The organism is Qipengyuania algicida, from assembly GCF_009828025.1.
Taxonomy (GTDB): domain Bacteria; phylum Pseudomonadota; class Alphaproteobacteria; order Sphingomonadales; family Sphingomonadaceae; genus Qipengyuania; species Qipengyuania algicida.
In genome coordinates this window covers 1-230,686 of sequence record NZ_WTYA01000003.1, presented here as the reverse complement: position 1 = coordinate 230,686, position 230,686 = coordinate 1, and the positions used below count along the sequence as shown (strand labels likewise).

At 60.8% G+C, this 230,686-nt stretch carries 198 protein-coding genes, 4 tRNA genes and 3 pseudogenes (1 of these 205 cut by a window edge); 115 read left to right on the top strand and 90 right to left on the bottom strand.

From position 1 onward, the window contains the following. From hisS to metK, 6 genes are all read left to right on the top strand, one after another. A protein-coding gene (gene hisS, locus GRI58_RS05655; protein ID WP_160752594.1) for a histidine--tRNA ligase crosses the window boundary here: on the top strand, positions 1-1,108 show its 3' portion. Its footprint begins 116 nt before the window's first position; 1,108 of the gene's 1,224 nt are visible here — the last part of the coding sequence; its start codon lies beyond the left edge, outside the window; the stop codon is at positions 1,106-1,108. Then, on the top strand, positions 1,105-2,172 hold the full coding sequence (gene prfA, locus GRI58_RS05650; protein WP_160752593.1) for a peptide chain release factor 1: 1,068 nt from the start codon (positions 1,105-1,107) through the stop codon (positions 2,170-2,172). Before hisS ends, prfA begins: the two co-directional genes overlap by 4 nt. Then, a complete protein-coding gene (prmC, locus tag GRI58_RS05645; RefSeq protein ID WP_160752592.1) occupies positions 2,169-2,996 on the top strand; it encodes a peptide chain release factor N(5)-glutamine methyltransferase in 828 nt (275 codons plus the stop codon). Before prfA ends, prmC begins: the two co-directional genes overlap by 4 nt. A gap of 244 nt (positions 2,997-3,240) precedes the next feature. Then, positions 3,241-3,993 carry a DUF4167 domain-containing protein gene (locus tag GRI58_RS05640; protein WP_160752591.1) on the top strand — a complete coding sequence of 251 codons (753 nt, stop codon included), beginning with the start codon at positions 3,241-3,243 and terminating at the stop codon, positions 3,991-3,993. A 28-nt stretch (positions 3,994-4,021) separates the two neighbouring features. Next, the gene (gene lnt, locus GRI58_RS05635) at positions 4,022-5,650 is read left to right on the top strand and encodes an apolipoprotein N-acyltransferase (RefSeq protein ID WP_337190893.1); all 1,629 of its coding nucleotides are present in this window, start codon (positions 4,022-4,024) and stop codon (positions 5,648-5,650) included. 30 nt (positions 5,651-5,680) lie between these two features. Further along, positions 5,681-6,898 carry a methionine adenosyltransferase gene (metK, locus tag GRI58_RS05630; protein WP_160752590.1) on the top strand — a complete coding sequence of 406 codons (1,218 nt, stop codon included), beginning with the start codon at positions 5,681-5,683 and terminating at the stop codon, positions 6,896-6,898. Between the two features lie 90 nt (positions 6,899-6,988). Here metK and GRI58_RS05625 read toward each other — a convergent pair whose 3' ends face one another. From GRI58_RS05625 to GRI58_RS05610, 4 genes are all read right to left on the bottom strand, one after another. Next, the gene (locus GRI58_RS05625; protein WP_337190892.1) at positions 6,989-7,363 is read right to left on the bottom strand and encodes a hypothetical protein; all 375 of its coding nucleotides are present in this window, start codon (positions 7,361-7,363) and stop codon (positions 6,989-6,991) included. A gap of 122 nt (positions 7,364-7,485) precedes the next feature. Next, complete coding sequence (locus GRI58_RS05620; protein WP_160752673.1) at positions 7,486-8,025, bottom strand: GbsR/MarR family transcriptional regulator; 540 nt, start codon at positions 8,023-8,025, stop codon at positions 7,486-7,488. A gap of 98 nt (positions 8,026-8,123) precedes the next feature. Then, positions 8,124-9,269 (bottom strand): CaiB/BaiF CoA transferase family protein, encoded by a 1,146-nt coding sequence (locus GRI58_RS05615; protein WP_160752588.1) that lies wholly within the window; start codon positions 9,267-9,269, stop codon positions 8,124-8,126. Positions 9,270-9,307: 38 nt separating this feature from the next. Further along, the gene (locus tag GRI58_RS05610) at positions 9,308-9,976 is read right to left on the bottom strand and encodes a ferritin-like domain-containing protein (protein ID WP_160752587.1); all 669 of its coding nucleotides are present in this window, start codon (positions 9,974-9,976) and stop codon (positions 9,308-9,310) included. A 108-nt stretch (positions 9,977-10,084) separates the two neighbouring features. On the opposite strand from GRI58_RS05610, the gene GRI58_RS05605 reads away from it, so the two are divergent. Continuing rightward, the gene (locus tag GRI58_RS05605; RefSeq protein ID WP_160752586.1) at positions 10,085-10,771 is read left to right on the top strand and encodes a CDGSH iron-sulfur domain-containing protein; all 687 of its coding nucleotides are present in this window, start codon (positions 10,085-10,087) and stop codon (positions 10,769-10,771) included. Between the two features lie 15 nt (positions 10,772-10,786). Here GRI58_RS05605 and GRI58_RS05600 read toward each other — a convergent pair whose 3' ends face one another. The 4 genes from GRI58_RS05600 to GRI58_RS05585 are packed head-to-tail and all read right to left on the bottom strand — an operon-like array spanning position 10,787 to position 13,947. Next, entirely contained in the window at positions 10,787-11,443 is a 657-nt protein-coding gene (locus tag GRI58_RS05600; RefSeq protein ID WP_160752585.1) for a CoA transferase subunit B, read from the bottom strand. 1 nt (position 11,444) lies between these two features. Next, positions 11,445-12,413 (bottom strand): 5'-nucleotidase, lipoprotein e(P4) family, encoded by a 969-nt coding sequence (locus GRI58_RS05595; protein WP_160752584.1) that lies wholly within the window; start codon positions 12,411-12,413, stop codon positions 11,445-11,447. Continuing rightward, positions 12,410-13,222: an HAD family hydrolase gene (locus GRI58_RS05590; RefSeq protein ID WP_160752583.1), complete on the bottom strand. Its 813-nt coding sequence runs from the start codon at positions 13,220-13,222 to the stop codon at positions 12,410-12,412. Before GRI58_RS05590 ends, GRI58_RS05595 begins: the two co-directional genes overlap by 4 nt. 2 nt (positions 13,223-13,224) lie before the next feature. Beyond that, positions 13,225-13,947: a CoA transferase subunit A gene (locus tag GRI58_RS05585; protein WP_160752582.1), complete on the bottom strand. Its 723-nt coding sequence runs from the start codon at positions 13,945-13,947 to the stop codon at positions 13,225-13,227. A gap of 461 nt (positions 13,948-14,408) precedes the next feature. On the opposite strand from GRI58_RS05585, the gene GRI58_RS05580 reads away from it, so the two are divergent. After that, positions 14,409-16,715 carry a CDC48 family AAA ATPase gene (locus tag GRI58_RS05580; RefSeq protein ID WP_160752581.1) on the top strand — a complete coding sequence of 769 codons (2,307 nt, stop codon included), beginning with the start codon at positions 14,409-14,411 and terminating at the stop codon, positions 16,713-16,715. A gap of 103 nt (positions 16,716-16,818) precedes the next feature. Here GRI58_RS05580 and GRI58_RS05575 read toward each other — a convergent pair whose 3' ends face one another. The 8 genes from GRI58_RS05575 to GRI58_RS05540 form a co-directional block, all read right to left on the bottom strand. Beyond that, complete coding sequence (locus GRI58_RS05575) at positions 16,819-17,871, bottom strand: PEPxxWA-CTERM sorting domain-containing protein (protein WP_160752672.1); 1,053 nt, start codon at positions 17,869-17,871, stop codon at positions 16,819-16,821. A gap of 307 nt (positions 17,872-18,178) precedes the next feature. Further along, positions 18,179-18,694, bottom strand: a complete 516-nt coding sequence (locus GRI58_RS05570; protein ID WP_160752580.1) for a PEPxxWA-CTERM sorting domain-containing protein — start codon at positions 18,692-18,694, stop codon at positions 18,179-18,181. Positions 18,695-19,081: 387 nt separating this feature from the next. Continuing rightward, positions 19,082-20,164: a PLP-dependent cysteine synthase family protein gene (locus tag GRI58_RS05565; RefSeq protein WP_160752579.1), complete on the bottom strand. Its 1,083-nt coding sequence runs from the start codon at positions 20,162-20,164 to the stop codon at positions 19,082-19,084. A gap of 103 nt (positions 20,165-20,267) precedes the next feature. Next, positions 20,268-20,786 (bottom strand): single-stranded DNA-binding protein, encoded by a 519-nt coding sequence (gene ssb, locus GRI58_RS05560; RefSeq protein ID WP_160752578.1) that lies wholly within the window; start codon positions 20,784-20,786, stop codon positions 20,268-20,270. Positions 20,787-20,803: 17 nt separating this feature from the next. After that, positions 20,804-22,651, bottom strand: a complete 1,848-nt coding sequence (feoB, locus tag GRI58_RS05555) for a FeoB small GTPase domain-containing protein (protein ID WP_160752577.1) — start codon at positions 22,649-22,651, stop codon at positions 20,804-20,806. Further along, positions 22,648-22,887: a FeoA family protein gene (locus GRI58_RS05550; RefSeq protein ID WP_160752576.1), complete on the bottom strand. Its 240-nt coding sequence runs from the start codon at positions 22,885-22,887 to the stop codon at positions 22,648-22,650. The genes feoB and GRI58_RS05550 overlap by 4 nt, the downstream gene beginning before the upstream one ends. Before the next feature lie 79 nt (positions 22,888-22,966). Next, positions 22,967-23,632: a COQ9 family protein gene (locus GRI58_RS05545; RefSeq protein ID WP_237452117.1), complete on the bottom strand. Its 666-nt coding sequence runs from the start codon at positions 23,630-23,632 to the stop codon at positions 22,967-22,969. 4 nt (positions 23,633-23,636) lie between these two features. Next, positions 23,637-24,257 carry an ankyrin repeat domain-containing protein gene (locus tag GRI58_RS05540; RefSeq protein WP_337190891.1) on the bottom strand — a complete coding sequence of 207 codons (621 nt, stop codon included), beginning with the start codon at positions 24,255-24,257 and terminating at the stop codon, positions 23,637-23,639. 84 nt (positions 24,258-24,341) lie between these two features. Between GRI58_RS05540 and GRI58_RS05535 the strand changes: the two genes are divergently transcribed. The 12 genes from GRI58_RS05535 (at position 24,342) to GRI58_RS05480 (ending at position 33,835) form a co-directional block, all read left to right on the top strand. After that, positions 24,342-24,959: an SCO family protein gene (locus GRI58_RS05535; protein ID WP_160752574.1), complete on the top strand. Its 618-nt coding sequence runs from the start codon at positions 24,342-24,344 to the stop codon at positions 24,957-24,959. 7 nt (positions 24,960-24,966) lie between these two features. After that, positions 24,967-25,404 (top strand): YcgN family cysteine cluster protein, encoded by a 438-nt coding sequence (locus GRI58_RS05530; protein ID WP_160752573.1) that lies wholly within the window; start codon positions 24,967-24,969, stop codon positions 25,402-25,404. Between the two features lie 22 nt (positions 25,405-25,426). Continuing rightward, entirely contained in the window at positions 25,427-26,149 is a 723-nt protein-coding gene (locus GRI58_RS05525) for a M48 family metallopeptidase (RefSeq protein WP_160752572.1), read from the top strand. Positions 26,150-26,440: 291 nt separating this feature from the next. Then, the gene (locus tag GRI58_RS05520) at positions 26,441-26,647 is read left to right on the top strand and encodes a hypothetical protein (protein ID WP_160752571.1); all 207 of its coding nucleotides are present in this window, start codon (positions 26,441-26,443) and stop codon (positions 26,645-26,647) included. 123 nt (positions 26,648-26,770) lie between these two features. Continuing rightward, positions 26,771-27,061 carry an antitoxin Xre/MbcA/ParS toxin-binding domain-containing protein gene (locus tag GRI58_RS05515; RefSeq protein ID WP_160752570.1) on the top strand — a complete coding sequence of 97 codons (291 nt, stop codon included), beginning with the start codon at positions 26,771-26,773 and terminating at the stop codon, positions 27,059-27,061. 122 nt (positions 27,062-27,183) lie between these two features. Further along, complete coding sequence (locus tag GRI58_RS05510; RefSeq protein WP_160752569.1) at positions 27,184-27,480, top strand: hypothetical protein; 297 nt, start codon at positions 27,184-27,186, stop codon at positions 27,478-27,480. Between the two features lie 650 nt (positions 27,481-28,130). Further along, positions 28,131-28,682 (top strand): DUF4402 domain-containing protein, encoded by a 552-nt coding sequence (locus tag GRI58_RS05505; protein WP_160752568.1) that lies wholly within the window; start codon positions 28,131-28,133, stop codon positions 28,680-28,682. 61 nt (positions 28,683-28,743) lie between these two features. After that, positions 28,744-29,214, top strand: coding sequence for a hypothetical protein (locus GRI58_RS05500; RefSeq protein ID WP_160752567.1), 471 nt, complete (start codon positions 28,744-28,746; stop codon positions 29,212-29,214). Further along, on the top strand, positions 29,195-30,169 hold the full coding sequence (ribD, locus tag GRI58_RS05495; protein WP_237452116.1) for a bifunctional diaminohydroxyphosphoribosylaminopyrimidine deaminase/5-amino-6-(5-phosphoribosylamino)uracil reductase RibD: 975 nt from the start codon (positions 29,195-29,197) through the stop codon (positions 30,167-30,169). The genes GRI58_RS05500 and ribD overlap by 20 nt, the downstream gene beginning before the upstream one ends. Before the next feature lie 9 nt (positions 30,170-30,178). Continuing rightward, positions 30,179-30,796 (top strand): riboflavin synthase, encoded by a 618-nt coding sequence (locus GRI58_RS05490; RefSeq protein ID WP_160752566.1) that lies wholly within the window; start codon positions 30,179-30,181, stop codon positions 30,794-30,796. A gap of 44 nt (positions 30,797-30,840) precedes the next feature. Beyond that, on the top strand, positions 30,841-32,502 hold the full coding sequence (locus GRI58_RS05485; protein ID WP_160752565.1) for a M28 family metallopeptidase: 1,662 nt from the start codon (positions 30,841-30,843) through the stop codon (positions 32,500-32,502). A gap of 76 nt (positions 32,503-32,578) precedes the next feature. Continuing rightward, positions 32,579-33,835, top strand: coding sequence for an MFS transporter (locus GRI58_RS05480; RefSeq protein WP_160752564.1), 1,257 nt, complete (start codon positions 32,579-32,581; stop codon positions 33,833-33,835). Positions 33,836-34,116: 281 nt separating this feature from the next. Here the strand turns inward: GRI58_RS05480 and GRI58_RS05475 are convergent, their stop codons facing one another. From GRI58_RS05475 to GRI58_RS05465, 3 genes are all read right to left on the bottom strand, one after another. Next, positions 34,117-34,674 (bottom strand): GNAT family N-acetyltransferase, encoded by a 558-nt coding sequence (locus tag GRI58_RS05475; RefSeq protein WP_160752563.1) that lies wholly within the window; start codon positions 34,672-34,674, stop codon positions 34,117-34,119. Further along, positions 34,661-35,839 (bottom strand): amino acid aminotransferase, encoded by a 1,179-nt coding sequence (locus tag GRI58_RS05470; protein WP_160752562.1) that lies wholly within the window; start codon positions 35,837-35,839, stop codon positions 34,661-34,663. The genes GRI58_RS05475 and GRI58_RS05470 overlap by 14 nt, the downstream gene beginning before the upstream one ends. Positions 35,840-36,005: 166 nt before the next feature. Continuing rightward, positions 36,006-36,815, bottom strand: a complete 810-nt coding sequence (locus GRI58_RS05465; RefSeq protein WP_160752561.1) for a DUF1134 domain-containing protein — start codon at positions 36,813-36,815, stop codon at positions 36,006-36,008. A gap of 216 nt (positions 36,816-37,031) precedes the next feature. Between GRI58_RS05465 and GRI58_RS05460 the strand changes: the two genes are divergently transcribed. Both GRI58_RS05460 and GRI58_RS05455 read left to right on the top strand, forming a co-directional pair. Continuing rightward, positions 37,032-37,122, top strand: a tRNA-Ser gene (locus GRI58_RS05460). 134 nt (positions 37,123-37,256) lie between these two features. Continuing rightward, complete coding sequence (locus tag GRI58_RS05455; RefSeq protein WP_160752560.1) at positions 37,257-37,643, top strand: hypothetical protein; 387 nt, start codon at positions 37,257-37,259, stop codon at positions 37,641-37,643. Here the strand turns inward: GRI58_RS05455 and GRI58_RS15920 are convergent. After that, entirely contained in the window at positions 37,633-37,812 is a 180-nt protein-coding gene (locus GRI58_RS15920) for an HGGxSTG domain-containing protein (protein ID WP_419957030.1), read from the bottom strand. The genes GRI58_RS05455 and GRI58_RS15920 overlap by 11 nt on opposite strands. Next, on the bottom strand, positions 37,736-38,089 hold the full coding sequence (locus tag GRI58_RS05450; protein WP_160752559.1) for a hypothetical protein: 354 nt from the start codon (positions 38,087-38,089) through the stop codon (positions 37,736-37,738). The genes GRI58_RS15920 and GRI58_RS05450 overlap by 77 nt, the downstream gene beginning before the upstream one ends. Before the next feature lie 137 nt (positions 38,090-38,226). On the opposite strand from GRI58_RS05450, the gene GRI58_RS05445 reads away from it, so the two are divergent. Further along, on the top strand, positions 38,227-38,439 hold the full coding sequence (locus tag GRI58_RS05445; protein ID WP_160752558.1) for a hypothetical protein: 213 nt from the start codon (positions 38,227-38,229) through the stop codon (positions 38,437-38,439). Positions 38,440-38,631: 192 nt separating this feature from the next. Here the strand turns inward: GRI58_RS05445 and GRI58_RS05440 are convergent. The 6 genes and pseudogenes from GRI58_RS05440 to GRI58_RS05415 all read right to left on the bottom strand — a co-directional run. Next, positions 38,632-38,949, bottom strand: a pseudogene (locus GRI58_RS05440) (integrase core domain-containing protein); the annotation flags it as partial. Positions 38,950-39,107: 158 nt separating this feature from the next. Continuing rightward, positions 39,108-40,415, bottom strand: a complete 1,308-nt coding sequence (locus tag GRI58_RS05435; RefSeq protein WP_160752557.1) for an APC family permease — start codon at positions 40,413-40,415, stop codon at positions 39,108-39,110. Continuing rightward, the gene (locus GRI58_RS05430) at positions 40,412-41,689 is read right to left on the bottom strand and encodes an MFS transporter (RefSeq protein ID WP_160752556.1); all 1,278 of its coding nucleotides are present in this window, start codon (positions 41,687-41,689) and stop codon (positions 40,412-40,414) included. The genes GRI58_RS05435 and GRI58_RS05430 overlap by 4 nt, the downstream gene beginning before the upstream one ends. After that, positions 41,686-43,050 carry an MFS transporter gene (locus tag GRI58_RS05425; RefSeq protein ID WP_160752555.1) on the bottom strand — a complete coding sequence of 455 codons (1,365 nt, stop codon included), beginning with the start codon at positions 43,048-43,050 and terminating at the stop codon, positions 41,686-41,688. The genes GRI58_RS05430 and GRI58_RS05425 overlap by 4 nt, the downstream gene beginning before the upstream one ends. Positions 43,051-43,112: 62 nt before the next feature. Then, positions 43,113-44,426, bottom strand: coding sequence for an APC family permease (locus GRI58_RS05420; RefSeq protein ID WP_160752554.1), 1,314 nt, complete (start codon positions 44,424-44,426; stop codon positions 43,113-43,115). Positions 44,427-44,496: 70 nt separating this feature from the next. After that, a complete protein-coding gene (locus GRI58_RS05415; protein WP_160752553.1) occupies positions 44,497-44,961 on the bottom strand; it encodes a hypothetical protein in 465 nt (154 codons plus the stop codon). Positions 44,962-45,168: 207 nt separating this feature from the next. Here GRI58_RS05415 and GRI58_RS05410 point away from each other — a divergent pair, with 207 nt between their 5' ends. Next, the gene (locus GRI58_RS05410) at positions 45,169-46,812 is read left to right on the top strand and encodes a winged helix-turn-helix domain-containing protein (protein ID WP_160752552.1); all 1,644 of its coding nucleotides are present in this window, start codon (positions 45,169-45,171) and stop codon (positions 46,810-46,812) included. An 85-nt stretch (positions 46,813-46,897) separates the two neighbouring features. Here GRI58_RS05410 and GRI58_RS05405 read toward each other — a convergent pair whose 3' ends face one another. Beyond that, positions 46,898-47,122, bottom strand: a complete 225-nt coding sequence (locus GRI58_RS05405; protein ID WP_160752551.1) for a hypothetical protein — start codon at positions 47,120-47,122, stop codon at positions 46,898-46,900. A 193-nt stretch (positions 47,123-47,315) separates the two neighbouring features. Beyond that, the gene (locus tag GRI58_RS05400; protein WP_160752550.1) at positions 47,316-48,179 is read right to left on the bottom strand and encodes an IS110 family RNA-guided transposase; all 864 of its coding nucleotides are present in this window, start codon (positions 48,177-48,179) and stop codon (positions 47,316-47,318) included. 590 nt (positions 48,180-48,769) lie between these two features. Between GRI58_RS05400 and GRI58_RS05395 the strand changes: the two genes are divergently transcribed. After that, positions 48,770-49,477 carry an FCD domain-containing protein gene (locus tag GRI58_RS05395; RefSeq protein ID WP_160752549.1) on the top strand — a complete coding sequence of 236 codons (708 nt, stop codon included), beginning with the start codon at positions 48,770-48,772 and terminating at the stop codon, positions 49,475-49,477. 47 nt (positions 49,478-49,524) lie between these two features. Here the strand turns inward: GRI58_RS05395 and GRI58_RS05390 are convergent, their stop codons facing one another. After that, a complete protein-coding gene (locus GRI58_RS05390) occupies positions 49,525-51,324 on the bottom strand; it encodes a dihydroxy-acid dehydratase (protein ID WP_160752548.1) in 1,800 nt (599 codons plus the stop codon). Positions 51,325-51,337: 13 nt separating this feature from the next. After that, complete coding sequence (locus tag GRI58_RS05385) at positions 51,338-52,486, bottom strand: aldose epimerase family protein (RefSeq protein WP_160752547.1); 1,149 nt, start codon at positions 52,484-52,486, stop codon at positions 51,338-51,340. A gap of 174 nt (positions 52,487-52,660) precedes the next feature. Here GRI58_RS05385 and GRI58_RS05380 point away from each other — a divergent pair, with 174 nt between their 5' ends. The 5 genes from GRI58_RS05380 to GRI58_RS05360 are packed head-to-tail and all read left to right on the top strand — an operon-like array spanning position 52,661 to position 57,530. After that, complete coding sequence (locus GRI58_RS05380) at positions 52,661-53,980, top strand: sugar MFS transporter (RefSeq protein WP_160752546.1); 1,320 nt, start codon at positions 52,661-52,663, stop codon at positions 53,978-53,980. Then, positions 53,952-54,968, top strand: a complete 1,017-nt coding sequence (locus GRI58_RS05375) for a 2-dehydro-3-deoxygalactonokinase (protein ID WP_160752545.1) — start codon at positions 53,952-53,954, stop codon at positions 54,966-54,968. The genes GRI58_RS05380 and GRI58_RS05375 overlap by 29 nt, the downstream gene beginning before the upstream one ends. Then, complete coding sequence (locus GRI58_RS05370) at positions 54,965-55,600, top strand: 2-dehydro-3-deoxy-6-phosphogalactonate aldolase (protein WP_160752544.1); 636 nt, start codon at positions 54,965-54,967, stop codon at positions 55,598-55,600. The genes GRI58_RS05375 and GRI58_RS05370 overlap by 4 nt, the downstream gene beginning before the upstream one ends. Then, entirely contained in the window at positions 55,597-56,592 is a 996-nt protein-coding gene (gene araD1 / locus GRI58_RS05365) for an AraD1 family protein (protein WP_160752543.1), read from the top strand. Before GRI58_RS05370 ends, araD1 begins: the two co-directional genes overlap by 4 nt. Further along, the gene (locus GRI58_RS05360) at positions 56,589-57,530 is read left to right on the top strand and encodes a Gfo/Idh/MocA family oxidoreductase (RefSeq protein WP_160752542.1); all 942 of its coding nucleotides are present in this window, start codon (positions 56,589-56,591) and stop codon (positions 57,528-57,530) included. The genes araD1 and GRI58_RS05360 overlap by 4 nt, the downstream gene beginning before the upstream one ends. Here GRI58_RS05360 and GRI58_RS05355 read toward each other — a convergent pair whose 3' ends face one another. After that, positions 57,531-59,573, bottom strand: a complete 2,043-nt coding sequence (locus GRI58_RS05355) for an MGH1-like glycoside hydrolase domain-containing protein (protein WP_337190890.1) — start codon at positions 59,571-59,573, stop codon at positions 57,531-57,533. 471 nt (positions 59,574-60,044) lie between these two features. Here GRI58_RS05355 and GRI58_RS05350 point away from each other — a divergent pair, with 471 nt between their 5' ends. From GRI58_RS05350 to GRI58_RS05330, 5 genes are all read left to right on the top strand, one after another. Next, entirely contained in the window at positions 60,045-61,700 is a 1,656-nt protein-coding gene (locus tag GRI58_RS05350) for a glycoside hydrolase family 43 protein (protein WP_160752541.1), read from the top strand. Positions 61,701-61,805: 105 nt separating this feature from the next. After that, the gene (locus tag GRI58_RS05345; RefSeq protein WP_337190889.1) at positions 61,806-64,145 is read left to right on the top strand and encodes a glycoside hydrolase family 95 protein; all 2,340 of its coding nucleotides are present in this window, start codon (positions 61,806-61,808) and stop codon (positions 64,143-64,145) included. Between the two features lie 185 nt (positions 64,146-64,330). Beyond that, entirely contained in the window at positions 64,331-65,752 is a 1,422-nt protein-coding gene (locus tag GRI58_RS05340; RefSeq protein WP_160752540.1) for a sugar porter family MFS transporter, read from the top strand. 42 nt (positions 65,753-65,794) lie between these two features. Further along, complete coding sequence (locus GRI58_RS05335; RefSeq protein ID WP_160752539.1) at positions 65,795-67,321, top strand: tryptophan halogenase family protein; 1,527 nt, start codon at positions 65,795-65,797, stop codon at positions 67,319-67,321. Next, positions 67,318-68,778 (top strand): tryptophan 7-halogenase, encoded by a 1,461-nt coding sequence (locus GRI58_RS05330; protein WP_160752538.1) that lies wholly within the window; start codon positions 67,318-67,320, stop codon positions 68,776-68,778. The genes GRI58_RS05335 and GRI58_RS05330 overlap by 4 nt, the downstream gene beginning before the upstream one ends. Here GRI58_RS05330 and GRI58_RS05325 read toward each other — a convergent pair. The 3 genes from GRI58_RS05325 to GRI58_RS05315 are packed head-to-tail and all read right to left on the bottom strand — an operon-like array spanning position 68,759 to position 72,816. Next, positions 68,759-69,787, bottom strand: coding sequence for a cupin-like domain-containing protein (locus GRI58_RS05325; protein ID WP_337190888.1), 1,029 nt, complete (start codon positions 69,785-69,787; stop codon positions 68,759-68,761). The two genes, GRI58_RS05330 and GRI58_RS05325, sit on opposite strands and share 20 nt — an antisense overlap. Then, the gene (locus GRI58_RS05320) at positions 69,784-71,304 is read right to left on the bottom strand and encodes a tryptophan halogenase family protein (protein ID WP_160752537.1); all 1,521 of its coding nucleotides are present in this window, start codon (positions 71,302-71,304) and stop codon (positions 69,784-69,786) included. Before GRI58_RS05320 ends, GRI58_RS05325 begins: the two co-directional genes overlap by 4 nt. Before the next feature lie 9 nt (positions 71,305-71,313). Then, positions 71,314-72,816, bottom strand: a complete 1,503-nt coding sequence (locus GRI58_RS05315; protein WP_337190887.1) for a tryptophan halogenase family protein — start codon at positions 72,814-72,816, stop codon at positions 71,314-71,316. 175 nt (positions 72,817-72,991) lie between these two features. Between GRI58_RS05315 and GRI58_RS05310 the strand changes: the two genes are divergently transcribed. Next, a complete protein-coding gene (locus GRI58_RS05310; protein ID WP_160752535.1) occupies positions 72,992-76,408 on the top strand; it encodes a TonB-dependent receptor in 3,417 nt (1,138 codons plus the stop codon). Positions 76,409-76,527: 119 nt separating this feature from the next. On the opposite strand, the gene GRI58_RS05305 is transcribed toward GRI58_RS05310, so the two are convergent. From GRI58_RS05305 to GRI58_RS05295, 3 genes are read right to left on the bottom strand one after another with little or no spacing between them, the layout of a single operon-like run. Then, on the bottom strand, positions 76,528-77,727 hold the full coding sequence (locus GRI58_RS05305; protein WP_160752534.1) for an endo-1,4-beta-xylanase: 1,200 nt from the start codon (positions 77,725-77,727) through the stop codon (positions 76,528-76,530). Next, positions 77,727-80,108 carry a glycoside hydrolase family 3 N-terminal domain-containing protein gene (locus GRI58_RS05300; RefSeq protein WP_160752533.1) on the bottom strand — a complete coding sequence of 794 codons (2,382 nt, stop codon included), beginning with the start codon at positions 80,106-80,108 and terminating at the stop codon, positions 77,727-77,729. The genes GRI58_RS05305 and GRI58_RS05300 overlap by 1 nt, the downstream gene beginning before the upstream one ends. A 2-nt stretch (positions 80,109-80,110) precedes the next feature. Continuing rightward, positions 80,111-82,480, bottom strand: a complete 2,370-nt coding sequence (locus GRI58_RS05295; protein ID WP_419957029.1) for a glycoside hydrolase family 3 N-terminal domain-containing protein — start codon at positions 82,478-82,480, stop codon at positions 80,111-80,113. Positions 82,481-82,650: 170 nt separating this feature from the next. Between GRI58_RS05295 and GRI58_RS05290 the strand changes: the two genes are divergently transcribed. The 3 genes from GRI58_RS05290 to GRI58_RS05280 are packed head-to-tail and all read left to right on the top strand — an operon-like array spanning position 82,651 to position 87,620. Then, positions 82,651-84,684, top strand: a complete 2,034-nt coding sequence (locus tag GRI58_RS05290) for an alpha-glucuronidase family glycosyl hydrolase (RefSeq protein WP_237452114.1) — start codon at positions 82,651-82,653, stop codon at positions 84,682-84,684. A gap of 49 nt (positions 84,685-84,733) precedes the next feature. Further along, positions 84,734-85,840, top strand: coding sequence for a LacI family DNA-binding transcriptional regulator (locus GRI58_RS05285; protein ID WP_419957027.1), 1,107 nt, complete (start codon positions 84,734-84,736; stop codon positions 85,838-85,840). Continuing rightward, positions 85,833-87,620, top strand: coding sequence for an IlvD/Edd family dehydratase (locus GRI58_RS05280; protein ID WP_202386819.1), 1,788 nt, complete (start codon positions 85,833-85,835; stop codon positions 87,618-87,620). Before GRI58_RS05285 ends, GRI58_RS05280 begins: the two co-directional genes overlap by 8 nt. A 9-nt stretch (positions 87,621-87,629) precedes the next feature. Here GRI58_RS05280 and GRI58_RS05275 read toward each other — a convergent pair whose 3' ends face one another. The 9 genes from GRI58_RS05275 to GRI58_RS05235 all read right to left on the bottom strand — a co-directional run bounded on the left by GRI58_RS05275 (position 87,630) and on the right by GRI58_RS05235 (position 99,316). After that, on the bottom strand, positions 87,630-88,478 hold the full coding sequence (locus GRI58_RS05275) for an aldose epimerase family protein (protein ID WP_160752528.1): 849 nt from the start codon (positions 88,476-88,478) through the stop codon (positions 87,630-87,632). Further along, on the bottom strand, positions 88,475-89,821 hold the full coding sequence (locus GRI58_RS05270; protein WP_160752527.1) for a glycoside hydrolase 5 family protein: 1,347 nt from the start codon (positions 89,819-89,821) through the stop codon (positions 88,475-88,477). Before GRI58_RS05270 ends, GRI58_RS05275 begins: the two co-directional genes overlap by 4 nt. Then, entirely contained in the window at positions 89,818-91,722 is a 1,905-nt protein-coding gene (locus GRI58_RS05265) for an Ig-like domain-containing protein (protein ID WP_237452112.1), read from the bottom strand. The genes GRI58_RS05270 and GRI58_RS05265 overlap by 4 nt, the downstream gene beginning before the upstream one ends. Continuing rightward, entirely contained in the window at positions 91,719-92,603 is an 885-nt protein-coding gene (locus GRI58_RS05260) for an SMP-30/gluconolactonase/LRE family protein (protein WP_160752526.1), read from the bottom strand. The genes GRI58_RS05265 and GRI58_RS05260 overlap by 4 nt, the downstream gene beginning before the upstream one ends. After that, positions 92,594-93,379, bottom strand: a complete 786-nt coding sequence (xylB, locus tag GRI58_RS05255; protein WP_160752525.1) for a D-xylose 1-dehydrogenase — start codon at positions 93,377-93,379, stop codon at positions 92,594-92,596. Before xylB ends, GRI58_RS05260 begins: the two co-directional genes overlap by 10 nt. 23 nt (positions 93,380-93,402) lie before the next feature. Further along, positions 93,403-94,530: a fumarylacetoacetate hydrolase family protein gene (locus GRI58_RS05250; protein WP_202386818.1), complete on the bottom strand. Its 1,128-nt coding sequence runs from the start codon at positions 94,528-94,530 to the stop codon at positions 93,403-93,405. A 166-nt stretch (positions 94,531-94,696) separates the two neighbouring features. Next, on the bottom strand, positions 94,697-95,695 hold the full coding sequence (locus GRI58_RS05245) for a glycoside hydrolase family 5 protein (RefSeq protein ID WP_237452111.1): 999 nt from the start codon (positions 95,693-95,695) through the stop codon (positions 94,697-94,699). A gap of 74 nt (positions 95,696-95,769) precedes the next feature. Next, the gene (locus tag GRI58_RS05240; RefSeq protein WP_160752523.1) at positions 95,770-96,822 is read right to left on the bottom strand and encodes a cupin-like domain-containing protein; all 1,053 of its coding nucleotides are present in this window, start codon (positions 96,820-96,822) and stop codon (positions 95,770-95,772) included. Next, positions 96,794-99,316 (bottom strand): glycoside hydrolase family 3 protein, encoded by a 2,523-nt coding sequence (locus GRI58_RS05235; protein ID WP_337190886.1) that lies wholly within the window; start codon positions 99,314-99,316, stop codon positions 96,794-96,796. The genes GRI58_RS05240 and GRI58_RS05235 overlap by 29 nt, the downstream gene beginning before the upstream one ends. 109 nt (positions 99,317-99,425) lie before the next feature. Here GRI58_RS05235 and GRI58_RS05230 point away from each other — a divergent pair, with 109 nt between their 5' ends. From GRI58_RS05230 to GRI58_RS05220, 3 genes are all read left to right on the top strand, one after another. Then, positions 99,426-102,251 carry a glycoside hydrolase family 31 protein gene (locus GRI58_RS05230; protein ID WP_160752522.1) on the top strand — a complete coding sequence of 942 codons (2,826 nt, stop codon included), beginning with the start codon at positions 99,426-99,428 and terminating at the stop codon, positions 102,249-102,251. Between the two features lie 173 nt (positions 102,252-102,424). Continuing rightward, positions 102,425-103,990: an aldehyde dehydrogenase (NADP(+)) gene (locus GRI58_RS05225; RefSeq protein WP_160752663.1), complete on the top strand. Its 1,566-nt coding sequence runs from the start codon at positions 102,425-102,427 to the stop codon at positions 103,988-103,990. 251 nt (positions 103,991-104,241) lie between these two features. Beyond that, a complete protein-coding gene (locus GRI58_RS05220; RefSeq protein ID WP_160752521.1) occupies positions 104,242-105,789 on the top strand; it encodes an alpha-N-arabinofuranosidase in 1,548 nt (515 codons plus the stop codon). A gap of 12 nt (positions 105,790-105,801) precedes the next feature. Here GRI58_RS05220 and GRI58_RS05215 read toward each other — a convergent pair whose 3' ends face one another. Then, positions 105,802-107,712 (bottom strand): NPCBM/NEW2 domain-containing protein, encoded by a 1,911-nt coding sequence (locus tag GRI58_RS05215; RefSeq protein ID WP_160752520.1) that lies wholly within the window; start codon positions 107,710-107,712, stop codon positions 105,802-105,804. 3 nt (positions 107,713-107,715) lie between these two features. Beyond that, a complete protein-coding gene (locus GRI58_RS05210) occupies positions 107,716-108,849 on the bottom strand; it encodes an alpha/beta hydrolase (protein ID WP_337190885.1) in 1,134 nt (377 codons plus the stop codon). A gap of 248 nt (positions 108,850-109,097) precedes the next feature. Between GRI58_RS05210 and GRI58_RS05205 the strand changes: the two genes are divergently transcribed. After that, complete coding sequence (locus tag GRI58_RS05205; RefSeq protein WP_237452110.1) at positions 109,098-111,185, top strand: alpha-L-arabinofuranosidase C-terminal domain-containing protein; 2,088 nt, start codon at positions 109,098-109,100, stop codon at positions 111,183-111,185. Between the two features lie 91 nt (positions 111,186-111,276). On the opposite strand, the gene GRI58_RS05200 is transcribed toward GRI58_RS05205, so the two are convergent. Further along, entirely contained in the window at positions 111,277-112,305 is a 1,029-nt protein-coding gene (locus GRI58_RS05200; protein ID WP_160752519.1) for a cupin-like domain-containing protein, read from the bottom strand. Next, on the bottom strand, positions 112,302-112,988 hold the full coding sequence (locus GRI58_RS05195; RefSeq protein WP_160752518.1) for a SapC family protein: 687 nt from the start codon (positions 112,986-112,988) through the stop codon (positions 112,302-112,304). Before GRI58_RS05195 ends, GRI58_RS05200 begins: the two co-directional genes overlap by 4 nt. A 293-nt stretch (positions 112,989-113,281) precedes the next feature. Between GRI58_RS05195 and GRI58_RS05190 the strand changes: the two genes are divergently transcribed. The 3 genes from GRI58_RS05190 (at position 113,282) to GRI58_RS05180 (ending at position 120,656) form a co-directional block, all read left to right on the top strand. Then, positions 113,282-116,245, top strand: coding sequence for a TonB-dependent receptor (locus GRI58_RS05190; RefSeq protein ID WP_160752517.1), 2,964 nt, complete (start codon positions 113,282-113,284; stop codon positions 116,243-116,245). Between the two features lie 65 nt (positions 116,246-116,310). Beyond that, the gene (locus GRI58_RS05185; protein WP_160752516.1) at positions 116,311-117,852 is read left to right on the top strand and encodes a tryptophan halogenase family protein; all 1,542 of its coding nucleotides are present in this window, start codon (positions 116,311-116,313) and stop codon (positions 117,850-117,852) included. 149 nt (positions 117,853-118,001) lie between these two features. Beyond that, positions 118,002-120,656 (top strand): glycoside hydrolase family 3 C-terminal domain-containing protein, encoded by a 2,655-nt coding sequence (locus GRI58_RS05180; protein WP_160752660.1) that lies wholly within the window; start codon positions 118,002-118,004, stop codon positions 120,654-120,656. 54 nt (positions 120,657-120,710) lie between these two features. Here the strand turns inward: GRI58_RS05180 and GRI58_RS05175 are convergent, their stop codons facing one another. Continuing rightward, positions 120,711-121,802, bottom strand: coding sequence for an alpha/beta hydrolase (locus tag GRI58_RS05175; protein WP_160752515.1), 1,092 nt, complete (start codon positions 121,800-121,802; stop codon positions 120,711-120,713). 154 nt (positions 121,803-121,956) lie between these two features. Between GRI58_RS05175 and GRI58_RS05170 the strand changes: the two genes are divergently transcribed. Beyond that, complete coding sequence (locus GRI58_RS05170; protein WP_160752514.1) at positions 121,957-124,440, top strand: glycoside hydrolase family 9 protein; 2,484 nt, start codon at positions 121,957-121,959, stop codon at positions 124,438-124,440. 75 nt (positions 124,441-124,515) lie between these two features. Here the strand turns inward: GRI58_RS05170 and GRI58_RS05165 are convergent, their stop codons facing one another. Further along, entirely contained in the window at positions 124,516-125,442 is a 927-nt protein-coding gene (locus GRI58_RS05165; protein ID WP_237452126.1) for an alpha/beta hydrolase, read from the bottom strand. Positions 125,443-125,845: 403 nt separating this feature from the next. Next, positions 125,846-126,137: pseudogene (locus GRI58_RS15620) on the bottom strand (IS3 family transposase); the annotation flags it as partial. Between the two features lie 111 nt (positions 126,138-126,248). On the opposite strand from GRI58_RS15620, the gene GRI58_RS05160 reads away from it, so the two are divergent. Together GRI58_RS05160 and GRI58_RS15850 are read left to right on the top strand one after the other, a co-directional pair. Beyond that, a complete protein-coding gene (locus GRI58_RS05160; protein WP_160752513.1) occupies positions 126,249-126,566 on the top strand; it encodes a hypothetical protein in 318 nt (105 codons plus the stop codon). Between the two features lie 94 nt (positions 126,567-126,660). Next, a complete protein-coding gene (locus tag GRI58_RS15850; protein WP_160752512.1) occupies positions 126,661-127,284 on the top strand; it encodes a helix-turn-helix domain-containing protein in 624 nt (207 codons plus the stop codon). 48 nt (positions 127,285-127,332) lie between these two features. Here the strand turns inward: GRI58_RS15850 and ald are convergent, their stop codons facing one another. Next, a complete protein-coding gene (gene ald, locus GRI58_RS05150) occupies positions 127,333-128,454 on the bottom strand; it encodes an alanine dehydrogenase (protein ID WP_160752511.1) in 1,122 nt (373 codons plus the stop codon). Positions 128,455-128,583: 129 nt separating this feature from the next. On the opposite strand from ald, the gene GRI58_RS05145 reads away from it, so the two are divergent. After that, positions 128,584-129,045 (top strand): Lrp/AsnC family transcriptional regulator, encoded by a 462-nt coding sequence (locus tag GRI58_RS05145; protein ID WP_160752510.1) that lies wholly within the window; start codon positions 128,584-128,586, stop codon positions 129,043-129,045. 3 nt (positions 129,046-129,048) lie between these two features. Here GRI58_RS05145 and GRI58_RS05140 read toward each other — a convergent pair whose 3' ends face one another. The 3 genes from GRI58_RS05140 to GRI58_RS05130 form a co-directional block, all read right to left on the bottom strand. Beyond that, the gene (locus GRI58_RS05140; RefSeq protein WP_160752509.1) at positions 129,049-130,608 is read right to left on the bottom strand and encodes a DUF389 domain-containing protein; all 1,560 of its coding nucleotides are present in this window, start codon (positions 130,606-130,608) and stop codon (positions 129,049-129,051) included. Between the two features lie 9 nt (positions 130,609-130,617). Continuing rightward, a complete protein-coding gene (locus GRI58_RS05135) occupies positions 130,618-132,951 on the bottom strand; it encodes a DNA translocase FtsK (RefSeq protein ID WP_160752508.1) in 2,334 nt (777 codons plus the stop codon). A 78-nt stretch (positions 132,952-133,029) separates the two neighbouring features. Beyond that, complete coding sequence (locus GRI58_RS05130) at positions 133,030-133,590, bottom strand: thiamine phosphate synthase (protein WP_337190883.1); 561 nt, start codon at positions 133,588-133,590, stop codon at positions 133,030-133,032. A 23-nt stretch (positions 133,591-133,613) separates the two neighbouring features. Between GRI58_RS05130 and GRI58_RS05125 the strand changes: the two genes are divergently transcribed. After that, complete coding sequence (locus GRI58_RS05125; protein WP_160752506.1) at positions 133,614-134,273, top strand: YggS family pyridoxal phosphate-dependent enzyme; 660 nt, start codon at positions 133,614-133,616, stop codon at positions 134,271-134,273. 7 nt (positions 134,274-134,280) lie between these two features. Here GRI58_RS05125 and GRI58_RS05120 read toward each other — a convergent pair whose 3' ends face one another. Both GRI58_RS05120 and GRI58_RS05115 read right to left on the bottom strand, forming a co-directional pair. After that, positions 134,281-137,040, bottom strand: a complete 2,760-nt coding sequence (locus GRI58_RS05120) for a [protein-PII] uridylyltransferase (RefSeq protein WP_160752505.1) — start codon at positions 137,038-137,040, stop codon at positions 134,281-134,283. Further along, the gene (locus GRI58_RS05115; RefSeq protein ID WP_160752504.1) at positions 137,037-138,734 is read right to left on the bottom strand and encodes a class I adenylate-forming enzyme family protein; all 1,698 of its coding nucleotides are present in this window, start codon (positions 138,732-138,734) and stop codon (positions 137,037-137,039) included. The genes GRI58_RS05120 and GRI58_RS05115 overlap by 4 nt, the downstream gene beginning before the upstream one ends. A 170-nt stretch (positions 138,735-138,904) precedes the next feature. On the opposite strand from GRI58_RS05115, the gene lgt reads away from it, so the two are divergent. Next, positions 138,905-139,816 carry a prolipoprotein diacylglyceryl transferase gene (gene lgt / locus GRI58_RS05110; protein ID WP_160752503.1) on the top strand — a complete coding sequence of 304 codons (912 nt, stop codon included), beginning with the start codon at positions 138,905-138,907 and terminating at the stop codon, positions 139,814-139,816. A 16-nt stretch (positions 139,817-139,832) separates the two neighbouring features. Then, on the top strand, positions 139,833-140,918 hold the full coding sequence (locus GRI58_RS05105) for a class I SAM-dependent methyltransferase (protein WP_237452109.1): 1,086 nt from the start codon (positions 139,833-139,835) through the stop codon (positions 140,916-140,918). Here the strand turns inward: GRI58_RS05105 and GRI58_RS05100 are convergent. The 3 genes from GRI58_RS05100 to GRI58_RS15610 are packed head-to-tail and all read right to left on the bottom strand — an operon-like array spanning position 140,915 to position 143,735. Further along, on the bottom strand, positions 140,915-142,462 hold the full coding sequence (locus GRI58_RS05100) for an ABC transporter permease/substrate-binding protein (protein ID WP_160752502.1): 1,548 nt from the start codon (positions 142,460-142,462) through the stop codon (positions 140,915-140,917). The genes GRI58_RS05105 and GRI58_RS05100 overlap by 4 nt on opposite strands. Then, positions 142,459-143,226, bottom strand: coding sequence for an ABC transporter ATP-binding protein (locus tag GRI58_RS05095; protein ID WP_337190882.1), 768 nt, complete (start codon positions 143,224-143,226; stop codon positions 142,459-142,461). The genes GRI58_RS05100 and GRI58_RS05095 overlap by 4 nt, the downstream gene beginning before the upstream one ends. Then, on the bottom strand, positions 143,223-143,735 hold the full coding sequence (locus GRI58_RS15610) for a hypothetical protein (RefSeq protein ID WP_237452108.1): 513 nt from the start codon (positions 143,733-143,735) through the stop codon (positions 143,223-143,225). Before GRI58_RS15610 ends, GRI58_RS05095 begins: the two co-directional genes overlap by 4 nt. 122 nt (positions 143,736-143,857) lie before the next feature. Between GRI58_RS15610 and GRI58_RS05090 the strand changes: the two genes are divergently transcribed. After that, entirely contained in the window at positions 143,858-145,024 is a 1,167-nt protein-coding gene (locus GRI58_RS05090; RefSeq protein WP_160752500.1) for an isovaleryl-CoA dehydrogenase, read from the top strand. Continuing rightward, positions 145,021-145,323, top strand: coding sequence for an alkylphosphonate utilization protein (locus GRI58_RS05085; RefSeq protein WP_160752499.1), 303 nt, complete (start codon positions 145,021-145,023; stop codon positions 145,321-145,323). Before GRI58_RS05090 ends, GRI58_RS05085 begins: the two co-directional genes overlap by 4 nt. Here GRI58_RS05085 and GRI58_RS05080 read toward each other — a convergent pair. Further along, entirely contained in the window at positions 145,320-146,390 is a 1,071-nt protein-coding gene (locus GRI58_RS05080; RefSeq protein WP_160752498.1) for a hypothetical protein, read from the bottom strand. The genes GRI58_RS05085 and GRI58_RS05080 overlap by 4 nt on opposite strands. A gap of 69 nt (positions 146,391-146,459) precedes the next feature. Next, positions 146,460-147,224 carry an SDR family NAD(P)-dependent oxidoreductase gene (locus tag GRI58_RS05075; RefSeq protein WP_202386816.1) on the bottom strand — a complete coding sequence of 255 codons (765 nt, stop codon included), beginning with the start codon at positions 147,222-147,224 and terminating at the stop codon, positions 146,460-146,462. Positions 147,225-147,354: 130 nt separating this feature from the next. On the opposite strand from GRI58_RS05075, the gene GRI58_RS05070 reads away from it, so the two are divergent. Next, complete coding sequence (locus GRI58_RS05070; RefSeq protein ID WP_160752497.1) at positions 147,355-148,962, top strand: carboxyl transferase domain-containing protein; 1,608 nt, start codon at positions 147,355-147,357, stop codon at positions 148,960-148,962. A gap of 79 nt (positions 148,963-149,041) precedes the next feature. Next, on the top strand, positions 149,042-149,638 hold the full coding sequence (locus tag GRI58_RS05065) for a hypothetical protein (protein ID WP_202386815.1): 597 nt from the start codon (positions 149,042-149,044) through the stop codon (positions 149,636-149,638). 55 nt (positions 149,639-149,693) lie between these two features. On the opposite strand, the gene msrA is transcribed toward GRI58_RS05065, so the two are convergent. Continuing rightward, complete coding sequence (msrA, locus tag GRI58_RS05060; protein WP_160752496.1) at positions 149,694-150,233, bottom strand: peptide-methionine (S)-S-oxide reductase MsrA; 540 nt, start codon at positions 150,231-150,233, stop codon at positions 149,694-149,696. A 119-nt stretch (positions 150,234-150,352) separates the two neighbouring features. On the opposite strand from msrA, the gene aguB reads away from it, so the two are divergent. The 3 genes from aguB (at position 150,353) to GRI58_RS05045 (ending at position 151,815) form a co-directional block, all read left to right on the top strand. Further along, complete coding sequence (gene aguB / locus GRI58_RS05055) at positions 150,353-151,216, top strand: N-carbamoylputrescine amidase (protein WP_160752495.1); 864 nt, start codon at positions 150,353-150,355, stop codon at positions 151,214-151,216. Then, positions 151,201-151,707 carry a 2-amino-4-hydroxy-6-hydroxymethyldihydropteridine diphosphokinase gene (gene folK, locus GRI58_RS05050; RefSeq protein WP_160752494.1) on the top strand — a complete coding sequence of 169 codons (507 nt, stop codon included), beginning with the start codon at positions 151,201-151,203 and terminating at the stop codon, positions 151,705-151,707. Before aguB ends, folK begins: the two co-directional genes overlap by 16 nt. Before the next feature lie 32 nt (positions 151,708-151,739). Continuing rightward, a tRNA-Lys gene (locus GRI58_RS05045) sits at positions 151,740-151,815 on the top strand. Between the two features lie 10 nt (positions 151,816-151,825). Here the strand turns inward: GRI58_RS05045 and GRI58_RS05040 are convergent. Further along, entirely contained in the window at positions 151,826-152,473 is a 648-nt protein-coding gene (locus GRI58_RS05040) for a queuosine precursor transporter (RefSeq protein ID WP_160752656.1), read from the bottom strand. A 148-nt stretch (positions 152,474-152,621) separates the two neighbouring features. Here GRI58_RS05040 and GRI58_RS05035 point away from each other — a divergent pair, with 148 nt between their 5' ends. The 3 genes from GRI58_RS05035 (at position 152,622) to GRI58_RS05025 (ending at position 158,533) form a co-directional block, all read left to right on the top strand. After that, positions 152,622-153,929: a NupC/NupG family nucleoside CNT transporter gene (locus tag GRI58_RS05035; protein WP_160752493.1), complete on the top strand. Its 1,308-nt coding sequence runs from the start codon at positions 152,622-152,624 to the stop codon at positions 153,927-153,929. 9 nt (positions 153,930-153,938) lie between these two features. Next, positions 153,939-154,868: an isopenicillin N synthase family dioxygenase gene (locus GRI58_RS05030; RefSeq protein WP_160752492.1), complete on the top strand. Its 930-nt coding sequence runs from the start codon at positions 153,939-153,941 to the stop codon at positions 154,866-154,868. 242 nt (positions 154,869-155,110) lie between these two features. Beyond that, the gene (locus GRI58_RS05025; RefSeq protein ID WP_160752491.1) at positions 155,111-158,533 is read left to right on the top strand and encodes a TonB-dependent receptor; all 3,423 of its coding nucleotides are present in this window, start codon (positions 155,111-155,113) and stop codon (positions 158,531-158,533) included. Between the two features lie 70 nt (positions 158,534-158,603). On the opposite strand, the gene GRI58_RS05020 is transcribed toward GRI58_RS05025, so the two are convergent. After that, the gene (locus GRI58_RS05020; RefSeq protein ID WP_202386814.1) at positions 158,604-159,089 is read right to left on the bottom strand and encodes a response regulator; all 486 of its coding nucleotides are present in this window, start codon (positions 159,087-159,089) and stop codon (positions 158,604-158,606) included. Positions 159,090-159,158: 69 nt separating this feature from the next. Between GRI58_RS05020 and GRI58_RS05015 the strand changes: the two genes are divergently transcribed. From GRI58_RS05015 to GRI58_RS05005, 3 genes are read left to right on the top strand one after another with little or no spacing between them, the layout of a single operon-like run. Beyond that, entirely contained in the window at positions 159,159-159,893 is a 735-nt protein-coding gene (locus GRI58_RS05015; protein ID WP_160752489.1) for an energy transducer TonB, read from the top strand. 39 nt (positions 159,894-159,932) lie between these two features. Next, the gene (locus GRI58_RS05010; RefSeq protein ID WP_160752488.1) at positions 159,933-160,967 is read left to right on the top strand and encodes a mannose-1-phosphate guanylyltransferase; all 1,035 of its coding nucleotides are present in this window, start codon (positions 159,933-159,935) and stop codon (positions 160,965-160,967) included. Beyond that, positions 160,964-161,755 carry a class I mannose-6-phosphate isomerase gene (locus tag GRI58_RS05005; RefSeq protein ID WP_160752487.1) on the top strand — a complete coding sequence of 264 codons (792 nt, stop codon included), beginning with the start codon at positions 160,964-160,966 and terminating at the stop codon, positions 161,753-161,755. The genes GRI58_RS05010 and GRI58_RS05005 overlap by 4 nt, the downstream gene beginning before the upstream one ends. 9 nt (positions 161,756-161,764) lie before the next feature. On the opposite strand, the gene GRI58_RS05000 is transcribed toward GRI58_RS05005, so the two are convergent. The 7 genes from GRI58_RS05000 to GRI58_RS04970 all read right to left on the bottom strand — a co-directional run bounded on the left by GRI58_RS05000 (position 161,765) and on the right by GRI58_RS04970 (position 169,699). Beyond that, positions 161,765-164,335: an HWE histidine kinase domain-containing protein gene (locus GRI58_RS05000; protein WP_160752486.1), complete on the bottom strand. Its 2,571-nt coding sequence runs from the start codon at positions 164,333-164,335 to the stop codon at positions 161,765-161,767. Next, positions 164,332-165,057, bottom strand: coding sequence for a biliverdin-producing heme oxygenase (locus GRI58_RS04995; protein WP_160752485.1), 726 nt, complete (start codon positions 165,055-165,057; stop codon positions 164,332-164,334). Before GRI58_RS04995 ends, GRI58_RS05000 begins: the two co-directional genes overlap by 4 nt. A gap of 49 nt (positions 165,058-165,106) precedes the next feature. Next, on the bottom strand, positions 165,107-165,409 hold the full coding sequence (locus GRI58_RS04990) for a polyhydroxyalkanoic acid system family protein (protein WP_160752484.1): 303 nt from the start codon (positions 165,407-165,409) through the stop codon (positions 165,107-165,109). Continuing rightward, positions 165,409-166,170, bottom strand: coding sequence for a hypothetical protein (locus GRI58_RS04985; protein WP_160752483.1), 762 nt, complete (start codon positions 166,168-166,170; stop codon positions 165,409-165,411). The genes GRI58_RS04990 and GRI58_RS04985 overlap by 1 nt, the downstream gene beginning before the upstream one ends. 1 nt (position 166,171) lies before the next feature. Continuing rightward, a complete protein-coding gene (locus GRI58_RS04980) occupies positions 166,172-167,380 on the bottom strand; it encodes a toxic anion resistance protein (RefSeq protein WP_160752482.1) in 1,209 nt (402 codons plus the stop codon). A gap of 130 nt (positions 167,381-167,510) precedes the next feature. Beyond that, positions 167,511-167,882, bottom strand: coding sequence for a response regulator (locus GRI58_RS04975; protein ID WP_160752481.1), 372 nt, complete (start codon positions 167,880-167,882; stop codon positions 167,511-167,513). Positions 167,883-167,959: 77 nt separating this feature from the next. Continuing rightward, on the bottom strand, positions 167,960-169,699 hold the full coding sequence (locus GRI58_RS04970) for a fatty acyl-AMP ligase (RefSeq protein WP_160752480.1): 1,740 nt from the start codon (positions 169,697-169,699) through the stop codon (positions 167,960-167,962). Positions 169,700-169,828: 129 nt separating this feature from the next. Here GRI58_RS04970 and GRI58_RS04965 point away from each other — a divergent pair, with 129 nt between their 5' ends. The 3 genes from GRI58_RS04965 (at position 169,829) to GRI58_RS04955 (ending at position 171,509) form a co-directional block, all read left to right on the top strand. Next, positions 169,829-170,428, top strand: a complete 600-nt coding sequence (locus tag GRI58_RS04965; protein WP_160752479.1) for a regulatory protein RecX — start codon at positions 169,829-169,831, stop codon at positions 170,426-170,428. Positions 170,429-170,571: 143 nt separating this feature from the next. After that, positions 170,572-170,967: an NADH:ubiquinone oxidoreductase subunit NDUFA12 gene (locus GRI58_RS04960; protein WP_160752478.1), complete on the top strand. Its 396-nt coding sequence runs from the start codon at positions 170,572-170,574 to the stop codon at positions 170,965-170,967. 5 nt (positions 170,968-170,972) lie between these two features. Beyond that, complete coding sequence (locus GRI58_RS04955; RefSeq protein ID WP_160752477.1) at positions 170,973-171,509, top strand: DUF2155 domain-containing protein; 537 nt, start codon at positions 170,973-170,975, stop codon at positions 171,507-171,509. Here the strand turns inward: GRI58_RS04955 and aat are convergent. Next, positions 171,404-172,138: a leucyl/phenylalanyl-tRNA--protein transferase gene (gene aat, locus GRI58_RS04950; protein ID WP_160752476.1), complete on the bottom strand. Its 735-nt coding sequence runs from the start codon at positions 172,136-172,138 to the stop codon at positions 171,404-171,406. The genes GRI58_RS04955 and aat overlap by 106 nt on opposite strands. Positions 172,139-172,245: 107 nt before the next feature. On the opposite strand from aat, the gene GRI58_RS04945 reads away from it, so the two are divergent. The 6 genes from GRI58_RS04945 to GRI58_RS04925 all read left to right on the top strand — a co-directional run bounded on the left by GRI58_RS04945 (position 172,246) and on the right by GRI58_RS04925 (position 175,439). Continuing rightward, a tRNA-Trp gene (locus tag GRI58_RS04945) sits at positions 172,246-172,321 on the top strand. A gap of 87 nt (positions 172,322-172,408) precedes the next feature. Then, positions 172,409-173,611 carry a glycosyltransferase family 87 protein gene (locus tag GRI58_RS04940; protein ID WP_160752475.1) on the top strand — a complete coding sequence of 401 codons (1,203 nt, stop codon included), beginning with the start codon at positions 172,409-172,411 and terminating at the stop codon, positions 173,609-173,611. 9 nt (positions 173,612-173,620) lie between these two features. Further along, positions 173,621-173,770, top strand: coding sequence for a hypothetical protein (locus GRI58_RS15405; RefSeq protein WP_202386812.1), 150 nt, complete (start codon positions 173,621-173,623; stop codon positions 173,768-173,770). A gap of 225 nt (positions 173,771-173,995) precedes the next feature. Continuing rightward, positions 173,996-174,202 (top strand): preprotein translocase subunit SecE, encoded by a 207-nt coding sequence (secE, locus tag GRI58_RS04935; RefSeq protein WP_160752474.1) that lies wholly within the window; start codon positions 173,996-173,998, stop codon positions 174,200-174,202. 38 nt (positions 174,203-174,240) lie between these two features. After that, the gene (gene nusG, locus GRI58_RS04930) at positions 174,241-174,777 is read left to right on the top strand and encodes a transcription termination/antitermination protein NusG (protein WP_160752473.1); all 537 of its coding nucleotides are present in this window, start codon (positions 174,241-174,243) and stop codon (positions 174,775-174,777) included. Between the two features lie 305 nt (positions 174,778-175,082). After that, the gene (locus GRI58_RS04925; RefSeq protein WP_160752472.1) at positions 175,083-175,439 is read left to right on the top strand and encodes a TauD/TfdA family dioxygenase; all 357 of its coding nucleotides are present in this window, start codon (positions 175,083-175,085) and stop codon (positions 175,437-175,439) included. Between the two features lie 53 nt (positions 175,440-175,492). Here GRI58_RS04925 and GRI58_RS15915 read toward each other — a convergent pair whose 3' ends face one another. Then, positions 175,493-175,735 (bottom strand): magnesium chelatase subunit ChlI family protein, encoded by a 243-nt coding sequence (locus GRI58_RS15915; protein WP_419957026.1) that lies wholly within the window; start codon positions 175,733-175,735, stop codon positions 175,493-175,495. A 32-nt stretch (positions 175,736-175,767) separates the two neighbouring features. Next, positions 175,768-176,123: pseudogene (locus tag GRI58_RS15910) on the bottom strand (magnesium chelatase domain-containing protein); the annotation flags it as partial. A gap of 280 nt (positions 176,124-176,403) precedes the next feature. Here GRI58_RS15910 and rpmH point away from each other — a divergent pair. The 5 genes from rpmH to yihA all read left to right on the top strand — a co-directional run bounded on the left by rpmH (position 176,404) and on the right by yihA (position 179,762). Continuing rightward, the gene (gene rpmH / locus GRI58_RS04915; protein WP_119514694.1) at positions 176,404-176,538 is read left to right on the top strand and encodes a 50S ribosomal protein L34; all 135 of its coding nucleotides are present in this window, start codon (positions 176,404-176,406) and stop codon (positions 176,536-176,538) included. A gap of 136 nt (positions 176,539-176,674) precedes the next feature. After that, positions 176,675-177,028 carry a ribonuclease P protein component gene (gene rnpA / locus GRI58_RS04910; protein WP_202386811.1) on the top strand — a complete coding sequence of 118 codons (354 nt, stop codon included), beginning with the start codon at positions 176,675-176,677 and terminating at the stop codon, positions 177,026-177,028. Continuing rightward, positions 177,025-177,234 (top strand): membrane protein insertion efficiency factor YidD, encoded by a 210-nt coding sequence (gene yidD / locus GRI58_RS04905; RefSeq protein WP_160752470.1) that lies wholly within the window; start codon positions 177,025-177,027, stop codon positions 177,232-177,234. Before rnpA ends, yidD begins: the two co-directional genes overlap by 4 nt. A gap of 67 nt (positions 177,235-177,301) precedes the next feature. Beyond that, positions 177,302-179,092: a membrane protein insertase YidC gene (gene yidC / locus GRI58_RS04900; protein ID WP_160752469.1), complete on the top strand. Its 1,791-nt coding sequence runs from the start codon at positions 177,302-177,304 to the stop codon at positions 179,090-179,092. A 1-nt stretch (position 179,093) separates the two neighbouring features. Beyond that, positions 179,094-179,762 carry a ribosome biogenesis GTP-binding protein YihA/YsxC gene (yihA, locus tag GRI58_RS04895; RefSeq protein WP_160752468.1) on the top strand — a complete coding sequence of 223 codons (669 nt, stop codon included), beginning with the start codon at positions 179,094-179,096 and terminating at the stop codon, positions 179,760-179,762. 71 nt (positions 179,763-179,833) lie between these two features. Here the strand turns inward: yihA and GRI58_RS04890 are convergent, their stop codons facing one another. Both GRI58_RS04890 and GRI58_RS04885 read right to left on the bottom strand, forming a co-directional pair. Continuing rightward, entirely contained in the window at positions 179,834-180,580 is a 747-nt protein-coding gene (locus GRI58_RS04890) for a PEPxxWA-CTERM sorting domain-containing protein (protein WP_160752467.1), read from the bottom strand. 142 nt (positions 180,581-180,722) lie between these two features. Continuing rightward, positions 180,723-181,142 carry a VOC family protein gene (locus GRI58_RS04885; protein WP_160752466.1) on the bottom strand — a complete coding sequence of 140 codons (420 nt, stop codon included), beginning with the start codon at positions 181,140-181,142 and terminating at the stop codon, positions 180,723-180,725. A gap of 107 nt (positions 181,143-181,249) precedes the next feature. Between GRI58_RS04885 and GRI58_RS04880 the strand changes: the two genes are divergently transcribed. Together GRI58_RS04880 and GRI58_RS04875 are read left to right on the top strand one after the other, a co-directional pair. Beyond that, positions 181,250-181,918, top strand: coding sequence for a glutathione S-transferase family protein (locus GRI58_RS04880; RefSeq protein WP_160752465.1), 669 nt, complete (start codon positions 181,250-181,252; stop codon positions 181,916-181,918). Continuing rightward, positions 181,879-182,772, top strand: coding sequence for a S1/P1 nuclease (locus GRI58_RS04875; protein WP_160752464.1), 894 nt, complete (start codon positions 181,879-181,881; stop codon positions 182,770-182,772). The genes GRI58_RS04880 and GRI58_RS04875 overlap by 40 nt, the downstream gene beginning before the upstream one ends. On the opposite strand, the gene GRI58_RS04870 is transcribed toward GRI58_RS04875, so the two are convergent. Further along, positions 182,769-183,236 (bottom strand): cupin domain-containing protein, encoded by a 468-nt coding sequence (locus GRI58_RS04870; RefSeq protein ID WP_160752463.1) that lies wholly within the window; start codon positions 183,234-183,236, stop codon positions 182,769-182,771. The two genes, GRI58_RS04875 and GRI58_RS04870, sit on opposite strands and share 4 nt — an antisense overlap. 28 nt (positions 183,237-183,264) lie before the next feature. Between GRI58_RS04870 and dapE the strand changes: the two genes are divergently transcribed. From dapE to GRI58_RS04855, 3 genes are read left to right on the top strand one after another with little or no spacing between them, the layout of a single operon-like run. After that, positions 183,265-184,389: a succinyl-diaminopimelate desuccinylase gene (gene dapE, locus GRI58_RS04865; RefSeq protein ID WP_160752462.1), complete on the top strand. Its 1,125-nt coding sequence runs from the start codon at positions 183,265-183,267 to the stop codon at positions 184,387-184,389. Between the two features lie 21 nt (positions 184,390-184,410). Then, a complete protein-coding gene (locus GRI58_RS04860; RefSeq protein WP_160752461.1) occupies positions 184,411-185,649 on the top strand; it encodes a dicarboxylate/amino acid:cation symporter in 1,239 nt (412 codons plus the stop codon). A 1-nt stretch (position 185,650) separates the two neighbouring features. Next, positions 185,651-185,941, top strand: coding sequence for a hypothetical protein (locus GRI58_RS04855; RefSeq protein ID WP_160752460.1), 291 nt, complete (start codon positions 185,651-185,653; stop codon positions 185,939-185,941). Positions 185,942-186,017: 76 nt separating this feature from the next. Here GRI58_RS04855 and rplL read toward each other — a convergent pair whose 3' ends face one another. The 3 genes from rplL to GRI58_RS04840 all read right to left on the bottom strand — a co-directional run bounded on the left by rplL (position 186,018) and on the right by GRI58_RS04840 (position 187,578). After that, a complete protein-coding gene (gene rplL / locus GRI58_RS04850; RefSeq protein ID WP_160752459.1) occupies positions 186,018-186,395 on the bottom strand; it encodes a 50S ribosomal protein L7/L12 in 378 nt (125 codons plus the stop codon). An 86-nt stretch (positions 186,396-186,481) separates the two neighbouring features. Continuing rightward, positions 186,482-186,997: a 50S ribosomal protein L10 gene (gene rplJ / locus GRI58_RS04845; RefSeq protein WP_160752458.1), complete on the bottom strand. Its 516-nt coding sequence runs from the start codon at positions 186,995-186,997 to the stop codon at positions 186,482-186,484. A 350-nt stretch (positions 186,998-187,347) separates the two neighbouring features. Then, the gene (locus GRI58_RS04840) at positions 187,348-187,578 is read right to left on the bottom strand and encodes a hypothetical protein (protein WP_160752457.1); all 231 of its coding nucleotides are present in this window, start codon (positions 187,576-187,578) and stop codon (positions 187,348-187,350) included. Positions 187,579-188,017: 439 nt separating this feature from the next. Between GRI58_RS04840 and rpoB the strand changes: the two genes are divergently transcribed. From rpoB to GRI58_RS04805, 7 genes are all read left to right on the top strand, one after another. Further along, positions 188,018-192,187 carry a DNA-directed RNA polymerase subunit beta gene (gene rpoB / locus GRI58_RS04835; protein ID WP_160752655.1) on the top strand — a complete coding sequence of 1,390 codons (4,170 nt, stop codon included), beginning with the start codon at positions 188,018-188,020 and terminating at the stop codon, positions 192,185-192,187. 71 nt (positions 192,188-192,258) lie between these two features. Then, complete coding sequence (gene rpoC, locus GRI58_RS04830; RefSeq protein WP_160752456.1) at positions 192,259-196,602, top strand: DNA-directed RNA polymerase subunit beta'; 4,344 nt, start codon at positions 192,259-192,261, stop codon at positions 196,600-196,602. A 323-nt stretch (positions 196,603-196,925) separates the two neighbouring features. Next, positions 196,926-197,645: a DUF1194 domain-containing protein gene (locus GRI58_RS04825; protein WP_160752654.1), complete on the top strand. Its 720-nt coding sequence runs from the start codon at positions 196,926-196,928 to the stop codon at positions 197,643-197,645. 304 nt (positions 197,646-197,949) lie between these two features. After that, positions 197,950-200,256 carry a putative bifunctional diguanylate cyclase/phosphodiesterase gene (locus GRI58_RS04820; RefSeq protein WP_160752455.1) on the top strand — a complete coding sequence of 769 codons (2,307 nt, stop codon included), beginning with the start codon at positions 197,950-197,952 and terminating at the stop codon, positions 200,254-200,256. A gap of 72 nt (positions 200,257-200,328) precedes the next feature. Further along, entirely contained in the window at positions 200,329-201,687 is a 1,359-nt protein-coding gene (gltX, locus tag GRI58_RS04815; RefSeq protein WP_160752454.1) for a glutamate--tRNA ligase, read from the top strand. Then, positions 201,684-202,703 (top strand): arginase family protein, encoded by a 1,020-nt coding sequence (locus tag GRI58_RS04810; protein WP_160752453.1) that lies wholly within the window; start codon positions 201,684-201,686, stop codon positions 202,701-202,703. Before gltX ends, GRI58_RS04810 begins: the two co-directional genes overlap by 4 nt. Before the next feature lie 62 nt (positions 202,704-202,765). Then, entirely contained in the window at positions 202,766-202,924 is a 159-nt protein-coding gene (locus GRI58_RS04805; protein WP_160752452.1) for a hypothetical protein, read from the top strand. Positions 202,925-202,968: 44 nt separating this feature from the next. Here GRI58_RS04805 and GRI58_RS04800 read toward each other — a convergent pair whose 3' ends face one another. Beyond that, the gene (locus tag GRI58_RS04800; RefSeq protein WP_160752451.1) at positions 202,969-204,681 is read right to left on the bottom strand and encodes a thiamine pyrophosphate-dependent enzyme; all 1,713 of its coding nucleotides are present in this window, start codon (positions 204,679-204,681) and stop codon (positions 202,969-202,971) included. A 63-nt stretch (positions 204,682-204,744) separates the two neighbouring features. Beyond that, positions 204,745-206,199 (bottom strand): pyruvate kinase, encoded by a 1,455-nt coding sequence (gene pyk, locus GRI58_RS04795; protein ID WP_160752450.1) that lies wholly within the window; start codon positions 206,197-206,199, stop codon positions 204,745-204,747. 48 nt (positions 206,200-206,247) lie between these two features. Between pyk and GRI58_RS04790 the strand changes: the two genes are divergently transcribed. From GRI58_RS04790 to GRI58_RS04745, 10 genes are all read left to right on the top strand, one after another. Continuing rightward, on the top strand, positions 206,248-206,556 hold the full coding sequence (locus tag GRI58_RS04790) for a DUF1244 domain-containing protein (protein ID WP_160752449.1): 309 nt from the start codon (positions 206,248-206,250) through the stop codon (positions 206,554-206,556). A gap of 37 nt (positions 206,557-206,593) precedes the next feature. After that, positions 206,594-207,643 carry a hypothetical protein gene (locus tag GRI58_RS04785; RefSeq protein WP_160752448.1) on the top strand — a complete coding sequence of 350 codons (1,050 nt, stop codon included), beginning with the start codon at positions 206,594-206,596 and terminating at the stop codon, positions 207,641-207,643. Positions 207,644-207,792: 149 nt separating this feature from the next. Continuing rightward, a complete protein-coding gene (locus GRI58_RS04780; RefSeq protein ID WP_160752447.1) occupies positions 207,793-208,029 on the top strand; it encodes a DUF2312 domain-containing protein in 237 nt (78 codons plus the stop codon). 109 nt (positions 208,030-208,138) lie between these two features. Then, positions 208,139-209,017 (top strand): SDR family oxidoreductase, encoded by an 879-nt coding sequence (locus tag GRI58_RS04775; protein WP_160752446.1) that lies wholly within the window; start codon positions 208,139-208,141, stop codon positions 209,015-209,017. Between the two features lie 52 nt (positions 209,018-209,069). Further along, positions 209,070-209,417, top strand: coding sequence for a heavy metal-binding domain-containing protein (locus tag GRI58_RS04770; protein ID WP_202386810.1), 348 nt, complete (start codon positions 209,070-209,072; stop codon positions 209,415-209,417). 120 nt (positions 209,418-209,537) lie between these two features. After that, positions 209,538-210,281 carry a YebC/PmpR family DNA-binding transcriptional regulator gene (locus tag GRI58_RS04765; protein ID WP_160752445.1) on the top strand — a complete coding sequence of 248 codons (744 nt, stop codon included), beginning with the start codon at positions 209,538-209,540 and terminating at the stop codon, positions 210,279-210,281. An 89-nt stretch (positions 210,282-210,370) separates the two neighbouring features. Continuing rightward, complete coding sequence (gene ruvC, locus GRI58_RS04760) at positions 210,371-210,838, top strand: crossover junction endodeoxyribonuclease RuvC (protein WP_160752444.1); 468 nt, start codon at positions 210,371-210,373, stop codon at positions 210,836-210,838. Between the two features lie 135 nt (positions 210,839-210,973). Beyond that, positions 210,974-211,327, top strand: a complete 354-nt coding sequence (locus GRI58_RS04755) for an ArsC family reductase (protein WP_160752443.1) — start codon at positions 210,974-210,976, stop codon at positions 211,325-211,327. Next, positions 211,306-212,391, top strand: coding sequence for a glycerophosphodiester phosphodiesterase (locus tag GRI58_RS04750; RefSeq protein ID WP_160752442.1), 1,086 nt, complete (start codon positions 211,306-211,308; stop codon positions 212,389-212,391). Before GRI58_RS04755 ends, GRI58_RS04750 begins: the two co-directional genes overlap by 22 nt. Before the next feature lie 2 nt (positions 212,392-212,393). Then, a complete protein-coding gene (locus GRI58_RS04745; protein WP_160752441.1) occupies positions 212,394-213,566 on the top strand; it encodes an FAD-binding domain in 1,173 nt (390 codons plus the stop codon). Here GRI58_RS04745 and GRI58_RS04740 read toward each other — a convergent pair. Together GRI58_RS04740 and ubiG are read right to left on the bottom strand one after the other, a co-directional pair. Continuing rightward, the gene (locus tag GRI58_RS04740; protein ID WP_160752440.1) at positions 213,560-214,639 is read right to left on the bottom strand and encodes an AI-2E family transporter; all 1,080 of its coding nucleotides are present in this window, start codon (positions 214,637-214,639) and stop codon (positions 213,560-213,562) included. The genes GRI58_RS04745 and GRI58_RS04740 overlap by 7 nt on opposite strands. A gap of 6 nt (positions 214,640-214,645) precedes the next feature. Beyond that, positions 214,646-215,383 (bottom strand): bifunctional 2-polyprenyl-6-hydroxyphenol methylase/3-demethylubiquinol 3-O-methyltransferase UbiG, encoded by a 738-nt coding sequence (gene ubiG / locus GRI58_RS04735; protein WP_160752439.1) that lies wholly within the window; start codon positions 215,381-215,383, stop codon positions 214,646-214,648. A gap of 51 nt (positions 215,384-215,434) precedes the next feature. On the opposite strand from ubiG, the gene GRI58_RS04730 reads away from it, so the two are divergent. The 5 genes from GRI58_RS04730 (at position 215,435) to GRI58_RS04710 (ending at position 221,450) form a co-directional block, all read left to right on the top strand. Then, a complete protein-coding gene (locus GRI58_RS04730) occupies positions 215,435-216,730 on the top strand; it encodes an aspartate kinase (RefSeq protein ID WP_160752438.1) in 1,296 nt (431 codons plus the stop codon). A 60-nt stretch (positions 216,731-216,790) separates the two neighbouring features. Beyond that, on the top strand, positions 216,791-219,265 hold the full coding sequence (locus GRI58_RS04725) for a zinc-dependent metalloprotease (protein ID WP_202386808.1): 2,475 nt from the start codon (positions 216,791-216,793) through the stop codon (positions 219,263-219,265). A gap of 46 nt (positions 219,266-219,311) precedes the next feature. Continuing rightward, positions 219,312-220,322 (top strand): NAD(P)H-dependent flavin oxidoreductase, encoded by a 1,011-nt coding sequence (locus tag GRI58_RS04720; RefSeq protein ID WP_160752437.1) that lies wholly within the window; start codon positions 219,312-219,314, stop codon positions 220,320-220,322. A gap of 40 nt (positions 220,323-220,362) precedes the next feature. Next, a complete protein-coding gene (locus GRI58_RS04715) occupies positions 220,363-220,872 on the top strand; it encodes a hypothetical protein (RefSeq protein ID WP_160752436.1) in 510 nt (169 codons plus the stop codon). Between the two features lie 239 nt (positions 220,873-221,111). Then, positions 221,112-221,450, top strand: coding sequence for a hypothetical protein (locus GRI58_RS04710; RefSeq protein ID WP_160752435.1), 339 nt, complete (start codon positions 221,112-221,114; stop codon positions 221,448-221,450). 13 nt (positions 221,451-221,463) lie between these two features. On the opposite strand, the gene GRI58_RS04705 is transcribed toward GRI58_RS04710, so the two are convergent. Continuing rightward, entirely contained in the window at positions 221,464-223,602 is a 2,139-nt protein-coding gene (locus tag GRI58_RS04705) for a PQQ-dependent dehydrogenase, methanol/ethanol family (RefSeq protein WP_160752434.1), read from the bottom strand. Positions 223,603-223,750: 148 nt separating this feature from the next. On the opposite strand from GRI58_RS04705, the gene GRI58_RS04700 reads away from it, so the two are divergent. From GRI58_RS04700 to GRI58_RS04690, 3 genes are all read left to right on the top strand, one after another. Further along, positions 223,751-224,641, top strand: coding sequence for a dienelactone hydrolase family protein (locus tag GRI58_RS04700; RefSeq protein WP_160752433.1), 891 nt, complete (start codon positions 223,751-223,753; stop codon positions 224,639-224,641). Between the two features lie 74 nt (positions 224,642-224,715). After that, entirely contained in the window at positions 224,716-225,717 is a 1,002-nt protein-coding gene (locus GRI58_RS04695; RefSeq protein ID WP_160752432.1) for an SPFH domain-containing protein, read from the top strand. A gap of 13 nt (positions 225,718-225,730) precedes the next feature. Beyond that, positions 225,731-226,198 carry an NfeD family protein gene (locus GRI58_RS04690; RefSeq protein WP_337190880.1) on the top strand — a complete coding sequence of 156 codons (468 nt, stop codon included), beginning with the start codon at positions 225,731-225,733 and terminating at the stop codon, positions 226,196-226,198. A gap of 31 nt (positions 226,199-226,229) precedes the next feature. Here GRI58_RS04690 and GRI58_RS04685 read toward each other — a convergent pair whose 3' ends face one another. Further along, complete coding sequence (locus GRI58_RS04685) at positions 226,230-227,177, bottom strand: complex I NDUFA9 subunit family protein (protein ID WP_160752431.1); 948 nt, start codon at positions 227,175-227,177, stop codon at positions 226,230-226,232. Positions 227,178-227,362: 185 nt separating this feature from the next. Between GRI58_RS04685 and GRI58_RS04680 the strand changes: the two genes are divergently transcribed. The 5 genes from GRI58_RS04680 to GRI58_RS04660 all read left to right on the top strand — a co-directional run bounded on the left by GRI58_RS04680 (position 227,363) and on the right by GRI58_RS04660 (position 230,616). Beyond that, a tRNA-Leu gene (locus GRI58_RS04680) sits at positions 227,363-227,449 on the top strand. A 177-nt stretch (positions 227,450-227,626) separates the two neighbouring features. Further along, positions 227,627-228,826, top strand: coding sequence for a tyrosine-type recombinase/integrase (locus GRI58_RS04675; protein ID WP_160752430.1), 1,200 nt, complete (start codon positions 227,627-227,629; stop codon positions 228,824-228,826). A 104-nt stretch (positions 228,827-228,930) separates the two neighbouring features. After that, a complete protein-coding gene (locus GRI58_RS04670; RefSeq protein ID WP_160752429.1) occupies positions 228,931-229,578 on the top strand; it encodes a hypothetical protein in 648 nt (215 codons plus the stop codon). An 89-nt stretch (positions 229,579-229,667) separates the two neighbouring features. Then, positions 229,668-229,850 carry a helix-turn-helix domain-containing protein gene (locus GRI58_RS04665; RefSeq protein WP_160752650.1) on the top strand — a complete coding sequence of 61 codons (183 nt, stop codon included), beginning with the start codon at positions 229,668-229,670 and terminating at the stop codon, positions 229,848-229,850. A 235-nt stretch (positions 229,851-230,085) separates the two neighbouring features. Next, positions 230,086-230,616 carry a hypothetical protein gene (locus GRI58_RS04660; RefSeq protein ID WP_160752428.1) on the top strand — a complete coding sequence of 177 codons (531 nt, stop codon included), beginning with the start codon at positions 230,086-230,088 and terminating at the stop codon, positions 230,614-230,616. Positions 230,617-230,686 lie beyond the last annotated feature (70 nt).

The following is a 230,686-nucleotide window of genomic DNA, read 5'->3' as shown; positions in this document are numbered from 1 at the left end:
CCGCCGCGTCGAAATGCCGGTGTTCGAAAAGACCGAAGTGTTCAGCCGCGCAATCGGCGAGACGACCGATGTCGTGTCCAAGGAGATGTACAGCTTCGAGGATCGCGGCGGAGATTCGCTCACACTGCGTCCCGAATTCACCGCCGGCATCGCGCGCGCTTACCTGTCCAACGGCTGGCAACAGCACGCGCCGGTGAAGCTCGCGACGCACGGCCCACTGTTCCGCTACGAGCGCCCGCAGAAGGGCCGTTATCGCCAGTTCCACCAGCTCGACGCCGAAATCATCGGTGCGGCTGAGCCACAGGCAGACGTCGAGCTGCTCGCGATGGCGGATCAGCTGATCCGCGAGCTGGGGATCGAGGGCGTGACGCTGCACCTCAACACGTTGGGCGATGCCGACAGCCGCGAGGCATGGCGCGCCGCGCTGATCGATTACTTCCGCGCGGTGAAGGACGAGCTGAGCGAGGAATCGCAGGAGCGGTTGGAGAAGAACCCGCTGCGGATTCTCGACAGCAAGGATCGCCGCGACAAGCGTTTCGTGGCCGATGCACCCAAGATCGACAAGTTCCTGTCCGACGAGGCGCGCGCGTTTTTTGCCGCGGTGACCAGCGGTCTCGACGCGGCGGGAGTGAAATGGGCGCGCGCCGAAAGCCTCGTGCGCGGGCTCGACTATTACCGCCACACCGCCTTCGAATTCATCCCCGACGAGGGCAGCGAAGCGGCCTCGCGGCTGGGCAGCCAGAGCACGATCCTCGGCGGCGGGCGCTACGACGGGCTGATGGAAAGTCTCGGTGGGCCAGCGACACCAGCGGTGGGCTGGGCCGCAGGGATTGAGCGGCTGGCGATGTTGGTAGGGGAGAGGGGCGAGCAAGTTGCCGACGTGATTGTCGTCGTGGAAAACGATGGGATGACTGGTGATGCGACGACCGCAATCGGTAAGCTTCGAGATGCAGGTTTCACCGCTGAAATGCTGGCCACGGGAAGTCCGCGCAAGCGGTTCGACAAGGCATCAAAAATGGGCGCAAAAAGTCTCGTGTCGTTTGTTTCCGCTGATAGCGTGCGGGTGCGCGGCGAACGACAAAGCGAGATCGAAGCCCTGCTTGCATGACCATCCCCACCGAACGTCTTGATCAAATCGCCCACCGCTTCGCCGAGATCGAGGCGCGGCTTGCTTCGGGCACGCTCGAGGGCGACGAATTCGTCGCCGCGAGCCGCGACTATGCCGAGCTGGAGCCGGTCGCGCGCGCGGCGATCGAATTGCGCGAGATGCGCGGGGAAATCGCCGGGCTTACCGAAATGCTCGCCGATCCCGAAATGAAGGCGATGGCCGAGGAAGAACTCGCCGAGCTGCGCGAGAGCCTGCCCGAGAAAGAGCGCCTGATCGCCATCGCCATGCTTCCGCGCGATGCCGCCGACAGCAAGCCTGCCATGCTCGAAATCCGCGCCGGGACGGGCGGCGACGAGGCGGCGCTGTTCGCAGCCGACCTTTACCGGATGTACGAACGCTTTGCCGCCGAGCAGGGCTGGAAGGTCGAGCCGGTGAGCATGAACGCCAATGAGATCGGCGGCTTCAAGGAAGTGGTCGCCAATGTCACCGGCACGGGCGTGTTCGCCAAGCTCAAGTTCGAAAGCGGCGTCCACCGCGTTCAGCGCGTGCCCGAGACCGAGAGCGGCGGGCGCATCCATACCAGCGCCGCCACCGTCGCCGTCCTGCCCGAGCCGGACGAGGTCGATGTCCAGATCGATCCCACCGAGCTGAAGATCGACACCTATCGCGCCAGCGGCGCGGGCGGGCAGCACGTCAACACCACCGACAGCGCGATCCGCATCACGCACTTGCCCACCAACACGGTTGTCACCTGCCAGGACGGACGCAGCCAGCACAAGAACAAGGAAAAGGCGATGCAGGTGCTGCGTACCCGCCTTTACGATGCGCAGCGTGCGGCGACGCAGGGGGCGGAGGCCGAGGCGCGTAAGGCGATGGTCGGTTCGGGCGACCGTTCCGAACGCATCCGCACCTATAATTTCCCGCAAGGGCGCGTGACCGACCACCGTATCGGGCTGACGCTGCACAAGCTGCCGGAAATCCTCGCCGGGCCCGGTCTTGCCGAACTGGTCGATGCACTGATCGCCGAGGATGAGGCCAAGCGGCTCGCGGCGCTGGAATCATGACCGTCGCCGAGCGGCTGCGCGCAGCGGTCGTGGAGCTTGGCCCGGCGGCCTCGACTGCAAGGCTCGATGTCGAATTGCTGATGGCCGATGCGCTGGGCGTGTCGCGCTCGGCCATGCTGATCGGGCACATGCGCGATCCGGCTCCGCAAAGCTTCGAAGCGGCTTTCGCAAGGCGGCTGGCGGGCGAGCCGGTTGCCTATATTCTCGGCTGCACGGGGTTCTGGGATCTTGAGCTTGCCGTCACTCCCGATGTGCTGATTCCGCGCGGCGACAGCGAAACGCTGATCCGGGCCGCGCAGGAGGTGTGTGCGGACAATCCGCCTACGCGTATTCTCGACTGCGGGACGGGGTCCGGCGCGCTGGTGCTGGCCGCGCTAACGGTGTTTCCCAAGGCGCAGGGCATCGGCATCGACCGATCGCCCGCGGCACTGGCCGTCGCGGCTGGCAATGCCGTGAGCAACGGGCTGGCCAAGCGCGCCAGCATGATCGCGCGCGACTGGGATACGCCGGGCTGGTCGAACGATCTCGGGCACTTCGACCTGGTCCTCGCCAACCCCCCCTATGTCGAGGACGCCGCCGTGCTGGAGGCCGTGGTCCGCGATCACGAACCGGGCGGCGCGCTGTTTGCGGGGCCTGAAGGCCTCGATGCCTATCGCGTGCTTGTCCCGCAGCTCAGGCAATTGTTGACAAAGGGCGGCGTGGCGATCGTCGAAATCGGCGCGCGTCAGGCAGCGCAGGTCACTGACATTTCTGTCAAATGCGGCTTTACCGTCGATCTGCGTTACGATCTGGGAAATCGGCCACGTGCGCTGATTTTGCGATAGGGGCTTGGCAAAGACCGTCACACCCTCTACGTCTGGTTGCAGACGAGCGGTTCGGGCCTCGCAGCTCCCCGTTTTCGTCTGGCTCCGACAATTGCAAGACCTGCGCGCACCAAGCTTCGCGTGTGTGCCGGGAAGGCAAGGGGCTCCGCATCGGCCATGATGGCGGTGCGGAAAAGGGGTCATGCGGGTGTTCCGCAGGCATGGCGTGATTTAGGGCGCTTCAGGGAACGAGGAAACTATCCCTTTGAACAACAATCGCAACAACAACAACCGCCGTCGCGGTCGTGGCAATCGCAATCAGGGCGGGGGAAACCAGTCCAACCGGATCGATAGCCGTGCACGGGGCAATGCGCCCCAGCTGCTCGACAAGTACAAGAAGCTGGCGCAGGACGCGCAGCACAATGGCGACCGCGTGCAGGCGGAATATTACCTGCAGTTCGCGGACCATTATTTTCGCGTGCTCGCCGACAATCGCGCCCGCCAGGAAGAACAGCGCGCACGGCGTGACGAGCGCGATAGCGACGATGACGACAGCGATGACGATGACGATGGCGAAGATCGCCGTCGCAATTCCAACCGCCATGGCCGCAATCGCCGCGACGAGCGCAGCAATCGCCCGGACGACAACAATCGCTCAGACGACAATGACTCGCGCGAAGGCGAAGAGGCTTCGGAAGGCGATAGTGGCGAAAATCCGTTCTCGCGCTCGGTGGATGCGCGTTCCGGGGATCGGGACAGCAAGCCGAAGCGCAAGCCGGCCCGCGCCCGCCGGGACGACAGCGAAAGCGACGATGGCGAGGCCAAGCCCGTTCGTCGGGCGGCGCCCAAGCCGCGCCAGCGCAAGAGCGCCGATGCAGGCAAGGATGACGCCGGTATCGACGTCGCTGCCCTGCCGCCTTCGATTGGCGCGAACGACGCAGACGCTGAGAAGAAAGCGCCCAAGCCGCGTCGCCGTCGCAGTACAGGCGACGATGGCCCGATGAGCGCGGTCGGCTGATCCGCGCCAGAGCGCCGGAGCAGCTGGCTTGCACGAACCGCAGATCCGTACCCGCCCCGGCCCGTTGATGCGAGCCGGGCGCTGGGTCGACGCCCATCCGCGTATTGCGGCTCCGGTGTTCGGTGCGGTGGCTGCAACTGGCTTCCCGCCGCTGGAGCTGTGGTGGGTTGCGATTCCTGCCGTCGCCGGACTCGCTTGGCTGGTCTGGCGCAGCGCCAACTGGCGACAGGCCGCGCTGATCGGCTGGCTGTTCGGCGTTGCTCATTTCACCGTCACCAACAACTGGATTGCGACGGCCTTTACCTACCAGGCAAATATGCCCGCCGCGCTAGGCTGGGCGGCGGTGCCGCTGCTATCGCTCTACCTCGCGGTCTGGCCCGGCTTTGCCGCCGGAGCAGCGCGTGCGATTGCGCGGCGCGGTTCGCTGACCGCTTTCGGTTTTGCCTTTGCTGCATGCTGGATAGCGGGCGAATGGTTCAGGAGCTGGGTGTTCACCGGCTATGCCTGGGGGCCGCTATCGCTGATGCTGCTCGGGACGTTCAGTCGCCCGGGCGCCGCGATGCTGCTGCCGTGGATCGGCACCTATGCGCTTTCCGGAGTGGTAGTGCTGGTGGCAACATCGCTGCTCGCCTTGCTGATGGCGCGGCGATGGATCGGTGCCGGAGCACTGGCGGCTGTGGTCGCCGCGCTGATGCTGTGGCCAGCGGGGCAAGGGCGGCAGGGAACTTTGCCCTTCACACTGGTCCAGCCGAATATTCCGCAGGAAGAGATCGACGATCCGACCAAGTTCGAATCGCAGTTCGCCACCCTCGCCAAACTCAGCGTGAAGCGCCGCGATGTCAGCCACCGCATCGTGCTGTGGCCTGAAGGCGCGATCCCCGATTACCTGCGGCCCGGCTATCCCCAGCGCTATTACGACGAATTGACGGCCATGGGCGATCCGGCCTTCGCGCGGCGGAGGCTGGGCTATGTCGCGGGGCCGGGCGGTTTGTTGCTGCTCGGTTCGATCGATCTGAAGATCGGGGGCAATGCGAATTACCCGCGCGCCGTGGGGGCCTATAACACCATCACCGCAATCGATTCCAAGGGCAAGATCGTCGGCGGTTACGCCAAGGCGCATCTGGTACCCTATGGCGAATATCTGCCGATGAAATGGCTGCTCAAGCCGCTCGGCCTCTCGCGGCTGGTATCCGGCTCGATCGATTTCATTCCCGGTCCCGGCCCGCGCACGCTCGATTTCGGGCCGTGGGGCAAGGCAGGGATGCAGATCTGTTACGAGATCGTCTTTTCAGGCCGCGTCATCGACGAGGCGAATCGGCCCGATTACATCTTCAACCCTTCCAACGATGGCTGGTTTGGAGCTTGGGGACCGCCGCAACACCTCGCACAGGCGAGGATGCGGGCGATCGAGGACGGGTTGCCGATCCTGCGCTCGACCACCAGCGGGATCAGCGCGGTGATCGATGCGCGCGGCGTCGTTCGCGCGCACCTTGGCCGCCGCGTCGCCGGGCGGATCGACGGGCTGGTGCCCCCGCCTCATGCCCCCACGCTGTTCGCGCAGCTCGGCATCTGGCTCACGCTGATCTGGGGCCTGCTGCTGATGGGCGGATGGCTGGTTGCAAGCAGGCTTCCTGAGCGCTACTGGAGGCGGACATAAAGCTATCTTTATATCGGAATATCCTCACTTATGCGCAGCAGCTATCTCTTCACCTCGGAAAGCGTTTCCGAAGGCCATCCGGACAAGGTTTCCGACCAGATATCCGACGCGATCGTCGATCTGTTCCTTGCCAAGGACCCCGAAGCGCGGGTCGCGTGTGAGACGCTGACGACGACGCAGACTGTGATCCTGGCGGGCGAGATTCGCGGACGCGGTATCATGGACACCGACGGCACCTGGGCCGAGGGGATCGAGCAGGAAATCGAAGATACGGTGCGCCGCACGGTGCGTGAGATCGGATACGAGCAGGACGGGTTCCACTGGGAAACGCTGCGCTTCGAAAACAACCTCCACCCGCAGAGCGCGCATATCGCGCAAGGCGTCGATTCGTCCGGCAACAAGGACGAAGGCGCGGGCGACCAGGGGATCATGTTCGGCTTCGCGTGCGACGAGACGCCCGATTTGATGCCGGCGACGCTCGATTACAGCCACAAGATCCTCCACCGCATGGCAGCCGACCGCAAGAGCGGTGCGGCGCCCTTCCTCGAACCCGACGCCAAGAGCCAGCTCACGCTGCGCTACAAGGATGGCAAGCCGGTCGCCTGCACCGCGGTGGTGGTCAGCACCCAGCACGCCGAAGGCTATGACAAGGGCGATCAGGAAGCCGAGCTCAAGTCTTACGTGAAGCGCGTGGTGGGCGAGATCCTGCCCGATGGATTCATCACGGATGAGACCAAGTGGCACATCAACCCCACCGGCAGCTTCGTGATCGGCGGGCCGGACGGCGACGCGGGACTTACGGGTCGCAAGATCATCGTCGACACCTACGGTGGCGCAGCCCCGCATGGTGGCGGTGCGTTCAGTGGCAAGGACCCGACCAAGGTCGATCGTTCAGCGGCTTATATCACGCGCTATCTCGCCAAGAACGTGGTCGCAGCCGGTCTCGCCAAGCGCTGCACGATCCAGATCGCCTATGCCATCGGCGTCAGCGAACCGCTGTCACTCTACGTCGATACGCATGGCACGGCGGCCGAAGGCGTGACTGACGAGAAAATCGAGGACGCGATCCGCGCAATCCCCGAACTCGGTGGCCTGACCCCGCGCGCGATCCGCACGCACCTTGGGCTGAACAAGCCGATCTACCGCAAAAGCGCGGCCTATGGCCACTTCGGCCGCGAGGCGACCGGCGATTACTTCCCATGGGAACGCACCGATCTGGTGGCACCGCTGAAGGCTGCTTTGGCATAGGCTGACGAAAACGGCGGGCAATAACCTGCAACGAGGACAAGGGAGGATTGCGATCCTGCAAACCTCCCTTGCCACCCGATTTTCACGAGTTCATGCGAGCGCGTTATTTTCGATGGTGCGGCCCTGATCGCTGCTGAAAGCATCTTCACGCAGCCACTGACCGACCTTCCGACCAAACTTGGCAATCGCATTCATATTAAAGAAGTGCATCGCGCCAAGCACAACCACGACCAAACCTATTTTGCTCGACAGGAACTGGATAGCTTCGGCGATACTGTCCGGTGCGCTGCCGAAACGCAGGGTCAGCAAAATCCATCCCAAATTGACGAGATAGAAGCCGACCACCAGCAAGTGATTGGTCGAGCGTGCCAGTACTTCATCGTGACCAAAGCAATCGATCAGGAAGACGATGCCGTTCTTCGATAAGGTCCGCGCAACCCAGACTGTCAAGGCAATGCTGACCACAAGGTAGATCGCATAGGATGGGACCAGGTACATAAATTCCTCCTGTAATTTCTGAAAATTGAGAAACTCATTCTTGTCAGTCTATAGCTTTGCGTCTCCTTGCTGCGACTATTCGTTTAAGATCAGGATTTTACCTTGCTTCCGCCGGGCAATAGCCGTGCGACCCGGCCGCCAAGTTTCATCAGAGTGACCAGTGTCGATTTGGGCAGGCGCCGAACGTCGGCGTACCAATTGGCGAGTGTGCCGATAAAATCGTGCATCCGACTGATACGTTCGCGCACGTGCTCTGGGATGTCGGTCCGGCCGTCGAGGCTTTGCGAAAGCTCCCGCAGCAGTTGGATCGTAGGATCGATTTCACGACGCTTGCGCTCCGCCGTAATCTTCATGAGCATGTCCCAGAGATCGGTATCGGCGATGAAATGATCGCGACGATCGCCCTCCACATGGACGCGACGCACGATTTGGTAAGATTGCAATTCCTTGAGGCCGTTCGATACGTTCGAGCGGGCAAGGCCCAGCTTTTCGCAGATTTCCTCGGCATGACGCGGTTGCGTCGATAGATAGAGCAGGGCGTGAATCTGGGCGACCGAACGATTGACGCCCCATTCTGTCCCCATCTCACCCCAATGGAGGATGAAAGCACGCGCCTCTGGGATATCCATGATGTCGGTCACGAGTCACTCCACAACTTCATTTCTGCAAATACAGAAATTACCGAAAGAGTCAACAAGAGCAGACTGATGAGGGTCGAGATTTGTGCTTACTGCTGGTCCTGCCCCAGCATCGGTGACGGATCGCCCAGCACCAGTTGCGCGTCGGAAAAGCGCATTGGGCTGCGCAGGCCGGTGAGGTTGTCGGCCATCGGGAAGGTCATGCCGCGCGCGATGACCTGGGGGTCTTCGAAAACCTCGCTGAGCTCATTGATCGGGCCGGCGGGCACGCCGGCTTTCGCGCAGGATTCCAGCAGGGCGTCGCGCTGCCATTTGCACGTGGATGCGGCGATGATGCCGTCGATTTCCTCGCGATTGGCGATGCGCGCTTCATTGGTGGCGAAGCGTTCCTCGCCGAGCAGGTCGCTGCGCTCCAGCAGGGTCAAGAGCTTACGGAACAAGCCGTCATTGGCTGGGGCCAAGACCACTGGCCCGTCCTGCGTCGGGAATACGCCATAGGCGCTCACCTGCGCGTGGAGGTTGCCCATGCGCGGCGGATTGTCGCCGGTGGTAAAGAAAGATTGGGCCTGATGCGCGAGCAGTGAGACCGAGCAATCGAACAGCGCCATGTCGATATGTTGCCCGGTCCCGGTCCGTGCCCGCATTGCCAGCGCGGATTGGATCGCGATCGTCGAATAGAGCCCGCAGAACAGGTCCGAGATCGACAGGCCGTGCTTCATTGGCTCGCCCTCCGGCTCTCCGGTCAGCGCCATGAACCCGCTCATCGCCTGGATCACGAAGTCATAGCCGGGTTCGTCGCGGCGTGGGCCGTCCTGTCCGAAGCCGGTGATCGAGCAATAGACGATACCGGGATTGGCCGATGACAGGCTGGCGTAGTCCAGACCAAAACGCGCCAGCGTTCCGGGTTTGAAATTCTCGATCACCACGTCGGCATTGGCTGCAAGGGCGGCGACGATTGCCAGATCGTTGGCATCCTTGAAATTCGCAACGATCGATCGCTTGCCGCGATTGCAGCCGTGGTAATAGGCCGCCTCCCGCTCGCCATTGGATCGTGTCACGAAAGGCGGGCCCCACAAACGTGTGCCGTCGCCATCCGGGCTTTCGACCTTGATCACATCCGCGCCCAGATCGCTGAGCGTCTGCCCGGCCCATGGACCGGCGAGCACGCGGGCGAGTTCGAGGACTTTGAGCCCGGCGAGCGGGCTGTTCGGATTGCGAGGGTGATCGAGCCACATGGAGAGCATCGCTGGGGTAGCGGAGGCAGCGGGTCAAGTCAGTTGCTATAGACTCCGGTATCCTCGTGCGGCCATGCGCCAAGGCGCGGCGTATTGCGGTCCAGGAACAGCGCAGGCAGCTTTGCCAGCATCAGCGATTTGTGGATCCAGTAATCGGTCCAGCGTTCGCGCCGGGTGGCGCGCGGCTGCCGACCGTTTTCGCGCAGCCATTCGTCATAGGGTTGCCAGTGGCTCGGCTCGTCGCGCGCGACCACCTCAAAGATTTTCCGCATCGCATTGTCCGAACGGATGTGGCGGTTGCCAAGCAATTGTTCGACCTGCGCCATGCCGCGCTGCTCGGTAATCATTATGACCCGGCACAGACGCTCGAACGCGTCCGGATCGGCGACGATGGCCGCCGTGTCGAGCTCCTCGATGGTGCAGCCGAACACACTTTCGATGAAGTGATCAATATGGCCGCAGGTGCGGTTCACCTTGAGCGGCATGGTCCGGCGTAGCTCGAACCAGCGGCGGAACATGTTGTAATGCTTTTCCTCGTCCGCGCGGTTCTTTTCCACCGCGGCGATAAAGGCGTGATTGTCCGGACAATGCGCGCGGACCGCCTCCAGCACGCGGTCGAGCGAGGTGTATCCGCGATGCTCGTTATAGATATAGATCGACGCCAGCACGTCGAGGAAGCGGTTCCGGAAGATAGTGTTAAGACCCATCCATCTTGTATCGCATGGAATTGAGTCGCGACCTAGAGGTTGTGCAGCATTGGGGAACATCGTTCCGGGTCGATATTTGTTCGATGGTAGCTGCAAGGAGTTCCATCGATGTCGGATAGCCCCTCGATCAAGGTGACGCAGGATGGGCCGTATCTCGTCAGTGGCGGGGCTGTTCTGCTCCGCCAGACGATCGGTATCAACGCCGATGAAGAGGCGGTGGAATGGGACGAGGGCGCCGAGGTCGCGGCGCCCACGAAATACGCATTGTGCCGCTGCGGGCATTCGTCGAACAAGCCGTTCTGTGACGGCTCACACCAGACCAGCGGCTTCGACGGCGAGGAAACCGCTTCGCGCCAGCCTTACGAGTTGCAGGCCGAGCGGATGAGCGGCCCGGAACTCGACCTGACCGATGCCGAGGAATTGTGCGCCTTCGCCCGGTTCTGCGATCGCAACGGCAAGGTCTGGAACCAGGTCGATCATACCGACGAGGAGGACGTTGCCGAAACTTTTGTGACGCAGGTGAACCAGTGTCCCTCGGGTCGGCTGCGCGCATGGAAGGCCGATAGCGACGAGGCGATCGAGGAGGACCTGCCGCAAGACCTGTGCCTGGTCGAGGATCCCGGCGAGGAATGCTCCGGGCCGATCTGGGTGCGCGGTGGCATCCCGATCGAGGCCGTCGATGGCGAGACATACGAAGTCCGCAACCGCGTGGCGCTATGCCGCTGCGGGGCGTCGGACAACAAGCCGTTCTGCGATGGCACCCACGCCAAGATCGGTTTCAAGGAGCGCGACTGAACCGCTCTTTCCAGTTCAGCTCACGTAATGCGCCGTCGTCTTGGCGGCGATCTCGTCCGCCGTCACGCCGGGAGCCATCTCGATCAGCTTGAACGGGCTGTCGTGATCCGGCCGCTGGAACACCGCCAGGTCTGTGATGATCATGTCGACCACGTTTCTCCCGGTCAGCGGCAGGGTGCATTCGGGGATGAACTTGGGATCGCCGTGCTTGCTGGTGTGCTCCATCACCACGATGATCTTCTTGACCCCGGCGACGAGGTCCATAGCCCCGCCCATGCCCTTGATCATCTTGCCCGGGATCATCCAGTTGGCGATGTCGCCACCCTGGCTGACTTCCATCGCGCCGAGCACGGTCAGGTCGATATGCCCACCACGGATCATCGCGAAGCTGGTGGCGCTGTCGAAATAGGCCGAATGCGGCAGTTCGCTGATCGTCTGCTTGCCCGCGTTGATGAGGTCGGCATCGACCTCCTCTTCCAGCGGAAACGGCCCGATGCCGAGCATCCCGTTCTCGCTCTGCAGCGTCACCATCATGCCTTCGGGAATGTGGTTGGCGACCAGCGTCGGGATGCCGATGCCGAGGTTGACGTAATAGCCGTCCTCCAGCTCGCGTGCGGCGCGGGCGGCCATTTCGTCACGGGTCCATCCGGCCTTGGTGGCGGTATCGCTCATGTCACTTGTCCTCGTCTTTGGTGCCGGGTTTCCAGCGGGCGTCGGGTGGGAAGACCTCGCCGACGGTGCCTTTGATCGAATCGCCATAGACCGGGTTGGGCAGGGCGAACCACCCTGCGCCCCACAGCCGGGCGAATTTTCCGGTCGCAGCGAGTTCGCGGCGCGCCTGCGGAGCAAGGCCGGAGGTGTTGAACACATCGGCAAAGTCGCCGAGATTGTCACCGCCGAGCGCGATTACGCAATATTTGGCGGCAATCGTGGCTCGGCGACCGTCCTTGCGGCTGCCCATCGCATCGTCTCCGGCGAGGAAAAGCGTTTGCCCATGGACCACCTTGCCCAGACCCGCGGCGGCGATTGCTTCTGTCGTCCCTGCGGCTGTGTCGGATTTGCGATTGGTGTTGAAAACAACCGTTATGCCCGCCTCGCGCAGCCGCCTGATCCCGGTGACCGCCCCGGGGACGGGTGCGACAGAGGGCGCGCCGGTACGAGCGTAATCGGCCCATTCCCGGGAGTCGTACCCGTGCCCGGAATAGGCTTGCCAGAACTCGTAGCCGCGGTTGAGGATCACTGTTTCATCGACATCAAACACCACCGCGAGGGGCTTGATCGACTTGTCCGCGTTGAGGCAGGATACGGTGCCGACCCCGCCGGGCGCATCGGGCAGCCCCATCGGGACCGATTGCGGGATGGAGCGCCGCCTGCTCATCGCGACCGCGTAATCGCTCAGCATTCGATAGGTCTGGATCGAGGCGCCGGCCGCTTCGCCGGAGCCGTAGAGCCAGCGCATGGAGTCCGATGCAGGCCGGGTGAGGGGATCGACGGATGCGGCCGCGTTAGCCTGTGCATCCGCGGCCGCCATTGCTGTCTGGGCCGCGGATTCGACACGGTTGCCTGCACCTGCGGCATCGACGTTCACGCAACCGGCCAGCAGGGCCGTCGTGATAAGAAGGGATGCCGCAGCGGTTTTCATCGAATATCTCCGGTTCCGGCCGGAATGCCGGTTGCAGGGAACGGACTGGCGATAAACCATCCGTGGTTGATCATGCTCTCAAGTGCAACCGCAGAGGCTGGATCCTTGAGATAAAGATAGAGATCGTCGAAATCGCTGCGACTGTCGCCAACGATGGCAATCGGGCAATACCTCTTGGCGAGCATAGTGCGGACTGCCTCCTTGTTGCCTTGTGATGCGTTCGGCAGCGCCAATTCGTCGGCGCCTTCCGGGTCGAGGCCGGAGGCGACGAGCTTGTGCTCGATCGCAGTGGCTTCACTCTCGCGGGCGGCGGAAACCCATACGATCTTCGCGCCCTGTCCGCGCAGCACCGCAAGCGTTTTCGCCAGCGCGGGGTTGGCATCGCCAGCGGTCTGTGGATCGAAGGCAGTCTTGCCCGGATCGAGATCGACGAGCACCGCAGGCGGCAGGGAAGCGCAGTCCATCCGGGTCGGCTGGAGCGAGCCGGGATCTGCCAGCAAGGCGCTGTCGCGCGGTTCGTCGGCACCCTTTGCCATTTCCGCACCGGCAAAAGTCGCCAGCGCGTCGATCGAGAGGCTGTCCGTACTTGTCGCAGTGTCGGGCGGAGGCAGAGCGGTGAGATCGGTGCGCACCAGCTGGGTGCCTGCGGGCAAGGCGGGATCGCTTGTATCCTGTTCCGCGTGCTTTGACGCGTGGTGTCCGCGCAACAATGCGCCGCCTGCAGCCGCCGGTATTGCCATCGCGACGCAGCCCGAGAGCAGCGGCGCGGTGGCGATCAGGCTTGCGATGGCTCGCAGGCGGGACGGCATGGTCAGGCCGCTGCTGGCTCTCGAACGGTGCGGAATTCGATCTGCTTGTCGTAGGGCGCGCCCAGCACCAGCCGATTGACGAAAACACCGGGCAGGTGGATCGCATCGGGATCGAGGCTGCCGATTGGCACGATTTCCTCGACCTCAACTACGCAGACCTTGCCGCAGGTTGCGGCGGGCTGGTTGAAATTTTGCGCGGTCTTGCGGAACACGACATTGCCGGTTTCGTCTGCCTTCCACGCTTTCACGATGGAAAGGTCGGCAAAAATCCCGCGCTCGAGGATGAAGTCTTCCATCTCGCCATCGCGATTGGGGAACTGCTTCACTTCCTTGCCCTCGGCGACCTGCGTGCCGACGCCGGTCTTGGTATAGAAGCCGGGGATACCCGCACCGCCCGCGCGCATACGTTCGGCGAGCGTGCCTTGCGGGCAGAACTCCACCTCCAGCTCGCCGGAAAGGAATTGCCGTTCGAACTCCTTGTTCTCCCCGACATAGGAGCTGATCATCTTCTTGACCTGCTTCGTGCGCAGCAGCTTGCCGATGCCCCGATTGTCGATCCCGGCATTGTTGCTGGCGAAGGTCAGGTCCTTCACTCCCGAGTCGCGGATCGCGTCGAGCAATCTTTCAGGAATCCCGCAAAGACCGAAACCGCCGCTGGCGATCAATAAGCCGTCTTTGAGCAATCCTTCGAGGGCAGCGGACGCATCGGGGAAGATTTTCTGCATGGAAACTCCTGTCTGTCGCGTGTCCACTAGGCAATCGAGGCCGGGCTGTCACCCGTCAATGGCGAGGTGCGGCATCCCTTGCTGCACCGCAACAAACCGTTCGATGAGAAAGCGGGAAACAGTTTCTCTATTGCGAGTCGACGATAAAAAATATTGAAAACAATCAGTTGATGCTACGTTGCGTTTTGTGCAACCGTGAATGTTTTTTCCGCACTTGCGAAGTGTGAGCGACTGCAGCATATCTTTCCTTGCCTTTCAGGCATCCTCTCCCAAACTTTCATGCCCGGTCGGCTTGCCGACCGGGCATTTTTCTTGCCTGCACACTAGGGATTCCCAACCTTGCCGGGGATTGGCCGGAGCCAAATTCTGCCTCGCTCATTGGTAAAGCGCGTCCGGCATCCTATCTTGCCGGTCCAACCGAAGATTACGGTACGCGAAGCAGTATAAGGACGGCGGAAAATATGGCCGACGCGCAATCCGCGACAGACGAAAAGACGGTACGTTTACAGGTGGCGGCAGCCCGGCAGGAAGAAAGCGGGCAGGGAATCGCGCGATTGCCGCGCACCGCGTTTCAGACCCTTGGCATCACCGAAGGCGACGTTGTCGAACTGGTCGGCAAGCGTAGCACGCCCGCGCTGGCCATGCCCGCCTATGACGAGGATCAGGCGCTGTCGGTCGTCCGCCTCGACGGGCTCCAGCGCGCCAATGCCGAGGTCGGCTCGGGCGAGCATGTGATCATCAAGGCGACCGAATCGCGCCCTGCCACACGCGTCGTATTCGCCCCCGCAAACCGCGAGATGCGCCTGCAGGGCCCGACACAAGCACTCAAGCGCAACTTTTTTCGCCGTCCGCTGTTGGCAGGCGATCTCGTCGCCACCACCGGACAGCAGCCGGTGCAGAACATGCCGCCCGAAGTGCGCCGGATGTTCAACGCCCCGGCCTATGCGCTCACGCAAATCCGCCTGACTGTGGTTTCCACCAGTCCCAAGGGTATCGTCCATATCGACGAGAAAACCGAGGTTGAGCTGCGCGCCGAGTTCGAGGAGCCGCATGGTGGCCGCGCGGTGGTCAATTACGATGACGTCGGCGGTATGGCCGATACCATCCAGCAATTGCGCGAGATGGTCGAACTGCCGCTGCGCTATCCCGAACTGTTCACTCGCCTCGGGGTCGATCCGCCCAAGGGCGTGCTGCTGCATGGGCCGCCGGGCACGGGCAAGACGCGGCTCGCGCAGGCAGTCGCGAATGAATCGGACGCCAGCTTCTCGATCATCAACGGGCCGGAAATCATGGGCTCGGGCTATGGCGAGAGCGAAAAGCGTCTGCGCGAAGTGTTCGAGGAAGCAGCGCGCAACGCCCCCGCGATCGTGTTCATCGACGAGATCGATTCGATTGCGCCCAAGCGCGACAGAGTGATGGGTGAGGCGGAAAAACGCCTCGTTGCCCAATTGCTCACCCTGATGGACGGTCTGGAGGCGCGCGCCAATGTCGTGGTGATCGCGGCGACCAATCGCCCGGACGCGATCGATGAGGCCCTGCGGCGTCCGGGCCGGTTCGACCGCGAAATCGTGATCGGCGTGCCTGACGAGAACGGGCGGCGCGAGATCCTGGGCATCCACACGCGCGGAATGCCGCTGGGCGACAAGGTCGACCTCAAGGAATTGTCGCGCATCACCTATGGGTTTGTCGGGGCCGACATCGCTGCGCTCGCGCGCGAAGCGGCCATCGAGGCGGTGCGCCGGATCATGCCGCGGATCGACCTCGACGAAGGGACGATCCCGCCCGAAGTGCTCGACGACCTGTTCGTCAGCCGAGAGGATTTCTTGTCCGCATTGAAGCGCATCCAGCCCTCAGCCATGCGCGAGGTGATGGTGCAGGTGCCCAATGTCGGCTGGGACGATATCGGCGGTGTGGGCGAGGCGATCGACAAGCTCAAGGAAGGGATCGAGCTGCCGCTCAAGCATCCCGATGCATTCCATCGGCTCGGCATCCGTCCGGCGCAGGGCTTCCTGCTGTATGGTCCTCCGGGGACGGGCAAAACGCTGCTCGCAAAGGCGGTCGCGAAGGAGGCGGAGGCCAATTTCATCTCGATGAAAAGCTCCGACCTGCTGTCCAAATGGTATGGTGAGAGCGAGCAGCAGATCGCACGCATGTTCCAGCGTGCCCGCGCAGTGGCACCTTGCGTGCTGTTCATTGACGAGATCGACAGCCTCGTCCCCGCACGCGGAAGCGGGCAGGGCGAACCGCAGGTCACTGGGCGGGTGGTCAACACCATCCTTGCCGAAATGGACGGGCTGGAAGAGCTGCAATCGGTGGTGGTGGTCGGGGCGACCAACCGCCCAACGCTAGTCGATCCGGCGCTGCTGCGGCCCGGTCGGTTCGATGAGCTGGTCTATGTCGGCACCCCCGACAAGCCCGGGCGCGAGCGTATCCTTGGCATTCACACTAAGGATATGCCGCTGGCAAGCGATGTGTCGCTGGCCGACATTGCTGCCAAAACCGAGCGCTTCACCGGGGCCGACCTCGAAGATGTCGTGCGCCGCGCCGGGCTCAACGCGCTGCATCGCGCCGGTGGCGATGTGCAGCAGGTGACCGATGCCGACTTCCGGGAGGCGCTGGAAGACTCACGCGCGACCGTGACGCCGCAGATGGAAGAAGAGTATCAGCGGATGCGCGGCGAGTTGAAGAAGCGCGCAGCGGAGGTCCAGCCGATCGGTTTCATCTATGATGGGATGGTTGAATCCACGCGCGCATCCAAGCACGAATAGGCTGCCCACCATCGTCGGATCGACGTGATTGGCAAACCCGAAGATCAAGCGGGGCGGAACCGGCTATCGCAACCGGTTCCGCCCCAATTTTTGGAATCGACAATCAAACGTAGCTGAGCGTCGCGTTCTGCCTGCCGCGCCGACGCAACGCGCCCCCGACAAAAGCGAAGCCGAAGATCAACATCGCCCAGGTTGCGGGCTCGGGCACACCGAGATAGCCGTCGATGAAATTCTTGTTGTAGGACACGAGCGTGTTGCCCGCGATCTCTCCGACAGAGGAATTCGTGCAGCGTCCGCTCGACGACGCGTAAGGGTCGATATAACCCGCGCCGCAACCGCCTTGGAACGCAGCCGCCGATATGCCGAAGGATGTGACCGTCGCAATCGCGCCGTTGATGAATTCCGGACCGCCGGAATCGCCCGGCGATGAATTCGACTCTCCCGGAATGCCAGTTTGCTGGTTGCCGCCGAGCTGCCCGAACACGTCGTGCGCAGCGGTACCGTCGTCGAAGTCCGACATCACGACGCCGTGAGAAACGTCGTAGAAAACCTCGTCGCCGTAATATTCGTAGATATTGGTGCCGACGCGCTTGTAATAGTCGCTCAGGCTGGGATCGGTGCCGGTCGGACCGCCGATCGAGCCGGCGCCCACTTCGGTATATTGCTGCAGAGGGTCGCCATAATACAGGTCATAGGTGTCGTAGCCGGTCGCCTGGTTGCCGAGGGTGAACAGCGCGACGTCATAACCGGACAGGATATCGCCGTTGTAATCGGGGTTGAACGCATAGTTGATCGCGCCGAAACCTGCCGCAGTGCCGTCGATCGCCGCTCCGAGCGAAGGCAGGAAGAAGCTGATCGAAGTAACCGGGTCATAGTTTCCGGCTTCATCGTGATCGTACAGGCAATGCGCTGCGGTCAACACCGTGGTGGAATTGATGAGCGACCCTGTGCAGACCCCGACGAGCCCGGTCGATGCGGTCTGGATGTAGACACTGCCCACGCCCGAATAGCCGCTCGTCCTGGCGGTCGGTATGTCCGAGGCATTGGCATAAGTCATCCGGCTTTCGGCATAGCCCGAGGCGGCATATTGCGCAGCTTGCGCCGCACTGGCCGCGAAAACGGACGCGGCAAGCATCATACTCAATTTGATCTTCATGAAATCCCCCTCATTGGATCGGACCGCGATTTCGAGGGCAGCGACCCACGCACGATCTGAAGCGGAACGCTATTGCGTCCGGCGGCGATCCTCAACCCGAAATTTACGAAAAATTAAGCATTTACCGTTTCAGATTGGGACAGGTCTTGCCCGAAATCCTGTTTTCATCGGGGGTGGCGCGGTATTGCAACAGCCTGTCGCGCCGGATGACTATATGCGCGGCAGCCGAACAGCCGGTCGATCGCAGACAGCGCGATGCCGCCGGCCGCGAGGGCCGACGGCACTTGGCGTCACCGGTTAGCCGCTCTCAGGCGAACTGGAGCGTTACGCGCCGGGTGCTGCGGTGCCGCAGCTTCAGACCGACGCCAGCGAAGCCGAGAATCAGGATGGCCCATGTGGCAGGCTCAGGAACCGGCGCGACATCACTCACCGCCCTGGCCGAAAAAGTCGTGCTGGCCGAGCAGGTCTTGCCCGGAATGCAGGTAAGCAGCTGCGATCCGACGCTGTAAACATTGTAGAGCTTCGGCCCGGCCGTGAACGCCAGCCCGCCCAGCGTGAACGGCGTGCCGCTCTCGGTGAACTTGTTGTCATTGCTGGGCCGGAACGGCGCGGTGCCGGGTGCCGACAGAACCATATCCTTGCCGCCGAAAATGCCCGCCAGCGAGGTGATGACCGAATAGCTCGTGCTGGCATCGCCAGCGGTTTCGAACGTGCCGTTGCCCGTAATGCCATTGATCGAAACATCGAACATATAGTGCGCGGCATGGGCAGGCGCGGCCATACCCAAACTCAGTGCAGCTACAGCTGGAATGTACTTTTTCATTTCAAATCCCCGGTTTCTGATCCAAACCTGCCGGGGAGATAAAGGGGCACTGGTAAACGCCACGGTAAATAATCTCGGCGATTTACCTACGTGTATCACCGGGGGACACTTTTTTGTCCGCGCGCATTCTGCAGCCGTTCGCTGCTTGCTCGCGCTGTATCAAAAGGCGGAATACGGCCCTGCAACCGCACCGCAAGCTATTCCATACCCCCCAGTATAGAATTGAAGGTCGGATATTTGACGTCGTATCATCGATAGATGAAGCGCATCAGGTCGCGATGATGCGAGTGTGTTCTGTGCAGATCGACTATCTTTGCCTGACGAGAGGGTAATGACGCGATCCTTAATATGACGAGGCAATGGCGTTCGGTGCCACTTGCCGAAACTTTAAGTCAGACCTTCGAAAAGACCAGCGAACCGGCGTTCGTGAGGCTGCCAGGCGACGTCGTGCGACGCCAGCCACGCATTGTCGTAATACGTGCAGCCATATCGCTCGCCCCCGTCGCACAGGAGGGTAACGATCGATCCCGCTTCCCCGCGCTCGCGCATCTCCTCGACCAGCGCAGCAACCGCCACCAGATTGGTGCCGGTCGATCCGCCGACCCGACGACCCAGTCGGGTGGAAAGCGCGCGCATCGCACCGATGCTGGCATCGTCGTTGACCGCGATCATCCGGTCGATGACCGAGGGAATGAAACTTGGCTCTACGCGCGGACGTCCGATCCCCTCGATACGGCTCGCGCATCCTTCGGGCAGCGATGTCACGTCGCGATCGTGGAAATGGCGATGGAATACCGACTTCTCAGGGTCGGCGACGCAAAGCCGGGTCGCATGACGCAGATAGCCGATGTAGCGACCGATGGTTGCGGAGGTCCCACCCGTGCCGGCACCGCAAACGATCCAGCTGGGGATCGGATGCTCCTCGGCCTCCATCTGTGCGAAAATGCTTTCCGCGATATTGTTATTGCCGCGCCAGTCGGTCGCGCGTTCGGCATAGGTGAACTGGTCCAGATAATGCCCGCCCGTCTCCGCTTCGAGCCGGTATGCGACGTCATATACCGTGCGCGGATCCTCAACGGCATGGATCTCGCCACCGTGGAAGCGGATCGCATCGAGCTTGGGGGCGGCGGTTGCGGCGGGCACTACTGCGATGAAGCGCAACCCCAGCATCCTTGCGAAATAGGCTTCGCTGACCGCCGTCGATCCAGAGGATGCCTCGATGACGCAGGTGTCCGGCCCGATCCAGCCATTGCACAGCGCGTACAGGAACAACGACCGCGCCAGCCGGTGCTTGAGGCTGCCGGTGGGGTGGCTGCTTTCATCCTTCAGATACAGGGTGATACCCGGATAGCGCGGCAGATCGACCCGGATCAGATGCGTATCGGCGGACCGGTTGAAATCCGCCTCGATCTGCCGGATAACCTCGGCACGCCACGTCCGGACGGAGGCTTCACTGGAATTAGTGAACATTGTCGACCGCTCCCTGTCGAACGAACATCATACGACGCCCATTAAGCACATGATCGATCGCAGATGATATCTGGTCGGCGCGGACATCGTCTGATCGCGACGTTTAAAAAGGAATATCGTCGTCGAGATCGTCGTAGTTCGAGCCACCGCCAGAGCCAGAGCCGCCACTCGAGCCGCCACCGCGCCAATCGTCTCCACCGCCCGATTGCTGTCCGCCGCCCTGGTTGTTCCAGCCGCCTGAACGTTGCCCGCCACCACCGCCACCGCCTGAAGCGCCGTCGAGCATCGTCAGCGTCCCGTTGAGGCCGCGCAGCACCACCTCGGTCGAATAGCGGTCCTGACCGTTCTGGTCCTGCCATTTGCGCGTCTGGAGCTGGCCCTCGATATAGACCTTGCTGCCTTTCTTGAGGAACCGTTCGACCACGCCGATCAGCCCTTCGGAGAAGATCGCTACCGTGTGCCACTCGGTGCGTTCCTGCCGTTCGCCGGTATTGCGGTCCTTCCACGTCTCGCTCGTGGCGATGCGCAGATTGGCGACCTTGCCGCCGTTCTGGAAGCTGCGAATCTCCGGGTCCGCTCCGAGATTGCCGATCAGCATGACCTTGTTGAGAGACCCAGCCATTTCAAACCTTCCTTCGCCTAAAATCCGAGCGCGATGGCGCTCCAGTAAGTGATTCCGGCAAACAGGTAGGCCAACCCGAACAGGTAGCCAACCATGAAGGCAGGCCATTTCCACCCATTCGTCTCACGCCGGGTGACGGCGATGGTCGAGAGGCATTGCGGGGCGAACACGAACCACGCGAGGAAGGCGAGCGCAGTCGGCAGGCTCCAGCTCGCCTGCAAGCGCGCGATCAGTCCGCGGTCGTTTTCCGCCTCGGTCCTGGCATCCACGGCATAGGTGGTGGCGAGCGCTGACACGGCGACCTCGCGCGCAGCCATCGCCGGGATCAACGCAAGCCCGATCTCGCGATTGAAGCCGATGGGTTTGAGCACCGGGGCGATACCGTCGGCAATCTTGCCGGCGAAAGACGCATCGAGCTGGCTTTGTCCCGGCTGGGCCTGCGGGAAGCTCAGCAGGATCCACAGGGCGACGGTGGCCGAGAGGATGATCGTGCCCGCGCGCCGCAGGAACACGAAGGCGCGTTGCCACAGACCGATCGCGACATCGCGCAGGCGCGGCAGCTGATAGCGCGGCATTTCCATGATGAAGCCCGACGCGGCGCCCTTGGTCAGCGTTCCGCGCAGCAGCAAAGCGGCGACCATCGCCCCGACGATTCCCGATACATAGAGTCCGAAAAGCACCAGCCCCTGCAGCCCGATCCCCGGTCCCACCGTAGTCGCCGGGATAAACGCGCCGATAATCACCGCATAGACCGGCAGACGTGCTGAACAGGTCATCAGCGGGGCGATCAATATGGTCGTTAGCCGATCCTTTGGGTCCGAGATCGAGCGCGTCGCCATGATCCCCGGCACCGCGCAGGCAAAGCTGGAGAGCAGTGGGATGAAGCTTTTGCCCGACAGGCCCACGCCCGCCATCAGCCGGTCCATCAGGAAGGCGGCACGCGCCATGTAGCCGCTCGCTTCCATGATCAGGATGAAGAAGAACAGGATCAGGATCTGCGGCAGGAACACCACCACCGATCCCACGCCCGCAATGATCCCCTGCGTCAGGAAATCGCGCAAAATCGATTGCGGCATCTCGCTGGAGACGAACGCCGACAGGGCGGTGAAGCCGGCATCGATCGCGTCGGCAAACGGCGTTGCCCAGGCGAAGACCGCCTGGAACATCACGAACAGGAAGGCGAACAGGATCAGCGGGCCGATCCACGGGTTCAGCAGCAGCCGGTCGAGCCCATTGGCAACCGTGTGCCGGGCGCTGCGCGAAAGGATCGCGGCGCGGGCCATCGTTTTGGCCGCCAGCCGCCTTTCGGGCAGCGTTAGGTGCCAGTTGGGGTTGGGGGCGTCATCGGCATGGGTCTCGGCCGCAGCGATCGCCGCGGTCAGCTCGTCCAGCCCGCGCCGCCGCACCGCGACCGTGGAGATCACCGGTACGCCGAGCGCTTCCTCCAGTGCATTCGAATCGAGCGTCAGCCCGTCCCGCTCGGCAAGGTCGATCATGTTGAGGGCCACCACTGTCGGTCGGCCAAGCTCAAGTACTTCCTGCGCGAACACCAGATGCTGTTCGAGATTGGCGGCATCGAGCACCAGGATCAGTACTTCCGGCCGCACTTCGCCTTCGAGCCGCCCTTGTACGGCCTTTTCGGTGACGACTTCGTCCGGGCTGGCCGCGTCGAGGGAATAGGCACCGGGCAGGTCGATCAGCTCGACCGGTTCGCCGCTCGGCAGGATCAGCCGTCCCGCCTTGCGCTCGACAGTGACGCCGGGATAATTGGCGATCTTCTGGCGTGCCCCGGTCAGCGCGTTGAACAGCGCGCTCTTGCCCGAGTTCGGGTTGCCGACCAGCGCGGCGGTACGATGGCGGGTCACAGTGCCTCCACTGCGATGGCGCGGGCGTGGCTTCGCCGCAGCGCGATCGTCATATTGCCCAGGGTAATCGCGATCGGGTCGCCGCCGCCGAAGATTCCGCGATGGCTGACGGTCAGTTCGCTGTCGACGTCCACCCCGAGGGCGCGCAGGCGCTTGGCCTCCTCGGGCGCAATCAAGTCCCAGGTCACCGATTTGATGCGAGCCGGTGCGCCGATGCCGAGTCGGTCGAGCGTCATTCCCGCCCGCTGCCAGACCGGAGCATCAATTGCAAGCGCCTCGCAATAGCGTTTTATGAAATGTTGCTCATGGAGGCGGTCAGCGTGCGGGGTAGCGCAAGCGGCCGAGGAAGCGCATCGGTGAGAAGTGCTCGCGATTGCTGCCCAGCCACTTCGCCTTGACCTTCTCGAATTTCATCACGCCGTCGATCCGGCGGTCGAGGAAGGCGCGCGTTTCCTGCTTACCCTCGCTCTCGTCCTGGACGAACACCGCCAGCGTTGCGGCGTAGAGCGAAGCGAGAATCGCGCGTTTGGTGTAGTGGTTGTAATCGGTCGCCGTATCGCCGGCGAGCCGCCACATTACATCCGCGCTGCCCCAGCCCAGCTTGAGCGCGGTGGTCGCATTGCGCGGCATTGCCATTATCGCCAGCGCGCGCCGCAGCGCCTCTTCCTGACCGGCGACATGATCGAGCCGGAACTGCACAAGGCTGCGAATGCGCTCGCGGATTTTCATCTCGGCAAGCTTCGATGGCGGCAGGGCGGCGGCCATCGCACGGTCGATTGCTTCGATCCACGCGGAAACCATCGCCATCTGGAGCGACGCCGATCCCGCCTGCCTGAACGCCAACCGCGCCACATCGCGATCCACACCTGCACCATCGGCGGCCTGATCGAGCGCGGTCTCGCTCCAGCCATCGAAGATCGCTGCATCGGCAATCGCCGGAGCCAGCGCCACGCGCAATTCGTCGAGCGTCAGATCATCCATGGCCTCAGGCACCGGGGCCATAGGAACCGGCGGCCTTGGCCTTTAGCTTGTCGGCCGCCTTGTCCATCTCGTCGAGCACGATTTCGCTGCCCGTGCCCATCAGCTTGGCATAGTCGCGCGCCGAGCGACCCGAATTGTCCGAGCGGTCGGGATCGGCCCCGGCGTCGAGCAAGGTGCGGATCATCGGCAAATCGTGCCGGTGGACGGCGAACATCAGCGGCGTCTCGCCGGTCGAATCGGTCTTGTCGACATCTGCGCCAGACTTGGTCAGGATCGCAACACCGTCCTGATAGCCCAGATTGGCGGCGAGTTGCAGCGGGGTCAGTCCGCGGTTGTCCGCAATGTTCGGATCGGCACCATGGCCGAGCAGGAACCGCAGCCACGTCGTATCGCGGCGTTGCACAACGATCAGCAGAGCCGTCTCGCCCGTGCTGATATCGCGTGCATTGATCAACGTGTTGCCCGGTTTGTCGAGCGCGGCGGTGACCTTGTCGCCGTCGCGATCCTTCACCCCCTTGAGAAAATCGTATCCCGGTGAGGTGCTCTGGGCGGATACCGGCGCAACAAAGAGCGCGCAGGCTAAAATCGCAGCCATTGCCAGACCGAAAGAACGCAAAGCTTTCACGCTGAAGTTTCCCTTGTTTATGCGCGGATGGGCCTGCGTCCGCTCTTGCTCTTGGCCGGTTAGCAGACCATGAACATTGACGCCATGCCTCGAACGAAAACTACGCTTGTCGCCTCCGTTCTCACTCTCGCACTCGCCGGGTGCAACGCGCCGAGCACGTCACCCCGCCAGCAAGCGCAGGACAGCGGCAGCGCGGATCTGCGCGGCAGTGCGATCGGAGGGCCGTTCACCCTGATCGACAAGCATGGCAAGACCGTTCGCTGGTCCGATTTCGCCGGGCATTATCGGGTGGTCTATTTCGGCTACACCTATTGCCCGGACGTATGCCCCACCGACATGCAGCGTACCGTCAAGGGAGAGAAGATTTTCGCCAAGGACCATCCGGAACTGGCAAAGAACCTGCGCACGATCTTCATCAGCGTCGACCCGGAACGCGACACCCCTGAAGTGGTGGGCGAATTCGCCGCGGCATTCTCGCCCGATGTGATCGGGCTGACCGGCTCCGAGGAACAGGTGAAGGCCGCCGAAGACGCGTTCAAGGTCTATGCCAGCAAGGGTGCCAAACAGCCGGGTGGAGGCTATCTCGTCGACCATTCGAGCATCACCTACCTGTTCGACAAGCAGGGCAAGCCGCTTGCTACCCTGCCGACCGACCAGGGGCCGCAGGCGGTCGCCGCCGCGTTGGCCAAATGGGTACAGTGAGGGGGCAGTGAGGGCGCGTTTCTGGGAGTTGCCGCTGGCCGCGCTGACCCGCGAAGAGTGGGAGGCTTTGTGCGATGGTTGCGGACGTTGCTGCCTGCACAAGTTCGAGGACGAGGATACCGGCGCGATCGCCGAGACCAATGTCGCCTGCCGCCTGCTCGATTGTTCGACCGCGCGGTGCAGGGATTACACGCACCGCAAGGCCTTCGTCCCCGATTGTTTGACGCTGACGCTGAAGCTGGTCGACGATATCGAGTGGCTGCCCCACACCTGCGCCTATCGCCTGCGTGCCAATGATGAGCCGCTGCCGGACTGGCACTATCTGATCAGCGGCGATCGCGAGGCCGTCGTGCGCGCGGGGGTTTCGGTGGCAGGGCGCGTCATCAGCGAGACGGTGGCGGGACCGCTCGAACATCACATCGTCGAATGGGAAGACGTCGAATGAATGCGTCGGGGCGCAGCGCGCGATGATCGAGTGGTTGCGGCAGGGCAGTGCGCCGCCCACGATCGCGCTCGACGGGCGCGAACTGCCGATCGAGCTCAATCGCCATCCCCGCGCCCGGCGGCTGACCCTGCGGCTGGCCCCCGACGGCACTGCTGTGCGGATCACCCTGCCGCGCTGGTGCCGCAGTGCCGATGCAATTGCCTTTGCCCATGCGCGGGCCAGCTGGCTCACCGCCCAGCTCGCCAAAGTCCCGCAGCAGGGCGATCCGCTGGGTCGGGGTAGCCTGTGCTATCGCGGGGGCGAACTGGCGCTCGACTGGAAGCCGACCGCCCCGCGCCGCCCGCGGCTCATGGGCGAAACGTTGTTCGCAGGCGGTCCGCGCGAGGGGCTGGAACGCCGATTGCGACGCTGGCTGGAGAGCGAGGCCGTGCGACTGATGGGGGCGGATCTCGCCGCCTGCTGCGCGCGCGCAGGGCTGGAAATGCCTGAATTGCGGCTGACCCGGGCGCAGCGCCGCTGGGGCAGTTGTTCGAGCAAGAGCATCGTGCGCCTGAACTGGCGGTTGGTGCAGGCCCCCGACGCCGTGCGGCTGTCGGTGGTGGCGCACGAAACCGCGCATCTCGTTCACTTCGACCACAGCCCGCGTTTCCATGCGCTGCTGGCAGAGATCTACGAAGGCGATCTGGATGCCGCCGAGGACTGGCTGCGCACCCACGGACGCACGCTTTTCGCCGATTTCGGGTAGGCGGCAGGTGGCCAGATTGCAGTGGGCATTATGGTGGCTGCTTTGCGCTGCGTTGATCCGGGCGCTACCTGTCGGCTGACGACAAGGTGTAAGAACTCGCCAGATGGTAGAGATCAACCCAGTGGCGGGCTCTTCAGCCAAACCCCATCGCACCGCATCGGCGAGCATGGTGCCGAGCTTGTATTCTGGTTTCGATACCCCATTTCATTAGTATCGAAGCGGCTTCCTTTTTCTGTGAGCGCCCTCGACTGAGAGACAGAGAGCTCCCGCTTACAGCAAGGGAGCTTTTTTATGTCCCAGCCCAAAGCCGATCCAGCCGAAGCAAAATCCTGGGAAAATGAAGGGGGAAGTCTGGCGCCGGGACAGGTTGCGGCTTCGCTTGGCGTGGTCCGCCACCTCACGGAAACCTATTCGGTGGGCGAATTTCAATACACCAATCTTACCGATGCCGTCGCCCAGGCTCGCCGGATGGCCAAGGCTGAAAAGGGGCTGCAGTGAGTAGCCGGCAGAACATCACCCCGAATTACCTCGCCTTCATCATCCCGCTCGCTGCGCTAGCGGTCTTAATTTACTGGATGATCGCTTGAGTGGATTTCACATACCGCGCCAAGGCACCCCCGTATGACCAGCGAAAGGGCCAACCCAGCGCCATCGCATTGGCGTAGACGGGCCAAGTTCGTCGCCATCCCGCAAGATCAAGCAGTCCGCCAAGGAAACATCACGCGTCTGGCGTTCATCGTGCTGGGGAAGGAAGCAGCCATTGCCTTCCTTAACACCGAATGCCCTGATCTGGGTGGTCGCCCCCTTGCGGTGGCGACAGCGAGCGAAGCCGGTGAAACGCAAGTGAGAGCGATGCTGGAAAAGCTGGTTGGAACCCGGGCTAACGCTGCCCTCACCGATGCCGGGACGTGAAATGCACCACGCGAACCAAGGTTGAGCGCACGTGAACTGGGCGAGGCGACTTAGGCAAGGGAACGACCGCTATCCAGTTAGCCAAAGCGGGCAAACAAGCACACCACGATAGGAGCGCCGAAATGGATCTCAATGAACTGCTTCATGCCCACCAGTTGGAGGTAATGAAGGCGAGCTCTACCGCAGACCAAGGTCACTTCAACAGGATTGCGACCTATGCCGCGCGGATCAAGGAGCTCAGAACCGTCGAGGCGGCGAAGCCCATCGCGCAAGATATGTCCGCACCACCCACGATCATCTATGGCAGCTACGCAGGTGGTGATCCGTCAAACGGAGATGCAACCACCCATTCGCGGAGTGCCGACGACGCCGCTCGCAACGAAAGCGAAAATCCGGACCGGGGTCATACCGACGATTAACTGCGCCGACGACAAGTCAGAGTTGGTGATCGGCCAAGTTGATTTTCAACATCCAACCTTTGGAGAAAGACAATGGCCAAGAGTCAGAGACGTTCAAACCGAGAAGTGCGCAAACCAAAGGCGGAAAAACCCAAGACCAATGCGTCACAACCTTCCCAGAAGCCCGGATCGGTGAAGGGTTTGGAGCACATCAAGAATAGCTGACAAATCGTCTGGCGACATCGTAGGCAACAAAGAGAATCCCTGGCATCGCCAAGCCGCCAAGATCTGCACAGCGAAGATAAAATTTTTTCCCGGTATCGCCGTTCTGTCCGAATGGAAATTTCACTGGACGGGTAGCTGCGGACGAAGGTCTTCTTCCCACAATATTGTGTTGAAAAACTCCATCGTCCGTTTTGGTCGGCAACAATAGAATTTGGATGCATCTCTCGACACAGCAATGATTCAATCAGCGAACTCACTCTGTATGAATGTTGCTAGAAGTTAGGCTCCAGCTTGGCGGGTCCGACTTTTTCAACAGAATACACAACATTCCAGACATTCACGCCACGAAGCACATTCACCGATAGCAGACGCTCAATTACACCGAAATCAGTCAATCCTGCCCAAGTCCTAACCGCTTCTTAACCTTGTTATCCGAAAACGCGGGCATGGCACGCGCCCTGGGATTTTCGGCTGCAATCGCCGCGCTGTGTATGCTCCCGCCTTCCACACTGGAGGCGCAAGGGCTGTGCCCGAAGTGCCACCTGCCACCGGGTTGCCGCGGGAAGGGCAACCAGAAGAAGTTCGACAAGCCGCAATGCCGACCGTTGTTGCTGACCATCGAACAGCCGATCGATTTCGGCAAGGTGATCGTGATCGGCAATGGCATCGGACAGGTCCGGCTCGATCCGGCGAGCGGCATGACCACTGTTACAGGCAATTTGCGCGACATGGGCGGCTGGTCTTTCCACGGCCGCGCGCTGGTCACCGGAGCGCCGGGACAGGCCTTCGTGGTCGACATGCCGCGCATGATCACCATGAGCAACGCCACCGGCGGCACGTCGCAGGTGGTGAACTTCACCACCGATCTTGGCAATGCCGTGCTCGATTCCAACGGGCGGCGCGAATTCAATTTCGCCGGGACGCTGTCGACGAACAGCTCGGTCGTGACGGGCGGAACCTTTCGCGGGCAGTTGCTGATTTCGGTCAGCTATCCCTGACAGAAGCTGGCCGAAAGCCGATGGACTGGCGCTAGACGCCATATGCCCCTATCTTATGCCCATGCGATTTCTGTCCCGACTCAATCCCACCACCGGGATTCAGGACTTCTGGTCCGAATTCAGGCGACCTAATCCGCATCGCTGGCCAATCCTTGGCGTGTCGCTGGCGGTGACCTTTGCGTTGTTCTACGGCTTTGTGGTCGAGAAGTGGCGCGTGCCGCCCGAACAGCCCAAGGTGATCTATATCACCACCTATGCGCCGCATCGCACCGACGCGCAGATCATGGCTTCCAACATCGCGAATCAGAAAGAGCAGGACAAGCTCCGCGCGATTCAGGCCAAGCGGCAGGCGGATATCGCGAATATGTATCGCGAACTCGGCCGCGCGACTTTCGTCGATGTCGATGCGATCGACAAGCAGATCGCGAAAGACAAGGCGGCGGAGGCCGCACGCAAGAAAGCGCTCGTCGAACGGCTAGAACAGCAGGACCGTAAGAGCGCGGATACAGGCGTTGCACCAACAACCCGCTGACGCGGACTGGCTGGCGGCGGCGGCGCGACTGGCGCTGCGCGGACGCCCGCAGAGCACGCCGAACCCTTCCGTTGGCGCAATCATCGTCAAGCATGGCCGCGTGATCGCGCGCGGCTGGACGCAGGCGGGCGGACGTCCCCATGCCGAAGCGATGGCGCTGGAGGCTGCCGGAGCTCGAGCGCAGGGCGCAACGCTCTATGTCACGCTGGAACCCTGCGCGCACTGTTCCGAAAGAGGACCGGCCTGCGCCGACCTGATTGCGGCATCGGGCCTTGCGCGCGTGGTGGTGGGTCTGGGCGATCCCGATCCACGCACTGCGGGCGAGGGTATGGCCCGCATTCGCCAGGCAGGGATCGCAGCCGAGGCGCTCGACCATACGCCCAGCCGCGCAAGTCTCGCAGGTTACCTCCTGCGCCGGACGCAGGATCGCCCGCATGTGACGCTTAAGCTCGCGACGTCGCTCGACGGGCAGATCGCGCTGGCCGATGGCACCAGCCGCTGGATCACCGGGGAGGCGGCACGCGCGCATGTCCATTCTCGCCGCGCGCTGGCCGATGCGATACTGGTAGGCGGTGGCACCTGGCGTGCCGATAATCCGCGTCTCGACGTGCGGCTGGCAGGGCTGGAGGATCGCAGCCCCGAGCGCTGGGTGCTGACGCGCGGATCACCACCAGAGGGCGCACGGGCGATTGCCTCGCCTGCCGGGACTACCGCCATCGACGGCGCGCTATATCTCTATGTCGAGGGCGGGGCGCAGACCGCCGCAGCCTTCCTCGCCGCCGATCTCGTCGACCGGCTCGAACTCTACCGCGCGCCCATCGTCATCGGAGCGGGACGCGCCGCCATCAGCGACATCGGCCTGACCGATCTCGCCGCCGCGCATGGCCGCTGGGCCTGTGTCGAAAGGCGGCAATTGGGCGAGGATATGTTTGAAGCTTACGCGCGGCGGCGCTAGCAAGCAGCCATGTTCACCGGAATCGTCACCGCCATCGGCACCGTCACCCGCGTCGAAGAACGCGGCGATCTCAGGCTCACCATTGCCTGTCCGTTCGACCCCGCGACCATTGCGATCGGTGCGTCGATCTCGTGCTCGGGCGTGTGCCTGACGGTGGTCGAGAAGGGCGGCGCCACGGGCGAAGCATGGTTTGCGGTCGACGTTTCCGCAGAAACCGTCAGCCGCACTGCGCAGGATCGCTGGCGCAAAGGCGCAAGGCTCAATCTTGAGCCTGCACTGCGGATCGGCGACGAACTCGGCGGGCACCTCGTCACCGGCCATGTCGATGCGGTGGGACGCGTGTCATCGCTCGCCAAAGAGGGCGGTTCGACCCGGCTCGAAATTCTCGCGGGCAAAGACGTTGCGCCTTTCGTGGCGGAAAAGGGCTCGGTGACGCTCGACGGCGTTTCGCTCACGGTCAATTCGGTGCATGACGAAGCGGGGGGCGATGTGCGCTTCGGGCTCAACATCATCCCACACACCGCCGATGTGACGACGCTCGGCACGCTTGAGCAGGGCGATGCCCTCAATATCGAGATCGACGTGCTGGCGCGCTACCTGAAACGTATGGAAGCCTTGCGCGGCTGACGCGCCCCTTGCCGATCATGCCCTTGGTGCCCTAGCGTGGTGGCATGAGAAAACTGCTCGTCGCATCCGCCTTCGCGTTCGCCGCCTGTGCCAGCGCGCCTTCCTTAGCCGACACGCCAGCTCACCACGCCACGGCCTCGCCGATTTCGGCGCAGCGTCTGTCGGACGATGTGAAGACGCTGGCCTCCGACTCGTTCGAGGGCCGTGCGCCCGGCACCAAGGGAGAGACGCGCACGGTGGCGTGGATCATCGCGCAGCTCAAGCAGATCGGGCTGCAACCGGGCGGGCCGGACGGGAAGTGGACGCAAGCTGTGCCGCTGGTCCACACCAAGCTGTCTGCCGGGCCGATGGAGGCCGACGTCAATGGCACTGCGATGCCGCTGGTGCAGGACAAGGACATTTACGTCAGCACGTTGCGCCCGGTCGATGCGGTCACCATCGCCAAGGCGCCGATGGTGTTCGTCGGCTATGGCGTGAACGCGCCCGAGCGCGGCTGGGACGATTTCAAGGGCGTCGACCTGAAAGGCAAGATCGCCGTCTTCCTCGTCAACGATCCCGATTTCGCGGCCAAGCCGGGTGAGCCAGCCGCGGGCAAGTTCGGTGGCAAGACCATGACCTATTACGGTCGCTGGACCTACAAGTTCGAAGAAGCCGCGCGGCGCGGCGCGATTGGCGCGCTGATCGTGCACCAGACGGCGGCGGCGGGCTATGGCTGGCCGACCATCGTTGCGCCGGGGGGCGAGAATTACGACATCGCCGATGCGCCGGGTCGCCTGATGGTGCAGGGCTGGTTCTCGGGCGATGCGGCGAGCAGGCTGTTCGCCGCCGCCGGGCTGGACCTTGCGAAAGAGGAAGTCGCCGCGCGCTCGCCTGATTTCCACCCCATCCCGCTCGATGCACAGTTCTCGGCGCAATTGCCGGTGACCCACAGCACGCTCGAAAGCCAGAACGTGCTGGCGAAAATCCCCGGTACCAAGCGACCCGACGAGATCGTGATGTATGGCGCGCATTGGGACGCCTACGGGATTGGCGCGCCCGATGCCGAGGGTAACACGATCCGTCGCGGTGCCAATGATGACGGGCTGGGCGTTGCCGGGATGCTGGAAATCGCACGCGCCTTCAAGCACGGCCCAGCGCCCCAGCGCAGTGTGGTGTTCGGCTTCTGGACGGCGGAGGAACGCGGGCTGCTGGGTTCGGAAACCTACGCCGTCCACCCGGTCTATCCGTTCGATAAAACGGTCGCCAATATCACCATGGACATCCTCCAGACCGGAGGGTTGTCGAGAGACGTGATGCTGGTGGGCAAGGGGCAGGACAGCCTGGAGGACGATCTCGCGCGCGCCGCGGCAACGCAGGGCCGGGTGGTGACGCAGGAAAGCCTGCCACAGAACGGGTTGTTTTACCGCGCCGACCACTTCTCGCTCGCCAAGCGCGGCGTGCCGACACTGCTGTTCATGGCGATTAGCGGCGCGCCTGACCTCGTTAACGGCGGGCGCGAAGCGGGTAAGAAATGGCTCGACGCCTATATGCAATGCTATCACCAGCCATGCGATGCGTGGAGCAAGGACATGAACTTCGCCGCCGCCGCGCAGGATGTGACGCTGGCCTATGACGTGGGCCGCGGCCTTGCGTTTTCGGATCGCTGGCCGACGTGGAGCAAGACGTCCGAATTCCGTGCGGTGCGGGAAAAGAGCCTGGAGAAATAGTCGCTGACGGGTATCCAATTCCCCGAAATTGCTCGGACGCATTTGATCGGAATTCTGCAAACCCTATAGGACCGCGATGAGACGTTTCGTCGCCGACCATCTTGCATTCGCGCAGAAAAACGCTCGCTGGATCGGCGGCGGGTTCCTGCTGACGCTGTCTTCGAGCTTCGGACAGACCTTCTTCATCGGTCTGTCGGGCAATGATATCCGTGCGACCTTCAACCTTTCGGGCGGAGAGTTCGGCGGGCTGTACATGCTTGCGACGCTGGCCAGCGCGCTGACACTGCCCTGGTTGGGGCGCACTCTGGACCTGATGGCGGGCTGGAAAGTGGTGCGCTTTACGATGCCCCTGCTGGCGGCTGCCTGCATCCTCATGGCGGTTGCCCCAGGCGTTATCCTGCTCGGCGTTTCTCTCTATATGCTGCGCCTGTTCGGCCAAGGGATGATGACCGAGATTGCCATCACCGAAACGGGGCGCTGGTTCGTGGCGAGCCGGGGAAAGGCGATGGCGTTGATTACGCCGGGGCTCATGCTCGGCAACGGTTTGTTTCCGGTGGTGTTCGTTCTGATCCACGGCGCATTCGGCTGGCACGACGCATGGCTGGCAAGCGCTGCACTGGTCCTGCTGATCGGCTGGCCCGCGGTCATGGCGCTACTGCGCGTCGAACGCGTGCCCCATGCGTCCGAAGCGGGTCACAAGAGCGCCCGGGTCGCGCGAGACTGGACGCGAAGCCAGGTGGTGCGTGATCCGGTGCTGTATCTCTTGCTCGCGGGCACGCTAGCGCCGCCATTCATCGGGACGGTGATCTTCTTCCATCAGGGGTATCTGATTTCGTTGCGCCATTACGATCCGCTGGCTTTCGCTGGCGCGTTTCCAGTGATGGCGGTGACAACGGTCGTATTCGGCTTCGTCTGCGGGCATTTGGTCGACCGGTTCGGCGCGCTGAAATTGCTGCCCTTTTTCCTCGCGCCGCTGACACTGGCTTCGCTCGCGGTCGGATTGGTGACGCCGGTGTGGGGCGTTTACCTTTTCATGCTACTGCTCGGCGTCAGCAACGGCTTCACCCAGAATTTGATGGGCGCACTTTGGCCAGAGGTTTACGGGCTCGCCAACCTCGGCGGCATCCGCGCGATCACCGTGTCGGCGATGGTGCTTTCGACCGCATTGGGGCCGGGGATTACCGGCTCGCTGATCGATTGGGGCGTGCCTTTGCCCACGCAGATGCTGTGGATGGCGGGTTGGTGCGTGGTTGCATCGCTCGCGCTCGGCTTTGCAGCGAATAAGGTGCGGGTGCGTGAGGCAGACCGGCGCGATTTGAGCCAGCATATCTGACATCCTGACCGTTTTGGCAAAAGTCCGTGGCCGGTCAGCGTTTCTCCGCAACCGCTGTCCTACATTCTGTTCCTCTGCCAGTCTGGCGCCCGCTCTTTGACGTGGTCGGTCGTTTCCTTCTGCAATGGGTTGTCTCTTGCGTCACGCCACCATTGCCGCACGATGTGCACGAAAGTCACATCGCCCTTCTCTAAAGATGGGCTATATATGTATTATAAAGGCATAAATATCGGAAGGTCACAGGGTTCATAACCCGCCACAGCGTCCCACGATTTGTGGACTTATGCGTTTGCCAGCGGACCTATTGTGAAATCCTCGCGGGTGATCTCGTAGACCAGATGGACCACCGCCTGCGCGCGATGCGCAACGGTTGCGGTGCGATCCGTCAGCCGTCCACCGATCTTCTCCATCGCGCGGCGCGAACGGACATTGCGATCCCACACGAGAAATTCGACTTGCGCGACATAGGTGAAGGCGTGGCGCAGCATCAGCCGCTTGATCGTGCGATTGACTGGGCCGCCCCACATGCGTCGGGCGAGGAAGGTCGAGCCGATCTCGATCGCGCCGCCGCTCTCTGTTCGCAAATTGGAATAGGTTGAACTGGCAATCAGGCCCTCGCCCTCAAAGTGCGCCACCAGCGTTCCGCCATCCGCCAGCTTGCCGCCTATCCATTCCTCGAAATGTGCGCGCTCGCTGCGTTCGGGCATGGGGTGCTGGTCCCACACCAGCGGGTCGCCCGCGATGGCATAGAGCGGTTCGATGTCGTCCGCCGTCAGCGGGCGCAGGCTGAGCGGCCCCTCGGCAAGGAGCGGCTGGCGATCGAAATCAGCCAGTGACATCCGCCAAGGCGGCGATGAATTTCGGCGTGTTCGCCTCGGTCAGCCCAGCGACGTTGATCCTGCCCGACCCGGCCATATAGACCCCGTGGTCGCGCCGCAGCGCCTCGATCTGTTCGCGGTTCAGGGGCAGCATCGCGAACAGGCCATGCTGATGGGCGAGCGCGGAAAGGCCAAGGCCTGGCGCCTTGTTGTCGGCTGCCGCCAGCCGCTCGCGCACACGGCGCACGCGCGCGCGCATGTCGGCCAGCTCGTCTTCCCAGACCCTTGTCAGCCCCTCGTCGCGTAGCACGGTGCGCACCGCTGCGCCCCCGTGATCGGGTGGCATCGACCAGTTGGCGCGCGCCAGAGCGTTTGCGTTGGAGACTATCGTGTCGAGCTGCCCACGATCCGAGGCCATCATATAGAACGCGCCCACACGGTCGCGATAGAGGCCGAAGTTCTTGTCGCAGCTATAGGCCACCAGCGCCTCGGGCACCTTGGCCAGCACATTGCGCAGGCCCGCCGCATCTTCCTCCAGCCCGACGCCGAGACCCTGATAGGCGATGTCGATGATCGGCAGGACCGGGCTGTCGCTCAATGCCTCGGCGATCGCGTCCCATTGTTCGGGGGTGTAGTCGATCCCGGTCGGGTTGTGGCAGCAGGCGTGGAGCAGGACAGCATCGTCTTCGCGCCCGTTGCGGATCGCGTTGAGCACGCCATCGAGATTGGCGGTCCCGTCCTCCAGCGCGTGCGGAAAGCCGGCGAACTCCAGCCCGACGTCGTCGAGGATCTGCTTGTGGTTGGGCCAGCTCGGCGTGCCCATGAAGACGCGAGTGACGCCTGCGCGCGCCGCCAACGCTGCGGCGAGCCGGACCGCGCCGGTGCCGCCGGGCGTCTGCATACCCTGAATGCGCCCGCCCATGGTGGCATCGTCCCCGAACACATAGGGCATCAGCGCGTTGACGAAGCCCATGTCGCCTTCCGGGCCGAGATAGGCCTTGCTGTCCTGGCTATCGACCATCGCCTGCTCGGCCTGCTTGATCGCGGCAAACACCGGGGTAGCGCCGTCGGCGGTGCGATAGACGCCGACGCCGAGGTCGATCTTGTCGTCGCGCTCGTCGGCGGCGTGGAGCTTGATCAGCGCGAGCAGCGCGTCGGCGGGCTGGGCTTGGAGTTTGTCGAGCATTGTGCCGCCCCCATGCCGCGAGAAAGGAAGGGCCGCAACCAGAATTGCTTGGGGGGAATTCCCGTTGCGGCCCCCGGCAGCCCGAGGTTCTTTATGTTATCGACCCGAAGGGCTGGCCTGTCCCTTGTTCATGTGCCGGTTTCCGGCGCTTGTGCGTGCTTGACGATCAGAATGGCAACCATTTCTGCTTCTTTGAAAACTTCATGTATCCTGCATTGACTCCCAGCCGCAAGCCCGCGCCGACGCGGATGGGAATGAGCACGATATCGCCGCGCCGCAGATAGCTCGCGGTCAATCCGCCCACGACATAGGCCTGGCCCTCCGCGGCGGGGAAGCGGTGGAACAGATCGTTGGTATCGTAGAGATTGTAGACCAGGATGAAGGTGCTCCCGGCATTGGCCCCAACATCGAAGCCGACCGACGGGCCGGTCCAGTACACCGGCATCTTGCCTTCGATCTTGTGGTACAGCGTGCCCGAGCCATAGCGCAGCCCGACGACGAAGGCGCCACCTGCCTCGCGACCGACGATATAGCCGTTCGGTTCGCCCTGCTTCTTGAGCAGGCCGCGGATCATGTCGGCGACGCCCTTGGCGCCCTTGCCGAACACGCCCTCGGCAGCGCCGATAAGGTCGTCCTCACGGTATGTCGCCGAGGTGTCGCCCGTGGGTGCGGGCGGCGGGCCGTCCGCGGCCGTTGCCGGGGTGGTCGCTGCAGTCTGGTCGGCGGCAGGCGCGGATGTCGTCGTGTCCGGAGCCGGTTGATACGTCGGCTCTTGTGTGGCGGCAGGCTGCTGCGCCTGCGGTTGAACCGGCGGAAGCTGTTCGGAAGGCTTGGCCAGGTCGCCATCGATCGGCGCGTTATAGGTGTCGTTGGGATCGACCGACTGGACCTGCGCGGCCAGTGGCGCTGCGATCAGGCCGCATGCGGAAACGACAGCAATGGCGAGGCGGCGAAAATGAGCGGCCGCTTGATACATATCCGGTGCCCCTCCCTCGGGCTTCCAGTGATGGTCGGGTGTGGGCCGTGCGATGCGCGTCGGGCAATGAGCGCGCGATGAACCGAATCCGAAATGCGGTGAGACGAATCGGTTTGCGGCGGCGAATGGAAGATGATTGAAAGCGAATGGTGTTGCCCCTTGAAGGCCTGCCAAACGCCGTCTATAGCGCGCGCCTTCGCGAACATGCCGCGATCCGGAGACGTGGGTGAGTGGCTGAAACCAGTTCCCTGCTAAGGAACCGTACTCTATCAGGGTACCGAGGGTTCGAATCCCTCCGTCTCCGCCACCTTTCCTTGATTTAATTGATATTTTTTCAAGATCGGGGGAGGGTTCCCATAACCGCTCCCCAATAACGTGCCTCCTTGGAGTCCGAATCGCGACGGCGCTCTCGCTGGTCGAGATTCCATGTTAGGCGAGGGTATGACGATTTTCGCTATCACCTTCGCACTGATCGCCGGACTGACTGGCTACTTGTATTTTAAGGAACGGCGCGAGCGTCGCATCGTGCGCCATCTAGCGATCCACTATTTGGACTGGTGCGCTCGAAAGATTGAGGAGGTGGCAGGTATGGCTACCGCTCAGATTAATGCGCTCGCGATGGAGTTGGCCAAAGCGCGGGGACAAAATCTGACGCTAAAGCAGGCGATGGACGAGGTGAGTTTTTCGACCCTAGACGCCGTTCGGGAAAGGCGGTCCGAAAAGGAAAAGTTCCAAAGTCGGCTAGAAAGAAACGGTATAGAGCCGCTCGGCGTCGCCGATCTGGGTGATTTGATTTGGAATCCCGGGAGCACGAGTCTTAAGCCTTGAGTGCCACCATTCGCGCAATCTCTCTTAGGTATCGAGTCGCCGCCAAGGCTTCAGCCGAGCGGCCCCCATGCTTCCATGCGTTTCGGTTGCCCTTAGGCGCGCCGAGATTTGTCCCGCCGTGCATCCGGCACCGCTTCTGCCCCCTCACCGCTGGAGATTGGCACGCCATCCCCTTGCGGGTTCGGGCTAGGCAGCGAGGCGCTCGCGCCATTGCAATCGGTTGCATGGGATTGTTTGTCTGCTTTTCCATTTGAACCCCTCCCACCGTGCTGGTGTATCTCGTCGGCAATGACCGCTTGCCCGCCGTCATTCACATGAACGTGCTTCACGATTTGCTCGCGCGGCTGGTGCAGCTTGGCCAGCGCTTCCAAAGTCGCCCGGCAGTTGGATTGGGATTTGAGCGCCAGCCGGGCATAGCGTTCGCTGGCTTCGGGATAGTCGGCCATGTTGAGGGCATACCGCCGGGCAGGATCCTGGTAATGGTTTCGCACTCGCGATGACGGCGGGATCGCTGGCCGCGTTGGGGGACGTTCAACGAACACGCCAATAGATCGAGCGAGCGCTGCTGATCGATCCCGACAACTTGCGGCTGCGCTACAACCTTGCCTGTGCGCTAACTGCTTATCTGCATGACAACGCCGGAGCAGTGGAGTTGCTCAATCCCTATTTCGACGGCTGCAGCGCGGAAGAGTGGAATCACTGCAAGACCGACCCCGACATGGACGCATTGCGTGATGATCCGCGCTTTTGTGAAATGCTTTCAGCTGCATCTGAGAGACTGGGCATCGCCAATTAGATACGCGATTCCAATAAATATTGGCCGTTGGCAGCCGGATCGACCCACGAGATAACCTGCTGCAAAATACCCCATCGGACCATCGTGCTTGCAGCGTTTTCAATACGACGCCTGATTGTCATGTGCCTTCAGAGGCCGCTATCCAGTCCGTCTATACAAACTCCGATCCGAACGACAGATCGCTCTCAAGATGGCGGGTATCACATTGTCGAGGCTCTCGCGGTATCGCTGATGGTTGTGGTTATCGACGAAGACCTCGATCTGGTTCTCGAGATCGCCGGGCAGGAAGTAGTTTTCCAGCAGGACACGGTTCTTCAGGGTCTGATGCCAGCGTTCGATCTTGCCCTGGGTTTGCGGATGCAAGGGCGCACAGCGCATATGGGTCATTTTTCTTGCCTCGATGTATTCCGCCATTTCGTCAGCGATGTAGCTGGGGCCATTCTCGCTGAGCAAGCAAAGTCTGTGCAGCATATTGGCGTGATCGCAGCCTGAGGCTGCCAGCGCCATGTCGAACGCACTGGATGCGAAACGCCGACTGCCGACCCCGCGAAAATCAGCCCGAGTTCTGCGGCTTGCTGCCAAGCGCGGCGCTTCATCCCCTTTTCCTATTGGAATAGCGATGCTTGGCTGATGCACTGGCAATTGCCGTAATATCGAACTTCAACCGTCTATTCACGGTGCTCCAAAATCGGGGTTGGTTGCGTAATGCGTCCACGACGAGCGATCAGTCCGAGAATGATGCCGACGATCATCAGCGCCACGATCAAAAGATAGGCCTTCAACGGCGCTTGCAGTGCGGCATAGACTGAAAATGCGACCGTCACTGCAGCGACAGCAATCCAGAACGGCAGCAGTCCCCCGGTGCCTTCCTTGCGTTCGTGAAAACATAACACGACAAAGCCTGCGATCGTGCAGTAGCCGACAAAAAGTGAGCCGAGTGATGTAACCTCGGCGAGAAACGCAAAGGTCCCGCTCAATGAGATCACGGCTACAACCAGCATGAACAGCATGATAGCAGCGTCTGGAGTAAGGTGGCGTTCCGACACATGCGCAAGCCATTCGGGCAAGAGGCCGCGCTCTGCCATGCCATATATAACCCTTGGGCCATTGACGAAGAACGCCAGGGAATTCGTGGCGATCGAAAATATCGCTGCGAGCGTAAGCGCGACGGCGCCGGCAGGCCCCAACACGTTATTCGCGGCCGCAGCCAATGGAGTGCCATTGCCGCTAGAGGGGGCACCGGCGGCAATGTAGGCCCATTGCACAATCATGTAGAATAACACGATGGTCGCCAGCGACAGCAGCATTGATATTGGCAAAGTCCTTTGAGGGTTTCGCACCTCGCCGGCGGAAAAGGCGGCGTTGTTCACTCCCGAGTAGGCAAAGAAGACAAGTAGCGCGACGGAATCGAACGTGCCCAAGTCGGGTGGCTTGAAGCTGACGGATATGCCTCCCTTGGCGAATGCGGCGATGCACAGGATGACAATAGGTGTCACCTTGAGCACAGTGCCTACCACCAGCCCCTTGATTGCGCGGCGCATCCCCGACAGCGAGAGACCGCCCAGCGCCAACAGCAGCGCTAACACGGCTACCGGTCGCGCAACCGGTCCATCGAGTGCCGGGAAGAACACAGCAAGATAGGACACCAGTACATGCAGCGTCGCGGCCCGTCCGGCTGCCATGGCGATCACCAGCAGCCACCCGACCTGGAAGCCAAGCGTCGGTCCAAATGCCGCCTGAACATAAAGCTGTGGTCCGCCGGACGACCTGAACATCGTGGCCAATCGTGCCGAAATCAGCGTGCCGCAGGCAAAGAACGCGCCGAAGATCAGGAACATCCATGGAGCGAAAGCGCCCATCTTGTCATTCAGCAGCGCCGGCACGGCAAAAATGCCCGCGCCGATCATTCCGTTGACGCTCATCAGGCTGGCGCCAAAGGTTCCGACCACCCTTGGCGGTTTCGCTTTCTCACTCATGCGGTTAGCCCTCTCAAAGGGCGCGGCGCATTGCGGATGAGCATGACAATTCCAACAAGGCCGACAGCCGCCGCTAGCGTCATGTACCAGGCAGGTGAAATGGGGTTGCCCGTCCACGCTAACAGACGGTTGATGATGGGCTGAGCGCTACCGCCGAAAATCGCGATCGCGAGTGCGTAGGCGCCGCCTACCAAAGTTGCACGCGCAGTACGGGGCAAGGCTCCGATGAACACAACCAGCATCGGTATGAAGGTCAATTCGAGCACGATGCCAAGAAATGCGGTGATCGCCAGCAGCGCGCCCGGTGTCCTCAAATCCGTCAGGATCATGAACGAAGGGATAATAAACACCAGCAGGACCGCCCACGGCAGCACCAGCCACCAAGCCGGTATGCCGCGATCCATCAGTCTGGCGGCGACAAGATCGGTTGCCGCTGCAACGAGGCCCAGAACGAGTATCGAGTGGAAGGCGTTTTCTGCAGGCAGATTGAGGACGGTCTGGGCATAGGTGCCGAGATACTCGATCGAAAGAAACGCAACGTTTCCCGCGGCCAGGGTCAGGAAACCGCCGATGACAAGGCTGCGCGATCTCCTCGGCAGCAAGCTTGCCTCTGGCGCGTCGGGCATGGTCGGCTCCACCAATGTGCGGCGGATCCAGGCCGCGACAGGAACGATCGCCGCGCCGATCAGGAATGCAATCCTCCAGCCATAGGCATCGAGTTCCGCGGGCATCAGCCAGGCTGAGAGTATAGCCCCGACCGCGCCCGATGCCACCACCGCCAGGTTCTGCGTCACGCCCAGCATGGCAACATACAGTGCACGTCGACCACGAGGTGCGGCTTCATAGAGGAACGCCGCATTGGGCCCGACCTCGCCGCCCAGCGCAAAGCCTTGCAGCAGACGGAACGTAACCGCGAGTACCGGCGCGGCCATGCCGATGGTTGCATAAGCCGGAGTCAGCGCCAGCCCGACAATCGACACCCCCATTAGCGAGAACGACATTAGCATTGCAGGCACCCGCCCGCGCCGGTCGGCAATCCGGCCAAACGCGATCCCGCCCAGCGGTCGGGTCAGGAAACCCGCTCCAAACGTCAACAGGGCATAGAGAAGACCGTTGCCGCCATTGTCCGGAAACAGCGTGCGCCCGATCTGCGTGGCGAAGAAGGCGAAGGTTACGAAGTCATAGAAATCGAGCCCGTTGCCCATGCAAACTGCCGCGAGCTGCTTGCGATTGATCCGCGGCGGGGCGGATGGCCAGGCATCGGCAGCCGTCATGCCGGATCGGGCTGCTGCCCAAGGTCTGGCGCAGCAGCATCGGCGCGCTCGATTGGCAGCGGTTGCGCTCGCCGTGACACCCTCGTGTTGCGCATCAACAGCGTGAAGAGACTCGCCGTGACGAGCGTGGAAATCGCCAGGCCCCACAAGGCGGGCGTGAAGCTGCCAGGCGCGTCCTTCGCCAGCCCCCAGCCATACGGCCCGGCAAATGCGCCGATCTGCGAGACCATGCCGATCGTCGCTCCCCCAAGTGCCAGTCGGCCGGGATGGAGCAGGTCCGGCCACATTGCTGCAAACAAAAGCGCTTGCGACCATCCGCAACACGACAGCAACAACCATGCTGCAACTGTAATGTGGGTTGAGAGATGCATCGCGACAAGCACAATACCGGCTGATGAACCGAGCGCGCAGGCGATAGCGGGCGCGAAGCGACTTCCGCTTTGATCCGAGATTCTCCCGGCAACCACCATTGCCAAGATCGCCAGCACACCGCTTACACTGACAACGAAGCCGATCTCATAAGCGTTCAATTTCGTAGTCGCTTGCAGAACCAGGGGAAAATTGACCGAGAGCGTTATGCCGGTTCCAACCAGCAATGCGCCGATCAGGGCAAGCTGAATGACAACCGGATCACGCATCGTCGCAATGATACCTTGACGGGCGGGCGGGACGATCGCGGCTGACTCTCGTTCGAGAATCGATTGCAAACCGGCTCTTTCTTCGGTTGTCAGCCATTCGGCGTATGCCGGTTCGTCCGGCAGGAAGCGCCATATGAAGAGGCCGATGAATACTGCTGGCAAGCCCTGCAACATCAACAGCCATTGCCAACCATGTAGGTCGTGGATGCCATCCATCGACAGCATTGCACCTGAAACGCTGCCAAGCACTACCGAAGCGAGGGGGCCGAAAAGATAGAAATAGCTGATCGTTCGGCCTCTGGCCGATTTCGGAAACCAGAATGCCAGATAGTATATGACCACGGGGAAATAGCCTGCCTCGGCCACGCCAAGCAGGAAGCGGACGGTGTAGAATTGCAACGGCGTCTGAACGAACATCGTCGCCGTGGCGCAAAACCCCCACGTGATCATGATGCGCGCGAGCCAGCGCCTCGCGCCGAAGCGCGACATCAACATGGATGACGGGATTTCAAACAATGCGAACGACAGGAAGAAAATTCCAGCGCCGAAGCCGAAAACTGTCGCGCTGAAGCCGAGATCGCTGTTCATCTCAAGAGCTGCAAAGCCGATATTCACCCGGTCCATGAAGGAAAACAGGTAGCCAAGGCCAATCAGCGGAAGGATACGCCGGGATGCCTTGGCAATGGCGCTCTGGACATGGGCCTGCTTGAGGTCGTCTCGCATCTCGAAAGTCCGAGGCGAGCTGGATTGGTGGTCTGACATGCCTGGTGTCCGAGCGGTGCCGCTCATGGTGCCACCGCTTTCGCACCGATATCTGCTTGCTTGAGCGCGAGCTCGCGGTCGGTGCCGATCAGGAAATGGAGCGGAACGGCGACAAGCATTAGCAACATGCCGAGGCCGCCGGCCTCGATTCCCGTGCCGTAAAGCAGCCAGGCGCAGAACCCGAGGCCGACCAGCGAAAAGCCGCGCCTTATGCCATTCGCCAATCCGGCAAGGCATATGCCGGCATAGAACCAGAGAGACGAAGCGGTGGTCAGCCGCAGCATGAAATCGAACACACGTGCACCGAAGCCGGTGACCCCGAGCAGGATCAAGGCGATCGCCAGCGTGCTCGCCAGGATCAGTGCTGCAGCCGGCACTTGACGCGCAGTCGTCCGGGCCATCCAGCCTGGCAACTGGCCGTCGCGTACCATTCCCAGAGGAACTTCGGCGCTCCCCAGAATGGTTCCGTTGAGGCACCCCACGGCTGAAATCCCGGCGAATAGCGCCATCATCACCCCGGCTTTCGATCCGAGAAAGCGCGACGCGAAATCCGCCAGCGGAGAGTCGCTGGCCGACAGCTCGGCGAGCGGTGTAAGCAGCATGATTCCCGTGCTGATGACAATATAGACGCCCAACACGATGATAAGGCCGACGAGCGTGGCGCGCACGACGTTGCGCTGCGGATCACGTACCCGCTCGGCAATGATCCCCGCCGAATCAAAGCCGATGAGCGCAAAGAAGGCGATCGCTAGCGCAGGAGTGAGTTTGCCCACTTCGAATGTCGGGATGTCCGATATGACAAATGAGGCCGGTGACGTTACGGCGACGAAAACAATGATGGCTATAACTGCAGCAAGCGGCAGGATTTTGAGCCCGGTTGTCATGACTTGAACGCGACCGGCCCAATGCACTCCATACAATTGCACGGCGGTAAGGATGGCAATAATCGCCGAGCCGCCAAGAGCGCTGGCCCAGTTGCTCGAGACCGGAGCAGGCAGCGCGCGCAGTAGGTAACCGGCACCAACCAGCGCAACCACGGCGGCGCTGCACCAGATAGAAACCCAGTAGGACCATGCGATCAGCCGTCCAGGCAGCAGGCCAAGACTGTCTCCGCAAATTGTCAGAATGCTCGGTTTCTCGGGCTGTGCCGAGGTCAGGCCGACAAGGACCATGGCGACAGCGACGACGCCAATACCTCCAACGAACCAGCTTACCGTTCCCGTCCAGCCCGAGGTCGCGAGCGTTGCCGGCAAGACAAAGATGCCCGAACCGATCATCGAGCCGACGACCATGCAGATCGTGGTCCAGAACCCAAAAGGCCTTGCGAGTTCGCCCATGAATTGGCAACCGTGCGGACAGCGGCGGCCAAAGTGAACTATGGCCGCCGCTGCCGATGCGGGTTTTACCTCAATGCACGATCACTTCGCGCAGCACATAGGTGCCCTTGATCTGGCGGATCTTGTTGTAGAGTTTTCGTACCGTCTCGTCGCCCTGATCGATATTGGCTTTGCCGTAAGCGTCGAGGAACTTCATGTAGTTGGCTTTGCTGCCGGCCCAATCGTCGACCGATGGATAGACGATCTCCAACACAAGGTCGAAGGTGCCGGCCGTTGGCGCGGCATTCCAGTAGATGTGGTAATCCTTGATGATGCCGAGTTTCTTGGCCACTTCATTGCTTGCGATCCAGGTCGACTTGAGACCTTCCAGATAGGTTTCAAACTGCCCGTCATCGACTTGCACAGTGGTCATTTCGACAACCTGCGGACTGGGTTCGTAGTCCTTGTAGAGTTCCATTTCGGCCGATGCCGGCGCACAAAATGCTGCCATCGATACTGCTGCCGCCGCAGATATAACCAGTTGCTTCCATCTCATCGCGATGCTCCCTTCATCCCTGTTCATCGCGGCCCCGCCCAACGGTCTGCCGCAACACCAGTTGTGTCAGTAGCGGTGGGAGAAATCCTGATGGAAAGATGATGGCGGCGGGTTTGTGAGGTGCTGCATTGATTATTCGCAATATTCAGGCAAAATAGCGAATAAACAAATTCATCTGTTTCGGGGGATGCAGATGCAGTTGTCGAGATGACTTTTCCACCGGCCGACAGGGCTTACGGGATCGAAGATGCTCAGCGCGTTTTGCCGGTTTCTCCGGTCCGTTTTCGCGTGGGAGCCTTCATCGCCGATGCGGCAAGCAATCGACTGGACTATGCCGGCGTTAGCCACCCGGTCGAGCCGCTGGTCATGGATGTGCTGTGCTTCCTTGCCCAACGGCCGGGCGAGACGATTTCGCGCGACGAGCTGATCGAGCACGTCTGGTTCTTCAACCCCTATGCCGATGAGAGCCTGACCCGCGCGGTCTCCCTGCTTCGACGGATATTCCGGCATGATCCAGACGCAAAGGAATATATCGCCACTGTATGGAAGCGGGGCTACACGCTGATCGCCCGAGTGGCTTCGGCAGAGCCTGGGCAACATCCCGCGTGGGTTCGTCAGAAGATACCCGCGCGCGAGAATGAATTCGCGGTGGCCGTGCTCCCCTTTCGCCGCCAGTCGGCTGAAGAAGACGATGCCTTTCTTGCCGATGGTCTGACGCGCGATCTGACCATGCTGCTATCGCGCGTGCCGCGTCTGCGTGTGGCGGCCTACAGCTCGGCCCAGACTGCGCGCGAGGGAAGGGATCGCGTACCGGCCATTTCGGATCAGCTGGGCGTGCGCTATCTCGTTTCGGGTTCACTGGCCCGTCAGGGTGACAATTTCCAGTTACGTGTCGCGCTGATGGACGGGGTCGACGATGCACAGCTGTGGGCGCAGCGGATCGATGCGCGGCTGGACCAGTTCTACTCGGTTCAGGACAAGATCGTGCTCGATGTCTCGACCTCGCTGTCATCGGCACTGCATTTGTCGCATTCGGTCGCGCTTCGGGGGCGCAGGCCGTTCCAGCTCAATGCCTATGAGCTCGTCCAGCGAGCCGAGGCCTTGCGGCTCGATTACAATAGCCAGACCGCGCATCAGATCGTCACCTTGCTGGAGCAGGCGCTGGAGTTCGATCCGGAAGATGGCGCAGTCCATGCAGCGCTGGCGGTTCAGCACACACAGAACGTCACCAGCAAATTCTGCAACGCGCCGTTGGAGACATTCTCGCTTGCCAAGCGGCATATCGATGTCGGGCTTACTCTTTCCCCTCATGATCCCGACGTTCTTGCGGCCGCAGGAATAACCGCAACGATGATGGGAAATGCGCGACTTGCCGTGCGCCACCTGCGCGCGGCTCTCGACCTCGATCCCAACAATGCGCATACGCTGGCCGTGCTGGGTTGGCAGCAATGCTGGCTGACCGGCGAGGTCGAGGGTTTGCGGATGATCGAGACTGCGGAGGAACGCGCGCCGCATCACCCCAGATTTTCGGTCTGGGCGCACTATCGAGGCCATTGCCACATTAGGCTTGGCCAGGTGGAGCAAGCGATTGACGCCTACCGCGACGGCGAGGCGCGCAATCCTGGTTATAGTCTCAATCTAGTGACCTTGGCCGCGGCTCTGGCCGTGGCCGGCAAAGCCAAGGAGGCCCAAGCAACGCTCATCCGCTTGCGCGAGATCGCGCCCGATTACACTTTGGAGGACTATAACGGCCTGGCTCATCGCATGGCGTACTGGTTTAGCGAGCAACTTCCGCGCAACATCGTCGCTTCGGCTTTGGCCAAAGTGTGGAACAATTTGCCCGCAAATTGACCTAGCCTCAATTGGTTCGTCGACCCATGCGTTGCGAAGAACTGACGATATCGACTTCTCACGAACAGGAAGATGCCAGATTGGCTTACAGAATCTCCATAGACCAAATCGCATAGGCGCCATCGACCAGCGCAAATGCCTTCCCGTTGGACCAAAGCCAACGGCAGCTTTCAGGAAAAATGGCGACCGTTTGAATGGCTGATATGAGGGCGCGACCCAAATCCGATGAGCCAAAGCTTGAAACGTCCGCTATCCCAATCGCGCTCCCAAAAGCAGACTTTCCGGACTGTTGTCTAATTGATTTTCTCATGGGCCTTCCTTCTCCCGGTGCCAATGGTTGTCTTCGAGGTCATCGGACGGCGTTTGGTAGCGTTATGTCCGAGCCTTCATGATCGCGGCCGGGCGAAAAGGGGTGGGCGTCTCTGTGTCCAACTCGAGGTTTTAGCCTCTACGGTCCGGGCGAGATCGCCCTGGCATGGCTGACCGGGAAGAAGGCGCTGGCATCATATCCAGCGAAACTCCGTCTCATTCAGCCATAGCGAATGAAGCAACACTGCCAGCTTGCGGGCGACCGCGATCCTGGCGCGTTTGTTGCTTTTGGATTCGGCGATCCGCATGCCCCATGGCTGGATTGCAAATGGGCGCTGCACGCGGCACAACATGATGTTGGCCGCCTCGTAGAGCGATCGCCGTAGCATCGGATCGCCCGCCTTTGAAATATTGCCGCGGACGTCGCGTTCGCCTGACTGGCTACGTCGCGGGACCAGCCCGGCATAGGCCCCGACATCTTCGCTTCGGGCAAAGCGATGTGGATCCTCGATGCTTGCGGTGAATGTAAGTGCGGTGATCGAGCCGACGCCGGGAACGCTCATGAGCCGGGTGCAAACAGCATCTTCAGCCGCCCGGGTTTCGAGCAGCTGATTGGATACACGCAGTTGGTCTTCGATGACCTCGATTGATGCCACGAGGGGATCAAAAAGTGGCTCGAGATCCGGCCGTTGCTGGTACAACGCAATGAGCCGCTCGCGGCGCTTCCCTGGAGTCCGGGCGGCTCCGAGGCGCAAGCCGAACAACTTCAGCAGCCCCCGCAGCTGATTGCCCATCGCGACCCGCGTTGTGATCAGTTGCGCGCGGATGCGCAGCGCCGCCCGATCGATGTGCGTCGCGGATGCCTTCATATGCACGCGCTTGAACCAGCCCGTGCGAGCGAGCTGAGAAAGTCCTTCGGCATCGTGCACGTCGCTCTTGTCAACCCGGGCCGCCAACACACCCTTGGCGTGACGCGCGCAGATGCACTCGACCGCGATGCCTCGCTCAACCAGGCCATGATACAGGAACGTCGACAGCGGGCCGGTCTCCAGCACCACGCGGGCCAGCCCCGAGGCACTTGCCGAGCCAATTGGCAAGTCCCTCGGGATCGCTCGCTACAACATCCCTCCTCACAACCGCGCCGTCAGCATCGACCACGCAAAGGTGGGTGGTCTTGTCACTCATATCCAAACCAGCAAATATCGTCATCGGTCACCCTCCTGCATTGAAGCGCCAAGGCGACTTCGTACCATCCAGGAGGGTGGCTAAATCAATTACGCGGTGTCCAAAAGCTGCTTGTCAGGACACGACAACTTGCTGCCATTCCCGCCAATTGCACGCCAATCGCCTCCCAGTAGATCGTGATGAACCGCGGATAGCTTGGTAGCCATTCGCCTAAGCTGCGTCGATGGGTAACGAATGGGATCGGCGTTGGATACAGCTAGAGAATTTCAGTATCCCCTTGCTGGCGCGGATGGCGGTTTTAGTCCACTCGTGATGTCACGTGAATCGACCAAGGTAATTTGCGCGTGTTTTTTGTCGGAGAATATAAGTATCAGGACAAATTGCCGCCCAGATTGCGAATTGCAAATGGCAACCATATTCACGTCAAATGACGGTGATTGAGAAAGTGCAAAAGGGGTTAAGTGTGGCAAACACAAAGAAACGTGAACCGTCCCACACGACAATTTCGCGCACGCTGGGTGTCGCTATCGTCACTGGAGAGTTCGAACCCGGCAGCGTGCTACCAGGTGAAATCGAGATTGCCGAAAGCTATAGCGTTTCTCGCAGCGTGGTGCGGGAAGCTCTGCGAATGCTTTCGGCGCGCGGGCTCATCGAGAGCAAACCCAAGATCGGTACACGCGTTCGTGCGCGCGAACTATGGAATCTGCTGGACCCGACCTTGCTGGAATGGATGTTCGAGGCAGCGCCGCCCCCTCACTTTGTCAGAAGCCTGTTCGAGCTGAGGCTGATCGTGGAACCTGCCGCTGCCGAACTTGCCGCGCGTAAGAAGACGGCTCGGCAATTGGCAAGCATGGGCCATGCGCTTGAGGAAATGGCCAAACACACCCTGTCAAAACCTGAAGGCCAGTTGGCAGACCAGGAGTTTCATGCTGCCATTCTTGAAGCGACTGACAATGAAATGCTGGTGAGCTTGTCAGCGAGTATCGGTGCGGCGGTTCGCTGGACGACCTATTTCAAATTCCGCAACAACAAGAAGCCGCATGATCCGATCGAGGAGCATCGGGCTTTGTTCGAGGCGATCGCGGACGGTGACGGTGAGCGCGCTCGTGCGGTTACGATCAAACTGATCGAGCAGGCCGAACGCGATACGCAACGCGTACTCGAACAATAGAGGGCAATCGGAACTGCGCCCGTATCGCGGCAAGGAGACTGGCTGATTTAATGACTGTCACGGGGGATGCCGCGCGTTTGGGCGATCCGCTGATATTTTTCTGCCCCTTCCAGAATGGCTCCTGACGACATCTGCCCGACGATATTGCGTTGGATTTCCTGCCACGGCGTCTGGCTGTCGGGGTAGGCGTATCCACCAGCATTCTCCAGCTGCTGGCGACGGGAACTCAGCTCGTCTTCGGATATGAGGATGTCGGCGGTCCGCTTGCGCAGATCAATCCTGACCCGGTCGCCCGTGCGCAGCAGCGCTAGTCCGCCCATTGCAGCGGCTTCGGGGCTGGCATTGAGGATCGATGGACTGCCGCTTGTGCCTGACTGGCGACCATCGCCCACGCAAGGCAGTGCATGCACGCCCTCCTCGAGCAGATAGGCCGGCGGTCGCATATTCACGACCTCTGCGGAGCCGGGGTATCCGATAGGCCCGGCCCCACGGATGAACAGGATCGTGTTAGCGGTGATATTGACCGATTTGTTGTCAATCTTGGCGTGGTATTCTTCCGGCCCATCGAACACGACAGCGGAGCCTTCGAAGGCTCCAGGATCATCGGGGTTGGACAAGTACCGATCACGAAATTCCTTGGAGATCACGCAGGTTTTCATGATCGCGGAATCGAACAGATTGCCCGAAAGGACGATGAAGCCAGCGTTCTCCATCAGCGGATCGGCATATGGCCGGATGACTCGTTCGTCCTCGATCTCCACATCCGCGCAATTTTCACCGATCGTCTTCCCGTTGACGGTGATGGCGGCTTCGCGGATCAGCCCATTCCTGATCAGCTGCGCCACCACGGCAGGCACGCCGCCTGCCCGGTAATAATCCTCGCCTAGATATTCGCCTGCCGGTTGCAAGTTGACGAGCAGCGGGATCTCATGACCCAGCCGTTCCCACTCGCCGATCGGCAAATCCACCCCGATGTGGCGGGCAATTGCGGCCAAGTGGATCGGGGCATTGGTCGATCCGCCAATCGCCGAGTTCACGCAAATCGCGTTCTCGAAAGCTTCACGGGTCAGAATATCCGATGGCTTGAGATCCTCGGCAACCATTTCCACGATGCGCTTGCCCGTGAGATAGGCGCATTCCTGCCGGTCGCGATAGGGTGCAGGGATGGCCGCGGATCCGGGCAAACTCATCCCGAGCGCCTCGGTGAGCGAATTCATCGTCGTTGCCGTGCCCATCGTATTGCAATAGCCGGTCGATGGTGCCGAACTGGCGACAAGCTTGATGAATTCCTTGTAGTCGATCTCACCGGCCGCCAGCATTTCGCGGGCTTTCCATACGATCGTGCCAGACCCGGTACGCTGCCCCTTGAAATGGCCGTTCAGCATCGGACCGACGGACAATGCTATTGCCGGGATGTTCACCGTTGCCGCTGCCATTAGGGCAGCCGGAGTCGTCTTGTCGCAACCGATGGTCAGGACGACGCCGTCGAGTGGATAGCCATACAGCACCTCGACCAGGCCGAGATAGGATAGGTTGCGATCCAGCGCTGCCGTTGGCCGCTTTCCCGTTTCCTGTATCGGGTGGACGGGGAATTCGATAGCGATGCCGCCAGCCTCACGGATGCCTTCGCGCACGCGTTCAGCAAGGACGATATGGTGCCGGTTGCAGGGGCTGAGGTCGCTTCCGGTCTGGGCGATGCCGATGATCGGCTTGCCGCTCTGCAACTCTTCCAGCGACAGGCCGAAGTTCATGTAACGCTCGAGATAGAGCGCCGTCATATCGGCATTGTCGGGATTGTCGAACCACGCGCGACTTCTCAATCCTTCGGGTTTTACGCTGTCGTTCACGCGATAGCTTTCGTCACTTTTCGACCGACACGCGGTAGATCATCCGGTGGTGGTAAACCTGGCCGGGATCAAGCCTTGCGGAGCCGAACTTGGGTTGGTTGGGGGTGTCGGGAAACAGTTGTGGTTCGAGCGCGATGCCGTCGCTCATGCGATAGACGTGGCCGTGTTTGCCGACGATCGTTCCGTCGAGGAAATTTCCGGAATAGAATTGCAGACCCGGTTGGGTGGTCAGCACCTCTAGCACGCGGCCCGATGCCGGATCTTCGAGGCGAGCGGCCAGTTTGGGCGTGGCCGTTTTGCCCTTGTCGAGCACGAAATTGTGGTCCCACCCGTGAGCGACGGCGATCTGGGGATCGTTCCCGTCGCGCAGGCCATCGGACAGCAGGCGGCCCTTGCGGAAATCGAACACCGTGCCTGCCACCGACCGAATCTCGCCGGTCGGAATGAGCTTTGAATTGATTGGCGTATAATGGCTGGCATAAATTGTCAGGCGCTGCAGGTAGGTGCCGTCTGGCGAGCCTTCTCCAGCCATGTTGAAAAGCGCATGATTGGTCATGTTGACGATGGTGGGCGCATCCGTCGTCGCCGAAAAATCGATCGTCAAGGAACCGTGATCGTCCAGTGAATAGGTCACGGTCGTATTCAGCGTGCCGGGATATCCCTGATCACCATCCGGGCTGGTAAGCGTCATTGATACCGAGGCGGTCGGGCCTTGGTGGACCGAAACGATTTTCCAAGGCTTTTTGTCGAAGCCAACGGTGCCGCCGTGGAGCGAGTTGGTCCCGTCATTCTGGGCCAATTGGTAGGTCTTGCCATCGAGCGTAAAGCGGCCACCGGCGATGCGATTGGCATACCGCCCTATTGTCTGACCCCAGTAGTTAGGATGATCGACATATTGCTTCAGAGTGTCCTGGCCGAGCGTGATATCGGCAATCTTCCCATTGCGATCAGGAGCGTTGAATTCATGGAGCGTGGCGCCGTAGGTGGTGATGACAGCGCTGACGCCATTGGCTCCCTTAAGGGTCACGGCCTCGATCGCCGTCCCGTCGGGCAAGGTGCCATAGGGCGCGCGCTGCGCCGTTGCGGCAAGTGCGGGTGAGGCAAGGAGTGACAGGGTAAGCCCCAGACAGCCGCACAGTGCCAATTGCCTTTTGCCAGTCATATGCTGTCCTCCTCCCGGTGCGACCATTCCTTGGCGCTTGTGGTTTTAACGACCGCCGGTTCTGTTGCTGGTTGCAGCGTTGACCGGGTTCTGAATTTTCATATAGTCAGACATATGAAAATTTGGCAAGAGGCCAAAAAAGCGGCGCGACACGTGCCGTAGAGGAGATATGGGATGTCTGATCCAGCGCGTTCTGGAAATGCCGCCGCCGATGACGCTGTCCCAACGGCTGGCAGTTACAGGCCTGCGCTCGCGCTGCTGGCCAGTCTCTTCTTCATGTGGGGCTTCATCACGGTCATCAACAACACGCTGTTGCCGCATTTGCGCAGCGTGTTCGAGCTCAACTATTTCCAGACGACGATCATCGAATCGGTCTGGTTCATCGCCTATGGCGTGATGGGTATGCCGTCTGCATTCCTTATCGAACGTATTGGCTACAAGAACGCTCTGATCCTCGGGCTGGCGATCATGGCGCTCGGCGCACTCGGCATGGTCGGCGCAGCAGAACTTGTTTCCTACGGCGTGACCCTGGTATCCCTGTTCGTGATCGCCAGCGGGATCACATTGCTGCAGGTGGCTGCCAATCCCTACGTGGCGGTGATCGGTCCGCCCGAAAGCTCTGAATCGCGGCTGACGCTGGTGCAGGCGTTCAATTCAATGGGAACATTCTTCGCGCCCTATTTCGGCGGCTATCTTATCCTCAGCCGGACGGTCGGCGGCAATTCCTTGGAGGGTACGCAACTGACGGTGGCGCAACGCCTGGCAGACGCACAAGCCACCGAACTGCCTTACGTGCTCGTAGCGGTCGTGCTCGCGATTATTGCCTTCATCATCTGGCGAGCACGCCTGCCGCGGTTGGGTGCAAGCACGCAGAAAGCCAATCGCGAAGAACGCAAGGGCCTTTCACTATGGTCGCACCGTAACCTCGTTTTCGGCGTGCCCGCCATCTTCATCTATCTCATCGCTGAAATCGGCGTCGCCAATCTGTTCATCAGTTTCGTCATCCTGCCCGAAATCGGAGGGATTACTCCGGCAAAGGCTGCCAATTACCTGATTCTGCTGTGGGGCGGCATGATGGTCGGGCGCTTTGCCGGCAGCTTTATCATGCAGCGCTTCGTCGCCAGCCGTGTGCTGGCCGCTTTCGCCATATTTGCGACAATCGTGATGATCGGGGCAGCGACACTGCATGGCATGGTGGCGATGTGGTGCCTGATCCTTGTGGGTCTGGGACATTCGATCATGTTCCCGACAATCTTCGCTTTGGGCATCAAGGGATTGGGGCCGCTGACCGAGGAAGCCTCCGGCCTGCTGATCACGGCCATTGCGGGCGGCGCGCTGGTCGCGGTCCAGGGCTGGTTGGCGGATGCCTATGGCCTGCAGAACAGTTTCTGGCTGACAGTCGCGTGCGAGATCTATGTGCTGTGGTATGCAATTTATGGCTCGCGGCCGACCAACCCCCTGCCAGATGAACCGGTTGTTCCCGCCGCGCAGTGACCATGCAGCAAGCCAGCTTGGGAATTTTTGGGCCAATTGGTCGAACCTCGTCGTGCCACTATGCGACCCCAAGCGTTTGTCTCCCCGCCGGTCACAGGTTGAGCGGGTGAGCGGCGGTGATTGCATTGCGATCGATTGGGGCAGTACCAACCGGCTTGTCCTCGTGCTTGGCGAGGACGGGCAGGTTCGTTGGTCCGGGCGCGACGATCGCGGGGTGCTGGCAGTGGACAGGGAAAACTTCGCCGACGAACTGCGCGAGCTGCGCAATACGCACGGAGATCTGCCAGCCATTGCTGCGGGCATGGTGACGTCGAGCCGGGGATGGGTCGAGGTGCCCTATTGCGATATTCCTGCAAATCTTGAGGCTGTTGCCAAGGGCTGCATCACTTTGCGTGACAGCGATGTCACGCTGGTGCCGGGGTTGGCACAGCGTTTGCCTGGACGGGCGGACGTCATGCGCGGCGAGGAAATTCAGGCGTTTGGCGCGATCGCTGCCGGTCTTGCTCCGCCTAGTGGGCTGTTCTGCCAACCCGGCACGCACAACAAGTGGATCGATATCGTCGATGGGCGAATAATGGGCTTTTCAACCGCCATTACTGGCGAGATATTTGCTCTGCTGCGAACGCAATCGCTGTTGGCTGACATGCTGAAGAGCGAAGTACGGGATTGCCTTGCATTTCGCGAGGGATTGAAGCGGGGTGCCGCCGCTACCGATCTTTTGAATGCGCTGTTTGAAATCCGGGCGGCGGCCTTGCTGGGGCAGCGCGATCCGGGACAATCTGCCGCCTATGCGAGCGGCTTGCTGATCGGGGCTGACATCGGTGCGCGGACCGATCTGGCGGCGCGCGCGGTGTATGTGCTGGCATCGGGAGCATTGGCAGAGCTTTACGGGGTTGCGATTAGCGCGCTTGGGGGGATCGTTCGTCCGCTCGACAGCGAAGCGTCGTTTGCCGCCGGAATGCATTGTCTGCGGAGTATGCTGCGATGACCAGCGCCCGGAAATTTGCCGAAGCCATGCGAAAATGCCCGCTCGTCGCGATCCTGCGAGGGATCACGCCGGTCGAGGCACCTGCCGTGGGCAAGATGCTGGTCGATGCCGGTTTCACCCTCATCGAGGTGCCGCTCAATTCGCCCGACCCACTGGCCAGCGTTGCGCGTCTTTCGGAGCTTTTCGGTGATCGCGCCATGATCGGCGCAGGAACGGTACTGGCGCCAAGTGAAGTCGCTCAAGTGGCCGAAGCAGGTGGAACGTTGATCGTTTCACCCAATACGAACGCTGCAGTTATCGAGGCAACATGTGCGCAAGGGCTGGTGTCGCTGCCCGGCTACTTCACCGCAACCGAGGCGTTGGCGGCGCTTTCGAGCGGGGCCCACGCGCTCAAGCTGTTCCCGTGTGATGGCGCGCAGCCGTCAATGCTCAAGGCCCATCGCGCCGTTCTCCCTCGTGAGACGCCAATTGTCGCGGTCGGCGGAATTACGCCTGCCAATATGCAAGAATGGCGCGCCGCCGGTGTCGACGGTTTCGGCATCGGCTCCGCCCTTTATGCACCCGGCAAGAGCGCGTCTGACGTGCGGCGCGATGCCGACGCAGTAATTGCCAAGATAAAGGACATTGCATGACGAACCCACGCTTGCTGCAGCACCTTTCGTCGGACGGGACGCGGCGGGTCATTCTGGCGGAAGGCGACACTTCGGTGTTCCTTCGCGAGGTCGGATCGACGCGCGACCTTGCGCTGAAAGCGATCGGACATGGGCGTAGCTTGCTGGAACTGGCCCGCAGTTTACGGGGTGAGAAGGCAGTGGATCTGGAAGCCGAACTGGGGGCGGGGCATCTGCTCCCCGCGATTGACCATCCCGATTGCGCGCGCGTCACGTTGTCTGGCACGGGACTGACGCACCTTGGATCTGCGGAAGGACGCGACAAGATGCACCGCGCTTATGCCGAAAGCGATCAACAAACCGATTCCATGAAGATGTTCCTCGAAGGGGTCGCGCGGGGCAAGCCTAATCCAGGCGAAACTGGCCAGCAGCCCGAATGGTTTTATAAAGGGGACGGACAAGGGCTCGTGGGACCCGGCGACGCGCTGGTCTCACCCGCATTCGCGCAGGATGGCGGGGAAGAGCCCGAGCTGGCCGGAATTTACCTGATTGGCGAGGATGGGACACCATGGCGACTGGGTGTGGCACTTGCCAATGAATTCAGCGACCACGTTACCGAGCGGCACAACTATCTGTGGCTGGCCCATTCCAAATTGCGGCCAGCTGCCCTCGGGGCCGAGCTGCTGTTGGGCGATCCGCCCAATGATATTCGCGGTACCAGCCGCATTCTGCGTGATGGCGATGTAGTGTGGGAGAAGGAGTTCCTCACGGGCGAGGCAAATATGTCCCACACCATCGCAAACCTCGAAGCGCACCATTTCAAATATGCAGGCTTTTGCCGACCAGGCGATGTCCATGTCCATTTCTTCGGCACCGCCACCCTGTCTTTTTCTGACGGAGTGACGACGCGCCCGGGAGACGAGTTCGAGATTTCTGCCGCTCCCTTTGCGCTGCCGCTCCGCAACCGGTTGGCAGTCGCTTCTGACGTCGCCGCAAAAGTCCTTTCACTGTGAGCGATCCGATCCGTCTCGCGCTGGTCGGCATGGGCAAGATCGCCAACGATCAACATTATCCCGCCTTGACCAGCGATGCCGATTTCGACCTTGTGGCCTGTGTCGATCGGGATGGATCGTGCCTTGCGCACCTGCCGTACTTTGTCACGATCCAAGAACTGGCCGAAAGCGGGCTGACGGTCGATGCGGTTGCGATTTGCACGCCCCCTCAGGTCAGGCATGACATTGCGCAGTTCGCGCTTGAGCAAGGCTGGCACGTCCTGCTCGAAAAGCCTCCCGGGGCCACTTTGGCAGAAGTCGTGGCACTGCGTGAAACTGCGCAGGATCGTGGGCTCGCCCTGCTGGCCAGCTGGCATTCGCGCTTCGCTCCTTGTGTGGATCAGGCCCGAGAATGGCTTGCAGGACGTGAGATTAAAAGCGGGCGGATCGTCTGGCGCGAGGATGTGCGCGTCTGGCACCCGCGGCAGCACTGGATTTGGGAGCCGGGGGGCTTCGGTGTGTTCGATCCGGGGATTAACGCGCTCTCGATTGCCACCCATATCCTGCCCGACCCAATGTTCGTCGAGCAGTCGGAGTTGTTCTTCCCGGGCAATTGCTCCGCCCCGATCGCTGCTCAGGTACGCTTTCGCGATCGCAAGGGCGCGCTTATCGCGATGGACCTCGATTTCCGGCAGGAGGGCAAGCAGAGCTGGGATATTGTGATAGAGACCGCGGGCGGAACGCTGACACTTTCGAATGGCGGCGCGGATATCTCGACCACTGGTGCTCCGCCGCCACCGCGCGACGACGTTCTGCCGGGCGAATATTCCGCGCTCTACCGCCGGTTTGCCGAGCTGGTTCGCAACTCGTCCTGCGATGTCGACGTCCGCCCTTTGCGCCTGGTTGCCGATGCTTTCCTGTGCGGCCGGATCACACGCGTGGACGATTTCATCGAATAGTCAGAACAGCTTGATTTCGACCAGCCTGATATTGCCCTGACCCGCTCGCGCCATCACCAGACGCATCCTGGTGAGCGCTACGGGTGACCATCGGACGTGCGTGATCCCGTTCGGCAAAACAGGATCGGCCTGAGCCGTAAGAGTCTGCCATTGGGACCCGTCCCACCGTTCCAGATGATAGGCCGCCGGTGCGGCGAAGCGTTTGCCATCGGCGAAGAATGCCAGTTCGGCGTGCGAAAGGGTCTTGGCCTGCCCAAGGTCGATCTCGAACCACTGCTGAGAAGCCGTTCCGGTTGGTGTCCAGCCGTTGACAAGTTCCGGGAAGAACCAGACCCGTCCATCGACGGCTTCGTGCAATGCCGTTTGGTCGTCGTTGCTCGACGCGCTCAATTTCGGGCCGTTGTTCGGTGCCAGTTGCACCGCCTGATCGATCGGTCGCGCGATGGGGGTGTTGGGCAAGCGCGCTAAGGGCACGGTTATCCGTGCCAGGCCGGGGCGTGAGGCGATCTGATGGCCGTCGACCGACACGCGCAGGCCGGGACCCTGGCCGAAATGGTCCCCATGCGCATCATAGGTCACCGAAACCAGATGCCCGTGATAGGGAATGCGTTCGGCGCGAAACCATGACAGCCCGTTGGCGGGAAGCAGCGGATTGATTTCCAGCATATCGTCGGCGCGCGGCTGGATGCCGACGATCCCGCGCATAATCAGATCGATATAGCCTGAGTGGAAATAATGATGGCTGCGCGCAAGACCGACGATCGGCTTGCCCGTGGCGGGATCGTAGTCCTCCTCCAGGTCGAGCTTGCCGTCATTGTAGTGAAGCTGGGCATACTGCCGCATCAGACGCAGGAAATCCGACCGCGTCACGATCTGCTGGTGGTAGTGATCGAGCAGATTGATCATCCCCTCCAGGACCTGCGTCGTCTGGAACGGCCAGACCGGCCCGTTCCACTGGCATTCGGGGTGTGTGCCTTCGTAGCGGTATTGCTGCATGTAATGCGGATAGCTCGGTTCCACCGTCCGAAGCCCCGCGGGCCCGGCCAGTTGGTCAGGAGATAGTATGTGCCGCCAGGCAGAGGCATAGCGCGCGCTGTCATCGGGCAGGTCGAAAGCCCAGGGGACATAGCCGACAAGTTCGCGACCGCGAATCCGATCCCAGTAATGGACATATTGGTTGTCGACCTTGTAGCGGTCGGTGAAGTGGTCCAGTTCGGGGTTCCACAAGGCTTGCTCGACACGCTGCTTGATATCGGCGGCGCGCGCGGCGAAATCGGCCGAGGCCGCTTTGTCGCCAGCAAGCGCCGCAAGCTGGGAAATCGCACGCGCATTGCCGTACATGTAACTGTTGATCGATGGCCGGAAGACATCGCCGCCCCAAAACCCGTCCTTTCCACCCGATGCATCGATCGAGGCGATGGTGTATTCGGTCGCATCGAGCAGCGGCTCGATCCAGTAGAGATTCTTAGACCAGTCGTAATGGTCGTACCATGCGTCATACAGGCGACGCATGGCGGACAAATGCCGCAAGGCGGGCTGCGTGTCGCCATCGACGAGATAACGGTGCCAGACCGAATCGGCGAGATAGTCGGTGAAATGGCGATCGTTGCCGCCATCTTCGTACATGTAGTTGATGTAGTCGTCGGCGAAGCGCCTGTCGCGCATCCAGCGCAGTTCGTCGAGGTGAAATCCGGTCGCATCGTTAAGGCTTGCGTAGGGCTCGCGTTGCCAGCTGACGTCATTTGCGAATTCGGTGGTGATATAGCCGATCTTGCCAAGATCGCGCTGGTGCGCCCGGACGATCTTCCAACGATAGTAATAAACGTCGTCGAGCAGCGCATCGGAGGATTCGAAGAACGCAATGCGATCGCGATACCACGGCGCGTCATTGCCGAATCGATCTACGGCGATCCGATCGGCATCCATGGGCTCGGGCACGGCGGGGTGTTGTTGTACTTTAGCCTGCGCGTCGGCTGCGGGGGGCGCGCCCATAAGCGAGGTCAGGATCAGACCGCACAGCAATCTTCCTACAGTTCCCCTCACCGCATTCCCCTTGCTCTCTACAGTCTCGCCAAGCTGCCGATCTGTGCCAGCGCCGGTTTCGCCAAACCCGTTGACCGGTCAACGTGGCCTTAATATGTATGAGTAATATGCTCAACCGCACCCAAGGCAAAGCGTTGCGGCCAAACCGACGGTAAGGCACGATGGGCCGTCGCATTTTGGGGAAAATTATACAATATAATCAGTAATAGATGGATGTTCCTACTCTCTGATTTCAGATCTGGAGGAGAGTGTCGCCGTTGAGAAGGACCTGAAAAATTTGGCTATGTCCACCACTATTGCCGGGAATGATAACTCTTCAAAATGGTATTAATCGAACAAAAGGCATCGTGTTTGCGGGACATCGAGAGAGCGTGCACCCTGTCGATGGAAGACATGAGCGGTACGAGGCGCCTTAATGGCTTTGCGCAAATTGATGAGCGAAGCGCGGATCGGATGGGAGTGAGATAGGTCATGAAAAGGATTCTTGCCGCAACACTGGCTGTGACCGCGACACTCGCTCCAGCCCTCCAGTTGCATGCGCATGAGGTCGCAAAATTCGACGATTTCACCTATTCCGGCAAATCTCTTGAGCGTGTCACGCTCAAGCCTGGCGAATATCGCAATCCGATCCTTGACGGTTTCTATCCCGATCCTTCGGTTCTGCGGGTTGGGGATGATTACTATCTCGTCCTGTCATCCTTCGCCTTTTATCCCGGCCTGCCGATTTTCCATTCGAAGGATCTGGTTCACTGGACCCAGGTCGGCAACGCGATCAATCGGCCCGGCCAGCTCGACTTTACCGGGCGCAAAGTCTCCGACGCGGTTTTCGCGCCGGACATTTCCTATCACGATGGGCTGTTTTACATCGTCAACACCTGCGTGCGGTGCAGAGGCAATTTCGTCATCACCGCCAAGAACCCGGCCGGTCCGTGGTCGGATCCGATATGGTTGCCGTTCGAGGGCATCGATCCGTCGATCTACTGGGAAGGCGACAAGGCCTATATCGTCAACAACCGCGCGCCTGACGAGCCACCGCGTTATGACGGTCACCGTGCGATCTGGATACAGCAGTTCGATTGGCGCAAGGGCAAGATGATTGGTCCAAGTACCCAGATCGTCAACGGCGGCGTCGACATCACCAAGCAGCCGGTGTGGATCGAAGGCCCACATATTTTCAAGAAGGACGGGTGGTATTATCTGAGCGCAGCCGAAGGCGGCACCAGCGTCAATCATTCACAAGTCATCTTTCGCTCGCGCAATTTGCGCGGGCCATTCGTGCCTTGGTCCGGCAATCCCATCCTGACCCAGCGCGACCTCGACCCGCAACGACCGCACCCCATTACATCGGCAGGGCACGCCAAGCTGATCCAAACGCAGAATGGAGCGTGGTGGGCTACTTTCCTTGCGGTCAGGCCCTATGAAGGCGACTATTACAACACCGGACGCGAGACGTTCCTGCTTCCCGTAACGTGGAAAGACGGCTGGCCGGTGATCCTGCCTCATGGACAATCGATACCTCTGGCCGTGCGCAAGCCTGACCTCCCGCAGCAACCGCCGCCCAAGCTGCCGACCAGCGGCAATTTTTCCTATGTCGATAACTTCAACGGCGACAATCTGGCTATGCAGTGGATCGGGGTGCGCATCCCCAAACAGCCGTTTTACAAGATCGCCAAGGGGGAACTTATCCTCAGCAGCAGGGCACCGCTGGGCGATACCGATGGCGTTCCCGCCTTCGTCGGACGGCGTCAGCAGCATGCCGTCGCCAATGTGGGCACCACGGTGCGTTTCAACCCTGCACAGGATGGCGACCGGGCCGGCCTGGCCGCAGTGCAGAGCGATCAGTCCTATCTGTTTTTCGGTCTGACGCGGATCGATGGCAAGCCAATGGTCGCGCTATATACGCGTAATAAAGGTGCGGAGAAGCTGGTCGCTTCTGCACTGTGGACGCAAAGCGGTCCCTTGACGCTCAGCATCAAGGTTGATGGCGCCCGGATGGCTTTCGATTATGGATCGGGGAAGACAGCGACCCGGACGCTGGCCTCCGGCATCGACGCGCGGTTTCTGAGCACGCATGAAGCAGGCGGTTTTACCGGCACAGTTCTTGGACCCTACACGTGGTCGCACTGATCGTTTTGAGACAGGGGGCTTGGGTCTGTGGTCCCGTCCGCTGCGCGCCGCCGGGGTCGCTCATTGCACAATCATCACCCTGGTTAGGCTGAGGGGAGCGGCGTAGTGGTCTCGCGGCGTGAATTGATGGAAGGGGCGGCCCTGCTTGCCGGCAGCGTCCCCTTTGCATCCGGCGTGCTGGCACAAGGCGTGAAAACCACGTCCCGCGAAGATCGCCTGTGGTACTGCCAGCCTGCCGCGAAATGGACCGAGGCACTCCCGGTCGGCAACGGGCGGATCGGCGCGATGGTATTCGGCCGCACGAGTGCGGAGCGGTTGCAGCTCAACGAGGACACGCTGTGGGCCGGTGGACCCTATAACCCGGTCAATCCCGCAGCGCATGACGCCTTGCCGCAGGTGCGCAGGCTGGTGTTTGCCGGGCTTTATGCCGAAGCGCAGAAGCTGGCTGACGAAAAGCTGATGGCGGTGCCGCTTGGCCAGATGCCGTATCAGAACTTCGGCGATCTGTTGTTGACCGTACCGGATGCGCAGCCGGGCGCGCCGGGCGATTACGAGCGCGACCTAGATCTCGACGGTGCTATCGCGACTACGCGCTTCACCTTGAACGGGGTTGCCTATCGGCGCGAGGTCATCGCCTCGCCGCTGCATCAGGTGATCGCATTGCGCATTACAGCCGGACGGCGTGGCGCGATCGACCTCGACATCGCGCTCAGGCCTGCGCAGCCGGGAGTGACCACCGCACAGGATGATACCATTGCGTTCGATGGGACCAATCTGCCTCATGAGGACATCCTGGCCGCGTTGCGCGTCGCTGGACTGGTGCGCGTCTTGCCGCAGGGCGGCACGATGTCACCGCGCGATGGCATGCTGGCGCTGCGCGGAGCCAATTCGGTCACCATCCTGTTGGCGATGGCGACCAGCCACCGCGACTATCAGGACGTCGGCGGTGATCCCGCTCGCAAGGTGCGGGACTGGATCGCCGCCGCATCGTCCGTCGGTTTCGAACAATTGCACAATCAGGCCGCCAATGAGCACCGGCGACTTTATCGCCGGGTTGCGCTCGATCTCGACGCCGGACCGGGCGCGGGGTTGCCGACCGATCAACGTATCCTCGCAAACCAGCAGGCGGACGATCCCGGGCTGGCGGCGCTCTATTTCAACTATGGCCGTTACCTGCTGATCTGCTCGTCGCGTCCGGGCAGCCAGCCGGCGAACCTTCAGGGAATCTGGAACGACAGCAACGATCCGCCGTGGCAGTCCAAATACACGATCAATATCAACACCGAAATGAACTATTGGCCGGCCGAGATCACGGCGCTGCCCGAATGTGTCGAACCGCTGGTCGATATGGTGCGGGAACTGGCGGTCAGCGGCGAGCGGACCGCGCGCGAGATGTACGGCGCGCGCGGATGGGTGGCGCATCATAACACCGATTTGTGGCGCGCCTCTGCACCGATCGACGGATCGCGCTGGGGCCTGTGGCCTACCGGCGGTGCATGGCTGTGCACCGTGTTGTGGCGGCATTGGGATTACGGCCGGGACCAGGCGTATCTGCAATCAATCTATCCCGTGATGCGCGGGGCAGCGTTGTTCTTTGTCGATACGCTGCAAACCGATCCGCGAACCGGCTTTCTGGTAACGAACCCATCGCTGTCGCCCGAAAATGCGCATCACGGCGATCTCAGCATTTGCGCCGGGCCAGCGATGGACGAAGAGATTTTGCGCGATTTGTTCGACCAGACTGCCAGTGCGGCCGATATTCTGGGAATTGATCGTGCCTTCGCACGGCAATTGCGCGAGACCCGTGCTCGGCTGGCCCCGAACACGATCGGTGCCGAGGGGCAATTGCAGGAATGGCAGGAAGATTGGGATGCGCAGGCGCCCGATCCGCATCATCGCCATGTGTCGCATCTCTATGCCCTGTTCCCGAGCCACCAGATCAATCTGGACCAGACGCCTGAACTCGCCCGGGCAGCGCGCAAATCTCTGGAAATGCGCGGGGACGAATCGACCGGCTGGGCAACCGCATGGCGCGCCAATCTGTGGGCGGAGCTTCGCGAAGGGGATCACGCCCATCGCATATTGCGCTTCCTGTTCGGGCCCGAGCGGACCTATCCCAACATGTTCGATGCGCATCCGCCGTTCCAGATTGACGGCAATTTCGGCGGCACTGCGACAATTGCGAACATGCTGGTTCAGGGACGCGACGATCAAATCCTGCTGCTTCCTGCGTTGCCAAGCGCGTGGCCTAATGGATCGGCGCGTGGGCTGCGCCTGCCGGGTACCTGCACGATCGATCTCTCGTGGTACGATGGCGCGCTCACGCACATGCACCTGACCAGCGCCATTGGGGGACGCAAGCGGCTTCGCTGGCAGGGCAGGACAATCGAAATTACGCTCGAACCCGGTGTGGCGATTTCGATCTCCGGCAGCGATTTTCATTAGCTGGTCAGCCCGCCCGCCGGGGCGAGCGCTTTCGTGCGAAACCGTCTGATAAACCGGCGTGCAACTTGTCACCAAATGTTTTGCAACGTTAAAAACTGTTGGTGCTTGCGCTAAGGGTCGATTTAACGAATAAGGTAGCGCTACCACAGAGGGCGGCGTGACCGCTGAACGGGAGAGATGGACCAATGCAACCCAATGAGGGTCGCGCCAATATGGCGCTCATTTCCGGCATCGTCGCGGTCGCGACGATTGGCGGTTTGCTATTCGGCTACGACAGCGGCGCCATCAATGGCACCGAAGCCGGGCTTACCAAGACCTTCGATCTCAGCGTGGGTGGACTGGGATTTACCGTTGCATCATTGCTGATCGGCTGCGCGATAGGCGCATTTTCGGCTGGCGCACTGGCTGACCGGATCGGGCGGCGCGCCGTGATGCGCATTGCTGCGTTCGTGTTTGTGATCGCGGCCATCGTTCAGGGCCTGGCGCACAGTCACCTCGAATTCCTGATTGCCCGAATCGCCGGTGGTTTGGCGGTCGGCGCGGCCAGCGTGCTGTCTCCTGCCTACATCTCCGAAGTCGCCCCTGCGAATATTCGCGGTCGGATGACCACGGTGCAACAGATCATGATTATTTCCGGTATCACTGCCGCTTTCGTGGTCAATTACGTGTTCCAGCAGTCCGCTGGTCAGGATTCGACGGCGGTACTGGCGCTGGGGCTAGAAGCGTGGCGGTGGATGTTCCTCGCTCAGGCAATACCGGCGGCGGTGTTTCTCGTCGCTCTGTTCTTTATTCCCGAAAGCCCTCGCTTTCTGGTGTCGAAGGGGCGTCACGATGAAGCCGGCGGTGTTCTGGGCCGCCTGTTTGGTGAGGTCGTCGTCAAGGCCAAGATCGAAGAAATTCGCGCAAGTTTCGCTGCTGACCATCGTCCGCGTCTCCGCGATGTGTTGGTGCCGACGGGGAAGAAAGGTTTTCTGGGTGTTCGCCCGATTGTCTGGGTGGGTATCATGCTGGCCGTGTTTCAGCAGTTGGTCGGTATCAATGTTATCTTTTATTATGGCTCGACCCTTTGGAAACTTGCGGGCGTTTCAGAATCGGCTGCCCTGGAAAGGAACATTATTTCCGGCCTGGTTTCGATTGCAGCGTGCCTGGTTACCATTGGGGTGATTGACAAGATCGGGCGCAAGCCTCTGTTGCTGATCGGTTCGGCTGGTATGGCTGTGGCATTGTTCGTGATGGTCTATGCCTTCAGCCAGGGCAGTCTCGACCTGGCCGGCAATTTGCAGCTGACGAAGTCAATGGGACTCGTCGCTGTGATCGCGGCAAATCTTTACGTGATTTTCTTCAATGTCAGCTGGGGGCCGGTGATGTGGGTGATGCTGGGGGAGATGTTTCCCAACCAGATCCGCGGATCGGCGCTGGCAGTGGCCGGTCTTTTTCAATGGGTCGCCAACTTCGGCATAACGGTCAGTTTCCCGATCATGGCGACCAGCCTGGGGCTGACGATCAGTTACACCTTCTACGCTGTCTGCGCTGTCATCAGCTTTTTCCTGGTTGGTCGCTTCATCGAGGAGACGAAGGGCAAGGAACTGGAGGAGATGGAGGGCTGATCAGGATTGAGCGTCAGCCACTCCGGCACTAGCATCCAGTCTATGGGGGAACATGAAATCAAACCTGTCCGTGTCGTCGTCCTCGGCGGCGGCACGGCAGGCTGGATGTCCGCCGCAGGCATCGCCGCCCTGCTACCGGGCCTTGCGACAGTCGATCTCGTCGAGAGCGAGGACATCGGCATCGTAGGCGTGGGCGAGGCGACACTGCCGCATATCCGCGGATACGTCGAGCGGTTGGGCATCGACGAAGCGGCGTTCATGAAAGCTACTCACGCGACGTACAAGCTGGGTATCGACTTCCGGGATTTCGGCAGCATCGGCACCAGCTATATTCATCCTTTCGGAAGTTTCGGCGAGAGCGTTGCCGGGCTCGGCTTCCACCACTACTGGCTGGAGCTTGCGCGTCAGGGGCTGGCCGGACCGATCGGCGATTATTCGCTGGCCGTGGCCGCTGCGCAGGCCAATCGCTTCACTCCGCCGCTCCACGACAGCAGCCTCGCCTCAACCTATGGCTACGCCTACCAGTTCGATGCGACATTGTTCGGCCCGTTTATGCGCGATCATGGCGTGAAGCTGGGCGTTACCCGGCACGAGGGGCTGGTGACCGCAGTCGAGCGAGATGTTGAAAACGGGAACGTCACGGCGCTGTTGTTGAGCGACGGGCGGCGGCTGGATGGCGATCTATTCATCGACTGCTCGGGCTTTCGTTCGCTGCTGCTGGGGCAGGAACTGGAGGAAGACTGGGAAGACTGGTCGCAGTGGCTGCCGTGTGACCGCGCCGCAGTGATGCCCTGTTCGCACAAGAAGGGTATGCCTCTCAAACCCTATACCACGGCTAGCGCCATGCCTGCTGGATGGCGCTGGGAAATCCCGCTGCAACACCGCATGGGCAATGGTTACGTCTTTTCGAGCCGCTTCCTCGACGAAGATGCCGCGTGCGCGGAGATTGAGGCCAATGCGTGTGGAGAGCCGCTCGCCGATCCGCGGATATTGCGCTTTCGCACAGGGCGCCGCCGTCGTTCGTGGTCGCATAATGTTATCGGCGTTGGCTTGTCGAGCGGCTTTCTCGAACCGCTCGAATCCACCTCAATCTACCTCGCTCAGATGGCAATCACCTATCTGATCGAACTATTCCCTACCGATGGTGGGATCGATGCGCGCGACAGGGACGAATTCAACCGGCTGGTCGACATGGAATACGACCGCGTGCGCGACTTCCTTATCCTGCACTACCATGCGACCACGCGCGACGATTCGGAATTCTGGAACCACGTCCGGACCATGAAAGTACCGGACAGCCTCGCGGCAAAGATGGACCTTTGGCGCCGGACCGGGCGGGTCGAGAAATACGCCGATGGGCTGTTCTATGACGCCAGCTGGATTGCAGTGTATCTGGGGCAGGGCTGGGTCCCGGAAACGCATGACTCTCGCGCGGCGATACCACCACCCGAGCAGATCAAGCGTGCACTGGATCGGTTGCGGGAAGCAATCACCCAACAGGTCTTGGCGATGCCGGATCACCGCCAATTCCTCGAAAGCGAAGCTGCACGGTTGGCCGAGGCTGCATGACCGAACCGCGCGAAGCCTTGCGACGCATCGTTATCGCGGGAGCTGGTCAGCTGGGCGTTCTCGCTGCGATTGCGCTTAAACGCGCGCTGCCGTCGGCCGAGGTCGTTGTGCTGGGTATTCCGATCGACCCCGGAGCATTGGCCGACCGCGCGGCAACGGCTCTGCCCTTTACCAACCGCCTGCACGATCGCCTTGGCATCGATGAATTGGCGCTCGTTGCGAAGGCCGGGGCCAGCCATCGCCTGATCACCCGATACGTGGGGTGGGGTGGACCGGGGCAGCAAGCCGCGGTGCCTTATTCTACCGGGACAGAGCCTGCGATGGCATCGCGTTTCGCTCGCGAATGGGGCGGGGGGCGTCAGGGCGCTAGCATGGTCGCATCCCCCACTTCGCCGGCGCAAGCGCTCGCGGAAGCTGGTCGATTTGCCGTAATTCCTCCAGGCGAGGCGGGGCCGCTTGCTGAAATCGATTACGCTTTGCGCTGGAACCCGCAAGCCTATCGCGACCTGCTGATCGCCATAGCCCAGCAGTTGGGGGTGTCCTATCTTCCCGGAAACCTTCTTGGTGTGGAACCGGACGGTCACGGCGGTATCGCATCGGTCTCGCTCACCGGGACGGAACCCATTGCGGCCGATCTCTTCGTCGATTGCAGCGGCCCGAGCGCAGCACTGCTGTCGACCTTGCCCGATTTCGAAACCTTGGACTGGTCGAACAATCTGCCGGTCCGCAAGCTCATCCTATCCCGTCCCGGACGACCGTTGGTAGCGCTGGAGGATCGTGTGACTCTTCTGCCGGAGGGATGGCGGTACGAACTGGCCGGCAGGGATGGGCTGCAGGTCACTCTCGGCATTGCGCCCGGCGCAGCCGAAGAAGTAGCGCTGCGTGCGCTCGGTGCACCTCCGCTCATAGCGTTCGACCTGGAACCGGGCCGCTGCATCGATCCGTGGATCGGAAATGTCCTCGCACTGGGCGATGCTTCCGCCAGGTTCGAACCGGTGGCCGCGCTCAATCTCGACCTTGCGCACAGACAGCTCGATCTGTTGATCGAGATGCTTCCCGGTCGCCGGATCGAGCCGCTCGAACGGATCGAATACAATCGCCGCGCCAGCCTCATGATGGATGCGGTTCGAGATACGCTTGCGCTCCATTACATCGCCCCTGCCGCAGCTGTGCAGTTCGGACCGATTGCGTTATCCGATGACGTGGAACGGTTACGTGACCAATATGAACGGCGCGGGCGGACGATCTTTCGGGAAGAGGCTCCCTTCTCCAATTCGGTTATGACCAATCTGTTGATAGCGTTAGGATTTTGTCCTGGAGTACCGCCTCAGGAAAAGACGCAGAACACGCAGGCCGCGGTTTCAGCTTTGAATGCCAAGGTGCAATCGGCGCTCGCGTTCGCGCCACAGTACACCAGCTGGTTGGAGGGGGTGCTGGCTAACCTAGCGCGCGCTTGAGAGTGGCGCGCATCATCGCGAAGAGCTTTGCAGACGGCGGACCGAGCACCCCCTTGGCGTGCGATGGTAAATGGCTCACAGGGTCACCCGCCTGTTCGAAAACATAAAAGTCCAGCATACTACGCCAAATCCCGCGCTGTTCGGGGGGCAGGTGACGATAGGACATCAGCGCGTGGAGCATGGCATCGTAGCCATTGCCGACGTCATCGGTTCTTGCGGCAGTCCACCAGTAATTGACCAGGATGCTGATGGGTTCGAGCGAATCCACCCCGTGCCACCAGCCAAAGGGAATATAGAGTGCATCTCCCGGCTCTAGAGTGGCTTGGCTCGCCGCGGCCCACGCTTCGGCAAACCTAGGATAACGGGCGAGATCGGGATTCTTTGGATTGACCATGCTCACCGGCGTTCCCGCAGGCGTGAGTTCCAGAGGTCCGGGGTACAGGTTCGCCAACTGATCGGGTGGGAACAGCGTGAACCGGCGCCGTCCGGCAGCGCAGCAGGCGATGTTCTCTTTCAGGTCGTAATGCGGTGCAACCTCGATCCGGTTGCCGATCCAGATCCGCGGCCGGATACCGGGCAGCAGCGCGAGCGCATTTTCTGCGGCAACCGTCGGCAGGATTTCATCGATCAATGTCGATTGCAGGGCCATTGCAAAGACTTCGCTCTGCTTGTTCTCCTGCAGCAATTGACGGAGAAAGGAATCGAGGCGGCCCGACACCCGCTCGAAGTTGAACCGGGTCACGTCGTCATTATAGAACAGTCGCCGGTTACCAACTGTGTCGCCGATAATCCCAGTGATCCCCTGGCCGTTGTAACGCTGCGAAAGGTAGCCGACCACCGCAGCGTCGCCATCGTTTGCCGCCGCGACCAGCGGCCATGCTTTCACCAGGCCACGCAGAACCGCAGGGGCTCCAAGTCCGCGAACGTCGTTGTCGAAATCGGTCAGGTCCGCCGCATCGATCTCTTGGATTTCAGATGCGGTTCGAAGCCTGGCAACCGCATCGCTCACGCAGTTCGTCCTTGCGCGCGAATTTGATCCAGCCACTCATCCTGAGGCAACATCGCGTCGGCAGTGTCGCGAACCACGGAACGGATGTTCTGCAGCCGTTCGAGCGTTTCCTGATCGGAGAGCAGATCGGCCACAGGGTGATATCCGCGTGGTTCAATCCCTTTGCCGGTCAACACCGCCAGCCAGCTGGTTTCGGTGAAAATCTCGTTGTGTTCACGGAAGATGCGTCCGTTGGTCCTGAACATGTCGAGCTTCTGTTGCACACCGGGCGGAGGGGTGAGAGTTCGGCAACGTTGCCAGAACGGCGTGTCGGTCCGCTGTGTCGCGATGTAATGCAGGACAAGAAAATCCCGGATATCGACGAACTCCTGCGCCATTTCTGCGTTGAACCGGCCGATCTCGCCCTCGTCGAAGCGTAGCGTCGGAAAATAGGCAAGCAGCTTTGCGATCGCCACCTGCACGAGGTGAATACTTGTCGACTCAAGCGGTTCGAGAAACCCTGCGGCAAGGCCAATCGAAACAACGTTGCCGATCCACTGCCGCTTGCGATGCCCGGCTGTGAAGCGCAACATTCGGGGTTCACCTAGCGGTGCACCGTCGAGGCGGCTCAGCAAGACTGCGCTAGCCTCGTCATCGGAGACATATTCGCTCGAATAGACGTATCCATTGCCGATCCGGTGCTGGAGCGGGATGCGCCATTGCCAACCTGCTTCGCGTGCTGTGGCACGGGTAAGGGGAAGGCGGTCGCCACCATTTTCGCACCCCACCGCGACCGCGCGATCGCATGGCAGCCAATGGGTCCAGTCTTCGTAGCCGGATTGCATCTCCTGTTCGATCAGCAGGCCGCGAAAGCCCGAGCAGTCGATGAATAGGTCGCCCTGAACCTGCTCGGCTGAGCGCAGTTCGACGCTATCGATCCTCTCCGGTTCGCTGCTCTTTTTAACTGCAACGATCCGGCCTTCAATCCGGGCAACTCCTGCCGCTTCAGCCCGACGGCGCAACATCCGGGCATAAAGCCCGGCGTCGAACTGGAAGGCATAGCTGATCTTGGACAGCGGAGAGTTTGGCAAGTCGGGCCGGGGGTGGGCGAAGCGCCCGGCAAGGCCAGCGACAATCGCCAGCGAATAGTCATTTAGCGGCGTGGCATCACCGAGTTGGCGGCCCTTCAGCCAGAAGTGGTGGAATTCGATCCCCATCATGTCGAGCCCGTAGAAGCCGAAAGGATGAACGAACCGTTCGCCAAGCCGGGTCCAGTCGACAAATTCGATGCCTAGCTTGTAAGTCGCGTTGGTTTCACGAACGAAGTCACCTTCGTCGATCCCCAACATGCTGTTGAACAGCTGGATTTGCGGGATGGTTGATTCTCCCACGCCGACCGTTCCGATTTCATCGGATTCGATCAGGACAATTTCCAATCCGGGTGCCGAGCCCAGTACCCGAGCCAATGCAGCGGCGGCCATCCATCCGGCGGTCCCGCCACCGACGATAACGATCTTGCGGATGCGGTGTTCGATCATCGTTCGCTCTCAGATTGCCGATGCGACCGGATCGGCCCAGGCGCGGGACATCCTGAGAAATTCTGCGTGGGTCGGCAATCTGGCTGCTACATCGGCATAGCGGTTGCGCATGTCGCGCATGGCCTCTGCCACTTTCGCCCCGTCTAGCGAATCCGCCATAGGGTCGTAGTTTTCGGGCCAGATGTTCTGACCCAGCATCACCGCGACCCAACTCGGCAGCGAGAACAATTCTGCATTTTCCCTGAAAACGCGCGCGTGAAGCCGCCACAGTTCCATTTTACGCGCTAGTGTTTCAGGCACATCCATGTCGCGAACATAACGCCAGAATTCAGTGTCATCGCGCTGGGTTGCCTTGTAATGCAGAATGACGAAATCGCGCACATCCTCATAAAGTTCGCGCATCCCGCGATTGTATTCATCGCGTTCCAGCGGACTGATCGGTTTGTCCGGGAACAGTGCGAGAAGGCGCTGGATGCCGTTCTGAATCAGATGGATGCTGGTCGATTCGAGCGGCTCGAGAAAGCCTGAAGACAGGCCCAGCGCCACGACGTTATGGCTCCACGCTTGGCTTCTCATGCCGGTTCTGAAGGACAGGGTACGCGGCTCCGTGATTGGCTCACCGTCGAGGTTGTCGAGCAGTATCCTGTGCGCGGCATCTTCTTCCATATAGCGGCTCGAAAAGACATGGCCATTTCCTGTCCGGTGCTGCAGCGGAATGCGCCACTGCCAACCTGCCCCGTGTGCGGTGGCGCGCGTGTAAGGCACAGGTGGGGCGACATTGGCCGTCTGTACGGCGATTGCCCGATCGGTGGGCAGCCAATGCGACCAGTCTTCGTAGTCGACGTTGAGGGTTTTCCCCATCAGCAGCCCGCGAAAACCGGAGCAGTCGAGGAAGATGTCCCCGGCGATCAGTCGACCGCCTTCAAGCTCGACCGCCTCGACGTCGCCACTTTCTGCGTGGCGGCGCACCTTGACGATCTTGCCCTCGCAGCGCTGGGCACCATGTTTTTCAGCTACACTCCGCAGCAGCCGGGCGTAGAGGCTAGCGTCGAGATGAAAGGCGTAGAAGATCTCGCGAAGCGGGGGCTTGGCTTCGGGACCAGGCCTGGCAAAGCGGCCCATCGTGGCAGCAACGGTGCTTATCGAGTGCTTACCAAGATCGCCGGACTCACCACGGCGGTGCGCTCGCAGCCATAATTGGTGAAATGAAATCCCATGCAGATCGTGACCGAACGTCCCGAATGGATGGAAGTAGCGGTCGCTGACGCGTCCCCAATTGACGAACTCGATCCCCAACTTGAACGTCCCGCGCGTAGCGCGAAGAAACTCGTTCTCGTTGATCTCCAGCATCTGATTGAAGTTGATGATCGGCGGGATGGTCGCTTCTCCCACTCCGACCGTCCCGATGTCATCGGATTCGACAAGGATGATTTTTCGTCGACCGTCATTAAGAAAGCGCGATAATGCAGCCGCTGCCATCCAGCCAGCCGTGCCCCCCCCTACAATGATCACTCGCTCAATTTTGTTACCGCTATCGTGCATTGTTGCAAACCTGCCACCACTGTCGGCTCTTTTTATGCCTGCGTATTGGATGCTTGCCAACTGCCCCAGCACGAGATAGTCAGATAAGTCATAAAGCGCATCCAGCGACATTCAAAAGTGGTAGCGCTAACATCAGGGAGGGAACATGCTTGATCTGTCGGCAAAACTCTATTCGCGCTCTGGGTCGCCTTCGGTTTGGTTGAGGGCGGGCACTTCTGCGCTGGCATTAGGCGTGTTGCTTGCAAGTGTGCCGGTCTTGGCTCAAGAAAATTCGCCACAGGATGGCTCGGTCGATAGTTCTCAGCAGGCCAACACCCAATCCTCAGGCGTCGATAGTGGTCCCTCGTCCAGCAATGTCATTGTCGTGACCGGCATTCGCGCAAGTCTCGCCAACGCTCAAGCGATCAAGCGCAACTCCGACACGGTTGTGGATGCAATAACGGCAGAAGACATCGGCGCGTTGCCGGATCGCTCGGTAACGGAAGCGCTTCAGCGAGTGCCGGGTGTTCAGGTCAGTCGCTTCGCAGGATCAAATGACCCAGACCACTTTTCGGTCGAAGGATCGGGCGTGACTGTTCGCGGTCTCAATTTTGTTCGTTCCGAGTTCAATGGTCGTGATGCGTTTTCGGCAGGTATTGGTGGGCAGTCATTGAATTTTGCTGATGTGCCAGCCGAATTGCTCGGTTCCGTGGAGGTCTACAAGAATGCCACGGCCGCTATGACTGAGGGTGGTCTTGCCGGCACTGTCAATCTCAACACGCGCAAGCCTTTTGACAACGGTGGCGGGCTCCATATCGGCTATGACCTTGAGGGCAATTACGGTGATTTCGAAAAGAAATGGTCGCCGACGGCATCGTTTCTGATCAGCGACACCTGGGACACGGGGGCCGGCCGATTTGGGCTGTTGGCGGATGTCTCCTATTCGCGTATCCGCAGTCGCGCGGACGGCATTCAGATCACCAATTATCAGCTGCGCGACAATCAGGGCACGGTTTATCAAAGCCAGGGAGGTCAATTCATATGCCGCAACCCGCTGCCGGGTGACACTGACACTACCACCTTGCCAGCATCGCATTCACCCTGTGGGACCGCGGAAACGCCTGGCGCGGACGGTTTCGCCGACACGCAGCCGGGACTTTATGCTCCTCTCGGTGGGCAATACCGTAGCCAGGACTACGATCGCAAGCGTGACGGCGTTGCGCTGGCTGCACAATTTGAAACGAACGATGGGTCGTTCAAGTTAACCGGTCAATATATTCGCTCGCATACGACCAACGCTTGGGGCGAGCATACTTTCGAGGCCGCTCCTGACCTCTCGGAATACAATACTTACCCGATCGGCTGTCAGCAAAACACGAATGGCCCGTTGGTGAATCCAACGGACACCAACACCGGCACGACCCGCGCTGAATGTCCAGTCGGAAGCTTCACGAACTATACTTACGATTCGAACGGCCTGTTCCAAAGCGGTTACATCACTTTGCCTGGCACGGGTTATCGTACCGGTGCAAGCGGTAATCCATCGACGACGTTCATTCCAACAGGCGGAATGCCTATCTCACTCTCGCGTCGGCAGGTTTATGAAACCAATACCAATTCCGACTATGGTTTAAATGCGGAGATTCATCCGAGCGATCGCTGGCATATCGCCCTTGATGCCGACTACACTCATTCCAAGCATACTCAGCTTGATTTCAGCGTCTTCGGCTCAACATATGCAGATCAGGAACTTGATACTACGGGTCGTCTCCCAACAATTATTTCGCACAAGCCAAACACTATTTCCGCGACTTGGGCCAATCCTAAGAATCCTGTTTTGGAGGGCCCCAATGCTGAAGGGGATGCTGCATATTTTGCTGACTCACGTGTCCAATTCTGGCGGGCGGCGATGGACCATGCCGAACACAGCGAAGGTGACGAATATCAGTTCAAGGCTGACACGACCTATGATTTTGAAGACGACAGCTTCCTGAAGAAGCTCGACTTCGGTTTCCGTTATGCCGGTCGCGATGAGACGGTGCGTTACTCTACCTATAACTGGGGTATGTTAAGCGAAGTTTGGTCGAACAATGCTCAGCCGGTCTCGATCAATCAGTACGGTTCCGGTCAGGCGTCATTGTACGACTTCCAGAATTTCTTCCGCGGAGCGACGAATGCGCCTCCTGCAGCGTACTACTATTCTGGAGATCTGATAAATAACTATCAGGGCACAGTTGATTTCCTGAACCAGATCGAAAACCAGTTCTCTGCAAACGGAGGAACTTCGACGTGGGTGCCACTCGCGGGTCGGGAGGGTGTGATCCCCGGCACCGATTACCTTCCGAATGAAGTCCAGCGCGTGAAGCAGGATGATTGGGCAACCTATGCGATGCTCAGTTTCAATTCTGATGATGTGTTTGGAGGTGCGAGGCTTGCAGGCAATGTAGGCGTTAGGTTCGTCAACACTCGGTTGAGCAGTTTCGGCAATAGTCGAATTCCAAGTCAGGCCGACCTCAATGTTACGCAAACTTACGCTGAACGGTGTCCGACACCTACGCCAATACCCGGAATTCCGGTATCGAGCTCTCCCAGTGGCGTGTGTCTCTTGGGCGAAACCGGGTATAACCAACTGCAAAACTTCTTAGGGCAAAGCCCAACTGTCATTCCGACGCAGGCGGTTAACCATTACTCCTATTGGCTTCCCTCCCTCAACGTGAAGCTTGGACTTTCCAACGACTTCCTGATCCGGTTCGCTGCGTCCAAGGTTTTGACGCGGCCTGAACTTTCGCTTGTGCGTGCTTATCAGTCGATCAGCATTGATGGTAACGGCAATTTCCAGAGCCAGGTAGGCAATCCCTATCTCAAGCCTGCGACGGCGTGGCAGTTCGACTTGACTGCGGAGTGGTATTTCTCGCGTGTTGGGTCACTGACCATCGATGCATTTTATAAGGACGTGCAAGGATTCTTCTACCAGTCGGTCGTATCGAGCCCAATCGAGAACAATGGTGTTGCGTTCGACTTCCTAACTAGAGGGCCGGCCAACTACGATGGTCACGGCAAGATCAAGGGAGTCGAGATCGCCTATCAGCAGACTTTCGACTTCCTGCCGGGTATCTTGAGTGGTCTCGGCTTTACCGGGAACTATTCCTATATCGACAGTTCGGGACTGCCGAACTCGTTCCTCAACGGCGGGACTCCTGTGACCAATGTGTCGTCACAAACTGCTGTCGGAAATTTGCCATTCGAAGGATTGTCCAAGCACAACGTCAATGCGACCTTGTTCTATGAGAAGGGCCCAGTATCTTTGCGCGCCGCCTATAACTGGCGCTCGAAGTTCCTTTTGACGGCTGCGGACGTGATATTCCCGTATACTTCGATCTTCCAGGACGCAGGCGGACAGCTTGATGCCTCGGCGTTCATCACAGTTAACAAGCATGTGAAAGTCGGTGTGCAGGCCGTCAATCTGTTAAATCAAGTTACCAAAACCCTGCAGGCTTACAGCGGTGACCCGAACAATCTTGCACCCAGATCGTATTTCATGAACGATCGCAGGTTCTCGTTCATCCTGCGCGGAAGCTTCTGAAGACACCATCATCGAGGTCGCAAACGAAGGCCGCCATTCCAAAAGGGATGGCGGCCTTATCGTAGCGGTGACGTGATCGATCGCCGTCGCAGGCACTTCGAGTCTGCCGCTGCGCGAGATCAGCCTGTGGCGAAAGCGGTTGCTATCGCCTCGCGCAGAGGCTTTGGCTGATAGGCATCGTCGTACGGGCATCCGCGAACTTCCAATCCGTCCGGGCGCTTGGCTGGCGCGAAGTTCTGCAGCCAGCTGAACTTGTCGACCAGCCCCCATGCGAGAATATCGTCGAGATGGTCCCCATAGGAAAGCATCACATCGAAGTAGCGCCTAGCATAGTCGGCCACTTTGGCATCGCGAATGGCGATGTCGGCGGGCAGCGCCTTGTCCTTCACGTCGAATTCGGTGATTAACAGGCGGTATCCCATGCCCACCACTTCGTCGAGAAAGCTTCGCCACTGTTTTTCGGCATAGGGTCCGACGCCGGTCGCCGGATCGATCGAAAACATTTCGATATGCGATTGGATGCCCAATGCATCGACCGGAACGTCGCGCTTTCTGAACCCTTCGAGCAGCCGTAGGACGTCGGCACAATGGGCCATGTGTTGCGGTTCCCAGCTCATGTAATCGTTATACACCAGCTGCCCTTGCGGGAGTTCCTCGCGGGCGGTGTGGAAGGCCAGATCGAGCGCGGCTTCGGCGCTACCCATCGCGGTTCCAAGGCTGGTCTTCATCAACCCGTGCGTGTCGTGATCGATCGCCTCGTTCACCACATCCCAGCTATGAATTGTGCCGCGATAGCGGTCGACCACAGTACGGATGTGCGTGGTCAGCAATTGCTCGGCCTGCATGCGTGGATTTGCGCCGAAGTCGTAGGTGTTCAACCATTCAGGAAACCATTGTGGCCGAAACCACAGGAGATTGTGGCCGCGAACGGCCAGCGCATTGTCTTTTGCCCAATGAACGATCTCATCCGCGCGCGCGAAATCGAAATGCTGGGGATCGGGACGCAGGGCCTGCCATTTCAGTTCGTTCTCCGGCACCACGATCCCGCTTTGCGCCCTGACCAGCTCGGCATAGCGCGGGTTCTGGATTGAGCCCCCTTTTGTGTAACCGGGAGTTGAGGCAATCGCGCTACCGAACCGTCGGCCGCCGCGCTGTGCAAGACTATCGAGCGATCGGTCGGCCAGCGTCTGTTTCTGCGGTTGAGGGGTGGATGCGAGCGGCGCAGCGCCAGTCGTCCCGTCAATTCCGCATCCGACCAGCGGAAGAGCTGCAATTCCGGCAAGCGCCGCGCGGCGGCTGAGCGGGAAGCCACGATCCATCAGACAATCTCCACTTTGACATGTTTGAGCGTAGCGCTGCTGTTACCGACCGAGATCGTGACCGGTCCGGGCTCGTTCATTTCGTGCATATCGACATCCCAGAAGGCAAGTTGGCGTGGTTCGATGGTGAAGCTGAGCTTGCGGCTTTCCCCAGCATCCAGCGTTACGCGTTGGAACCCCTTTAATTCTAGGACGGGCCGGGTCACGCTGACATCTTCCCGCGTGATATAGAGTTGAACTACCTCGTCACCGCTCCTGCTCCCGGTATTGCTGATGTCGACCTCCACCAGAATGGGTTGGTCTACTGCATAGCTGGTTTTGTCCGGGTGCGGCGATGAAATCGCGAAGCTCGTGTAACTCAGCCCATAGCCAAAGGGGAACAGCGGCGACGTGTCGGCAAACAGATCGCCGCGCCGGGCGCTGGGCATGTGGTCGTAGTAGAAGGGATCCTGGCCGACATCGCGCACGACCGTCACTGGCAGTTTGGCACCTGGGTTGAGGCGGCCCAGCAGTGCTTCGGCCACGGCGGTGCCGCCTTCCTGGCCGAGATACCAGCATTCGAGCATGGCATCGGCCTTCGCTACAGCGTTCGGCCAGCTTGGCGGGCGACCGTTGATGGCAACGATGACGAGCCGCTTGCCCAGAGCCGCCATCGCGTCAACCAGATCGTTCTGTTGGCCGACGAGATCGATTTCGTCGCGATCACCAAGATGGTTCTTGGCGAAACCTTCGCGGCTGGTCTGTTCGGTGTCCCCGATCGCCAAAACGATTATGTCGGCAGTCTTAGCGATTTTGACCGCTTCGGCGATCAGTTCCAGGTTCCGGGCTTTGGGGGCAAGCTCGACATCGTCAACCGAGCGGTCTTCGCTGGTGGTGATGAACACGCCCTGCGCGGTGACGAAATCTGCTTGCGGTGCGATAGCACGCAACCCTTCAATCAGGCTGATGGTCTGCTTGGGCACCGAAGAATAGCCGCCCAGCCGGGCGATGGCGTGGTTCGGGCCGATCACCGCCACGCGGCCCATGCTCTCCGGATCGAGCGGCAGGATATCGCGATCGTTCTTGAGCAGGCAAACCGCCTTGCGAGCAGCTTCGAGTGCGACCGCACGTGCCTCTGCGTTGCCGGTGAGGCGGGCAGTCAGCGCGGCGTCGCCATAAGGATTTTCGAACAGGCCGGTGCGCATCTTCAACGCAAGCATTCGCGCGCAGGCCCGATCGATCAGTACCTCAGGGACACGGCCAGCCGTTACCGCGGCTTCGAGCGTGGCGTAGGCGCGTCCATCGGGCAGATTACTGTCGACCCCGGCCAGGAGCGCCTGATGGGCGGCATCTTCAAGGTCGACGGCCACATGGTGCAGAGTATCGAGTTCCTCGATAGCGCCATAATCACTGACGATCGCGCCGTCGAAATGCCATTCTCCGCGCAGGACCTCGCCGAGGAGCCATGTGTTCGCATGGCTTGGAATGCCGTCGATTTCATTATAACTCGGCATGACCGCGCCGATGGATGTGCGGTGCACGACCTCGCGAAATGGCGGGAAGAAGTTTTCCCGCAGATCGCGCCGCGCGGTCTGTGCAGGTGCCACGTTCTCACCTGCCTGCGGTTCGCCATGTCCAGTCATGTGCTTGAGCGTTGCAAAGACCTTGCCGGGTGGAAGATGTTCGAATTTGCCCACGCCCTGCAACCCTTCGACTGCCGCTACGCCCATCTGCGAACACAGATAGGGATCCTCGCCCCAGGTCTCCTCGATCCGTCCCCAACGCGGATCACGGCCGATATCGACCACAGGGGAGAGCACCAGCGGGACCCCACGTGCGCGCACCTCGCGGGCGATGATCGACTGAGTGCGATGCATCAGGTCGGTATCGAATGTTCCTGCCATTGCAATTGCTTGCGGAAAGCTTGTCGCTTCGGTCGCCATATAGCCATGCAGGGCTTCCTCGTGCAGGAGGACGGGGATGCCGAGCCGGGTATCCTCCAAGGCCCATTTCTGGAGAGCGTTGATGAACGCGACGGTTTGCGCTGGGGTCCGCCAACGCGCCGCGGTTCCGCCGGCCGCGCCCGCGATCCCCGGAACGCCGCGCTTGTCGGATGGACGGGTGACGTGACCAATTCCGTTGGGAAAAGCGGCGCTCGCTTTAGCCGGATCGAATGCAAGCCCGTCGAGCATCTTGCCCTTGTCCGCCCACGCCGCGCGGATCTGCGCGACTTTTTCGGCCAGCGTCATGCGCGCCATGAGGTCAGCTACCCGAGCGGCCACCGGTGCTCGCGGGTCTTTGTAGAGTGGACGCGCTGCCGCATTGGCGAGCGGCGCCTGCGCAACAGCAAGGGCAGACAGGCTGCCGGTCACCAATGCCTTGAGTGCCGCGCGTCGTCGCATGGCTATTGCGTCACCTTAAGCTCAACCTTTTGCAAATCTTGCGAATTGGGGCCGACCATTATGGTGAAGGCGCCCGGTTCGGTAACGAACTTCATCTGCCGGTTCCACAGGCCGAATGCATCGGGCCGGATCGCAATATCGACCTGTTTGGTCTCGCCCGGTTGCAAGGTCACGCGTCGGAACCCGGCCAGTTCCTTAACCGGGCGGGTCACGCTGGAGACTTCGTCACGCAGATAGACCTGCACCACCTCGTCGCCCGCGACCTTGCCGGTGTTGGTCAGGGGCACGCGCACGCTGACCCCCTCGCCGGGCTTGATCGTACTTGCGGAAAGGACCGGCGCACCGAACTTGAAGCTGGTGTAGCTCAGACCCCAGCCGAAAGGATAAAGCGGCGTTGCGTCGCTAAACAGATAGCCACGCAATGCGCTCGGCTTGTGGTCGTAGAAAATCGGTATCTGACCGACGGAACGCGCGACGGTAACTGGCAATTTCCCGCCCGGGTTTACCTGTCCGAACAGGGCGTCTGCAATCGCATTGCCCTGTTGTTCGCCAGCATACCAGGTTTCCAGGATCGCGTCGGCGTTCGCGGCAACTGTGGGGTAGCTTGGCGGACGCCCGTTAACGAGTACCGCCACGATCGGCTTGCCGAGCGCTTTGAGTGCGTTGAACAAATCGTTCTGCTGACCGACCAGATCGAGGCTGGCGCGGTCACCCAGATGGTTGGTCGCCCAGCCTTCTCGGCTGGTCTGCTCGGTATCGCCGATGAACAGCAGGATGGTGTCGGCATTCTTCGCTGCCTGGACCGCTTGAGCAATCATTTCCTTGTTTTTCGCCGGATCGCCCAATTCGACCTTGTCCGCCCACCAGTCGTCATTTTTGGTAATCACCACACCGGGCGAGAAAACGATGTTCGCGCGATTGCCGACCAATGCGCGGATTCCTGCAAGCGGGCTGACCGTGCTGCGCGGAATACCGTAGTATCCGCCGAGCCGGGCGACATTGGCATTCGGCCCGATGACCGCGATCGTCGGCTTGTGTTCCGCGTCCGTTGGCAGGGACAAAGGCAACGCTCCGTCGTTCTTCAACAGGATCAGTGATTCGGCAGCGGCCTTGCGGGCGAGCGCCTGTCCAGCCGGACCATCGGAGGCAAGGGCTGGTTTGATGTCGGTGACGAAGGGATGTTCGAACAGTCCGGCATTGAATTTCATCGTCAGGATCAGCCTGACCGCATTGTCGATGGCGGATTCCGGAATCTTGCCATCCTTCACCTGCTGAAGGAGCGTCGAATAGGCTTCTCCATCAGGGAAATCGACATCCACGCCGGCTTCGAGCGCCATGCGTGCCGCGCCGGCGTAATCCTTGGTCACGTGGTGCAGATCGTCGAGTTGCTCGATGCCCTCGTAATCGGATACGACCGCGCCCGGGTATCCCCATTCCTTGCGCAGCACTTCGGCCAGCAGCCATTTGTTCGAATGGCTGGGAATGCCGTCGATCTCGTTATAGCTCGCCATGACAGAGGCCACCGCCGTGCGATCGACCACTTGCTTGAACGGAGGGAAAAACACAGACCGCAGTTCGCGCTCGCCCATGTTTGCAGGCCCGACATTGGTGCCGCTTTGCGGTTCTCCGTGCCCGGTCATGTGCTTGAGCGTTGCCAATACATGGCCCGGGGCAAGCTTGGGGTCCTTGCCCGGTCCTTCCAGCCCTTCGACCGCTGCCACTCCCATTTCACCCACAAGAAACGGGTCTTCGCCGAAGGTTTCTTCGATACGTCCCCAGCGCGGATCTCGCGCGACGTCTACGACAGGGGAGAGGACCTGGTAGACGCCGCGCGAACGGACCTCGCCCGCGATCAGTGTATTGACCGTACGGACAAGGTTCGGATCCCAAGTGGAGGCAAGCCCCATCGGTACTGGGAAACTTGTCGCATCACGGGCGGCAAGGCCGTGAAGCGACTCCTCGTGGAAGAGAACCGGAATGCCGAGGCGCGTATGCTCACGTGACCAGCGCTGGACCGCGTTCACATATGCGATGCTTTCTACGATTGAGCGCGGCGGCAAAACGCGGGGACTGCCCGGGCCCTCCTTGTCGGACGCACGCGTGAAGAAACCCAAGCCATTGGGATATCGGGCTGTCGCCTTTGCCGGATCGAAATTGTAATCGGAATCCTGAATCTTGGTCTTGTTGACCCAAGTGGACACCATCTGAGCGACCTTTTCCTCCAGCGTCATGCGCTTCATCAGGTCTGCAACACGTTCTGCAACCGGGAGTTTCGCGTTCCAATAGGGCGCGTTCGCCATCGGTTTTGGCGGAATGGCGGTGGCCGCTTCGTTGCTTGGCGTGGCAGATGCCATAGGGCAGGCCAGCACCATCACACTGGCGCTGGCGGCGAGCGCGAGACGCTTGATCGCTTGCATTTAAATAGTCCTCTCCCTGCACCCAGCCGCTTGACTGTTGTGCGTCTTGTGGTAGCGCTACCATGATGAGAGGGAGATCGCTTGTCAACCGAATAGCTGCAAGTATTGCTGCGCTGGCTCTCCTTATGGCAGGCCATGCTGCGACAGCAGAGGACGGCTACGCCTTGTGGCTGCGCTATGCCCCACTCACGGGTTCGGCCAAGGAGCGTCTCGACCAATTCAATCCGGTCGTGGTGCAAACCGGTGAAGCCGACCCCAGCGTGAAAGTTGCCGAGGAGGAACTGCGCCGCGGACTCACAGGTCTGCTGGGCCATGTGCCTGCCTCTTCTGGCGGTTCTCCGATCGTTCTTGCTTGCAACGACGGATCGAGCGGTGCGCGAGGCCATTTTAACGTGGCCGCCCACCAGCAGGCGAACGGGCGTTCACTCCTTGCGATCTCGGCAGCCGATTCGGTTGGATGTCTTTACGGTGCCTTTGCATTGCTGCGTGAGCTGTCGCTCGGCCGCGATCCGGCTACGGTTGAGCTGGCGCAGGCTCCGGCGATGCCGCTCAGGATGCTGGACCACTGGGACAATCCCGACGGCACGGTCGAGCGGGGATACGCGGGACGTTCGATCTTCGACTGGTGGCATCTGCCCGAGGAATTGTCGCCACGGATGATCGACTATGCGAGAGCTAATGCCTCGATCGGGATAAACGGCGTGGTGGTCAATAATGTCAACGCCAGCCCGCTGTTCCTGACCGAGCGCTATCTGCCAAAGCTAAAGCGTCTGGCTGACGCTTGGCGTCCCTACGGTATCCGGCTTTATATTTCAGTGCGTTTCAGTGCGCCGATCGAGGTGGGCGGTTTGAAGACCGCTGACCCGTTGGCTCCCCAAGTGAAGGCCTGGTGGAAAGCGCAGGCGGGCAAGCTTTACCAAGCCATTCCCGATTTTGGGGGCTTCCTGGTCAAAGCCAATTCCGAAGGTCAGCCCGGACCGCAGGATTATCATCGCACCCATGCCCAAGGCGCGAATATGCTCGCCGCCGCGCTGGGAAATCGCGGCACGGTGATCTGGCGCGCATTCGTTTATGCGAGCTCAGGTGAGACCGACCGCGTCAAGCAGGCATATGAAGAGTTCAAGCCGCTCGACGGCAAGTTCGCGCCGAATGTCATCCTGCAGGTCAAAAACGGGCCGCTCGATTTCCAGCCGCGTGAGCCATTCCACCCTCTGTTCGGAGCGATGCCTCACACGAGGATGATGCTCGAAGCGCAGATCACGCGTGAGTATCTGGGACAGGCGACCGGGATCGTTTACCTTGCCCCTCTATGGAAGGAAGTGCTCGACGCCCCGACAGGGCATGGAGCAACGGTTGCGCAGGTTATCGAGCCGACGGGAATGGCGGGTGTCGCCAACACCGGTTCGGATAGAGACTGGACCGGCGACCAGTTTGATCAAGCCAATTGGTACGCATTTGGGCGCTTGGCTTGGAGTCCCGCGCTTTCCAGCGATCAGATTGCGCGCGAATGGGTAGGGCAGACGTTTTCACGCAACCCGAATTTTGTGCGCCAGTTGGTCCCGATGATGCTTTCCAGCCGTCAGGCGGTGGTCGACTATATGACGCCGCTCGGTCTGGCGCACCAGATGGGAACCGGTCACCATTACGGTCCGGCGCCTTGGGTCTGTACGCTTGATCGGCCTGAATGGAATCCGTGCTATTACAATCGTGCTGATGCCGAGGGTATCGGTTTCGACCGCACCAGGTCTGGCAGCGATGCGTTGGCCCAATATGCGCCTTCAGTGGCCGCCCAATGGGCCGACCCCAGAACGATGGACGAGAACGATCTGCTCTGGTTCCATCACCTTCCTTGGAGCTACCGCACCCAATCTGGCAAGTCTTTGTGGGACGAACTGATCTCGCGTTACGATCGCGGCGTCGCGGCGGTCGATTCGATGGCGCGTGAATGGCAAACGTTGCAACCATACGTCGATCACGAGCGGTTTGTGGATGTCGCTTCGTCGCTGGCCATTCAACGCAAGGAAGCGCGCTGGTGGCGCGATGCCTCGATCGCCTACTGGCAATCGCTCAACCATCTGCCGCTACCCGCCGGCGAACGCCCGCCCGAACATTCGCTTTCCTATTACGAGGCGCTCGAATTTCCGGATGCTCCCGGATAATGACGCTGGTCTTGCTGAAAAGCGCGTGCGCGGTCTATGGACAAGCATAGTGAACGCCCAGCCGCCCTCCCATTCCCGCCGAGAAAAGCGATCGTCGCGACGTAGCAACGGTGCGCCGACGATTGCCGATGTTGCGCAAGAAGCGCGCTGCTCTCCCATGACGGTCAGCAGAGTCATCAACGGTGAGGGCAAGGTTCGCGAAAAGACGCGCGAGCAGGTTCTCGAAGCGATCCGCAAGCTCAACTATTCTCCCAATCGTGCTGCGCGCAGTTTGGCGGGGGGCGGTCAGCTGCGGATTGCGCTGCTGTTCGATAATCCTTCAGCCGCGTATCTGAGCGAATTCCTGATGGGCGCGCTTCAGGAAGCGAGTGGCAGCGATGCCCATCTCGTGGTCGAAAGCTGCGAGAATATTCCCACCGCCAAAGTTGTAATTCGTCATCTTGCGGAAGGCGGCATTACCGGCTTCATCCTACCGCCCCCGCTTTGCGATGATCAAAGCATACTCGATCTGGTGAGCGAGCTTGACGCAGTGGCGATTGCCGTGGGGCCGGGCAAGGCGACGGGTACACATGGCGCGGTTCTGATCGACGATTTTCAGGCCGCTTATGACATGACCAAGCATATCAGCGATCTAGGGCACAAGCGGATTGGTTTTATTATCGGCAACCCGGAACAGGTTGCCAGCGGCCGGCGGCTCAACGGCTATCTTGCCGCGCTTGAGGATGCAGGAATTGAGCGTGACGACGCTCTGATCGTCCAGGGACGCTTCACTTATCGTTCCGGTATGGACGGTGCGCAGCGACTGTTGGCAGCAAATCCAAGACCGTCCGCAATCTTTGCTTCCAATGACGATATGGCTGCCGCAACTGTCGCAGTCGCGCATCGCTTGCATCTGGATGTCCCGAGCGACATCACCGTTTGCGGTTTCGACGATACTGCGATGGCGAGCACGATCTGGCCGGAACTTACCACTATCCGGCAACCGATCCGGGAAATGACCGCATGGGCGGTCGCCGCTATCGTCCGCATTGCAGGCGCGCGTCGTTCCGGGGAGCGGCTGAAGCCGGAAACTGTAACCTTGCCATATACGCTCATTCGGCGTGAATCTGATGCGGCGCCAAGTTTGGCGTCGAGAAAGTCTGCAAAAGTTGACTGATAAATCGAAGCCGCAACAGCGCTTGCGCTCGCGGGACTGGTTCGCCAACACCGAACGAATGGACATGACCGCGCTCTACCTCGAGCGGTTCATGAATTATGGCGTCACGCCAGAGGAACTGCGCAGCGGCAAGCCGATTATCGGAATTGCCCAATCGGGTAGCGATCTCAGTCCATGCAACCGCATCCATGTCGAACTCGCCAAGCGGGTGCGCGACGGAATTCGCGATTCTGGCGGCATTCCGATTGAATTTCCGGTCCACCCGATTTTCGAGAATTGTCGGCGTCCAACCGCGGCGCTCGACCGCAATCTGCTTTATCTGGGGCTGGTAGAACTGCTCAACGGCTATCCACTCGACGGCGTCGTTCTGACCACAGGTTGCGACAAGACCACACCGAGCCAGATCATGGCGGCAAGCACGGTCGACATTCCGGCGATTGTCCTGTCCGGTGGGCCGATGCTGGACGGTTGGCACGAAGGCGAACTGGTTGGCTCGGGAACGGTGATCTGGCGCAGTCGACGCAAGCTTGCCGCTGGCGAAATCAGCGAGGAGGAATTCCTCGACCGCGCCACGGATAGCGCGCCCAGCGCAGGGCATTGCAACTCCATGGGGACTGCGAGCACGATGAATGCAGTCGCCGAGGCGTTGGGTATGAGCCTCACCGGCTGTGCGGCGATTCCCGCACCTTATCGCGAGCGGGGTCAATACGCCTATCGTACTGGCAGGCGCATCGTCGAGATGGTCGAAGAAAACCTATGCCCCAGCCGCATTCTTACTCGCGAAGCTTTCCTCAATGCGATTGCTGCGGTCAGCGTGCTTGGCGGATCGTCCAACGCTCAACCCCATATCCAGGCAATGGCCGCTCATGCTGGAGTGCCGCTGGAACCCGACGTTTGGCAGGAGCATGGCTACGACCTGCCGCTGCTGGTCAATATGCAGCCAGCCGGTGCCTATCTTGGCGAGCGCTTCCATCGCGCCGGCGGGGTCCCCGCTGCGCTGTGGGAATTGCTGCAGGCGGGCAAGCTTTACGGCGATTGTCTAACCTGCACCGGCCACACTATGGCGGAAAATCTGAAAGGCCGGGAAAGCCGTGACCGCGAGATGATCCGACCCTTTGCCGATCCACTGATGGAAAAGGCAGGTTATCTCGTGATGACCGGCAATCTGTTCGATTTCGGCATCCTCAAGACCTCGGTTATCTCCGAGGAGTTTCGTCAGCGCTATCTTTCGCGTCCAGGCGCGGAAAACGTGTTTGAAGCCCGCGCGATCGTGTTCGACGGCTCGGACGACTACCATCACCGGATCAACGATCCCGCTCTACAGATTGACGACAATTGTATCCTCGTTGTGCGCGGTGCGGGCGTGATCGGCTGGCCGGGCAGTGCAGAGGTGGTCAACATGCAGCCCCCAGACGCATTGATCCGCGCGGGAACGCAGTGGTTGCCTACCCTTGGTGATGGGCGCCAGTCGGGAACCAGCGACAGCCCGTCGATACTCAATACCTCGCCTGAAAGCGCGGTAGGCGGCGGATTGGCGTGGCTACGTACCGGAGATGTCATTCGGGTCGATCTCAACGAAGGTACCTGCAACGCTCTCGTCGAAGGCGATGAAATAGCGCGTCGCCTCGAGCACGAGCCTGCACCTCCGATTCCGCAAAGTAACACGCCTTGGGAAGAGTTGTTTCGCGAGAAGACCGGGCAATTGGGATCTGGCGGGGTGATGGATTTTGCGCTGAAGTATCGCGGGACATCGAAGAAGCTACCACGCCACAATCACTAGCGCTGGCCCTCAGGCGGGCGGCCCGGCTTCGATCCTCAGCGCAATCCCTGCGGCTGCTCCGGGAGGTAGCAACGTCATTTCCCACGGTTTGCGGTTGAGCGCGTCAGGCGTATGGCTGACGGGTTCGATACACAGTTCCTCACCTTGTGGTGGAGCGAATACATGGCATACGGGGGCTCCAAAGCTTTGAACGCGGATACTGCCACGGCTGTCTGATATGGTCGCATTGCCATTCCAGTCGGTGAAACAGTGGTCGACCAACGTGTCCGGCAGCGTTGCCCCGCTATCCCATGACGCGAGGATATTTGCGGGCCAGCGTGAACCGTCGGGCAGGAATTCGTCATCGATCCCAAGCATGGTGGTGGCCTCAAACGCGACGTTGCTGTCTCCCGATCGCCGGAAATAGGGGTGCAGGCCCAGACCGATGGGCGCAGCTTCAGACGCACGATTTTCGACCATCAGGCGGACCGTACATCCCCCTTCATTGAGCGCGATGTGCTGATGCGCGCGATAGGCCCACGGCCACTCGCCGGCGGCGTAGTCATCTTCCAGCAGAGCGCTCCGGATGTCGCACCTCACGACTTTCCAGCTACGTTTCCACGCCGTGCCGTGAAGCGGGTGGCGTTGCGGCTTCATGTTGGGTGCGATGGTCACAGTGCGTCCAGCGAAGGTGAACGTCCCGTGCTCGATCCTGTTACAGTAAGGGAGAAGGGCAAAGCAGGCGGATTGCAGGACATCGTCCGAGCTTTCCGGCATGGTTCGCAGCACCGGTATACCGTTGCGATCCAGCGATGCGATGCAGCCTCCGACCTCCGGTCGCAGCGATGCACGCCATCTGCCCGCTGCCAGTTCGATCACGCCGTGCAGGCTGCGGCAAGGCCCAGGCAGCGTTCGGCTACATGCGCGCGTATAAGGTCCAGCATGGCGGCATCGCTGTCGAAATTACCGTACCAGCCTTGCGGCTCATGCGGCGGATCGCCCATGTAGGCGTGATCGCCGGGCTGAAACCGAAAGTCGCGATGCCCAGCGCGCGCCTCGCCGTTCCAAGCCCAGAAATTGCTGCCGACAAGCGCGCCGCCGTTGCGCCAACTCTTTTCAACCTCTGCATAAATAAGGCGATAGAAGCGTTGGCGAAACGCTGTCGAGGACGATGGCGAATAGCTCTCTCCATCGCGCGGAAAACCGAATTCTTCGATCACCAGCGGTTTTCGCATAGTGGTTGCAATGCTTTGATGAGCGGCAATGTATGCGAGGGTATTCTTTTCTACCGTAGGCCACGTCCCGTCCAGATCGTCGCCCTTGGCCCATGACCAGTTGAGCGGCCAGATATGAGCGGTCAGATAATCGATATTCCGGTGCGCGCGCAGCACGATCGCTTGGCTGCTATTGGCCGCCTGTGTGCCTTCCTGCCCTAGGCTGACCAGATGATTGGGGTCTAGCGCGCGAATGGTCTCAGCAGTGCTGTCGATCCAGTCATAGTAAGCGCTGGCGTTGCGCGTGATTGCGCCATCGCTGCCGCCAGGGCGCGGTTCATTGGCAAGTTGCCAGCTGAAAACTGCCGGGTCCGTTGCATAGGCACTTCCGGTGATCGAGTTCACTCTGGTGACGGTCCGCCTTAGGTGGGCGTCATAAAAGCCCCGAGCTTTCGCATTCGAATAGAAACGAGCGGTGGAATCGGCGAATTGAGGCCACGGATGGGCCGGGTCATTGGCGTTGATATAGCTGCCGGTCGCGCGCCACAGAAGCGTTTGCAGCCCGCCGGACCATTCCCAGAAATTGGACAGGACCAATACGGCGGTCATGCCGCGCCGGCCGATCTCCGCCATGGCATAGTCGAGCCCCTGGAACAGCGCCGGGTTCGGCGATCCGTCCTCTCGCGTGAAGCCGGGCCGGATGGAGTGCTTAAGCGGCCCTTCCTCGGCGCTCGCCATAATCCGCAGATTGTTGATCCCTAGCGCCTTCAAGCGGTCGAGTTCACGGCCAAGCCTCTCCCGGTCGCCGAATTGGGTATCCGCGCCCAGCCAAGCCGCATACCACATGTTCGCACCGATTATGCGGAATGGTTGGCCATTGCGAAGAAATCTCGACCGATCGCGCTTCGCAATCCCGCTCGAAGGTTTGTGCTGCTCGAACTTGGCGTAGGCAGAAAGAGAGCTGAGGGCGGCGCCGGTCGCGAGGAACTGACGCCGCCCCAGTTTCACCGTGAGATCTTCATCTCAAAGCCAGGCACAGGCAGTCCACGCCCGTCATACAAATTGACGATTGGCGCATCTGACCACGCGTAACGGACGCGGGTTGCGGGCTTGCCGTCATCTGCAATTTGCAAGCTGTCACCATTGATCGTGGCTGTCGCATAGCGGCAACTTGGCTGATCCAAGCCACACAACTCCACCGCGAGCGGGTGATCCCCGCTGAACGCGTGTAGTCCGCCCTCGATGCCATCGAAGGTGATGACAATCTTTCCCTCACCGCTGCGGACCGCTGTCGGCATTGGCATCGCTTCGCCTTCAGCTGCCAAGGCCAGACGCTTGCCGACATCGAGCTTGTCTGGTGGATGAAGCTCGTCAAAGCGACCGATATCGATGACACTGACCAGCGCTGCATTGTCGTCCGCAGCGACGGCGGTGCGTTCATCATCACGGATTTGCGCCCATCCGGATGCGACCGGATGATCGCTGCGCTCGCCGTAATTCGGCAGCTGGACCACCAGCATTTTCATCTGATTGCCGAACTGGCGTCGCCAGCCTGCAAAGAGTTCACTGAGCTTCCCGGCGTAACCAGGAATTCCGGCATCGCTTTCGCCCTGATACCAAGCACCGCCCTTGAACCGCATCGGCCCAAGCGGTGCGATCATGCCATTATGCATCACCCCGATTCCGGCGATCTGGTCCCAGGGTGAGTGAGGTGGCATTTCGCTGGTCTTTGCCACGGCAAACTGCCAGCCGGATGATAGGGGTATCGTCTTTCCGCCTTCGATGACGAAATTGAGATGATCCGCCGGACTCTGGAATCCACCTTCGCCCCAACTGTTGCTGGCGACCACCAGTATCTCATTGGTTCCGGCATGAAGGTAGCTTGCCGGAACCCGATAATGCCGTTCGCTGTCCCAGCTGAAGGTATCGCCGACCGGGTGGCCGTTGACGAATGTCATATCGCCGTCGTCGATGATGCCGATAGACAGTGTGCCGTCAGCCGATGCCTCTTGCTTGGTCAGATCGACTGTATGGCGCAACAGCACATTGCCCACAGTGTTCTTGGCGAGCGGAGTACCTGCCCACTCGCCCCACGGGGAGATTTTCGGAACCGGCTGCCAGTCGATGCTGGCAGGATTGCGCCAAGGCTCGCCACCGGTTTTGCCCTTCCACCACTTTTCCCATTCCGGCGCGAATGCCGTAACCGCATCTAGTGGATTCTTGGCGTACCGGTGAAGCAGTGCCATCTGGTCGGCACCGTAGAGTTTAGTCGCTGAAGGGGATGACATCCAGGCGCGGATCTGCGAGCCGCCCCAATAGGATCCTACCGCCCCGATAGGGATACCGAGCTTGGCGCGAAGCTGCTGCGTCATATAAAAACAGGCGGCCGAGAAATCGGGTACGGTCGCCGGGCTTGCTGCTGCCCATGATGCGGGTTTGCCGAAATTTCGGCTCGGCTCCGGAATCGAACTCTTGGGCACCGCCAGAATACGCAGCTGCGGATCGGCGGAATTCTGGACGGCAAGCGCCCCCCCATCCGACCGCTCGAGTGTATATTCCATGTTGGACTGACCGGAGCATAACCAAACGTCTCCGATCAGGATGTCGCTGGCGGTAATGGTGCCCGACCCGTCGGTCACGCTGAGCGTGATCGGCACAGCGCTCGCGTCACGCGCCGGAAATGTTAGAGTAAAATTTCCCGCGTTATCGGCGGTCGATGTCGCCGTTACGGAGCCGAGCGTTCCGCTGATCTTCGCGCCAGGGGCGGCCGTGCCGCCAATGAGTATCGGTTGTCCGCGCTGAAGCACCATGTGGTCGCCATAGGATGCGTCGAGCGACGGAGTTGCCAGCGCTGTCGTCGAGAAGGCAATCGCGATGCCACTGAGAAACCAGATTGACTTGCGCATCATGACAGCTTTGCCGGAGCTTGCGCGAAACCTTTGACCTTGGATTCGAACGCGAACAGACTGCCCGCCATCGGGTAACTCTTCATATCCTTTGGCTCCATATTCTTGGTCGCCGTCGTAACGTAAACGGTGCTGAAATCTCTGCCACCAAAGCCCATCTTGGTAACGTCGCGAGCCGGTATCGGAACTTTGGCGACCAGCTTTCCATCCGGAGAAAAGCGCGCGACACAGCCTCCGCCGTAAAAGGCGCTCCACAGATATCCTTCGGCATCCACAACAGGGCCATCTGGATAAGCATCCGGAATTGATATCGTAGTATCGATGAATAGCTGCGCCTCACCGACATCATCGCCTTCGATAGGAGCGGCGAGAATGCGTTTGCCAAGCGTATCGGTGAAATAGATGCGATCACCCGCCGGGTTCACCGCCGGCCCGTTGGTGATAGCGATTCCACCCGGCCCGACGCGCTTGACCGAGTTACGGTCAAACAGGTAAAAATAACCCGACTGGTCCGCTTCGCCGTCGTGCATCGAACCGAACCAAACGCGTCCCTTGGGATCAGTGCAGGCATCGTTGAGACGATTGCCTCTTGGTTCTCCTGGAACGTCCATCAGCTTGGCAAACTGGCAGTTTTCAGGATCGAATGTGTACAGACCGTCTTGCACGCCGCAGAGTAGGAGGCCGCCTTCTGCTGGCACCACCCACCCGATCTGTCCCGGCGCCTCTGCATGAGAATTGCTGCCGCTGGCCGGATCGAAATGCCACAACTGATGGCGTTTGATATCGACGAACCAGACGACCTTGCGTTGGGCATCCCAGAACACGCCTTCTCCGAGCTTGGCGTCCAAGGGCAAAACCTGCTGCACGGCGGCTGCTATCTCCATCCGGCATCGACCCAATAATTATGCGCAGTGCAGAAACGGGCATCGTCCGACGCCAGAAACATCGCCATTGCGGCAATGTCGCTTGGCTGGATGCGACCATCGAGGCACTGCGCTGAAACAATTTCAGCTTCGCCTTCGGGGGAATACCATTTCATCTGTCGCGGCGTCTTTACATTGCCCGGGATGATCGCGTTGACACGGATATTGTCGCGCCCGAAATCTCGGGCCAGACTCCGCGTCAGTCCTTCAATCGCCGCCTTCGCAGTCTGGTAGAGTGTCAGATCCTCCAGCCCAAGGTGCCAGCTGATTGACCCGAGATTGATGATGCTTCCGCCACCAGCTTCGCGCATAGTTGGAACAACGGCTTTTGCAGCGAAGAACTGGTGCTTCAGGTTCACTGCCATGCGTTCATCCCAATAGTCGGGAGTCACTTCAGCCGTCTTGTGGCGATCATCGTTGGCCGCATTGTTGATCAGCACGTCGCAGCCGCCAAGGGTTTGCGTGAGTTCGTGCAGGCAGTCGATATAACTTTGCGTGTCGGTGATATCGCAGTGGCGATAGATCGGCTTGATCCCGTTGGCGGCGAGACGATCCGCAAGAGCATTGCTCTCGTCGTCCTGCACGTCGACGAAGGCCACATGCGCGCCCTGAGATACGAATCCGGTTACGATTCCTGCTCCGATACCGGATCCGCCGCCACTGATGATGACGCGTTTGCCAGCCAAGCTCGGATATACGGCCGATCCCGCTGTTGGATGAGAAGCCCCTTCAGCCATTCGGCTCGATCTCCTGTAATACTCTAAATCTTGTCGATGAGGCCACGGCTGGCCAAGTTTCTTGCAAATTCCGCAAAGCCCATTTCCCATGGTGGCGCGTCGCGAGATGTTGTCACGGTGTTGACCAGGCTGCCCAGCTTTGCAGAGCGTATCGTCACCCGATCGCCCATTTTGTGGGTGAAACCCGCGCCCGGCTCGTCGCGATCCTGAGTCGGTGCAAACAGAGTGCCGCAAAACAGCACGAAACCATCGGGATAGTGGTGCTCCGAAAGGCACTGACCGGCAAGGTCGAGAGGGTCACGACTGATCTCGGACATTCGGTTGGTGCCCTCAAGGCGATAACCGTCGCGCCCTTCAATGACGAGCTCGACAACCGCCTCTCGAACATGGTCGATCGTAAAGTCCTCGTCGAACAGGCGAACAAACGGCCCGATCGAGCAGCTTGCCGTGTTGTCCTTGGCCTTCGAAAGGAGCAACGCGGAACGGCCTTCAAAGTCGCGCAGATTGACATCGTTGCCAAGCGTCGCTCCAACCACCTCTCCACGACTGTCGCAGACGAGCACGATCTCGGGTTCCGGATTGTTCCAGCTGGAATCGGATCGGACGCCGATCTTCGCGCCCGAGCCGACCGATGAAAGGACCGGAGACTTCGAAAAGATCTCGGCATCAGGGCCGATGGCGACTTCGAGATATTGCGACCACATGCCTGCATCGATCAATGCGGCCTTGAGCTCGGACGCGGCTTCACTGCCGGGAACCACCGAACGAATGCCGGATCCAACTTTGTCCTCTAGCTGCGATCGGATTTCCGATGCCTTGGCAGCATCGCCGCGCGCCCGTTCCTCGATCACGCGTTCGATCGCGGAAAGCGCGAAAGTCACACCGCTCGCCTTGATACATTGCAGGTCGATCGGCGAAAGCAGGCTCCAGCCTACCGGCAGCCCGCCATCGACCGGTCCGATTTTTCGACCTCCACTGAAGGTGCGACGCGCAACCGCGCCCGACACGCTTGCAACCTCGTCGGTCAGGTCGAACAGCAGCCCATCGCGAATTGCGATGACACTCGGTCCATCCGGCGTCAAAGCGCGCCCGATGAACCAACCGCTGGCGTGATCCTGGGGCAGGATTTCGATTAAATTATCGGCTGACATGCCGCTTTTCTCTCCCGTGATAGCGCTACCATATAGGTGAACCATAAGGCGGGCAAGGGCAAAGGTGGCTTAGTCTGTTGAACGTTACCCGCTTAAGCGGAACGAGTGATCGGCCCCGTTTGCATTGGCTGCGACGAGGCTCAGCGAAAGATTGGCCTATTCTGATCTAACGTTTCTGCAAATCCAACGCTTCGAGCATGCCCGGTACCCAATGGCCCGCCTTCTCGTCATACAAGGGAAAGGTATTGGCATAGGCCCATTGGCAGATATCGACTCCAATCGGGGCGAAGGCGTCATGCACCGCGCGGGTGTATGCGACCCTTTGTGCCGTGGGGATGTATTTCTCGTAGGCTCCGCTTTCGCCCATGAACGGAATCAGTCCGGTACGTTTTTCGAATGCTGCGATCTTGGCTACATCGGCAGCTAGCCGTTTCTTGTCGGCAGCCGTGCCATATTCGCGCCCTACCGGCGGAACATCGGGAGCGACCCATTGCGCGCCCTGATGGGTGAAATCGAATGGTTCGTAGTAGTGGAAGGTAGGATAAACGTTAGGATCGTCCGGAAGGGTCAACGTCGTCAGCGAGTCGATACCGCTCCAGTTCTGACCGCCGTAAATGACTGGCCGATCTGGATTGGATTTTCGCACAACAGCCAAGGCGGGGTCCAGCACGGCGCGAAGATTGCTGTCGTTGAAGTTCTTGTGTGGCTCGTTTTCCAGCTCAAACCAGAGACGAGCGTCCGGGTAATCCTTGAAGCGGTGTGCGATCTGCCGCCAGACTGCCGTGTGCCACGGTTCGACCTTCAACGGCGTTTCATAGATCGGCTGGAAATGGTGACTGTTCAAAATGACATTGAGGCCCGCAGTAAGCGCTTCGTCCACCACGGACTGGACATGGTCCATCCATTTCGGGTCGACTGTGTACGGAGGCTTTGAAAGGCTGCGGTCGTCCCACCTTACGGGAATGCGCACGGTTTGGAATCCCGCAGCTTTGATCCGTTTGAAGTCTGCAGCGGTTACCGGGTGATAAGGGTTTCGTGCTTTGCCGATCTCAAGTGTATTCCCGATGTTGATACAGGCGCCGATCGGCAGCTTGCGCGCTTCCGCCCAAGCTGGGCTGGTCGACAGGAGTGCTGCGCCAACAAGCGCCATATGCCAGATTTTCATAGACTTCTCCTGGTGGTTCGCAGCATCGAGCTGAGTTGAGAATTCAGGCCAGTGATCCCATTGTCACGCATCGCTCAGCGCCCCATCAGCACTTGGGCGATGAAGCGTCGCATCATCTCATCACGGGCGGGCGAAGGTGGTCCCGTCACACCGCGCGCATGATCAGGCAAATGCGCCGCACTTTCAGAAGCATCGGTGCTGAAAACCATATGCTCGAACCATGCCTGCCATGCTTGCCGCTGCGGCTCGGGGGCATCGCGAATGGACAAAATCGCATGCACCAGCGCAAGGAAACCTCCGCCATGCAATGCGTCGTTGTGCCAGTAATTGACGAGCATGTTGATCGGTGCCCGCGCTTGGACGTGATGCCACCATAAAGTGGGGATGTAGATGGCATCGCCCGGTTCAAGCTCAGCAAATTGTGCATGGGCAAGGGCGCGCTCGTATCGTGGGTAGCGCGCAAGATCGGGTGCAAGCGGATCGACCATGCTGACGGGTTGCCCGGCCAGGGTTCGATCGAGAGGTCCAACATAGAGATCGCCGACACATTCGGGTGGGAACAGGGTGAACCGCCGCGAGCCGAGCACCACCACTGCAAAATTGTCTGATAGGTCGAAATGCGTTGCAACCTGACTGGCGTTGCCCAGCCATATCCGGCAAGTCGCCTGAGCCGCTTCGGCAAGCGGCAGGGGGTGAGTGGCGGTGAAGCCAGGAAGGCTGGATTGCGCCTCCACCGCACCTGCATAGATCGCTAACGGGCTTGGCTGATCCGCAATTTGCCGCAAGTGCCCAGTCAATTGCGAAAGGGTGACTCGTTCACGCCGGAAATTGAACCCGCGCATATCAGAACTGTAAAAGAAACGCCCGTGTGCGTCAGGCGGCGCAACCATCAGATCTGCTGCCACGCCGCTATCCATCGCTTCGACAGACCTCAGCACATCGCCCGTTCCGTTGCGGGCGGAGGCCACAATAGGCCAGTCGGACGCCAGGTCACGAATGACCAGCGGGCGATAACGCGAGCGATGATCGCGCTCGAAGACCTCCGGACTTGGGGCAGAGATCTCCTCGACCGGAGTCACGATTTCTGGCTCGGGCGCTTCATTTGCAGGGCAGAACCTTTTCTGCATCGGTACCGAGACGAATTTCGCCGATGGCAAAGTCCGTCTTGCCAGTTGTGGTCAGCACAAAGGGTTCGGTCAAAGCCTGTATGTCCGCGCCTTTCTGGGCGAGGCATTCCAGTGGAATGCCATATCGTACGAAATGATCTGTCGCATCAAGTGGGATCTGGATCGCCCCTGTGCCGCCTGTGCCAACACTACTGATTTCAGCACTTTCCGGGGCTTGCCACACGCGTGCGGTCAGAAGGAGCATGACTTTGGCATTCGTTTCGCGACGCAGATCGATCGCATTGAAATTGCGTAACGCGACGGCCACCAAGCCGTTCGATACGCTGAAGCGACGCGCGCCCTCCTGAACCTTGTAGTCTGTTGCCGAGATTGTGACTCGCCCTCCCAGTGCGGTGGCAGGAACGGTTGTGATGCGTGTTTCGTTGGCGGTTCCGTTACCATCATTCACCAGCAGCGACCAGCTCGATGCCGGTTGCCCTGCGGTAAACCAAACATGGTTGTCGTTCGTTATGGCGGTTTTGACTTCGGGAAGCGGTTTCCACGCCTGCGGCGGTGATTCATAATTCAGCCCATAGCCGTAGGGGTAAAGCGCACCATCGGCCATCGAAGGAGTCTTGGGCCAAGCGGTAGGCAGTTTGCCTTTGAAATCATAACGAGCATGGCCTTGAGCGTCGCCGATCAAGACATCTGCGAGTCCTTCGCCTTCCGATCCCGGCAGCCATGCGACTACGAACGCATCGGCGGCATTCAGCGCTTGGTTTACATAGAGCGGGCGTCCCGTAATCATGACTGCGACCACCGGGATGCCCTGCGCCTTGAGTTCGGCCATGGTTTTGTAGGGGCCGGTCAAGTCCGCATCGAGTGCCAGCGTCGCGCGGTCACCCTGAAATTCGGCATAAGGCTTTTCGCCGAACACCACGATGGCTGCATCGGGCCGCTGGGTGAAGCTGCCATCGGGAGAAAGTTGTGCGGTTCCGCCGCCTGCTTCGACCGCATGCTTGAGTCCTGTCCATAGCGACGTTGCTCCGGGAAACATGGAATTGTCGAGCCCGGTGCCCTGCCATGAGATCGTCCAGCCGCCCGACTGCCGGGCTATGTCGTCGGTGCCCTCGCCAGCCACCAGCAGGCGACCGCCCGGCTTGAGTGGAAGGACACCTTGGTTCTTCAGCAAGACCAAAGATTCGCGGACTGCCTCACGGGCGATAGCGCGGTGTGCAGGGGAGCCGAGAATATCCCATTTGCCAGATAGCGGCCGCGAAGATGGCTTGCCCGCTGTGAAGACGCCGAGGCGCGATTTAACGCGCAAAATGCGCAGGACGGCATCATCGATGCGGCTCATCGGTATTTCGCCTGCCTTCGCACGCTTCAGCAGATCCTCGTAAATCGGCTTCCACGTATTTGGAGCCATGTACATGTCGATTCCGTCCTCCAGCGCCTTGGGACAGGAATCATTGGTGCAGCCCTTTATCTGGCCATGCGCGTTCCAGTCCGTCACGACGAAGCCGCCGAAGTCCATCTGTCCCTTGAGTACGCCGGTGACGAGGCTCTTGTTGCCGGCCATCTTGACGCCCTGCCAGCTGGAAAAGCTGGTCATGACTGTTGCGACGCCGTTTTCGATTGCGGGGCCGTAAGGCAGTCCGTGGATGTCTCGCAATTCCTGCTCGCTGATATCGGCGTCACCTTGGTCGACGCCATTTTTGGTCCCACCATCGGCAAGGAAATGTTTGGTCGAGGCAATCACTTTGTCCCGGGCCAGCAGGTCGCGTTGACCCGGCGGTCCTTGCAGACCGCGTACCATTGCGCCGACGTAGGATGCGACCAGCTTGGGATCCGATGAATAGCCCTCATAGGCACGTCCCCAGCGATAATCCTGGGGCACGGTAACGGTTGGCGCGAATGTCCATTCCTGCCCGGTGACACGAATTTCCTGCGCTGTTGCGGCGCCGATTTTCTCGATCAGTTCGGGATTGCGAGCTGCGCCAAGGCCAATATTGTGCGGAAAGATCGTCGCCCCGATAATGTTCGAATTGCCGTGAACGGCGTCGATCCCCCAGATTACCGGGATGCCGACGCCGCCATCGCGTTTGTCGACAGAAGCCAGATAGTAAGCGTCGGCCGTTTTGAGCCACTCCGGAGCTGGCGCGAAGTCATTGCCGTTGGGGCCATCGCTGCCACCTACAAGAATGGACCCTATGTGATATTTCCGAATGTCATCGGGTGTGGCACAACAAATATCGGCTTGGACCAATTGGCCGATTTTCTCTTCCAGCGTCATGCGCGCCAGGAGGTCTTCCACGTGGCGCTCCTCGTCCATGGGTGTCACCACTGGGTAGTGGTATTTTGGCCAAAGCTCGGGATGAGCGACACCGCGCTCACTCAAAGTGTCAGTCGATGCAGTCGCGTCTGTAGTAGTTTGCGCCCCGGCGAGCGTCGTGACGCCTGCGAGTATCCCGCCAAAAACAGCAAATTGCCCCATCAAGCCGACAAGTTTCACAACATCCTCCCCAATCCCAGCGCCTGTTGTCGCGCCCTTGTGTGAGCGCTAACATGCCGGATGCTGCGTCGAGTGCAAGCAAAAGATGGCGGCATGGGAAGGGGATGCGATGAAGCGCTACGTTCAAGGGTTGTGGTTGATCTGCGCAATGGTGGTTTCGACGCTGCCGGTATCTGCTATGGCCGGGACGGTTCGAGCGGTCGCGCATGGGATGGTGGTAACTACCGATTCCGGTCAGCAGGTTCGCGTGCTCGGTTACCGAGACGGCACTTACCGGATCACCGTCGCGCGGGACGCCGATGCGGCACGGACTTCCTTCATGGTCGTGAAGGAGCCTGACGGCAATCCGCGCCTTGCTGTTGCAAATGGCGAGGCTGAACTGTCCTCAGAAGTATCGCGTGCGCAGGTCAGGCTTTCGGACGGCAGATTGCGGGTCTTCAACGCTGTGGGCAAGCTCCTGCTTGACGAATATTCACCGGCTCGCCGGATCGCGCCCGTCAAGCTTGAGGGACAGCGCTGGTATGCGACACGCGTCCAGTTCAACCGCGGCACGGATGAAGGACTGTTCGGTCTTGGTCAGCATCAGAACCGACAGATGAACTACAACGGCGAGGACGTCGAGCTAGCTCAGCACAACATGTCGATCGCGATTCCCTATCTTCTGTCGACCCGCGGCTATGGTATCCTGTGGGACAACAATTCGGTCACGCGCATTGGCGACCCTAAGCCCTACGAGAAGTTGAAGCTCAACTGGCGCGCCGACTATTTCCTTCGCGATCGCCTCGCGGTGAGCCGGGCCGAGCCGATGATCGACTATCAATATTTGTCCGATCAAGCTGAGTGGCCTGAGGCCGCCAAGGCAAGAACCGTCGCCGCAACTTCGGGTCAGAACACGCAGGGCGATGCCGTGCAGTCGCAGAAAGTGGTGTGGACCGGTTCATATACGCCCGACAGTGACGGCATCCACAAGTTCCGGCTGTACTCATCAAGCTATGTAAAGGTTTACGCTGACGGCAAGCTCGTGCTGTCACGCTGGCGGCAGAACTGGAATCCTTGGTATCACAATTTCACGTTGGCGCTGACGAAAGGCAAGCCGGTCCAGTTGCGGGTCGAATGGGAGCCGAACCAGGGGTATATCGCGCTCGAACATTCCGACGCCTTGCCTGAGTTGGATCGGCATTCCGTCAGTTTCGCTTCAGACGCCGGCAAAACTATCGACTACTATGTGGTTGCCGGAAAGACGATGGACGCGCTGGTCGCAGGTTATCGCCGCTTGACGGGCAAGGCGCCGATGATGCCGCGTTGGGCCTATGGGTTCTGGCAGTCGCGCCAGCGCTATGAGACGCAGGATCAGTTACTCGATGTCATGCGCGAATATCGCGCCCAGCATATACCGCTCGATACAGTGGTACAGGACTGGTTTTATTGGCCTGAAAAGCAGTGGGGCTGCCATTGTTTCGATACCAGTCGCTTTCCCGATGCGAAGGCGATGGTCGATAAGGTGCATGATCTCCACGGAAGGATCATGATCTCGGTCTGGCCCAAATTCTATCCATGGACCAGACATGCCGAGGAATTGAGCGCAAAGGGTTTCCTGTACCGCCGACCGTTGGAAGCCGGTCAGAAGGATTGGGTCGGACCGGGTTATGCCAACACGTTCTACGATCCCTATACAGACGAAGCGCGATCGCTCTATTTCCGTCAAATAGCCGATACATTGCTGCCGACAGGCTTCGATGCTTGGTGGATGGACGCGACTGAGCCGGATTGGCATTCCAACCTGTCGGTTTCAAAGCGTGCCTACCAGATGTATTCCGCCGCAACCGACACGCCGGGCGCCGCGATCTTCAATACCTATCCGCTGGTTCACGCCGAAGGTGTGGCGGACGGACTGCGTGCTGCACAGCCCGACCGCCGGCCGTTCATCCTGACGCGCAGCGGGTTTGGCGGGATACAACGCGCCTCGGCTGCACTGTGGTCGGGCGACGTCGCGGCGCGGTGGAGCAATCTGCGCGATCAGATCAGCGCGGGCGCGAACCTTTCGATTTCCGGGGTCCCCAACTGGACCCACGACATAGGCGGCTTCGCGGTCGAGGATCGCTATTCGAAGCAATTGCCCGAGGCACTGCCGGAATGGCGCGAGCTCTATCTCCGCTGGTTCCAGTTCGGCGCGTTCACCCCACTGTTCCGCAGCCACGGCGAGTTTCCGTTTCGCGAAATCCCGCAAGTGTCGGCAGGCGATCCGGCGATGCGCAATGCGCTGATCTATTACGACCGCCTGCGATACCGCATGTTGCCCTATATCTATACGCTCGCGGCTGGCACTTATTTCGATGACGGCACGATGATGCGTCCACTGGTGATGGATTTTCCGCAGGATCGACGTGGCTGGCACATTGATGACGAATATATGTTCGGCCCTGCCTTGCTCGTGGCGCCGGTTACCGAGTTCCGCGCCCGTTCGAGGCAGGTTTACCTGCCTGCCGGAACATCGTGGTACGACAGCGCCAGCGGAAAGCCTCTGCAAGGCGGGCAGTCGGTGACAGCCAAAGCCCCACGCGAGAAAATGCCGCTGTTCGTGCGCGCGGGTGCAATCGTGCCGCTGGGGCCACAGGTCGAGTGGAGCGATCAGGATCCGCATGGGCCGTTGACGGTTCACGTGTTCGCCGGGGCCGACGGTGCGTTCACCTTATATGATGATCAGGGGAGCGACATGGGCTATACTAGGGGCGAGACTGCGCGCATTCCTCTGCGCTGGAACGATCGATTGCGGCTGTTGACCATCGACGCGCGGCAGGGCCGTTTTCCCGCCATGCCCGTCAGTCGCAGGATAACCATCGTGCTACATAACGGGAGCGAAGAAGGCCCTGTGTTCGACAGCCAGCATGGCAAGACGATATCCTATGATGGAAAGCCGGTGTCGGTTACGCTGTAGTCAACTGACAATGACGCCACATTCCAGCGACTGTCTTTCACGAGCCGGAGTGTGTGATGGGGGATCCCGCACTGCTCGGGCCGGTTCGGTATGGTCGCCCGGGTTGAACAACAGGCGCGAACCACTTAGATGATCAGGGAATGATAGCGCTAACAAATTTAAGAGGTGGCGAAGTGACAAACGGCAGCATTCTAATCGGATCGGGCGAAGCGACGAGCGATAAGAGCTTTGTCGCCTTCGACCCATCGAAGAACGAAGCGCTTGAAAGCCATTATGCGGAAGCGGATGCTACCCATGTGGACAAGGCTTGCGCACTGGCAAAATCTGCATCGGAAGTATTTTCGGAAACCTCGCCTGAAGACCGGGCGCAGTTCCTCGAGACATGTGCCAAGGAAATCGAAGCAATCGGCGATATCCTGATTGAAACCGCGATGCAGGAAACCGGCCTCCCGCGCCCGCGGCTCGAAGGAGAGCGGGGACGGACGTGCGGTCAGCTGCGCCTGTTCGCTCAGGAAGTGCGCCAAGGCTATTGGCTGGAGGCGACGATCGACCCGGCCATGCCGGATCGTCAACCGCTTCCGCGCCCAGATCTGCGGCGCCGCAACGTTGCCATCGGACCGGTTGCCGTTTTCGGCGCATCGAACTTCCCGCTCGCCTTCTCGGTCGCCGGCGGCGACACGGCCAGCGCTTTTGCAGCCGGATGCCCGGTGGTGGTCAAGGGCCATCCCGCCCATCCTGGGACAGGTGAGCTGGTTGCGCGTGCAATCCAGAAAGCGGTCAAGCAATGCGCATTGGCCGAAGGCGTCTTTTCCTATCTGCCGGGCACATCGAACGACCTTGGCGCTGCTCTGGTTTCCGATCCGCGTATTGCGGCAGTCGGATTTACCGGATCGCGCGCGGGCGGACTGGCGCTGTCGCGGATCGCGCAGCAGCGTCACGAGCCGATTCCGGTCTATGCGGAAATGAGTGCGGTGAACCCGGTTGTCATCTTACCCGGTGCGCTCAAGGGCAATGCGGCCGGTCTGGCAAAGGGCTTCGCGACGTCGCTGACCATGGGGGCGGGGCAGTTCTGTACCAATCCCGGGGTGGTCATCGCTATTGCGGGCGCCGAACTGGATGAATTCGTCGATACGGCGGTCGGGGCGTTGGGCGAGATACCCGCCCCGGTGATGCTGACCTCCGGCATCAACAAGGCCTATTGTGATGGGGTCCAGCGGCTGGAGGCGAAGGATGGCATCGCACTGGCGGGGCGCGGAACGCCTGCCGAGGGGAACGCGTGCCAGTCAGCGCTCTTCCGGACTGATGCGGAAAGCTTTCTCAAGGACGACGATTTGGCGGCCGAGGTGTTTGGAAGCTCGTCAGTGGTGGTCAGCTGCGCCGACGAAAGTGAGATGGCACGGGTTCTGGAAGCCATGGAAGGTCAGTTGACCGTGACCATCCACATGGTTGAAGACGATCATGACCTAGCCGGAAAGCTCGTGCCGATCCTTCAGGAGAAGGCGGGGAGGGTTCTCGCTAACGGTTGGCCTACAGGGGTGGAGGTGTGTCACGCTATGGTCCATGGCGGACCTTACCCGGCAACCACGGACAGCAGGACTACCTCGGTCGGCACTTTGGCGATGAAGCGGTTCTTGAGGCCGGTGTGCTATCAGGATCTGCCCGACGCGCTGCTTCCTGATGCGCTCAAGAGCGACAATCCGCTGTCGATTCCGCGCCGAGTGGACGGCACCTGGGGTTAGATGAAGGGGCCGGCCATTGAGTGAGCGGTTGTCGGGGCAATAGATTCGACACTGCTCCTCCGGTGAGCATCTTGTTCTTGTCATCGCATTAGCAGGCGAGGCGAAGCTCACCAAAAACTTGACGTGGTTATTTGTCTGACTAAAAGCATTTGAACTCGCTGCGGTTGAAATTCTGGCGAGAAACGATTTGTCGTACCGTCGGGGAGGTATCATTGCTGAAATCATCGTCCATTTCTTTGGCCGTCGCATTCATGCTCGCGTTCCATGCTCCTGCATTGGCCGACGATGCAGCAATCGCAATGAAGGTTGAGGCCGATCATCCCGGAGCAACGATCGATCGTAATATCTTCGGACAATTTGCCGAACATCTCGGACATGGGATCTATGGCGGCGTTTGGGTTGGGAAGGACTCGCCCATTCCGAACGTGCGCGGAATTCGGACCGATGTGGTCTCAGCACTGAAGGCGATCCACGTACCCAATGTGCGCTGGCCGGGCGGCTGCTTTGCGGACGAATATCACTGGCGCGACGGTATCGGTCCGCAAAGCGGCAGGGTCGAGACCACAAACACAAATTGGGGTGGTGCGCCCGAACCTAACAGCTTCGGTACCGATGAATACATGGACTTCATCCACCAGATCGGTGCCGATGCCTATGTATCGCTCAATGTCGGGTCAGGAACGGTCAAGGAAGCGGCCGACTGGCTCGCTTATATGACTGCGCCGGCCACCACCACTGCTGGCAAGGAGCGCGCCGCAAATGGCCATCCACAGCCCTACACAGTGAAATATGTGGGACTTGGAAACGAGAGCTGGTCTTGCGGAGGCGCCATGACGGCGACCTACTATACCGATCGGATGAAGCGGTTTGCGCGGTTCGTGAACAATTACAATCCGGCCCAGGCACCCGATGGCAAGAACGCCATGCAAAGGATCGCGGTCGGCCCGGGCGGCCCGGAAACAGCCGATTACACCGATCAGGTGATGAAAAGCTGGAGCAAGCACGATTGGGCGTGGAGCATCGAAGGCCTCTCGCTCCACTCCTACACCACGGGAGGGTGGCCGCCGTCTTATGCCAGCACCGGTTTCGACCAGAACGCCTACGCCCGGCTGGTAAAGGAAACGCTGGGCATGGATAAGCTCATTTCGGACAATTCGGCCGTGATGGACAAATATGATCCGAAGAAGCAGGTCCCGCTCGTGGTTGACGAATGGGGTGTGTGGCTCGCCCCCACGCCCGGTACCAATCCCGGCTTCCTGATCCAGCAGAACTCCATGCGCGATGCGATCATCGCCGCGCTCAACATCAACATCTTTGCCCGCCATGCAGACCGCGTGCGCATGACCAACATCGCCCAGATGGTGAACGTGCTGCAATCGATGATCCTGACTGATGGCCCCAAGATGGTCCTCACTCCGACCTATTACATCTTCAAGATGTATGTGCCGTTTCAGGATGCGACCTTCGTCCCAGTCCAGTTCGATGCCGGATCGTATCGGCAGGGAGACATCGATCTGCCGCGCGTCGACGGGATTGCCGCGCGCGATAAAGCGGGCCATTTGTGGCTGGCGGTCACCAATGTCGATCCCAACCGGACAGCGTCGATCGCCGCGACGATCGAAGGCGCCTCGGCCCGATCGGTCAAGGGCCAGGTCCTGACCGCGCCGAATGTCAATTCGGTCAACAGCTTCGATGCGCCAAACACGGTCGTGCCGCGCGCGATTACGGGCAAGGTCGATGGATCGCGTGTCACGCTCGACCTTCCGGCAAAGTCGGTTGCGGTGGTCCGGCTCGACTGACGTCCGGCTGGCTCAGCGCGTCAGGGCTGCATCACCCCATGCGACGGGGTCGGGGAACCGTTCGGCCTTAGGCGTGCGCGCGACAAGTTCGATGATCTTGATGCCCGTCACATTGGCGGTCAACCGGGTTGGCGCCTGGCCAAAGCGTTGTGGTTGCGACCGGGCGAGCAGCCTGCCATCGCCATAAACAAGGAAGGTGACTGGTTGGCTGCGGTTGCGCGCGCTGTCATCTACGCCAACCATCGCGCTGAAGTGGCGATATCCCGCGTTGCGAACTTCGAGGCGGGAGTTAGCAAGAATCCCGATTCCGGTATCGAACGGCTTGCCACCTAGCGCAATCTCCTCCCCAAAGGGTGTCTGATCGGCCTGGGCCCCGCCCCAGCCGCCATACCGCGGATGTTCGCCGGTCCCGTGAGTGCCTGCCCAGAAGATCGGGCGATAGATCATCGGCGATGCTTGGGGCACGACGACGCCATCGGCGGCGGGATTCACACTGCCGGGCTCCTCGGAAAGATAGATACCGTCGGCAAGGCGGCGTGTCCCGCTTGCGGTGAAGATAAGGGTCTGGCGCGGGGTGAGCTTGAAATTCGTCTCGTCCTGGAATGTCCGCTTTTCCCCCGTCCACAGATCGGTAAGCGAAACATCGGCATCGGGACGAAACTTGAGCTGCGAGGCGGTCAGGCTCGCCTCGAGCGGTGCCGCAGTACGGTTGAAGATCGCGACCGCCTTCTTTCCGCTCGCCAGTGTCTTGACCAAGATCTGGACATCGTCGGAATCGAAGGCAAGCACCGCCTGATTGCCGGCGCGGTCCTGATCCACCGCGATGATCGCGGTATTGCCGAAAATATCGAGCAGCGGCTTGTCCGCCTTGCGCAGGTCATAGCCGATCATCAGCGGAGCATCGAGCATGGCCCACAGCGCAAAATGCGATCTTGCGGCGGTCAGATGCTCGGCATCGAAATCCCCGGTGCCGATATACAGCATGTCCGGATCGTTCCACGAGCCGGGATGCGCATACAATGGCCTGCGCACAGCGGTATCGAGGCTGTGCAGCATCCGCCCCCAGGTCGGTGCGATATCGTCACTGGTGCGTGACATGTTGCCGACATCCTTCGCCCAGGCGCGGACGTCGGCTGCGCCCCACAGGCACAGGGAATAGACGTAATCGCCATCGGGATTGTATTTCGCCAGCGCGGTTGCGACTGATTGATAGAGCGCGCGCACGGCCGGAATATCCGTCCGCCCCAAAGAGCCACTGTCGACCAGTGGCGGCATGGCGCGAAATTGGCCGGACTTCACCCATTTGCTCTCCGGGGTGAGCGCCCTGATGCCGCAAGCATCGACCTTGATGAGGTCAAACCCCCAATCAGCGAAATAGAGCCTGATGTCCTGGTCGACATGGCCGAACAGACCCACCTCACGCTCGGCAAGCGTTCCGACCGGCTGGTTGACCCCATCGGTGCTGTACAATTGTGCGCAGCTGTTACGGCCGATGTCAGAATAGATGCCTGCCTTGAATCCCATCGCGTGCAATGTGTCGGTCAGCGGGCGGAAGCTCGTCGATCCATCGGGCATCAAGGCTGAGGGAAATTCGCTGCTGCGGATCACGATCTTTCCGTTGGACTGGCGGCGCTTCAGCCACCAGCCATCGTCAAGGTCGATATACCGATATCCTTTTGCCTGCAGTCCGCTCTCACGAATGATATTCGCAGACGCGAGCAACTTGCGTTCGTCGATCGCGCTGCCGAAGGCATTCCAGCTGTTCCATCCCATCGGCGGCAAAGGCGCATTGCCGCTGACATTGGCGCTCCATCGACCGCTGGGTGCAAGTGGGTCGGTCGCTCCGGTTCCGGCAATTGCCGATGCCCCCAGCGTCAGCGCGATTGCCGCAGCGCCCGCCCATTTCCAATGTTTACGCTGCATCGTTCAGTGCCTACCCTCAAATTCAAGATATTTGCTGAAAAACGGCATCACATGATTCTGAAACCGGAATGCGACATCGCTGGTGTGTGTACCGGGATAAATCTCAAAACCGTTGGCAATCCCATAATTGTCGAGGATGTCGTGCAGCTTCGTTGCATCGAACCGCAGGCCATCCTTGTCGCCGACGTCTATCGCAATGGCGCGATAGCGTTTCAGGCCGTCGATATACTGATCGATAAACGCCAGCGGAGCATTGGCCGTCCAGCGGGCGATCACGCCTGTTTGGACCTTCCCGTCCTTCATCGGCAGATCGAGATATAGCGGAGGATTTTTCGGGTCGGGCGACCAGGCCGCCGCGCTCGCGAGTATGGCGCGTTCACCCCAGTTCAGCTTGGTCGCCGCCTCCAGTGAGGGCACTGCCGCAAGCTTCGCCATGACCGCCGGATCGAACTGTGCCGGATCGCGTGGTGAGAGACAGCATGGGCTCATGATATAGAGCGCGCCGAATACGTCGGAATGCTTCATCCCGATGCGGGTGGCGCCATATCCGCCCATCGAATGGCCGACCAGTCCGCGGCTCTCGCGTCGTGGAACGGTGCGGTAATGCGCGTCGATATAGCGCACCAGATCATGTGCGATGAAGCGTTCGAAATTACCCGTGGTGATCGAGCTTGAATACATAGAGCCGTTGTGGATCGTTTTGCTGTCGGGCAGCACGACGATGAATTCGCGCGCTCCCTTGGCATAGGCGCCCTCGATCGTCTGGGGGACGTGGATTTCCTTGATCCATTGCTCAGCGCCGATCGAATATCCGTGCAGCGCGTAAACCACCGGATAGCGGGCGTGGGGATGGCTGGCGTAACCCGGCGGAAGGATCACGATCACGTGCCGGTCGGGGCTTTCGCCTTCCAGATTCCCCTCGATCGCAGGGGAGTGGACAGTGATCCGCTGGACCGTCACTTGCGGCGCACTGCTGATTGGCGGGGGGACGTGCGTTCCCACTTGCGCGCAAGCGGGTACGAAAAACAACGCGGTGACCATCAAGAGCACCAGCCTGCCGATCCGGAGATGGACGCGTTGCCATCCAACACTGTGACGAACGGTTGCGCTGATATCGTGGCCTGACGCGTTACCCATGATGTGCCCCTCTGCGATTCCCAAGCATCCTCTTATTTGTCTGGGTAATGTGCGGGAGTGTCAATCATCGACACACCAAACTTCGCAAAAAATAGCGAGCTACAAGGCCAATTGCTCCGTGATAGATCTGTTTAAAAACAGCAAATAAGACGAAAATTAGGCCCTCAAAAAATAACGCGAAGCGATTTGTATCTGGCGGATCTTCCTTTTCCGCGCTATCTATTTATCAGACTAATAGGGAGGGTGTTATGGCGGCAAGGCATTCAAAATGGATCGTGGCGGCGTTTCTGTCCTCCCTCATGGTCGCAAACGCCAGCCCGGCATCGGCTGATCTGCCGGGCAAGGTTACGGCGACGATCGACGCCGGCAAACGCGCCGCACCGGTCACCCCATACGCCTATGGCATGTTCATCGAACCAATCGGTTCCCTGGTTGCACGCACCTTGTGGGCCGAGATGCTCGATGATCGGAAATTCTACTTTCCGGTCGTCTCTGCTGCCCAGGACAAGCCGCCTCCGCCCAATGCGGAAGGGCGGCCAGGTGTCACCTATCGCAAGTGGCGGCCTATCGGCGAAGATGGCGTGGTGGTCATGGACCGTAATCACGCCTTCGTAGGCGCGCAGTCGCCCAGCGTTATGCTCGATGGATCAACGCCCCGCGGGTTGCGCCAGTCGGGTATCGGCGTTGCGGCGGGGAAGACCTATTTGGGCCACCTCTGGTTCAGCGGGGATCCCGGGGCCAAGGTGCAGGTTTCGCTGGTCTGGGGGCCCGGCGTAAGGGATCGACAGACGGTTTCGCTGCCAACGCCCGATGCGGATTGGCGCCGCGCCGATTTTTCGTTCGAACCGACAGCGAGCGACAGTGAAGCCCGGATCGAAATCACCGGGACTGGCACAGGGCATTTCCGTATCGACGCGATTTCACTGATGCCGAGCGACAATATCGACGGCTGGCGTGCTGATACCACTGCGATTGCGCGCTCTCTCAATTCGGGGTTCTGGCGCCTGCCGGGCGGCAATTTCCTGTCCGATTGGGATTGGCACGAGGCAATCGGTCCGCGTGACAGGCGCGCTCCGATGTTCGATCACGCTTGGAGCGCCATGCAGCCCAACGACCTCGGCATGGACGAGTGGATGGAGTTGACGCGCATCCTTGGCGTGCAGCCGTATGTTACCGTGAACGCGGGCCTCGGCGATGCCAATTCCGCGGCCGAAGAAGTCCAGTATCTCAACGGTTCGCCGTCGAGCGAATGGGGTGCCAAGCGCGCAGCCAATGGTCATCCGCAGCCCTATGGCGTCAAGTTCTGGAACATCGGCAACGAACCTTATGGCTGGTGGCAGATTGGCAAGACTTCGCTCGATTATTTCATGATTAAGCACAACCGCTTTGCAGCGGCCATGCGGGCGCAAGATCCGTCGATCGTGTTGATCGGTTCCGGCGCAATGCCGGATCAGCTTAAGCCCCGCGACGCCAAGGAAAATCCTTCGCTCGCCAGCATTCAGCACAAGTTCGGCACCGAACAGGACTGGACTGGGGGGCTGTTCGAGAAAGCCTGGGGAAATTTCTCCGGTGTCAGCGAACACTGGTACGATCGGGCTGAGGAGCGTCCCAATGCACCGCCCGACCTGGAACTGATCGAATATGCGCGGTCGCCGTCGAACCAAGTGCGTATGAAGGCGGACGAGTGGCAGATCTATCGCGAGCGCTTTCCCAAGATCGATACCGATCACATCTTCCTGTCGATAGATGAATATGCCTATTTCGGGCCAGCCACGCTCAAATCGGCGCTCGCCTATTCGATGGTCATGCAGGAAATGCTCCGCCACACCGATTTCCTGAAGATGAGCGCATTCACCACCGGCGCATCGACCATGGATATCACGCCGACAGGCGCTGTGCTCAACACGACCGGCCTCGTGTTCAAACTTTATGGAGAGCATTTCGGGGCAGGCACGGTGCCGCTGGCTGTCACCGGCAATTCGCCGCAGCCCGATCCCAAATACTCGGTCGGTTATGACCACCCGCAGGTGAAAGCGGGCAGCGCCACCTATCCGCTCGACATGATCGCCGGGCTTTCTGGTGATGGCAGGACACTGAAAATCGCGGTCGTCAATCCAACCTATGAAAAGCGTCGGGTTTCCGTTCAGCTCTCCGGTATATCGTTGCATGGCAAGGGCTTGCGCTGGCTGCTCACTGGAACATCCATTGATGCGGCGAACAAGGTTGGAGAGACGTCGGGCGTGACCATCCAGAAGCAGCAGGTTCAGGCCTTCGACAACGCGCTGGAGGTGCCGCCTACTTCCGTTGCGATATTCGAGTTTTCGAGCTCATCCTAGGAAACTTCCTTCCCTCGGGATGAATGACTGGGCGGACACGTCAGATGGCGTGTCCGCCACTTTTCCGCGACCGCATTACGGCTTCGATTCGCTAAACGCCGCGCAGCATCTGCATTACAGCTGCGCGAACCTTGCGGTAATTGCCTTCAGACAACGGCCCCAGAATTCCGTGCTTGTCCGGGGGCAGATGCTCCAGCGGATGGCGTTCGGGTCGAAAAACATAGTGATCAAAAAACGTGTGCCACGCCGCTCTCTCGCGCTCTGGTCGTTCGGCAATGGCAATCATTGCGAGCATAAGTGTTGTCAAAGGTGCATCCGGCCCTGCGCTAAATCCATCCCACCAGTAATTGACCAGCATATTGAGCGGTTCGCTCGCTTCCACCTGATGCCACCACAGTTTTGGCAGATAGAGGGCGTCGCCCGGTTCAAGCGTAACCTCGAGGGCGTGCTCGCGGATACTCTCAAAGCGCGGATAACGTGGGTCACCAGATGGAGCCTGGACCGCAAGCCCTACCGGCTGCCCTGCCATAGTATGGTCGATCGGGCCGACATAGAGATCGCCGATTGCTTCCGGCGGATAGAGAGTGAAGGTCCGGCGCCCCGCCACGACGCAGGCAAGGTTGTCGAAGGTGTCGTAATGGCACGCCACGCTGGACGCGTTGCCTATCCAGATTCGCGGCTCGACCCCTTCAGGCAGGAAGGCTACCGTGTTCTCATCGGAAAATCCGGGAAAGTTGCTGTCTGCCGGTAAGGAGCCGAGATAGGCAGTCCCAAGCTTGGTATCGGCGACACAGGCCATGATGTAATCGAGCGAATTGGCGATCGTTGCAATCTTGCGATCGAAATTGAACCCGTCGAGATTATCGTCGTAGTAATAGCGCCCCGTGATGTCCGGTGCACCGCAGAATAGCTGTACCCTATTGCCGGTCGCATGTGCTCGCAAATAGTCAGTCAAATCATTCCGTGAACGACGGGCTGTTTGTATGACAGGCCAGTCGTTGAGCGCTTGCCGGAAAACGACAGGCACGCAATTTACAGCGACATCGCCCCGGAAAGTTTCCCAGTCGTTCGCCAACGGCCCATTCCAGGCCTGGACGTCGGATTTGGCTGTGTTCCTCATATCTCGGCGAGAAGTCGATTTCGCCTCTCGGCCAGCACCGCGACCTGCTTGAGAGAGGCGTTGATCGCGTAAGCCAGTTGCAGATGACCATTGCGGAACAGTCGCAGAGCGTCGGCATCGTCGATCTCTGCCAGCCCATCCAGGCTGACGGTATAAAGCCCCTCCAACGTCATCTGCTCTCCATCGTCGAAACGGAGCGAAACGTCGATTGGCTCGATCAGCTTAAGTTTAAGTAAATCATTGATAAATATATCAGTTTCGTGCTTACCTTCGACCAATGCTGTCAGCTGACGCTGAATCTGTCTCAAGGCGGGGGCAGGCTGTCCATCGCTATCGAAAAGCTGTTCCGCAGACTGTTCCGAACTGGATAGGCGCGGGTCGTCAAGGTCGACGGCAATGTGATCGCCCGACACGAAGAATCCGGCGCGCTGTCGATCCAGTGGGATAAATGCCGGAGGTCCACTGTTGCCGGCGGCGACTAGATTTTCGCCTGGTTTGAAGCCAAACAGGGCACCGACATAAAACGCACCGGTTTCTGGACTCTTGGTGAAGAAAATCGGGCAACATGTGGCGGCGGACACGAACTCGCTGGCAACAATTTCCACGAAATGAGGAATATCCGGCACGCGGCGACTCAGGCGCAGCTCTGCATGCGTTTCGCAATCTAATGCTTCCAGTTTCACTTTTAACTCCCGTTGCTTCTGCAACACGTACGACCGGTGCCGAGCGTCTGCTTGATGATTATCCGATGACTGAATGCAGGCCAAGTTGCGGCATTATTCAGCCAGGATGATAAATCCCTATTGATAGCGCTACCATGCAATGTTATTGTCCGACTATAACGTGTCCAAGGATCAGGTGCCAGTCGCCAAATTGTTGGTGTGTCCGGCTGACCAACTGCCCTGACGCGGAATGAGTCGAACTGAAAACGACAACCGAACCGAATCAAATCGGTCGGTGAATATGGGAGGATAGAATGACTGGCTTTAATCGGCATTCGTCGTTGGCTTGGCGCCGTCGAAAGAGCGTTTTGGCTCTAACCGTTTCAAGCGCACTGGCATTAGTTGGCTCCTCGCCTGCATTTGCCCAAGATGCGTCGACGTCGCAGGACAATTCAACTGCGGCGACTTCGACGACAGACTCGTCGACTGCAACAGCGGATCCAAACAATGTTATCATTGTTACGGGCATCCGTGGTTCGCTACAGCGGAACCTCGATGAAAAGCGCAATGCGTCGGGCATTATCGATGTCATTTCGTCCGAGGATATCGGCAAGTTTCCCGATTCCAACGTGGCGGCATCGCTTCAGCGCCTTCCTGGTATTTCGATCCAGCGCGACGGTGTTCGTGGCGACGCCAATGGTATTTCCGTGCGTGGTTTTGGCGGAGACTTCAACGAGACCTTGGTCGATGGACGTAAGCTCTCGACAGCAACAGGTGGACGTTCGATCGACTTCAGTACGGTCGGTTCGGACTTCATTGGTGCCTTGCAGGTCTACAAGACTCCAGATGTTGCAGTGAGCTCCAATTCGATCGGGGCAACAGTCAATATCGCTTATCCCAAGCCTTTCGATCGGCCGGGACTGCATATCGCCGCCACTGCATCTGGGTCGACTCAGAACTACGCGAAGAAGATCGTGCCTGCCGGCGGGCTGCTGTTCAGCGATACCTTTGCCGACGACACTTTCGGTATCTTGGCCGATGTCATCTACACGCGCCATGATACGCGGACGAACAACGTCTATAACCACGGTTTCCCGGGTGGCTATTACGCGCCTTGTCAATTGGCGGGGAATGCCAGTGCAGCGACATGTTCGCCGACTAGCGATTCAACTTCGACTGCCTGGGCAGATCCCAATAACCGCCAAAATGTGGTCGGCTTCTTCCCGCAGCAATATGGCGCGCAGCAGTCCTATACGAAGGACGAGCGCGTAGATGCGCGAATCGCGTTGCAATGGAAGCCGTCGGACAATCTTCTGGTTACCTTGGATGACAATTTCTCCGACCAACGGGTAAACACCGACACTTTCGGCTTTGGCTTCTGGTTCAATCAGGGCTCGCTTCGTAATGTGAAGCTCGACGAAAACGGTGTGCCGCTCGACTTCACTCAGGCAAATTCGCAGACCGACTTTACGGCCGGATCGCAGAGCAACGTGCGCCGGACAAACCAGACCGGCCTCAACATCAAATGGAACGTCAACGACAATCTCGAAATCGAGGCCGACGGCTCCTATTCCAAGAGCTGGCTGAACCCGGATGGGCGCGTCAACGAGCGGGACGCCGACATCGGCTACGGTTTCGGGATCGGGCCGGACCTCGAATATTCGATCAACGGAGACAGCAAGAACAGCTTCCCGTCGTTGTCTAATTTCGGCGTTAACAGCGACCCGAGCCGCTGGGCTGACACGTCCGCTATTGGCTCACACGTTACAGTCAACATTGCCAATAAGAACACTGATGTGCTGAAGCAGGGCCGACTCGGGGCGAAGTGGAGTAGTGACAATCTCACGTTGTGGATTGGCGGCTCATATCTCGACGACACGTTCGAGTTCCGCAGTGCAAACACCTTCGCCAACAACTTCTGGCAGGCCTATTCGGGCTACGGTCCGGCTTCGGGTACTTCCGGTGGCGTATCGATCCCGACCAGCCTTTATCAAGGTATGGTAAGCACCGACAACTTCATTCCAGGTTTCAGCGGGATGTTGCCGCCAACCTTGATCAATTTTTCCGGTCCGGCTTATCAAGCTTACCTGACAAGCCTCGGCAATCCGCAAACGACCAATATTCCTGGCTATAACTACAGCTGCTGCGGCACTGCATTTACCGGCACATTCGATGTTGCCAATGACGTCGGGAGCTTCCGGAATATCAACGAGAAGACCTGGGCGCTTTATTTCAAGGCACGCTTTACGGCTGACATTGGCAATATGCCATTTACGCTCAACGCCGGTGTGAGGGAAGAGAACACTCACCTCACGTCAACTGGGCTCGGCCAGCTGCCGATTTCGATAACTCCCAGCGACACCGATCCGACTCTTCTAACCGTCAACTTCGGTCCGCAATCGATGGTGACCAACAAGAACAACTACAGTTATTTGCTTCCTGCGCTGGACGCGAAGCTGGGTTTGACCGACAATTTGATCCTGCGCTTCGATGCTTCACGGACGCTCACCCGGCCAACGCTAAACTTGCTGACGCCGGTGTTGAACGTGGGGACCGGTCAGCGACTCAACGCGCTGACGGCCAATGGGGGCAATCCCAATCTGATGCCGTATCTGTCGGATAACTTCGACCTTGCGGCGGAATGGTATTATCAGCGCAACTCGTATCTGTCGGTCGACTTCTTCCTCAAGAACGTCTCCAATTTCATCATTGGCGGCACTACGAGGCAGACGATTAACGGAGTGATCGATCCGTCGACCGGGCAGCCAGCTGTCTTCGCCGTGACACAACAGGTCAACGGCCCCGACGCGACGGTACGTGGTGTCGAACTTGCCTTGCAGCACACCTTCGGCGACAGTGGCTTCGGCTTCATCGCCAACGCCACATTCGTCGATACGAATAAGCCCTATGATCCAAACGACATATCGCAGAGCGGTTTTGCCGTTACGGGGCTTGCCAATTCGGCCAACTTCGTCGGCTTCTTCGACAAATATGGTTTCGAGTTCCGGGCCGCGGTCAACTGGCGTGACGAATATCTGCTCCAGTTCAATCAGGTGCAGAACACCAGCCAGTTCGGGACAGAACCAACCTTCGTCAATGCGAGCACGCAGATCGATCTCAGCACAAGCTATCAGATTACGCCTGCGATCAATGTGTTCGGGGAAGTCACCAATCTGACTAACGAGACGCAGAGCACGCATGGCCGGTTTTCGAACCAGCTGCTCGACGTCTACGGTTATGGACGCCGGATTACCGCCGGAGTTCGGTACCGGTTCTAGAAAGTGGAAGGATGGGAGGACGTGGGCTATCCTGCATCCTCCCATCAACCTGACCGGTATTTCGTATGAAACCAGTTAAGCGCATCGTTATCGTGGGCGGCGGGACGGCCGGTTGGCTGACCGCCGGAATTATCGCGGCAAAGCACAAGGGCCGGATGCCGCACGGTTTTTCCGTGACGCTTGTCGAATCGCCGAACACTCCTATTATCGGCGTGGGGGAGGGGACCTGGCCTACGCTGAGGACAACGCTTGCGCGTATTGGCGTATCGGAAACCGATTTCTTCCGTGAATGCGATGCGGCCTTCAAGCAGGGCGCGAAATTTGCGGGCTGGACGACCGGTGCCCCGGACGATGCCTATTATCATCCGCTGATGCTGCCGCAGGGATTTTCCCGCCTCAATCTGGTGCCGCACTGGCTGGAGGGCGGCAATGGCACCAGCTTCTGCGATGCGGTCTGCCCCCAAGGGCGCATTTGCGACGATGGGCTTGCGCCCAAGACGCTGACGACGCCCGAGTTCGAGGCGCTTGCCAATTACGCCTACCATCTCGATGCGGGCAAGTTCGCTCCCTTCCTCCAGCGTCATTGCACTGAAAAGCTCGGCGTTCGACATGTCCTTGCCGATGTCCAGAAGGTCGCGATGACCGAGGACGGCGACATCCATTCGGTCATGACTGAACAGGCAGGTGAGATCGAAGGCGACTTGTTCGTCGACTGCACCGGCTTCAAGGCCCTGCTTATCGGTGAAGCGCTGGGAGTCCCGTTCAAGGGATGCGACGACGTCCTGTTCTGCGATACCGCTCTGGCGGTTCAGATGCCTTATGAGAGCGAAGATTCGCCGATAGCGTCACAGACGATATCGACTGCACAATCAGCAGGTTGGATCTGGGATATCGGTCTGCCTAGCCGCCGCGGCATCGGCTATGTCTATTCCAGCGGGCACATTGATGACGATGATGCCGAGCGCGAGCTGCGGACATACCTCGGCCCGTCGGGCGACCAACTATCGTTCCGCAAAATCCCCATTCGTGCCGGGAGGCGCGAGACTTTCTGGAAGCGCAATTGCGTCGCTATCGGGCTCGCCGCCGGTTTTCTCGAACCGCTCGAGGCGTCGGCAATCGTGTTAATCGAGCTTTCGGCAAAGCTCATCGCAGAGCAGATGCCTGCCTGCCGCGAAGTGATGGATGTCATCTCCAAGCGCTTCAACGCAACCACGGATTACCGTTGGGGCCGGATCATCGACTTTCTGAAGCTGCACTATGTCCTCACACAGCGCCGTGACAGCGATTTCTGGTGCGACAATGTTCGTCCCGGATCGATCCCAGACCGGTTGCAGGAACTGATGCTGCTGTGGGAATATCAGGCGCCCTGGTTCCATGACGAATTCGATCGGGTGGAAGAGGTCTTCCCGCCGGCCAGCTATCAATACGTGCTCTATGGCATGGGATTTCGCACCCGGGTGGATCCTGCGATGCTGGCGGGCGAAACACGTCAGGCGCACAGCGAGTTGCGGCAGAATGCGGTTCAGACAGAACGGCTACGAGCGGGATTGCCACGCCACAGGGATTTGATTCGAAAGATCGTCGATTTCGGCCTTCAGCCGGTTTGACGCGAACACACACATCAGTCGGCAAGGGCCGCGCAAGTCTGGCGCGCAAGCCAGAACGATCGAGAGGGTACGCAGTGCAGAAAATCCGGTTTCAGCGAACACAATTGCTGGCTTCAGCATTCGTCGTCGCATCGGCGCTGGCATGGCCGATGCATACGCTGTCGGCAACGGCCCCCGGGGATAGCGACAACACGGCGGCAGTCGCGCCGGTGCGCGCGCACGCTGATCAACTCGCCGCCCAGCTGGTCGCGAAAATGACGCTGGATGAGAAGCTGAAGCAACTGTTGAATACGGCTCCGGCAATTCCGCGCCTTGGCATTCCGGCCTACAATTGGTGGACCGAATCCCTGCACGGCGCACTTGGTACGGTGCCGACGACCAATTTTCCCGAACCGATCGGTCTGGGTGCCAGCTTCGATGCGCCGCTGGTCAAGTCGGTGGCGGGCGACATCAGCATCGAACTGCGTGGGCTCCACGCGCTTGCCCGCAAGACCGGGCGGATGGGACGGATCGGGACCGGGCTCGACACTTGGTCCCCCAACATCAACATCTTTCGCGATCCGCGCTGGGGACGGGGACAGGAAACCTATGGTGAGGACCCATTTCTGACCTCACGCATGGGGGTCGCCTTCATCGAAGGGATTCAAGGTCCCGATCCGGACCTGCCCAATGTGATTGCCACACCCAAGCATTTCGCCGTGCATAGCGGTCCGGAAGGAACCCGTCACAAGGCCAATATCTTCGTATCGCGGCACGATCTGGAAGACACCTTCATGCCCGCATTCCGTGCCGCGATCGTCGAGGCAAAGGCGGGCTCGATCATGTGCGCCTATAACCGGATCGACGGACAGCCTGCTTGCGCCAGCAACGAACTGCTCGACGATCATTTACGCGGAGCATGGGGGTTCCAAGGCTACGTCGTATCCGACTGCGATGCGGTCAAGGACATTGCGGACACGCACAAATACGCGCCCGATCAGGCCACCGCCGTCACCGCAGCTATTCGTCATGGTGTCGACAACGAATGCAACACAGCGACGCTGTCCGATACGGCTGGTCTGGATGATCGCTATCGCGAAGCGCTTGATCGCGGTCTGATCACGGTGGGTGATGTCGACCGTGCGCTGGTACGGCTGTTTTCGGCAAGATTGCGCAATGGCGACTTGCCGGGTGTGCGTCCCCTCAGCACGGCCTCCTCATCGATTGCCGACGTCGGCACCGCTGCTCACGGCGAACTGGCTTTGAAGGCTGCAGAAGAGAGTCTTGTCCTGCTCAAGAACAACGGCATTCTTCCGCTGGCCAAATCGGTCAAACGCATTGCGGTTATCGGTCCCCTGGGCGATGCAACCCGCGTCCTGCGCGGCAATTATTCATCGCCATATTCAGCTCCGCCAATCTCGGTGGTCGACGGCTTGCGCCACGCCTTGCCATCGGTTTCGGTCAGCTATGCCCCGTTTGGCGAATCGGTAACGGATGGCGATCCTGTACCCGCGACGGCGTTGCGCACAGCCGACGGCAAGCCGGGCCTGACCGCACGCTATTACAACGCAATTGGCACTGCGCCTGCTACGTTCACTCCGGATCAGCGCGCCGCTTACGAGAAGACTTTGGCCTATGCCAACGACCCGGTCGTAACCCGGCGCGAAGAAAGCGTTGGGGGGCATAGTCTCGACCTTGCACAAGTCTCCGACCATCATCGGGTGGTGTGGAGCGGCTATCTGGTGCCTCCGGAAAGCGGGCTATTCCGGCTGGGCCTGTCGGGCTTCATGAGTGGATCGATGCATTTTGAAGGCAAGCCTTTCGTCGATCTGGCGAACGCGCCCTGGGGTAGCCTGCCGACCATGAAGACTATCAGGCTTGAGAAGGGGCACCGATATAAGATCGAGATTACCGGCGTTGCCCAAACGGGCGATGCCGGTGTCGGCCTGGCGTGGAAGCGCGTGTCGAGCGATCCGGTTGCCACGATGCGGCAAGCCGCTGCGAACGCGGATGTAATAATCGCCGTGGTGGGGCTGACGTCCGATCTGGAGGCCGAGGAATCGCCTGTTCAGGTTCCGGGCTTCAAGGGCGGGGATAAGACCAATCTCGATATACCCGCCGATCAGCAGACTTTGCTGGAGGCGGCGAAGGCGACCGGCAAACCGCTGATCGTGGTGACGATGAACGGAAGTCCGCTGGACCTTTCCTGGGCCAAGCAGAATGCCTCGGCCATTCTGGAAGCGTGGTATCCGGGGCAGTCGGGCGGTCTGGCAGTCGCGCATGTCCTGTCGGGCAAGGTCAATCCGGCCGGTCGCCTGCCGCTGACATTCTATCGCAGCGTGGCCGATCTGCCGCCGTTCGACGATTACCGCATGAAGGGCCGGACATATCGCTATTTTACCGGCAAACCGGTCTATCCGTTTGGCTACGGCCTCAGCTACACGAGTTTTTCCTATGGTCCGCTGTCGATCGAACCAGCCGCAGGTGGGGCGGAACATGGCCTTCGGGTGACGACGCAACTGCGCAACACTGGGCAGCGTGCAGGTGATGAAGTGGCCCAGCTTTATCTGCGCTTTCCCAATCAGCCGGGCGCACCGAACATTGCCCTGCGCGGGTTCCAGCGGGTACATTTGCAACCGGGTGAAGCGAAGCGGATCAGCTTTTCCCTGAGCCCGCGCGATCTGAGCGCGGTCACCCCTGATGGACAGCGCGAAGTAATGGCCGGGCGGTACGAGGTCAGTGTCGGTTCGGGGCAGCCGGGAACCGATGTTCCGGTCCAGACGTCCAGCTTCGCGACCAGCGAGGTGTTCCGTCTGCCGGAATAGGACCGCCTCTGCACTTGGCGAGGCGGTAATACCGCGCGAAGCTGTGTAGACCGATCAATCGGACGCAATCGGCGCGGCAAACGCGCGCCGCAGCGCGTTCAATTTTGCTGCGGTGAATTGCTTGGCTACCGACGTTTCCGGCGCGGCTCCGTCGAATCCATGAAATGCGCCGGGCACCACATGCAGCCCGGTTTCTATCCCTGAATCGATGAGCCGCCTAGCATAGGTGACATCCTCGTCAACGAACAGATCGATCGATCCCACACCGATGAATGCTGGCGGCAGGCCCGCCAAACTTCTGGTCCGCGCGGGAACGGCGCAAACCGGCACCGACGCCCCGCCTGGAGCCTGGCCAAGAAACGACCGCCAACCGAAACGGTTGGAAGGCGCATCCCAGGACAATTCGCCGATCGGCTTGGGCGGAATTCGGGTGCTGCCGGTGCGGTCGTCGAGCATGGGATAGATGAGGCATTGGAACGCGACCGGCACCTCCCCGCGATCGCGGGCGGTGATCGCCAGCAGTGCGGCGTGCCCACCGCCTGCGCTCTCTCCCATGACTGCGATCCGCTGCGGATCGACACCGAGTTCGGATGCTTGATGATAAAGCCATTTGAGCGCCGCGTAGTTCTGCTCGGCCGAGACTGCATAGGTCGCTTCGGGGGCGAGGCTGTAGTCCACTGTGACGATGACACAGTCTAAATCCCTGGCCATCGCCTGTTTGGCCGGAATTTCCGACTTTGCGCTTCCCAGCACGAACCCGCCGCCATGCGTGTGCAGAATGGCTGGACGATTTTTGCCGCCGGCGTTGATGACATAGGCTGTGACTGCGGGAAGCCCGCCCTGCACCTCGATAACCTGGGTCGATACCGGGATATCGGGAAGAGGCGCAGGCATCGCGCTTTGCGTCTGCTCGCGGATCGCTTGGTAGGTTTGTGAGAGGGGAGGCCCCTTGCGCCACGCGAGCATCGGCCTGGCGTATTTGCGCAGTTCTGGATTGACTGGTGCCAGCAGCGCCTCGTCGCTGTCCGCCTTTCCGATGCTCCCTGCGACAGCCGGAACGCCGCCAAGTAGTCCGAATGCACCCGCGCCCAGCCCCAGGCCGAGCGCAACCGAGCGGCGTCCATATTTGCGGCCCAATATTGTCATCTGTCGTCACTCCCTCTGCCCGTCGCAATTCGTTGGCGCAGGTTAAATCTCTTCACGCCATCGGCGCATTCCAACCCATTAGTCTGACTATTGCAAGAGCTTCCGAATGGAGTCATGATAGCGCTACCAAAAATAACTAGGACGGGAGATAGGGATGTTGAAGAAGGTCAGCGCGGCTTTGCTGGTGGCGACGAGCCCAATTGCTGCGGTCCATGCCGCCAACGGATCGGATCTTTCCATTTCTCCAGCAGGCACGCTGGAAGGCCGCGGGGTCAGCGTCGTCGTGGATCAGAATCCCTGGAGCCCGATCTTCTTCGACGAGAAGAATGGCGGAATCCAGATCGTCCTGCACGACCAGCGGATCGCCGCCGATGGCGATGTTCGGCTCAATCCTACGCCTGAGCAGTGGGACCCGGTGCCCAATTTCATCGATCGCACGATCGATAAGACTGCCAACCAGATCGTCGTTCGTGCCGATTACAAGGCAGTCGACCTCAGCTATCACATTCGCGTTACGCCCGAGGGGGATGGATTTCGCATTGCCGTCGATCTTGACAAGCCACTGCCCTCCGCACTTGCGGGAAAGGCGGGGTTCAATCTTGATTTCATTCCCACTGCCTATTTCGGCAAGACCTTCTACCTCGACAATGCACCGGGTCTGTTCCCGCGCGATGCCGACGGACCGATGCAGCGCGACGGTTCGGGTGATCCCCAGCCGCTGGCTTCGGGCGGCCATGCCATCACCCTTTCGCCCGAAGATCCCGACACGCGGATCACGATCACTTCGGACAAGGGGCCGCTCGCGCTCTACGATGCCCGAAACCGGGCGCAGAACGGCTGGTTCGTCGTCCGGTCTCTGATCGCCGCTGGCGCCAGCAAGGACGCGGTAGTGTGGCATGTGCGTCCGAACATCATCGCCAATTGGGTGCGCAAGCCGGTCGTCTCGTACAATCAGGCCGGATATACGCCGGGCCGAAGCAAGGTGGCCGTGATCGAGATGGATCCGAATTTTCAGGCACCAGGCGAAGCTACCTTGCTGAAGCTGACACCTGGCGGACAGCCCAAACCAGTGTTGACCGCCTCAACCAATCCGTGGGGCAAATGGCTGCGCTATCGCTATGCCACCTTCGATTTTTCGTCGGTTCGCGATCCGGGTTTGTACGAGATATCATATGGCGGCCAGACGACCGCGCCGTTCCGCATTTCGCCCGACGCCTATGATCATATCTGGCAAGCCTCGCTCGACACCTATCTCGCAGAGCAGATGGATCACATGCGGGTGCGCGAGCAGTACCGGATCTGGCAAGGCACCTCGCACCTCGACGATGCACGCCAAGCCCCGCCCAATATCACCCACTTTGACGGTTATCACATGGGCAGCGAACTCGATTCGCCGTTCAAGCCCGGCGAGCACATCCCCGGCCTCGATGTCGGTGGATGGCAGGATGCGGGGGACTACGACATTCAGACTCCGAGTAATTCGGCAGTCGTGCGCGATCTCGTCTGGGGCAAGGAATTGTTCGGGCTCGACTGGGACGAGACAAGCGTGGACGAAGCGGCGCGGCATGTGCAAATCAGGAAGCCGGATGGCGTTCAGGACTCAATTCAGCAGATCCGGCACGGCACGCTGCAGCTGCTGGCGCAATACAAGGTCTTCGGCCACGCGATCGTTGGAATTGTGTCTCCGACGCTGAAGCAATATACGCACCTTGGCGATGCCGCGTCGCAAACGGATGGCCGGATTTACGATCCCAAGCTCGGAAAGAACGAAACCAAGGGCGATTATTCAGGTAAGCCGGATGATCGTTGGGCCTTTACCACTGATTATCCCGCCAACGATTTGGCGATGGTCGGCGCACTGGCCAGCGCGAGCCGCGCGCTGAAGGCAACTGATCCCCAAATGGCGTCAGAAGCCTTGTCGGCAGCCAAGGACCTTTGGCAGGCCCAGCGCGACAAGTTTGGCCCTAATGCTGACTCCAGCGATGGGCGTGGCAGCCGTGAGCCCTTGGAGTTGGCCGATGCGAGTGCCACGATCGAGCTGCTGATCGCAACCGATGGCAATGCAGTTTACAAAGCGCGGCTCGAGAAACTGATGGCACAGATCGGCCAGCACTTCGAATGGATCAGTGGCCCGGCTGTACGCGCGATTCCTTTCATGGGGCCTGCCTATAAGCAGCAGCTGGTGCCACTGGTCGAAGCGCTCAAGCAGAAGGCGGATGAGCAGGCCACCAAAAATCCGTTCGGCGTTCCGATCGCGGATGGATCCTGGGCCGGGTCACATCAGGTCGCAATGTTCGGCTTCAACATGTACATGCTGCACCGCGCTTTCCCGAAGCTGGTCGACACGCATTACACGCTTGATGCGATTGATTACTTGCTGGGCCGCCACCCGGCGAACAATCTTTCGCTGGTTTCGACTGTCGGTACACAATCGAAACTGATCGGCTATGGCCACAATCGCGCAGACTACAGCTTTGTTGCCGGAGGGCTCGTGCCCGGTGTTCTGATCATCAAGCCCGATTTCCCCGAATTGAAAACCGACTGGCCGTTCCTGTGGTTCGAGAACGAATACACTGTCAGCACGACCTCAGCGTATATTCTGGCGGCCAATGCCGCGATCGCAGCGACAAGGCAATAAGGGTGAGGGGGCGCAGCGATCGATGCGGGGACAGGATGGCCTGCCCCCGCCCACTGATTACCGCGCCTTCCCGGTTCAATGCGTTGGTTGAGCTGGCCTCAGCCAACCGTGCATTTTCATCCACAGCAGGAATTCGTTGAACCAACCCGTGCTGGTGGTGTCTTTCTGGTACATCCCGAAGCCATGACCGCCCTGTTCGAACAGGTGGAATTCGACCGGCTTCTTGGCCTTGCGCCAGCTGTCGATTAGGCCAAACCCTCCGTTGCCGAAAAATGGGTCATCGGCGGCAAGGGCGACGAACAGCGGCGGGGCGTTGGCTGGGACGGTCACCGAGGCGAGCGGTCCGTAGATGATGCCCAAGAATGCCGGATTGGCGCCATTTTCGGCAAGCTCGGTGGAGAGGGTCAGCATCGCACCAGCGGAGAATCCGACCATCCCTACGCGGTTCGGGTCGACATGCCATTGCTTCGCATGGCTGCGAACAAGGGCGAACGCCGCGCGCGCATCGGCAAGCTGAGGCGCGAGCCGTGTTGAAGCATCTTCCGGCTGGGGAGGCCGTTTCGCAGTTCCGGAGAACATGTCGCGCATGGATTTTTCAAAGCCGGCCATGTCTGCCGGTGTCTGGTTGAGGCGATATTTGAGCACAAATGCTGCAACGCCGTGCGCGGCGAGCGCTTTCGCGACATCCCAGCCTTCGTTTTCCATCGACAGGGTCATGAACCCTCCGCCCGGTGCGACGATGACCGCAGTGCCGTTTGCCTTGGCTGGATCGGGCAGGAATGGGGTGAGTGTTGCAACGGTCACGTTTCGTGCGAATTTGCTGCCGTATTGCGAGTGCCAGGACTCAGGCGCAGTTGCGCCAGGCAGTTTGCCGGTATCGAGCGTGATCGCATTCGGTTGCGCCGGAATGGCAATCGGCGTCATCTTGTCGCTCTGAGCGCCCGCTGGCGAGGACAATGCCAAGGCGAGGCAAATCCAAACCGCCTTGGTTTGTCCGGACAATGATTTCACTGAGCGTCTTAAGGCCACGACATACCCTCCTGTCTTTCCGCAAGTATGACCGAGTCTGCTTCATATGTCTAACAAATGAGTTCGGTCAAGTTTGGTCAGATGTGAATTCGACCTGCGCAGGATTTCACGCCCTAATTGCTGGAACTGCCGGCACAGGAGTATCCGGAGCTGAGCTTCCAAACGGCCTTTCTTGGGGATTTCTCCCAATAAGGAATCTTCGTCCGCGCGCATCGGTCCGGCAAGGGTCGGGACAGACCTCCAGCGGTGAGCATGAGAGGGTCTAGAAGCCGTTTTCCGTTCGGCTATGCACGGTTGAACAGTCTACTCCAGCGCGATCTCGACGATCCGCCCCTTCGGGAAATTGATCCCCCAGATCGATTTCTGACCCTAAGGAGATATCGAGCTTATCGGATGCGGGATATCTCATACGTCGTCTCCCCCAAGCCCGGTCATGCTTTTTTGAGCAGACGGTTTTCCAGGGTGAGATCGGCCACGGCGACGAGACGGATGAGGCCTGCAGCATCGGCCAAGCGAGGAGGACTTCCGATCGCGCGCCTCGCGGCGCAGCTCCTTCACCTCGTCAGTGGTCGCGGCACGATCCGGATCTTGTCCTCGGCGGAGAAGTGTCGGCGGGACTTACGTCGGATATCCTTGGCCACCTGCTCGGCTGAGGTGTCACCGGACATCCGGACAGGGTTTTAATTTCCAGCGTCGAAGTCCATTGTGCAACGTGCTTCGGGTTCTTCAGGCTTTCGGTCTTCATTGCGATGGCACTAGCGGCACAATCCTTGAAGCCGATGCGGCGCAATGCTTCGGCGCGGGCCGCATCGGACTCCATGGGACATAAGGCCGCCAAACCTAATGCTAACGCATGGTTAAATCGGAATTTTTCGAACCCAATGGGGCGTTTCCGGGGTGGACTTTGTCTCCGCCATTTTCAGCCCAATCGCAAAGAAATCGAGCTGAGCGCTGCGGTTGTTTGCAGGCGGCTGCCATGGTTCCATCAAAATATTCGCCTTGCCCGCAATATTGGCGAATCGTGGAATTATCTTGCTCGATTAACTTATTTAAAAGCCGAAACCTGTCGGGAAGCTAAAGGCCTTCGTCACCTTTAATCCTCAACTGGTGATCTGTTTGTCCTTGCAATCCACCCTTCCGGTCCGGCTGTCTCCGGTCGACTGTTTGGCCATCGAGCGGGCCGGAGCAGCGGTGGCGTTCAGCGGCGCGGCACGGGTCGATTTGATTCGCGAAGGAGATCCGACACCTTCGGCGCTTGTCCTGCTGGAAGGGTGGGCCTGTCGCTACAAGGATTTGCCCGACGGGCGACGCCAGATTGTCGGGTTTGTCCTGCCCGGTGACGTGAGCAATCTAGGCAAACAGCTGGCGGGGGCGATGGATCATGCGATCCAGTCGATCACACAGGTGCGCTACATGCTGGTAAACCCCGAGCAGACCGACGCACTCGCTGCCAGTGTTCCTGGCTTCGTCGAGGCACTTCTGGCTCAGGAGCAAATCACCGCCGCGATCCAACGAGAGTGGCTGTTGAGCCTGGGGCAACGCCGGGCCGATGAGCGCATGGCCCATTTACTGGTGGAATTGCATTTGAGGTTGCATGCAGTCGGACTGACCGACCGGGCAACCTGTGATTTTCCGCTGGTGCAATCCGATCTGGCCGCTGCCACCGGCCTTTCGGCTGTCCACGTCAACCGGACGCTCCAACAATTGCGGCGTGATGAGTTGATCGAACTGTCGGGCAAGCGGTTGACGATCCTCGATATCGACCGTTTGCGTGAAATCGCGCAGTTCGAGGGACGCTACCTGCAACTTGCATGAAAAAAGGGCCGCGCCATCCGGCATATTCCGGCCAGCGCGCCCATTTTCTTAGCCGTTCTTGAGCACCTTCTCGACCGGCACGTAATCGTATCCTAGCTCACGCGCGACGGCTTCATAGGTCACCTGGCCGCGGTGGACGTTGAGCCCTTCGGCCAGATAGGGATTGGCCGCCAGCGCATCGCGCCAGCCCAGCTTGGCGATTTGCAGCGCGTGGGGGAGGGTTACGTTGTTGAGCGCATAGGTGCTGGTGCGCGCGACGGCACCGGGCATGTTTGCAACGCAATAATGGACGACATCGTCGACGATATAGGTCGGGTCGGCATGGGTGGTCGGTTTGCTGGTTTCGAAGCAGCCGCCCTGATCGATCGCGACGTCGACCAGAACACTGCCCGGCTGCATCTTCTTGAGCAGCTCGCGGCTCACCAGCTTGGGGGCCGCCGCGCCGGGGATAAGCACCGCCCCGATCACCAGATCGGCGTTGCACACTTCGTCCTCGAGGTTGGCCTTGTTGGAAAAGCGGGTCTTGGCGCGACTTTCGAAATGGATGCCGAGGCGTTCGAGCACCTCGGGATCGCGGTCGAGAATGGTGACGTCTGCGCCCAGGCCGACGGCCATCTGCGCGGCGTTGAAGCCGACCACGCCGCCGCCGATCACGGTGACTTTGCCCGGCAGCACGCCCGGGACGCCGCCGAGCAGCACACCGCGCCCGCCATGCGCCTTCTCCAACGCGGTCGCGCCCGCCTGTATGCTCATGCGGCCTGCGACCTGGCTCATCGGCTTCAATAGCGGAAGCGAATTGCCAGGACCGGTTACGGTTTCATAGGCGATGGCGGTGACACCCGACTTGACGAGGTCGGCGGTCTGCTCGGGATCGGGCGCGAGGTGCAAATAGGTGTAAAGGATCTGGCCTTCGCGCAGCTTGGCGCGCTCCACGGCCTGCGGTTCCTTGACCTTCACCACCATCTCGCATTCGGCGAATATCGGGTCTGGGCCGTCAACGATCTTTGCGCCAGCGGCGACATATTGATCATCATAGGCGCCGATGCCGTTGCCTGCGCCGGTTTCGATCCATACTTCATGACCTTGATGGACCAGTTCGCCCGCACTCTCGGGCGTCAGGCCGACGCGATATTCGTGGTTCTTGATTTCCTTGGGGCTACCGACGCGCATGACAGGACTCCTTCTATTTCGTGCCATGATAAGCCGTTTGAAGTGGAATGTTTTGCCTGAATTGGCCTTTGCATGTGCGCTCATCGGGTATATTTCCCGAATTGTTATGCATTAACGGGAAAAAATGTCATGGATCGTGCCGATATCCATCTACTTGAAGCGTTGCAGCGCGATTCCACCCAATCGATCGCCGAACTTGCGGAAAGCGCCGCGTTATCGACCTCGGCGTGCCATCGGCGCATTCGCGCGCTCGAGCAATCGGGCATCATTTCCGGTTATGGCGCGCGGCTCGATCCCAAGAGGTTGGGACTGAGCCTCGTGGTGTTCGTCGAAATCACGCTCACCAGTCAGAGCCACGAAGCGATGGACCGGTTCGAAAAGGCTGTGCGCGATTTCGATGACATCCTCGATTGCAACCTGATGTCCGGCAATGCCGATTACCTGCTGCGAGTAGCCGCGGCGGACCTTGAACAGTTCGATACGATCCATCGAGAATGCCTCGCGAGATTGCCCGGTGTGTCCTCGATGCGTTCGAGCTTTTCGATCCGCAACATCAAGCAATGGCGCGGCTATCCCATCGCGCGGGGGTGAACCCTAGTTCGTTTGGCCGTCGTCCGTGGGCGGTGCGCTGGCAGTCCATTTCGTGGTAATGGCGTCGGCTCGCTTTACCTCGTTGCGGATCAGCGTGATCCCCGGACCTTGCAACATCGGCATCACCGCATCGAGTGCATCCTTGGTACCCGTCAGGGTAACCGGGACACCGGTCCTCGTTGCCGCCCATCTGATCAGTGCGATCGGCTGTTGGGCGGTATCGCCCGGCTTGCCATCGGTCAGCGGGATATCCGGAAGCGCCAGCAAGGGTGGACGCAAGGCGATCGTCCAGTCGGGTGCATCGGCTGCAACGCGTTGTTCCAGATCGCGGTAGCCTTGCAGGGTGAGTCCGGGCAGCGGGCGTGCAACTGCCATTGCGCGCTGGCCATCCCGATCGAGCGTCACGTCGCTGCTGGGTATGCCAGCGATCAGCGCCAGCCGCCGCGCGACGTTGGCGACCGCGGCATCCTCGGCGGCCTTCTGCGCCGCATCGCGCGCCTGAGTGATCTGCGCCTGTTCCGCTGCGCCTGCTTCGGTACCCACACGGAATTGTTCGAGCGCGACATGCACCTTACGTCCCAGCGAATTGTCCAGCCGAGCTTCGACGCCTTGTTCGGCGTTCTTGACGAAGCTTGGCGTCAGCACGGTGGCCGATATTTCGAGCGGATTGGTGCTCCAGTCGATATCCTGCTGGCTGATGCGGGCGCGGTCGCCGAATTCGGCCTGTAGTGCATTGCCGACCATGCGCTGGGCGCGCGCCTCCCACGCGATGTTCCTGAGCGAGAGACCTAACGGAATCGCAAGCCCCACGAAGACTACGAATATGCCGATGTTCTGGAACCGCCCCTGCTTGCTCGATAGCGAGGTGCGGAAGCCATAGAGGCGTGCCATCATCGTCGCGGTAAGCGCGATGGTCAGGAAGTTGGTTATGTAGAGGCCGAGCGCGCCGAAAAATACCGTCCAGTTGGCGGTGGCGAGGCCGAAACCGATGACCGCCAGCGGCGGCATCAGCGCGGTGGCGATGGCAACCCCGACAATGGTGCCCTCGCGCCCGCGGATCATCGCATAGCTACCTGCGAGCGAGGAAAACAGTGCCACCATGAGGTCGAACAGATTGGGCCGCGTGCGCGCTGCGATTTCGGGCGTCACCGTTTGCAAGGGGGAGAAGACGACGATCAGCGCGCAGAACAGCACCGCGAAGATCGTCCCCAGTCCCAAGGCTTCGGCGCATAGCCGCAGCCACTTGGCCTTGCCGGTTGCCAATGCAAAGCCCGCACCAAGGATCGGGCTCATCAGAGGCGAGAGCAGCATCGCGCCGATCACCACCGCCGGCGAGGACAGCAGCAGGCCGAGGATCGCGATACCCGCCGACATCATCACCATGAAGATGTAGCGCGGGGTGAGTACGCTCTCGCCCGCGATCTTGGCGATCACGGCGGTCCGGTCGATGTCCTTGATGACCTTGTGCCGCCACCAGTATCGCCATGGCGCGATCGTTCGCCCTGCCGGGCCATACACCCAGCTTTTGCGTCGCGGCAGATGGTCGTCGGTTACGGCAGTCATGGCGGCGCCCTAAAGCGGATTGCCATCCTGGTCGCGGAAAATCTCGCGCCTGCCGACATGATTGGCCGGGCCGACCAATCCTTCGCTCTCCATCCGCTCGATCCATTTGGCGGCGGTGTTATAGCCCACGCCCATCTGCCGCTGGAGCCAGGAACCGGACGCTTTCTGGTTCTCGATCACGATCTGGCAGGCCTGCCGGTATTTGCGTTCTTCGGGGTTGTCGGAGGCGGTGAATTCGTCCTCGAAGGAGAAGCCACCGTCTTCCGGTTCCTCGGTGACGGCATCGACATAGTCGGGACTGCCCTGCGCACGCCAGTGATCGGCCACGCGTTCGACCTCTTCGTCCGACACGAACGGCCCGTGGACGCGGATCATCGCGCCGGTGTTGGGTTTGTAGAGCATGTCGCCCTTGCCCAGCAGTTGCTCGGCGCCCTGTTCGCCCAGGATCGTGCGGCTGTCGATCCGGCTGGTGACCTTGAAGCTGATCCGGGTTGGCAGGTTTGCCTTGATGACGCCGGTGATGACATCGACCGAGGGGCGCTGGGTCGCCATGATCAGGTGGATGCCCGCCGCGCGGCTCTTCTGGCTGAGGCGCTGGATCAGCACTTCGATCTCCTTGCCGACGGTGACCATCAGGTCGGCCAGCTCGTCGACGATCAGCACGATCTGCGGCAGCACTTCGTAATCGAGCTGTTCTTCCTCGTAGAGTTCCTCGCCCGTTTCCGGGTCGAAGCCGGTCTGCACCCGCCGCCCGAGGGGCGCGCCCTTGGCGATCGCCGCCTTTACCTTCTCGTTGAAGCTGGCGATATTGCGCGAGTTGACGCTCGACATCATGCGATAGCGCTTCTCCATCTCCTCGACCGCCCATTTGAGCGCGCGCACCGATTTGGCCGGTTCGGTCACCACGGGGCTGAGGAGATGCGGAATGTCGTCGTAAGTCTTGAGTTCGAGCACCTTGGGATCGATCAGGATCAGGCGGCACTCGGTGGGAGTGAAGCGATACAGCAGGCTCAGCAGGATCGCATTGAGCCCGACCGACTTACCCGAACCGGTGGTGCCCGCAACCAGCAGGTGGGGCATGGCGGCAAGATCGGCGATGATCGGCTCGCCGGCGATATCCTTGCCCAGGATCATCGGCAACGCGCCCTTGCTGTCGGCGAAGGCAGCGCTTTCGGCCAGTTCGCGATAGCTGACCATCTGGCGGTCGGCATTGGGCAATTCGATGCCCATCACCGTCTTACCAGGGATCGGGCTGACGCGGGCGGACACTGCGCTCATGTTGCGCGCGATGTCCTCGGCAAGGCCGATGATCCGGCTGGCCTTGATGCCGGGCGCCGGTTCGAGCTCGTACATGGTGACGACCGGACCTGCGCGAACCGCGGTGATCTCGCCATTGATCTTGAAATCGTCGAGCACGTTTTCGAGCAGGCGTGCGTTGCGTTCCAGCGCCAGCTTGTCGAGCTTGACGCCTTTTTCCGGTGGGATCTCGGCCAGCAGGTCGAGCGAGGGCAGGTCGTATTGCGCGAACATGTCGCGCTGCTTGGCCTTGGTCGGAACGCTCGCGCGGCGCGGCGCAGCGGCCGGATCGGGAATATCGGGTGCACGGCGCGGCGGCGTGGTGTCTTCGATCGGCTCGACCTCCGGTTCGGCCCGCACACGCTTTTCAGGCTTGCGGCGGGTGAACGCCTCCGGATCGGACTCATCGGTGCTGCGATGGCGATGAAGGAAGTCGGGCAAGGTCAGGAATTGCCTCCAATCGATCGCGAACACGCGCGTCGCCAGCGCCAGCCCGCCCGCAAGGCATGCGAGCGCCAGCACGAGCACGATCCAGCCCGACGCCGCCTCACCGAAGCGCGCCGCTATTCCCCCGATTCCCAAAGCTATCACTTGGCCGATCAGCCCGCCGGGGCCGGCCGGGAGACTTCCGCTGCCCGGATCGAACACCAATGCAAGCACGGCGCCGAGCAGTGCCATAGCTATGGCGAGCAGGCCGAGTGGCCGCCACCACCGCCCCGTCGGACCATCTCCGTCGACCTCGATATCGCGCCACAGCCTTCGTGCGGCGACATAAAGCAAGGGCAGCAGCAGCACAGCGGGGAAGCCGAACCACCCGAGCGCCTGATCGCTCACCCAAGCCCCTGGCGCACCCATCCAGTTGCGGATGTCCGCCCCCGATGCGGCGGTGGAGGCGCTCGGATCGGTGCGGGTATAGCTGATGATCGCGAGCGCGAGGAATAGGGTGAACAGCGTCAGTAACCCGGCGCCGCTGATCTCGAGCGCGCGGCGCAGCGAGCGGCGGAATGCTGCCTTCCAGTCGGGCGGGGTAAGGGCGCGGGTTGCCATGTGATCGTCCAGATTTGTGTCCCAAAGCCCTTTATGAGTACTCGGGGACTCGCGCGTCAAGCGCCCTGCGCCGGTTCGTTATCGCGAAGAGAGCCCATCGATCGCGCTCCAGCGGAGCCAGGGCAGTGCTTTGGCGCGCTCCCGCGTCATGCCCCCCAGCGCAATCACCGGAGTGGTCGATGCATTGGCGAGCGCGAGGAATCGTTCGGGACCGAGTGCCTCGCCGTCAGGGTGCGAGCGGGTTGGAAATACGGGTGAGAGAAATATGCCATCTGCTCCGCAGGTAGCAGCGGCGGCAAGCTCCTGCTCGTCATGCGCGGTGGTGAGGAGCCACCCTGTCGCGAGCCTTTGGCCGAGCTCGCATCCGGGCGCGGCATAAGTGCCGTCGGCGCCCCACGCGGCAACTTCGGCCCAACTTGCCCGCGCGAGAATAACGAGGTGGTCGTTCTTCCCGGCAATCTCCACCAGATGGTCAAACCGGCGCCTGCGCTGTTTGGGATCGAGGTGATAGTGACGGAAGACGAAGCCCGAGCCTGGAGGGAGAGCCGTCAGCGCGTCCTCGAGCCCCGCATCGTTGCGCGCGTCGGACAGCAGCCACAGGAACGGCAGATTGCGGGAGGGGGTCTGGCGCTCGCTCACACAGGGACTATAGCGCGTGGCCAATGGAAAAGTCAGCCACCCCGCTCGAACACATCCGCGAATCCATCGCCCGTGCCTGCCGCATCGCGCGCCGCAAGACAGAGGATGTGACCCTGATCGCGATCAGCAAGACAAAGCCGGTCGAGGCGATCATGCCGTTGCTGGAGCAGGGCCAGATCCACTTCGGCGAGAACCGTGTACAGGAAGCGCAGGATAAGTGGCCTACGCTGCGCGAGCAGTTTCCCGAGCTGCGTCTGCATTGCGTCGGCCAGCTTCAGTCGAACAAGGCCGAAGATGCCGTGCAGCTGTTCGACTGCATACATTCGCTCGATCGGCCTAGCCTGCTCAAGGCGCTGGCCAAGGCATTCGACAAGACCGGCAGGCGCATCCCGTGTTTCGTGCAGGTCAATATCGGCACCGAGGACCAGAAGGGCGGCTGCGCGATTGCGGATTTGCCCGCCTTGCTGGAGCAGGCGCGCGATGCGGACGTCCCGCTCGCCGGATTGATGTGCGTGCCACCCGCCGATATCGAGCCCGCACCGTTCTTTGCACTGCTCGACAAGCTGGCGCGTGACCATGGATTGGATGGGCGCAGCATGGGAATGAGCGGCGATTTCGAGACCGCGATTCAGCTGGGCGCGACCCATGTACGGGTCGGCACGGCGCTGTTCGGCGAGCGTTAGGAGCTGGTCAGGCGTCTTCCAGCTTCGCCTGAGTCTCGTCGCTTGCCGCTTCCAGCAGCGCCGCCTCGAGCCGGTCGAGCCGTTCTTCCAGCGTACATTTGCCCCCGGTGACGTCGGTCACGTAGAAAGTGTCCGCTGCGCGCTCGCCATAGGCGGTGACATGGGCGGAATGAACCACCAGCCCCTCTTCGAACAAAGCCCGCGCAAGGCGGTTGAGCAGCGCCGGGCGGTCGCGGGCGTTGACCTCGATCACGGTGAAGCGCCCTGAGGCCTTGTTGTCGAAGATCACTCGTGGACGCACGTCGAACGCTTTCGAGCGGCCATGCGGCAGCGGACGCTGGGCGAGCTTGGGCACCAGCGGGATGCGGTTGGCGAGCGCGTCGGCGATGGATTTTTTCAACCGCTCGAGCTGGGCGGGCTCGCGAAAGGGGCGGCCGTGCGGATCCTGCACGAGGAAATTGTCCAGCGCCCAGCCTTCGCGCGTGGTATGGATGCGCGCGTCGATGATATTGCCGCCCGCAAGATGGATGCCGCCTGCGATACGATAGAACAGGCCGGGGTGATCGGCGGCGATGACCGTTACCAGCGTCGCTCCGCGCGCTTCGTAGAAGGCGCAGTGGATCGAAAGCTGGTCGTCCAGATCGCGCGCCGCAGCATAATGCCGCAAGTTGCGCGCGGCGATGTCTTGCGGTTCGGCGATCCAGTAGGCATCGCCCATGGTCTTGCCATAGCGCTCGACCAGTCCGGCATCATCGCCCAGCAGATCTGCGACTTGCTGCTGGCTCGCCGCCACCCTTTCCTTGCGCCCTCTGCGCATGTGGCCGAGCCGCAATTGCTCCTGCGCGGTATCGTATAGCTCGCCGAGCAACTGGCCCTTCCAGCTGTTCCATGTGCCCGGTCCGACCGCGCGGATGTCGACCGAGGTCAGGATCGCGAGGTGGCGCAGGCGTTCGGCGCTCTGCACGCGGGCAACGAAATCGTCGATCGTCTTCGGATCGGTGAGATCGCGCTTGAAGGCGGTCGCGCTCATCAGCAGGTGTTCGCGCACGAGCCATGCGACCATCTCGGTTTCCGCTTCGGTGAGGCCGAACCGCGGGCACAGCTTCTCGGCCACTTCCGCGCCGAGAATCGAGTGATCCCCGCCGCGCCCCTTCGCGATATCGTGCAGCAGCGCGGCGACATAGGCCACACGCCGGCTGCCGACCTTCTGGATGAGCCGGGTGGCGCGAGGGTGATCGGCTTCCAGCTCGCCCTTCTCGATCTGCGCAAGCAGGCCGATCGCACGGATCGTGTGCTCGTCGACCGTATAGTGATGATACATGTCGAACTGCATCTGCGCATTGACCCGCCCGAAATCAGGCACGAACCGGCCGAAGACATTGGCCTCGTTCATCCAGCGCAGCACCGCTTCGGGATCGTTGCGCCCGGTCAGCACTTCGAGGAACAGCGCATTGGCCCTGGGATTTTCTCGCAAGTCCCGGTCGATCAGGCCGCTGTCGCGATTGGCCTGCCGCATGGTCTCCGGATGCACTTCAAGGCTTTCCGCCTCGGCGAGCTGGAAGATCTCGATCAGTCGTACCGGGTCCTTGTGGAACCAGTCGTCCGATGGTGCCGCGATACGTCCACCTTGCACCACATAGCCCTTGAGGTTGCGAGGTCGGCTGCGAAAGCCGGCGAAAAAGCCCCGCTGGCGGTTCTTCTGCGCGAATTCCTCGTCGATATGGGCGAGGAAAATGCCGGTCAGCGAACCGACATGCTTGGCCTGCAGGAAATAGAACTGCATGAACCGCTCGACCGCGCTCTTGGCCGGTCGCTCGGCGAAGTTCATCCTTTCGGCGATCTGGCGCTGGTAATCGAAGGTCAGCCGGTCCTCGGCCCGTCCGGTCAGCGCGTGGAGGTGGCAGCGCACCGCCAGCAGGAAGCTCTCCGCGCGGCGAAAGCTGCGATATTCGGTAGGTGTGAACAGGCCCACATCCACCAGATCCGCGGCGCTCCTCACCTTATGGATATATTTGCCGATCCAGTAGAGCGTCTGGAGGTCGCGCAAACCGCCCTTGCCCTCCTTGATATTCGGTTCGACGACATAGCGGCTGTCGCCCATGCGTTTGTGGCGGGCGTTGCGTTCTTCCAGCTTCTCGACCACGAATTGCCGCTCGGTCCCGCGTACCACGTCGGCCCAGAAGCGCTGCGAAACCTCATCGTAAAGCGCCTCGTCGCCCCAGACATAGCGCCCTTCGAGATTGGCCGTGCGGATCGTCAGGTCGCTCTTGGAAAGGCGAATGGTGTCCTCGATAGTGCGGCTCGAGTGGCCGATCTTCAAACCCAGGTCCCAGAGCAGATAGAGCATCGTCTCGATGACCTGCTCGCACCACGGCGTCCCGCGCTGGGGTGTGAGGAAAGCGATATCGACGTCCGAATGCGGTGCCATTTCCGCACGACCAAATCCGCCGACCGCCACGATCGTGATGCGTTCGGCAGAGCTGGGGTTATGCGCAGGATACAGTGACTGCGTCGCATAATCGAAGATGACTCGCAGCAGCTGATCCATCAGAAACGCATAGCCAGCCGTGATCTCGTGCCCGGAGGAGGGCTTCTCCTCCAGCCGATGCGAGAGTTCCTTGCGACCGTCGCTCAATGCCTGTTTGAGCAAGGCCACGAGCTTGGGTCGCGCCTTCTCGCCGTGCTCGCGGTGTAACTCGTCGATACGACCGGCGAGGGCGCGCCGGTCGATGATCGCACGCTGGGCGGGAACGCGAAGACCGTTCACGCGGGCCGGTAATCCTTGGCATAGGTCGCGCGGACGGTGCGTTTGTCGACCTTCTGGGTGCCGAGCCGCGGCAGCTCTTCATGCGCTTCCCACATCTGCACCGGGATCTTGAACGGCGCGATATGCTCGGCCAGGAACGCGCGCAATTCGTCCTCGCTCAGCGTCTGGCCGGGCTGGACCAGATAGACCGCGCCGGGCACTTCGCCAAAACGATCGTCGGGCAGCGAGAAAACCGAGCATTCGGCGACCTTGTCATGTGCATAAATCGCCTCCTCGACCTCAATGCAGGAAATGTTCTCGCCGCCGCGGATGATGATGTCCTTCTTGCGGTCGACGATGAACAGATAGCCGTCGGGGTCGAGATAGCCGAGGTCGCCGGTGCGGAAATAACCGTCATCGGTATAGGCTGCTTGCGTCGCCTCCTCGTTTTTCCAATAGCCGAGGAAATTGCACACCGAACGGATCGAAACTTCGCCGATCTCGCCCGTTGCCAAGGGTTCGCCTGCATCGTTGAGGATCGCCATGTCGACCAGCGGCCGCGAGGGCATGCCGGTCGATCCGGGTTTGGCCATATAGTTCTCGTTGAGATTGCCCGCGCCCACGGCATTGGTCTCGGTCAGGCCATAGCCGAGCAGCGGGAAACCTTCCGGGAACGCCTCCTTGATCTTGTTGACGTGCTCCACCGGGCGCGGTGCTCCACCCGCGGCAAAGCTCTTGCACTGCGAGAGGTCGTATTTGTCGCGGTCGGGGTGCGTCGCCAGTTCATAGCTCATCAGCGGGACACCCACGAAATAGGTGATCTTTTCCTCGTCGAGCAGGCGCAGCGCCTCGGTCGCGTCCCAGCGTGGCATCATCACCAGCTTGCGCCCCATCGCAATCGACTGGAGGAACAGCGGGATCTCGCCGGTGACGTGGAACAGCGGAACGGTCACCAGCGCGCTCGGCTGCACCGTCGGCGCTTCGTCGCGTTCGGTCAGCAGCTGGAGGATCATCGCGGTCTGGCAGATGTAGTTCATGACACCCGACACCACCCCAAGGTGATCGGAATAGGCACCTTTGGGATTGCCGGTCGAGCCGGAGGTATAGAGGATTGTGGCAAGGTCGCCGGCGCCGAGTTCGCCGAGTATTTGCGTGGCGGTGTCGCCTTCAGCCCAGATTGGTGCGAGGCCTTCGGAAGCGGGCGACTGATGCCCGAAGACCACCACCTTCGCCGAATGCTCCGCCCCGTCCAGACGCTTGGCGCGGGGCTCGTCGGCCAGCACGAGCGAGCATTCGCACAGATCGATCCCGTAAACGAGTTCCTCGCCCGTCCACCAGCCGTTGAGCAGGGTCGCGCAGCCGCCTGCCATCAGCACACCCATATAGGCGATGATCCAGTTGGCAGAATTGCGCGCGGCGATCCCGACACGGTCGCCCTTCTTCAACCGGTGCGTCGTCGCCAGACCGTGCGCCACGTGGCGGGCCGCGTCATAGACCTCGCCGAATGTCAGCCGCGCGTTGCCATCGACCAGGAACAGAGTTTCGCGATGCTGGCCGCAGAAATGGGCGAAATAATGCGCCAGACTGGGCGGGGCGTTGACGAATGCGGGCATCTGGACTCCGCGCCGGTCGATCTGGCGGGTTTCGAACATTTGCCCAGGGGCGGTAACTTGTGCCGTGATGCGCTGGATATCGCTGTCGAGTTCGGTCGGCATGTGGGGGGATAGTCCTCTCAAGGTTTTTATGCGCAACCGGTTTACACACACTGCGCGATTCCATGCAACGTGGGCTTTTCCCGTTCGGATTGCCCAGATCGCATTGCTATGCCAAAAGCCGCGCCGGACGGTCGCTGTCGCGGTCCGCGTCACGCTAAGAGGATAAGACTTTGCTGTCACTATTGGCTGCTTCGGGCAGCGGGCATTACCTTGCATGGAGCAGCCTGGGCCTGAAGCCAGGTATCGATCTCGGCTTTTTCACCCTGCGCTGGTATTCGCTGGCGTATCTCTCGGGCATCCTGCTGGGCTATTGGCACCTGTCCAAGATGCTCAAGGTGCCCGGCGCGCCGATGGCGCAGCGCCATGCCGACGACCTGTTCTTCTACTGCACCCTCGGCATCATCCTCGGCGGGCGGCTGGGCTTTGCATTGTTCTACAAGCCGATGCTGTTTACCGACTTCAACCACCCGGGGCCGATCAGCTGGGGGCTGGTGCGCCTGTGGGACGGCGGGATGAGTTTCCACGGCGGTGTTATCGGCGTGCTGATCGCGATTACCTGGGTCGCCTGGCGCAACAAGCTCAACTGGCTCAGGATCTGCGATTACATCGCAGTCAACGTCCCTTTCGGCATGTTTTTCGGCCGGATCGCCAATTTCATCAATGGAGAGCTGTGGGGTCGTGCAACCGACGTTCCATGGGCGATGACCTTCTGCGATATCGAGCACACCGCCAACACCTGCATCAGCTCGTTTATCCCGCGCCATCCCTCGCAGCTCTACGAGGCAGGCCTCGAAGGTCTGGCGATGGGCGTTATCATGCTGCTCCTGTTCTGGAAGACGCGGGCGCGCTATCGGCCGGGGCTGATGGTCGGCGCGTTCACCGTCGGCATCGCCTGTGCGCGCTTCATCAATGAATTCTTCCGTGAGCCCGATTCCTATCTCGAATGGGTGCTCAAGGACACCGGCCTATCGCGCGGACAATGGCTGACCTTGCCGATGATCGCCATCGGTCTGGCGGTGATCGCCTACAGCCTTACCCGCAAGACCGAGGTTGTGGTGAAGGAAGAACCCAAGCCCGAGTGAACGCGCGCAGGCGGCTATGCAGCAGGATAACGAGCAATCCGGCGATCTGGCGGCGCGTTTCCGTCGCCTGATCCGCAACCACGGCCCTCTGCCGGTTACGCGCTATATGGGCGAGAGCAATGCGCATTATTACGCCACGCGCGATCCGCTGGGGAGCGGGGGCGATTTCGTCACCGCACCCGAAATCAGCCAGATGTTCGGCGAATTCGTCGGGTTGTGGCTGGTCGATGTGTGGTCGCGCGCCAGTCCGCCGGTCGAGCCGATCTATGTCGAGCTGGGGCCAGGCCGCGGGACATTGGCTCGAGACATATTGCGCACCGTGAAGCGTTTCGGGTTGGAGCCGCAGGTCCATCTGGTCGAGGGATCGCCTGCATTGCGCGACATCCAGTCCTCGACCGTTCCGGGGGCGCAATTCCACGACAGTCTCGATACCGTACCGCGCGATGCGCCGTGGCTGCTGGTCGCCAATGAATTCCTCGATGCCTTGCCGATCCACCAACTGGTCAAGACGGTGAGCGGCTGGCGCGAACGGATGGTCGCGCTCGATGGCGAGGAATTCGCATTCATTGCCGGACCGCAGCCGCTCGATGCGGTCGTGCCCGATGTCTTCGGGCGCGATCCGCCGGGGACGGTGATCGAAACCTCACCCGCCGCAGCGGCGATCCTGCGCGATGTGGCGCAGCACCTGGCGGACAAGGGCGGGGCGGGGCTGTGGATCGATTACGGCCATCTGAAACCGCGTACCGGATCGACCATGCAGGCAGTCCGTGCGCATCAGAAGGTCGATGCGCTGGCGATGCCCGGCGAGGCCGATCTGACCGCCCACGTCGACTTTGCCAGCCTCGTGCTGATCGCGCGGGGTGAGGGCACCAAGGTCCAGACCACCACGCAGGGCGAATGGCTCGTACGGCTGGGGCTCAATATCCGTGCCGAAAAGCTCAAGGCGTCGGCACCCGACAAGGCGGAGGAGGTCGAAGCGGCGCGCCATCGGCTGACCGATCCCGAAGAAATGGGTGAGCTGTTCAAGGTCATGGCCCTCACCGGCACCGGTTGGCCCGAAGGCGCCGGTTTTACCGACGAAGGCCAGCCAGCCGACGCCTAGAGGCCAATCTCCTTCGCCAGCGTCTTGGCGGCTTGCGCCGGCGTACGCTTGTCGGTCTCGCGATCGACGGAATAATTGGCCTTGCGCATCTTCTCGACGTCGATCTTGCCCAGCAGCGGCTTGAGCGCGGCCACGATCTTGGCATTGCGGCTTGCCTTGGGGCTCAGCAGGATGATCGCATCGTAGCTGGGGAATGCGTTCTTGGGGTCGCTCAGGACCCGCAAATGGTCCGCCGCGATGCGCCCGTCCGAGGTATAGGCGGCAATGACGTTTGCTTCGACCGACTGGAGCGCGTCATACATGAAAGTGGTAGTGAAACTGCGCTTGCGGGCAAAACGCAGATCATAGGCGTTCCTGACCGCAAACCATTCGGGGCGTTCGAAGAATTCGATATCGGCGCCCAGCGTCAGGCGCGGTGCAACACGTGTCAGGTCTGCCAGCGAGCGCACACCCATCCGCTTTGCCTGATCGGTTCGCATGGCGAAGGCATAGGCGTTTTCGAAGCCGAGCTTGCCCAGAACCTCGGTTCCGGTCGTATCATGCTCCCAGTTCACGATCTGGCGGTACATCGCATCCCTGCCGGGATTGCGCTTGCGTTTGAGCTGGTTGGTCCAAAGCGTGCCGGTGTAATCAACATATACGTCAATCGCATTCGTGGTCACCGCGCTGTGCACCACGGCCGAGCCGAGCCCCTCGCGATAGCTGACCTTGAACCCGGCCTTTTCGAGCTGCTGGCCCATCAACCGTGCGAGGATGTATTGTTCCGAATAGCTCTTGGCCCCGATGACCACGCGCTTTTCGTCGTTATGACCCAGTCCGATGCCGAAATGCGCCACCACCGCGGCGGCGACACCCAGCAGAACGGCGGCCATCCCGCCGAGCCACATAACCCGGTTGCGTCGGTCGAAGCCGCGCTCGATCAGGGCGAGCAAGCCATCGGCCACGAGCGCAAGCGCCGCAGAGCCGAAACATCCGGCGAGCACCAGCACCCAGTTCTGGGTCTGTAATCCGGCGAAAATCGGATCGCCGAGGCTTTTCTGACCGATCGTTGTCGATAGGGTCGCCGCACCGATGGTCCATACCGATGCGGTGCGCAACCCGGCCATGACGTAAGGCGCAGTCAGCGGAATCTCGACCAGCCGCAGTTTCTGCCAGCCGCTCATGCCCATGCCGTCGGCCGCTTCGAGCACGCCGGGATCGAGATTGGTCTGGGCGGTCACCGCATTCCTGAGGATCGGCAGCAGCGCATAGAGTGTCAGCGCCAGCAATGCAGGCAGGAAACCGAGCGTGGGAAGGCCCGGGCCGAACACTGCGCGCAGGCTGAGCAGGACCGGGAAGAACAAAGCGAGCAGGGCCAGCGCGGGAATGGTCTGGACGAGGCTGGCAAAGCCAAGCGTCAGGCGGGCGACATGCTCGGACCGGCTCGCCCAGATCGCCAGCGGCAGGGCGATGGCGAGACCCAGCCCAATCGCTGAGGCTGACAGCAGGACGTGGGCGGCGAGTTCATCGCCGAGGCCGCCGAGCGCGGTGAAAAAGGCGCTCATTGCTTCAGTTCCGCTAGCCGTTCGCTCTGCGCGCGCGGGACGGCGACAAGCTCCTGCGCGAAATCCCCGCCCGCGCCATGCAACAGCTCGCGCGGCGCGCAGTCGGCTTCGATCCGGCCAGCCTGCATTACCAGCACCCGGTCGGCCAGCAACAGCGCTTCGGCCATATCATGGGTGACCATGATGGTGGTGATCCCCAGCTCGTCATGCAGGCTCCTGACGCGATCGCCCAGCGCATCGCGGGTGATCGGGTCGAGCGCGCCGAAGGGCTCGTCCATCAGCAACAACTGCGGATTGGTGGCGAGCGCGCGTGCCACCCCGACGCGCTGGCGCTGGCCGCCTGAAAGCTCCGGCGGCATTCGTTTGCGCATATCGGGCGACAGGTCGACCAGTTCGAGCATTTCGCCGATCTTGTCTTCGCCCATGCTCTCGCCAGCGAGGCGAGGGCCGAGTGCGATATTCTCGCCGATGGTCATATGCGGGAACAGGCCGATCCCCTGGAACACGTAACCGATCCGGCGACGCAGTTGGGCGAGCGGCAATTGAGTGACATTTTCACCCTCGAACAGGATATCGCCCGAGCTCGGCTCGACCAGCCGATTGATCATTTTGAGCAGGGTAGATTTGCCCGAGCCCGATGTGCCGACCAGCGCTACGAACTCGCCGCGTGCGATCGTCTTGGTCACCTCCGCGACCGCTGTCGTTGCCCCGAAACGCTTTTTGACCGACTGGAATTCCAACTCTGGTGAAATAGTCTCTCTCACGTTTTCTTCTGCGACGAATTGCTCGCCGTGCCCGAAGCCGATGGGAGTGGCGGACTGTAATCGACCTGGGTCAGTTCGATCTGGTGACCGTCTTCGGCGGTTGCGGTCATCGTCCCATCCGCAGTCATCGAATTGGGTTGCCAGCAACGGCGCAGCACATTGTCGCCATCGGGCGTGAAGCACAGCGATCCATCGTCGCCGTTTTCCCATGTCCCGGTGGCCCACGGCTGGCCATCGCGCCAGTCGCGATAACGGCCTTCAGGATCGAGGTAGGTGGTGTAGCGTGCCCCGTCCGTGCCATCCACGCGCCACGCGGTTCCGGTGAAGTCGCTCGGTAAGGGCGTGCCGGACGTGCTGTTGGTGGCCGAAGCGGATGCGTCTTTAGGTGCGTCGCTATCGCTCGCAGCGGAATCTTTCGAATTGGAACATGCCGTCAGCGCGAACGCGAGGCATGTCACAAAAAGGGTGGTGCGAAAGGGCACGCTATGGCGGCTTGTTCGAGACAGCATGACCCCCTCCATAGCAAAAGCTGGCGCAAGCGCGACCCCCGATGGCAGCGGTTTGCCCGCTGGCCATTCTGCCGCTATCGCGCGACCAGCAATGAACTTTGAAGCTCACGCAAGGAGAGACGATGCGCGCGACCCCCGATTTTGATTTTCAGCTGGGCGATACGGCGCAGATGATCCGTGAAACCACGGCGCGCTTTGCCGATGAGCAGATCGCCCCGTTGGCAGAGAAGGCCGACCGCGAGGACTGGTTTCCGATAGAGCTGTGGCCGCAGATGGGCGCGCTGGGACTGCACGGAATTACCGTGGACGAGGCCGATGGCGGGCTGGGTCTGGGCTATCTCGAACACGTCATCGCGGTCGAGGAAGTCAGCCGGGCGAGCGCTTCGGTGGGGCTCAGCTATGGGGCGCACTCGAACCTGTGCGTCAACCAGATCCGCCGCTGGGGCAATGAGGAGCAGAAAGCGAAATATCTGCCCAAGCTGATCAGCGGCGAGCATGTCGGATCGCTCGCCATGAGCGAGGCTCAGGCCGGGTCTGACGTGGTCTCGATGAAGCTGAAGGCCGATGCGGTCGAGGGCGGTTATGTGCTCAACGGCACCAAGTTCTGGATCACCAATGCTACCTATGCCGATACGCTGGTGGTCTATGCCAAGACCAATCCTGATGGCGGCAGCCGCGGGATCACCGCCTTCCTGATCGAAAAGGACATGCCGGGTTTCAGTATCGGCCAGAAGATCGACAAGATGGGGATGCGTGGCAGCCCGACGGCCGAGCTGGTGTTCGACGATTGCGAAGTGCCCGAAGAAAACGTGATGGGGCCGCTCCATGGCGGGGTAGGCGTGCTGATGAGCGGGCTCGATTACGAGCGCGTGGTGCTCGCCGGGCTACAGCTGGGCATCATGCAGGCGTGCCTCGACTGCGTCATCCCGTACCTGCGCGAGCGCAAGCAGTTCGGCAAGCCGATCGGCAGTTTCCAGCTGATGCAGGCCAAAGTCGCGGATATGTATGTCGCGCTGCAATCGGCGCGCGCCTACACCTATGCGGTGGCCAGGGCCTGCGACGCGGGCCAGACGACGCGCTTCGATGCGGCAGGCACGATCCTGCTGGCGAGCGAGAACGCCTTCAAGGTCGCCGCCGAGGCGGTGCAGGCGCTGGGCGGAGCGGGCTATACCAAGGACTGGCCGGTCGAACGCTATCTGCGCGATGCCAAGCTGCTCGACATCGGCGCAGGCACCAACGAAATCCGCCGCATGCTCATCGGACGCGAACTGATCGGAGCAGCAGGATGAGCGACGAAGATTACGTCTATGACGAAGAATCGGGCGAATGGATGCCCGCGTCCGAACTCGCGGCGAAACAGGCGGCAGCCGATAAGGTCGAAGTGCGCGATGCGGTAGGCAACTTACTCTCCGATGGAGACCAGGTCACGCTGATCAAGGATCTGGAGGTCAAAGGGGCCGGTCAGACGCTGAAACAGGGCACGCTGATCAAGTCGATCCGCCTGACCGGCGACCCGCAGGAGATCGACTGCAAATATCCCGGCATCAAGGGGCTGGTTCTGCGCGCGGAGTTCGTTCGCAAGCGTTAAGCTCCGGCGCAACTCCCGTTCTGTACCCCGCTGACACTGCCGACACCGAGCACGATCTTGGCACGGCGGGAGAAGGTCAGCGCCTGCCAGCGGCCCGAATTGCCGGTCGCCGAGCGGCTGCGCAGGAAGGTGATCGCGAGCAGTTCGTACTGCTCGTCGTCGATCTGGCCGCTGCGCATCAGGCAGCGCCACTGGCCGACGTTCCAGGCATAGTCGCGGCTCACCCCGTCCTGATCGAGCGACTGGGAAATAGCCTCGTACCAGGCAAAGATCGCATCGAGCCGGGTCCAGCGCGCCGCCGGTGTCATGGCGGCGATCTTGCGGCGCAGGCGCGCGATGTCGTCGCTCGGCGGCAATCCGCCCTGCTGCACGCGCATGTCGATCGCCCAGCGGACCTTGCGCATGGTGATCGGGCCATCGGGAAAGACGCGCTGGAGATCGCCGCGCACCTTCTCCAGAACGGCGAGGTAATGGTTGAGCTGGACCTCTAACATCCGGTCGCTTTCGAACAGCGCAGTCAGCTCGCTGATCATTTCGGGGTTGAGCTTCCCGTCCGGGCCATGCGCGGCGAGGATGCCATTGCGGCATTTGTCGGTCACCGGATCGGAGAGACAGCCTTTCGAAAACAGCAGCTTGCCGTAGACCGGGGCAAGTTCCTTGAGCGCGCGTTTCGCCTTGCGGTGCGAGTGAAAGGAATCGCGCCACTCGGCCAGCACCGGTTGCAGGCTGCCGGTGCCGAAATTCCATTGCGCCATGCCGACCGAGATCAGCTGCCCGTCGAAATCGCCAACCGGCATCGCCCAGCAGCCCATCGTCTCTGGGATCGAGGTTTCCTTCATCCGCTCGAACACGCCCGCGCGGTCGAGTCCGATTTCGGCCAGATCGGCGGCGATCGCCGGATCGATGGTGAGCGTCGGCACGTCGCCCACCCGGCGGCATGGCGGTGGGAATGTGGGCAGGTGGACTACTTCTTGCTGCGCACTTGTGGCGACATCCTGCGCGAATGCCGGTTGTGCCCCCGCCATTCCCAGCAGCGCCAGACCTATCTTCAGAAAAAATCCACCCATTACGCTGTGTTGTCGCAGCTTGCGGGCCAGAGGCAAGCCAGCTTCAGGCTGGCAAGCAATGGCGGCGGGTTATGCCCCCACCGCTTGCATCAGCGACAGTCCTCCGTCGATCACCATATGCGCCCCGGTGATATAACGGGCCTTGTCCGACGCTAGAAACACCGCAAGATCGGCCACTTCCGATGGTTCGCCCGCACGGCCCATCGGAATATTTTTGACCAGCGAGGCGCGATACGCGCCGTCCTCCACTGCGCGTTCGTTCATTGGGGTGAGGATCATGCCGGGGTCGATAGCATTCACCCGCAGGCCCTTGGCTGCCTCCTCGATCGCCAGCGTTTCCACCAGATTGGTCTGCCCGCCCTTGGCGGCGCAATAATCCGCCCCGCCATCGCGCACCGCATAGGCGTGGATCGAACTGATCTGGATGATCGCCGCGTCACTGGTGGCGTCTCCGCGCGCGGTAACGAAGCGCCGCGAGGTGAGGAAAGCACCGGTGAGGTCGGTATCGATCAACCGCTGCCATTGCTTGAGCGTCATGTCGCGGACCTTCACGCCGCTCATATTAAGCCCGGCGGAATTCACCAGAACCTCGGCAATGCCCCACTGCTTTTCGACTGTAGTGAAAGCGGCATCGACCGAGGCTTCGTCTGCGACATTGCACTGCACGGTCATGGCCTTGCCGCCGCCTTTCTCGACTGCGCTTGCGGTTTCCTTCGCCGCGGCTTCCTCAGAAAAATAGCAGATGGCGACCCTGTCCCCGAGCGCGCCGAAGGCGGCTGCACAGGCAGCTCCAATGCCGGACTCTGCGCCCGTGACGATGACTGTGCGTGGCATGGATCTTCCTTTGACTGACCGGCCCCTCCGTCCCTTCAATGCGCGGATCGGCACAAAGCTCCCTTGCCAGCGGCACATTGCGTTGCAGCGCACATTGCATTTTTGCGCCGCATGGTTAGGCCCCGCCGGCATGAGTGCACCAACACTGACTACGAAGCTCGACCGCGAAGCGCCGGACGCGAAGGCGCGCTTCAAGCATAACAAAGGCCTCGCCGATGATCTGCGCGCCAAGGTCGCAGAAGCGGCGCTTGGCGGCAGCGAACGCCACCGCGAGCGGCACGTTGCGCGTGGAAAGTTGCTCCCGCGTGAGCGGGTGGAGCGGTTGCTCGATCCGGGCAGCCCCTTCCTCGAGATCGGCCAGCTCGCGGCGAACGGGATGTATGAGGGCGACGTCAACGGCGCCTCGATGATCGCCGGGATCGGGCGCGTGTCGGGACGGCAGGTGATGATCGCCTGCAACGATCCGACCGTGAAGGGCGGCAGCTATTACCCGATGACGGTCAAGAAGCACCTGCGCGCGCAGGAGATCGCGCAGGAAAACCGGCTCCCTTGCGTCTATCTGGTCGACAGCGGCGGGGCGAACCTGCCCTATCAGGCCGAGGTGTTCCCCGACCGCGAGCACTTCGGGCGCATCTTCTTCAATCAGGCGAATATGTCCGCGCTCGGCATTCCGCAGATCGCCTGTGTGATGGGCAGCTGCACGGCCGGCGGGGCCTATGTCCCGGCTATGTCCGACGAGACGGTGATCGTGCGCAACCAGGGCACCATCTTCCTCGCCGGGCCCCCGCTGGTGAAGGCAGCGACCGGCGAGGAGATCAGCGCCGAGGATCTGGGAGGCGGCGATCTTCATGCAAAGAAGAGCGGCGTGGTCGATCACCTTGCCGAGAATGACGAACACGCGCTGACCATCGTGCGCGATATCGTCAGCCATCTGGGCGCCAACACCGGCGCGGCAAAGGATGTCGAGCTGCGCGACCCGCGTGCGCCCAAGTTCGATGCGGAAGACCTCTATGCGCTGATCCCCGAAGACGTTCGCGCACCCTATGACGTTCACGAGGTGATCGCGCGGCTGGTCGATGGCAGTGAGTTCCACGAGTTCAAGGCCAACTATGGCTCCACCCTCGTCTGCGGCTTTGCGCATATCTGGGGGATGCCGGTGGCAATCCTCGCCAACAATGGCGTGCTGTTCTCCGAAAGCGCGCAGAAGGGCGCGCACTTCATCGAACTGGCGTGTCAGCGTCGGATACCGTTGCTGTTCCTGCAGAACATATCGGGCTTCATGGTCGGCGGCAAGTACGAGGCGGAAGGCATCGCCAAGCATGGCGCCAAGCTGGTGACCGCTGTGGCCACGGCAACCGTACCTAAGATCACCGTGGTCATCGGCGGCAGCTTCGGTGCGGGCAATTACGGCATGTGCGGGCGTGCCTATTCGCCGCGCTTCCTGTTCACCTGGCCCAATGCGCGCATCAGCGTGATGGGCGGCGAACAGGCCGCCAGCGTGCTCGCCACCGTCCACCGCGACGCGGACAGCTGGACGGCTGAACAGGCGGAAGAATTCAAGGCCCCGATCCGCCAGAAATACGAGGACGAGGGCAACCCGTATTACGCCACCGCGCGCCTGTGGGACGATGGCGTGATCGACCCAGCACAGACCCGCGATGTCCTCGGCCTCAGCCTCGCCGCCGCGCTGGAAGCCCCAATTGCAGAGCGCCCAGCCTTCGGCGTATTCAGGATGTAGCCGGGGTGTTCCGGAACGGTCTGGCGTTCTGGCGATTGGACAGGCAGCGGGGGCTTGGACGGTATCTGAGGATATTGTCATGCAAGGCCAGAATTTGACCATAGTGATCGTTGTAGCCGTCGTCGTGCTGTTGCTCGTGTTCGGCTGGCTGGCGATGCGCAAGCGCCGGACCGATACGCTGCGCGAGCATTTCGGCGACGAATACGATCGCACGGTGGAAACGCGTGGCGGACGCTCCGCGGCCGAAGCCGAATTACTCGAGCGCGAAAAGCGAGTGAAGAGCTTCGATATCCGTCCGCTCGGCCCGGCAGAGCGTGAGGAATTCAGCGAAGAGTGGGTTTCGACCAAGGCGCTGTTTGTCGACAGTCCGATCGAGGCGGTCATCCGCGCCGACCGGCTGCTGACCACCGTGATGAAGACGCGCGGATATCCGATGGCGGATTTCGAAGCGCGTCATGCCAATCTGACGGTCGATCATGGCGAGGTCGCAAGGCACTATCTCGCCGGGCACGAGATTGCCGACCGCTCGACACGCGGTGAAGCCTCGACCGAGGATCTGCGTCAGGCGATGCGGCACTACGAGACGCTGTTCGACGAGCTGGTGAACGAAACGGCTGCTCCCGACAATCCTGACGGGCCGCGTTCGGTCAGCGCTCCCGCACAAGCGAGGGCGTAACCCAAAATATAAGCATCGGGGTGCCGACGAATTTTTCGATCGGCACCCCGCGCAGCTATTGCTTCACGCGGTTCTGGAAGCTCTTGCGCAGCTTCATCAGCTTGGGCGGGATCGTCGCGAGGCAATAGGGATTGCGCTGCCCTTCGCCGTCCCAATATTCCTGGTGGTAGTCCTCGGCCGAATACCATTCGGCTGGCCCTTCGATCGTGGTGACGGCGGTCTGGCCGGAGTGTTCGTGATTCCATCGAGCGATTGCAGCTTCGGCATCCGCGCGCTGGCTTTCATCGACCAGGAAGATCGCCGACCGATATTGCGTGCCCACGTCATTGCCCTGTCGATTGAGCTGGGTCGGGTCATGCGTGCCCATGAACACATCGAGCAGATCGGCATAACTGATCGCTTCCGGGTCGAAGGACACCCGAACCGCTTCGGCGTGGCCGGTTTCTCCCGAGCACACCTCCTTGTAGGTCGGATTGGCTTTGGAGCCGCCGATGTAGCCGCTTTCGACCGATTCGACGCCGACCACATCGTTCATCACCGCTTCGGTGCACCAGAAGCATCCCCCGGCAAGGATCGCGGTTTGAGATTCAGCCATTTTCCTATTCTCTCCTTGAGGCGCTTAGATAGGAACGCCCGACAGAATTGTCATCGTGTGAAGGAAAAGCTGCCGAAAACCCCGCTGGTTCCTGCGCGCCGAACCGCTATGAGGGGGCCATGAGAAGCCTGACGATAGCCGTTCTGCAACTACCGCTCGCCCGACCGGAGGTAGCCGACAACATCGCCGCGGTCTCTGCGCTGGTGCGCGAGGCGGCAGGCAAGGGCGCGCAGCTGATCCTGCCGCCCGAACTGTTTGCGGGCGAATATTTCTGCCGCGAAGAAAACGAAGCATTGTTCGCTCGTGCACGGCCTACCGCCGAACATCCCAGTGTGCTGGCAATGCAGGAGCTCGCGCGCGAACTGGGCGTGGCAATCCCGACCAGCTTCTTCGAACGCGACGGACATCATTATTACAATACGCTCGCGATGATCGACGCCGACGGTAAGATCATGGGCACCTATCGCAAGAGCCACATTCCCGATGGTCCGGGCTATGAGGAAAAATTCTATTTCCGTCCCGGCAATGACGGGTTCAAGACCTGGGATGTGTTCGGTGCGCGGATCGGCGTCGGTATTTGCTGGGATCAATGGTATCCGGAGTGTGCGCGGGCGATGGCCTTGCACGGCGCAGAAGTGCTGCTCTACCCGACTGCCATCGGTTCCGAGCCCTATGACGTCGATCTCGACACCAGCCGGATGTGGCGCCGCGCGATGATCGGCCATGCCGTGTCCAATTGTATGCCCGTCGCTGCCGCCAACCGCATTGGGCACGAAGGACCGGAAGATCGTGCACAAAGGTTCTATGGGCACAGCTTCATCAGCGACGAATGGGGTGACCTGATCACCGAATTCGGCGCTGAGGAGGAAGGTGTGCTGGTGGCGAAGCTCGACCTCGATCGCGCGGCCAAGCATCGGGCGGGGATGGGTTTCTTCCGCGACCGCAGGCCCCAGCTTTACGAGCGGCTGTGCGAAGACATCTGACGCAGCGCTATCTGATCGCCTTGGGATCCAACATGCGGGTGCCGGGGGTCGGTTCGCCGCGAAGCGTGTTGCTGGCAGTACGCGAAGCGCTTGAACGGAACGACCTCCATATCGAAGCCTTTGCCCCGATCATCGACAGCGCACCGGTTGGGCCATCCTTGCGGCGATATGCCAATGGCGCAGCGATAATCGCAACCGAGCTGTCGCCGCCTGCACTGCTGGCACAACTCCAGCGTATCGAATCCGAATTCGGACGCCGACGGCAAGGCCAGTGCTGGCGTGCGCGCCAGCTCGACCTCGATATCATCCTGTGGAGCGGGGGAGCATGGCACGATTCCGGGCTGACGATCCCCCATGCCGACTTCCGCGACCGGCGCTTCGTACTGGAACCCGCCGCCGCGATCGCGCCCGATTGGCGCGATCCTGTCACCGGCTTGTCGATCAAAGCGATCAACACACGCTTGACCCGGCCCCGCCCCCTGCCTAGGTGACGCGCCCGGCGACACATCGCCGCAAAATGGTCGGGCCCTTAGCTCAGTCGGTAGAGCAACTGACTTTTAATCAGTAGGTCGCTGGTTCGAACCCAGCAGGGCTCACCATTTTGGCCGGTCACGCAGCCCGGTCGAGCTTGCGCGCCAGTGCCACGAAACCGGCGATCAGCAGCGGTACCAATACTATCGACAGCGTAACCTTGGCGATGATCTGGCCGATCAGCAGGTCGCGGATCGGGAATTCGCCGTAGAATGCAAGCGTGATGAAGATCAGCGAATCGACCGCCTGGCTCATTGCGGAGGCGATTGCGCCGCGTACGACCATTCCCATTCCGCCGCTTTGCTTGTCGCCCTTGCCGCGCAGCCGCGAGAAGAGCCACACGTTTAGCAGCAGGGAAACGAGATAGGCGGCTGGGCCTGCCGCCATGATCCGTGGCGTCTGTGATAGCACCGTGCCGAATGCCGCTATATTGGCTGCGGGCATATCGGGTGAGGGCGGCAGGTTGAGCACCAGCCCGATCAGCGCGATCGACACCGCAAGCGGGACGAATCCCCACAGAACCAGCCTGTTGGCAAGACCCTCGCCATAAAGCTGGGCGATGGTGCTGGAGATTGCGACCAGCAGCAGGAAACACAAAATCCCCGATTCGACCGCCAGCCCTGACGTGCCAAGGGCAAATTGCTTGAACGCCAGCACACCGGCGAGCACTGCCATCCCGCCGTAAAGCAGCAGGTAAACGAATAATGCGCGCGGCATTGCGGGCATGGTTGGTGCGGTCTGCGGGGTCTCGCTGGTCACGGGATCGGGCCTTCGATCAACAGGGTAGAAGGCCGCCCAAATTGACTAGTGACGGGCAAACGGCAAGAGAGCGAAAGTTTTTACCCACGTGTGACTGATCTGCGAAGAGGACTTCATGCCGCCAATTCTGGCCAATATTCTCGGCATCGTCGCGATTCTCGCGATCGCATTCCTGCTCTCCACCGGCAAGCGCCGCATTCGCCTACGCGTCGTGGGTGCGGCTTTTGCTTTGCAAGCCCTGATGGCCTTCCTGGTTCTCGCCACTAGTGGCGGGCGGGCTGTGATCCAGGGCATGGCAAACGGCGTTGCTGCCCTGCTGTCATACGCCGACAAGGGCACCGAGTTCCTGTTCGGGGTCGACAATCCGCTCAAGAACACTTTTGCCCTCGGCGCGCTGCCGGTGATCGTGTTCTTCGCGGCGCTGGTCTCGATCCTCTACTACCTCGGCATCATGCAGAAAGTGGTGCGCTGGGTCGGTGGAGCGATCGGCTGGATCACGGGCATATCGCGGGTTGAGTCGCTCGGCGCAGCGGCGAATATCTTCGTCGGCCAATCGGAAAGTCCGTTGGTGGTTCGGCCCTATCTTGCCGGCCTCGCACCTAGCCGCTTGTTCACGCTGATGAGCGTCGGCATGGCCGGCGTCGCCGGGACCATCCTTGCTGCCTATGCCGGATTGCTCGGTCCGCGTTATCTGCCATTCCTGCTGGCCGCCGCGTTCATGTCCGCGCCCGGCGGCATCCTGATGGCCAAGATCATCATGCCCGATGATGGCGAGTCCTCGCCCGAAGCCGAGGGTGAAGTCAAATTGCCTGATGCGCGGATCAGTGCCGAAGGTCCGGCCGCTCTGGTCGAGGCCGGTGAGCCGGACGAGGTCGCCGAAGCATTCGAGGAAGGGCATCGGCCCGCCAATGTGATCGAGGCGGCTGCCCAAGGTGCGCAGACCGGCGTCAAGCTGGCGGTGGCGGTCGGGGCGATGGTGCTGGCCTTCGTGGCGCTGGTTGCGCTTGCCAACGGCCTGCTCGGCGCAGTCGGTGGATGGTTCGGTTATGCCAATCTCTCGTTCCAGGAACTGCTCGGCTGGGTGTTCGCGCCGGTGATGTTCCTGCTGGGTATTCCATGGGATCAGGCGATCACTGCTGGCGGGCTGTTCGGCACCAAGATCGTGCTCAACGAATTTGTTGCTTTCATCGAACTCGGCAAGATGGGGCCGGATGTGCTGTCGCTTCATAGCCGCGCGATCATCACTTTTGCCCTGTGTGGCTTTGCCAATTTCTCCTCGATTGCTATTCAAATGGCGGTCACCGGCGGGCTGGCGCCCAACCAGCGTCCGGTCATCGCCAGGCTGGGCTTGCGCGCCCTGGCCGCCGGTTCACTGGCCAATCTGATGAGCGCCGCTCTGGCCGGTCTGTTTCTGCCTTACTGAGGTCGCACAATGTCCGATATCGCTTCCGTTTCCATCTCCCGCCCGCTCGAACAGGTTGCCGATGATCTGGGCAAGAGTTTCGAGGAATATGGCTTTGCGGTGATCCGCGACCACGGGATCCCGCAGGAACTGATCGATCGCGCAGAGGAACTCTCCCGCGCCTTTTTCGCCCTCCCAGCCGAAGCCAAGATGGCGTACAAGATTGCGGGCGGCGGTGGTGCGCGGGGCTACACGCCATTCGGAGTGGAGCGCGCCAAGGACGCCGAGGTCCACGACCTCAAGGAATTCTGGCATGTCGGACGCGAACTGCCCGCGGGCCATCCGCTGGCCGAATTCATGGCACCCAATGTCTGGCCCGACGAGGTGCGATGGTTTCGCGAGACTTTCGCGGCGCTCTACGAAGCATTCGAAACCGCGGGCGCCCGCGTGCTGGAAGCGATCGCGCTGCATCTTGGTCTGCCGCGATCTTTCTTTGCCGCGACGGTGGAGGATGGCAATTCGGTGATGCGCCTGCTGCACTATCCGCCATTGACGAGCGCCGATGCCGAAGGGGCGATCCGCGCCGCAGCGCATGGCGACATCAACACCATCACCCTTTTGCTCGGTGCGGAGGAAGCCGGTCTTGAATTGCTGACCGCGCAGGGCGAGTGGAAGGCGATCGAGGTTCCTGAAGGTGCGCTGGTGGTCAATATCGGCGACATGCTCGAGCGGCTGACCAACGGTAGATTGCGCTCGACCACACACCGGGTGGTGAACCCGCGCGGCGAGGCAGCCTATCGCGCGCGCTATTCGATGCCCTTCTTCCTACACTTCCGGCCCGATTACGTGATCGAAACGCTGCCCCAGTGCATCGACCCGGCTGATCCGAAGAATCACCCTGAGCCAATTTCCAGCCACGACTTCCTGCAGCAGCGGCTGCGCGAGATAAATCTCGCCTGACCTGTTGCGGTTTTTCCGCAGTTGCGAAGAAAAACGCGATTCCTCAGCTTGGTGTGGCCTTTATGTAACAGTTGAATAACGCGTAAATTCAGTTGTTTATTTCCCAGTATGGTGGCCTGTGGATAATCGGGTCTGGCGCTGTAACAAGCGCGTCACATAAAGCCTTTGAGGGGCGGTCGACAGGACTCGCACTTGAGCCGTCTGATCATTTCTTCTGTCTTCCACGGAATGGGGCACATTCGATGAAACTGAAATATTTGCTGGCTGCGTCTGTCGTCAGCCTTTCCGCCGCTGGCGTAATGACCGCCGCACCGGTTGCTGCTCAGCAGATCACCTCCACGATCCAAGGCACCGTGACGGACGAAGCTGGCAAGCCCGTAGCCGGCGCAACAGTCGCCGTGACCGACACGCGTACCGGCGCGACGAATACCACGGTTACGGGCGCGCAAGGCAACTTTAACGCCACCAACCTCACTTCGGGCGGCCCATATTCGGTTTCGGCCAGTGCTCCTGGCCTCGAAGGGCAGACGATCAACGATATTTACACCAATCTTCAGGGTCCGACGAACCTGGGCTTCACGCTTAGCAGTGGTACTGGCGTAATCGTTGTGACCGGTTCGCGCGTTGCAGTGACGCAGCTTGCTGTTGGTCCCGGCACGTCCTTCGGCACTCAGGCCATCGAGAGCGCGCCGACTTATGGCCGCGATATCCAGGACGTCATCCGCTATGACCCGCGTATCACGCTCAGCAACAGCAATGGCCAGGTCACCTATTCGTGCCTTGGTGGCAACAACCGTTCGAACGGCTTCACTGTTGACGGCATTCAGCAGGGCGACGTCTTCGGCCTCAACGGCACGGCCTATGCTTCGCGTACGAGCGCGCCAATTCCGTATGATGCGATCAGTGAAATCCAGGTTCAGTTTGCTCCGTATGACGTTGAATATGACGGCTTCACTGGCTGCCAGGTCAACGCGATTACCAAATCTGGTAGCAACAAGTTTCATGGCTCTGGCTTTTACGAGTACGCCGACAATGGCCTGCGTGGGAAGAATCTACCGACAGGCCCGGTCGCTCCGATAGATCCCGAAAGGCGCTGGGGCGTTTCGCTCGGCGGGCCGATCATTCCCGATCACCTGTTTTTCTATGGTGCCTATTCGCATATCTCGACTGCCAAAGCTCAGGATTACGGGCCAACTGGCGGGGGTTATCCCAACGAGACTTCAGACATCACCGCAACGCAGTTCAACGATATCGCCGATATAGCCCGTAATGTGTACGGGATCGATCCGGGGCCACTGGTCACCAATCTGCCTTACAAGAACGACCGCTACTTCGCGCGGCTCGACTGGCAGATCAACGACAAGCATCGCCTTGAAGCGACCTATCAGCACCTCAAGGAAGTATCGATCAGTGCGGACGACAACAACACGTTTTCGCCCAATGTCGGGATCACCGGCCTGAACAGCTATTCACAATACGGCACCGACTCCAATTACTACTCTGGACGCCTGCTTTCGAACTGGTCGGACAATTTCTCGACCGAGCTGCGCTATTCCTATTCGAAGGTTGATGACATTCAGGGGCCGGTCGGTGGCGGCGAGGCGACCGATGCCAACCCGATCCCACGTATCGTCGTTGGCGTGGATAACGCCACGGGTAACGATGCTTCGGTGATCATCGGCCCGGGGTATTATCGTTCGGCAAACCAGCTAAACACCTCGATCCAGCAGGCTTCCGCAATCGCGAAGCTCACTCTGGGCGATCACAAGCTCAAGTTCGGCGCGCAGCTGAACCAAGCGAAAATCTACAATCTGTTCATCCCCAACGGCACGGGCACGCTGGTGTTCGACAACGCGACCGATTTCGCCAATGGCGTGCTTTCGAGCGGCACCAGTGGTGGTGGATCTCGTCTGACGCCGGGCACACTAGTTTCGAACGGATACGTTGGCGCGTTCGGAACTTTCTCGGCGACCGGCAATCCGGATGATGCCGCAGCAATATTCAAGCGCGAAATCTATTCGGCGTTCCTGCAGGACGACTGGCAAATGACCGACACGCTCAATGTTGTCGCTGGTGTCCGTGCAAATTGGTACGATGGCGATTCACCTAAGTACAATCCGCTGTTCATGCAGCGTTATGACCGGACCAATGCGATTGGTTTCAGCCACCTGCCGATTCAAGTTTTGCCGCGCGTCGCATTCACCTACGACGCTGGTGATTTCGGTCCGTTCACACGGAACAAAGTTCGTGTCGGTGTCGGCATGTTCACCGGCGGCGATCCGCTGGTGTGGTTCTCGAACGCTTTCGCCAATAATGGTTTCGCGTCCGCTTCGGCTGACTCGCGCGACTGTACGACCGCGCCGACTAATGTTCTAAGCGGTGGCACTTTCAGCGGATTCCCCAGCTGCGTCGTGGCGGCTGCCGGTGCCGTCGCTGCAAACGGTGCTTCGCCAGTCCAGTCGATCGACCCAAACATCAAGATGCCGACTGTGCTGCGTGCGAACTTCGGGTTTGAGAGCAATCTGGATTTGGCACCCAGCGGCTTCTTCAGCGACTGGAAACTTAAACTCGACTACATCTACAGCAAGTACAACAACCCGTTTGCGGTTGCCGACCTCACGCAGGTGGTCGATCCGAGCCAAGGCCTTAATGGCTACGCGATCGATGGTCGTCCGATCTATCGTTCGATCGATCCGCTTCTTGCCGGGTGTGATGCGAAGCTACAAAGCTCAAGCCCAACACCTACCTACAGTAACGTAACTCCGGCGTGTTTTGCTACTGGTCGGAATGGGGCGATCGATCTGACCAATTCCGATGGCTATCACAGCCAGGTGGCTTCAATCTTCCTTGCTAAGCACTTCAATCGTGGCGTGTTTACCAGCGGAGGATCGGTCGATTTTACAATCGGTTATGCCTATACCGACGCTCAGGATCGGCGTGCTTTCACCAGCTCGCAGGCAACGTCGAACTTCAAGTATCCGCCGACTTTCGATATCCAGAACCCAGCGGCCGGTCGCAGTCAGTTCTCGCAAGAGGACAACATCTCGATGAACCTCAACTTCACCGAGAAGTTCTTTGGCGACAACAAGACCAAGCTCGGCGTCACCTTCACTGCAACTTCGGGTAATCCTTACAGCGCGACTTTCAGCAGCCGCAATCTGTTCGCTATCGCCTATGGCTACGACGACGCGCTGATCTATCTCCCGACGGGGCCGAGCGATCCCAACATCTCGCCTTCGTCCAACATGGCGGCGGTACAGCAGTTGGCCGACTATGCGAACAGCACAAAGTGCCTGAAGGATTATGTCGGTCAGTCGATCGTGAAGAACACCTGCACCAACCCATGGTACTTCGACATGGACCTCGTCTTGTCGCAAGAACTGCCTGGGCCGGGGCACCTGTTAGGCAAGAATGACAAGATCAAGGTTTACGCCATGGTCGACAACTTCCTGAATCTGCTCGATAACAGCTGGAACACTCTTTACCGCAACACTTCCTATGGTTCGTTGTCGATTGGTGACAGCAGCGGTGTTGACAGTCAGGGACGCTACATCATCACCAAGTACCTGACAAACAACGATGGTACGAGCGTCAATGACACCCGCAACATCGACACGATCGCTTCGGTTTGGCGCATCAAGCTCGGCGTCAGCTATCAGTTCTGATGTTTACCACTCACTAGGCGTATAAATTGAAACGGCGGCTCCGATGGGGCCGCCGTTTTTCTTTGGTCAGTCAGCTTGCGACGGGCTGGGGGTCGTCTTGCGCCAGGATGCGGTGCGGCAACCAGCGATTGAGTAGCGGCACCAGCGCTTCGAGTGTAACCGGGCGGATCAGTGCGCCTTGCATTTCTGCAGAGAACACGAGCAGCTTTTCCCGATGGTCGGGCTGATCCAGAATACCGATGATTGGCAGGACGGTGGGTGGATATCCGGCGATGCGGATCGCGCGGGTCGCTTCGAAGCCGTCGCAATGCGGCATATTGCAGTCGATCAGCGCAAGATCGTAGGCGGAGCCGCGCTCCTCGGCATCGAGTACTCGCCCGATCGCTGCTTCGCCACCGGCTGCCAGATCCACTGCCATGCCGCAGCGGATCAGCAGATCGGCGAGCGCTAGGCGCTGGTCGTGCTGGTCGTCGGCCAGCAGGATGCGCGGGCGCGTCGATTTCAGCGCGGCGAGTTCGCGGCGATGCGCACGCCGTTCGGTATCGCGTGTTTTCATGCGACATCTCATGCGCCACAGTTGGCAAAGCTTGTGGAACCGGCGCGCTAGGGGTTTATTCGTAAGGCAATGGCGAAAAACCCCTCGAAAGACTATGGCTCGACCAGGAGGCGGCCGAACGTGCCGGTGATCATCGGCGTGTTGCTCCTTCATCTCGCACTGTTTTACGCACTTCTGCGCGCCTTCACGCCGGATACAGTGCGCACAGTCGAACAAGCGGTCGTGTCTGCCTTTACTGTCAGCCCAACCCCCTCTCCCAGCCCTACGGCAACCGTGAGGCAAGCCGTCCCGGAAGGTGGCTCGGGCAAAGCAGGCAAGAAGGCAGTGCCCCGTCCAATTTCCGCGCCTATTCCGAAAGTGGCGCGCAGCCCCTCCGCGCCCGTTCCGAAAGCCGCCTCCAGCGGTAACCAGGTCACGTCGGGCAACCGCGAGGCGGGAGAGGGAACGGGCGACGCTGCTGCCGGTTCAGGAACGGGCGGCGGCAATGGCGGCATTGGGCAAGGCGGCGCGGTCGTCACACGGCCTGTAAAGATCGCTGGCGAGATCAACTCCGCGGCCGATTTTCCGGTTCCTCCGGGCGGCCGCCAAACGCGATTTGGTACTTCGGTCACCGTCTATATGACCGTCGGTGTCGATGGGCGTGCGCGTGATTGCCGGGTAGTGCGGCCAAGCCCCGATCCTCAAGCGGATGCGATCGTGTGCCAGCTCGCCGAACAACGCTTCCGATTTCGTCCGGCCAGAAATGCGCAAGGTGAACCGGTCCCGGCCATATATGGCTGGAGGCAGGAATGGTTCGCGCGATAAGTCTGGAAACACATCGGCTTCCATGATTAGGGTGCGCCTATGGCGAGAATCTATCCAGTTGTCCTGTGCGGTGGGAGTGGCACGCGCTTGTGGCCGCGGAGCCGCAAGGCGCGACCCAAACCCTTCCTCCCCCTGATTGGCCCGCGCACGCTGTTTCAGCAGAGCCTCGACCGGGTGGCCGATCCCAATCTGTTCGCCACGCCAACCATAGTCGCCGGGAAAGCGCATATCGCGCTCGTCGAAGAGCAGGCGCAATCCTCTGGCGATGCGCGGTTGATCGTTGAGCCTGCAGCCAAGAATACCGCGCCTGCCATCGCGTTGGCTGCCCACGCATTGCCACCTGATGCCATCATGCTGGTTTGCCCAAGCGACCACTATATTGCTGATGAAGCCGCTTTTCTGGCCGGAGTTGAAAAGGCATCCGAACTGGCGGATCAGGATTTCATGGTCGCTTTCGGCATAGAGCCGACGAGACCGGACACAGGTTACGGCTATATCCGCAAGGGGGCGCAGCTTGGGCCGGGCTTTCGTGTTGATCGCTTTGTCGAAAAGCCGGACGAGGAGACCGCAAGAGGCTTTCTGGCTAGTGGCGATTTCGTGTGGAACGGCGGTATTTTTGCTTTCCGTGCGGGTGCCTTCTTGGCAGAGCTTGCGGCGCATCGCCCTGAGATGGCCGAGCTTGTTTTGCAATCTTTCGGCGAAGCAGAGCGGCGTGGATGGCAGATTCATCCGGCAGCAAATCCCTTCGCCGGTATCGCAGGGGAATCTGTTGATTATGCGGTGATGGAACATACAGACCGCGCCGCGGTGGTGGCCGCCGATATGGGTTGGTCGGATATCGGCAATTGGGAGGCGCTGATGGACGCGCGCGGGTGCGACAAGGACGGCAACCATGCGTTGGGCTCCGCAGACTTTTCGGGATGTCGCAATGTAATGGTCGACACCGACGGTGTGCGTGTTTCGGTTGTTGGCCTTGAGGACGTCATAGTCGTGGTCGATGGAGACGAGGTGCTGGTGACCTCGCGCGCCGGCGCGCAATCGGTCGGCAAGCTGCCGGGAGCGGCGCAACAATGAAGCTCGAAACGATCACCGTCGAAAAGGTTTGGGGCAAGCGAAACATACCTGCGCCATTCCACAATGACGGTAACAAGCGGATCGGGGAGATATGGTTCGACCCGCCAGCTGAACTCGATCGGGTGCTGGTCAAATATCTCTTCACGAGCGAGAACTTGTCGGTTCAAGTCCACCCGTCCGATGCGCAGGCCGATGCGGGTGGGGCGGGCAAAGAGGAATGCTGGCTGGTGCTGGATGCTGAACCTGGTGCCCGGCTAGCCATTGGTTTCGACGAAGTGCTCGATGAACAGGCGATGCGCGATGCCGCTCTGGACGGTTCGATCGAGAATTTGCTGAGCTGGCATCCGGTAAAGCGAGGAGATTTCTTCTATCTTCCCGCGGGTACCGTTCATGCCATCGGCGGAGGGCTGACGATCGTTGAGATCCAGCAGAACAGCGATATTACCTATCGTCTCTACGACTACGGCCGCCCGCGCGAACTACACCTCGATGAAGGTTTGGCAGTTGCGCGTGGTCAACCCTATCCCGACGCATTGAAGCGGCATGTCGGGCTGACCGACAGCGTCACACTGGTCGATGGGCCTTTTTTTCGCTTCACACATTGCAGCGGGTCACCCGACCCATCGCAACGTGACGCCCATGGTGGACCGTTGCTGGTGCTTCCGCTGGATAGCGACGTTGCCGTTGCTGGTCAGGCTTTGGCTGCGGGAGAATGCGGCCTGGCGGATCGAATTGACGATGTCGTATTCAGCGATACGGGCCGCACATTGCTGGTGTCCCAGCTATAGCGCCCGTCGTCACTCCACAGCCGACATTTCCGCATAGGATGCAAGCAGACGGGCAAGCTCCGCTCGCCCATAAGGTTTGACGAGCAAGCCGCGTGCACCGATTTCATCGAGCCGATCGACCATTTCGCCATAACCCGTGGCCAGCCAGAACGGGATATCTCTCTTAACCAGTTCGCTTGCAAGTCGTTCGCTGGATTCCATGCCGAGATTGTAATCCAGCACCGCCAGATCGAAACTGCGCTGCTCCAACTCCTTGAGTCCGGCTGCGACCGAACTTTGAGTCGCAACATGCTCTACTCCCAGATCGTGCAGGCATTCTTCGGTGTCGAGCGCAATGATCATGCTGTCTTCGATCAACAGCACCGATTTTGCGTTGTGATTCATGGTCTTGTTCCCCATCCCGGCTTTGCGCTGGACCCTCGCATCCGGCAAGGCTTTGGCTGGCACACATGTCACGAAACGTCCGGGGATCCAGAATTCCGCTTCAACCCCGGCGAGTTTGTATTGGAGAGTGGCTCTGCCATTCAGCTCGAACGGGATCGATTTTTCGATGATAGTCGTGCCAAATCCGCGTCGTTCGGGGGGTTTCACAGGTGGTCCGCCGCGTTCTTTCCACCTAATTGTCATGCCTGATGGATCACATTCGACATTGATCGAAAGCTGTCCGCTGCGATCGCACAGCGAGCCATATTTGGCCGAATTCGTGATCATCTCGTGGATCACCAAGGCCAACACTGTGTAGGCTTCGGGCGCGATCAACGCGTCGTCACCGCTAATATTTACACGATCTAGCTTGCCGGAAAGATACGCTTCGGACTCCGATTCGACCAATTCTCCAAGCGAAGCGGGCGACCAGTTCTGCCGTGTGATATTGTCGTGCGCGATCGCTAGCGCATTGATCCGTCCGCCGATGACCTGTGCATAGTGCTCGATACCGATGACCTCATGGCGCGACTGCTTGATCAGCCCGCTTATCAGGTTGAGGATATTGCGGACCCGGTGATTGAGCTCGGCAATCAACAGTTCCTGTTGTTGCTGCGCTTTCGCCCGTTCCTGAACGGCTTCGTCGGTGAGGCGCAGGATAACCTCGAGCAGCGTGATCCGAAGGCTTTCGGCAATTTGTCTTTCCGTTGCCGTCCATTCGCTCGATCGGCCGCGCACCGATTCCTGCCAAGCTTCAAAGCTCTTGCGAGGCGTCAGTCTTTCACCATGAGGGCCGGTTTCTACAGACTTCACCGGTTCGCCCGCCCAAGTGACGATTTGCCGCAGTTCCTTGCGCCACAGGACAAAATAATCCCGCGGGCTGCGAGAAACCGGAATCACCAATGCCCCCACCACGTTTTCGGCAAAAGCTTCGGCTGCAGGTATCATGTCGAGCAATCGGTTCGTGGCGAGCACCCGACTTGTGGCAGTAGCATTCATTGTCGGTATGAGCGCCATGAACTGCTCTTGGGTCGGCGCAGCCCCATGGACTTCATATTTGCCATCGATAAAGACACTTACGCCATCATGCGGTAACGCCTTGCGGATGATGGGGCGCAGGTTCGGGAGGCTTTCGAGCAGGGAGTGCCCACCGGCCAACGCTCGCATCAGCCGATCATGCAATTCTCGTCCGGTTTCCTGGAATTCGACTTTTTCTCGACCCTGATAGCTTTCGATTATCAGCGAAAAGAGTTCCGAAAATAGCTCTGCACCGGTCCGCAGCGCGCAAGGCAGCACCTTCGCACTGTAGTGATGGCAAGCGAATAGCCCCCACAGTTTTCCCTGCACGATGATCGAGATCGAAAGCGATGCCCCGACCCCCATATTCTTGAGATACTCGATATGAATAGGAGATACGGCTCGCAACGTGCTCATGCTGAGGTCCAGCGGCGAGCCGTCGATGAGAGTTGCCGGTTCGATCGGGACCGGTTCGGAATTTATATCGCTTATGATCCGGAAACGGTTGCGAAGGTATAGCGCGCGCGCCTGCTGCGGAATATCTGTATGCGGATAGCGCAGGCCAAGAAATGCCTCCAGCTGATCTTCTCGTGCTTCGGCAATGACGTCGCCGCTCCCGTCTCCGTGGAAACGGTAGACCATCACGCGATCAAAGCCGAGCATGGCCTTGAGCCGATCCGCTGCGCCCTGGCAAATTTCACGGAGATCATCGATCCCCTCAAGCTGGCGAATCAAGGGCTGCAACAAGCGTAGCTGGCGGTCGAAGCCTTCGCCGCTGCTCGGCTCGAACTCGATCACTACGAGGTGGTCGGAGATGTGGATGGCACAATCAAATAAGCGCTTATCGCCGACTAGCTCAAGCGCGAAAATTCGTTCGACGTTGCTCCTCTCATCGAGGCTGGCGGTGGCGAGCTTGATCGCTGTCGTCGCCTCAATGGTGAAGAAATCGCCAAGGCGATGACCTGGGGTAACGTCGCTCGATATCCCAAGGATAGCGGACGCGTTGACCGATCGCTGCGCGACAATCCAGTCGTTGTTGACCGTTATCAGGCCGCCGAAATCCTGAATTGCGCCCAACTGATGGATAGGTTCACGGTCGCAATTGGTAAGGTCGACCGCTTTGGGATCGTATTCGCTCACGCAGCCTCCAGCAAAAGCGGTCCATCGGTAAAGGCGGTGAGATAGCAATTGAAAACCGCTTTGGCGGCCTTGATGGCTGGCCGGGCCTCGGCGGCCGTCACTTCGCGATTGAGCGATGGAATCACGCGCGAGAAATACTCTGCCTGTGCCGGGTCTGTAAGAAAGCGATTGGCTTTCATCAGGCCAGCCCGGCGACGGCGTGTCACCATGGTACGATTTCCCAGCGACGATCCGCCGATCGCCCACGCGACGCCGAGCGGATCAATACGCTCAGGCATAAGCAGATTTGCGCACGCCGGGAGCGGCACACCGAGATCGGCCAGATCGCTGGACAAATTTGCCAAGGCGCTGGGGATTTGCAATCCATCGGACAGATTGCCAGCCGCCCAGTCCTCGATGGCGCATCTCACGGAAAATTGGATTTTCAGAAAATCCGCATATTCGGCGTCATCACCGAGAGCGAGCGGCGCAAGCGACCTGTCGAGCCGGTCATGCAAATCTCTTGTGTGCAGCTTTAAATGATGCCTTAGCGTTTCGGCTCGAGCCTGCGTCATGGAATGTAATTCCCTCCCTTTGGCCTGTCCAAATAAGGCCCACCCCTTTTTTGCGGCAAATTTCGACTTTGCACCACATACCGGGGCGATGTGGAAGAGTTCGAATGATTGCTGTAGCGACAACTGCCCAGTTACTGAGCAGTTCCCGGTAAATACCGGGCTTTCCATGAGCTTGTGATTGCGATCGACGGCGTGAGAGCGCCCGTCCGGAAAAATTCTATTTCTTTTCGAGCAGTTTCTGCCCCTTTTCGCGGATCGCGCCGGCAACCATAGGTTCAACGAAGGACAGAGCGGCAGGCAAATCCACCTCGAAAACCACCTGGTGTTCCTCGATCAGTACACGTCCGGTAATGCCTTGGCCCATGGCTTTGACTGCCAGCGTCATCGTATCTTCATCGGGCCACGCGGTATCAACCTGTGCCATCCCGCCAGGAATGAAATTGCTGATTTCATGGCTGCGCGAATGCAAGCGGCGACGCACTTCTTCGCGCGGCAATTGGTGGGCGATGGGCACGCGCATCAGCTCTTGTCCTCCAGTACGGGTGCGCCGTCGTCGGCGGTGCCGAACTTGTAATCAAGATAACGGTGCTTGATCGCCAGATCGTCGAGCGAACCCTCGGCGAGTTGGCGGGTGATCGAATCGATTTCATGGCTGATCGTGCCAAGGCTCTGGGTCAGTTGATCGTCGGGGGTCGACCCGCCGCGCTCCTCACGTCGCAGATTGGCGGGAATGCGGCGATAGCTGTCGATCATTTCGGGCAGTTGTTCGCCCACGAGGCTGCGGATCTCCCGCGCCTTGGGATGCCGCTGGTCGAGCCCTTCGAGCTGTAGCCCCAGACCATCGAGCTGAACCCCGATCGTGTCGACCAGCTTGGCGGCCGGCGGTGGCAGGGCGGGGCGTTGCGCCTCGAGCCACAGCTCGGTCCGACCGACGAGCTTCTGCACGTCGTCTCCGCGCGTAATGTCAGCCCGCTTCGGTGTCTTGAGCCGCGGAAAATTGCCGAAAATCCCGACCGCGACGATCGTGGCGACAATCAGGGCGAGGACACCGAGGATACCGATGCCGTTAAGGATTGCGCCGAGCACGCCGCCTGCCACCCAAATGGCGAAAATCGCCAGAATGACGTTGCGCAGGCGGGCGATAAGGTTGTTGCGCTTGAGTTGCGCCGATCCCTTGCCGATCGACGGGGCACGCCGATGTCGGCCGCCTTCGCGGTTGTCGCGGACCAATGCCCGACCTTGCTCGAGCAGGCGATCGCTCTCGCGGGTCAGGTCAGGCATTTCAGCTCTCCGCAGTCAGCAGGTTGGATTCGCTGACCTGGCTTTGTGCCTGCGACTGGCCCTCGGCGCGTGCGATGTAGCCACGCGATTTTTCGACCTCGTTGGACAGCGTGTTGACCGTCTGCTTCATCGAATCGAGCGCCTTCAGCTTGAACGCATCGACCTCGTCCATCGTGTCATAGATGTTTTGGAAGGCGCGCTGGAGCGTTTCGAGCGGGATCGTGCTGGCGGCGGCCTGCTGATGGATCTTGCCGGTCTGGTCGCGCAGCATGGTTGAGGTAGAATCGATGATGCCAGCAGTGGTTTCGTTCAGCGCGGTGATCTGCCCAAGCACCAGCCGCTGGTTGGTCATCGCCTCGGCCACGGTCACTGCGGTGCGCAGCGCAGCGACGGTGGTGGTGCTGGCGCGATCGACCCCCTTCACCAGTTCGACGTTGTTCTTCTTGACCAGATCCAGCGCGAGATAACCCTGTACGCTGACCGCCATTTGTGTGAGCAGGTCCTGCGTGCGCTGACGGACGTAGAACAGTGCGGTTTCGCGGATCGCCTTGGCCTTGGCCGGATCGGTCGCGTCGAGATCCTCGGCCTTCTCCTCGAGCTTCTCGTCCAGCGCCTTGGAAATATGGACCATCTGTTCGAGATTGCCCATCGCTTCCCACAACTTCTGCCGCTCGACGTCGATCGCGGCGTTGTCCATCAGCAGTTCGTCCTTGCCGCTGGCAAGGTGGGTCAGGATATCCTGAATATGCGTTTGCGCGCTCTGGTAGCTGCGGAAATAATTGGTGAGTTTGTTGCCGAAAGGGATGATGCCAAGGATCTTGCGAGTGCCCGACAGCTTGCCCCGCTTGCCCGGATCGAGATCTTCGACCACGCGGCGCAGCTCGGCGAGATTGGCGCCGACGCCTTCATCCTTGTCCATCGCGCGTACCGGTCGGTCGAGAAAGCGGTTCGACTGACCCGCGGCATTGGCAATTTCCTTGCGACCCATATTGGTCAGCTGGTCGACCTTCTTGCCGAATTCGGGCGAATTCGCGTCCTGCGCCACTAGTTCGTTGACGAAGGCATCGACCTTGGTCTGGAGCTTGGTCTTGACCTCGTCAGACACCGGAACCAGTCCTGACGCCTTTTCCGGGGCGACCTGTGGCACAGGATCGGGCGGCGTCAGCTCGAGGTCCGTCGCGGTGGCGGTGGTGGTTTTGGTTTCGCTCATGTGGACGCTCGCACTCCCGTTGCGGGCCGAAGCCCCTCACATTACCCTGTATTAGATATCTAAGACACAGGCTTCAAGGGTTTGCGTGAGTTTGCCGACATGATTTGCCGGGCCGCAGCGGACTAGCAAGTCAGGCTATTGCGCAGGAGAGAGTATCGACGATAGCCCTGCTCTGGGCGGGCTTGTCGAGCTTCGCGCAGACGCTCAAATGTTCGGGAAAATCCACATCGCTGCAATTGGCGCTGACGAACACGATCGGAATGCCGCGCGCATTCAGGGACTGGGCGAGCGGCCAGACCTGTTCATCGCCCAGATTGATATCCAGCAACGCTCCGTCGATGCTGGCACTTTCCAACAATGCAAAGCCTGTCGCGAGGTCGAGCGCCGGGCCGACCGGAATCGCTCCCCATTGCTCGACAATCGATTCGATTTCGAACGCCAGCAGAGCGTTATCCTCGACGATCAATATTCGCTTGCCTGACAGGTTTACTGCTTCCGTCATGCCCTGCCTTATAATCCACCTGGCTTTAACAATTGATATAAGCCGTGATGGTTCCCGCTGAAACGATAGAACAGATCTCAGGCGGCGACAGGCAGCTTGATCGGCTCGATCTCGCCAGCGAGATACAGGCGTTTGGCTTTGGCCCGGCTTAGCTTGCCCGAACTCGTGCGCGGCAAGGTGCGGGGTGGCACCAACTCGACCACGCAGGCCATGCCTGTGACCGAGCGCACCTTGTCAGCGATCTCGTCACGCAGGCGAATGCGCTCCTCGGGATCGGAGACGCGGCAATGCACCAGCACCGCCGGTGCTTCCTCACCGGTTTCGGTTTCGACTGCGAAAGCGGCGATGTCGCCGTGGTTGAAGCCGGGCAGCTGCTCGACCGCCCATTCGATATCCTGCGGCCAGTGATTTTTGCCGTTGATGATGATCATGTCCTTCGCCCGCCCGACGATGAACAGATAGCCTTTGGCCATATAGCCCATATCGCCGGTATCGAGCCAGCCATCGACCAGACAATCGTCGGTTGCTTCTTGATTGCGGAAGTAGGAATGCATCACGCTCTTGCCGCGGCACCAGACCTTGCCGATCTGGTGATCGCCCTTGATTTGTCCGGCCTCGCCGCGAATTTCCACTTCCATACCCGGAAGCGGCTTGCCGCAATTGACGATCGCGCGATAGCGTGCGGGTCGGTCGAGCGAACGCGGCTGGCCCGAAAGGCGCTCTTCTTCGACCAGCTCGACGCGAATGCCTTCTCCGGGCGGCATAACGGTTACCGCCAGAGTCGATTCAGCGAGACCATAGCTTGGCGTGAACGCCTTGGCCTTGAACCCGGCACCGGCGAAAGCGTTGACGAAATTCTGCATGACGTCGGGCCGGATCATGTCCGCGCCATTGCCCGCCGTGCGCCAGCGCGACAGGTCGAAACGGTCGGCAACATTGCTCTGGCTGGATATCCGGCGCGCGCAGATGTCATAACCGAAAGTCGGCGAATAGCTGAGCGTATTGCCTGTGTTCCGGCTGATGAGGTCCAGCCAGGCCAGCGGACGTCGCGCGAAGTGCTCAGTCCGCAGGTAATCGCAGCTCACTTGATTGGAAATCGGCGAAAGGAAGCAGCCGACCAACCCCATGTCGTGATACCAGGGCAGCCAGCTGACAACGCGATCGTTTTGGCCAAGGCCCATTGCCGTGGCATGGCCGAAGAGATTGTGCAGCAACGCTTCGTGCGTCACGGCAACGCCGGTTGGAAAGCGGGTCGAGCCGCTGGAATATTGCAAGTAGCAGATGTCGTCCGGCGAGGATTGCGGCAGATCGCAGGGTGTGGCGGGGATCTCCGAGAAATCCTCCCAGCTCATGCCCTCACATTGCTGACGCTGTGCGGCAGCGTCGGCGATCTCGGCGATTTCGGCGGGATAGAGCAATATTTTCGGGTCGCAGCTCTGAAGCTGGACGGCAAGCTGCTCGATATAGTTTTCCTTGCCGCCGAAAGTCGTCGGCAGCGGAAGCGGCACCGGCCATGCCCCGGCGTAGACGCAGCCGCAGAACAGCGCCGCAAATTCCGGTCCGGTCTCGGCCACCAGTGCGACGCGATCATCCTTGGCAATGCCATGGGCAACCAGGCGTCGGGCCATGGCCAGTGCATCCTCGCGCATCTCGGCGAAAGGGTAAGCCCTCTCGAGTTGTCCACGCATGTCGTGAAAATTGAGCCCCTTGGCGCTCAAGGCGGCATAGTCGATTGCCTCGCAGAACGTGGAGAAGTCGGACCTGCGGCGTGGCAGATCACAATCGTTCGGCGTCGGCGTCAGTACGGCGTCGGTCATAGGCTAAAGCGATACCCGTTTTTCTTCTGTACCTTGGCGGTGGCCCCCAAATGTCCCATTTATGCCGTTCCTCCGGCTCAGGTCATCAAACTTTCCCATTTGATAAGGTTTGTGGCACGAATATGGCAAATGAGCCAGCCCGTTTACTCCAGACGTCGTGCAAAACGCAAACCCCAGCCACTCGATCCCGCGCGGATGGAGGAGCTAGCTCTGGCTTATGTGGCGCGTTTTGCGACCTCGTCGGGTAAGCTTCATGCCTACCTCGAGCGCAAACTGCGGGAACGCGGCTACGTGGATGAGCAGGAAGGTGGGGAACCGCCTGATATCGTCGCCGTCGTCACGCGGTTCATCGACAAAGGGTATGTCGATGATGCGGGCTACGCACGCTCGAAGGCGCGCGGATTGTTGCAGCGCGGATATGGCGCGCGACGGGTCGGGCAGGCGCTGACCGCAGCCGGGATCGCACCCGATCTGCGTGCCGAGGTGGACCCTGGCGAAGCCGAGCGGCGCGAGGCTGCGATCGCCTATGCCCGTCGTCGCCGGTTCGGGCCATACAATGCGGCATCCGCCCACGAAAACGACGGGGACTCGCTCGAACGTCGCAAGCAGCGCGATAAACAGGTGGCCGCGATGCTTCGCGCCGGTCACGATCTGTCGGTTGCCGTTGTGGTAATCGATGCCGCAACACTCGGCGAACTCGATCAATGGGTTGCCGAGGTGCGGGAATAATGCCGATCGCGAGAAATCACGCATTCAACGAAGGCCAAGGCACGCCGCGCACCGATAGGTGTTCGAGGAAAGGCGCAATTCTGCGCTCGGCGCTTGGCGATCGCTCACTAATCGGCTAGGCGCGCGCCCATGGGACTTATCGCATGAGCATTCTCGGAAAGATCTTCACCTGGTGGGATGGTGCGACCATCGGCACTTCGCTGTTCACCGCCCGCCATGGCGAGCAGGTCGGCACCGATGCACAGGGCAATGAATATTATCGGTCCAAGGCCAAGGGCGACGGCCGTGAACGGCGCTGGGTGATCTATAACGGATCGAACGACGCCAGCCGCGTTCCCGCCGAATGGCACGGCTGGTTGCATGGTGCTGGTGAAGGCGTTCCCGAAAGCAATCTTCCGCCCGCACATATCTGGGAAGCCGATTATTCGCCCAACGCCACCGGAACGCAGGCCGCCTATCGCCCAGCCGGCGCGTTGGAGCGCGGAGGTCAGCGCGCGAGCGCGACCGGCGATTACGAAGCCTGGTCCCCGGACACCTGAAGGCGATGCGCCGGGCTGCTGTTCTTGCTGTGCCGGTGCTGCTGGCCGCCTGTTCGAAGGCGCCGCCGCCGCCGCGCCCGGACGAAACCTCGATTCCCAAGGATATCGAGCAGCAGGCCCCGCTGCCCAAGCAAACCGAGGGTGAGAATGGCGGTACGCCGCTCAAGGATCGGGTGGCCACGCTCGGCCTGCTCAACAAGCGCAACAATATCGAGCAGGATCTCAAGATGAAACCGGGCGAGACGCGCCGCATCGGCGATGTCATCGTGCGGCTGGAGAGCTGTGAGAACACCGCTCCCTGGGAAATGCCCGAGGAAACCGGCGCCTTCGTGCAGGTCTTCGTGCGCCAGAATCACAATTCGGAAAATTTTGCCAAGATCTTTTCCGGCTGGCTCTTCAAGCAATCGCCCAGCCTCAATGTCGTTCAGAACCCGATCTACGATGTCTGGGTCAAGAATTGCTCGATGCGTTTTCCCGGCGAAGCGGCACCAAAACCGTCTTCGTCGCCTTCGCCTGCATCCACCAGCTCTCCCAGCGCCTGAGGCAGGCTGCATCGCGGGGTTCCCTGCGCGGACTGGACTCGTTTAAGGTAGTCTTGCTGAGCAATCGTCACCGCACCGAGCGAGGCGAGGTGATCGGTGATGAACTGGCAATCGAGCAATCGGTAACCTGCCTGCCTTAGTCCGGCCACCAGCCAGGCGAGCGCCACCTTGCTGGCATCGGTCGCACGACTGAACATGCTTTCGCCGCAAAACACCCGATCAAAGGCTACGCCGTACAGGCCGCCTACGAGTTGCTGTTCGCCAGCTTGGTCCTGGCTCCAGCATTCGATCGAATGGGCATGACCACTCGCGAACAGATCGCGATAGCTCGCTTCGATTCGTTCGCTGATCCAGCTTTCGGCCAGCTCTTCGCGCGGGGCGGCGCAGGCTGCGATAACTCCGGCAAAATCGGCATCGCAAGTGACCCAGAACCGGTCTCTCCGCAGAGTCTTGGCAAGGCTGCGCGACAGGTGGAAGCCATCGACCGGAATGATCGCGCGTTCGCGCGGTTCGACCCAGAAAACCTCTGGATCGTCACGGAAATCGGCCATCGGGAAGATGCCCGCGCGATAGGCCCGCAGCAGTAGCTCGGGCGGTATGCGGTCAACGGGGCGGGCGGGCGAATGCATCTTGGTGACCGTTTGGGGTATTGGGAGCCGTGGCGCAACAAGTTGCAATCTGGTTTGACGCCACCTTGCCAAGCCCGTCCGGTGCAGCTAGGGGCGCGGCCTGCTGCAGGGGTGTAGCTCAGCTGGTAGAGCATCGGTCTCCAAAACCGAGGGCCACGGGTTCGAATCCTGTCACCCCTGCCATTTCCTTCGACGAGCCGACCATTTTCCCCAATCCAGCGGCTCCGCCTGCTGGCGGGCACGTGCAGCGCGCGGTAGGCAATCTGCGCAATGGAACTAGTGATCGACTTCCTGCGCGAGGCGCGCTGGCTCGATTCGGGGCGCGTGCGTGGATATGCAGTGCTGATCGGGATCGCTTCGCTCGCCATTTTCGCACTGTCCTATCGCGACGCTATCGGCCCGGTCGGCAGCGACTTTCTCGCTTTTTGGGGCGCGGGCCATGTCGCCGCGGCGGGCAATCCGGCTGCTGCTTACGATCTGGCGGTCCAGCAACAGGTCCAGACAGCAACCGCCTCGACCAATTATTTCGCCTTCGTCAATCCACCACCGTTCCTGTTCATGGCGACGCCGTTCGGGATGCTGCCCTATCCGGCGGCATGGCTTGCATGGGTGGTGCTGGGCTTCGCATTGTGGGCGTGGGTCAGCATCCGTGCCTTTCCGCGCTTATGGCTGCTGGTGCTGATCTATCCCGGCGCACTGGTCGAGGCGATCCACGGGCAGGCCGGCTTCGTAACCGGTGCCGCATTGGTTTATGCAGCAACTCGGCTCGATCGCCGCCCGCTGGCCTCGGGTGCGGCGATCGGGACTTTGCTGATCAAGCCGCATCTGGCTTTGCTTCTTCCGTTCTGGCTCGCAACAGGGCGGCGTTGGCTTGTATTTGCGGCGGCGTCAGCCAGCATCGTCATTCTGGTGCTGGCAAGCTGGGCGGCGTTCGGCAGCAAGACGATGTTGGCCTACCCGGAAAGTTGGGCGGCGAGCCGGGCGATCATGACTTATGCACCGGTAGCTTTTTTGCTGCGGCTAAGCAGTTTTTATGCCCAGACGCGGATCTATTTCGGCGAGCCGATCGCGCTGATCGTGGGCGCGCTGGTGCTGTTGGCGATGCTGGCGGTGGCGCTGCTCGCATGGCGGCGATTCGGGAATGACTGGCGCGGCAGTGGTGCGTTGGTTCTTGCCGCTACGGGAATCGCCTCTCCCTATCTGTTCAACTACGATCTTCCGTTTCTAGTCATGCCGACGCTGTGGTTGGTGGAGCAGGGCCTCGCGCGTGGATTCAGGCCATACGAGAAGCTCGTTCTTGTCGCGCTCTTCTTTGCGCCCTTCGCCACGCGTGCGGCGGCTTTGCCGCTCGGGCTCAACCTGATGCCTTTCGCCTGCCTCGTCCTGATGTGGTACGTGTGGTCGCGAGGCCCGGAACCCGTTGGACTCTCCGAGAGTTTGAATGGGGATGGCGGTGCGGTCCGCATTGCTTAGAGGTCGATCATGTCCAACCTACCCTTTCACAGCAGCTCCCCCGATCGCTGGTCCAAACCGCGCGGCTATAGCGATTCGGGCATGCGTCGGCTGGTGCATGGTCCGATCCAGCCGATTGAACGGCCCAGCTTCCTCGAACGATTGTTCGGCGCGCGGTAACGCTCAACCGGTTTGGCATTTGCGGTTTCGCCGCCGGGAATGGCGGCGGAATCGCAGTACCTTGTGAACATCGTCTTGCCTTTGACGCGGTGCCCGCCTAAAGCTGCGCCCGCTTTCCGAGCATCGCCGGACCGTTTTCAGCCCTCCCGGACTTGATCCGGGGCGGCGCAGACCCCATCGATGAGCGGTAATTGGACACGCACGTAGGACGCAGGGATAAATTCAATGGCCGAAAAGACCCGCAAGACATCGCCGGCCGAGTTCCTGAATCAGGTTCGCGCCGAAACGCGCAAGGTCGTCTGGCCGACGCGCGAGGAGACGATCAAGACCTCGATCTTCGTCTTCATCATGATGCTGATCCTGTCGCTGTTCTTCCTCGGTGTCGATTCGCTTTTCAGCGCCGTGGTCAGCTGGCTGCTCAGCCTCGCCTGATCGCCGCTGCCCCGCATCTGACAGGATAATTCATTCGTATGGCACGCTGGTATATCATCCACGCTTATTCCGGGTTCGAGAACAAGGTTCGCGATGCGATCATCGCCGAGGCCGAAAGGCTGGGCCTGTCCGACGGTGTGGAGCAGGTCGAAGTTCCGACCGAAACCGTGACCGAAATCAAGCGCGGCAAGAAGGTCCAGATCGAACGCAAGTTCATGCCCGGTTACGTGCTGGCCAAGCTGGCGATGACCGACGACATCTACCACCTCGTCAAGAACACTCCGAAGGTGACCGGTTTCCTGGGCACCAACAACAAGCCGCAAGCCATTTCGGAGAAAGAAGCCGCGCGCTATTTCGGCGGCGTCGAAGAGGCCAAGGCCGCACCCAAGAAGCAGGTCAGCGTCGACTACGAGATCGGCGATCAGGTCAAGGTGCTCGACGGTCCCTTCGCCAGCTTCAACGGGCTGGTCGAGGAGCTCGATTTCGACAAGCAGAAGGTCAAGGTGTCGGTTTCGATCTTCGGCCGCGCGACCCCGGTCGAACTGGAATTCGAACAGGTCGAACTGGTCAAGTAAACGCGCTTCACAGCGTATGAATAGGGGCGCTGCCGTCATTGCGGTAGCGCCTCTTTCCTTTGCTTCGGACCATCGCGGGCTTCTCAATGGCGGTCGCTGTCTAAGACCTTTTCAGCATGGCAGCGCTGTGGTAGAACATTGCCAATGACTAATCCGCGAAACGACGGATCTGCATTGGAGAGAGATGGTGGAGAGAGCCAATATCGATGTAACCCGGTGCCCGCTGCTCGCGCTCTGCGCGCTCGATGCGGCGGCGCTGCTGCTGGTTCTGTTAGTGTTGTTTCTGCTGATCTAAGCCGAGATCAATGGGCGTTGAAGATCGGACCATGGCTTCGTTCCGATCTTGCCGATACCTTGGCAATGGTGTCGCCAGACTCTGCAATTCGATTGCATCACCAGTAGACGATATGAGCGAAATCGCTTCACGAGCCGCTTTCAGGGGCTTGTCGAGCCGGGAAAGCGACTGGCTGCGCCACCACCTGTTAGATCAGGCAATAGTTCCCGAATATCAGTGCCGTTTTCGATGGCGCGTCGGATCGCTCGCCTTTGGGGACAATCGCGCCGCAAAGCATCACGCAGCGCCAGTTTATTATCCAGCCATACGGAGCACGGAGCACGGAGCACGGAGCGCGGAGCGCGTAACGAGTAACGAGTGCGGGTGATGGACCTTTCTATCGCGACGAACGCACAGTCTGAGGCGAGGGCATCCAGACCTTCATGCGCGGGGCGGTTGGCGCCTGTAACTCAGCGCTTCGGCCACATGCACTCGGCCTATCGTGTCGACTCCAGCCAGATCGGCGATCATGCGCGATACCCGTAGCGTGCGCGTATAGCTGCGAGCCGATAGTCGCATCACAGCAGCGGCTTGCATCAGCAATTGCTGACCCGCCTTGTCGGGCGTTGCGACGCGCTCCAGCGCCTCGCCTTCAAGCTCGGCGTTGCTCCGTGCATTGGTCATCTCGATACGCGAGGTCTGGAGTGAGCGGGCCTTGGCGAGCCGACGATTCGCGCATCGAGGGAAAGCTCGCCTACCGCGAGAAAATCACCCAGTTGCTCGGCATCGGTAACGCCTAACGCTGCCAGCGGAGCCAGCGCGATCGGCAGATCGTAATAGCTGCCTTCATTGGGCAGGTCTGCGTGTGACAAATTGATGGTGATCCGTTTGGGCGGCAGCGCCAGACACATCGCGGAAAGGGCCGCCTGCACCCGTTCGCGGCTTTCTCCGACGGCCTTGTCGGGCAGGCCGACGATGGCGAACCGCGGCAGGCGGGGGCAACCTGGCATTGTACTTCGACGCCGCGCGCCTCCAGCCCGAGATAAGCGACGGTTTGCACCAGCGCGACCATGATTGATACGACCCCCATTCGTGCAAGAGCCTGCTGTTGCGGCTCTTTTTCCCGGCGATTACATGGCGGCTTACAACTCTTGTGTCGAGTGCGTGCATGTTCGATCGGGCATGCGGCGGGCACGCAGCGAGGCAGGGAATCACTTGACCGCGGGCATGGACTTGCCTATGCGCGCGCTGCAAATGCGGTCGTTCGGCGACGGACGGCCCTTTTTATTGGTGCGACATATCGGGTAAGCCGGAATGCGCATCGCAAATGGATTTAAACAAGGAATCGCCCGATGAAGCGGACTTTCCAGCCCTCGAACCTCGTGCGCGCTCGTCGCCACGGTTTCTTTGCACGTAAGGCTACCCCCGGTGGCCGCAAGGTTCTGCGCGCTCGCCGCAAGCGCGGCCGCAAGACACTCTGCGCCTGATTTGACATGCGCACGCGCATCCGCGCGTGCGACCTCCTCGCGCCCTGCGGCGTTGCGGACGGCCAATCGGCTTTGCGGGCTCCCGGTGGGGGCCCGTTTGGCGTATGAGACATCTGTGAGCGAATCTATTTCTGTGATGCGCAAACGCGCCGATTTCCTCGCTGCCAATCGCGGTTTGCGTGTGGCGCGGCACGGTTTCGTGCTGCTGACGATGCCCAACGGCGGTCGGGGCACACGCTACGGCATCACCGTTACCAAGAAAATTGGCAATGCCGTGGTACGCAACCGGATGAAACGTCGGTTTCGCGAACTTTTGCGCAGTGCCTTGCCGGATCGTGGTTTAAGCGATCACGATCATGTGCTGATCGGGCGCGAAGGTGGGATTGAACGCGATTTTCAGGCGCTTGCGGGGGAACTCGATGCCGCACTTTCGCGCGCTGCGGCAGGCAAGGGCGATCCACCGCGTCGCGGCAGAGGCCCACGCCGGTGAAACATCCGCTTATCTGGATCGCGCGTGCCTGGCAGCTCGGCCCGAGCCGGATTCTCCCGCCCTCCTGCCGCTATTCGCCCAGTTGCAGCGAATACGCGATCGAGGCGATCACCAAATATGGCGCGATCAAGGGTGGATGGCTGGCGTTTAAGCGGTTAATGCGCTGCCACCCATGGGGTGGTTGCGGGTTCGACCCCGTTCCGTGACTGCCACTGTCTTGACATTATAATACACCTAGCCAGATTATCCGGACCACCGACGGAAGAGAATTCCTTGACCAATTCACGCAATCTCATTCTCGCTGCGGCTCTGTCGTTCATGCTGTTATTCGGTTGGGATGCGGTCGTGCGCTATCTCTACCCGCAACCGGCAACGCCGCCCGCAACCGCCACTGCGCAAGCGAGCGGCCAACCTGACGTCGGATCGCCGCAACCCGGTGACAGCCCCGCTTCGGTCGATACCGCCAAGATAGCGCATTCGCGTGCCGGTGGCCTGATGGATCCTAAGCAGATCGCGCTGGAGAAGGCCGATCTCAAGACCGCGCTGGCCTCGCCCGACCGTATCCCGATCGATGCGCCGCGTGTCGCCGGGTCGATCAACCTCGACACCGGCACGATCGACGATCTGGTGCTCAAGGACTACCGCGAGACGGTTGACAAGAACTCGCCGCCGGTCCGGCTGTTTTCGCCGCAAGGCACGCCCGCGCAGCAGTTCGCTGAGTTCAGCTTCCTCTTGAACGGCAAGCGCCTGCCTGCTGGCAAGTGGCAGGCCGATGGTACCAGGCTTACCCCGACGACGCCGGTAACCCTGCACCGGCAGGGCCCCGACGGCATCGGCCTGTCGATCAAGCTGTCCATCGACAAGGATTACATGATCCATGCCGATCAGAGAGTCGACAACAGCGGATCGACCAATGCGGTGGTGCAGCCGTTCGCACTGATCAATCGCACCGACCGCAACGCGAGCCAGGACCTGTGGATTGCGCATTCCGGTCCCATCGGGATGTTCAATGATGCGGCCGACTACGACGTCGATTACAAAGACCTTGGCGCAGGGCAGGTTTCATCGCCAACCGGCAAGATCGGCTGGATGGGCTTTACCGACATCTATTGGCTGAGCGCGCTCGTCCCGCAGGCCGGGGCTCAAGCCAAGGCCGACTTCCGTGGGCTGGGCGACAATCTCTTCCGCGCCGATCTGGTCTATTCGCCGATTTCGGTTCCCGCAGGCCGGGCGGCCTCTGTTACCACGCAACTGTTTGCCGGAGCCAAGGCGAGCGACATTCTCTCGCACTATGAAAAGGCCGGAATTCCGAAGTTCGATCTGGCCATCGACTGGGGCTGGTTCCGCTGGTTCGAACAACCGTTCCTGTGGTTGCTCAACCAATTGTTCCATCTCGCCGGCAATTTCGGCGTGGCGATCATCCTGCTGACGGTGATCGTGCGCGGGGCGCTGTTCCCGATTGCACAGAAACAGTTTGCTTCCATGGCTGCGATGAAAGCGATCCAGCCGCGCATGAAGGCGATCCAGGAGAAGTACAAAGACGACAAGATGAAGCAGCAGCAGGAGATGCAGAAGCTGTTCAAGGACGAAGGCGTCAATCCGCTCGCCGGGTGCCTTCCGATGCTGCTTCAAGCGCCGATACTGTTCGCGCTCTACAAGGTGTTCGTCCTGGCGATTGAAATGCGCCACCAGCCCTTCATCCTGTGGATCAGGGACTTGTCCGCGCCCGATCCGGCGACGGTCTTGAACCTGTTCGGCCTGCTGCCGTTCCACCCGACCGGCTTCCTGGCGATCGGCGTACTGGCATTGCTGCTCGGCTTCACCATGTGGCTCACTTTCCGCCTCAACCCGGCTCCGGCTGATCCGGTCCAGCAGAAGATGTTCTCGATCATGCCGTGGATGATGATGTTCGTCATGGCGCCGTTCGCCGCAGGCCTGCTGCTCTACTGGACCACCAGCAACCTGCTCACCATTGCCCAGCAGAAATATCTCTACTCGCGCCATCCGCAGTTGCGCGCAGCGGTTGAGAAAGAGCGCAAGGCGGTGAAGGCCGCGGCAGACTGACGTGACCGAGGCATCCACCGCCGAGCAGGAGCGCCGCGCTGCCGAAGCCGAGGAGCGGCGCGCTGCGGCGCTGTTCTCTGGCCGCGTGGACTTCCTTTTGTCGGCCCCCGCATTGAAGTTCCTGCCCGAACCCGATGTGCCGGAGATCGCCTTTTGCGGGCGCTCGAACGTGGGCAAGAGCACGCTGCTCAACGCCATTACCGGTCGCCGTTCGATCGCGCGTGCCTCGGTGACGCCGGGTCGCACGCAGGAACTCAATTTCTTCGAGGTCGGGCAACCAACGCAGCTGAGGCTCGTCGACATGCCGGGCTATGGCTTTGCCAAGGCACCGGTAAAAGTGGTTGAGCGATGGAAGCAGCTGGTGCGCACCTATTTGCGCGGGCGACATGTGCTGGCGCGCACGCTGGTGCTGGTGGACGCGCGTCACGGGCCAAAGGATGTCGACCGTGAGATGATGAAGATGCTGGACGAGGCGGCGGTCGGCTATCGCGTGGTGCTGACCAAGGCGGACAAGATCAAGGCGAGCGAACTTGCCGAAGTCGTCGCCCGGACAGAGGCCGAGGCGAAAAAGCATGTCGCGGCGTACCCGGTGCTGCATGTGACAAGTGCGGAGAAGGGCATGGGCATCGCTGCTCTGCGCGCTGCCGTGCTTTCCGACGCAGGCGTCTGAACCCGATACCAGCATGAAAAACGGGCCCCGACAAAACGTCGGAGCCCGCATTGTGTTTTCTTGCGATCTGATCAGGCGAAAGCGAGGTTGGTCGTCTTGCGCTGCTTGCGCAGGACGCCGCCGACCATGCCGAAACCGAGGATCATGAGCGCCCAGGTCGCCGGCTCGGGCACGGCGGACTGGTTGAAGTAGATCTGCGACTGGTTCGCGCCCTTGGCTGAGGTCAGCGTTCCGAACTGGAAGCCGGGCAGTACAGACCAGCTGCCGAGGTTATCGAGATAGGACTGGCCAAGGCCAATGGCGTTAGACTGTACCGATCCGTAATTGCCCATGCGGAAATCGCCGCTGCTGAGCGAGTAATTGCTGGTGCCGTTCTCGAATGCGATTTCCCACACCGCCATCTGGATCCCGGCGGAAATATCCTTTTGCTGGCCCAACGTGGCTGCGCTGGCGATATAGCCTGCGGTATTGCTCAGCAGCGCCTCGATCTGGGTCTGCTTGGTCAGGTCCGACAGGGCAAAGGCTTGCGCGTTGAAGCTGCCGGTATGCAAATAGTTGAGAATGTCGATGCAGTAGGTGTCAAAGCTGACCGGATCGTTGGTCGCTGTATCGACGCCTTTCAGGGTCATGCCCCCAACATACACATTCGCACTGGTGGTGCCTGCATTGCCGCCGATTCCGCCCGGGAAATAGATGATTTTGCCGGTCTCGAATCCGGGATTGCCGGCAATATTGGTAATCTTGACCGCAGCGTTGGCGGCGGTCGGGAGAGCCAGTCCGGCGAGCAGTGCGGCGGTGAAAGCGGTACGCAGTTTCATGATGGGAGACCTTTGCGACATTTGATTGCGTTCGCTTAATCCCGCTTATCGGCACCCGCTATATCGATAACCGCATCGTCCCGTATTTGAACAACTATTGGGGGAAAGCCTTACTTTGCCATTGAGGCTAAATTGTCGAAGCTTAACGCGCAAACAGGCTGGCGAGATTTTCGAACGCCTTGATCTCCAGCGCATTGCCGCTGGGATCGCGAAAGAACATCGTCGCCTGCTCGCCCGGTTCGCCCTTGAAGCGGATAGTCGGCGGGATCGCGAAGTCGATGTCGGCTGTCTCCAGCCTGTCTGCCAGCGCCTGCCAGTCTTCCATTGCCAGCACGACGCCGAAATGCGGCACCGGCACGCCGTGGCCGTCGACATGGTTGCTGGTCCGGTCGCCCGCTTCGCCCGGCGCGAGATGCGCAACGATCTGATGGCCGAAGAAATTGAAATCGATCCATTCGTAGCTGCTGCGACCTTCGGGGCAACCCAGCACTCCGCCATAAAAGGCGCGCGCAGCAGCAAGATCGTCGACCGGGAAAGCAAGATGGAATGGGCGCAGGCTCATGGCCAGCCTTGTAACGTCGCGATTTTACCGGACAAGCGCCCAAGCTGCGGCTCGACAGCGACGGGCGGAGGCTATAGGCGCGGCCATAATAAGCAAGGTAGCGGCGCATGAAACTCATCATCGGCAACAAGAATTACTCCAGCTGGTCCTTGCGCGGCTGGCTTGCGGCCAAGCAATCGGGCATCGGGTTCGAGGAAATCATCGTCCCGCTCTACGGCGAGGAATGGGAGGCGGTGAAGCAGGAGGATGGCGGTCTCCAGCCATCGAGCGGCAAGGTGCCGATCCTGTGGGATGGCGACACGGTGGTGTGGGACAGTCTCGCGATCCTCGAATATCTCGCCGACAAGGTCGGCCGCGACCGCTTCTGGCCGAAAAACGATACAGCGCGTGGCATGGCCCGCTCGATAGTCGCCGAAATGCATAGCTCCTACGCGGCGCTACGCAGCGAATGCCCGATGAATGTGCGCCGCCGGTTCGACGGTGTGCAACTGACCGACGCGGCCAAGCGCGACATTGTGCGCATACTCGGCCTGTGGGCTGAGGCTCGCGCACGCTTCGGTGCCGGCGGCCCGTTCCTGTTCGGCACTTTCGGCGCGGCGGACATCGTCTATGCGCCAGTCGTCAGCCGCTTCATCAGCTACCAGATCCCCGTCCCCGGCTTCGCGCTCGCCTATATGGAAGCGGTTTGGGAGCACGACTGGATGAAACAATGGATCGCCGCCTCGGAAAACGAAGAATGGGTCATCGCGCAATACGAATCTACCTCGCCCGCCTGATCGCCGGGATCGCCGCCGCATCGCTATTCCTGACGCCGCAGGTCGCGATGGCCTGGGGTTTCTTCGGGCACCAGACGATCGCGCGGATTGCGCTCGCCAACATTAAGCCGTCGACACGCAAGGCGATCGACAGGCTGTATCGCGCGGACCCGCTGCTGGGCACGCCGAAGTGTCCGATCCATGATCTGGCGCAGGCATCGGTATGGCCGGACTGCATTCGCAACGATCCGACCCGCTGGGGTTATACTTTCTCGTGGCATTACCAGACCGAGCCGGTCGACCAGCCTTACAATGCGCGTAAGAACTGTCCGGGCGAAGCCTGCGTCTCGGCGCAGATCACGCGCAATTACGCGCTGCTGGCGGACAAGCGCCTGCCTGCCAATGTCCGGCTGGAAGCGCTGGCGTTCCTCGTTCACTTCACCGGCGACATCCATATGCCGCTGCATTCGGGCGATGATGACGACAAGGGCGGCAACACACGCCATGTCGATTACGGAATCGTGAAAGGTGCCAACCTTCATTACGATTGGGACAACCCGCTGGCCGAGCGGGCTATCACGTCCGGCCCTTCGCTGGTGCGCAGATATTCCAAAGCCGAGAAAGCAAGGCTTGCGGGCGGGACACCGGCCGACTGGGGCCGCGAGAGTTGGGAAATCACCAAGGATTTCGTTTACCGCAATGCTTTCGGTCGGGAGCCGGGCGCAGGCACTATGCCCGATAAAGGTAAGCTGACCCAGCAGGCGATTACGGAAGCGGTTCCGGTCGCCCGCAAGCGGATCGAGCAAGCCGGGTTGAGACTTGCGCATTTGCTCGATGAGGCAATGGCGCCCGACGGGACGAAGTCGATCGGCTAGGGCGTACGGCGCGAGGGATAGCGTGTGCCATCCTTGCGGGCATACCCGTCTGGATCGAAGACGAGGTCGATATCGGGATATTCGCCAGAGTCCCTGTCTTTATCGCCGGCGCTGATCGCCACGAACACGCAGTTGCTCTCGCCGCGATTGTGCAGGCGGTGACCGTTTTCGATCCCGGCACGCCATGCCAGCACGTCCCCCGGCTTCACGACTGTCTCGCCATCATCCTCAAGTAATACGGCTTCGCCGCTCACCATGACCACCAGCTCGTCCTCCTCCCGGTGCCAGTGGCGTTGCGAAGAATAGGCGCCGGGTTTCAGCACGACATGGCTCGCACCCATTTTCGTGAGGCCCGCAGGCCGCGCGAGGCGGCGATACCAGCGTCCCTCGACCTCCGCGTCGAAAGGCGCGGGATAGCCTGTCGCATTGGTCTGCGGGATCGATTCAAGATCGAGCTTTGGCATGGCGTCCTCTCCTGCTAGCCGGGACAGGATGACCGAAGTTTTTGAGTTCGCCAAGCGCCTGATCGCCGCGCCTAGTGTTACCCCGGCGCGAGGCGCTGTGTTCGACGCGTTCGAGACGATAATCGCTCCGCTGGGTTTTACCGTCCATCGGTTCGTTGTCGGCGAAGCTCCCGACGGTCCGGTCGAAAATTGCTTCGCCATTCGCCATGGACCGGCAGGATCGCGTCACTTCGCCTTTGCGGGGCATCTCGACGTGGTGCCGCCGGGCGAAGGCTGGGCGAGCGGGGCATTCGAGCCGGAGATACGCGGAGGATTGCTCCACGGGCGCGGCGCAGTCGATATGAAGGGTTCGATCGCGGCCATGGTTGCGGCGATGACGGAGGTTCCGCAGGATGCGGGCACGGTCAGCTTCATCATCACCGGGGACGAGGAAGGCCCGGCGGTCTACGGCACGCGCGCATTGATCGACTTCATGCGCGAGCACGGGCACCAGCCCGACCTGTGCCTCGTCGGTGAGCCGACCAGCGTCAACCGCCTCGGCGACATGATGAAGATCGGGCGGCGCGGATCGGTCAATATCTGGCTCAGCGTCGACGGCACGCAGGGCCACGTTGCCTATCCGCATCTGGCGGACAATCCGATTCCGCGCCTCGTTGCGATGCTGGCCGAACTGGAAGCGCTGGTGCTCGACGAGGGGACCGACTGGTTCCAGCCCTCCAATCTGGAAATCACCGACATTCATGTCGGCAACCCGGCGCACAATGTCATTCCCGGCCGCGCCGAGGCGCGCATCTCGATCCGCTTTAACGATACACACAGCGGAGCCGAACTTGCCGGGATGATCACATCCATTGCCCGCAAGCATGGCGGCGAGGCGCGTCCGGTGATCTCGGGCGAGCCGTTTCTGACACCGCCGGGCGAATTTTCCGCGCTGGTGGCGCAGGCAGTGAAGGCCGAAACCGGGATCGAACCTGAAGCCTCGACCACAGGCGGCACATCGGATGCGCGATTCCTGCGCGCCGTGTGCCCGGTGATCGAATTCGGGCTGGTCAACGCAACCATGCACAAACGCGACGAGGCGGTGGCCATTGCCGACCTCGATACGCTAAGTCGCATTTATGCGCAGATTGCGCGCTCGGCGCTGGGCGCCTGATAATCGTCTGAGGGGACGCATATGTTGAAACGCTGGTTCGCCATTCCCTTGTGGCAGCGCGTGATTGCCGCGCTGGTTCTGGGCATCGCCGTTGGGCTGTTCTGGGGCCCTGGGGCCGAAAGCATCAAGATTATTGGCGACGTGTTCATCGCCTTCATCAAGATGCTGGTGGTGCCGCTGATATTCTTCAGCCTGGTTTCCGGCGTCGCCGCAATCGGCGACCTGCGCAAACTCGGCGCGGTCGGTGGGCGAGCGTTGCTGTTGTTCGTTGTGACCGGCCAGATTGCCGTGTGGCTCGGCCTGCTGCTGGGCACGGTCATCCAGCCGGGGATCGGGGTAAACACCGCCGGGCTCGATCTCGGGCCGACGCCGACGCCGAACGAGGCCACATGGCGCTCGATGATCCTCGGCATCGTACCGCAAAGCCCGGTGCAGGTGATGGCGGACGTCAATGTCCTGCCGCTGATCGTGTTCTCGCTGCTGATTGGCGTGGGCATATTGATGGCCCAGGAAGAGGGCGGGCCGGTACAGAAAATTTTCGATTCGGGCGCAGTCGTGATGCAGCATGTCACCATGGTGGTGATGGAGCTCACCCCGTTCGGCGTGTTCGCGCTGATGGCGTGGGTCGCAGGCACGCTCGGCTTCGATGCGCTGACTGCGCTCGCCAAGCTGGTTGCGCTCAACTACGTCGGCTGCCTGCTGATCATCGGGATCATGTATTCCGCCATGATCAAGTTCATGGCCAAGCTTTCGCCGGTCGACTTCTTCCGCGGTATCGTCGATGCGATGGCGGTCAGCTATTCGACCGCCAGCTCAAATGCGACATTGCCGGTGACGTTGCGCTGCGCGGAGCGCAACCTCGGCGTGTCGAATTCGGTGGCCAGCTTCGTTGTCTCGCTCGGCGCGACGATCAACATGAACGGCACCGCGATGTACCTGGGCCTGGCGACCTTGTTCGGCGCGCAAGTTTTCGGGGTGGACCTGACCTGGGGACAGTATTTCCTCATCTCGATCCTCGCGACACTCGGTGCAGTCGGGGCTGCGGGGATTCCCGGCGCGGGGCTGATCATGATGGCACTGGTGTTCGGCGCGGTCGGTGTGCCGCTGGAAACGATTGCCTTCGTAGCTGGGGTCGACCGGATCATGGACATGATGCGAACCACCACAAATGTCAGCGGCGATGCGGCGGTAGCGGTGACGGTGGCGCACATGACCGGCGAACTCGACCGGCGCGAACTGACCAGCGCGGACGATATCTAGGATGCCGGAGAAAGCTGCGTTCGCTCTCGTAATCGGCATCGTGCTCGTAACCACGGCCTGCACTGCGCGGAAGAACGGCAAGCCGCAATGCGCAGGAACATTGCTGACCGTTCCCAAGGGTGCGGATGGGAAGGGCTTTACCATCGCGCAATTGATGACCCACGCCTCGGCCATGGGGCTGAGCCAGAAGGACGCCGAGACGCTGATCTACCTTGAAGGGATCAACCCGCAGGCGACGCCCAAACCCGGCGAGACGATCTGTCTTGATGGGAAGCCCGACGCAGCGAGATAGTCAGGACTCGCAAAGCAAAAGGGCGGCACCTTGCGGTACCGCCCTTCCGATTGTCTTGCAGTAAGACCGGTGAGGCTTACTTGAGCTCCACGGTGCCGCCAGCGGCTTCGATCTTGCCCTTGATCTCTTCGGCTTCGGCCTTGTTGACGCCTTCCTTGACGGCCTTCGGCGCGCCTTCGACGAGAGCCTTGGCTTCGGTCAGGCCCAGGCCGGTGATGGCGCGGACTTCCTTGATCACCTGGATCTTCTTGCCACCGTCGCCGGTCAGCACGACGTCGAATTCGGTCTGCTCTTCAGCAGCCGCACCGGCGTCACCACCAGCGGCGGGGCCAGCAACGGCCACGGCAGCAGCGGCGCTCACGCCCCACTCTTCTTCCAACGCCTTGGCAAGCTCAGCGGCTTCCATGACGGTCAGTTTCGAAAGTTCTTCAACAAGCTTGGCGATATCGGCCATGATGTTTCACTCCAAATATGTGGCGGGGCGGTCCCGAAACGGGTTGTGCCCCATGGATTGCAAATATGTTCTGACGCGAACGAACCTTACGCCGCTTCCTTGGCCGCATAGGCCCCGAATACGCGAGCGAGTTGTGCCGCGGGTTCCTTGATCGTGCGGACGACCTTTGTCGCCGGCGCGTTGAGGAGGCCCACGATCGTCCCGCGAAGTTCGTCGAGGCTGGGCATCGAGGCGAGCGCCTTGACCCCTGCTTCATCGAGCTTCTGCGCGCCCATCGAACCGCCGACAATTTCAAGCTTGTCGGTGGTCTTGGCGAAGTCCACCACGACCTTGGCCGCGGCAACCGGATCCTCGGAATAACCGAGGGCGGTCGGACCCGTGAGGAACTCGTCGAGCCCCACGTAATCGGTGTCCTTCAGGGCGAGCCTGGCGAGACGGTTCTTCGCAACCTTGTAGGACGCACCGGCTTCACGCATCTTCGAGCGCAATTCGGTGGATTGCGCCACCGACAGCCCCAGGTTGCGGGTGACGACTACCACGCCTGCCTGGCTGAAGACTTCGTTGAGCTGGGCGACCGAATCGGCTTTCTGCGAACGATCCATGCCATACTCCTTCTCTATGGCCGGACGGGATGGCTCCCGCACGGCCGGCTACGTTTGCCGCAACGCCCGAAGGGGCGGTACGAACGAGTCCGTTGTGACAAGGGAAGGAGGAGCGCCTGCCTGAAACATTCAGGATCTGGCGCGAAACGCCGACATGCCCCACGATGAGGTGTCGGACGAAAATCTCTTTTCCCCGTCTAGGCCGGAAATTAAGCCACGGCCAATCCGTGGCACCAGCTGTCTCGGACGGAACGAACGCCGGACGCAAAGAGGCCCGCCATTCGCAGGCGGGCCTCTAGACGTTTGAGCGTCCGTGTCAAGCCGATCCCCTTGCGGGGACCGTAACTCGATCAGTGAGCTGCGTCGGTCGAATCAGCAGCCGGGGTCGCGGTGTCGGTCGCAGCCGGGGTCGCGGTGTCGGTCGCCATTGCGTCGGCAGCCGGGGTCGCGGTGTCGGTGGCCATCGTGTCGGTAGTCATCGCGGTGTCGGTCGCGGTGGTGTCGGCCGGAGCTTCGGCCTTCTTGTCGCAGCCGACGAGAGCGAGCGACAGCGGGAGAGCGAGAAGAGCAAGCTTGTTCATGGTATAAATTCCTTTAGCCAAAATCGGCAGGCCATAAAATGGCCACATTTGAGGCTGCGCTCAAGAGAAAAATTGCATCAAGCACAATTTTGCTCGTGGAAACCGCTTGAGTGGCGCAGATTTCGGCCATTTGGAAGCGGATAAAATTGTGTAGGATTTGTGTCATCGGACGGGGTTTACAACCGCCGACCCGAACCCTACATGCACTGCAACCGCACGCTTCGAGCAAGTCCGATTCATGCGCGGGAATCGGAATTCAGGATGGAAGCGGCGTTTCCATAATCGCGACGCTAGAGAAGCTGCAGCCAGCCACCGAATAAGGTGTGTGTTCGCTGCGGCCTTTTCGCGTCTCGGATGTGGCTCCTTACGTGCGTGAGACTTGAGCGATCCGGCCCGCATCCTACGGCCCGGCCACACCAGTACGAGGCACCATTACTCCATGGCAACCAAGGCGAAAGCACCGCAGACCATCGTCTCCGGCACTGCAAAGCGGCGTATCCGCAAGATTTTCGGCGACATCCACGAAGTTGTCGAAATGCCGAACCTGATCGAAGTCCAGCGCGAAAGCTATGAGCAGTTCCTGCGCTCGGACAAGGAAACCGGATATGTTTCGGGCCTGGAAAAGACGCTGCGCTCGGTGTTTCCGATTCGCGATTTCGCAGGCACCGCCGAACTCGACTTCGTGCATTACGAACTGGAACCGCCCAAGTACGACGTGACCGAATGTCGCCAGCGCGGCATCACCTATGCGGCGCCGATGAAGGTGACGCTGCGCCTGATCGTGTTCGAAGTCGATCAGGAAACCGAAACCCGTTCCGTGCTCGATATCAAGGAGCAGGACGTTTACATGGGCGACATGCCGCTCATGACCGAGAACGGCACTTTCATCGTCAACGGCACGGAGCGCGTGATCGTCTCGCAGATGCACCGTTCGCCGGGTGTGCTGTTCGACCACGACCGCGGCAAGACTCACTCTTCGGGCAAGCTGCTGTTCGCCGCGCGGATCATTCCCTATCGTGGCAGCTGGCTCGATTTCGAATTCGATGCCAAGGACATCGTCAACGTGCGTATTGACCGCAAGCGCAAGCTGCCGGTCACCGCTCTGCTGTTCGCGCTCGGCCTCGATGCCGAGCAGATCCTCGCCGAATTCTACAACACCATCACGTGGAAGCGTGCCAAGGACGGCTGGCAAATTCCGTTCAGTGCCGACCAGTGGCGCGGCGCCAAGCCAGCCTTCGCGCTGGTCGATGCCAAGACTGGCGAGGAAGTGTTTCCCGCCGGCCAGAAGATCAGCCCGCGTGCAGCCAACAAGGCGGCCAAGGACGGTCTTGAAACCCTGCTGCTGCCGACCGAGGAAATCTTCGGCCATTTCGCCGCGCGCGACATGATCGACGAGAGCACGGGCCGCATCTACATCGAGGCCGGCGACGAGGTTGCTCCGGAAAATCTCGAAGTGCTCGACCAGGCGGGTGTGGATTCGCTAGATCTGCTCGACATCGACGACATCAACACCGGCCCATGGATGCGTAACACGCTCAAGGTCGACAAGGCGGAGAACCGCGACGAAGGTCTGGAAGCGATCTACAAGGTCATGCGTCCGGGTGAGCCGCCGACCAAGGAAACTGCCGAAGCGCTGTTCGAAGGCCTGTTCTTCGATGGCGAGCGCTACGACCTGTCCGCCGTTGGCCGCGTGAAGCTCAACATGCGTCTGGGCCTCGACGCCGAGGACACCGTGACCACGCTGCGCAAGGAAGATATCCTCGCCGTGGTCAAGGAGCTGGTCGACCTCAAGGACGGCAAGGGCGACGTTGACGACATCGACAACCTCGGCAACCGCCGCGTCCGCTCGGTGGGCGAGCTGCTGGAGAACCAGTACCGCGTCGGCCTGCTGCGCATGGAGCGCGCGGTGAAGGAGCGCATGAGCTCGGTCGACGTGTCGACCGTGATGCCGAACGACCTGATCAACGCCAAGCCGGCGGTGGCCGCAGTGCGCGAGTTCTTCGGTTCTAGCCAGCTCTCGCAGTTCATGGACCAGACGAACCCGTTGTCGGAAGTCACCCACAAACGTCGCGTCTCGGCGCTTGGGCCGGGTGGCCTTACCCGTGAGCGCGCGGGCTTCGAAGTCCGCGACGTTCACCCGACGCACTATGGCCGTATCTGCCCGATTGAGACGCCGGAAGGCCCGAACATCGGCCTGATCAACTCGCTGGCCTCGTTCAGCCGGGTCAATAAGTATGGCTTCATCGAAACGCCTTACCGCATCATCAAGGACGGCAAGGTGACGAGCGAAGTCGTCTATCTGTCAGCCATGGAAGAGCAGAAGCACACCGTCGCTCAGGCGTCTGCCGAGCTCGACGATGAGGGCGCTTTTGTCGAGGAATTCGTCTCGGCGCGTCAGAACGGCGATTATTTCATGGCGCCGCGCGAGCAGATCACGCTAATGGACGTTTCGCCCAAGCAGCTCGTTTCTGTGGCTGCGTCGCTGATCCCGTTCCTTGAAAACGACGACGCCAACCGCGCGCTGATGGGCTCGAACATGCAGCGCCAGGCGGTGCCGCTGGTCAAGGCCGAAGCGCCGTTCGTGGGCACCGGTATGGAAGAGACCGTGGCTCGCGATTCGGGTGCGGCGATTACCGCGACCCGCGGCGGCGTGGTTGACCAGGTCGACGCGACGCGTATCGTGATCCGCGCGATCGGCGATGTCGAACCCGGCCAGTCGGGCGTCGACATCTACACGTTGCAGAAGTTCCAGCGTTCGAACCAGAACACCTGCATCAACCAGCGTCCGCTGGTGAAGGTGGGCGAAGCGGTCGAACCCGGTGACGTGATCGCCGACGGTCCTTCGACCGATCTCGGCGAGCTGGCACTGGGCCGCAACAGCCTCGTCGCCTTCATGCCCTGGAACGGCTACAACTACGAGGACTCGATCCTCATCTCCGAGCGTATCGTGAAGGATGACGTCTTCACCTCGATCCACATCGAGGAGTTTGAGGTCATGGCGCGCGACACCAAGCTCGGGCCGGAAGACATCACCCGCGACATCCCCAACGTCGGCGAGGAAGCGCTGCGCAACCTCGACGAGGCGGGCATCGTCTACATCGGTGCCGAAGTGCACCCGGGCGACATTCTGGTCGGCAAGATCACGCCGAAGGGCGAAAGCCCGATGACGCCGGAAGAAAAGCTCTTGCGCGCCATCTTCGGTGAAAAGGCCAGCGACGTGCGCGACACTTCGCTCCGCCTGCCGCCGGGCGTAGCCGGGACGATCGTCGAAGTCCGCGTGTTCAACCGTCACGGGATCGAGATCGACGATCGTACGCGTGCGATCCAGAACGAGGAAATCGAGCGCCTGCGCAAGGACAGCCAGGACGAACGCGCGATCCTCAACCGGGCGACCTACAACCGCCTGAAGGACATGCTGATCGGCCAGACCGCTTCCGCCGCGCCCAAGGGCGTCAAGAAGGGTTCGGAAATCACCGAGGAGTTGCTCGAGGAAGTCGAACGCCACGAATGGTTCAAGTTCGCGGTTGCGGACGATGGCCGTCAGGCGCAGATCGAGGCGATCAAGGGCCAGTACGACGAAGCCGTGAAGGGCATCGACGATAAGTTCGAGGATCGCAAGGAGAAGCTCGAACGCGGTGATGAACTGGCGCCGGGCGTACTCAAGATGGTCAAGGTCTTCGTCGCGGTGAAGCGCAAGCTGCAGCCGGGCGACAAGATGGCCGGCCGCCACGGTAACAAGGGCGTCATTAGCCGGATCCTGCCGCAGGAAGACATGCCCTTCCTCGAGGACGGGACCCCGGTCGATATCGTGCTCAACCCGCTGGGTGTGCCTTCACGTATGAACGTGGGGCAGATCTTCGAAACCCACCTCGGCTTTGCCGCGCGTGAAATGGGTCAGCAGATCGGCCGCCAGCTTGAGGAATGGCGCGCTGCCAATCCCGACACGACCGAGGGCAAGCCGCCCGCTGCGATCGTCGACAAGCTCAAGGACGTCTATGGCGAGCAGTATCATGCCGACATCGAAAGCCGCTCCGCGGACGAGGTGATCGAACTTGCTTCCAACCTCGTTACGGGCGTTCCGATGGGCACCCCGGTGTTCGACGGTGCACGCGAAGGCGACGTAACGACCCAGCTGCAGAAGGCGGGTCTCGACGGGTCCGGCCAGTCGGTACTCTACGATGGCCGCACGGGCGAGGCGTTCGACCGCAAGGTGACCGTGGGCATCATCTACATGCTCAAGCTCCACCACCTTGTCGACGACAAGATCCACGCTCGCTCGATTGGCCCCTACTCGCTCGTCACCCAGCAACCGCTGGGCGGCAAGGCGCAGTTCGGCGGCCAGCGCTTCGGCGAGATGGAGGTCTGGGCGCTGCAGGCATACGGCGCGGCCTACACGTTGCAGGAAATCCTGACCGTGAAGTCCGATGACGTGGTCGGCCGCACCAAGGTCTACGAGGCGATCGTCAAGGGTGACGACACCTTCGAGGCCGGCATTCCGGAGAGCTTCAACGTGCTCGTCAAGGAAATGCGCAGCCTGGGCCTCAACGTCGAACTCAAGTCGTTGGCCGACGAGGACGACGACGACGGCATGCAGATCGCGGCTGAATAATCTGGGTGGGGCGGCCGTCATGGCCGCCCGCCTCAACCGCCCCGGATTTTTCCCTCAAAGGGATGTGAGAAATGAACGAACTGACCAAATTCACCAACCAACTCGCCAAGCCCGAGACGTTTGACGAGATCCAGATCGGCATCGCCAGCCCCGAGCGTATCCGCTCGTGGTCCTTCGGCGAGATCAAGAAGCCGGAAACGATCAACTACCGCACGTTCAAGCCCGAGCGTGACGGGTTGTTCTGCGCGCGCATCTTCGGCCCCGTGAAGGACTACGAGTGCCTGTGCGGCAAGTACAAGCGCATGAAGTACAAGGGCGTTGTCTGCGAAAAATGTGGCGTCGAAGTGACCGTGACCAAGGTCCGCCGCGAGCGGATGGGCCATATCGAACTGGCCGCGCCGGTCGCGCATATCTGGTACCTCAAGTCGCTGCCTTCGCGGATCGGCCTGCTGCTCGACATGCAATTGAAGCAGCTCGAGCGCGTCCTCTACTTCGAAGCCTATATTGTCACCGAGCCGGGTCTGACGCCGCTGGAGAAGTTCCAGCTGCTGACCGAGGACGAACTGCTCGAAGCACAGGATGAATATGGCGAGGACGCCTTCTCCGCCGGTATCGGCGCCGAGGCGGTCAAGTTCATGCTCATGGATCTCGACCTCGAGCAGGAGCGCGAGGATCTGCTGACCGAGCTGGAGGAGACCAAGTCGACCCTCAAGCCCAAGAAGATCATTAAGCGTTTGAAGGTCGTGGAAAGCTTTATCGAATCGGGCAACCGCCCCGAATGGATGATCCTCGAAGTGATCCCGGTCATTCCGCCCGAACTGCGCCCGCTGGTGCCGCTCGACGGTGGCCGTTTCGCCACCTCCGATCTCAACGATCTCTATCGCCGTGTCATCAACCGTAACAACCGCCTCAAGCGCTTGATCGAGCTGCGCGCGCCGGACATCATCGTCCGCAACGAGAAGCGCATGTTGCAGGAAGCGGTCGACGCGCTGTTCGACAACGGCCGTCGTGGCCGCGTGATCACCGGCGCCAACAAGCGTCCACTGAAATCGCTCAGCGACATGCTCAAGGGCAAGCAGGGCCGCTTCCGTCAGAACCTTCTGGGTAAGCGCGTGGACTATTCGGGCCGTTCGGTCATCGTGACCGGTCCGGAATTGAAGCTGCACCAGTGCGGCCTGCCCAAAAAGATGGCGCTCGAACTGTTCAAGCCGTTCATCTACGCCCGCCTCGACGCCAAGGGCCTGAGCATGACGCTCAAGCAGGCGAAGAAGTGGGTCGAGAAGGAGCGCAAGGAAGTCTGGGACATCCTCGACGAGGTGATCCGCGAGCATCCGGTGCTGCTCAACCGCGCGCCGACGCTCCACCGTCTCGGCATCCAGGCGTTCGAGCCCGTGCTGATCGAAGGCAAGGCGATCCAGCTTCACCCGCTGGTGTGCTCGGCCTTCAACGCCGACTTCGACGGTGACCAGATGGCCGTGCACGTCCCGCTGAGCCTCGAGGCGCAGCTGGAAGCGCGCGTGCTGATGATGAGCACCAACAACATCCTCTCGCCCGCCAACGGCAAGCCGATTATCGTGCCCTCGCAGGACATGGTGCTGGGGATCTACTATCTGTCCATGGAGCGGCAGGAGAAGAAGCCCGAATTTACCGAGGGCGAGAAGGGCGAAAAGCACGAGAAGCTGCCGGTATTCTCCGACATGGCCGAAGTGCACCAGGCGCTCGAAACCAAGGCCGTGACGTTGCACACGCGCATCATGGCGCGCGTCCCGCAGGCCGAGGAAGACGGCAAGGTCGTGATGAAGCGTTTCGTCACCACACCGGGCCGGATGCTGATCGGCGAATGTCTTCCGAAGAACCACAAGGTGCCATTCGACATCGTCAATCGCCTGCTGACCAAGAAGGACATCGGCGACGTGATCGACGAGGTCTATCGTCACACCGGCCAGAAGGACACGGTGCTGTTCGCCGACGCGATCATGTCGCTCGGCTTCCGCAACGCGTTCAAGGCCGGCATCTCGTTCGGCAAGGACGACATGATCATCCCGCTCGCCAAGGACAAGCTGGTCGACGATACCAAGACGCTGGTGGCCGATTACGAGCAGCAGTATCAGGACGGTCTGATCACCCAGCAGGAAAAGTACAACAAAGTGATCGACGCCTGGAGCCGGTGCGGCGACCAGGTGGCCGACGCCATGATGGAGGAAATCCGCTCGCAGCCGATCGACGACGATGGCAAGCAGGGGCAGATCAACTCGATCTACATGATGAGCCACTCCGGTGCGCGTGGTTCGCCAGCGCAGATGAAGCAGCTCGCCGGTATGCGCGGCCTGATGGCCAAGCCTTCGGGCGAGATCATCGAAACGCCGATCATCTCGAACTTCAAGGAAGGCCTGACCGTCCTTGAGTACTTCAACTCGACCCACGGCGCCCGTAAGGGCCTGGCCGATACCGCGCTCAAGACGGCGAACTCGGGTTACCTGACCCGTCGTCTGGTCGATGTGTCGCAGGACTGCGTGATCGTCGAGGACGACTGCAAGACCGAGAACGCGCTGGTGATGCGCGCCATCGTGCAGGGTGGCAGCGTGATCGCCTCGCTCGGCGAGCGCATCCTCGGTCGCACCACGGCGGAAGACATCACCAACGCCGCCACCGGCGAAGTGATCGTCAAGGCCGGCACGCTGCTCGACGAACCGATGGTCAAGGCCATCGAAGAAGCCGAGGTCCAGCAGGCCAAGATCCGCAGCCCGCTGGTCTGCGAAGCCGAACAGGGCGTTTGCGCGACATGCTATGGCCGTGACCTTGCCCGCGGTACGCCGGTGAACATCGGCGAAGCGGTGGGCGTCATCGCGGCGCAGTCGATCGGTGAGCCCGGCACCCAGCTGACGATGCGGACCTTCCACATCGGCGGTGCGGCGCAGCTCAACGAAACGAGCCACCTCGAATCGGTTTCCGACGGTAAGGTCGTGTATCGCGACATGCCCACGATCACCGACAAAAAGGGCCGTATCCTCTCGCTCGCCCGCAACGGCGAGTTGGCGGTGATCGACGCCGAGGGCCGCGAGCGTGAAATCCACAAGGTGCCTTACGGTACCGTGCTGATGCACAAGGATGGCGCCAAGGTGAAGGAAGGCGATCGTCTGGCGGAATGGGATCCGTTCTCGCTGCCGATCATCACCGAGCAGTCGGGCGTGGTGAAATACCAGGACCTGATCGACGGCACGACCATGGAAGAACGTGTGGACGATGCCACCGGTATCGCCCAGCGCGTCGTCACCGAACTGCGTACCACCGGTCGCAAGAAGAAGGACGATTTGCGTCCACGCATGACCCTGATGGGCGAAGGCCAGACGGACGATGGCGAAACCGAAGCCCAGCGTTACATGCTGGCTCCGGGCACCACGCTGTCGGTTGACGATGGCCAGCAGGTCGAGGCGGGTGACATCCTTGCACGTGCATCGCGTGAAGCTGCCAAGACGCGCGACATCACCGGCGGTTTGCCGCGTGTTGCCGAGCTGTTCGAAGCGCGTCTGCCGAAGGACAATTCGATTATCGCCAAGATTTCGGGGCGGATCGAATTCGTTCGCGAATACAAGGCGAAGCGCAAGATCGCGATCGTGCCGGAGGAAGGGGATGCAGTCGAATACCTGATCCCCAAGACCAAGGTGATCGACGTCCAGGAAGGCGACTTCGTTAAGAAGGGCGATACGCTCATCTCGGGCTCGCCCAACCCGCACGACATTCTGGAAGTTCTCGGAATCGAGGCGCTGGCCGAATATCTCGTGAACGAAATCCAGGAAGTCTATCGCTTGCAGGGCGTGAAGATCAACGACAAGCACATCGAGGTGATCGTTCGCCAGATGCTGCAGAAGGTCGAGATCACCGATGGCGGCGACACCACGCTGTTGCCGGGCGAGCAGGTCGATCTGGAAGAGATGAACGCGCTCAACTCCAAGCTGGCGAGGAACAAGAAGCCGGCAGAAGGCAAGCCGATCCTGCTCGGGATCACCAAGGCGAGCCTACAGACGCGCTCGTTCATCTCTGCGGCTTCGTTCCAGGAGACGACCCGCGTGCTCACCCAGGCTTCGGTCGAGGGCAAGAAGGACACGCTGATCGGCCTCAAGGAGAACGTGATCGTCGGCCGCCTGATTCCTGCCGGTACGGGCGCAGGCATGAACCGGCTGCGGGTCACCGCCTCCAGCCGCGACGCCGCGCTCAAGGCTCAGTGGAAAAAGGCGCAGGAGGCGATCATCGCAGCCAACACCGCCGAGGAAGAGCACGCAGCCGAGCTGCAGCGCGATCCCGCCGACGACATCGGTGACGATCCGCTGGCGAAGGTCGAGGGTGAAACCCACGGCACCGATGCCGATGCTGGCGAGTATCTCGAGCAGTCGGACGAAGGCGAGACGAACGCCTGAACCCGACAGCCATAGCGTTCATTTCAGGAACCCCGCCGGAGCGATCCGGCGGGGTTTTTGTTATGTCCGGTATTCTGTTCCAATCCGGGACAAATGCGGCGCTACTCATCAACGCTATTGACGCCTCGAACCACAAACATTACCAAAAGTTCATCTTAAGCGGTGTGCGCCTCCGGCTCTTGTTCCGGTAGTTGGCACAAAGACAGAGACCGGTCGCCTCAAAAAAGACAGTCGCCAAAAACACGCACTTTCCCTGACGCGGGTAAATTCGCTCGCGTCTTTCGGGTCGTTGATACGATTTCAAAACCGAAAGAGGGAATATCATGAAAAAGCTTCTACTGACCGCGCTTGGCGCAGCATCGACTTTTGCGATGGCGGCGCCGGCATCAGCGGCCACCATTGAACTCGCCTTGGCGCTGGACGCGTCCGGGAGCATTGGATCGGCTAATTTCAACCTCCAGCGCCAAGCCTATATCAATGCCCTGAGCGATACTTCGATACTGCCTCAGGATGGCACGATTGCGATTGGAGTGTACCGATTTGCCAGTTCCACCACGACGATTTTCTCGATGGCGGAGATTACTTCGGGTAACTTCAGTGCCCTGATCACCGCCTTGACCAATATGGCTTACACCGCCGGCGGCACCAATATCGGCAGTGCGATCGACGCAGCGAGAGCCGATATCGTCGGCAACGGTGTCTCGTCCAACCGCCAGATCATTGATGTATCCACCGATGGCATCGGAAGCATGGGAACATCGGTTGCCGATGCGCTTGGTGCAGGGATTGATCAGATCAACTGTATCGGTATCGGTGCCGGAGCCGACTGTACCAATGTGGTGGGCGGAACCGGTTCATTCTCCCTGACGGCGAGTAACTTCGCGGCGTTCGAATCGTCGCTGAGGACGAAGCTCACCCGTGAAATCACTGGCGGCGCAGTTCCCGAACCGGCGACCTGGCTGATGCTGATCCTCGGCTTCGGTGCTGTAGGTGGAGCGCTCCGCGCTTCACGTCGGCAAAAGGTGAATCTCACCTTCGCCTGATTGCGATTTGAGCAATGCATACCAGCGTCCTTGCCGGTCTTCGGGCCAGCAGGGACGTTGTCGGCAGGGGCGACAACCGCACGTCAAGCCGCTTCGCTGGCTTGTCGCTTCCGGGTCTCGGGGCACTCGACCGGCTTGATGTCTGCGGGTGTCCCGGACCTTGTTTGCAACCGCTTTTCGATGTCCCTTGAAGGAAAATTGTGCTTTAACAAGGGACGAATAGTGGCAACAGCGGGACAGGGCGATCAATCAGGCGGCATTTTCGGCTGACGGCGAATATGATGCGGTAACACTCGATCGCCTGATGCTGCGGCGCAGGCTCGAGCAGTTTGCGCAATCCTCTTCGCTCGCGCTGGCACCTGCGATTGCCTCCGTCTTGGTGCTGCTGGCGAGTTTTGCTGCAGACGCGCCGCTGACGCTGATCGCACCATGGGCTGCTTTCGCCTTCCTGATCATTGGCCTGCGTCTCGTGCTCGCCGCGCAATTACGCGTCGAACTGGCGGACGATCGGGTCAGTCAGCTGCGCTGGAAACAGGTGAATGCGGTGCTGATGGCGGGCAGCGTGGCCTGGTCATCCGGTTTCATCTTTGCTGCCTTCTTCGGCGATGGCTTGCAACATGCCGTGCTTGGTCTGGTCGGAGCAGCCATCTTCAATACGGTGCTGCTGGCGCACCGTAACGTCCCGCGAGCAGCGCAGGTGCATATTGTCACGGTCGGTGGCGGCCTCGCTCTGGCGGCATGGATTATCGCCGGACACGATGCCCTCGCGATCATCGCATTGATCGTTGTTTATGCACTTTCGCTGTTGATCATGATCCGTGTTCAGGATTTGGCCTTTCGCCGGGCGTGCGAGGGTGAATTGCTGCGTCGTCAGAGCGAGGATACTGTGCGCGTCCTGCTCCATGAATACGAGGCGCAAGCATCGGATTTTCTCTGGACGCTCGACGATGCGGGTGTGTTGTGCGAAGTCTCACCCAGGCTGGCCGAGGTCGCCGGAATTGATCCGCAAGGGCTCACCGGCCGCCGCTTGCTGGAGCTGTTCGACGCGGGGGAATCGCGTGACCGGCTTGCCGACCTGCTGGCCGATCGTGCCCCTTTTCGCGATCTGGTGGTTTCGCTGTCCGTGGCGGGCGAACAGCGCTGGTGGTCGCTCTCCGCAAGACCTCAATCCGGCGCAAGGATCACAGGCGTCGGGCGGGACGTGACCGAGGCGCGGATGGTCGAACAGCAGGTCCAGCACATGGCCCATTTCGACCAGCTCACCGGGCTTGCCAACCGCTATTGCTTCGACCGTGAATTGCGCACGGCGCTGGCCGCGGCCAGCAGCCCGCGCGAGGTCGCCCTGTTCTATCTCGATCTCGACGATTTCAAGGCTATCAACGACACGCAGGGGCACGGAATGGGCGATGCCTTGCTCAGCCAGATGGGCGCGCGGCTCGCGGGCGAAGTGCGCGATGGCGATCTGGTCGCCCGGCTCGGTGGGGACGAATTCGCGGTGCTGATGCGCACCAGCGCGGGCGATGGGATGCTGATGGAGCGCGCGCACCGCTTCCTCGCCGTCGCGCGCGCGCCGTTCCGTATCGATGGCCAGACCTTCTGCGTCTCGACCAGTATCGGCATCGCACGTTGTCAGGCCGAAAACGATGCCAGCAAGGTGTGCGATGCGGCCGAGCTCATGCGGCGGGCCGATCTCGCGCTTTACGCGGCCAAGGCCAAGGGACGTGACGAGTTTGCGCTGTTCGACGAGGCGATCGATCGCGCCGCCAGGAAGCGCCGGCAGATCGAAACCGAGCTGCGCCAAGCGATCGAGGGCGATCAGCTGCGGCTCTATTATCAGCCGATCATGGATCTCGACAGCAGTGCCATAAGCGCCTTCGAAGTGCTGGTGCGCTGGAATCATCCGCGTCGCGGGTTGCTGACGCCGGACGAATTCCTGCCGATTGCAGAAGACAGCGGGTTGATCCTTCCGCTGGGCTATTGGGTGATCCGCAACAGCCTGAACGAATTGCGCGAATGGGACGGGGATTTCCGTATCGCCATCAACCTGTCGGTGACGCAAATGCGCGATGCGCAACTGGTGCCGACGATCCGCGAATTGCTCGTCACCACCGGCATAGCGCCGGAACGGGTCGAATTCGAAATTACCGAAAGTGTGCTGATCCGCGATGGCGACGCGGGGCTCGGCACGATGCGCCGTCTGCGCGATCTTGGTGCAAGCATGGCGCTCGACGATTTCGGGACGGGTTACTCGTCGCTCAGCTATCTGCGCAGCTACCCCTTCGACCGGATCAAGATCGACAGGAATTTCGTAGTCGACATCACTGCCAGCGAAGAAGCGCGCGCGATCGTCGGGACGATTGCGCAGCTCGCCGATGCGCTGGGCATGTATACCATAGCGGAAGGGGTCGAGAACGCGGAACAGCTGGCGCTGCTGCGCAAGCTCGGCTGCGATGAGGCGCAAGGCTTCTTCATCCAAAAGCCAATGGCGGGCGCCGAGATCGATCAGCACATGTTCGAAGCGACGGATGCGGGTGAGGATGACGGGGTGCTCAATTATCGCCGTGCGCTCAAGGCGGCGATCGCGCGCAAGAAGGGCAGGCGGCACGCCTGATCCCACGCGCTGCGCAAGCGGACTCTCTCGCCTCTCGCCAAGCCGCTCTGCAAGCGGTATCGGCGCGGCACCATGACTATTACCACCACCCGTTTCGCACCGTCCCCGACGGGCAGCCTCCACGTTGGCAATATCCGCACCGCGCTCCACAACTGGCTGCTGGCCAAGAAGCATGGCGGGCGGTTCCTGCTGCGCATCGACGACACCGATGCCGAGCGCAGCCGCGAAGAGTATGTCGAGTCGATCCGCGCTGATCTTGCATGGCTGGGGATCGAACCGGATGGCGAGGAACGCCAGTCACAGCGACTGGCGTTGTATGAAGCAGTGTTTTCCGCGCTTCAGGCCGCCGGACGCGTCTATCCCTGCTACGAGACCGCGCAGGAACTCGATCTCAAGCGCAAGATACAGCTCGGGCGTGGCCTGCCGCCGATATACGACCGTGCGGCGTTGGCTTTGAGTGCGGAGGAGCGCGCGGAAAAGGAAGCGCAGGGTATCGCGCCACACTGGCGTTTCAAGCTCGATCACGCCGAGCCGATCCAGTGGGAGGACGGGGTCAGAGGCACGCAGAAATTCGATCCGGCGCAGCTTTCCGACCCGGTGATCCGGCGCGCGGACGGCAGCTGGCTCTACATGCTGCCAAGCGTGATCGACGATCTCGATATGGGCATCACCGACGTCTTGCGCGGTGAGGATCATGTTTCGAATACTGCCGTTCAAATACAGATGTTTACCGCGGCAATTGCTGCACAGTATAGTGCAGCAAGAACCATCCCGAATTTTGCTCATGAGGCATTGCTGGTGGGTAGTGAGGGCAAGCTGTCCAAGCGGCTCGGCTCGCTCGGGTGTGATGCCTTCCGCGAGCGCGGGATCGAGCCGCAGGCGCTGCTGGCGCTGCTCGCAAGGCTGGGTACGTCTCAGCCGGTCGAGCCTATTGCCGAGCGGTCGGAACTGATCGAGACTTTCGACCTGAGCAGTTTCGGTCGGGCGCCGGCAAAATTCGACGATGCTGATCTCGACCGACTCAATGCGGGCATCGTCCATGCGCTGGATTATGAAACGATCTCGACGCGCCTGCCCGATGGGATGGACGAAGCGGGATGGCTGGCGATCCGTCCCAATCTTGTTCGTGTCGGTGAAGCCGCCGACTGGTGGAAGCTTGTCACCGGCCCGATCGAAACGCCCGAGTTCGCTGACGAGGATCGTGTCTTCCTTGTCGAAGCGGCCAAGCTAATGAGCTGGAAGGAGGACCCGTGGCACGCGCTTGCCGATACGCTCAAGCAGGAGACCGGGCGCAAGGGCAAGGCTTTGTTCCTGCCTCTGAGGCAGGCACTGACGGGGATGGACCATGGTCCGGACATGGCGCACTTGCTGCCGCTTATCGGCGAAGAGCGCGCGCGCGCCCGGCTTGAACGGGCAGGCAAGGCCGGGTGAGAATTTTCCACCACCCGGACCAGTTGCGTCACGCACCCCTGCGTGAGCTGAACAATGGCGAGTGGACGGATTATGCTGAAACGCCCGCACGGCTGACGACTATCTTGAATGCACTTGGCGAAGTGGAGGAGGCTCGCGATTTCGGCCTTGATCCGATTCTCGCCGTTCACGATCAAAGCTATGTCGCCTTCCTCAAATCCGCGCATGACGACTGGCTTGCCGCCGGGCGCAGCGGCGATGCGATCGGCTATACATTCCCGATCGTCGGTCGCCGCAAGCTATCGTTGGCACGAATCGATGCACGCATCGGCGCGCACGCCATGGATGCGGCGACGCCGATTGCCGCGGGCACTTGGGCAGCAGCATATGGTGCAGCTCAAGCAGCTCTGTCGGCGTTCGATGCGGTGGCGCGGAGCGAGGAACGTTTTGCCTTCGCCGCCTGCCGACCTCCGGGTCATCATGCGGGGGCGGATTACATGGGCGGCTATTGCTACCTCAACAACGCAGCCATCGTCGCGCGGCAAGCGGTCTCGCAAGGTTTGAGTCCGGTCGCGGTCCTCGACGTCGATTACCATCATGGCAATGGCACGCAGGATATCTTTTACGACGATGGGGACGTCCTGTTCGCCTCGATCCATGCCGATCCCACAACCGATTTCCCGTTCTACTGGGGCCACGCAGATGAGTGCGGCAGCGGTGGCGGGGAGGGCGCGACGATCAATGTGCCGCTACCGCGCAGCACTGATTGGAACGGCTATCGTCCTGTGCTCGAAAATATATGTGCACGGATCGCGGCCTGGGGGGCGAAATTTCTGGTCGTCAGCTTTGGTGCGGATACGTTCGCAGGCGATCCGATCTCGCAGTTCCGTCTCGCAACCGCCGATTATCGCGCGATGGGGGCGATCATTGCCAAGCTCGGCCTGCCGGGCGTGATCGTGATGGAAGGAGGCTATGCGGTCGGCGCGCTCGGTGCCAACGTCACGACGTTCCTCGCGGGCTTTTCCGACCAGGCGTGAACGCGGTTTTAACCCAATTTTTCAAATTGGACTTAACCGCTCCGGGCGCAATACATGCTGTCATGTTCAAGCGAATTCTCATCAGCGTGGCGATCATCACCGGCGCACTGGCCTATGCCGGCGTCCATCCCGATGACATCAGCCGTGAAATGCATTCGCTCTCGCAACAGGGTGCCGGAAGCATGATGGGCGACAGCAACAACGGTTACGGCTACAACTGAACGCAATCGTTCCTGCTGGTACGGACGCCGCCCGGCAGGCAATCTCAGCGCAGGAAATTGTCTCGCAACAATGAAATTACCTCGCTGCTGCGCCCGTCAAGCACGGCTTTGACGCCGAACATGGCCGTCGATGCGACCTGCGAAGCTTCGATCTTCGGCGGCATCACCAGCTCGACGCGGTTGACCTTCACATCGAGCAGGGCGGGGCCGGGTTCGGCCAGCCAGGCATCCATTGCCGCAGGCAAGTCATTGGCATTCTCGACCCGGCGACCATTCAGGCCGCAAGCCTCGGCGACGCGCGCGAAATCCGGGTTCTTCAGGCCAGTGTAGTGATCGACCAGCCCTTCCACGCGCTGCTCCATTTCGACGAAACCGAGCGAACCGTTGTTGAAGATGAGCAGCTTTGCAGGGATCTGTTCCTGAACCAGGGTCAGCAGGTCCCCCATCAGCATGGTCATGCCGCCGTCGCCGCACATCGCGATCACCTGCCGTTCGGGATAGGCTAGCTTGGCTCCCATCGCCTGCGGATAGGCATTGGCCATGGTGCCGTGGAGCAGGCTGGTGAGGAAGCCGCGCTTCCCGTTGGCATCGAGGTGACGCAGCAGCCAGACCATCGGCGATCCGCCATCGGCAGTGAAGATCGCATCCTCGGCCGCCTTCTCGTTGAGAAGATTGGCGACATATTGCGGGTGGATCAGCGTCGGATCGCTCTCTTTCCCTGCATCCTTGTAACCCTTGTGGTCCTCCGCCCATTCGGCCTGCTGCTGGGACAGATGCGCCGTATCGCTGCGCGCACGCACGAGCGGGGTCAACGCTTCAAGAGTGCTGGCCGCATCGCCGACCAGCCCAAGGTCGACCGGCGAGCGCCGTCCGAGATGGGTCGGTTCGATATCGATCTGGGCAATCTTCTTGTCGGGATAATATTGCGTATAGGCGAAGTCGCAGCCGAGCGTGATGACAAGGTCGGCGCGTTCCAGCGCGTTGACGCCAGCACGATTGCCGAGAATGCCGTTGACCCCGACGTTGAAAGGATTGTTCGGCTCCAGCCATTGCTTGGCGCGGGTGGTGTGGACCATCGGCACCTTCACCTTGTCGCAAAAGGCGCGGATCTGTTCGAGCGCATCGCGCGCGCCGATCCCGGCATAGAGGGTGACCTTGTCAGCCTCGTCCACCATGCGGGCGAGTTCGGAAAGCTCTGCTTCGCTCGGCAAGCAGCGTGGCTGCGGGCGCATGACCCCCCAAGCCTGCTCGTCCTTGTCGGTCTGGGTGAACATGTCGCCGTTGACGATCACCACCGCGACGCCGCGCTTGGTCAGCGCCGTTTGCGCCGCCTTTGCGACGATGCGCCGCGCTTGTGACGGGTGAGAGATATATTCGCAGAAATGCGAGTGTTGCTCGTAGACCTTGCGCTGGTCCACTTCCTGCGGGAAGTTGAACCCGCTCTCGTTGCGCGCCACGTCCGAGGCGATCAGCACCATCGGCGCGCCGTTGCGGTGGGTCTCGTAAACGCCATTGACGAAATGCAGCGAGCCCGGCCCGCAAGTGCCCGCACAGACAGTCAACTCGTCGGTGAAATAGGATTCTCCGCCCGCGGCCAGTGCTCCGGCCTCTTCGTGGCGGACATGGACCCAGCGCAGGTTCGACTTGGCGACCGCATCGGTGAAATGATTGATCGTATCGCCGGGAATGCCGTAAATCCGCCGCGCGCCCGCCTGTTCGAGTGCATCGACCACGATTTGCGCCACATTCTTCGCCATGAAATTTTTCTCCGTAGCCGTCCGCACAGGCAATTGGGCGCCACGACAAAGTTTCCGGACGCGTCAGCCGTCGTGATGGTCCAGTTCGTTCCCGGACAGTGTCACCACATGGATGAGATTGGTCGATCCCGGTGTACCGAAGGGCACACCCGCCAGAGCGATGAGCTTGTCGCCGCCCTGTGCAAAGCCGTGGCGCAGAGCCATCCGCTTGCCCTTGGCGATCATCTCTTCGAAACTGCCGATGTCCTTGGTCGCCACGGCATGAGCGCCCCACAAGAGTGCGCACCGTCTCGCCGTAGTGTTCGAAGGTGTCAGCACCAGCATCGGCACGCTCGGGCGTTCGCGCGCCACGCGGCGGGCGGTGGAACCCGAACCGGTGAATACCGTGACCGCGCGGATCGTCACCGTGTCGGAGATGGTCATGCAGGCATGGGCCAGCGCATCGGCGGTGGTGCGGTCGGGCGGCGTGTCGAGGAAGCGCACGCGCGCCAGATAAGCGCTGTCGCGTTCCACCTGCACGGCGATCTTGTCCATGATGGTGACGGCCTCTTCCGGCCAGTCGCCCGCCGCGGTTTCCGCGCTCAGCATCACCGCGTCGGCCCCGTCGTAAACCGCATTGGCGACGTCGGAGACTTCGGCGCGGGTCGGGGCAGGGCTTTCGATCATCGATTCGAGCATCTGCGTCGCGACGATCACCGGCTTGCCCGCATGGCGAGCGGCGCCGACGATCTGCTTTTGCAGCGGCGGGACCTCCTGCGGCTCCAGTTCCACGCCCAGATCGCCGCGCGCGACCATGATGCCGTCAGACAGCTCGATGATCTCGTCGAGGCGGCGCACTGCCATCGGCTTTTCGATCTTGGCGCACAGCGCGCCTTTCCCGCCCATCAGCTTGCGCGCTTCGGCCAGATCTTCGGGCCGCTGGACAAAGCTGAGGCCGATCCAGTCCGCCCCTTGCGCCATCGCGAAGGCGAGGTCGCGCCGGTCCTTGTCGGTCAGTGCCGGGATCGGAACCTCCGCGTCGGGTACGTTGACGCCCTTGCGGTCCGAAATGACCCCGCCGACCTCGGCAGAGCAGAGGATCTCGTCCTCGCTCGCACGGATAACGCGCAGGCGGATCTTGCCATCATTGATCAGCAGCCGCTGGCCCTTTTCCATCAGCCCGAACAATTCGGGGTGAGGCAGTTGCACGCGGTTCTCGTCGCCCGGCTCCTGTTTCCGGTCGAGGGTGAAATGTCCGCCATGACGGATAACCGCCTTGCCATCCTTGAACGTGCCGACGCGCAGTTTTGGCCCTTGCAGGTCGGCGAGGATCGCGATCGGACGACCGAATTTCTTTTCTACCGCGCGGATTGCGGCGATGGTCTGGGCGTGGGTATCCTGATCGCCGTGGCTCATGTTGACGCGGAAGGCGTCCACCCCGGCCTTGAACAGCCGTTCGAGCATTTCGGGGGACCGGCTGGCAGGGCCGACGGTGGCGAGGATCTTGACCTTGCGGTCGCGGGGCTCGAATTTCTGCATCGATGCGCCCTATGGCAGAGGCGTGAGACAGTTTGAAGGAGTATTGCAGTGAATACGAAAAAACAGGCGCTCGACGCGCTGCCCGACGATGTGGCGGCGGCGGCGTTTCGCAGGCTGGTGCGCCATTTGCAGCACCGTCACGATGCGCAGAATATCGAGCTGATGGGGCTGGCGGGCTTCTGCCGCAATTGCCTCGCCGACTGGATTTGCGATGCGGGTTTCGAAGGCGACAAGGCGGCCGCGCGCGAGCTGATCCACGGAATGCCGATGGATGAATGGAAGGACCGTTACCAGAGCCCGGCGACTCAGGAGCAACTCGACCGGATGGCGGCGAGCGTGAAGCGAAACTCTTTGTAACAATCTTAGGCAGAAGATACTTTGATGAATCTGTATTTTGGTCGATTTAGTGTTCAATCCTTTCAGCGACACAAGAAAAGGGTTCGAGCGCCAGTTGGCCAGCTTCTATTCACGTGGTGTCCGGGAATCTAAAGGTGTGATGCGTTACGTTTTTCTGCTTCTTATTACGGTTTTCGTCGCATCGACCACAAAGGTTATGGTGCAAAGTTCCGCAGATGCCGCTGCGGGTGATGAGGCAACAGGGATTTACGCATATAGCCGGTCAGCTTGGCCTCCTGAGGTTGCCAAAGCGAGCGACCTTGTGGTTGTGCAGTATAACCTAGAGCTGAGCAGCCCTTCTGTTGCCGATGACATACGAAGTTTGGCGATGTCGGGTCATCGCGTCATTATCGATCTGGAATTTATGAGTTCGATCAATCAGCGGTTGGGTCGGGCCCCTTTGCCGGACCCCGAGCGTGTAGCAGCTGAAGAAGAAAAATTCCTCAACACCCTTTCTGACGTTCCGCTCGAAGCAATTACTCTCGATGAAGAAAATATGATGTCGAACGAGCGATTTGAATATCTGGGAAAGTTATACAGAATATTAAAGAGAAAATTTCCTGAAAGAAGTTTTGTGCAATGGGTTACTTTCAAGACTAATTGGGAGGATTTTGAATCTTCTATAGATAGTTTACCGTCCGACGGATACTTTGTTGATCCATATGTTGTTTCTATCAATGACTACAGAAATATTGCAGAATACTTGGCAGGAAAAGGAAGGCCATTATATTCACTGCTCTGGGCGTCGCCAGGCTGGCAAATCGAACGCGGCGGCAAGGCGGTTGCGCAACCTGATTGGTGGAACGATCATCGATGGATCAATTTTTATAAAAAAATATCTATAAATCAAAAATATAACGCACATTCTCTATTTTTTCTTTACGCGCTCGATAATGGCCGAATAGTCCCGCTCTGGCAGGGTAACAGCTGTGAACGAAACTTCGCCCGAGCATTTCTGACGCAAACGATGCCGTACATCAAATCGGTTAGAGTCGATCAAAATACACCGGATAGTAGGCCTTCGTGGATCCCCGCATTTTGCACCTAAGCGGACTGTCGCATAACTTTTGAGCACGCCAGTCGTGTTCGGATTGCCTTTGCAGAGAAGTTGGTAAGATCGTATGGGCACGCCTTCACCAATGTGCTCTGGGTCGTTATGCGGCGCCAAAGTTACCCCATGAATCGGAGAAAATTTAGATGGCCGAAGCCACAGATGACCGCCTGCGCCTGCTGATCGAGCGGGTCGAACGCCTCGAGGAAGAAAAGAAGGGCATCGCCGACGATATCCGCGACGTCTATGCCGAGGCCAAGGCGGTTGGATATGACGTCAAGATCATGCGCCAGATCGTGCGCCTTCGTAAGATGAAGCCCGACGACCGGCGCGAGATGGAAATGGTGCTCGACACCTACAAGGCGGCGCTCGGCATCGGCTGAAGAAGCGCGGCGTTGCGAGGTCTCGGTCCGCCGCAAATGCTCCTCCCGGTCGGAACGCGGTCGGCTTCCACATGGTTCTGATTGCGAACACGCAATCGAAGGAACCCCCATGACCGACACTCTCACCCGAACCCGAACCGCCACCTTCATCGAGCGCATCGAAGAAGATGGCGGGCCGGGCAACGAGCACGAACTCGACCGCCAGCCCAAATGGGAGCCGCGTTATCCCGGCTCGGGTCGGATGAAGGGCAAGGTTGCGATCATCACCGGGGCCGACAGCGGTATCGGTCGCGCGACCGCCGTGCTGTTCGCACGTGAGGGGGCGAGGGTGGCCATCGCCTATCTCGACGAGGACGAGGATGCACAGAAAACCCGCGAGCTGTGCGAGGAGGAAGGGAGTGAGGCACTTACATTCTCCTGCGATCTGGGGGACAAGGCGGATGCGGAACGCATGGTGACGGAAACCATCGATCGGTTCGGACAAATCGACTGCTTGGTGCAGATCGCCGGTGAACAGCACCCGGACAAGGACATCCGCGACATCACGCCGGAGCAACTCCAACGCACCTTCCAGTCGAACATCTACTCCATGTTCTACATGGTTCAGGCAGTTCGCCCGCATCTCAAGCGCGGCGCTACCATCGTCAATTGCACCAGTGTGACCATGTACGAAGGGGAGCCCGAACTGCTCGACTATTCGAGCACGAAAGGGGCGATCACCGCTTTCACGCGTTCGCTGTCGGCCAATCTGTCCGGCGCGGGCATCCGCGTGAACGGCGTGGCACCGGGCCCGATCTGGACCCCGCTCAATCCATGTGGCGGCGCGAGCGAAGACAAGCTTGAGAATTTTGGGGAAGGTACGCCTATGGGTCGCCCCGGCGAACCCAACGAGGTCGCGCCCGCCTTCCTGTTCCTCGCCTGCGAGGACTCGTCCTATATGTCGGGGCAGGTGCTGCATCCCAACGGTGGATCGGTCGTCAATGGTTGACCGAAAAGGTGTGTTTGTATAGCAATACACCAGCCAGCTGGAGGAGGATCACATGGCCGGACCTTGGAAAGACGCACGCGGAATTACCGTCACCACGACACCCACGCTGGAAGGTCGGCCGATCCAGGAATATCTCGGGATCGTCACCGGCGAGGTCATCGTTGGCGCGAACCTGTTCCGCGACCTGTTTGCCAATATCCGTGACATCGTGGGCGGGCGTTCGGGCAGCTATGAACGCATCCTGCGTGACGCGCGCCAGCAGGCGATCGAGGAAATCCAGGCCGAATGCGGCGCGCTGGGTGGCAATGCGGTGGTCGGAATCGACCTCGATTACGAGGTGATCGGCGATACCGGCTCGATGCTGATGGTCAGCGCCAGCGGGACGGCTGTGCGGGTTTGAGGGCGACGTCGCGTTCGTTTGCCCCGACAGTTGCCTAGCCACCCGCCCTCGGTATAAGGCGCGGGCACAGCGCAGGGTCCGCTTCAGGGCCCGCCTACAGCATCATTTTCGAAGGTTCCCATGGCAGGCCATTCCAAGTTCAAGAACATCATGCACCGCAAGGGCGCACAGGATAAAAAGCGCTCGGCCCAATTCTCCAAGCTCTCCCGCGAAATCACCGTTGCGGCCAAGATGGGGATGCCAGATCCGGACATGAATCCGCGCCTGCGCCTCGCAGTCAACGCGGCCAAGGCGCAGTCGATGCCCAAGGACAACATCCAGCGCGCGATCGACAAGGCGGCGCAGGCGGGCGGCGACGATTACGAGGAAGTGCGCTACGAAGGCTATGGCCCGGGCGGCGTCGCGCTGATCGTCGAGGCGCTGACCGACAACCGCAACCGCACTGCCACCAACGTGCGCACTGCGTTCAGCAAGAACGGCGGCAATCTTGGCTCGGAAGGCTCGGTCAGCCACGGTTTCGAACGCCTCGGTCTGATCGAATATCCGGCGAGCGCGGGCAGCGAGGACAAGGTGCTCGAAGCCGCGATGGAAGCAGGCGCCGACGATATCGAAAGCAGCGAGGACGGGCACACCATCTGGACCGCCGCCGACGCGCTGCACGAAGTCTCCGCCGCTCTCGAAAAGAGCCTTGGCGAGGCCGAGACGGTCAAGCTGGCGTGGAAGCCGAACATTACCGTCGAAATGGACGAAAGCGGCGCGGGCACGCTGGTCAAGCTGGTCGATGCGCTCGACGATGACGATGACGTCCAGACCGTCTGGGGCAATTACGAGATTTCTGACGAAATCATGGAGAAGTTGGGCTGATCTGGCGTAACCTGATCGTGGTCGGCTGCGTGCTGATCCTGATCGCCGCGATCATGTATTGGGGCGGCTGGTTCACAGTCGGGGGCTGAGTGCTGATCCTCGGCCTCGACCCTTCGCTGTCGTGCACGGGTTGGGGGGTGATCCGCTCGGAAGGCAGCCGCCTGTCGCATGTTGCCAATGGCGAGGTGCCGACGAATCCGAAGGCGCCGATTGCCGCACGGCTCCACCATCTGCATGATGCCATTGCCGCGGTTATCGCGACCCATGCGCCGGACAGGGTGGCGGTGGAGGAAGTCTTCGCCAACAAGAACCCGCAATCCACGCTCAAGCTGGCGCAGGCGCGCGGCAGCGTGTTGGCCGCTTGCGGCCGCGCGAATGTGCCGGTGCGCGAACACGCCGCGCGGGCGGTGAAGAAGGCGGTCGTGGGGACTGGAGCCGCGGAAAAGGCCCAGGTTCAGGCCATGCTCAAGGTGCTGTTGCCCGGCGCGCAGATCGCAGGCGCTGACGCAGCCGACGCGCTGGCGGTGGCGATTGCGGATGCCCACCTGTCCTACTAGGCTGCAAGCAGCTAGGCAGACGGTCATGAAGCCGCAATCCAGCCTCCCCAATAGTGCGTTCCACGCCTTTGCGGACTCGGCGCTTTTTTGCTTCAGGACCGTGTTCCATGTGTTCCATATTTTAGGACTTCCCGCGTGACGATCCAAATCTACGGCATCCCCAATTGCGACACGATCAAGAAGGCGCGCAAATGGCTGGAGGCGAATGGCCTCGACTATGATTTTCACGACTACAAGAAGGAAGGCGCGGACCCTGCCAAGCTTGCGCTTTGGGCCGATGAATGCGGCTGGGAATGCCTGCTCAACCGTCGCGGTACGACCTTCCGCAAGCTGCCCGAGGATGACAAAGCCGATATCGACCGGGCCAAGGCGCTCAAACTGATGGAAGCGCATCCCAGCATGATCAAGCGCCCGGTGGCCGAACATGCCGATGGGCAGCGCGTGCTGGTCGGCTTCACCCAGAGCGAATGGGAGAACGCGTTTTGCTGAGGCGGTTGATTGCGACGCTGCTGGCGGCGTTGACCGCCCTCGCGCTCGTCGTTCCCGGCGTGGCGGCGATGGCGGCGGATCATATGCTGGTCATCGGCCATCGCGGTGCGGCGGGCGAACGGCCCGAGCACACGCTGGAAGGGTATGAACGCGCAATCGACGAAGGGGCCGATTATATCGAGCCGGACCTTGTCGTGACCAAGGATCTGGTGCTGGTCGCCCGGCACGAGAACGAGATCGGCGGTACCACCGATGTCGCCGACCATCCGGAATTCGCCGACCGCCGCCGCTCCAAGGAAGTCGACGGAAGGTTGGTGAGCGGCTGGTTTGCCGAGGACTTTACGCTCGCCGAACTGCGGACGCTGCGCGCAAAGGAACGCATTCCCGGCGTCCGTCCCGCCAATGCGCGCTTCGACGGGCTCTATCAGATCCCCACGTTTGCCGAGATCGTCAAACTGGTGAAGGCGAAGGAAGCCGAAACCGGGCGGACCATCGGCATCTATCCCGAGCTCAAGCACCCGACTTTCCTGCTCCAGACAGACGGGATCGACAGCGTGGACCTGCTGGTCACTGCGCTCAAGAAGGCGGGACTGGATCACGAAGGGGCACCGGTTTTCATCCAATGTTTCGAAGTCGGTCCCCTGAAAAGGCTCCACAAGCTGGTGCCGTTGCCGCTGGTGCAATTGATCGAGGCGCAAGGTGGTCCGGCGGATGAGCCGGGCGTCACCTATGCCTCGATGTTGTCGGACGCAGGCCTCAAGGATATCGCCCAATATGCGAGCGTCATAGGGGTGGATATGCGGTTGCTGTTCACGCCTGACGGCAAGCCCACCGATCTCATCGCACGCGCCCATTCTGCGGGCCTAAAGGTTCACGCATGGACCTTGCGCAAGGAAAACGCCTTCCTGCCGCCGATGCTGCGCCGGGGGAGCAATCCCAACGGCACCGGCGATTTCGCCGCCGCCTTTGCCGCGCTCAGGAAAGCGGGCGTCGATGGTGTGTTCACGGACGATCCGGGCGCGGTCCCGAAGCAGGAGATGACGTCCAAGACAGCCGGAGACTGAGGATGCGTGTTGCGATTAACGGCTGCGGTATTGCCGGGCCGACGCTGGCCTGGTGGCTGAGGAAATACGGCCATGAGCCGGTACTGTTCGAACGCGCCGAGGGTTTTCGCGACGGCGGCTATATCATCGACTTCTGGGGCTCGGGCTATCGCGTGGCAGGGAAGATGGGGCTGATCCCGCGCTTGCGCGAGGACGGCTACATCATCGAACGGCTCGAATCGCATACTCTGCGTGGAATGAGGACCGCCGCCATCGACGCCAGCGTGTTCGTGGAGATCGCAGGAGGCGATTATCTCAGCATCGCCCGCAGCGATCTGGCCGCTGCGATCCTTGATGCGTGTCACGGGATCGAAACGCGCTTCGGCACTACCGTTACTGGATATGAGGAAAGCGGGGAGGGGGTGTCGGTCGCGTTGTCTGACGGCTCGCATGAAGAGTTCGACCTGCTGGTCGGGGCCGATGGGTTGCATTCGGCAGTCCGTTCGATGGCCTTTGGGCCGCAGGAGCAGTTCGAGCGTCCTTTGGGGCTACATGTCGCCGCCGCAACGCTCAAGGGATACCGCCCGCGCGACGAGCTGGCCTATGTCCAGTTCACCCGCCCCAACCGACAGATCAGCCGCGCGAGCCTGAAGGACGATACCACCATGGTGCTGTTCGTGTTTGCCGACAGCCTGATCGAGCGTGAACCGCAGAACGACGACGATGCGCGCACGACGTTACGGCGGATATTCGGCGGCACAGGATGGGAATGCGATGCGATCCTCGCGGCGCTGGAAGATTCGGGGCCGCTCTATTTCGACAAGCTTGGCCAGATATACATGCCGCACTGGGCCAAAGGGCGTGTCGCATTGCTTGGCGACGCGGCAGCCTGTCTGACTTTGCTGGCGGGCGAGGGGACCGGGCTCGCCATGACCGAGGCCTATGTGCTGGCGGGAGAGCTGCACAACGCGAACGGCGATCATGCGCGCGCCTTTGCCGCCTATGAGCAGCGCTTGCAGGCCTATCTGGCGAAGAAGCAGGCGAGTGCGCTACGGCTAAAGGGCTTCTTCGCGCCGAAGAGTTGGTGGGGCGTGGGCCTGCGCGAAGCGGCGACGCTGCTCGCTGCGGTGCCATTCCTGTCCAGACCGATCCTTGGCGCAGGGATGACCGACGATTTCACCCTGCCGGACTATTGAGCCTCGGTGTCCGCGTTCGCGCGATTGTTTCCGCCCGGCATATCGACCTCGTCGCCCAGGGTCGCGCGTGAATAGAGTGCCAGCCAGGCGGTGTAGGCGGCGATGGCCAGCGGCCCGGCAAAGAACAGGCCGAAGGTACCGAAGACATAGCCTGAACCCAGGATCAGGAAGATGTACCATCCCGGCGGGACCGAAACCACGCGGCCCGTTACCAGCGGCGTGACGATATTCGCCTGCACGATCCGCGCGAGGCCATAGGTCATGAACACGCCGAACAGCGATCCCTGCCCGGCGGCGGCGAGCAGGAATGCCGGGAGCATGGCAACGATCGGACCGACATAGGGAATGAACTCGGCGAGGCCGCCCAGCAGCCCCAGCGCGCCCCACGCAGGAACGCCCGACCAGTAAAGGCCGAGGGCGAAAAGGCCGCCCATCACCACCATCGAAACAGACTGAGTAATCAGCCACAGCTTGAGAGCGACGCCGATCTCGCCCAGCGTGCAGTCGACCAGCGGGCGATAGGATTTGGGGCTGAGCATCGCGAGCCCGCGCCGATAGCGCTTCGGGTCGGCGGCGAAATAGACCCCGGCAGAGATCACGATGATGAGATTGAACAGGACCAGCGCGGAGCCCTTGGTGATCGAGCCGATCTCATTGGTGATGAAGGTAACCGTCGAGCGGTTCTGGAGCGAACTCAGCAAGAGCCGTCCAATTGCGCCGGTCTCCAGCCGCGACTGCATCGATTGCCACGCGCGCGGCAATTCCCGCCCGAGCATTTCGGTCTGGTGGGCAAGCTCGGCGTAGAACAGGTAACCGATCAGCCCCAGCACCGCGAGAAGCAGCAGCGTCGCCAGCGTCAGCGCGAGCGATTCCCCGAGCTTGAGCCGTCGCTGAAAAAAATTGCGCACTACTTGCAGCAACAGCGCGACCAGCAGCGCGCCGAATGCCAGTAGCAACAGTTCATGCGTGTAGACGATGACTGTCAGCAGTGTTCCGACGAACACCAGCAGGAACACGCGCCGCAGGAAGCTTTCGTCCTCGGGACGCGGTTTGAGTTCGGACAGCTTCGCCATAGCGGGTCAGCCGTGCCGTGCAGCGCAGATAATGTCGAGCGAAAGATCGTCCGTCAGGTGAAAACCCTTCAGCGGCGAAAAGCAGATGCCGCGCGTCTCATCGCGCTTCAGCCCGGCTTCGCCGAACAGCTTGTCCAGTTCATCGAGCGTCACGAAATCGTCCCAGTCATGCGTACCGCGCGGGATCGCGCCGACGGCTTCGGCGGCGCCGACGAGCAGCAATCTGCTCTTCGGCGTGCGGTTGGGGGTGGACAGGACCAACAGCCCGCCCGGTTTCAGGCTCGCGGCAAGCGCGGCAAGGAAAGCAGGCTTGTCGGCGACGTGTTCGAGCACTTCCATCGCGGTGACCAGATCGAACTGGCCGAGGTCGAGCGCTGCAAGATCCCCCGAGCGGTAATCGATCGCCAACCCGCTGCCCAGCGCATGGGCCTGTGCCGCAGCGATATTTTCTGGCGCCGCATCGACGCCGGTAACCTGCGCTCCGAGCCGTGCGAGCGGTTCGCACAGCAGCCCCGCGCCGCATCCGACATCCAGCGCAGTCTTGGCCGCCAACGGCTTGAGATCGGTGCTATCCGTCTGAAAATGCGTGTCGATTGCGGTCCTGATATAGCCCAGCCGAACCGGATTCATCCGGTGCAGCATTGCCGAACTGCCCTTCGGGTTCCACCACTCGGAAGCCAGACGACCGAAATGTTCGGCCTCTTCGGCACGGATGGTTGCTTTTGATACGGTTGCATCGCCCATGCGCGCTCCCTAACAGCGCCCGGTTGCACTTACCAGCAGGAGGCTCATTCCTTGGCGCGGATCGTGATGAAATTCGGCGGCACCTCGATGGCCGGGACCGAGCGCATCCGGCGCGTCGCGAATATCGTGCGCAAGCAGGCCGCGCTCAAACCCGATGGCACGCGCGACGAAGTTGCGGTGGTGGTTTCCGCAATGGCGGGCGAAACCGACCGCCTCGTCAATTTCTGCCGCGAGGCCAACGCGCTTTACGATCCGGCCGAATACGATGTGGTGGTGGCCAGCGGCGAGCAGGTTACCAGCGGCTTGCTCGCACTCACGCTCCAGTCACTGGGATGCAAGGCACGCAGCTGGCTTGGCTGGCAATTGCCGGTCCATACGATCGAGGCGCATGCCAAGGCCCGCATCGAGGACATCGACAGCGAAGCGCTGCTCGAAAGCCTCGGGCGCGGCGAAATCGCCGTCATTCCCGGCTTTCAGGGCTTGTCCGGGGACGGCCGGATTACCACGCTGGGCCGCGGCGGATCGGACACGTCGGCGGTCGCGGTCGCGGCCGCGATTGGGGCCGATCGCTGCGACATCTACACCGACGTCGACGGTGTCTACACCACCGACCCGCGCATCGTCGCCAAGGCCCGCAAGCTGAAAGCAGTGACCTATGAGGAAATGCTCGAACTGGCGAGCGTCGGGGCCAAGGTGCTCCAGACCCGCTCGGTCGGGCTGGCCATGAAGGAGGGCGTGAGGGTGCAGGTCCTCTCCAGCTTCGTCGATGACAATGCGACCCCCGCAGACGCGCTCCCCGGCACGATGATCGTGTCGGAGGAGGAAATGAACGAATTGGTGGAGAAGGGCGAAATGGAACGCCAACACGTAACCGGCATCGCGCATGACAAGAACGAAGCCAAGATCATCCTCACCCGCGTGCCCGACCGGCCCGGTGCAGTGGCGAATATCTTCGAGCCGCTCGCCAAGGCGTCGATCAACGTCGACATGATCATCCAGAACGTCGGGCGCGACAAGGGCGAGACCGACGTCACCTTCACCGTGCCGCAGGCGGACCTTGCCCGCGCGCAGGCTCTGCTGGAGGACCAGCGCGGCAATATCGGCTTCAACCGCATCATCACCGACAGCAAGATCGCAAAGATCAGCGTAGTCGGCGTGGGGATGAAGAGCCATGCGGGCGTTGCCAGCAACATGTTCCGGGCGCTGGCCGAACGCGGGATCAATATCCAGGCGATCACGACCAGCGAAATCAAGGTTTCGGTCCTCATCGACGAGGACGAGACGGAACTTGCGGTGCGTGTGCTCCATACCGCCTATGGGCTGGATGCAAAGGACGAGGCGGCCTGAAGGGATTGCGCAGAAGGCGCGGCGGGAGCATCGTCGGGGACATTGAATAACGGGGACATCATGCGGCAATTTGTGACTTTCGCGAGCCTGCTGGCGCTGGCTGCTCCGGCGGCAGCCGTACCCACGCCTGCCCCCAAGCCCGCTGATGCGGTGTTCGCCCATACCGATGCGCATCAGGGGCTGATGCCGGTCCATGTCGACGTTGACGGCGGGCGTATCCTGATGACCCTGCCCGCGCCGGGCGATGACGGGGTGTCGGCGCGCTATCTCTACTCGACCGCGCTCAGGACCGGGCTTGGCGCAGCACCGACCTTCCTCGACCGTGGGCGGGTCGGCAATACGCAGATCATCGCATTCCGGCGACTGGGCAAGAAAGTCGCCATCCAGTTCGAGAACCCGCGCTTCCGTGCAACGGGCGCCGAGCAGAGCGATCCGCGCGGCAGCGGCGATTTCGCCACCTCGACCGTGTGGATGGGCGACATCGCCGAAACCCTGCCCGATGGCAGCTATGTCGTCGACATCTCGGGCTTCCTCGCGTCCGACACGCTGGGAATCGCGGACTCGCTCAACCAGAGCAGCGACACCATGGGCACCGGCGACAATCCGCAAGGGGCGGGGGCGGGGTTCAAGCTCGCCGACAAGTTGAGTGCGGCGGTGCCTGCCTCGGTCAAGGTCTTCCCCGACAATGTCGAGGTCGACGCGATCCAGACATTCGCTTCGGACAGGCCGGGCGACGAGGTGGCAAACATCGCGCCCGATCCGCGGCAGGTCAGCTTCACCGTCCATTCCAGCTTCGTGAAGCTGCCCGGACCGGGATTCGTCCCGCGCGCGTTCGATCCGCGTATCGGTGGCTTTGCGACGCAAGTGGTCGATTTCGCTGCGCCGCTGGGTGAAGACGTGGTTCGCGATTTCGCCAATCGCTTCCGGCTGGAGAAGGTCAATCCCGGCCCTGCGCCGTCGCGGGTGAAGCAACCGATCGTCTATTACATCGACAATCGCGCGCCCGAACCGATCCGGCAGGCGCTGATCGATGGGGTCAGCTGGTGGAAACGGGCGTTCACCGCCGCCGGTTATATCGACGCCTTCGAGGTCAAGGTTCTGCCCAAGAACATCGATCCGCTCGACGTGCGTTACAATGTCGTCAACTGGGACGACCGGGCGACGCGCGGCTGGTCCTACGGGCAGGAGATCGTCGATCCGCGCACCGGTGAGATCGTCAAGGGCATGGTCGTGCTTGGCTCGCTCCGCGCAAGGCAGGACATTCAGATTTTCGAAGGGCTGGTGGGGGCGGACAGGCTCAATACCGGCGATCCGAACGATCCGGTGCAGGTGGCGCTCGCCCGGCTGCGCCAGCTCGCCGCGCACGAAGTCGGTCATACACTCGGCTTCGCGCATAATTTTGCCGCCAGTACGCAGGATCGCGCCTCGGTGATGGATTATCCGCCACCGCGGATCGGGCTGGTCGATGGCAAGCCTGACCTCAGCGACGCCTATGGCGTGGGCGTGGGCAACTGGGACATGGCAACGGTCGACTGGCTCTATGGCGAGCCGGACGAGGCCACCGCGCGCGCAAAGGCCGCCGCCGTGGTCACCAGCGGGCTGCGCTATGTGCAGGACGGCGATGCGCGCGCTCCGGACACCGCGCAGCGCTGGGGTGGCTTGTGGGACGATGGCGCGAACCCCACCGCCGAACTCACCCGGATGATGAGCGTGCGTCAGGCCGCAATTGCGCAATTCGGGCTTGGCGCGCTCGCGCCGGGCGAACCGATGGCCAATCTGCGCCGCCGCTTCGTCCCGATCTGGCTGCTCACCCGCTATGAGGTTGTGGCTGCGGCAAAGGCGATCGGCGGGGGCGACTTCTCCTATGCGGTCAAGGGCGGCGAACGGGAACGCGCGTTGCCAGTCCCCGCAGCCGACCAGCGCGCCGCGCTCGACGCGCTGCTGGCGACGCTGTCTCCCGAGGCGTTGCGCGTACCCGCGCGGCTGGTGCCGCTGCTGTCCTCGCCGCGCAACGGGTCGGACAACCGCCAGTTCGATATCGAGATTTTTGCCGGTGAACGCAGCCCGCTGTTCGATCCGTTGGTCGCCGCCGATGCGGCGGCGGAGATCACGCTCGGATCGCTGCTGGCGCCAGCGCGGCTCGACCGCGTATCGGCGCAGCACGCGCAGGATGGGTCGATGCTGGGCGTCGAAGAAATCCTCGACCGGCTCACCGCGCGCGCCATCGACCGTCACGATGACGCGCTGGCGCGCCGCATTGCCTATCGCACCATCACCATGTTGGCTTCGGTCGCGGCAAACAGGACGACGACCCCTGAAGTCGCCGCCGCCATCGACCAGAAGCTCGACGATATTGGTGCGGCATTGGCCAAGGACCGGGGCGATGCCGCCTCGCGTGCATGGGCGGCCAGCCTGTCGCGCCGATTGCTCGATCCCAAGCAGCGCGCGGCGCTGGCCAAGGATCTGCCACGTGCGACCCCGATCCCGCCCGCCGATCCTATCGGCGGAGGAGAGGGCGGCTGGATGGACTTGTAGGCATCACCCACTTGCCGTTCGGCCTTCGCCTTTCTATCGCCGCGCGATGAACAGCTATTCCAAGAGTGCCACGCTGATGCAGCGCGGCTGTGACTTCCTCGGTTCGCAATACGCCATCCTGTGCGGCGCAATGAGCTGGGTATCCGAGCGCAATCTCGTCTCCGCGATCTCCAATGCCGGCGGGTTCGGCGTGATTGCCTGCGGGGCGATGACGCCCGATCTGCTCGACGGCGAGATTGCAGGGACCAAGTCGCTGACCGACAAGCCCTTCGGCGTCAACCTCATCACCATGCATCCGCAATTGTTCGATCTGATCGATGTCTGCACCCAGCATGGCGTCGGCCATGTCGTGCTCGCGGGCGGCATCCCGCCCAAAGGCAGCGTCGAGGCGATCAAGGCGGGTGGCGCCAAGGTAATCTGCTTTGCGCCGACGCTGGCGCTGGCAAAGAAACTGCTGCGGTCTGGCGCGGATGCTCTCGTGATCGAGGGGATGGAGGCGGGCGGCCATATCGGCCCGGTTTCGACCAGCGTGCTGGCGCAGGAAATGCTACCCGAGCTGGCCGCCGAGCATCTGGTGTTCGTCGCGGGGGGGATCGGTCGGGGAGAGGCGATCGCCGGCTATCTCGAGATGGGGGCCTGCGGCGTCCAGCTCGGCACGCGCTTTGCCTGTGCGACCGAGAGCATTGCGCACCCCGATTTCAAGAAGGCATTCTTTCGCGCGAACTCGCGCGATGCCATAACCAGCGTTCAGCTCGATCCGCGTTTGCCGGTGATCCCGGTGCGCGCGCTGCGCAACAAGGGTACCGAAGCATTCACTGCCAAGCAGCGCGAGGTCATGGGTTCGCTCGACCGCGAGGAAGTCGCCATGGCCGAAGCGCAATTGCAGATCGAGCACTACTGGGCCGGTGCGCTGCGCCGCGCGGTGATCGATGGCGATGTCGAGAACGGATCGCTGATGGCGGGCCAGTCGGTCGGCATGGTCAAGGCCGAAGAGCCGGTTGCCGACATCATCGCGCAGTTGATGCAGGAATGCGAAAGCGCCCTTACGCGTCGGTAGGGCGGCAACCGATGTACGGATTACCTCAGCGGAGATACCGATGATTGCATTGCTCGCGCTCGCTGCAGCGACCGTCACCGATCCGGTGGTCGCAGATTTCGATCATTTCTGCCTGTCCAGCCAATCGGCGCAGGCGATCCTGGCTCAAGCCGATCGCGAAGGATGGCAGAGCGGTGTGGCGGGTGCACCGGCGCATTTCGATCCCGCGACGCAGCGCTACAAATCGACAGACAACGGCCCACTGGTACTGCGCGTGGAAGATTCGATCAGTGCAGGCGAGACGCGCCAGGGCTGCGGCATAATTCCCCCGCAGCCCGATTCCGGCATCGCTGCCGCGTTGCAGACGGATCTGGGCCTCGTCCCTGCCTTCCATGCCGGCACCGCCGCAACATTCTATGCCATCAAATCCGCCAACGGATGGCAGGCAGGGACGGACCGGAAGCTATGGCAAAAAGCTCATGACAACGGCCGTTTCTATGCGATCATGACCAGCGGAGGCGTTCCATCCTTTATCGCTACGCTGCATGTGTTGGCGAAGGAATCAGACTGACTGCGCCAAAAAAAGAGCGATGCGTGCCGACGTTTGGAATTCGCACGATTCATAAAGATTACAGCTGCACGACGATCAGCATCGTTTATACGAATGCGCGCATTAAGTGCATGAACGCCATAGAAATTGCGATAGTCGTATTTAATAATGCGATGAATTATGGTTAATATTCAGGAACCGCACCCCCTGCCTCGTGTTATAAAACACGCGCAATACGGGAGCGATCCAGAAGTTACGCCATGCTGTTTCGTATCGATTTCGAACTGGGGATATATCCCGATCGCGTGCAGGTCGCAGACCGCCGCTCGGGTCGATTCGTCGACTTCAAATCGGAAATACCCTTTTCGGCGCAAGGAAAGCTGATCGCCGATCCGCGCTATTTGGAATATGCGCTGGTCAAGGCCATGCGCAAGGTGATGAGCGGAGGGTTCATCCTCCTCGATGCCAAGGTCAAGGTGCTGCCCACGGCCCCGGCTTTGCGCCGGTCGGAACGCGATGCAGTGGTCGATGCCTTGCGCAATATCGGCTTCAAGGCCATCCGCTTCGAAAGCGACCATCCGTCTCCGATCGCTGCCTGAGGGCGAGGCTATCCTATCGCTTGGCCGCCTTGCCCTGCTTTGCCAGTTCCGCATCTTCGTTCGCGCGTTTGATGATGTATTGACGGATGTCTTCCGCCCCCTCGGGCTTGATCGCCGAGGCGAAGCTGACCATCCCGTTGTGCTTCAATGCACCGTCGATCACAATCGCTCTGATCGCGTCGGGACTGGCGATGGCGCCGGATCGGCGCAGATCAGGTACCAGCGATCCGCCGACGGCGGCATCGCCATGGCAGACGCTGCAATAGCGTCCGTATAGCTGTGAACCCCTTGCGACCTGCGCTGCCGTACCCTTGAAGGCGGGCGGGTCGAGCACGACCTGATTGAGCGACGGCGCAGGCGGCAGTTTCGCGGTCCCGCCAAGCTTGAACACCAGCAGGCGGCTGACATTGCGGACCGGCCCCGACTTGTCATGCAGTACGCCCGCGACAAGATCGTAAACACCGCCCCAACCGGCTAGCACCGCGACATATTGTGTGCCATCGATGCTGTAGGTCATCGGTGCAGCGATGACCCCGGTTTGCGCCGGGAAAGTCCATAGCTGTTTGCCATTGTCGGCGCTGTAGGCGCGAACGCCACCCTTGGCCGTACCCTGAAATACCAGATTGCCTGCCGTTGCCAACGTGCCGCCGTTCCATGGGCCGGGGTAGGGGATGGACCACCGCTTTTCCTGCTTCACCGGGTCCCATGCCACGAGGGCGCCAGTATACTGCTTGGCGAAAGCTGCCCGCACCGCCTTGTTGGCTGGCATGGCGACGCTGCCTGCATCGAGACCGACCTGAAACCCTATTGCGCTGGGCTCCCAGTCCTTTTCGGCAAGATAGGCCTGTGAGGTGTAGTTGGTCGGGATATAGAGCAGCCCGGTCTTGGGCGAAAAACTCATCGGTTGCCAGCTGTGCGCACCCATCGCGCCGGGTGTACCAAGGAAGGGCTTGCCGGTCTTTTCGTAACGCGCTTCGGCAAGGATCACCGGGCGACCATTCTTGTCGAGCCCGGACGTCCAGTTCTGCGGGACATATCCCTTGCCGGACAGGAATTCGCCAGTCCTGGCGTCTAACACATAGACGAAGCCGTTCTTGGGTGCGTGGAGTATCACATGGCGCTGCTTGCCACCGATCGTCAGGTCGGCGACGGTGATCTGCGCATCGCTATCGAAATCCCAGCGGTCCTCAGGCGTTTCCTGGAAATGCCAGCGATACTGACCCGTTGCCGCATCCACTGCGACGATCGAGCCGGTGTAGAGGCTGTCGCCGTCGCCTCGGTCCATAGCCGCCGGATTCCATGGCTCGGCATTGCCGGTGCCGAAATAGACGAGGCCGGTCTGCGGATCATAGGTGATCGAATCCCACACGGTGCCGCCACCGCCCAGCTTCCACCAGTCGCCTGCCCAGGTCCCGGCGGCTTTCTCCATGGCGGCATTTTCAAACCCGTCGGCGGGATTGCCTGGCACGGTGTGGAAGATCCATTTGCGCGCCCCGGTGTCGGGATCATAGGCAGCAAGATAACCGCGCGCGCGATATTCCGCACCGCCCGAACCGATCAGCACCAGCCCCTTGGCGATCCGCGGTGCACCGGTGATAGTATAGCTCTTCTGGTCGGGCACGACTGTTTTCGACCACAAGACCTTGCCGGTCTTCTGATCGAGCGCCACTAGCCTGCCGTCCAGCGTACCGACAAAGGCCTTGTCGCCGTATAGCGCGACCCCGCGATTGACCGCGTCACAGCAGGTCCGGATCAGCGTTTCGCGCGGGACTTGCGGGTCGTAGGCCCATTTGAGCTTGCCTGTCGTCGCATCATAGGCCTTGACCATCGACCATGCGGTGGTGACGAACAAAGTGCCGTCATGCATCAGCGGGGTCGCTTCCTGCCCCCGCGCGGTGTCAAGATCGGCATACCAGGCGAGTTTGAGCTGACCGACATTTTCGGCGTTGATCTGGTCGAGAGGTGAGAATCGCTGTTCGTTCGGTCCGCCACCATAAGTCAGCCATTCATTGCCGGGGCCGCGGGCGATCAGTGCATCGGTGACGCCCTGTGTAGCCAGGCGGGACTGGTCCGCGCTTGACCCTGGGTCCGATGCCATGCTGCACGCAGCCAGTGAACCCGCAGCCAAGACCGCGAAGATGCCTTTCCTCATGTCACTCTCCCCTTTGCCGGGGTTCGCCCCGATCTCGGATCAGTATCCTGCCCCAGGGTATTATTCTTGTCCATCGCCCTTGTGCGGCGCTTTCAGGTCACTAGTGTGAAACGCGGACGGGACGAGCAACATCCTGGGAGACATGACGATGTGCGAAGAGTCCGAGCTTGAACATTGGGGCGCTGCGGTATTGACCCGGCGGCAGCTTGGCGTCTTCGGTGCCGCCAGTACGCTCGCAGCCTGCGCCGCTGGCGGGACTGGCGGAAAGGCGAGCCAAACCAATCAGCCCGATGACGATGTCGAGGAAAGTGCGGTTGATATCCCGACCGCCGACGGCACACTCGACGGCGTTTTGTTTTCCCGTACCGGTCGAAAGGCACCCGGCGTGCTGTTCTGGCCGGACATTGCCGGCATTCGGCCGGCGAACAGGCAGATGGCCAAGCGACTGGCCGCGGCTGGCTATACAGTGTTGCTAGCTAACCCGTACTATCGCGACGTGCACGGTCAGCAGTTCGCCGATTTCGCCGATTTCGCGGGCAATGACGGCTTCAAGAAAGTAAAGCCGTGGCGCGATAAATTCACCCCAGACAGTGTGATGCGCGATGCAGCAGCCGCGTTTGCTTGGCTGGACAAACAGGATACTGTCGACACGGCGCGCAAGCTCGGCACGCAGGGATATTGCATGACCGGCAGTTTCGCCCTGTGGGGCGCGGGCGCGGCGCCCGAGCGGGCTGGCGCGGCGGCGAGCTTCCATGGCGCGGGGCTGGTGCGCAAGGACGAACCCGATGGGCCGCAGACGATGTTCGCTAAGAACCCCAAGGCGCATTACCTCGTGCTGATCGCGGAGAACGACGATGCCAAGGCTCCCGACGACAAGAATTTGCTGAAGAGCGCAGCCGAAGCGACCGGGGCACAGGCCGAGATTGCCGTCTATCCAGCCGACCATGGATGGACTGTGCCCGATTCCCCCAGCTACAACCAAGCGCAGGCGGAACGTGCCTGGCAGCAGCTGCTGGAGATGTACAAGGTGAATCTCTGACATCTCAGGACCGGTTTCGCTTCCGGTTCGGCTCTCCACCCGCTACCATCGCTCCGGATCATAGGGAGATAGTGATGTCCGGGGGTTTGATTGCAGCCGTTCTGTTGCTGGCGGTTCTGGTGGTGTTCCTGATGTCGGCGGTGCAGGTCGTCCGGCAAGGCTATGTCTACACCATCGAGCGGTTCGGAAAATTCACCAAATCGGCCGATCCGGGCCTTCATCTGCTGGTGCCGTTCTTCGAGCGGGTCGGGCACAAGATCAACATGATGGAGCAGGTGCTGGACATCCCGGGGCAGGAGATCATCACCCGCGACAACGCCATGGTCGGCGTCGACGCAGTGGTGTTCTTCCAGGTGCTCGATGCGGGCAAGGCCGCTTACGAGGTGCATAATCTCTACGGCGCGATCATGGCGATCACCACCACCAACTTGCGCACCGTGATGGGTTCGATGGACCTCGACGAGACCCTGTCCAAGCGCGACGACATCAATGCGCGGCTCCTGTCGGTGGTCGATCATGCGACCTCACCCTGGGGGATCAAGATTACCCGGGTCGAGATCAAGGACATTCGCCCGCCGATCGACATTTCCGAGGCGATGGCGCGGCAAATGAAGGCCGAACGGCTGAAGCGCGCCGAAATCCTCGAGGCGGAAGGCGAGCGCGCCAGCCGCATCCTGCGCGCCGAGGGCGAAAAGCAATCCGCCATCCTCAAGGCGGAAGGTCAGCGCGAAGCCGCTTTCCGCAGTGCAGAAGCGCGCGAGCGCGAAGCCGAAGCCGAAGCCAAGGCGACGGAAGCGGTTTCCAACGCCATCGCAACCTCGGGCAATCAGGCGATCAATTACTTCATCGCGCAGGAATACACCAAGGCGGTGGCCAAGTTCGCTGACAGCCCCAATGCCAAGACGATCCTGTTCCCGGTCGAGGCGACCCAGTTGATCGGCTCGCTTGGCGGCATCGGCGAACTGGTGCGCGATACTTTTGGCGAGGTGAGGGGGACGGTGAACACGGGCACCCCTCTGCCACGCCAGCGCGAACAGTCGCCCACCGGCGTCCCGACCACCGGCAACAAGCGATGAGACACGCAGTCTGATGGACGGTATCGAAACCTATTGGATATGGATCGCGGTGGGGCTTGTGCTGGCCTTGCTCGAACTGGTCGTACCGGGAGTCTATCTGATCTGGCTGGCGCTTGCCGCGCTGGCGACCGGGCTGCTCGTGTTCGTCGGCGATCCGCCCGCGGCAATGCAGATCGTCAGTTTCGTTTTCCTGTCGCTGATCTTTGCCTATTCGGCGCGCCGCTTCCTGTCGGACTCACCGATCGTCAGCAGCGATCCGCTGCTCAACAATCGCCTCGGTCGGCTGATGGGCGAGACTGCAGTCGTAACCCAGGCGATCGACGGCGGATCGGGCAGGGTGCGTGTGGGCGATAGCGAATGGATCGCTCTTGGACCCGATGTCGCCAGCGGCCAGCGGGTCCGCATAACCGGCCATCGCGGGTCGCAACTGTTGGTGGAACCTGCAACGCCGCAAATCGAAAGCCGGCCCGAAGAAAGCTGACACTTTCTGCGCCCGTAGCGGGCAGCCGGTTTCAGCCTTCGGTTTGAGGCTTGTTGAAGCGTCCGTGCTTGCGATAGCGCTGCATCCAGCTGTCCAGAAACAGCCCAAGCGGCTTCGGCGCAACGCCGATCTCCTTGAAGCCGGGATGCTTGCCTGAAACCACGTTACCGCCCTTCAGCAGCGCCCATTGATCGCGGCTCATCGGCGTTCCTGGCAGGCTCGCGAACAGGCTCGAAAGCTCATCCGGCATGGCAAGGAACACCCGCTTGCGGCGTTGCGCCGCTGCGATCTGGCGATTGAGCGCCATCATGGTGATCTGCTCAGGACCCCCGAGCTCGTAAATCTTGCCGCCGCAGTCGCCGGGGTTTTCCAGCGCATGGACAATCGCGCGGGCGATATCGACGACGTAGACTGGCTGGACCCTTGCGTCAGGCCCGAACACCGGGATCACCGGGAAGGTCTCGATCAGCTTTCCGAACAATTCCGAAATTCCGCCGTTCGGACCGAAAATCAGCGAAGGTCGGATGATGGTCGCCTTGTCGAAACCCGAGCGCACGGCATCTTCGCCGTGCCGCTTGGCTTGCGCGTATCCTATGCCCTCGTGGCTATCGGGGACGATGGCGCTGACATGGACGAAGGCACCGGCGCCTGTTGCGCTGGCAGCTTCGGCCATCCAGCCCGGACTTGTGCCCATCACCTGATCGATGTTGCCGGTAAAGCTGCCGACAAGATTGACCACCGCATCCGCTCCCGCAATCGCTCCGACCACGGAATCGCGGATGGCCACATTGCCGCGAAGGAACTGGATTTGGCCAAGGTTGGCGAGTGGCTTGAGTCGATAGGCTTTTTCGGGATGTCGACTGACGACCTTGACGCGTGCACCACGCGACAACAGCGCCTCGGCGACATGCTGGCCGAGAAACCCGCTCCCGCCCATCAGCACCACCAGTTTTCCCTCAAGTGCCTTGTGTGCCGCCATTGTCGCTCGCTTCGATTCCTTGCTGTTCGGATGGAACGCCCTTGCCCCAAGCGGCCCGCGCTCGCAAGCTCTGCGGCCATCAAGCATGAAAACCGATGACGATTGCAATTGACATGCCACCCCTGCAATCGCTATCGGCCCGCCCCTACCCGGCGGTCGAACCAAGATGATCGACTGCCATGTGTGCCCAGATGGCGGAATTGGTAGACGCACCGTCTTCAGGTGGCGGCGATCGCAAGGTCGTGGAGGTTCGAGTCCTCTTCTGGGCACCATTTTCCCGTTCGTCAATGTTCGCGAACGCTTGAGAAAACCACGGAAATCTGGGATAAATTGCTCCGAAGCGTTCGGGAGCATTCGCGTATGTCCGTCAAAAATCGCTCGTCCTTGGGGGCATCAGAGGGGGAATATGCCCCAAAATGCCCCGATTGCGCGAATTTCGGTGCCCCCAGATGGCACTGAAAGACACCGAAATCAGGGCATTAAAGCCGCGTGAGAAGAACTACCGCAAGGCTGACAGCGGCGGGCTGTATCTTGAAGTCTTCCCTAACGGCTCGAAGCTCTGGCGCTGGAAGTTCCGCGTTGGGGGCAAGGAAAAGCGCCTAGCTCTGGGGGCATATCCCACTGTCTCGCTCAAAGATGCTCGAGCGAAGCGTGACGAAGAGAAGGCAATACTGCTCAGCGGCATGGACCCCGCTCTTGAACGTAAGCGCGGCAAGGTCGCCGCCAAGATCAGCGCGGCGAACACCTTCGCTGCGGTAGCGCGCGAATACATCGAAACGAAAATGGTCGGAGAGGCTCGCGCCAAAGCGACGGTCAGCAAGGCGCATTGGTTTCTTGAGCAGCTCGAGCCTGCCATCGGCACTATGCCGATCGCTGAGGTCGATCAGCAAATGCTGCTGGCCGCTCTGATGCGCGTCCAGATGCGCGGACGTTATGAGACGGCCAAGAAGTGCCGATCTTTCGCTAGTCGGGTGTTCAGGTACGCTGCCGCGACCGGGCGATGCAGCTCAGATCCTGCCCATCTCCTCAAAGGTGCGCTAACCACACCCAAGGCAAAGCACTACGCGGCCATCCTCGAACCCGCCAAGCTGGGCGAGCTGCTTCGCGCCATTGAGGTGTTCACTGGAGGCCCCGTCACCAAGGCTGCCCTTCAGATTGCCCCGCATGTCTTCGTCAGACCGGGTGAATTGCGTCATGCCGAATGGTCCGAGTTCGATCTTGAGGCAGGCATCTGGAACTTGCCTGCCGCCAAGATGAAGGCCCGGCGGCCCCACGCTGTGCCGCTGTCGCGGCAGGTGAAAGACATGCTCCTAGAACTGCATGAAATGAGCGGGTCTGGGAAATATGTATTCCCCTCGGCCTATGGACACTCGCGGCCAATGAGCGAGAACACGATGAATGCATCTTTCCGGCGCATGGGCTTCGACAAGGACGAAGTTACCGCACATGGACTGCGCGCTACTGCATCGACGCTGCTCAACCAGAGCGGTCTGTGGAACCCCGATGCGATCGAGCGTGCACTTGCCCACGGCGAGAGCAATGCAACGCGCGGCGCCTACCATCGCGGCCTATATTGGGATGAGCGTGTCCGCATGGCGCAATGGTGGAGCGATTATCTGGACGAATGCCGGCGGGGTGCAGTCACCTGACCGGGTGCGCTCGTCCTAATGCGGCATCGTTTTTATGTTTGCTTAATAACGTTCAAACAGGAGTTGTGTCGTTGGGTTTGGGCGGCTGAATATGAGGTCTTGCTTTGAAAAATTTGACCGAAGATCAGGAGGATCAACTCGAATATTGGCGAAAAAAGATTCGTAACACATGGCGGATTGCCGAAAAGTGTGAACGTCCTTGCCCCGAACGCCTCAAAGTTTGGGAAATGATCCAGCTAGAAATGAAATTCTACTGCGGAGATATTGCGCTGGGCCAAACGGTCGCTTCGTTTGCGGCTCAGTGGGTCGAGAGCCGAAACCCGTTCTACGTTGATGGCGCAGTCTATTTATGCTCGACCGCTGGGATCGAGCCTCCACCGGCCCTTGCAGCGTTGGTGGCAGATGTCGCGCGTCGGCGCTTTATTGGTGAGCAGTTCAAGGGCACGGCAGATCAAATCGATCGAGAAACTGCCAAGAGCCAGGCACTCACCTTGATGGCGAATCTGCGTTCGACTGGCGCAACCATGGAAGACGCCTCGAGCAAAGCCGCTCGCTTCATGGCAGACCACTATTCAGGTCGACCGCTGAAGGCCAGTTCATTGCAAAAAGCATATACCGACAAGTGGCGCAGCCTTGAAAATCATCTTCGAAAATACTGCTTTGAGGGCAGCGAGCGTAATGCCGAATGGCAGGACATATTGGACAAGCTGCCAGACGCAGATGAGGAGCTGCGCGGAAATCGAAGGGACTAGGGGAAAAATTTGAATTTTCTCGTTCCCGTCAAACGGGCGCCAGTTTGAGCAAAAGAGGACTCCGATGATTCGCAATTGGAGTGACCTCAATGTTTTCCTCAAACCCTGAACCACTAGGATACACTATTCACGATGCTTGCCGGGTTTCCTCGCTTGGCCGAACCAAGCTCTACGCTTTGGTAAATGAGGGCAGACTGGAAGTTCGGAAAATTGGCAGGCGCACGGTTGTACTAGCTGCCAGTCTTCATCGCCTGATTGATGAGGGCTGCTGAGCCATGAGGTTCGCTTCTGGAGCTTTAGCTGCTGCTCACGCTCGACGTGTCTCAGTATCGGATTGCAGCAGGTCGTTTGCGATCACGCCGTCCCCTAAAAAGTCCCGCCCTATTCGCCCCGCAAACCGCCCTGTGAACGCGTTCACGCACGATCAGGAAGGGTTGCCGGGTTCCCGCATCGACGGGCGGATTCCGCAGCGCAAATCGGGCAGCTTTAAGCCAGAGGAGGTTCAGCATGGCTGAGCAAGACTCTACTCCGTCATTTTCATCCCCAGCCGTAGGCATTCTCGCGGAGCTTCAAGCGCAACCGATTTGGCTACTTTGGAAAAGCGAGCCGAGCGGTTCTTCGGGTGGTAAGCTGCGTAAAGTTCCGTACTACGTCACTGGCAAGCGGCGACAGGGAGTGCTCGACAGCCCTCTTGATCGCCAGCACCTTTGCACATTCGATGAGGCCGTTGCTGCCTTTGAAAGCGGCAACGGGTTCTTTTCGGGTATTGGTCTTGCCCTTGGGCCAGATGGTCGTGGCGGCCACGTTCAAGGTTGCGATCTCGACGATATTGAGGGCAACGGCTTGTCTGACATTGCCAATCGATGGGTGCGCGGCGACTTCGCCGGAAAGGGCTACGTCGAAGTTAGTCCTAGCGGCGACGGTATGCATATCCTTGGCTATGGCCGAAACTTCTCGCATTTGAATGCGAATGGGAGTGGCATCGAAGCATATTCCGGTGCCCGATTTTTCACCTTCACGGGAATGCCTTCTGAATAGCCCCGAGTTTTCTAGACGCCCTCGGTGCTCATCATCTGCTGCCGTTCGAACTCTACGGGTGACAGCATCC

Excerpts from the sequence above, each read along its gene's own strand:
- GRI58_RS05240 (WP_160752523.1), bottom strand. The coding sequence starts at position 96,822 with ATGCAGAAAAGGTTCTGCCCTGCAAATGAAGCGCCCGAGCCAGAAATC.
- GRI58_RS05505 (WP_160752568.1), top strand. The coding sequence starts at position 28,131 with ATGGCACGCGCCCTGGGATTTTCGGCTGCAATCGCCGCGCTGTGTATG.
- GRI58_RS05600 (WP_160752585.1), bottom strand. The coding sequence starts at position 11,443 with ATGAGCGATACCGCCACCAAGGCCGGATGGACCCGTGACGAAATGGCC.
- GRI58_RS05105 (WP_237452109.1), top strand. The coding sequence starts at position 139,833 with ATGCAGCAGGATAACGAGCAATCCGGCGATCTGGCGGCGCGTTTCCGT.
- GRI58_RS05210 (WP_337190885.1), bottom strand. The coding sequence starts at position 108,849 with ATGGGTAACGCGTCAGGCCACGATATCAGCGCAACCGTTCGTCACAGT.
- msrA (WP_160752496.1), bottom strand. The coding sequence starts at position 150,233 with ATGGCTGAATCTCAAACCGCGATCCTTGCCGGGGGATGCTTCTGGTGC.
- GRI58_RS04750 (WP_160752442.1), top strand. The coding sequence starts at position 211,306 with ATGGGAGAACGCGTTTTGCTGAGGCGGTTGATTGCGACGCTGCTGGCG.
- GRI58_RS05075 (WP_202386816.1), bottom strand. The coding sequence starts at position 147,224 with ATGCCACGCACAGTCATCGTCACGGGCGCAGAGTCCGGCATTGGAGCT.
- GRI58_RS05115 (WP_160752504.1), bottom strand. The coding sequence starts at position 138,734 with ATGCCGACCGAACTCGACAGCGATATCCAGCGCATCACGGCACAAGTT.
- rpoC (WP_160752456.1), top strand. The coding sequence starts at position 192,259 with ATGAACGAACTGACCAAATTCACCAACCAACTCGCCAAGCCCGAGACG.
- GRI58_RS05510 (WP_160752569.1), top strand. The coding sequence starts at position 27,184 with ATGGATCTCAATGAACTGCTTCATGCCCACCAGTTGGAGGTAATGAAG.
- GRI58_RS05425 (WP_160752555.1), bottom strand. The coding sequence starts at position 43,050 with ATGCGAGACGACCTCAAGCAGGCCCATGTCCAGAGCGCCATTGCCAAG.
- GRI58_RS05375 (WP_160752545.1), top strand. The coding sequence starts at position 53,952 with ATGAACCGGTTGTTCCCGCCGCGCAGTGACCATGCAGCAAGCCAGCTT.
- GRI58_RS05035 (WP_160752493.1), top strand. The coding sequence starts at position 152,622 with ATGCCGCCAATTCTGGCCAATATTCTCGGCATCGTCGCGATTCTCGCG.
- GRI58_RS05570 (WP_160752580.1), bottom strand. The coding sequence starts at position 18,694 with ATGAAAAAGTACATTCCAGCTGTAGCTGCACTGAGTTTGGGTATGGCC.
- GRI58_RS04770 (WP_202386810.1), top strand. The coding sequence starts at position 209,070 with ATGGCCGGACCTTGGAAAGACGCACGCGGAATTACCGTCACCACGACA.
- GRI58_RS05005 (WP_160752487.1), top strand. The coding sequence starts at position 160,964 with ATGAAGCTCGAAACGATCACCGTCGAAAAGGTTTGGGGCAAGCGAAAC.
- GRI58_RS04970 (WP_160752480.1), bottom strand. The coding sequence starts at position 169,699 with ATGACCGACGCCGTACTGACGCCGACGCCGAACGATTGTGATCTGCCA.
- GRI58_RS05100 (WP_160752502.1), bottom strand. The coding sequence starts at position 142,462 with ATGAGCGCCTTTTTCACCGCGCTCGGCGGCCTCGGCGATGAACTCGCC.
- GRI58_RS04995 (WP_160752485.1), bottom strand. The coding sequence starts at position 165,057 with ATGGAAAGCCCGGTATTTACCGGGAACTGCTCAGTAACTGGGCAGTTG.
- GRI58_RS05595 (WP_160752584.1), bottom strand. The coding sequence starts at position 12,413 with ATGAAAACCGCTGCGGCATCCCTTCTTATCACGACGGCCCTGCTGGCC.
- GRI58_RS04800 (WP_160752451.1), bottom strand. The coding sequence starts at position 204,681 with ATGGCGAAGAATGTGGCGCAAATCGTGGTCGATGCACTCGAACAGGCG.
- GRI58_RS04705 (WP_160752434.1), bottom strand. The coding sequence starts at position 223,602 with ATGAGGAAAGGCATCTTCGCGGTCTTGGCTGCGGGTTCACTGGCTGCG.
- GRI58_RS15920 (WP_419957030.1), bottom strand. The coding sequence starts at position 37,812 with ATGGCGTGCCAATCTCCAGCGGTGAGGGGGCAGAAGCGGTGCCGGATG.
- GRI58_RS05265 (WP_237452112.1), bottom strand. The coding sequence starts at position 91,722 with ATGATGCGCAAGTCAATCTGGTTTCTCAGTGGCATCGCGATTGCCTTC.
- GRI58_RS04720 (WP_160752437.1), top strand. The coding sequence starts at position 219,312 with ATGAACAGCTATTCCAAGAGTGCCACGCTGATGCAGCGCGGCTGTGAC.
- GRI58_RS05405 (WP_160752551.1), bottom strand. The coding sequence starts at position 47,122 with ATGAGAAAATCAATTAGACAACAGTCCGGAAAGTCTGCTTTTGGGAGC.
- GRI58_RS04695 (WP_160752432.1), top strand. The coding sequence starts at position 224,716 with ATGTCCGGGGGTTTGATTGCAGCCGTTCTGTTGCTGGCGGTTCTGGTG.
- GRI58_RS15405 (WP_202386812.1), top strand. The coding sequence starts at position 173,621 with ATGTCCAACCTACCCTTTCACAGCAGCTCCCCCGATCGCTGGTCCAAA.
- rpoB (WP_160752655.1), top strand. The coding sequence starts at position 188,018 with ATGGCAACCAAGGCGAAAGCACCGCAGACCATCGTCTCCGGCACTGCA.
- GRI58_RS04665 (WP_160752650.1), top strand. The coding sequence starts at position 229,668 with ATGTTTTCCTCAAACCCTGAACCACTAGGATACACTATTCACGATGCT.
- GRI58_RS15915 (WP_419957026.1), bottom strand. The coding sequence starts at position 175,735 with ATGACCAATGCACGGAGCAACGCCGAGCTTGAAGGCGAGGCGCTGGAG.
- GRI58_RS04745 (WP_160752441.1), top strand. The coding sequence starts at position 212,394 with ATGCGTGTTGCGATTAACGGCTGCGGTATTGCCGGGCCGACGCTGGCC.
- GRI58_RS05245 (WP_237452111.1), bottom strand. The coding sequence starts at position 95,695 with ATGAAAATCTGGCATATGGCGCTTGTTGGCGCAGCACTCCTGTCGACC.
- GRI58_RS04985 (WP_160752483.1), bottom strand. The coding sequence starts at position 166,170 with ATGCCTGACCTGACCCGCGAGAGCGATCGCCTGCTCGAGCAAGGTCGG.
- rplL (WP_160752459.1), bottom strand. The coding sequence starts at position 186,395 with ATGGCCGATATCGCCAAGCTTGTTGAAGAACTTTCGAAACTGACCGTC.
- GRI58_RS04725 (WP_202386808.1), top strand. The coding sequence starts at position 216,791 with ATGCGGCAATTTGTGACTTTCGCGAGCCTGCTGGCGCTGGCTGCTCCG.
- araD1 (WP_160752543.1), top strand. The coding sequence starts at position 55,597 with ATGACGAACCCACGCTTGCTGCAGCACCTTTCGTCGGACGGGACGCGG.
- GRI58_RS05480 (WP_160752564.1), top strand. The coding sequence starts at position 32,579 with ATGAGACGTTTCGTCGCCGACCATCTTGCATTCGCGCAGAAAAACGCT.
- GRI58_RS05515 (WP_160752570.1), top strand. The coding sequence starts at position 26,771 with ATGACCAGCGAAAGGGCCAACCCAGCGCCATCGCATTGGCGTAGACGG.
- GRI58_RS05180 (WP_160752660.1), top strand. The coding sequence starts at position 118,002 with ATGCATACGCTGTCGGCAACGGCCCCCGGGGATAGCGACAACACGGCG.
- GRI58_RS05215 (WP_160752520.1), bottom strand. The coding sequence starts at position 107,712 with ATGCAGCGTAAACATTGGAAATGGGCGGGCGCTGCGGCAATCGCGCTG.
- GRI58_RS04890 (WP_160752467.1), bottom strand. The coding sequence starts at position 180,580 with ATGAAACTGCGTACCGCTTTCACCGCCGCACTGCTCGCCGGACTGGCT.
- GRI58_RS05490 (WP_160752566.1), top strand. The coding sequence starts at position 30,179 with ATGTTCACCGGAATCGTCACCGCCATCGGCACCGTCACCCGCGTCGAA.
- GRI58_RS05295 (WP_419957029.1), bottom strand. The coding sequence starts at position 82,480 with ATGGTGCTGGCCTGCCCTATGGCATCTGCCACGCCAAGCAACGAAGCG.
- GRI58_RS05455 (WP_160752560.1), top strand. The coding sequence starts at position 37,257 with ATGACGATTTTCGCTATCACCTTCGCACTGATCGCCGGACTGACTGGC.
- GRI58_RS05320 (WP_160752537.1), bottom strand. The coding sequence starts at position 71,304 with ATGATCGAACACCGCATCCGCAAGATCGTTATCGTCGGTGGCGGGACC.
- GRI58_RS05190 (WP_160752517.1), top strand. The coding sequence starts at position 113,282 with ATGACTGGCTTTAATCGGCATTCGTCGTTGGCTTGGCGCCGTCGAAAG.
- ubiG (WP_160752439.1), bottom strand. The coding sequence starts at position 215,383 with ATGGGCGATGCAACCGTATCAAAAGCAACCATCCGTGCCGAAGAGGCC.
- GRI58_RS04940 (WP_160752475.1), top strand. The coding sequence starts at position 172,409 with ATGGAACTAGTGATCGACTTCCTGCGCGAGGCGCGCTGGCTCGATTCG.
- GRI58_RS05025 (WP_160752491.1), top strand. The coding sequence starts at position 155,111 with ATGAAACTGAAATATTTGCTGGCTGCGTCTGTCGTCAGCCTTTCCGCC.
- GRI58_RS05030 (WP_160752492.1), top strand. The coding sequence starts at position 153,939 with ATGTCCGATATCGCTTCCGTTTCCATCTCCCGCCCGCTCGAACAGGTT.
- GRI58_RS04975 (WP_160752481.1), bottom strand. The coding sequence starts at position 167,882 with ATGACGGAAGCAGTAAACCTGTCAGGCAAGCGAATATTGATCGTCGAG.
- GRI58_RS05185 (WP_160752516.1), top strand. The coding sequence starts at position 116,311 with ATGAAACCAGTTAAGCGCATCGTTATCGTGGGCGGCGGGACGGCCGGT.
- GRI58_RS05310 (WP_160752535.1), top strand. The coding sequence starts at position 72,992 with ATGCTTGATCTGTCGGCAAAACTCTATTCGCGCTCTGGGTCGCCTTCG.
- gltX (WP_160752454.1), top strand. The coding sequence starts at position 200,329 with ATGACTATTACCACCACCCGTTTCGCACCGTCCCCGACGGGCAGCCTC.
- GRI58_RS05340 (WP_160752540.1), top strand. The coding sequence starts at position 64,331 with ATGCAACCCAATGAGGGTCGCGCCAATATGGCGCTCATTTCCGGCATC.
- metK (WP_160752590.1), top strand. The coding sequence starts at position 5,681 with ATGCGCAGCAGCTATCTCTTCACCTCGGAAAGCGTTTCCGAAGGCCAT.
- GRI58_RS04875 (WP_160752464.1), top strand. The coding sequence starts at position 181,879 with ATGGGTCATCGCGCAATACGAATCTACCTCGCCCGCCTGATCGCCGGG.
- GRI58_RS04675 (WP_160752430.1), top strand. The coding sequence starts at position 227,627 with ATGGCACTGAAAGACACCGAAATCAGGGCATTAAAGCCGCGTGAGAAG.
- nusG (WP_160752473.1), top strand. The coding sequence starts at position 174,241 with ATGGCACGCTGGTATATCATCCACGCTTATTCCGGGTTCGAGAACAAG.
- GRI58_RS05175 (WP_160752515.1), bottom strand. The coding sequence starts at position 121,802 with ATGACAATATTGGGCCGCAAATATGGACGCCGCTCGGTTGCGCTCGGC.
- GRI58_RS05090 (WP_160752500.1), top strand. The coding sequence starts at position 143,858 with ATGCGCGCGACCCCCGATTTTGATTTTCAGCTGGGCGATACGGCGCAG.
- rpmH (WP_119514694.1), top strand. The coding sequence starts at position 176,404 with ATGAAGCGGACTTTCCAGCCCTCGAACCTCGTGCGCGCTCGTCGCCAC.
- prmC (WP_160752592.1), top strand. The coding sequence starts at position 2,169 with ATGACCGTCGCCGAGCGGCTGCGCGCAGCGGTCGTGGAGCTTGGCCCG.
- GRI58_RS05535 (WP_160752574.1), top strand. The coding sequence starts at position 24,342 with ATGCCTCGAACGAAAACTACGCTTGTCGCCTCCGTTCTCACTCTCGCA.
- GRI58_RS05500 (WP_160752567.1), top strand. The coding sequence starts at position 28,744 with ATGCGATTTCTGTCCCGACTCAATCCCACCACCGGGATTCAGGACTTC.
- GRI58_RS04765 (WP_160752445.1), top strand. The coding sequence starts at position 209,538 with ATGGCAGGCCATTCCAAGTTCAAGAACATCATGCACCGCAAGGGCGCA.
- GRI58_RS05415 (WP_160752553.1), bottom strand. The coding sequence starts at position 44,961 with ATGAGATGGAAGCAACTGGTTATATCTGCGGCGGCAGCAGTATCGATG.
- ssb (WP_160752578.1), bottom strand. The coding sequence starts at position 20,786 with ATGGCTGGGTCTCTCAACAAGGTCATGCTGATCGGCAATCTCGGAGCG.
- GRI58_RS05230 (WP_160752522.1), top strand. The coding sequence starts at position 99,426 with ATGAAGCGCTACGTTCAAGGGTTGTGGTTGATCTGCGCAATGGTGGTT.
- GRI58_RS04955 (WP_160752477.1), top strand. The coding sequence starts at position 170,973 with ATGCGCCGGGCTGCTGTTCTTGCTGTGCCGGTGCTGCTGGCCGCCTGT.
- GRI58_RS05435 (WP_160752557.1), bottom strand. The coding sequence starts at position 40,415 with ATGAGTGAGAAAGCGAAACCGCCAAGGGTGGTCGGAACCTTTGGCGCC.
- GRI58_RS15610 (WP_237452108.1), bottom strand. The coding sequence starts at position 143,735 with ATGCTGTCTCGAACAAGCCGCCATAGCGTGCCCTTTCGCACCACCCTT.
- GRI58_RS04825 (WP_160752654.1), top strand. The coding sequence starts at position 196,926 with ATGAAAAAGCTTCTACTGACCGCGCTTGGCGCAGCATCGACTTTTGCG.
- GRI58_RS05550 (WP_160752576.1), bottom strand. The coding sequence starts at position 22,887 with ATGACGCTCGACCGACTCGGCATCGGCGCACCGGCTCGCATCAAATCG.
- GRI58_RS05040 (WP_160752656.1), bottom strand. The coding sequence starts at position 152,473 with ATGCCCGCAATGCCGCGCGCATTATTCGTTTACCTGCTGCTTTACGGC.
- GRI58_RS04855 (WP_160752460.1), top strand. The coding sequence starts at position 185,651 with ATGCCGGAGAAAGCTGCGTTCGCTCTCGTAATCGGCATCGTGCTCGTA.
- rplJ (WP_160752458.1), bottom strand. The coding sequence starts at position 186,997 with ATGGATCGTTCGCAGAAAGCCGATTCGGTCGCCCAGCTCAACGAAGTC.
- GRI58_RS05350 (WP_160752541.1), top strand. The coding sequence starts at position 60,045 with ATGAAAAGGATTCTTGCCGCAACACTGGCTGTGACCGCGACACTCGCT.
- GRI58_RS05205 (WP_237452110.1), top strand. The coding sequence starts at position 109,098 with ATGGCGGCAAGGCATTCAAAATGGATCGTGGCGGCGTTTCTGTCCTCC.
- GRI58_RS04690 (WP_337190880.1), top strand. The coding sequence starts at position 225,731 with ATGGACGGTATCGAAACCTATTGGATATGGATCGCGGTGGGGCTTGTG.
- GRI58_RS04990 (WP_160752484.1), bottom strand. The coding sequence starts at position 165,409 with ATGCGCGTGCCCATCGCCCACCAATTGCCGCGCGAAGAAGTGCGTCGC.
- GRI58_RS05170 (WP_160752514.1), top strand. The coding sequence starts at position 121,957 with ATGTTGAAGAAGGTCAGCGCGGCTTTGCTGGTGGCGACGAGCCCAATT.
- GRI58_RS05575 (WP_160752672.1), bottom strand. The coding sequence starts at position 17,871 with ATGAAGATCAAATTGAGTATGATGCTTGCCGCGTCCGTTTTCGCGGCC.
- GRI58_RS05080 (WP_160752498.1), bottom strand. The coding sequence starts at position 146,390 with ATGGGTGGATTTTTTCTGAAGATAGGTCTGGCGCTGCTGGGAATGGCG.
- GRI58_RS04660 (WP_160752428.1), top strand. The coding sequence starts at position 230,086 with ATGGCTGAGCAAGACTCTACTCCGTCATTTTCATCCCCAGCCGTAGGC.
- GRI58_RS05430 (WP_160752556.1), bottom strand. The coding sequence starts at position 41,689 with ATGACGGCTGCCGATGCCTGGCCATCCGCCCCGCCGCGGATCAATCGC.
- secE (WP_160752474.1), top strand. The coding sequence starts at position 173,996 with ATGGCCGAAAAGACCCGCAAGACATCGCCGGCCGAGTTCCTGAATCAG.
- GRI58_RS04925 (WP_160752472.1), top strand. The coding sequence starts at position 175,083 with ATGGGCGTTGAAGATCGGACCATGGCTTCGTTCCGATCTTGCCGATAC.
- GRI58_RS05410 (WP_160752552.1), top strand. The coding sequence starts at position 45,169 with ATGACTTTTCCACCGGCCGACAGGGCTTACGGGATCGAAGATGCTCAG.
- GRI58_RS04780 (WP_160752447.1), top strand. The coding sequence starts at position 207,793 with ATGGCCGAAGCCACAGATGACCGCCTGCGCCTGCTGATCGAGCGGGTC.
- GRI58_RS04740 (WP_160752440.1), bottom strand. The coding sequence starts at position 214,639 with ATGGCGAAGCTGTCCGAACTCAAACCGCGTCCCGAGGACGAAAGCTTC.
- GRI58_RS05160 (WP_160752513.1), top strand. The coding sequence starts at position 126,249 with ATGCGGCGCAATGCTTCGGCGCGGGCCGCATCGGACTCCATGGGACAT.
- GRI58_RS05335 (WP_160752539.1), top strand. The coding sequence starts at position 65,795 with ATGGGGGAACATGAAATCAAACCTGTCCGTGTCGTCGTCCTCGGCGGC.
- GRI58_RS05020 (WP_202386814.1), bottom strand. The coding sequence starts at position 159,089 with ATGAAAACACGCGATACCGAACGGCGTGCGCATCGCCGCGAACTCGCC.
- GRI58_RS04710 (WP_160752435.1), top strand. The coding sequence starts at position 221,112 with ATGCTGTTTCGTATCGATTTCGAACTGGGGATATATCCCGATCGCGTG.
- aat (WP_160752476.1), bottom strand. The coding sequence starts at position 172,138 with ATGCATTCGCCCGCCCGCCCCGTTGACCGCATACCGCCCGAGCTACTG.
- GRI58_RS05330 (WP_160752538.1), top strand. The coding sequence starts at position 67,318 with ATGACCGAACCGCGCGAAGCCTTGCGACGCATCGTTATCGCGGGAGCT.
- GRI58_RS05380 (WP_160752546.1), top strand. The coding sequence starts at position 52,661 with ATGTCTGATCCAGCGCGTTCTGGAAATGCCGCCGCCGATGACGCTGTC.
- xylB (WP_160752525.1), bottom strand. The coding sequence starts at position 93,379 with ATGGCTGAAGGGGCTTCTCATCCAACAGCGGGATCGGCCGTATATCCG.
- GRI58_RS05610 (WP_160752587.1), bottom strand. The coding sequence starts at position 9,976 with ATGGGTCTTAACACTATCTTCCGGAACCGCTTCCTCGACGTGCTGGCG.
- GRI58_RS04885 (WP_160752466.1), bottom strand. The coding sequence starts at position 181,142 with ATGAGCCTGCGCCCATTCCATCTTGCTTTCCCGGTCGACGATCTTGCT.
- dapE (WP_160752462.1), top strand. The coding sequence starts at position 183,265 with ATGACCGAAGTTTTTGAGTTCGCCAAGCGCCTGATCGCCGCGCCTAGT.
- GRI58_RS04820 (WP_160752455.1), top strand. The coding sequence starts at position 197,950 with ATGCTGCGGCGCAGGCTCGAGCAGTTTGCGCAATCCTCTTCGCTCGCG.
- GRI58_RS04840 (WP_160752457.1), bottom strand. The coding sequence starts at position 187,578 with ATGAACAAGCTTGCTCTTCTCGCTCTCCCGCTGTCGCTCGCTCTCGTC.
- GRI58_RS05260 (WP_160752526.1), bottom strand. The coding sequence starts at position 92,603 with ATGGAGATAGCAGCCGCCGTGCAGCAGGTTTTGCCCTTGGACGCCAAG.
- GRI58_RS04805 (WP_160752452.1), top strand. The coding sequence starts at position 202,766 with ATGTTCAAGCGAATTCTCATCAGCGTGGCGATCATCACCGGCGCACTG.
- GRI58_RS05125 (WP_160752506.1), top strand. The coding sequence starts at position 133,614 with ATGGAAAAGTCAGCCACCCCGCTCGAACACATCCGCGAATCCATCGCC.
- GRI58_RS05250 (WP_202386818.1), bottom strand. The coding sequence starts at position 94,530 with ATGTCAGCCGATAATTTAATCGAAATCCTGCCCCAGGATCACGCCAGC.
- GRI58_RS05620 (WP_160752673.1), bottom strand. The coding sequence starts at position 8,025 with ATGGATATCCCAGAGGCGCGTGCTTTCATCCTCCATTGGGGTGAGATG.
- GRI58_RS05590 (WP_160752583.1), bottom strand. The coding sequence starts at position 13,222 with ATGCCGTCCCGCCTGCGAGCCATCGCAAGCCTGATCGCCACCGCGCCG.
- GRI58_RS05615 (WP_160752588.1), bottom strand. The coding sequence starts at position 9,269 with ATGTGGCTCGATCACCCTCGCAATCCGAACAGCCCGCTCGCCGGGCTC.
- GRI58_RS04685 (WP_160752431.1), bottom strand. The coding sequence starts at position 227,177 with ATGGCGGCACACAAGGCACTTGAGGGAAAACTGGTGGTGCTGATGGGC.
- GRI58_RS04700 (WP_160752433.1), top strand. The coding sequence starts at position 223,751 with ATGTGCGAAGAGTCCGAGCTTGAACATTGGGGCGCTGCGGTATTGACC.
- GRI58_RS05565 (WP_160752579.1), bottom strand. The coding sequence starts at position 20,164 with ATGTTCACTAATTCCAGTGAAGCCTCCGTCCGGACGTGGCGTGCCGAG.
- GRI58_RS05545 (WP_237452117.1), bottom strand. The coding sequence starts at position 23,632 with ATGGATGATCTGACGCTCGACGAATTGCGCGTGGCGCTGGCTCCGGCG.
- GRI58_RS05370 (WP_160752544.1), top strand. The coding sequence starts at position 54,965 with ATGACCAGCGCCCGGAAATTTGCCGAAGCCATGCGAAAATGCCCGCTC.
- prfA (WP_160752593.1), top strand. The coding sequence starts at position 1,105 with ATGACCATCCCCACCGAACGTCTTGATCAAATCGCCCACCGCTTCGCC.
- GRI58_RS05290 (WP_237452114.1), top strand. The coding sequence starts at position 82,651 with ATGGCAGGCCATGCTGCGACAGCAGAGGACGGCTACGCCTTGTGGCTG.
- GRI58_RS05300 (WP_160752533.1), bottom strand. The coding sequence starts at position 80,108 with ATGCGACGACGCGCGGCACTCAAGGCATTGGTGACCGGCAGCCTGTCT.
- GRI58_RS04715 (WP_160752436.1), top strand. The coding sequence starts at position 220,363 with ATGATTGCATTGCTCGCGCTCGCTGCAGCGACCGTCACCGATCCGGTG.
- GRI58_RS04870 (WP_160752463.1), bottom strand. The coding sequence starts at position 183,236 with ATGCCAAAGCTCGATCTTGAATCGATCCCGCAGACCAATGCGACAGGC.
- GRI58_RS05525 (WP_160752572.1), top strand. The coding sequence starts at position 25,427 with ATGATCGAGTGGTTGCGGCAGGGCAGTGCGCCGCCCACGATCGCGCTC.
- GRI58_RS04880 (WP_160752465.1), top strand. The coding sequence starts at position 181,250 with ATGAAACTCATCATCGGCAACAAGAATTACTCCAGCTGGTCCTTGCGC.
- GRI58_RS05605 (WP_160752586.1), top strand. The coding sequence starts at position 10,085 with ATGTCGGATAGCCCCTCGATCAAGGTGACGCAGGATGGGCCGTATCTC.
- ald (WP_160752511.1), bottom strand. The coding sequence starts at position 128,454 with ATGCGCGTCGGTAGCCCCAAGGAAATCAAGAACCACGAATATCGCGTC.
- GRI58_RS04860 (WP_160752461.1), top strand. The coding sequence starts at position 184,411 with ATGTTGAAACGCTGGTTCGCCATTCCCTTGTGGCAGCGCGTGATTGCC.
- GRI58_RS05070 (WP_160752497.1), top strand. The coding sequence starts at position 147,355 with ATGAGTGCACCAACACTGACTACGAAGCTCGACCGCGAAGCGCCGGAC.
- aguB (WP_160752495.1), top strand. The coding sequence starts at position 150,353 with ATGAGAAGCCTGACGATAGCCGTTCTGCAACTACCGCTCGCCCGACCG.
- GRI58_RS05465 (WP_160752561.1), bottom strand. The coding sequence starts at position 36,815 with ATGTATCAAGCGGCCGCTCATTTTCGCCGCCTCGCCATTGCTGTCGTT.
- GRI58_RS05485 (WP_160752565.1), top strand. The coding sequence starts at position 30,841 with ATGAGAAAACTGCTCGTCGCATCCGCCTTCGCGTTCGCCGCCTGTGCC.
- GRI58_RS05065 (WP_202386815.1), top strand. The coding sequence starts at position 149,042 with ATGCAAGGCCAGAATTTGACCATAGTGATCGTTGTAGCCGTCGTCGTG.
- GRI58_RS05580 (WP_160752581.1), top strand. The coding sequence starts at position 14,409 with ATGGCCGACGCGCAATCCGCGACAGACGAAAAGACGGTACGTTTACAG.
- GRI58_RS05140 (WP_160752509.1), bottom strand. The coding sequence starts at position 130,608 with ATGACTGCCGTAACCGACGACCATCTGCCGCGACGCAAAAGCTGGGTG.
- GRI58_RS05305 (WP_160752534.1), bottom strand. The coding sequence starts at position 77,727 with ATGGATCGTGGCTTCCCGCTCAGCCGCCGCGCGGCGCTTGCCGGAATT.
- GRI58_RS05200 (WP_160752519.1), bottom strand. The coding sequence starts at position 112,305 with ATGAGGAACACAGCCAAATCCGACGTCCAGGCCTGGAATGGGCCGTTG.
- pyk (WP_160752450.1), bottom strand. The coding sequence starts at position 206,199 with ATGCAGAAATTCGAGCCCCGCGACCGCAAGGTCAAGATCCTCGCCACC.
- GRI58_RS05085 (WP_160752499.1), top strand. The coding sequence starts at position 145,021 with ATGAGCGACGAAGATTACGTCTATGACGAAGAATCGGGCGAATGGATG.
- GRI58_RS05010 (WP_160752488.1), top strand. The coding sequence starts at position 159,933 with ATGGCGAGAATCTATCCAGTTGTCCTGTGCGGTGGGAGTGGCACGCGC.
- GRI58_RS05470 (WP_160752562.1), bottom strand. The coding sequence starts at position 35,839 with ATGCTCGACAAACTCCAAGCCCAGCCCGCCGACGCGCTGCTCGCGCTG.
- GRI58_RS04965 (WP_160752479.1), top strand. The coding sequence starts at position 169,829 with ATGAGCCAGCCCGTTTACTCCAGACGTCGTGCAAAACGCAAACCCCAG.
- GRI58_RS04775 (WP_160752446.1), top strand. The coding sequence starts at position 208,139 with ATGACCGACACTCTCACCCGAACCCGAACCGCCACCTTCATCGAGCGC.
- GRI58_RS05220 (WP_160752521.1), top strand. The coding sequence starts at position 104,242 with ATGCTCGCGTTCCATGCTCCTGCATTGGCCGACGATGCAGCAATCGCA.
- GRI58_RS05145 (WP_160752510.1), top strand. The coding sequence starts at position 128,584 with ATGGATCGTGCCGATATCCATCTACTTGAAGCGTTGCAGCGCGATTCC.
- GRI58_RS05420 (WP_160752554.1), bottom strand. The coding sequence starts at position 44,426 with ATGGGCGAACTCGCAAGGCCTTTTGGGTTCTGGACCACGATCTGCATG.
- GRI58_RS05135 (WP_160752508.1), bottom strand. The coding sequence starts at position 132,951 with ATGGCAACCCGCGCCCTTACCCCGCCCGACTGGAAGGCAGCATTCCGC.
- GRI58_RS05450 (WP_160752559.1), bottom strand. The coding sequence starts at position 38,089 with ATGGCCGACTATCCCGAAGCCAGCGAACGCTATGCCCGGCTGGCGCTC.
- GRI58_RS05015 (WP_160752489.1), top strand. The coding sequence starts at position 159,159 with ATGGCGAAAAACCCCTCGAAAGACTATGGCTCGACCAGGAGGCGGCCG.
- GRI58_RS05585 (WP_160752582.1), bottom strand. The coding sequence starts at position 13,947 with ATGCAGAAAATCTTCCCCGATGCGTCCGCTGCCCTCGAAGGATTGCTC.
- GRI58_RS05475 (WP_160752563.1), bottom strand. The coding sequence starts at position 34,674 with ATGTCACTGGCTGATTTCGATCGCCAGCCGCTCCTTGCCGAGGGGCCG.
- GRI58_RS05520 (WP_160752571.1), top strand. The coding sequence starts at position 26,441 with ATGTCCCAGCCCAAAGCCGATCCAGCCGAAGCAAAATCCTGGGAAAAT.
- GRI58_RS04960 (WP_160752478.1), top strand. The coding sequence starts at position 170,572 with ATGAGCATTCTCGGAAAGATCTTCACCTGGTGGGATGGTGCGACCATC.
- GRI58_RS04980 (WP_160752482.1), bottom strand. The coding sequence starts at position 167,380 with ATGAGCGAAACCAAAACCACCACCGCCACCGCGACGGACCTCGAGCTG.
- GRI58_RS05385 (WP_160752547.1), bottom strand. The coding sequence starts at position 52,486 with ATGACTGGCAAAAGGCAATTGGCACTGTGCGGCTGTCTGGGGCTTACC.
- rnpA (WP_202386811.1), top strand. The coding sequence starts at position 176,675 with ATGCGCAAACGCGCCGATTTCCTCGCTGCCAATCGCGGTTTGCGTGTG.